We start from the raw sequence: 226,261 nt of genomic DNA on the forward strand, positions 1-226,261 counted from the left end.
GCCTGCCCCCGCGGCATCGAGGTGACGAAGGCGATCGCGGAGGTCAAGCGGGCGCTGATCACCCGCCGCTTCTGAGGCCGCAGCCTTCCGGTACGTCCGGCCGAGGCCCCGTCCCCCTGGGGGGCGGGGCCTTCGGCGTTCCTGCGCCGGGCGGGTGACCTGACGGCCCCTCCCGCGGGGTGTGCGCGGGGGCGCACGGCGGGGCCGTACCTAACCTGATCACATGTCAGATGACGAGTCGTACGAGCTGCTCGGGTTCGACAACGTGCTGCTGGCCGTGGGCGATCTCGGCGAGGCCGTGGGGTTCTACGAGCGGGCCGGGTTCGCGGTGGCGTTCCGGCTGGACGAGGCGGGGATCGCGGGGCTGAAGGTGGGCGGTGAGACACCGGGGATCCTGCTGCGCGCGGAGGAGGCGCTCGGGCACCGCCCGCCGCCCTGGCACACGCCGCGGCTGTGGCTGGAGGTCCCCGACGCCCGGGCGGCGGCCCGGGCGCTGTCGGCGGCCGGGATCGAACCGCTGGACGAGCCCGCCGCCCAGGCCACCGGCTGGACCGTGGAGATCGCCGACCCCTGGGGCAACGTCCTGGGCCTCACCGACTACACCAAGCGCCCCGAACTGGGCCGCCGCCCCTGAACGGCCGCCCGTCCGGGCCTCGCCGGCCACTGACTAGGCTCTGACCGTGCCCGAGAAGAAGAGCCCCGACAGCAAGAGCGACGGCAGCGACGCGCCCCCGGCCGCTTCGGCCGCGGCCCCCAGCAAGTCCGAGCAGACCCGCGCCCTGATCCTGGAGACGGCGATGCGGCTGTTCCAGGAGCGCGGCTACGACAAGACGACCATGCGGGCCATCGCCCAGGAGGCCGGGGTCTCCGTCGGCAACGCGTACTACTACTTCGCGGGCAAGGAGCACCTGATCCAGGGCTTCTACGACCGGATCGCCGCCGAGCACCAGGAGGCCGTGCGCGGTGTCCTGGCCCGGGAGAGCGATCTGGAGGCGCGGCTGGCGGGCGTGCTGAAGACCTGGCTGGACATCGCCACGCCGTACCACGAGTTCGCCGTCCAGTTCTTCAAGAACGCGGCCGATCCCGACAGTCCGCTCAGCCCCTTCTCGCCCGAGTCGGAGCACGCGCGCGTGGAGGCCGTCAGCGTCCACAAGCAGGTGCTGCACGGGGCGCGGACCAAGGTGCCGGCGGAGCTGCGCGAGGCGCTGCCCGAGCTGATGTGGCTGGCCCAGATGGGGCTCGTCCTCTACTGGGTGTTCGACCGCACCCCGGGGCGTGAGCGCAGCTACCGGCTCGCCGAGCGCGGGGCGCGGCTCACCGCGCGGGGGGTGTCGCTGGCCCGGTTCCGGGTGCTGCGCCCGCTGGTGCACGAGGTGCACGAGCTGTTCACGGACTTCCTGCCGGGGATGACGAAGGCGCTGCCGGATCCGGCGGGCCGGGGCCGCAAGGACGCGTGAGGGGCCCGGCCCGGCGTGCCCCTCACGCGCGCCGGGCCCGCGCCGCCCCAAGAGCTGCGCACCAAGTGGGAGTCCGATCAGCTCGCGGCGTCCGGCGCGTGCGGTCGCACGGCGCCGGAAGGTCCTTGGAGCGGAGCTACCAGGGCGGTTCGGCAACGCCGCGAGCGTGCGTGCCGGGCGCCGGGAGCCGGGCGCCCGTTTTGTTCGGAGTTCCGAGGCGTGCGGGGCCGGGGCTCAGATCCAGTTGAGCTTCCACAGCCGGAAGACACCGGTGCCGTCCGACAGGTACTGGCCGCCGCCGACGTCCTCGGTGGAGACGACGTACTCCTTCTGCTGCCACAGCGGGACCAGCGGCACGTCGGCGGCCACCTTCTCCTGGAGGGCGCGGAAGTCCGCCGCCGCCCGGCTGCGGTCGGTGTAGCGCTGGCTGTCGGAGACGAGTTCGTCGACGGCCTTGTTGCTGTAGCCGGTGTTCATGCTGCTGCCGGTGCCGACGAGCGGGCCGCCGAAGGTGTCCGGGTCCGGGTAGTCGGCGACCCAGCCCACCGCCCAGGCGTCCATCTTCCCTGCCGTGTACCGCTTCTGGAAGTCGGTCCACTCGTAACCCTTGACGTCGACCTTGAACAGGCCGCTCGCCTCCAGCTGCCGCTTGATCTCGGCGGCCTCCTCGGCACCCTGGCCGCGGCCCTCGCCGTAGCCGTAGGTGAACCGCACCGGGGTCTGCACCCCCGCGTCCGCCAGCAGTTCGCGGGCCTTCTTGACGCTCTGGGCCGGGTAGGCGTCGAAGAAGGACGTGGTGTGTCCGGTGATGCCGGCCGGGACCAGGGAGTACAGCGCGTCCACGGTGCCGTCGTAGACGGAGGTGACCAGCTGCTCGCGGTTGACCAGCCAGGCGAGGGCGCGGCGGACCCGGACGTCGTGCAGCGGCGAGGAGGCGTGCGTGTTGAGGTACAGGTTGCGGGTCTCGGCGCTGTCGGACTCCGACACGCGCTGGGTCGGGTCGCTCGGGTTGAGCCCGGCGAGCACCTTCGGCGTCAGCGTGCGGGTGGCGACGTCGACCTGCTTGTCCTGCCAGGCCTTGTCGAGCGCGCTGCCCTCGGTGAAGTAGCGCACCTCCACGGGCCGTCCGGTGCCGCCGACGGCGCCCTTGTAGGAGCCGTTGGGCTTCAGCTCGGCGCTCTTGTCCTTGGAGTACCCGGTCAGGCGGTACGGCCCGGTGCCGTCGGCCTCGGTGCCGGTGCGCAGCGAGTCCAGCGCGTAGCGGGTGTGGTCGACGATGGAACCGGCGCCGGTGGCGACCTTCAGCGGGAAGGTGGTGTCGGGCGTGGAGAGGTGGAAGGTGACGGTCATGCCCTCGGCGTCCACCGAGCCGAGGGTGGAGAACAGGGCCGACGGGCCGACCTGGGCGTTGATCTTCTTGACCCGGTCGAAGGAGTACTTGACGTCCTCGCCGGTCATCGTCCGGCCGCTCGGGAACTTGAGGCCGTCGCGCACCGTGCAGCGGTAGGTGCGCAGTCCGCTGCCGACGAAGCCGCAGTTCTTGGCCGCGTCGGGCACGGGCTGGGTGCCGTCGGGCTCGAAGGTGAGCAGCGACTGGAAGACGTTGCTGTACAGGGCCCAGGAACCGGCGTCGTAGGCGCCCGCGGGGTCCAGCGAGGTGACGGCGTCCGTGGTGCCCAGGGTGATCGTCTTGTTCTTGTCGCCCTGCGACGGCAGGAGTTGCCAGCCGCCCACGCCGACCACCGCCAGAACCAGCAGCGTCAGCAGAATCCGTATGCGAACCGACCGCATCGGTGATGCCCTCCCCAGGCCCTTCGACGAGCCGCTGTGCATATGCCACACCCCTAGGGGCCGCGCACACATAATCACAGGTTGTTCACCTGGGGGAAGAGGATCCCAGAGAGGATGAAAAGACGTTATGAAGAAGTGTTTTCTCTTTGTTTCACAGGATGTCCTCAGCTGCCCCCCAGGGGGACGATGAGTGCCCCTTTCACACCTTTTGGGGGTCTTTTCGGGGAGGGGCAGTGCTACGTCCCACATCCTGACGGACGCCCGGACGGGCGCGCGGACCGGACGTCCCGTCAGCGCGCCGGAGCACCGGAAGCGTTATGAGGTCCGGCGCAGTGCACGCAGTCCGCGCAACCCGAGGCCCCCGATGACCGTCCCCAATACGAAGGAGACGACCGCCAGCGTCAGGTGCACCCAGAAGTACGCCGTCGGATGACCGTCGTCGAACGCGAGCCCGCTGCTGTCCTTGACGAGATTCTTGACGAAAGTGACCCAGATGACCCAGCTCCACACCCCGAAGGCGAGCAGGAACCAGGAGACGGGGCGGCTGAGCTTCATACCTTCAGTATCGCTGGCGGACATCCGGCTCCGTGGCCGGGGTCGGGCCGGAAGCCGGGCCCGGGACGGGGCGCCCGCGGGGCCGGCAGGTACGTTTCCGACCGTGCCCGCAGCCTTCAGGACCACCCGCCGCTCCCTCCTGGTCACTTCCGCCGCCCTGCTGTCCGTCTCCCTGACCGCGCCGGCCGCCCTCGCCGCGCCCACGGCCCCGAAGACCCCCTCCGCCACGCCCCCGGCCCACATGTCCGGCGTGGGCGGCGCCCGGCTCGGCCTGCCCGGGACGCAGGTCAGCCTGGGCCCCGGGGCGCCCGTCCTGCCCAAGGACCTCAGCGGGCGCTCCTGGATCGTCGCCGACGCCGAGTCCGGCCAGGTGCTCGCCTCCCACAACGCGCACTGGCGGCTGCCCCCGGCCAGCACCATGAAGATGCTGTTCGCCGACACCGTGCTGCCCAAGTTCCCGAAGACGCAGACGCACAAGGTCGCCCCGAGCGACCTGGCCGGGATGGGCGAGGGGTCCAGCCTGGTCGGGATCAAGGAGAACGAGACCTACACCGTCCACGACCTGTGGCTCGGCGTCTTCCTGCGGTCCGGCAACGACGCGGTGCACGTGCTGTCCGCCATGAACAACGGCGTCGCCCGGACCGTCGAGGACATGAACGCGCACGCCCAGGAGCTGCAGGCCCTCGACACGCACGTCGTGAGCCCGGACGGCTACGACGCGCCCGGCCAGGTCTCCTCGGCCTACGACCTCACCCTGATCGCCCGCTCCGGACTGCAGAAGAAGGACTTCCGGGACTACTGCTCGACCGTGCGGGCCCAGTTCCCCGGCGAGACGAAGAAGGACAAGAAGGGCAAGTCCTCCCGGTCCTCCTTCGAGATCCAGAACACCAACCGGCTGCTGAGCGGCGACGCGGGCCTGTCCGTGTACCCGGGCATCGCGGGCGTCAAGAACGGCTACACCACCAACGCGGGCAACACCTTCACCGGCGTCGCCGAACGCAACGGCAAGGTGCTGCTGGTGACGGTCATGAACCCGCAGAAGACCGAGCACGACGAGGTGTACCGGGAGACCGCCCAGCTCTTCGACTGGGGCTTCAAGGCGGCCGGCAAGGTGCAGCCGGTGGGCACCCTGGTACCGCCGAGGAGCGCCTCGACGGGCGGCGGGCAGCCGGGTTCCACCCCCTCGGCCGGGCAGGCGGGCGGCGGCCACGGCGGCTCGACGGCGAGCGCCTCCACGGGGAGCGGCTCCAGCGGCATGGGGGTCGCCGCGGGCATCGCCGCCGGTGTGCTGGTCCTGCTCGCGGCAGGCGCCTTCCTGGTCAACCGCCGCTGGCCGCTGCCGGAACTCATGCGCCGCCGCTCGCGCCCCTGAGACGGCCGCCGGGACCGGCCCGCGCCTCTGAGGGGCCGCGCCGGAAGGCCCCCGCCGGGAGCGTCCTGCCGCGGCCGCCTACGCCGGGGCCGGCCGGCGGGCGTCCTCCGTGCCGCCGTCGCCGTCGCCCGGGCCGGCCGCGCCGCCGTCACCGGGCCGGGCCCCGCCGGTGTCCGGCGCGCTGCCGGTCGCGGTCCAGGACGAGCAGTACAGGACCAGCTTGGAGGTGAAGTTGATCCACAGCAGCAGGGCGACGGGGACCCCGAACGCGCCGTACATGCTCTTCGCCGCCACCCCCTGGATGTAGCCGCTGAGCAGCAGCTTCAGCAGCTCGAAGCCGATCGCCCCGAGCAGCGCGGCGACCAGCAGCCGGCGCCGCGGCGGCTCGACGCCGGGCAGCAGGGTGAGGACGTAGAGCAGCACCAGGAAGTCGGCGAGGACGGCGACGGCGAAGGCGATGACGCGCAGCACCACGCTGCCCGCGCCGTCCTCGCCCAGGCCGAACTGCCGTGACGTCCACCCCACGGCGGCCGAGGCGACGGTGGAGACGGCGAGCGTGACGACCACCGCGCCGCCGAAGCCGACGAGGATCCCCGCGTCCTGGAGCTTGCTCACCACCGGGTTCTTCTCGGCGTCCGGCAGCTCCCACACCGCCCGCAGGCAGTCGCGCATCTGGCCGACCCAGCCCATGCCGGTGAACAGCAGGGCGGCGGCCGCGATGATCCCGACGGTGCCCGCGTTCTGCGCCAGGGAGCTGATGTGCAGCTGGTCGCCGAGGCCCGGGAACTGCTGGGCGATCTTCCCCTCGAGCGTGTGCTGCTGCTTGGGGCTGAGAGTGGCCGTGCCGATCGCGGCGGCCAGCGTCAGCAGCGGGAACAGCGCGATGAAACTGACGAAGGTCATGGCGGCGGCGAGCCGAGTCCATTTCACCCGGTCCAGGCGCTCGTACGACCGCCACGCGTGCGTACGCATCAGACGTGCCAGCCACGGGCCGATCACGGGGAGGTTCTTCAGCCAGTCCATGCAGCGACTTGTGCCCGCTCCGGGACCGCGCCAACACCGCGTTTCTACGACAGAACGCCCATAAGCGGGCGATACAGTCGTCTGCCGTGAAGGATGCCCCGGGGCCGCTGCCCCGTCTCCGCCGTCTCCTGCCGCCCGCGGCCCTCGCCGGCCTCGACGGCCTCGGCGGGCGTGCCGAGGCCGGCCGGCTCCCCCGCTCCGTGCTCGTGCTCGGCGGCACCTCCTCGATCGCGCTCGCCACCGTCCGCCGGCTGATCGCGCGCCGCACCCGCACGGTGTGGCTGGCGGGCCGCCCCTCACCCGGCCTGGAGGAGGAGGCGGCCCGGCTGCGCGCCCTGGGCGCGCAGGTGCGCACCGTCGCCTTCGAGGCACTCGACTGCGGCGCCCACGAAGCCGTGCTGGGCAAGGTCTTCGCCGAGGGCGGCATCGACATGGTGCTGCTCGCCTTCGGCGTCCTCGGCGACCAGGCGTACGACGAGAGGGAGCCGCTGAACGCGGTGCACGTCGCCCAGACCAACTACACCGGGGCGGTCTCGGCGGGCCTGGTGGCCGCGCGGGCCCTGCAGAACCAGGGACACGGCTCGCTGGTCGTGCTCTCCTCCGTCGCCGCCGAGCGGGCCCGCCGCACCGACTTCATCTACGGCTCCAGCAAGGCGGGCCTGGACACCTTCACCCAGGGGCTGGGCGACGCGCTGCACGGGACGGGGGTGCACGTCATGGTCGTCCGCCCCGGGTTCGTACGGTCCCGCGCCACCGCGGGCCGGGCGGTGCCGCCGCTGGCGAGCACGCCCGAGGAGGTCGCGACCGCCGTCGAACTGGGCCTGCGGCGCCGCTCGGAGACGGTGTGGGTGCCCGGTGTCCTGCGCGTGGTGACGACGGCGCTGCGGCACCTGCCGCGCGGGGTGTACCGGCGGCTGCCGCTGTAGCGGAGGGGTCCCTACCGGGCGGGCAGGGTGCCGCGGTCCACGGGGGCCGCCTGCGGGGGCACCACCGTACGGCCGCCGAAGGAGAACTCGCGCAGCTTGCGCCACACTCCGTCGGGGCCCTGCTCGTGCAGCGCGAACCCGGTGCACGGCCACTCGGCCTCGTACCCGGCGAGTTCCTCGAAGGCGCGGTCCATCGCCGCCTCCTCGATGCCGTGCGCCACGGTGACGTGCGGGTGGTAGGGGAACTGGAGTTCGCGGGCCACCGGCCCGGAGGCGTCGCGGACCCGCTCCTGCAGCCGGCTGCACGCCTCGGCGCCCTCGACGACCCGGATGTACACCACCGGGGACAGCGGCCGGAAGGTGGCGGTGCCGGACAGCCGCATGGTGAACGGCCGCCCGGCCGCCGCCACCTCGGTCAGGTGGGCCTCGACGGCCGGCAGGTCGGCGCGGTCCACCTCGGTCGGCGGCAGCAGCGTGACGTGCGTGGGGATCTTGTGAGCCGCGGCGTCGCCGAAGCCCGCGCGCCGCTCCTGGAGCAGGCTGCCGTGGGGCTCCGGGACCGCGATCGACACGCCGATCGTTACGGTCCCCACGTCGTCTCCTGTCGTCGTGCCGTGCCTGCTGTCGAGCAGGCTGTCCTCTGTCGTGTCTCTCGCCTCGACCCGCCGGTCCCGTGCGCTCTCGCGTGCGTCCGGCGTGCGGTGGTGCGGCCCGCCCGGTCGCGCGCGGTCCTGCGTGGCCGCGCGTGGCCCGGCGTGGTCTCGTGCGGCCTCGCCGGCTCGCGCGCTCTCGTGCGTTCCCGGCCGTTTCGTCCCGGCCGTCCGGCTATCGACTGTACGACCACGGACCCGCGATGGGCAGGCGCAGCCGCAGTGATGTACGGCGCTCCGCCCGCAACGGGTGCGAGCGGGAGTGCGCCTCAGTGCTTGGCCGGCAGGAAGCCCACCCTGTCGTACGCCTGGGAGAGGGTCTCGGCGGCGACCGCGCGCGCCTTCTCCGCCCCCTTGGCCAGGATGGAGTCCAGCGTCTCCGGGTCGTCCAGGTACTGCTGGGTCTGCTCCCGGAACGGTGTGACGAACTCGACCATGACGTCGGCGAGGTCCGTCTTGAGCGCGCCGTAGCCCTTGCCCTCGTACTTCTGTTCCAGGGCGTCCACGGCGGTGCCGGTGAGGGTCGAGTAGATGGAGAGGAGGTTGCTGACGCCGGGCTTGGTCTCCGGGTCGAAGCGGATGACCGTGTCCGTGTCGGTGACCGCGCTCCTGACCTTCTTCGCGGTGGTCTTCGGGTCGTCCAGCAGGTTGATGAGGCCCTTCGGCGTGGACGCCGACTTGCTCATCTTGATCGACGGGTCCTGCAGGTCGTAGATCTTCGCCGTCTCCTTGAGGATGTACGCGGAGGGGACGGTGAAGGTGTCGCCGAAGCGGCCGTTGAACCGCTCGGCGAGGTCGCGGGTCAGCTCGATGTGCTGGCGCTGGTCCTCGCCGACCGGGACCTGGTGGGCCTGGTACAGGAGGATGTCGGCGACCTGGAGGACCGGGTACGTGAACAGGCCGACGGAGGCACGGTCGGCGCCCTGCTTGGCGGACTTGTCCTTGAACTGGGTCATGCGCGACGCCTCGCCGAAGCCGGTGAGGCAGTTCATGACCCAGGCGAGCTGGGCGTGCTCGGGGACGTGGCTCTGCACGAAGAGCGTGCAGCGCTCCGGGTCGAGGCCCGCGGCCAGCAGCTGGGCCGCGGCCAGCCGGGTGTTGGCCCGCAGCTCGGCCGGGTCCTGCGGGACCGTGATCGCGTGCAGGTCGACGACCATGTAGAAGGCGTCGTGGGACTCCTGCAGGGCCACCCACTGGCGGACGGCACCGAGGTAGTTGCCGAGGTGGAACGAGCCTGCGGTGGGCTGGATCCCGGAGAGCACGCGCGGACGACGCTGCATGGCGGAGCCATCCCCATGAGGGCGGTGGTGGGCGACGGGCGGACGGTCGTTGGCCATGTTCACCATTCTCTCAGGTAACGGACCCCGATCCGGAACGGGCCGGAAACAGGTGGGAACCGAATCGTCCCCCGCGCCGTGACAAGCGCCCGGCGTCCGCCGCGGGCGCGGAGCCGGGGGCCGAGCGGGTGCCGGCGCGGACATCCGCCGGGCACACGCCGGTCCCGGCGGCCGGGCGGCCGGTCCCGGCGAGTGGCTGCGGGCCGCACGGCGCCGGGCGCGGCGGCGGAGTGGGCGCCCGTACGCCGCGCGGCGGCGGTGGTGGGGGCGCCCCTACGCCGCGCGGCGGCCCGGCACGGGGCCGGACCGCCGCGGGAGGAGCCACGACTGGAGCCGATCGGCCGGTGATCGGCCGGTGAGGACCACCCGCCCCGCAGGACACCCGTCCCGCAGGGCGGATCGCCCGGGTCAGCCGAGGTCGATCTCCGGGTAGAGCGGGAAGCCCGCCACGAGGTCCGTCGCCCGGTGGGCGACCTCCTCCGCGATCTTCGGGTCGAGCACGTGCTGGGCCTTGGAAGGGGTGCCCTTGCCGGTGGTGCCGGGCTCGGTGGCCGTCAGGACGCGGTCGATCAGGCCGGCGACCTCGTCCATCTCGGCGGTGCCCAGGCCCCGGGTGGTCAGGGCCGGCGTACCGATGCGGATGCCGGAGGTGTACCAGGCGCCGTTCGGGTCGGCCGGGATGGCGTTCCGGTTGGTGACGATGCCGGAATCGAGCAGCGCGGCCTCGGCCTGGCGGCCGGTGAGGCCGTAGGAGGAGGCGACGTCGATCAGGTTCAGGTGGTTGTCGGTGCCGCCGGTCACGAGGGTGGCGCCCCGGCGCATCAGGCCTTCGGCGAGGGCGCGGGAGTTGTCGACGATCCGCTGGGCGTAGTCCTGGAAGGAGGGCTGCCGGGCCTCGGCCAGGGCCACGGCCTTGGCGGCCATGACGTGCGGGAGCGGGCCGCCCAGGACCATGGGGCAGCCGCGGTCGACCTGGTCCTTGAGGGAGTCGTCGCACAGGACCATGCCGCCGCGGGGGCCGCGCAGGGACTTGTGGGTGGTGGTGGTGACGATCTGGGCGTGCGGCACCGGGTCGAAGTCGCCGGTGAGGACCTTGCCCGCGACGAGACCGGCGAAGTGCGCCATGTCGACCATGAGCGTGGCGCCGACCTCGTCGGCGATCTCGCGCATGATCCGGAAGTTCACGAGCCGGGGGTAGGCGGAGTAACCGGCGACGACGATCAGCGGCTTGAACTCGCGGGCGGTGGCGCGCAGGGCCTCGTAGTCGAGGAGGCCGGTGGCCGGGTCGGTGCCGTAGGAGCGCTGGTCGAACATCTTGCCGGAGATGTTCGGGCGGAAGCCGTGGGTGAGGTGGCCGCCGGCGTCCAGGGACATGCCGAGCATGCGCTGGTTGCCGAAGGCCTGGCGCAGCTCGGCCCAGTCGGCGTCGGTGAGGTCGTTGACCTGGCGGGCGCCCGCCTTCTCCAGGAAGGGCACCTCGACCCGGGCGCCGAGGACGGCCCAGAAGGCGACGAGGTTGGCGTCGATGCCGGAGTGCGGCTGGACGTAGGCGTGGCGGGCGCCGAAGAGTTCCTTGGCGTGCTCGGCGGCCAGCGACTCGACGGTGTCGACGTTGCGGCAGCCGGCGTAGAAGCGGCGGCCGATGGTGCCCTCGGCGTACTTGTCGCTGAACCAGTTGCCCATGGCCAGCAGGGTGGCCGGGGAGGCGTAGTTCTCGGAGGCGATCAGCTTGAGCATCTCGCGCTGGTCGGTGACCTCCTGGCCGATGGCGTCGGCGACGCGCGGCTCGACGGCGCGGATCACGTCCAGTGCGGCGCGGAAGGCGGTGGACTCGGTGGAGAGGGGCGCAGACATCTCGGGGACCTCCGGACGTGGCGTTCGGCGTTCACGGTACGGCCCAGGCGCACGGCACACGTTCTGCTCGGGCCGCTTCCCGATGGTCGGTCCATCTTCGGATCCCCGGCACCACGCCAGGGCCCAGCGCGCCAGTCACGGCCCGCAGGTCAGCCTACCGGGCGGCCCGCACGGCCACGCCGCGGCGTCCACCATGCGAGCGGAGCGGTCAGGCGCCGGTGGCCCCGGTGACCTGCCAGTGGCCGACCTCCTGGTAGGCGGAGTCGTGGATCGGCGAGCCGTCGCCGGGCCGGAGTGCGTAGTGGTGGAGGTTGCCGCCCCAGTACCGCAGGATGCGGCCCAGTTCGCGCGCCTTGTCCTCGGCCGGCAGCGCGTCGTCCACCGTGACTTCGAGCAGGAACCTCACGTCCGTCGTCTCCCCTCGGGCGGGGCCCGGGCACAGGGGCGTCCGGGCCTGTGTGAGCCTGTGGTCTCCATTGTTTCATTCAGGTGCTTCTTGGGACTTCGGTCGCCTTTCCCGCTGGTCGGCCGGGACCGGCTTCCGGAAAGTCTCAACGGGGAGGGAAGGGCTGGATGGAGGGACCTGAGAAAGGCTGGATGGAGGGACCGGTGGAGGGGGCTGGAGGGCCGGGGGCGCGGCGCCGGGCCGCATCCCCGAGCGCGCGGAGAACGACGACGGTCCGGTGCCCGCGCCCGGCCGGCCCGGGAGCGCGCCGGACCGGCCTCCGTGGCCGAGGCCGCGCACGGCTGTCCGCACGGCCCCGGCCGTCTCATCCGGCCGTGCCGCGGGCGGTCACAGGATCACGTGCGGGAGGAATCGCGCGTACTCGTCGGTGACCGGACCGGACGACTCCCGGATGCCGAGGCCGGCGGACTCGTCCCCGACGACCCAGGCGCCGAGGACCACGTGGTTGCCGTCGAAGGCGGGCAGCGTGGCGAGCGCCTGGTAGCAGCAGGGTTCGTCCCGCAGGACGGGTGCGGCGCCCGGCGCGTGCAGGGTCACTCCGGCGCCCTCGCGGCCGAGCAGCGGTTTGGCGGCGTAACCCGTGGTGTCCGCCAGTTCCCGCGGGCCGTCGAGGTAGGCGGGGAGCAGGTTCGGGTGGCCGGGATACAGCTCCCAGAGGATCGCCAGCAGCGCCTTGTTGCTCAGCAGCATCTTCCAGGCGGGCTCGATCCACAGGGTGGAGCCGGTGCCGCCGCCGTTGTCGAGCGTGTCCAGGACGTGTCCCGCGAAGCGGTCGGTGGTCAGCCACTCCCAGGGGTAGAGCTTGAAGATGCTGCGGATGAAGCGCAGGCCGTTGTCGACGAAGCGGCCGGACAGCGGGTCCCAGCCGATCTCCTCCATGGAGATCCACTCGGTGTCCAGCCCGGCCTGCTCGGCGGTCTCCTTCAGGTAGGCGACCGTCATCAGGTCCTCGCCGAGTTCGTCCTCGGCGGAGTGCGCGAAGTGCAGCGGGCTGCCCGGCGGGAGCAGGCGGGCCTGTTTCCGCCAGGCGGCGACGAGGCGGTCGTGCAGGGAGTTCCACTGGTCGGCGCCCGGGAAGCGGTCCTCCATCCAGAACCACTGGGGCGAGGCGGCCTCGACCAGCGAGGTCGGGGTGTCCGCGTTGTACTCCAGCATCTTGGCCGGACCCGTGCCGTCGTAGCGCAGGTCGAACCGGCCGTAGACGGAGGGGAGTTCGGCGCGCCGGTGCCAGGCCTCGGTGACGGCCGCGGCGACCCGGGGGTCGGTGATGCCGAGGTCGGCGAAGCGGCCGGTGGTGACGATGTGGCCGGCCGCGGCCAGGCACATGCGGTGCAGTTCCTCGACGACGTCCTCCAGCGCCTCCACCTCGGGGAGCGTGAAGACGTAGCAGGCGCTCTCGTCCCAGTAGGGCACCCAGGCGTCGGCGGGGACGGGGGTCCCCGCGGCGCGGGCGGCCTCGAAGTCCGGTGGGAGGGTGAGCGGGTAGATCAGTCCCTGCGCCTCGACGGTCTGCTGCCAGCCGGGCCGGGGTTCGAGGGTGCGGCGTTCCATGGCCGGCCTCAGCCGCCGGACGTGCCGTGGCCGCCGCCGAAGCCGCCGCGGTCGACACCGCCGTGGCCGCCGCCGGAACCGGATCCCGACCCGCCGGAGCCCTTGCGCGGCTTGGTGAACGAGCCGCCCTCGACCCAGCCGCCGCTCTTCTTGCCGCCGTAGTACCAGGCGGCGTGGGAGGAGGACTTGGCCGACTTGCAGTTCTTGTCGGCGATGACGCGGTAGCCCTTGAGGGAGTAGCTGTCGCGGTCGACGCACCGCTTGTCCGGGTCGGAGGAGCAGGCGGTGAGCGCGCCGGCGAGCAGTCCCATGCCGCCGAGCACGACCGCTCCCGAGCGAAGCCGCCGACGTGTGTCCGCCATGTCCGTGTCTCCCCGTTGCCGTTGACGTGGCCGTGGCCGGTGGTGCCGTGGCCGTTCCTGTCGCCGTCGTCCGCCGGCCGGGTTGCGTTTGGCCGGTTCCTGTCAGACGCGGCGTCCGACAGCCTAGAGAGCGGTGAGAACACCGGTGCGGGCGGCCCCGCCCCCGCGCGCTCCCCTACAGTCGCCTCGTGCTCTTTGGAATGGTGTGCGCGCTCGGCGCGGCGGTGTGTTTCGGTACGGCGACGGTTTTCCAGGCGGTCGCCGCCCGGGCCGCGGCCGGTGCGGGCGACGGGGGGTCGGGGGCGGCCGGGGACGCGGCGCTGCTGCTGCGGGCGCTGCGGCAGTGGCGGTACCTGCTGGGTCTGGGCCTGGACGGTCTCGGGTTCCTCCTCCAGATCGTGGCCCTGCGCTCCCTGCCGATCTACGCCGTGGGCGCCGCGCTGGCCTCCAGCCTGGCGGTGACGGCGGTGGTGGCGGCGCGGCTGCTGCGGGTGCGGCTGAGCGGTACCGAGTGGGCCGCGGTGGGGGTGGTCTGCGCCGGCCTGGGGATGCTCGGGCTGGCGTCCGGCGCCGAGGGCGACCAGGCCGGTTCCACCACCCTGAAGTGGGCGATGCTCGCGGCCGGTCTGGCCGTGCTGGCCCTGGGCGCGGTCGCCGGCCGTCTTCCCGAACGGGGCCGGGCGCTGCTGCTCGGCCTGGGGGCGGGCCTCGGTTTCGGCGTGGTGGAGGTGACGGTGCGGCTGATCGACTCGCTCGCCCCGGCGACGCTGTTCACCAACCCGGCGACGTACGCCCTCGTCCTGGGCGGGGGCGCGGCCTTCGTGCTGCTCACCTCCGCCCTCCAGCGCGGCTCGGTGACGACGGCCACCGCGGGCCTGGTCATCGGCGAGACGATCGGCCCGGCGGCGGTCGGCGTGGTGTGGCTCGGGGACCGCACCCGCGACGGCCTGGCCTGGCTGGCGGTGCTCGGCTTCGCGGTGGCGGTGGCCGGGGCGCTGGCGCTGGCCCGGTTCGGGGAGGCGCCGGTGGAGGAGGCGGCCGAGGAGGAGACCGCCGGGACGGCCTGAGCGCGGCCACCCGGCGGCCACGTGCCGGCGCGCCGCTCACGGCAGGCGCGCGGTCACCGTGATCACGGCGGGCACACCGTCACCGCGGTCACGGCAGGACCCGGCACAGCGCGTCCAGGGCTGTCGTCCAGGCGTGGTCCGGTGGGGTGCCGTAGCCGACGACCAGCGCGTCCAGGGGCGGCACGGTGGCTGCCTCGTGGCGGAAGCGGGCGAGGCCGTAGAGCGCGAGGTCCTGCCAGGCGGCCGCCTGGACCACCCCCTGCTCGGTGCCCGCGGGCAGGCGCAGGACGGCGTGCAGGCCGGCGGCGATGCCGGTGGGGCGGACCCGCGGGGCGAGGGCGGCCAGCGCCTCGACCAGGGCGTCACGGCGGCGGCGGTAGCGCAGGCGGGCCGCCCGCACATGGCGGTCGTAGGCGCCGGAGGTGATGAACTCCGCCAGGGTCAGCTGGTCGAGCACGCCCGACACCTCCGCGTGGCCCTTGGCCCCGGCCGCCGCCTCCGCCAGCGACGGCGGCAGCACCATCCAGGCCAGTCGCAGCCCGGGGGCCAGGGACTTGCTCGCCGTGCCGAGGTAGACGACGTGGTCGGGGTCGAGTCCCTGGAGGGCGCCGACCGGCTGGCGGTCGTAGCGGAACTCGCCGTCGTAGTCGTCCTCCAGGATCAGCCCGCCGGTGCGCCGCGCCCGGTCGGTGACGGCGGCGCGCCGGTCGGGCGGCAGCGCCACGCCCATCGGGAACTGGTGCGAGGGGGTGAGCAGGACCGCTCCGGTGTCCGCGGGGTCGCCGATGACGGTGCCGTGTTCGTCGAAGGGCAGCGGGCGGGTGCGCAGCCCGGCCCGGTGCAGGATGTCCCGGTGCAGGTCCAGGCCGTAGGACTCGACGGCGACGGTGCTCGTCCCGCGCTCGCGCAGGACCTCGCCGAGGATCCGCAGGCCGTGGGCGAACCCGGCGCACACCACGATGTGTTCGGGGTCGGTCCGTACGCCGCGCGCCCGGGCGAGGTAGCCGGCGAGGGCGGTGCGCAGTTCGGGACGGCCGCGCGGGTCGCCGTAGCCGAGGGCGTCGTGGGGCGCGGTGGCCAGCGCGCGGCGGGCGGCCCTGAGCCACTCGGCGCGGGGGAAGGAGGCCAGGTCGGGGCTGCCGGGGCGCAGGTCGTGCCGGGGACGGTGGGGGGTGCGGCGCGGGCCGGGCGGCGCGCCGGGCGGGACCGCCGGCGCCCGGTCCGCGACGCTTGTGCCCGAGCCCTGGCGGGCGGTGAGCCATCCCTCGGCGACGAGGTCGGCGTAGGCGTCGGCGACCGTGTTGCGGGCCAGTCCCAGGTCGGCGGCGAGGCTGCGGGAGGAGGGCAGCCGCGTGCCGGGGGCGAGGCGGCCGGTGCGGACGGCCTCGCGCAGGGCGTCGGTCAGCCCGCGGCGCACTCCCGGTCCGGAGGGTTCCAGATGGAGGTCGATGCCCAGAGTGGCCCACGTTCTTGCCATGGAAATGGACCATACTCCTGGGACGCCTGCCGCCTAGGGTCGACCGCATGACCACCGAAGAGGAAAACACCGAGTACGCCACCGAGCAGGCGCCCCGCATGAGCTGGGCCCAGCACGCCCCCGAGGTTTACAAGGCGATGATCCGCCTGGACACCGCCGCGAAGCGGGGGCTGGAGCCCCGGCTGTACGAACTGGTGAAGATCCGGGCCTCGCAGATCAACCACTGCGCCTTCTGCCTGGACATGCACACCAAGGACGCGCTCGCCGCGGGCGAGAGCGTCGAGCGGATCGTGCAGCTCAGCGCGTGGGAGGAGTCGCGGCACTTCTACACCGAGAAGGAGCTGGCGGCGATCGAGCTGACGGAGGCGGTCACCGTCCTGACCGACGGCTTCGTGCCGGACGCGGTGTACGAGAAGGCCGCCAAGCACTTCGAGGATGCGGAGCTGGCCCAGCTGATCGCCGCCATCGCCGTGATCAACGCCTGGAACCGGTTCGGCGTGACCACGCGCATGACGCCGGGCCACTACCAGCCGGGGCAGCACAAGTGAACCGTTCGCAGACGCTGGACCCGCGGGTGTTCCAGGCGATGTCCGCGCTGAGCGCGGCGGCGAAGAAGGGGCTGGGCGATCCGGTCCTCGCCGAGCTGGTCATGATCCGGGCCTCGCAGGTCAACCACTGCGCCTTCTGCCTGGACATGCACCTCGGGCTCGCCCGGAAGAACGGCGAGTCGGAGGACCGGATCCAGCTCCTCAACGCCTGGGAGGAGGCCGAGGACCTCTACACCGGGCGGGAGCGCGCCGCGCTGGCCCTGACCGAGGCGGTCACCGTCCTGACCGACGGCTTCGTGCCGGACGCGGTGTACGAGGAGGCCGCCGACCACTTCGATCAGGCCGAACTCGCCCATCTCATCGCCCTGATCACCGTCATCAACGGCTGGAACCGCCTGATGGTCAGCCGCCGTGTCCCGCCCGGAGGCCTCCAGAAGTGAACACGGACGCGCGTTCCGACGCGGATCGGGCCCGGGCCGGGGCGGACGTCTTCCGCGCCCTGCACCACGGGCGGCTGCCCGGTGATCCCCTGGTCCTGCCGGGCCCCTGGGACGCGGCCAGCGCGCGGGTGTTCGCCGAGGCCGGGTTCCCGGCGCTCGCCACGCCCAGTGCCGGGGTCGCCGCCTGCCTCGGCCACGCGGACGGGGCCACCCCGGCACAGGAGATGTTCGCCGCGGTGGCGCGCATCGCCCGGGCCGTGGACGTACCGGTGTCGGCGGACGTCGAGGACGGTTACGGGCTCCCGGCCGAGGAACTGGTGGAGCGGCTGCTGGAGGCGGGGGCCGTGGGCTGCAACCTGGAGGACTCGCGCGGGGGCGTCCTCAAGGACCCGCACGAGCAGGCCGATTTCCTCGCCGCGGTGCGTGCGGCCGCCGGGGACCGGCTGTTCGTGAACGCCCGCGTCGACACCTTCGTGCACGGCGACGGCGATCCCGGACAGGCCATCGGCCGGGCCGCGTCGTACGTGGCGGCGGGCGCCGACTGCGTGTATCCGATCCTCGCCCCGGTGGACGTCCTGCCCCTGCTGCGGGCCGGGATCCAGGGCCCGCTGAACGTGCTGGCCCGGCTGGACGGCACCGGGCCCTCGCCCGCGGAGCTGGGCGGGCTCGGGGCCACCCGGGTCACCTTCGGGCCGGGGTTGCAGCGACGGGCCGCGCAGGCGCTGCGCGGCATCGCGGACGAGCTGCGCGGGAGCGCGGAGGTGCTGCGCGGGAGCGGCGCCGAGCCGGGGTGACCCCGCCCGGGGCGGGCGCTCGCGCCGACCGGACCTCGTCGGGCCCGGGCCGCCGGGCGGGGACGGGGAGCACGGCTGCCGCCGCAGGAGCCGGGGACGGGCCGCCGGGTGGGGACGGGGGCACGGGCCACCCGGGCGGGCACGGCGGGCACCGGCCGCCCTGCGCGGGTCCGCGGGGCGGGAGCGCAGGGGGCCGGCGGGCCGGGCCGGCTCGGTGAGGGTGGAGCGGGTCGGCTCCTTGCGGAGAGGGGCGGGTCAGCTCGTGGGGGTGGGTGCCGGGCACACCGTGCCGGGCGGGCAGAACCAGTCCAGCGCGGTGGTGAGGTCCCGCAGTTCGCCGTCCGCGCCGTCGGCGTCGGGCCCGTAGGCGGCGATCGCGTAGATCTTGCCGTCGGCGGCGCGGAAGCGCTCGTCGAAGACGTGCCAGGTGCCGATGTCCGGCTCCCCCTTGAGGGTGGCGGCGGTGTATTCCATGCGGGTCCCGCTCACGCCGGCGCCGTCGACGTGGTCCAGCGCGAGTTTGTGGAAGCCGCGGGGCTTGGGGACCTCGTCGGAGAGGTACAGCTGGAAGGAGGCGTCGGGTGAGGTCTCCGCCACCTGGTACACCTGGATCCGCCGGTCGCCCGAGCCGCTGCGGTAGTTGACGACGTCCATGCCGAACTGGGAACCGACGGTCTGGCGTCCCCAGCCCTCGGGCACGGCGATCCGGAACCCCTCCGGGTCGTCCTCCAGCGCGTAGCCGGCCGGCGGCTCCGCCGCGGTGGGGGACGGACTGACGCTGGTGGCCTCCTCGGAGACGTCCGCCGAGGGCGACGGCTCGGGCGCCGTGGACGCGGCGGACGTGCTCACGGCCGACGGCGCGCCCTTGCCGTCGTCACCGCCGCCGAAGCCCAGCGTCACCACCAGGCTGACGGCGACCCCGACTCCGGCGGCCGCGGCCACCACCGCCCAGACGGTACGGCGGCTGTACCCGCCGGGAGCGGCCGGCGGACCCGGGGCGGTCGGTGCCGCCGGCGCGGCCGGTGCCGCCGGTGCGGTGGGTGGCGGGACCGAGGGCACCGGCGCGGTGGGCGGCGGGGCCGAGGGCACCGGCGCGGTGGGCGGTTCCGTCACGGTCCGGTGGGCGCCGGACGCGTCGGGGTCCAGGACCGGCCCCGGTGCCGCCGCGTCCGGCGCGTGGGCCGGCCGGGCGGGCGGCGGCGGGGTGACCGCCGCGGCCGTGTCCCGGCTGCCGTTCTCCCAGCGCTGGGCCTCTTCGTTCCAGTACCGCCCGCCCCCGTTCGTCACGCTGTGCTCCTCTCACATTCCGAGCAGGCCGGCCACCGTCCCGGCCGACGCGAACAGGGTCAGTACGGACTGGGCGTCGGTGAGCAGCTCGCGCAGCCGCTGCCGCCGGCTCTCCCCGGCGGTGCCGGTGCGGGTGATCTCGCCCTCGGTGTCGGCCAGGGTGGCGGCCAGGGCCCGGGTCTGGTCGGTGTCGCGGAGCCGGCTCAGGTCGGCGCGCAACTCCCTCACGGCAGCGAGCAGTTCCTCGGCGGCGGGGTCGCGCGGGGCCGCGTGGTGGTGGCTCTCGGCGTGCGCGTGGCTGCCGATGGCGAAGGTGCTGTGGGAGACGTCGCCGATGCTGACGCCCGGCTCATCCGGACTGGTCATCGCTGCCGGTTCCCTTCTGCGGTGCGTGGCCGCCGGTGGTCGGGGAGGTGGTGGGCGGTGGGGGCGCTCCGGTCGTCGCGGAGCGCGCCTGGGCGTGGGTGCCGATCGCGAACGTACTGCCCGCCACGGAGTCGATGTGCACCCCGCCGTTGCTGATGTTGACGACCTTCTGCACGAACTCACCCGTCTGGTAGCCGTGTTCGCTCAGGGCCGTACGGACGCCGTGGGCGATGCGGTCCTGGATGCTGCGCAGGTAGCGGTCGACGTCCATCTGCTGGAACAGCGAGCCGGAGGCCGCCGCGCCCAGTTCCCGCACGGACACCGCCGGCCCGTCCGGCAGGGCGTTGCCGTAGCCGCCGGTGGCCAGCCGCCAGGCGTGACCGGCGGCCTGGCAGAGGGTGACGAAGGAACGTACCGCCGAGGCAGGAACCTGTCCGGCGGCCCAGGTGATCCTGCCGAAGACGCTGTTGTTGCGAAACTGGTGGGCCATCCGGTCGGCGTCCTCGAAGTCCTCGCGGACCGGCATCAGCACATGGGGTGCGATCTCCAGCATGAGCATGCGGCCCTGGGTGTGGACGCGCACGTACACGGTGACGACCAGCTCCTCCTCCCAGCCGCCGACCCGCACCCGCAGGAAGTGCCGCCTCTTCTCGGCGCCCTCCTCGACGGCCCGCTCCCGGTGTTCCTCGAAGGCCTGCCGGTCGTAGGGGGCGTCCTCACGGCGAGTCAGGCCCTCGGCGGGCAGGAACACGCACTCGTCCAGTTCGAGCCGGCGCAGCCGGTCGCGCACCGCGTGCCCGGCGTACTCCGGGGGCAGCCGCAGCCCCTCCAGGAGCGGGCGCACGGTGTCCAGGACCGTGCGGTTGCGCAGCGGACGCGGCTGCCGCCCTTCGACGGGCCGCATCTCGACGGCGAGCACCCAGGTGTCGTGGGCCCGGCCCGCACCGCAGAACGGACGGGTCTCGCGGTACATGATGAGCGGGGCGTGCTGTTCGAGCCGGATGCGCTCCTTCAGCCGCTGGAAGCGCGGGCTGTCCGCACGCTCCGCCGGGTCCGAGGCGGCGTCCGGGAACCGGTCCGGGGCCAGTTCGGCGCCCAGCGCCCGGGCGAACTGGCTGCGCTGGACGCCCGCGCAGACCGCGACGGCCAGGAACAGGACGAGGGCCAGCCAGGCCTGGAGCGCGCTCACCCTTTCGTGGCCGCCGGCCAGGCGGGAGACGGAGGGCAGGAGGGTCAGCAGGAAGGCCTTGAACCCGGTGGCGTAGTAGGCGTCCTCCTCGCTGGAGAACGCGGCGACCACCGTGGCGAGCAGGAAGAGGCCGAACACCAGACGGCCGAGCCAGCGCATGGCGAACGCCGCCCCCCTGCGCGAGGCCGGCGTGCCGGGATCGTCGCTCCGTACGGCCACGCCCCCCGCGAGCAGCAGACTGGGCAGGAGATAGGCCACCATCGCCCCGCCGGTCAGCGGCCACCCCACGATCCACAGCCCCACGATGCCCGCCGCCCATCCCACCTCGACCCGGCGGGCGCGCAGGGCGTGGGCGAGGACCCGGGCCGCGTCGAAGCCCAGCGAAGGGGCGACGATGCGCTGCTCGTTGAGGTGCAGCTCCTCGATGACGCGGTCCCGGTACGCAGGGTCCAGGTAGGTGCCCGCGCACAGCAACCGGGTGGCCTCGCTGGCGTGCGGCGGCACGGACGGCGGCGCGTCCGGAGGCGCGGGCTGCGGTTGCTGGGGCACGAATGCGGTGCTCACGCGACTCCCCCGAGGTGTGAACGATGCTCGCTGCACGTGGTGCTGATGGACCATCAGCATAGGGGCGTCTCGACTCGCGAGGGAAGCGAATTGTCAAGTGGGCACTACCGTGACGGCAGCCACACGCCGCCGTGGCCTCCTGCCGCGCCGTCGTCGTCCGGCGCACCGGACGCCGGGATGCGGGGGCGCGCAGCACAAGGGCCCCGTTCCGGTGAACCGGAACGGGGCCCTTGTGCTGGTCCTGTGACTCAGATGAGGCCGAGGCCGCGGACCGCCTCGCGCTCTTCCGCCAGCTCCTTGACGGAGGCGTCGATGCGGGCGCGGGAGAAGTCGTTGATCTCCAGGCCCTGGACGATCTCGTACTTGCCGTCCTTGCAGGTGACCGGGAAGGAGGAGATCAGGCCCTCCGGGACGCCGTAGGAGCCGTCCGACGGGATGCCCATGGAGACCCAGTCGCCCTCGGCGGTGCCGTTGACCCAGGTGTGCACGTGGTCGATGGCGGCGTTGGCGGCGGAGGCGGCCGACGAGGCGCCACGGGCCTCGATGATGGCGGCGCCGCGCTTGGCGACGGTCGGGATGAAGTCCTCGGCCAGCCACTTCTCGTCGCCCACGACCTCGGCGGCGTTCTTGCCGGCGACCGTGGCGTGGAAGATGTCCGGGTACTGGGTGGCGGAGTGGTTGCCCCAGATGGTCAGGCGCTTGATGTCGGCGACCGTCGAGCCCGTCTTCTTCGCGAGCTGGGTCAGCGCGCGGTTGTGGTCGAGGCGGGTCATGGCGGTGAAGCGCTCGGCCGGTACGTCCGGGGCGGCGGCCTGGGCGATCAGCGCGTTGGTGTTGGCCGGGTTGCCGACGACCAAAACCTTGACGTCGTCCGCGGCGTGGTCGTTGATGGCCTTGCCCTGCGGCTTGAAGATGCCGCCGTTGGCCTCCAGGAGGTCACCGCGCTCCATGCCCTTGGTGCGCGGGCGGGCGCCGACGAGGAGGGCGACGTTGGTGCCGTCGAAGGCGACGTTCGGGTCGTCGCTGATGTCGATGCCCTGGAGCAGCGGGAACGCGCAGTCGTCCAGCTCCATGGCCGTGCCCTCGGCGGCCTTGAGGGCCGGCGTGATCTCCAGGAGGCGCAGCTTGACCGGCACGTCCGCGCCGAGCAGCTGGCCGGAGGCGATGCGGAAGAGCAGGGCGTAACCGATCTGGCCGGCCGCGCCGGTGACGGTGACGTTCACGGGAGTGCGGGTCATGGCGTTCTCCGTATGACAGCTGGCGGTCGGGGCGTCCCTGCCCCGGGGTGCAGGATCCCCGCGTCCGGTTGGCGGCCGTACGCCCACCGCGATGATCGATCAAACGTGAGGATGATCGATCTCTCGGCGTCAAGAGAGATCCAGCGGTCAGGCTATCGCGCATCCGGCACCCCGCACGGCCGGGCCCCTGTGGCCCGTCCCACAGAGTGACCCGGGAAGGGCAGGTGACGGGCGGGGGACGGGGAAAGAGAGGGCACGGGAGGCGGCCGCCCGTCCGGGAGAGGAGAGACGAAGGCGGCCGCCGGATGGGGGTACCGGAGCACCGGACTCCCGTGGGGGTGAGGTGCACGTGCCCCGAACGGCGGACCTCATGCACGCCGGCCGCCACTTCTTTCCGGCGTGCCGCTCCGTTGCGCGCCCGCCCCTCCGCTGCCGTGGCGCGCCGTCGCCGCACCGCCTACCTCGTGCACCCCTGCTCACCCGTCGCGAGCGTCACGCACACCGTCGCCTGTGCCGCGTCCTTCACGGGCAGCATCGGCGTGTACGCGATGGTGTCGCCCGGGGTCGCGAGCGTGTCGGTCCGCGTCCGTGTGCCGACCGTGACCTTGACCTCGTCGCCCTGCGCCGCCTGCGTGATACGGCCCCAGGCGGCACCGCAGGTCTTGCTGTAGCGGACCTCGACGAGGGTCGTGCCCACGGTGACGCTGCGGTCCGTGGTCCCCCGCTCGCCACTGCACCCCATGGCCTCGGCGTCCTTGCCGGCGCAGCCCTCCCCTGCGCACTTCACGCCGGGCGGCAGGCTGGGGCCGGTGGTGGCGGACGGCGAGGGGGAGGTGGTCGCGCCCCGCGTCCTCGTCCCGCCGATGCCGCCCGTGAAGTAGAAGACGACCCCGATCACCAGGAGCGTCGCGGCCATGCCCGCGAAGAACATCGCCAACTGCCGCCGGAACATCCCGCTGGGAGCGGGGGCGGGAGCGGCAGTGGGGGAACCGCCGGGGGTGGCCCCGGTCCCGGTCCCGGAGACGGAGGCCGTTGCGCCGCCCGGAACGGCGGCGACCGTACCGGGCGTGGGGGCGGGAACGGGGGTGGGGACGGCCGGGTGCGAGGGCTGGGGCGGTTCGACGCCGGGTGCGGTGGCCGCGCCGCCGGACTCGCGCTTGCCGCCCATCGGGGCCGGCCCCCGGTACCCGGCCACACCCCACGAGTTCACCTTCCGGGCCGGACCGGCGGCCGAGCCGGAATCTGCACCGGAACCGGACTCGGAGCCGGAGTCGGTGACCGCGTCGGTGTCGGCGTCGGCCTCGGCGTCGTCATGCGTCCCCTGCGCCCCGGCGGAGGACTTGACGGTGGACGTCGCGGCGGATCCGGCGCGGGACCCGGCGACGGGGACGGCGCCGGGAGCGGTGCGGGCGTCGCCGTCGGTGCCGGTACGGGATCCGGACGCCGGCGCCGTCCCCCGCGGCCCCTGCTCGCACGCCTCCTTCTCACGCCCCTTCCACTCCCGCGCGCCCCTGTCCCGCGCGTCCGCGTCGGACGCCGTCGGCTGCGGCGGAACCGTCGGGGACACCCCCGCCGGGCCCGCGATGCCCGCGAGGAGCGTGCCCGGCACCTGGGCGCTCCCCCAGCGCGGCACCCTCACCTTGCCGCCGTTCGCCTTACTGCCGTTCGCTTTACCGCCGTTCGCTTTACTGCCGTTCGCCCTGCCGTTGCTCGTCTCGCCGCCGTGCGCCTCGACCCCGTTCGCCGTGGTCTCCTTCGCCTCGACCCCGTTCGCCGTGGTCCCCTTCGCCTCGACCCCGTTCACGTCGGTCCCACTCGTCGTGGTCCCGCCCGCATGCGTGCCCTTCGCATACGTGCCACCGGACGGCGTGCCGTTCGACTGCGGGCCGTCCGCCCGCGGGCCGTTCGGCCACGCGCCGTCCGGCAGGGTGCCGATGCTCTCCGTCCCCGGTGCGGGTGCGTCGAACTCCCCCAGTGCGGCGCGCGCCTGGGCGATACGGATGGCTTCCATGGTCCGGTCGTGGCGCAGCTCGGCGCGGCTCCAGGCGCGCTCGGCCAGCTCCCACATCGTGGTCAGGTGGACCGGGTTGGTGTCGGTGACCTCGGCGAGCGCGACCACCGCGCCCTTGGGCGCCAGCAGCCGGCCGTTGAGGTAGCGCTCCCAGGACGTCCTGCTGTAGCCGGTGCGGTCGGCGAGCGCCGCGATGCTGAGGCCGCCCCGGTCCACGAGCCGCCGCAACTGGCTCGCGAACTCCTTGACCTGCGGATCCAGATCCTCGGGCAAGGCCTTCCAACGAGGCATTGCTGCTTCCCCTCTTCCCCCCGGTTCGTGCCGGTGCTTCCCCGCGCGTGGCGCCCGTTCGGGCGGGGGCACGCGCCGTCGCGCTGACCGCCCGCGCCAGGGCCTCTCGTTCGGAGCAGGCCCTGCCGTCGGACGACTTCGCCCCAGATCCCTATTTTGTCAACACATCGACACACCACGGGACACACCCCGCCGGTGTCGCCTCGTCGTCGTCCCGTCCTCGCGTCATCCCAGCGCGACGGCGCCCACGACCGCGGTCACCAGCAGCGCGGCGAGCAGCGCGACGGCGTACACCAGCAGACGTCCGCCGGGCCCGTGCCGCGGCACCCCCGGCCGCTCCTCGGGCCGGTCCCACCAGGGAACGGTGGGGACCTCCTCGTAGGCCTCCGGAACCTCACCTCCGGACCCGTCCGCCACCGGCGGCGCCACCGGCACCAGCACCTGCCCCGGTGCCTGGACCTGCGCGTGCGCCTGCGCGGGGACCGCCGCCGTCGCGGTCGGCCTGGGCCAGACCTTGACGGCCATCTCCCAGCGCACGGTGTGGCGTTCGGCCTCCGCCCCGGCCAGGCCCGCCACCCGGCACAGCGCGGCGACCGCCTGCCGGGGCGGGGGCTGGGTGGCGTTGAGGTAGCGCTGCCAGGAGGACTTGCTGTACGCGGTGCGCGCGCCGAGCGAGACCAGGCTGAGGCCGGTCCCGTCCTTGAGGATCCGCAGTTGCTCCACGAAGTGCCGTACCTCCGGCGGCAGATCGTCCGGCAACGGCTGCCAGGCGCCCATCGCTCACCTCCCGGCGTCCCACGCCGCCCCTCGCCCTGCTGCTCGCGCTGCTCCCGCACCGCTTCTCGCGGCGAGTGACGACACAGGCGCGGCGAACGGTTCCCACGCCGATCATGGACATGCCTGTGGCGAAGCGCGGACACCGTAGCGGAACAGTCACTTCCGTGCCACAGCGCGCGGACAGGCGTTGAACCGCCCGTTCCCGTCCCGCAGGGTTGATCCCGGCGGCGGCCCGTCCTGACTCGGGGGAGAGGATGGGCCGCCGTCACCCTACGCACGAGGGTGTAGGGACCGCGTCAGTGGTTGCGGACCGTGTAGTGCAGGACGTCGTCCAGGAACGGGATCTCCAGCCACGGCCGGGGCTGCGCCATCAGGGCCAGCAGCACGATGACGAGGCCGAGGATCCCGTAGGTCACGATGTCGGTGAACCGGGAGCGGACGGCGAGCATGCCGACGCGGGGCAGCATCCAGCGCATCACCGCCCCGCCCAGCAGACCGGCGCCGATCAGCAGCAGGCCCACCCGGAACGCGTCGAGGGCGGTCACCAGCAGACCGATGCCGACCACGATCAGCACGGTGAGCAGCGGCCACTGCCGGGCGGGCGCCGGTGCGTCGCCGGGGGCGGCCCGGCCGCCGCCCTCGGGGCGTGCGGTGTCCTTGGTGAACAGGGGGAAGCGGCGCGTGCCCCGGCGCGCACGGCGCTTGTCCTGCCCGGAACCGGCATCGGTCCCGGCCCGGGCCCGGGATCCGGGACCGGAGCCCTCCGGAGTGTTCCGCCGGGCCTGTCCGCCCGACCCCTCCCCGGCCGTCTCCCGCACGGCGCCGCCCGCCTCAGCCGACACTGCGCTCCGCCGCCTCGACGACGTTCACCAGCAACTGGGCCCGGGTCATCGGGCCGACGCCGCCGGGGTTCGGGGAGAGCCAGCCGGCCACCTCGGCGACGTCCGGGTGGACGTCCCCGACGATCTTGCCCTCGTCGTTGCGGGAGACACCGACGTCGAGGACGGCCGCGCCCGGCTTGACGTCCTCGGCGCGGATCAGGTGCGGGGAACCGGCCGCGGCGACGATGATGTCGGCCCGCTTCAGGTGCGCGGACAGGTCACGGGTGCCGGTGTGGCACTGGGTGACCGTGGCGTTCTCGCTGCGGCGGGTGAGCAGCAGGGGCATCGGGCGGCCGATGGTGACGCCGCGGCCGACGACCACGACCTCGGCGCCCTTGATCTCCACGCCGTAGCGGCGCAGCAGGGTCAGCACGCCGTTGGGGGTGCAGGGCAGCGGGGCCGGCTCGTTGAGGACGAGGCGGCCGAGGTTCATCGGGTGCAGGCCGTCGGCGTCCTTGTCCGGGTCCATCAGTTCCAGGATCCGGTTCTCGTCGATGCCCTTGGGCAGCGGCAGTTGGACGATGTAGCCGGTGCAGGCGGGGTCCTCGTTCAGCTCGCGGACGGCCGCCTCGATCTCCTCCTGGGTGGCGGTGGCCGGAAGCTCGCGCTGGATGGAGGCGATGCCGACCTGGGCGCAGTCGCGGTGCTTGCCCGCGACGTACTTGCGGCTGCCGGGGTCGTCACCGACCAGGATCGTGCCGAGGCCGGGCGTGACGCCCTTCTCCTTCAGCGCCGCCACGCGGACGGTCAGATCGGACTTGATCGCGGCTGCGGTGGCCTTGCCATCGAGAATCTGGGCGGTCATGTACCCATCCTCGCGGATGACCGGCCCCCGGTTCCAATCAGGGCGGTCCGGCCGCCGCCCGTCGTGCGCTCCCATGATCGTGATGTTGCACTTGCACAACACATGACTGATACGACTGGACAAGTAAGCATTCGGTCAAGAACGATGAGCAGCACAGTGCCGCGGGCAGCTCATCGGGGGGACGGACCGCTTTCTGTAGACATCTCCTCCGTACGGTGCCGCGCGTCGTCCCCGCACTTGATCCACGGAGGAAACCACCGCCATGAGTTACGGCGACCCGAACAACCCCTACGGCGCCCCGCAGCAGCAGCCCGGTTACGGCCAGCCCCCGCAGGGCCAGGCGCCCGGTTACGGCTACCCGCAGGCCCCGCCGCTGGGCCAGCAGCCCTACGGCGCCGGCGCCCCGCAGACCATGCCGGGCAACGTGAGCGCGGCCCGCGTGATGCTGTGGGTGATCGTCGGCCTCCAGGTGATCGGCGCGGGCATCTTCGCCGTCGCGGCGGCCACCATCAACGCCGCCCAGAAGGACGACAGCCTCAAGGACAACTCCGCCTTCCAGCAGCTCGCCGACTACTCGACCGGCAGGCTGTGGGCGCTGGTGGTCTTCGCGATCGCGTGGGGTGTGTTCGCGGCCGTGCTGGCCACCAAGTTCACCTCCGGCGGCAACGGTGCCCGGATCACCCTCCTGGTCTTCGGCATCGTCACCGCGGTGCTCGGCCTGTGGCCGTTCACGATCGTGGGCCTCGTCCACCTGGTCCTCGCGGTCCTGATCGCCTGCTTCGTCGGCGGTTCCAAGGGCAAGGCCTGGTTCAACCGCCCGCGTTACTGACCGGCCGGACCGACCGTCCGACCATAGGACTGGCCGGTTCACGCCATTCACCACCAGGGCCGTGTCTCACCCCGTGCAAGGGGAGACACGGCCCTGGTGCGTCGCCCTACTCTGGGGTCCGTAGCCGTCAGGCACGGGGAGACGCACCTTGTACAGCATCATCGTGGTACCTCCGCCGACCACGGAGGACGAGCGAAACGGCACCCAGTTGCGGCTGGCGCCCGGCGACCGCCTCGCCTTCGGGCGCTCCGCCGCCGGCAACGACCTGGTGATCGGGCACGACGGGGTCTCCCGCCGCGCCGGTGTGATCACCGCGCACGGCGCCTTCTGGATACTCAGCAACCTCTCCGCGCACCAGACCTACGTCGTGGAGAACCCGGAGGGCGCGGGCGAGCACATCAAGGTCGGGCCGGGACGGCTGGACGCCCCCGTCCCCTTCGAGTTCTCCCGGATCGTGCTGCCCGCCGCCGGTGACCTGCTGCCGATCGAGGTGTGGGCGCCCCGGCACGACTACCTCGCCGGACCGGACGGGCCGGACGGCGAACCCACCGCGCCCGCCTTCTCCGTGGACCGGGCCAAGCGCTACTTCGCGGTGCTCGCCGCCCTGTGCGAGCCCCGGCTGCGGGGCGACCCGCACGCACCGCTGCCCACCGTCGACCAGGTCGTGGAGCGGCTGCGGCCCGCCTGGCCCGCCGCGTCCCGTACGTCGGTGCAGTGGAACATCGACTACCTGGCCGTGAAGCTGCGCCTCAAACCCGGTCCGGACACCGCCGAGACCGGTCCGCGGCTCAACGGCAAGAAGGAGTCGCTGGTCTCGCTCGCGCTCCGCTTCGACCTGGTGCGCGAGGACGACCTGGTGGTGCTGGCCGCGCCGCCGCCGCGGCGCCGGACGGTGCCGGCCGGGCGGCCGGCCCTCCCCGGCCCGGACCAGCGGTGAGCGAGCCGTACGCCGTGCCGGTGCCCCGCGGTTACCGGGTCGGCGTCTGGGAGGTGCGGCGGCCCATCGCCACGGGTGCCTTCGGCAGCGTGTACGAGGCCCGGCGCACCGCAGCGGGCGGCGGCGCGGGGGGCGGCACCCCGCCCGACCTGCCGCGCACGGCCGCGCTGAAGTTCCTGCCCACCGGCACGGGCACCCCGCGCCGCCTCGCCCATCTGCGTGAACTCGTGGAACGGGAGGTGACGTTGCACCGCCGGCTGCGCCGGCCCCGGCTGATCCGGATGTACGAGACCCTCACCGTCGACGACCCGGACCACCCCGGCCTCGACGGTGCCACCGTCCTCGTCCTGGAGAAGGCGGAGGGCTCGCTGGCCGCGCTGCTCGCCGCCGGGTCCCGGCCCGCCGCGGGGGACGCGCTGCTCGCCCAGATCTGCGAGGGCCTGGCCCAGCTGCACCGGGCCGGCTGGGTGCACGGTGACCTGAAACCGGCCAACGTGCTGCTGATGCACGACGGTTCGGCACGCCTGGCCGACTTCAACATGGCCGCCGAACTCGAAGGCACCCACGCCTACTCCCCCGCCTTCTCCACCCCCGACTACACCCCGCCCGAGCTGCTGTGGTCCGAGGTCGGCGAGCGCGGGCGCCAGATCCGCCCGTCGGCCGACATCTGGGCCTTCGGCGTCCTCGCCCACCTGACCCTCACCGGCGCCTTCCCGCTGCCCGGCGGCACCCCGACGGCCCGCCGGGACGCCGCCGTCGCCTACGCCCGCGGCACGGCCCAGCTCACCCTGTCCCCCGGACTCCCGTGCGTCTGGCGGGAGATCCTCCAGGAGTGCCTGACCCGCACGCACGCAGGCCGGATCGGCACCGAGGCCCTGCTGCGACGCGTGGGGGCCGCGGCGGGCACCGCGCGTCCGCCCGTCGTCCGGCGGCTGCGCCCGCGGGGCGCCGCGCGGGGCCGCCGCGGCCGGCTGCTCACCGGCGGCGTGCTCGCCGGGGCGGCCGTCGCCGCGCTCGGCTACGGCATCGGCGCCCTGGCGCACGACCCGCCGCCCGCCGCGAGCACCACGATCCGCCCGGGGGACACCGCGGCCCTGCCGGGAGCCGTCGCCCCCGCCACCTACGGCGCCCCCGAACTCCGTACCGACCAGGGCGTTCCGCCCTCCTACCGGCCGCTGATCGTCGACGCCGCCCACGCCTGCCCTAACCCGGACGTCACCCCCGCCCTGATCGCGGCCATGCTGAAGGCGGAGAGCGACTTCGATCCCAACCTGTCCGACCCCGCCAAGGACGAGTACGGCATCGCCCGCTGGACCCCGCGCGTGCTGCGCTGGTGGATCCGGTCCGACGGGCAGCCGGCGGCCACGATCCCCCGGCCCCCGTTCCCGGCCGCCGTGTCCATCCCCGCCATGGGCCGCTACCTGTGCTTCATCGCGCCGAACCTGAAACCGGGCCTGCCCGGCGACAAGCGGGTGCTGATCGCCGCCGCCTACCGGACGTCGTTCCGGAAGGTGAACGGCGCGGGCGGAGTTCCCCCGAAGTACCGCGACTACTGCGCCCGCGTCGCCCACTACCTCAAGGAGTACACGCCCCCGGGCCGCAGGTGACCCTGAGACTTCCGAGGTACCGGCGCCGCGCGGCCCCTGCGACGGTGGAACCACTCCGCTCCGGCGGAACGACCACCTTCGTCACATGGGGGAACCTGTGAACGTGAAGAAGCCCGCCGCGCTGCTCGTCGCGGCCACCGCACTGATCGCCGGCGCCTCGGCCGCGGCCTCCGCCGCGGACCCGGCCGGCACCCGGGTGACCAGCCTCCAGCAGCAGGCCGAGCAGGTCCTGGCCGGCCACCCGAAGGCGCTGCACGTGTCCGCCGACGCGGTCCGCTACGACGGCCTGACCGTCACCGCCGCACCCAAGGGCCGGGCCGCCCTGAAGGACCTGGACTGCGCGTACGGCCACCTCTGCATGATCGTCAACGGCCAGAAGTTCGACTTCTACAAGTGCCAGACGTGGAACCTCAACAACTGGACCGGCAACGGTCCCTTCACCAACAACCAGACGCCCGGCACGGTCGCCAGGTTCTTCAACAAGGACGGCAGCGTCCGCTGGACGTCCACCGCCTACGAGGCCGGTACGGCCACGTGGGACCCGATCTGGTCCCTGCGCCCCTGCTGAGCCGGGCCCGCCTGACGGCGGTGGCCTCCGGCCCCTCCTGGGGGAGGGCCGGAGGCCGCCGTCATGCGTTCACCGGTTCTTGAGCGCGTCGAGAAACGGTGCCCAGGCGCTCCGCTGGAAGAGGAGGACGCATCCCCCGGGGTTCTTGGAGTCGCGGACGGGGATGAAGGCGGGAACGTCGGCTACTTCGACGCAGTCACCGCCGTCGCCGTTGCTGTAGCTGCTCTTGCGCCAAGCTATCGTGCGCGGGTCAATCCATTTGCTCTGCTTCATGTTTGTAGGTCCTCGCTGCATGTTTCATCAAAGCCAGGGATGCCTGTGGTGACAGCGCGACGGCCCTCAGCAGGTCGTACTTACGACGGTACGTCGCCACCTCAGCCGGGTAGTCGATGAGCTGCCCCGTGTGATCGCCCTCTGTGTATACCAGCGGCGGGGCGTCGGCAAAGGTCATGATCTTGACCATGCCGTAGTCGAGCGGGCACCAGAAGGACGTTTCCGGGACCACTTGGATAACGCTCCGCGTGGAGCGGACGATGTCGAGGATGTGTTCCACCTGCTCAGCCATGACTGCCGGGGGAACCGGGGCTTGTCGGATGGCCGACTCTCGGACGATCCCCCAATAGGTGGGACGGTCCGGGCACTCCCACAACTCGCCACGCGCCAGTCGCCCATGGACGCGCTTCTCGACCTCCTCCGGAGACGCCTCCGGGTCGATGCATTCGATGCGACCGCGGAGGTACGCCCCGGTCTGAAGAAGACCCGGCAGGCCGATAGGCGCCCACTCTTCCACCGTTAGCGCCCGTTTCTCCATATCCGGGATGTCGGCGTAGTACCACGCGTGCCCGACCTGACGGGCCTTGGCGACGTCTTCACACCGCCGCTGGAAAAACCCGTCCGTTCCCAGCCTGTCGTCCACATGCCGGGCGAGATCGACCGGCATCCGCCGCTCCCCTCTCTCGATCTGACTCAGGAACGAGATCCCCCGGAAGCTCCCCTCGGCCAGTTGCTCCAGCGTCAGGCCCGCCGACTCCCGCTTGAAGCGCAACTCCGCGCCGTAGAAGGAAGGGACGCTCGTCGAGGCGTCGGGGTCCTTGCGAGCAGGCACAACTCATCACCACCGTTTACCAGTTACCGTGCGCAACCCGAACCCCTTTCACGGTACGCCGCCCCACGCCACTGTGTGAGTGCATCGTCACGCATCGCACACAGAAAGGCGTACGCCCGTGCCTCAACCCCACGTCCAGGAAGCCGAGGCCCACCTGGAGGCACTGCGCGCCGCACTCGCCGCGCACGGCATCACCCTTCCCTCGCTGGGGCTCGAAGCGCCCTCGCTCGCCGGGTCGTACACCGCCCCGCTCATCGCACTCGGGAACTGCAACCTGGACACCGCGCGGGCCCTGGCCGCCGCGCTGCGCGAGGGGGCGGCGGGGTGAGGTCCGCGCTGACGCTGGATCTGCTCGCGCTGCCCAAGGCCGTACCGGAGGTGCGGCGGGCGGTGCGCGAGTACCTCGGGCGGCCGTGCCCGGACGTGCAGCTGTGCGTGAGCGAGCTGCTGGCCAACGTGGTTCGGCACGTCGGCGAGGGCACCCCCGTGTCCGTACGGGTGCACGGCACGGGCAGCGGCCGGGTCCGGGTGGAGGTCACGGACCGGGAGCCGCACGCGTGGCTGGTGGTGCGGCACGCGGGCGAGGAGGAGGAGTCCGGGCGCGGACTGCTCCTCCTCGACTCGGTCGCGCTGCGCTGGGGCGTGCGGCAGGAGCCGTACGGGAAGACCGTCTGGTGCGAGGTGCCCGTCAGCTGATCCGGGAGCCGGCGGACCGGCGTTCGTAGACCGTCACCCGCCGCCCCCGCACCCGTTCGTCGGCGACGACCGTGAAGTGCGTGCGCAGGGCGGCCAGTTTCGCGTCGTCCCGGGCCAGGGGCGCCGGGCCGGGCGGCAGGGACGCGTCGGTGACCAGCAGGACCCGGCGCTCGGCCACGGTCAGGGCATGGATCGTGGCCGGATCCGCCTCCTCGCCGCCGAGCGTCCCGGACTCGGCGGGGCCGCGGACCAGCGCGATGTCCCGCAGGCCGGTGAAGGCGCCGGGCGAGACCAGCGCGGTGTCCCGCCGGAAGGCGGGGACGAAGAGGACCGCGTCCCCGTCCCGGTGCAGCCTGCGTACGTGGCCGGAGACCGCCATCACGTCGTCCACCCTGCTGCTGGGCGACCGTACGGCCAGGGACTGCGGCAGCAGCGCGGCCACCGCCGCCGCGAGCGCCACGGGGACCAGCCACGAGACCGCCCTCGGGAACCGCGGTGCCGCCGCCCGCGCCGCCGCGTCGAGGGCGGCGCCGATGAGCAGGGCCAGCCCGAGCTGGCTGAACGCGATGTACCGGTCCAGGAACACCGGCTGAATGAACGAGAGAGCGATCAGGCCGAGTTGGGGCACCGCGAGCAGCGGCAGCCCGACGGCCGCCACCGACAGCCGGCCCGCCCGCGGCCGGTCCGCCAGGGCCGCGAGGACACCCGCCGCCAGCAGGACGGCGGGGCCGGTCACCGTGTGCCAGGTCAGCGGGGGTATCCAGGCCACCTGGCCCGCCTGGGTCCGGCTGTAGAGGACCAGCGGCAGCACCCCGGCCACGGCGCACGCCGACGCCGCCGCCCACCGGGCCCGCGCCCCGCGCCCGGCGCGCGTCCAGAGCAGGGTCACGGCGTGCGCGGGGAGCACCAGCAGGGACAGCCAGTGCAGCAGGCCGGTCACCAGGACCACGCCCCCGTAGGCGGCCCACCGCCCCGCCCCGCCGCGCCCGTGGAGCAATGCCACCAGCAGCAGCGTCGAGATTCCGGCGCCGGCCGCGACCAGCGCGTAGGAACGGCCGTCCTGGAGCTGGAACTGGATCGCCGGGAGCAGCGCCAGGGCCAGGCCGCCCGCCAGTCCCGTCCGCACTCCGCGCAGGCGGCACCCGACGACCGTCACGCAGGCCGCGGCGGCGGCCATGGCCAGCACGGACGGCAGTCTGAGAGTCGTGATGCCGGGCCCGAAACAGACGAAGAGGGCATGCATCCACAGGTAGTAGAGCCCGTGCACGGCGTCCACGTGCTGGAGGGTGTGCCAGATCTCGCCGGTCGACCGCTGCGCCACGAGCCAGGTCGCGGCCTCGTCCCGCCACACGCTGTGCCCGCGGGACAACCCCCACAGGCCGAGCAGGACGGTCCACAGCACCGGGACGGGCCAGACGGGCAGGCGCAGGCGGGGCCGGGGACGGGCCGGGTGAGAGGTCATGGAAACGGCCGGTCCTCGCAGCGGTGATCATCCGGGTGGGCCGCACAGGGTACGTGCGGCACCGGCCCGGATGACCACCGACCGTAAAGAACCGGCCAAAGGTGGTGCTCAGGGGCACCTCAAGGGGGAGGTGCTCAGTGGAAGAAGTGGCGCGTGCCCGTGAAGTACATGGTCACGCCCGCCTTCTTGGCAGCCTCCACGACCTGCTCGTCGCGGATCGAACCGCCCGGCTGCACGATCGCCTTCACGCCCGCCGCGATCAGGATCTCGGGGCCGTCCGGGAAGGGGAAGAACGCGTCCGAGGCGGCGTAGGAGCCGCGCGCCCGCTCCTCGCCGGCCCGCTCGACCGCCAGCTTGCAGGAGTCGACGCGGTTGACCTGGCCCATGCCGACGCCGACCGAGGCGCCGTCCTTGGCGAGCAGGATGGCGTTGGACTTGACGGCCCGGCAGGCCTTCCAGGCGAAGGCGAGCTGGGCCAGCTCGTCGGCGGACAGGGCCTCGCCGCTGGCCAGGGTCCAGTGGGCGGGGTCGTCGCCGTCGGCCTGGAGGCGGTCGGTCACCTGGAGCAGCGCGCCGCCGTCGACCGGCTTGACCTCGGCGGGGTGGGAGGGCGCGCCCGGCGCCTTCAGGACCCGGATGTTCTTCTTCTTGGCGAGGGCCTCCAGCGCGCCGTCCTCGTAGTCGGGGGCGACGATGACCTCGGTGAAGATGTCCGCGACCTGCTCGGCCATCTCCTTGCTGACCGGCCGGTTCACGGCGATGACGCCGCCGTAGGCGGAGACCGGGTCGCAGGCGTGCGCCTTGCGGTGCGCCTCGGCGACGTCGGCGCCGACCGCGATGCCGCACGGGTTGGCGTGCTTGATGATCGCCACGCACGGCTCGTCGTGGTCGTACGCGGCACGGCGGGCGGCGTCCGTGTCCGTGTAGTTGTTGTACGACATCTCCTTGCCGTGCAGCTGCTCCGCCTCGGCGAGGCCGGTGCCGGTGCCGTCGACGTAGAGCGCGGCGGGCTGGTGCGGGTTCTCGCCGTAGCGCAGCGTGCTCTTGCGCTCCAGGGTGGCGCCGAGGAAGTCGGGGAAGGCCGAGTCGTCGACGGGCGCGTAGGAGGAGGCGAACCAGCCCGCCACCGCGATGTCGTACGACGCGGTGTGCTGGAAGGCCTCGGCGGCGAGCCGCTTGCGGGTGGCCAGGTCGAAGCCGCCGTCCTGCACCGCGGCGAGGACGTCGGCGTAGCGCTCGGGGCTGGTGACGACCGCGACCGAGGGGTGGTTCTTGGCGGCGGCGCGGACCATGGAGGGGCCGCCGATGTCGATCTGCTCCACGCACTCGTCGGGCGAGGCACCGGAGGCGACCGTCTCGCGGAACGGGTAGAGGTTCACGACGACCAGGTCGAAGGGCTCCACGCCCAGCTCGGCCAGCTGCCGCCGGTGGTCCTCCAGCCGCAGGTCGGCGAGGATGCCCGCGTGCACCTTCGGGTGCAGCGTCTTGACCCGGCCGTCCAGGCACTCGGGGAAGCCGGTCAGCTCCTCGACCTTGGTGACGGGCACGCCGGCCGCGGCGATCTTCGCGGCGGTGGAGCCGGTGGAGACGAGTTCGACGCCCGCCTCGTGCAGCCCGCGCGCGAGCTGCTCCAGACCGGTCTTGTCGTAGACGCTGACGAGCGCGCGCCGGATGGGCCGCTTGTTGCTCTCGGCGGTCACTGGATAACTACCTTTCGTCCCTCGATGCGATAGCCGTGGCGGGCGAGCCGGCTCACGACCTCGACGAGCAGCCTTCGCTCGACTTCCTTGATGCGCTCGTGCAGCGCGCTCTCGTCGTCCTCGTCCCGGATCTCGACCACGCCCTGGGCGATGATCGGTCCGGTGTCGACGCCGTCGTCGACGAAGTGGACGGTGCAGCCGGTGACCTTCGCGCCGTACGCGAGCGCGTCCCGTACGCCGTGGGCCCCGGGGAAACTGGGCAGCAGGGCGGGGTGCGTGTTCACGAAACGCCCGCCGAACCGCGCGAGGAACTCCTTCCCCACGATCTTCATGAACCCGGCGGACACGACGAGGTCGGGCTCGTGGGCGGCGACGGCCTCGGCGAGCGCCGCGTCCCACTCCTCGCGGGTGGCGTGGTCCTTGACCTTCCGCACGAAGGTCGGCAGCCCGGCGCGTTCGGCGCGCGCCAGCCCCTCGATGCCGTCGCGGTCGGCGCCCACGGCGACGATCTCGGCGCCGTACGCCTCGGCTCCGGCCTCGGCGATCGCGTCGAGGAGCGCCTGCAGATTGGTGCCGGATCCGGAGACCAGCACGACGAGGCGCTTGGCCACGGGCTTGGCGGCCACGGTGGGGCCCTTTCTCGGGGAAGCTGTTTTGTACGGTCGTACGAATGCTTCGCGCCCCCGGATACGGGGAAGCCTACGAAACGGCCGACCGCCAGCAACGATACCGGCACTCCCGGCGGCCCCCATGGGACGGGGGCGTGGCCGGAAGGTAGCGTCTGCACAGACCTGGTACGGGACCGCGCCGGGGACACCCGGGGAGAGCGGGGGAACGCACTCCGCGCTCCGGGCGTTCAAGGGGTGAGGGACCTGTCGGATCGTCCCCGGGCTGCTTGTCGGTTCGCCTGCCGGTTTCGTCCGCCGGTTCGTTCTTCGCACCGCTTGCGAACCGTCTCGCGGACCGGACGGCGGCCCCGGCGGACCCGCCCGACCAGTCGACCAGTCGTGACTCACCAAGGGGAAGACGCTCACTTGATGCCCGACCGCAGCCCGCGACTCCTCACGCTCCCTCCGCTGTCGGTGCAGGGAGGGGAGCGCGGCGCCGTGCTGCTGCGGGAGCGCCCCGCCTCACCGCCCCACGCGCCCGCGGGCGGTGACGACGGCGGCGGACGAGGCGGCTCCGCTCCCGACGACAACCCGTTCGCCCCGCCCGCCGAGGGCACGCCCGACCGGCCCTGGCAGCCCCGCCATCCCTCCGGGCAGGGCTCGTCCGGGCAGGGGCCTTCCGGGCAGGACTCCGGATCCTCCGGTCAAGGCCAGGGACAAGGCCAGGGCCAGGGTTCCGGTGACGGCCGTTCCCCCTGGGGCAGCCAGTGGAGCGACCGCCAGCCCGGCCGCTCCCCCGGTGGTTTCGGCGAGCGGCCCGAGCGGCCCGGCGGCGGGCCCGGACAGCCGGGCGGCGGCCAGGGCAGGCCCGGCCCCGGCATGCGCTGGGACCCCACCGATCCCGCGCAGCGCCGCGCCCGGTTCTCCCTGCTGTCCGGCATGTGGGCCTTCTTCTTCGTCCTGTTCGGCTGGGCGCCCGTCGCCCTGCTGCTCGGCGCGCTCGCCCTGTACTGGGGCATCAGCGCCCTGCGCACCAAGCCGCGCAGGCCCGGCCCGGACAACGCGGCGCCGGCCCCGGCGCCCGAGAGCAACCGGCCCCAGCTGACGGCGGCCATCAGCGGCCTGGTCACCGCGTCCCTGGCGCTCGCCCTGGTCGCCGCGGGCTTCGCCGCGCAGTTCGTCTACCGCGACTACTACTCCTGTGTGAACGACGCGCTCACCCATCAGGCCCAGCAGTCCTGCGACCGCCACCTGCCGAGCGAACTGCGGGGCATGCTGGGCACGGACGGCTGAGACGGGCGGCCTGCGGACGCTGCGTGCCCCGGGCCAGCCGGGTCCCGCGTCGGCGGGCCACCGAGGTCCCTCGGGTTCCACGTCAGCGGGCCACTCGGGTCCCTCGGGGCGCAGGTCAGTGGGACGTCCGGGTGACCCGGGTCACCGGGATCAGCCCGCCGGCTCGTCGGTGGGGGCGGGGGGCTTGACGTCCTGCGGGGGGAGGGCGGCGGGCGCCGCGTCCGTCTGCACGGGGGCGTCCGCGCCGTCCAGGAGGCCGACCGCCTTGTTCCGAGGGCTGTCCGCGTTCCGAGGGCTGTCCGCGGTGTCCCGGCGGACGTCCGCGGTCCGCTGCCGGTGACCGTCGGACACGCCGTCGCCGCCGGCCGCCGTGCCGGTGTTCCGGCTGTTCCCGGTGTTCCGGCTGTTCCCGCTGTCCCTGGTGCCGGAGGGTCCCGGTCCCGTCGCGAGCCCGGCCTTCACGCGCCTTTGCGGCTCGGCGGTCGTCCCTACCGGCTTCCCGTCCCCGTCCGGCCTCGCGGACCCCTGCGGCTCCAGGGGCCACTCCGGCCTCGCGGATTCCTGCGGCCTCGCGGACCCCTGCGGCTCCGCGGATTCCTGCGGCTTCGCGGATTCCTGCGGCTTCGCGGGGGCCGTCTGCCAGGAGGGCGGGTCGAGGGAGGGCGGGTCGAGGGGCAGGACGTCGTACGGTTCGAGGGCGGCGTCGTACCGCGCGGACAGCCGGCCGCCGGTGTCCGGGACCCGCACCGGCCGGGCACCGCCCTTGCCGCTCCCCCCGCTCACGCCGTCCGTCCCGCGCCCGCCGGGGCGGGGCCGCCCGATCAGCCGCTGCCCGGCCTCCCCGGCCCCGCGGATCCGGCCGCCCAGGCAGCGCCAGACCTGTACGGCCAGCGCCGTCGGCACGGCCGCCGCCGAGGTCCACAGCAGGGTGGCGCCCATGACCTGCCAGCCCACGGGTCCGAAGTCGTCGAGGACGGCGTTCCCCAGCGGGCCGCCCGCCAGTTCGGCGAGGACCCCGAGCCCGATCGCGCACAGCAGGCACGCCAGGGCCGCCCCGCCCGCCGTCCGCCGCAAGGACCACGCCCGCACCCCGTCCCGCGGGTCCCGCGAGCCCCCGGAGTTCCGGGGACCTCCGTCGTCCCCCGGGGCCCGCCGGTCCCGGGCTTCCCGCGCCGCCGCGCCCGCGACGAACCAGCCGATGGCCAGCCCGGCAGCCACCGGCACCGCCGCCGTCACCAGGTGCAGCGGGCTGCCCGGCCCCGCGTCCGGCACCGCCGCGAGCAGCGGGAACGGCGGCAGCAGCGGGGCCGGCGCGGAGACGAACGGGTCGACCGTGTGCCCGGCGCCGAGCACGAAGCCGCAGCCGAGGGTGTACGCCGCCGCCCACAGCACCGCGTTCGGCAGCAGCGCCAGACACAGCACCAGCACGGCGAACCGTCCCGACCAGCCCTCCGTCAGCTTCAGGAACGCGCCCTGGGCCGCCTGGCCGTGCCCGACCAGCGACACCCCGAGCACCAGCGCCCCGCCCCCGACGAACACCACCGCGCCCGCCCCGGCCGCACGGGCCGAGGCACCGAGCCGCGCCCGTGGCCCCGGCCCGAGCAGCAGACGCCGTACGCCGGGCGAGAGCGAGCCGAGCGCCCGGTCCAGCGGGGCGCGCGGGCAGCCGTACGCCGCCCAGACGCCGCTGGCCGCCGCCACCGCGGCGACGAACGGCACCCACACCACCGTCGAGAACCACGCCGGGTGCAACGCCCCGCCCGCCGCGTAGACCGCGGCGCCGACGGCGACGGCGAGGTACCCGAGGAGGACACCGGCCCAGGCGGTGCGCGGGGGGACGAGCGGCCCGCCGTCACCGCCGTCGGTCGCGTCCCGGGCGGCCCGGTGCACCAGCAGGACGGGCGCCACGGACAGCAGCAGCGGGGTCAGGCCGATCGGCGCGGGCACCGAGGTGAGGGTGTCGGTGCGGACCAGTTCGGCGCCGTGCGCCAGCAGCCACAGCGCCGCGGCGACGTGCAGCGCACCGCTCGGCCCGCTGTCGGGGTACGGCGAACTGATCCACAGCACGATGTCGAGCACGGCGAACGAGCCGAGGCCGAGGCCCGCCGCGACCACACCGCCCAGGAAACCGGCGCCGAGTCCGGGTGAACGGTCCCGTACCCGGGTGCGCAGGCGGGGCAACGGCGGACGTCGAGGGGTCGTCTGGATCACGCCCGCCATGCTCCCAACGTCACACGCTTTCCCGGCGCAACAGGCGAACCTCCGAAGTGTCGCTCAATATACGTTTATGTGCCTATTCACACGGAGGGACGCACGGTGACGATCAGTCATGCGAACCCACTGCCGCCACGCTCGGCGGACCGACACCCCCGCCCGAGCGCCACACTGACGCGCACTCAGGTCGAACGGAAGGCCGGCGCGAGCACGGCGGAGCCCCTGACACCCGCTCAGGCCTTCGACGCCCTCTACGCCTTCTGCGCACCGGCCCTCGTGCGCCAGGCCTACCTGCTCACCGGCCGCCGCGACCGGGCCCGCGAAGCGGTGGAGCGGGCCTTCCAACTGGCCTGGCAGCGCTGGCCGGAGGTGGCCCACGACCGTGACCCGGCCGGCTGGGTCCGGGCCACGACGTACGACTGCGCGCTCTCCCCCTGGCACCGCTGCCTGCCGCGCAACCGCGTCCCCGACCCGCCCCCGGACCCGGCCGACCGCGCGCTCCAGCACTCCCTGCTGCGGCTCCCGCACTCGTACCGCCGCACCCTGGTCCTCTACGACGGTGTCGGCCTCGATCTGCCGGAGACCGCGGCGGAGACCGAGGCGAGCACCCCGGCGGCGGCGAACCGGCTGATGCACGCCCGCGAGGCCGTCGCCGCGTGCCTGCCGGAACTCGCGGACCCGGCGGAACTGCACCGGCGCCTGGTCCGGCTCGGCTCGGCCTGGCACCTGGCCGGCGACGCGACGCGCACGGTGATGGGAGCGGGGGCGGCGGTGGCCGCGGGAGCCGGTGTCGTGGTGGGGCCGGGGACCGGTGCCGGTGCCCGAGCCGTGGCGGGCGCCGGTGGCGCGGTGGGGGCGGGGGCCGCGGTGACCTCCGCCGGGGCCGCGGTGCGGGTGGCGGGGGCGGCCGCTGGGTCGGTTCCGGGTCCGGCGGCGCCCGCGGCGCCCGCCGCGGTGCGGACCGCCGGGGAGCGCAGCACCCGCTTCTGGACGCGGTCGGCCATCGCGTTCACGGTCACCATCATCGGCGCCACCGCGCTCACCCTGCAGACGGCGCCCACGCGCTACTTCGCGCCGGTCTCCCCCGGCCACGCCGTCCAGGGCCTGCCGGTGCAAGGCCTGCTCGGCCCCCTGTCGCAGCAGGAGCAGAAGCTGCGCACCGAACTGAAGAAGGAGGTGACGTCAGGACCGGAGCGACTGGCACCGGAGACCTGGTAGGCAGGCCACGGTCCGGCCAGGGCTCACGGCCGGGTCTGGCCGGTCAGGGCCTCGCTGGTCGGGGCTCGCGGCCGGGACTCGCCGGTCAGGGCCTCGCTGGTCGGGGCTCACGGCCGGGACTCGCCGGTCAGGGCCTCGCTGGTCGGGGCTCACGGCCAGAGCCTCGCCGGGTCGGGCTCGCGGCCGGGGCCTGCCCGGCCGGGGCTCGCGGTCCGGAGACGGCGGTGGGCCCGCACCCGGCATGTCGCCGGGGGCGGGCCCACCGATGTCCGCCGTTCCGCTGCGCGGAACCGGACTCAGGCGCTGAGGATGGCGCGGGCCAGCTTGGCCGTCTCGGTCGGGGTCTTGCCGACCTTGACGCCCGCGGCCTCCAGGGCCTCCTTCTTCGCCTGGGCGGTGCCGGACGAACCGGAGACGATGGCGCCGGCGTGGCCCATGGTCTTGCCCTCGGGCGCGGTGAAGCCCGCGACGTAGCCGACGACCGGCTTGGTCACGTTGGCCTTGATGAAGTCGGCCGCGCGCTCCTCGGCGTCGCCGCCGATCTCGCCGATCATGACGATCAGGTCGGTCTCAGGGTCGGCCTCGAACGCGGCGAGCGCGTCGATGTGCGTGGTGCCGATGATCGGGTCGCCACCGATGCCGACGGCCGTCGAGAAGCCGATGTCACGCAGCTCGTACATCATCTGGTACGTCAGCGTGCCGGACTTCGAGACCAGGCCGATACGGCCCGGCTTGGTGATGTCGCCCGGGATGATGCCGACGTTCGACTGGCCCGGCGTGATGATGCCGGGGCAGTTCGGGCCGATGATGCGGGTCTTGTTGCCCTTCTTGCCGGCGTACGCCCAGAAGGCGGCCGAGTCGTGCACGGCGATGCCCTCGGTGATCACGACGGCCAGCGGGATCTCGGCGTCGATGGCCTCGACGACCGCGTCCTTGGTGAACTTCTCCGGCACGAAGATGACGGTGACGTCGGCGCCGGTCTTCTCGATGGCCTCCTTGACGGTGCCGAAGACCGGTACCTCGGTGCCGTCGAAGTCCACGGTCTGTCCCGCCTTGCGCGGGTTCACGCCGCCCACGACGTTGGTGCCGTCGCCGAGCATGAGCTTGGTGTGCTTCATGCCGGTGGAGCCGGTCATGCCCTGGACGATGACCTTGCTGTCCTTGTTGAGCCAGATAGCCATGGTGTGTTGGTGTCCTCGTCCTGAGTGATTACTTGGCGGCGTGGGCCAGCTCGGCGGCCTTGTCGGCCGCGCCGTCCATGGTGTCGACGCGCTGCACCAGCGGGTGGTTCGCGTCGGTGAGGATCTTGCGGCCCAGCTCGGCGTTGTTGCCGTCGAGGCGGACGACGAGCGGCTTCTCGACCTTCTCGCCGCGGTCCTCCAGGAGCTTCAGCGCCTGGACGATGCCGTTGGCGACCTCGTCGCAGGCGGTGATGCCACCGAAGACGTTGACGAAGACGGACTTGACGTCCGGGTCGCCCAGGATGATCTCCAGGCCGTTCGCCATGACCTGGGCGGAGGCGCCGCCGCCGATGTCCAGGAAGTTGGCGGGCTTGACGTTGCCGTGCTTCTCACCGGCGTACGCCACGACGTCCAGAGTGCTCATGACGAGACCCGCGCCGTTGCCGATGATGCCGACCTCGCCGTCGAGCTTGACGTAGTTGAGGTTCTTCTCCTTGGCGGCGGCCTCGAGCGGGTTGGCCGCGGCCTTGTCGTGGAGGGCCTCGAAGTCGGGGTGACGGAACTCGGCGTTGTCGTCGAGCGACACCTTGCCGTCCAGGGCGATGACCTCACCGGAGGCGACCTTGGCCAGCGGGTTGACCTCGACCAGGAGGGCGTCCTCCTTGATGAAGGTGTCCCAGAGCTTGACCAGGACGTTCGCGACCTTGTCGGCGACCTCGGCCGGGAACTTCGCGGCCTCGACGATCTCGCGGGCCTTCTCCGGGGTCACACCGTCGATGGCGTCGATCGGGGTCTTGGCGACGGCCTCGGGGCGGGTCGCGGCGACCTCCTCGATCTCCATGCCGCCCTCGACGGAGGCGATGGAGAGGAAGGTGCGGTTCGCACGGTCGAGGAGGAAGGAGACGTAGTACTCCTCGACGATCTCGGGGGCCGTCTCGGCGATCATGACCTTGTGGACCGTGTGGCCCTTGATGTCCATGCCGAGGATGTCCGTCGAGCGGGCGACGGCCTCGTCCGGGGTGGCGGCGAGCTTCACGCCGCCGGCCTTGCCGCGACCACCGACCTTCACCTGCGCCTTGACGACGGACTTGCCGCCCAGACGCTCCGTGATCTCGCGCGCCGCCTCAGGCGTGTCGATGACTTCACCGGCCAGCACCGGTACATCGTGCTTGGCGAAGAGGTCCCTCGCCTGGTACTCGAACAGGTCCACGCGCTTCCGTCCCTATCAGTGATCTCGCGGTTCGTTGGATGCGTGGGCGTGCCGCGAAGGGCAACGTGACGTCCGCTTGTCACAAGGGAGGCGCACACGGTGTCCGAGCGCGCGGCATGTCCATCTCGCAGGTTATCGCCGCTTGCGGGGGCGCCATAAATCGAGGGTCACACCTGAGCGGTGATACCTGTCACATGATGCCGCCTTCGCTGGCACCGCGTGCCGCGCGCGGGGCCGCGGCGGGCCTGCGGCGGGGGCTTCCGTCGGGATCTCACCGGGCTGGGGTTGACCCGGTGAGACCCCAGGAAGAGCCCCTGGGGGCTCGGGCGGCTGATCCCCACCCCAATGGGGACCAGCCGGCCCTTCCGCGGGTTGCCGGGCGGACGTCCGGAGAAACCGACGGTTTTCGGCCGACCGGGCCCACCGGCCCCACGGGGTCGCGAGGTCTCACGGGCTGCCGGAGACGGCCCCGGGCCCCGGGCGCGGGCCGGCGGGGCACTGATCCTCGCACGCACCGCCCGTCCTCGCGCAAGCCCCTGTTACCGATGGGTACAAGCTCCTGTCGCCGATGGGCAGGAGCTGCGCCGGCCGGCCCGCCGCGCCCCCGGCCCGTACGCCTCACGCGGTCTCCGGGACCGGCAGCGGACGCTTCTCGATCGCCGCCGCCATCACGTCGGGGAACAGGTCCGGGGTGCAGGCGAACGCCGGGGCGCCGAGCGCCGCCAGCGCCGCGGCGTGCTCCCTGTCGTACGCCGGAGCCCCCTCGTCGGAGAGCGCGAGCAGCGTCACGAACTGCACCCCCGACGCCTGCATGGCCGCCACCCGTTTCAGCATCTCGTTGCGTATGCCTCCCTCGTACAGGTCGCTGATCAGCACGACCACCGTCTCGGCCGGCCGGGTGATCTGCGACTGGCAGTACGCCAGCGCCCGGTTGATGTCCGTGCCGCCGCCGAGCTGGGTGCCGAAGAGCACGTCCACCGGGTCGTCGAGCTGGTCGGTCAGGTCGACGACCGCCGTGTCGAACACGACCAGCCGCGTGCTGATCGACCGCATGGACGCCAGCACCGCCCCGAACACCGACGCGTACACCACCGAGGCCGCCATCGACCCCGACTGGTCGATGCAGAGGACGACCTCCTTCTTCACGGACTGCGACGCGCGCCCGTACCCGATGAGCCGCTCCGGCACGATCGTGCGGTACTCGGGCAGGTAGTGCTTGAGGTTGGCCGCGATCGTGCGGTTCCAGTCGATGTCGTGGTGGCGCGGCCGGCTGATGCGGGCGCTGCGGTCGAGAGCGCCGGTGAGGGTGGCCCGGGTGCGCGTGGCGAGCCGCTTCTCCAGGTCCTCCACGACCCTGCGCACCACGGCCCGTGCCGTCTCCTTCGTCGTCTCCGGCATCGCCTTGTTGAGCGAGAGCAGCGTGCCGACGAGGTGGACGTCCGCTTCCACCGCCTCCAGCATCTCCGGTTCCAGCAGCAGCGTGGAGAGCCCGAGCCGGTCGATGGCGTCCCGCTGCATCACCTGGACGACGGAGGCCGGGAAGTACGTCCGGATGTCCCCGAGCCAGCGCGCCACGGAGGGCGCCGAGGCCCCGAGCCCGGCGGAACGCTCCCGCCCGGCCCGGCCCGTCTGCGGTTTGTCGCCCTTGCCGTAGAGCGCGGCCAGCGCCCCGTCCATCGCCGCGTCCCGCCCGGAGAGGGTGCATCCGGTGCCGTCGGCCGTGTCCCCGCCGAGCACGAGCCGCCAGCGCCGCAACCGCTCCCGGTCCGCCTCCGCCCCACCCGCGCCGTACCCCTCTGCCACGGTCACGCCCTCCACCCCGTCACGCCTTGCCGGCATCGCCGTACCGCCATCCCGTCACGCCCTGCCGGCAGCCTCATGCCGCCACCCCCGTCATGGCTCTCCAGCCCCGTCATACCGCCACCCCGTCGTACCGCTCGGGTATCGCCCTGACCGCCGCCCCCGCGAACCGGTCGCCGCCGTTCCCTCCGGCGCCGGCCCCGGAGACCACACCGGCACCGCTGTCCGGGGTGAGTCCGGTGTCCAGGGAGGAACCGGTGTCCCGGCCGGGGGCGGCGTGCGGGCCGGTCCCGGCGTCCTGACCGGGCGCGGTGCCCGGGGAGGAGGCGGTGCTTCGGCCGGGCCCGGGGTGCGGGTCACGCTCGGCGTCCCGGCCTGGCCCGGCCTCCCGGCCGGAACCGGTGTCCCGGCCGGGCTCGGTGGGACCGTGTTCGGCGTGCGCGCCGGGCGCGGTGTTCCGGCCGAGCCCGGTGTCCCGGCCGGAGCCGGGGCTGTCCAGTCCCAGGAGCAGCCGCACCACCGGCTGCACCGCGGCGGCCCGTTCCTGGTCGAGGGCGGCCGCGAAACCGGGGGCGCCGGCCGCCGCCGTACCGGCCGAGCGGTCGTCCTGCCCCGGGCCGCGCCGGACCAGTTCCCCGAGCGTCCGGCGCACCCCGGGCTCGTACGCCGAGAAGGTGCGCCGCAGCAGCGGCAGCACGTCGGTGAACGCGTCCGCCGGCACACCGGACAGCCAGGCGTCGACCAGCCCGAGCAGCCGCTCGTCGTGCACCAGCAGCATCCCGCCCCCGCCGCCGACGAAGCCCTCGATCCAGGCGGCCGCGTCCGGCGGCGGTGTGCCCGGGGAGAGCGCGAGCCCCATGAGCCGCGCCGCCCGCTCCTGCGCGAGGGCGCCGTCGTCGAGCAGCAGTCGCGCCGCCCGGCCCCGGACGACTCCGGCCACGCTCTCCCGGCCCGACAGGATCCCGAGCACCCCGTGCCAGCGGGCCCGCAGATCGCCGCGGCCCGCGCCGAGGGTGTCACCGAGCAGACCCACGGCCGTGTGGACCGCGTCCATGTGGCGCCGCATCTCCTCGGCGGCGTCCGCGTCCAGGGCGGCGCAGGCCGGGGGCAGGCCGACGAAGACCCGCTCGGCAAGACCCGCGGCCACCTCCGCCAGAGCCTGCGTGTCCGTGCCGCGCACGTCGCCGTAGCGCAGGGAGCGGACCAGGGCCGGCAGGGCCTGGGCGAGGTGCCCGACGTCGGTGTCGAGCGCCGCCCGGTCGGCGAGCACGCGCATCACCACCGGCAGCGCGTCCGACAGCCCGGCCAGCAGACAGCACTCGGCGAGCGCCGTCACCTCGGCGAGGACGTCCGTGCCGGCCGCGTCCGCCTCGGCCTTGGCGGTGGCGGCGGCGGACACGGTCGTGCCCCACACCCCGGCCTCGGCGACCCGCACCGACAGCTCCGGCTCCCAGCGCAGGCGCCAGGTCTCCCGGAAGGTGCCGGTGCTCCCCCGGGAGGCCGCGGGCTCGCCCCAGCCGACGCCCAGCAGCCGCAGCCGGTGCAGCAGCCTGCTGCGCGCGGCGTCGGTCTCCCTGCGCAGGTCCAGTTCCACCTCCCGCTCCAGTGCCTCGGGTTTGAGGCGCAGCCTGCGCTGGAGGCGGGTCAGGTCGCGCTGCAACGGCACCGCGGGCGCCGCTTCCGGCACCTCGCCGAGGACGTCCCCGACCACCAGCCGGTCGTGCACCAGGGCCAGCGGCACGTCCGAGCCGTCACCCATCACCGCCCGCACGGCATCGGTGGTCTCGCTCAGCCCGGGGAGCGGGCGGCCCCGCATCGCCGCGAGCGTCTCGGCCAGCCGTACCGCCTCGATGACGTGGGCGGAGGACACGATCCGGTCCTCCTCGCGCAGCAGCCCCGCCACCTTCGTCAGCCACCGCTCGACCGGCCGGTCCGGCACGTCGAACAGATGGGCGTACCAGCCCGGCGCGTCGACGCCCGCCCCGTATCCGCTGAACCGGGAGAGCCTGCGGTGCGTCCACGGCACCCACGTCATGTCCGCTTTGACCTTGGGCAGCCCCTTCAGCAGCGCCCGGTCCGCGGTGACGGTGGTCCTCCGCCGCAGCGCGGGCACGTGCCAGGCGCCGCACACCACGGCCACTGTGCCGGCGAACTCCCGCTGCGCCGCCCGCACCTGGAGCCGCATGTGGGCCTCGCGCACCAGATCGCGGTCGCCGCTGCCGTAGGTCTCGCGCAGCGCCCCCATGGCCTCCTCCAGCACCAGGAACGGGGCGAACGCGTCCTTCCGTCCCGCGCCGCGGTGCTCGACGACGTCCTCCCACCAGCGCTCCGGGTCGTCGTACCCGGCGGTGTCCGCCAGCACGGCGAGCGGATCGATCCGCACCTCGGCGCCGGCCGGCCGTCCCGGGGGCTCCGCGGTCCCCTCCTCCCCGGAGTCCTTCCCGTCCGTGCGCTCCCCGCCGTCCTCGGGCGTGCCGCCGCCCTCGGGCGTGCCGGTGGTGCCGGTCTCCCAGGCGAGCGTGTGCGCGGCCGGGAGGTCGATGAAGCGGGCCGGGACGCCGTGCTCCAGGGCCCAGCGGAGGGCGGTCCACTCCGGGGAGAACCCGGCCATCGGCCAGAACGCGCAGCGGCCGGGCTCGTCCACGGCGTGGGCGAGCAGGGCGACCGGCGGCCGCATGCCCTCGTCCGCGGCGAGCGGGACGAGCGCGTCGGCCTCCGGAGGGCCCTCGATCAGCACCACCGACGGCCGGGCCGCCTCCAGCGCCGCCCGCACCGCCCGCGCGGAACCCGGCCCGTGGTGCCGCACCCCGAGCAGCAGCGGCCCCCCGCCGGATCCGCGGCTGCCTTTCCCCTGGTCGCGCTCAGCGCCCGGCACGCCGTCCCCCCACTGCCCGTCGTCCGCCCCGGCTGCCCGTCCAGCTGGGCTCGTCGTCGTCGCGGGCCCGCACCAGGCCGCCCCTCACCGCTCCCGTCCCGCTCACGCCCCTCACCGCTCCCGTCCCCCGCAGGTCCGTCACCGCACCCCTTCCCCTCACGTCCGTCACCGGTCCCGTCCCGCTCACGCTCACTCCGCCGCTCACGCGCTCACCTCCCGGCAGGCCCGGTAGAAGTCCTTCCAGCCGTCGCGCTCGCGGACCACGGTCTCCAGGTACTCCTGCCAGATGACGCGGTCGGCCGCCGGGTCGCGGACGACGGCGCCGAGGATGCCCGCCGCGACGTCACCGGCCCGCAGCACTCCGTCGCCGAAGTGCGCGGCCAGCGCGAGCCCGTTGGTGACGACGGAGATCGCCTCGGCCGTCGACAGCGTGCCGCTGGGCGACTTCAGCTTCGTCCGGCCGTCCGTGGTGACGCCGTCGCGCAGTTCCCGGAAGACGGTCACGACCCGGCGGATCTCGTCGACGCCGTCCGGCACGGACGGCAGGTCGAGGGAGCGGCCGATCTGGTCGACGCGCCGGGAGACGATGTCCACCTCGGCCTCGGGGGTCTCCGGCAGCGGCAGCACCACCGTGTTGAACCGCCGGCGCAGGGCGCTGGACAGGTCGTTGACCCCGCGGTCGCGGTCGTTGGCCGTGGCGATCAGGTTGAACCCGCGGACCGCCTGCACCTCCTGGCCCAGCTCCGGTATCGGCAGGGTCTTCTCCGACAGGATCGTGATCAGCGTGTCCTGGACGTCGGCCGGGATACGGGTCAGCTCCTCGACGCGGGCGGTCATCCCCTCGGCCATCGCCCGCATGACGGGGCTGGGTACCAGGGCGTCCCGGCTCGGGCCGTGCGCCAGCAGCCGGGCGTAGTTCCAGCCGTAGCGGATCGCTTCCTCCGGGGTGCCCGCGGTGCCCTGCACCAGCAGCGTGGAGTCGCCGCTGACCGCGGCGGCCAGGTGCTCCGACACCCAGGTCTTGGCGGTGCCGGGCACACCGAGCAGGAGCAGGGCGCGGTCGGTGGCGAGGGTGGTGACGGCGACCTCGACGATGCGGCGCGGGCCGACGTACTTGGGTGTGATCACCGTGCCGTCCGGCAGGGTCCCGCCGAGGAGGTAGGTGGCCACGGCCCACGGCGACAGCTTCCACCGCGCCGGGCGCGGACGGTCGTCCTGCGCGGCCAGGGCGGCCAGTTCGGCGGCGAAGGCGTCCTCGGCGTGCGGCCGCAGCGCCTGCTCGCCGTGCTCGCCGCCCGTGTTCGCGGGCGCGGAGTCGGTGCGGATCGGTTCCGCGGACGTGGGTTCTACGGTCACAGACATGGCTGAGGCCCCCTCCAGCTCGGCCGGTTCGGATCTGTCACCAACCGTGCACCACGGCACTGACAATCCGTTCCGACCTGCGCAAACGCGCTCGCCGAGGCCGATTGTCAGTGGGGCCGCCTACCTTCGACGCATGACACAGCAGGGGGTGCGCTGGAGTGCGGACCAGGTGCTGGCACTGGCGCCTGACGTCGCGTCACGCAAAGCGGGAAGCAAACTCGGCACGGCGGGACCGTGGTCCGAGGCGGGGAGTACCGACGAGGGGACGGTGTGGGGGCTGTGCAAGGGCAGCGGGAGCAAGCCCTATCAGACGGTCGTCGACCTCGCCGACGCGTCGGGTCCGGCGTACAAGTGCACTTGCCCGAGCCGTAAGTTCCCGTGCAAGCACGCGCTCGGACTGCTGCTGCTGTGGGCGGGCGGGGAGGATGCGGTCGCCACCGTGCCCGCCGCTGGAACACCGCAGTGGGCCGAGCAATGGCTGGCGGGCCGGCGCAAGCGGGCCTCGGAGAAGACGGAGAAGGCGGCGGGGCCCGCGGGCGGCGCCGCGGATCCGCAGGCGGCGCTGCGCCGGGCGGAGCGCCGGGCCGAGCGGATCACCGCGGGCGCGACGGAACTGGAGCAGCGCCTGGCCGACCTCCTGCGCGGCGGCCTGGCCACGGCCGAGCAGGCGGGGTACGGGCTGTGGGAGGAGACGGCGGCCCGGATGGTCGACGCCCAGGCCCCGGGGCTCGCGGCCCGGGTGCGTGAGCTGGGCGCGATACCGTCCTCCGGTCCGGGCTGGCCGGTGCGGCTGCTGGAGGAGTGCGCGCTGCTGCACCTCCTGGACCAGGGCTGGCTGCACCGCGAGCGGCTGCCGCAGGACCTGGCGGCGACGGTCCGCTCCCGCATCGGCCTGCCGGGTTCCGCCGAAGGGCCGCCGGTGCGCGACCGCTGGCTGGTCCTCGCCCAGTACGACACGGCGGACGCGAAGCTGACCACGCGCCGGATCTGGCTGCACGGCACCGGCTCCGGCCGTACGGTCCTGCTGCTGTCCTACGGCGCCGCCGGCCGCGCGCCGGAGCCGGCGCTGCCGGTGGGGCTGTGCCTGGAGGCGGAGGTGACGCCCTATCCCGGCGCGGGACAGCTGCGTGCGGCGCTGGGCGAGCGGTTCGCGCCCCCGGCCCCGACGCCTACCCGCCCGCCCGGCGTGACCACGGCGCAGGCGGTGGCCCGCTACGGCGAGGCGCTGCGCGACGACCCCTGGCTGGAGTCCGTCCCGGTGACGCTGGGCGAGGTGGTACCGGTCCCGGCCGGCGACTCCTGGCAGCTGGCCGACGCCGGGTCGGACCACGCACTGCCCCTGACCCCCCTGGCCCGCTCCCGGCCCGGGCTGTGGCGGCTGGTCGCCCTTTCGGGCGGAGCGCCGGTCACGGTCTTCGGGGAGTGCGGCCACCGCGGGTTCACCCCCCTGACGGCATGGCCGCGGGGAGACGGAGAGGCGGTGACCCTGTGCTGATCGTCTGTACACCGTCTGCGACATTCGTCCCGGTCGGCAGGGGTGCCGTGTCCGGCACCGGAGTGACGTCGGCGTACGGAGCGAGGGCTTCCCGGCAGAGCGGGAAGTCTCACCCGAAAGGCGCACGCCGCCTCACGAGACCGCCCTTTCTCACCGGTTACACGCATTTCTTCCACCCCAGGGGAAACCCGGACCGGGTGACCCTCCGACCACCCTCTTCGGGCACCCGGCAACGGAAAGGACGCTCATGATCAGGACCTCCGCCCCGGTGGACGCGCCCGCAGCGGGCGCCTGGGAGGAGCTGGTCACCACCGCGCTGCTCGGCACGGACCGCCGCAGGCACCCGGCGGGTGCCTGCGGCCGGGACGCTCCGGTGGCGCTGCTGGACGCGGCGGCCGCGCTCACCGTCAGCCGCCGCGCGGGCCTGCTCCCGGCACCGGCGGGCGAGCGCCCCCGGCCGGCGCCCGCGGACCCCCGCCCCGCCCTGCCGCCGGCCGCGGCCCGCAGGCTCACCCAGCTGCTGGCCGACCGGTCCGGTACGGCCGGAGGCGGCCGCAGGGGCACGGCACCGGACCTCATGGAGCTGCTTCCGCAGTGGCTGACCGCGGCGAACGCGCGCGGCTACGCGGCACCGCCGCATGCGCTGCCCGCCCTGCTGGACGCGGCCCGGGGGCGTACGGACCTGCGGCCCGCCGCGCTGGCCTTCGCCGGCCCGCGCGCGCTGTGGCTGGCCCGGCTGAACCCGGACTGGCGGTTCGCGCTGCGGGCGGCCCCCGGCGGCGGCTCCGCACTGCCCGGCCCCGAGGACACCGCCCGCATCCGGCGGCTGTGGGAGGAGGGCCTGTTCGCCGAGCGCGTCGCGCTCCTGGCGGCGATACGGCAGCAGCGGCCCGAGGCGGCGCGCGAACTGCTCGCCGGCACGTGGGCGACCGAGCGGGCCGAGGACCGGCTGATGTTCCTCGACTCGCTGCGGGCCGGCCTGGGCCCGGACGACGAGCCGTTCCTGGAACAGGCCCTCGCGGACCGGAGCCGCAACGTCCGCTCCACCGCCGCCGAGCTGCTGTCGGCGCTGCCCGGATCGGCGCTGGCCGCACGGATGGCGGAGCGGGCCGCGGCCTGTGTGGCCGTCGACCACACCCGTGACACGCCGACGATCGCCGTTGAGGCCCCCCACGAGTGCGACGCGAGCATGGAGCGCGACGGTGTGGTGGCCAAGGCGCCGTCGGGAAGGGGTGAGCGCTCGTGGTGGCTGGGTCAGCTGCTGGAGGCGGCTCCGCTCGGGACCTGGTCCCCGCGGCTGGGCGGGCGCACCCCGCAGGAGATCGTGGCGCTGCCGGTGGCCGACGACTGGCAGGGCGAGCTGCACGCGGCCTGGTGCCGGGCGGCGGTGCGGCAGCGGGACGCCCGGTGGGCGCGGGCGCTGCTCGGCGAACCCGCGGCGCCCGAGGCCGGCGGTCCGGGTGCGGTGTCGCTGGCCGAGCGCGCCAAGCTGCTCGGCACGCTGGGCGGCGCGGAACGGGCCGAGTGGGTCGCCGGTTTCATCGCGGCGCACGGACTGTCCGAGGCCTTTCAGCTGCTCGGGGTGTGCGCGGTGCCGTGGGCCGGGCCGCTCGGACGGGCGGTGGTCGACGCGCTCAACATCGCGCGGGACGCAGGGAGCTACCCATGGAGTTTCAGTGGAGTGATGGGACTGGCCGAGCGGTGTCTGGACCCCGCGGAGGCGGCCCGGCTCGACGGGCTGCTGGCGGTGCCGGACGAGGCGGAGGACGCGTCGCCCGGAGCCGGCGGCTACTGGGCGGAGGCGTTCCAGCGGCTGGTGACGACCTTGCGCCTGCGCGCCGCGATGGCCGAGGAACTCGACGCGGCCACCGGCTGACGCCCGCCCCGGCCGGGGGCGGCCACGCCGGGGAGCCGCCTCGTGGCGGGCCTGCGTGCGGACCGCCCGGGAGCGTCCGGACCGGAAGTCCGCCCGAGGACGGCCGTAGCGGGAGTCCGCGCGGGGGCGGCCGTAGCGGAAAGCCGCGCGGGGGCGGGCACGCCACAGGGGCGCGCCCGCGGGGGCACGGCGGCGCCCGCCCGGCCGGGGTGCTACGCCTGGGCCGGCTGGCGGACGTTCGCCCGCACCCAGTCCACGATCGACTGGGTGGTCGCGCCGGGGGTGAAGATCTCCGCGACGCCCTTCTCCTTCAGCGGCGGGATGTCCGCCTCGGGGATGATGCCGCCCCCGAAGACGACGATGTCCTCGGCCTCACGCTCCCGGAGCAGTTCGATCACGGCGGCGAACAGCGTGTTGTGCGCGCCGGAGAGGATGGACAGGCCGATCGCGTCGGCGTCCTCCTGGATCGCCGTGTCGACGATCTGCTCCGGCGTCTGGTGCAGGCCCGTGTAGATGACCTCCATGCCGGCGTCGCGCAGGGCCCGCGCGATCACCTTCGCTCCGCGATCGTGGCCGTCGAGCCCCGGCTTGGCCACCACCACGCGGATCGGACCGGCTGCCACACCCATCACTGCCTCCATGAAGCGACTACATACGTCCACCACGGGACGGACGCCCCGCACCACATCGTCCGGGGAAGTGAACGAACGTTATCGCCAGCATCCCGCACCCGGCAGTTTCACGGTGCGGAGCGAGGGGGAAATCACACGCAGGGACAGTTCCCCGGGCGCCTGGCGCAGGAGGGATCTTCACCCGGCGCACCGTTCCCCGCCGCGGTCCGGGAATCGCGGCGGGAACAAGCGTCACCCCAGCCGCGGCTAGGGCGTGTTTCGAAAGTGGCGCTGTCCGCCCGGAGGGCGGGCCCCGCGGCGTCTGGTGCGTGTGATCGCAAGGCGGAGGGTCGTCCTCGTACCGGGCGTACGTGGTCGATCCCGACAACGCGGCGAGCGCGCGTGCCAGGCGTCGCGGGGCAGGCGGGACTTTCGAAACACGCCCTAGGCGTCCGCCCTCTCTGCGTCTCCCGCACCACCGGCACCCTCGAGGAGCGGACCGGGCTCCTCGCGCGCGCGACGGACCGCACGGGCCCGGCGCGTCGCGGGGGCTCGGGGTGTCGTGCGGGGCACGAAGGACACACCGGGCGGGCCGGGCACGGCAGCGGGGGCGAACGGAAGGACACCGGCGGCGCTCACCGCCGTACCGGCGGCACCGTGCGCGCCGCACGCCGGGTGGTCCGCTCCGCGCGCCCCGCCCGCGCCCCGTCCGAGGCCGCTGCCGCGACTGCCCACGAGGGCACCCGGGGGACAGAGCCGTCCTCCCGCGTGCCGACAGGAGGTCGGCCATGAAGGTCACCAGCGTCGCAGATCCCCTCCTCCCGTTCTGCCAGCGCCTCATCCCGGGCAGAATCGCGGGAGTGTCGGTGGGCCTGCTGAAGGCGACGGCCCTGGAGCTGGCGATCCTCGCCGGTCACGTCCTCCTCTACCCGTCGGGGATCGTCCAGGAGCGCCGCGCCGCCGAGACCCCGCTGCCCGCCCCGGGCGCCGCCCCCCAGCTGCCGGTCGAGGCGAAGCCGCCGGTGGTGCTGCTGCACGGTTTCATCGACAACCGTTCGGTCTTCGTGCTGCTGCGCCGCAACCTCGCCCAGCACGGCCGGCAGCGGGTGGAGTCCCTCAACTACTCGCCGCTGACCTGCGACATCCGCACCGCGGCCGAGCTGCTCGGCCGGCACATAGAGGAGATCTGCGAGCGCACGGGCAGCGAGCGGGTCGACGTCGTCGGGCACAGCCTCGGCGGACTGATAGCCCGCTACTACGTGCAGCGGCTCGGCGGTGACGCCCGCATCCGCACCCTCGTCACCCTGGGCACCCCGCACGCGGGGACCCGGGTCGCGCCGCTGGCCAACGCGCACCCGATCGTCCGTCAGATGCGGCCCGGGTCCGAGCTGATCGAGGAGCTGTCCGGTCCCGCGCCCGGCTGCCGCACCCACTTCGTCAGTTTCTGGAGCGACCTCGACCACCTGATGGACCCTCTGGAGTCGGCCTGCATCGAGCACCCGGACCTGCGGGCGGAGAACATCCGGGTGAGCGGCATCGGCCATCTCGCCCTGCCCGTGCACCCTGCCGTCGCGAGCGGGATACGGCAGGCCCTGGACACCGTACGGCCGGGGGACCCGTCGACGGCGCAGGGCGGGGGGCTGACCGTGGCCTGATCAGCCCTCGCCTCACTCCGCATTGACCCATCAGGGTCGAACATGACCTCGAACACAAACCCAAGGCCGTGTCCGCAGTCCGCCGAATCACGGCCGATTGCCCGTTTCCCGCGGGCAGGAAACCTGCCGAAGATTGTCGCGCCCACGTACCGCCGGGTACAGTCGCCGCACTGCTCTGGCAGCCCCTGTTGTCGAGGCGAAAGAGAAGTTGGTGAACGACCGCCACCCGTCGGGGACCGCGACGCCCCCGGCCCCGGCCTCCGACGACGCCTCGGCGCCCTATGCGCCGTACGGCGGACAGGAAGCCGCCTACGGTGACTTCACCACGTACGGCGACTACGACGCCACCGGATTTCACACCGGCACCCACACCACGGCGGCCTTCCCGGCCGACCCCCTCTTCGGTGACCTGCACACCGGCGACGCCCACGCGGCGGACGCCGGGACGACCGGCGCGTACGACACCACCCAGTGGTCCACCGGCAGCCACACCCTGACCCACCACGCGTACGCGGCCCAGCACCACGCCTCCTACGACACGGGCGCGTACGACACGACCGCCTGGTCCACCGGCTACCAGCATCTGTCCGCCGTGCCGCAGCAGCCGGCGCCCGTCGACGCCACCGGCCAGTGGGACACCAACGCCTGGCTCCAGGACCCGGCCGCGGCGGCCCCGGCCGAGCAGACCCAGCAGTGGGACTGGGGCACCCAGACCTTCGACACCGGCGCCTACGACGCCACCCAGTGGAACAGCGCCGGTGCGGCCGACGAGGGCCTTCCGCTGCCGCAGGAGCCGTCGGCCGGCCCCGATCCGGCCGCGACCGGTGAACTGCCCGTCCTCCCCGATCCGGAGGACCAGGGCCAGGACCAGGAGGAGGCCACCGCGGTGCCCGCGCCGCGCGCGGCCTCGCGCAGCGGGGGCCGTTCCCGGCGCCGGCCCGCCAAGCGGTCCGCGCTGCTGACCGTGGCGGTGCCCTCGGTCTGCGTGGTGGGCGTCGCCGGAATCGCCGCGGCCTCCGTCGGCAGCTTCACGGGCGACGACCAGGAGACCTCGGCGTCCGCCGCCGAGACCCATCCCGTGCAGGCGTCCACCGCCAACAACAAGCTGGACACCCAGCTCCAGAGCCTGTCCGCCGGGGCGAACGACTTCGCCGACCGGGCCAGCCGCACCCAGGAGCGCATCGACCTCAGGGCGCAGCAGGAGGCCGAGCGGAGGAAGGCCGCGGACGAGGCGGCGCGCAAGGAGCGGCTGCGTCCCAAGTTCGCGCTGCCGGTGGCGCAGAGGGGGCTCAGCGCCTACTTCGGCCAGGCCGGTGTCAACTGGATGTCCGTGCACACCGGCATCGACTTCCCCGTCTGGTACGGGACGACGGTCATGGCCGCCACCGACGGCACGGTCCGTACCCAGTTCAACAGCGCCTACGGCAACATGCTGATCCTCACCGCGAAGGACGGCACGGAGACGTGGTACTGCCACCTCTCCCGCTACCAGGTCGTCACCGGGGCCACCGTCAAGGCCGGGCAGCCGATCGCGTACTCGGGCAAGTCCGGCAACTCCACCGGCCCGCACCTGCACTTCGAGGTGCGCCCGGCCGGCGGGGCACCGATCGACCCGCTGCCGTGGCTGCGCAGCCACGGCCTGAACCCGACGTAGGGCCGACGGGGCCGAGGGCCGGTCCGGCCCCGGACCGCCCCCCCCGCCCGGAATCCGCCTTCGGCGGGGGCCACCGCTTCAGGTCCCGGAATCCGGCCGTCCGGCACGGCCCCAGGGCTCTGCCGGTCCTACAGCTTCTCGACCGGCGCGTAGCGCAGCAGCAGCCGCTTGGGCTTGGCGTCGCCGAAGTCGATCGTCGCCTCCGCGTTGCCACCGGTGCCCTTGACGGCGACCACCGTGCCGAGGCCGAACTGGTCGTGCGTGACCCGGTCTCCGACGGCGAGGGACACCACCGGCTTCTCCGCAGCGCGCCGGGTGGCGAAGCCCGAGGCACCGGCCGCCGACGAACGGGAACGGGACGACGACAGCGAGGCCGCCACCCCGGAGGCCGGACCGGAGGACACCGGCGCGGAGCCGCCCGTCCGCTTCCAGTCCACGTGCACGGCCGGGATCTCCTCCAGGAACCGGGAGGGCGGGTTGTACGACGGCTGGCCCCACGCGCTGCGCATCGCCGAACGGGTCAGGTACAGCCGCTCCCGCGCGCGCGTGATGCCGACGTAGGCCAGACGGCGCTCCTCCTCCAGCTCCTTGACCTGGCCGAGGGCGCGCATGTGCGGGAAGACGCCGTCCTCCATGCCGGTGAGGAAGACCACCGGGAACTCCAGGCCCTTGGCGGTGTGCAGGGTCATCAGGGTGATGACGCCGTCACCGTCCTCCTCGTCGGGGATCTGGTCGGAGTCGGCGACCAGGGCGACCTGCTCCAGGAACTCCGACAGCGCGACCGACTCCCCTTCACCGCGCTCCTGCTCGAACTCCAGGGCGACAGCCGCGAGTTCCTGGAGGTTCTCGATGCGGGTCTCGTCCTGCGGGTCGGTGGAGGACTGCAACTCGGCCAGGTAGCCCGTGCGTTCGAGGACCGCCTCCAGGACCGTGGCCGGACCGGCGCCCGACTCCACGATGGTGCGCAGTTCCTCCATCAGGGTGTTGAACCGCTTGACGGCGTTCGTCGACCGCGCGGCCATCCCGTACGCCTCGTCGACCCGGCGCAGCGCCTGCGGGAAGCTGATCTTCTCCCGCTGGGCGAGGGCGTCGATCATCGCCTCGGCGCGCTCGCCGATGCCCCGCTTGGGCACGTTGAGGATGCGCCGCAGCGGGACGGAGTCCTCGGGGTTGGCCAGGACGCGCAGGTAGGCGAGGACGTCCCGGACCTCCTTGCGCTCGTAGAAGCGGACGCCGCCGACCACCTTGTAGGGCAGGCCGACGCGGATGAAGATCTCTTCGAAGACACGGGACTGGGCGTTGGTGCGGTAGAAGACGGCGACGTCCCCGGCCTTGGCATCGCCCGCGTCCGTGAGGCGGTCTATCTCCTCGGCGACGAACTGTGCCTCGTCGTGCTCGGTGTCGGCGACGTACCCGGTGATCCGGGCGCCCGTGCCCGCGTTGGTCCACAGGTTCTTCGGGCGGCGGGACTCGTTGCGCTCGATGACCGCGTTGGCGGCGGACAGGATCGTCTGCGTGGAGCGGTAGTTCTGCTCCAGCAGGATCGTCGTCGCGTCCGGGTAGTCCTCCTCGAACTGGAGGATGTTGCGGATGGTCGCGCCGCGGAAGGCGTAGATCGACTGGTCGGCGTCACCCACCACGCACAGCTCGGCGGGCTGGAGGTCCTCCGGCCCGGGCGGTACGTCCGCGGGGTGCTCGCCGGTGCCGACGAGTTCCCGTACGAGGGCGTACTGGGCGTGGTTGGTGTCCTGGTACTCGTCGACCAGGACGTGCCGGAAGCGGCGGCGGTAGTGCTCGGCCACGTCCGGGAAGGCGCGCAGCAGATTGACCGTCGTCATGATCAGGTCGTCGAAGTCGAGGGCGTTGGCCTCGCGCAGCCGCGACTGGTAGAGGGCGTAGGCCTGGGCGAGGGTCTTCTCGAAGCCGTCGGTGGCCTGGGCGGCGAAGTCCTCCTCGTCGATCAGCTCGTTCTTGAGGTTGCTGATCTTGGCGCTGAAGGACTTGGGCGGGTAGCGCTTCGGGTCGAGGTCCAGGTCACGGCAGACCAGCGCCATCAGGCGCTTGGAGTCGGCGGCGTCGTAGATCGAGAAGGAGGAGGTGAAGCCGAGCTTCTTCGACTCGCGGCGCAGGATGCGCACGCACGCGCTGTGGAAGGTCATCACCCACATCGCGTTGGCCCGCGGGCCGACGAGCTGCTCGACGCGCTCCTTCATCTCACCGGCGGCCTTGTTGGTGAAGGTGATCGCCAGGATCTGGCCGGGGTGGACGCCGCGCTCGCCCAGCAGGTGGGCGATGCGGTGGGTGAGCACGCGGGTCTTGCCGGAACCGGCACCGGCCACGATGAGCAGCGGGGAGCCGGAGTGGACGACGGCGGCACGCTGGTTCTCGTTCAGTCCGTCCAGGAGGGCGGCCGGGTCCACGAGCGGGCGGGGGGCGCCGTCGCGGTAGTAGGCGTCCCGGTGGGCCTCGCGGTCCGGCGGCAGGTCGAACTTCCCGCCGAACAGATCGTCCGGAACCGGCTCCGGAGCGTGCTCGTCCTCGGGCGGCGGCGGGGGCTCGTCCTCGGGACCCCGAGGGGTCTGGAGGTCCGCCAGGAAGCTGTCGTCAAAGAGGCTGCTCATCGCTCTACGAGTCTAGGGCTCCCCACCGACAACGCGGGGCCGCCCCGGGGAGGTGACCGGTTTCACCGGCCGGGGGCGCTCGCCCCGCCGCACCACCGCGCCCCGCCGCACACCGGCCCCGCTCGGTACCACCCCGGAGCGGAACGCTTGCCCGCGCCCGCGCCGGTACGCGCGCCGCGCACGGTTTTCCGTCCCGGCGTGCGCGCCCCGTTCGCACGACGTGCCCCCGCACTAGCATCGGGATCATGCCCGTCACCTCACCTCTGCGCGCCTGGCTGGCGCAGCGTCCGCCCGCCGCCGGGGCCGCCGTGATGGCCTGCGGCATCGTGTCGATCGGACTGCAGCTGACGGGCCACGAGGTGCTGTCCCTCGCCGTCCTCGCCGTGGCCTGCGTCGCCTGGCTGGCCCTGGCCGCGGACTTCGTCCTGCGGCTGACGCGCGAACGGACTCGCTGGGCGGCCGAGGCGGGGACGCCGGCGGCGCTCACCGGGGTCGCTGCGACCGCGGTGCTGGGCACACGCTTCTCGAACCTGGGGTGGCAGCCGCTCGCCGAGGCGCTGCTCGCGCTGGCCGTGCTCCTGTGGCCGTGGCTGCTCTGGCGTGTCGTCCGCAACTCCCGGCGGCCCATGCCGGGGGCCGTCTTCCTGTGCTGCGTGGCCACGGAGGGGCTCGCCGTGCTCGGCGCGTCGCTGGCCCGGGCGCAGGCCACGGCCTGGCTGGCGCACACGGCGCTCGTCTTCTTCTGGCTGGGCCTGGTGCTCTACCTGTTCGCCCTGTCCCGTTTCGACCTGCGACAGGTGTTCGAGGGTCACGGCGACCACTGGGTCGCGGGCGGTGCGCTGGCGATCTCCGCGGTCGCCGGGGCGAAACTGATCGGCGCAGAGGGCGCGGGACACCATCTGTGGAACAACGACGACCACGGCGTCCTGCGCACCGTCACCCTCGGGCTGCTGGTGCTCGACCTCGCCTGGTACGCCGTCCTGCTCGTGGCGGAGGTGGTACGTCCCCGGCTGCGCTACGACGTGCGCCGCTGGTCGACCGTCTTCCCGCTGGGCATGACGGCCACGGCGGCGCTCTCGGTCGCCGCCGCCCTGCACGTCCCCGAGTTCAGGGGGCTCGGGGAGGTGCTGGTCTGGGTCGCGGTGGCGGCGTGGCTGGCCGTCGCGGCGGGGGCGGTCGCGGAGGCGCGCGCCGAACTCAGGGGCGCTGCGGCCTGAGCCTCACGCCCCCGGCGGGGGTGCTCAGGTCCACAGCACCGCGATGAAGATGTTCGCCATGGTCAGCAGGCCGACCAGCCCGAACATGCTCTTGTCGACCTTCTCGTCGTCGCGCTTGACGTAGACGAGACCGAGGATCACGATCAGCAGCGCCAGTTTCAGGCCGATCTTGACGGTGTTGACGTGATGGTCGTCGGCCTGGTTGAGGCCGACCAGGACGATGCCGGTGACCAGCATGGTCAGTGCGCCGTGCAGCATGCCGGGCACGAACCGGGCCGTGCCCTGGCCCATCGCCTTCATCTGGGTGAGGAAGCCGCCGAGCAGCGCGGCGATCCCGATGATGTGCAGGCCGACGAAGAGATGGATGAGTACGTCCATGAGGCCGGAGCCTAACGAGAGGCCTCCGAGCCGCCGGACACCGGCCCGGCCACCGGCACGTCCCGGGGGTTCCGGGGGCGCCCGGCCCCGGGGGTTCCGGGGGCGACGGTCCCGGGGGTTCCGGGGGCGACGGTCCCGGGGACACCCGGTCCCGGCCGGTCCGGCCCGGGCGGTCGGGCCGGTGTGCATATATGCGCCACATAGCACCTGCCGGTCCCCCATGCCCCCGAACCGGCACATCGGTCATCGCTCTCCGTGAAGACGATGCCGTCGGGTGGCGCTCATGGTCACTTCCGGTCACGGGTCGGACCAGTCACGGCAGTTCCGTACAACCTCTCACTCCTGCGGCACGGCGGGTCCTAGCGTCCTTCCCCAGGTGACCGGCTCCCCACCGCCGTCCGGGCCGGGTCCCGTCGTCCCATGGCCCTCGTCCGCCCCGAGAGCGCGTGCACCGCGTCCCGAGGCGGACGGGGAGGTGACGGCAGGGCCTGGGGGCGGCAGCCGGGCACCACCGCCAAGAAGTCCGGCGGCGGACCGTTCCCCTGTGCGGGCCGCCGCCGGACGCGCAGAGCCCGCCTCCACGGCCGGCCGGACGAAGGGACGTGACGGTCCACGTGGCCTCGCACCGCAAGCCCCGACCACGCTCACTCAGCGGCAGCACAGCCCGTACGGCCCTCACCCTCGTCCTCGCGGGCGCGGCGACGGCCACGGTCTTCGACGGCACCGGACATGCCGCACCGCAGCCGGCACCCGAGCAGGTCAGGGCCCGGGTGGACCGGCTGTACCAGGAGGCGGAGGCCGCCACCGAGAAGTACGACGGTGCCCAGGAGCAGGCGGACGCGGCCGGGAAACGGCTGCGGGCCCTGGGCGACGAGGCGGCTCGCGGACAGGCCAGGCTCAACGCGGCGCGTGACGCCCTGGGCTCGATCGCCGCGGAGCAGTACCGGAACGGCGGAATCGATCCCACCGTCCAGTTCCTGCTCTCCGACGATCCCCGGCACTACCTGGAAGGCGCCGAACTGGCGGAGCGGGCGGGCGCCCGCCAGACCGCGGCCGTGGCCGGGGTGCACCGGGAGCTGAGGAGGCTCGACCATGTGCGCGGAGCGGCACGCACCGAGCTGGCCTCGCTCCGCGCGCGCCAGGCGGAACTGCGGCGGCACAAGAAGACGATCAACACGAAACTGGACGAGGCCAGGCGGCTGCTGGCCCGGCTCACCCCGCCGCAGCGCCTGGCGATCGGCGAGGACCCGGCCGCGGGGCGGGCGTCCCGGTCCACGGCCGGGTCCCGGGCCGCGCTCGGCGCCCCGGGACCTGATGCGGCCCCCGCGGTCCGTGCGGCCGCAGCCCCCGCCTCCCGCGCGGCGGCGGCCGTCGCCTACGCCTACCAGAAGCTCGGCAGCCCCTATGTGTGGGGCGCCACCGGGCCCGACGCCTTCGACTGCTCCGGCCTGGTCCAGGCGGCCTACCGCTCCGCCGGCATCGCGCTCCCCCGCACCACCTACGCCCAGATCGGCGCCGGCCGGCGGGTCTCCCGCTCCGCACTGCGCCCCGGTGACCTGGTGTTCTTCTACTCCGGGGTCAGCCATGTCGGCATCTACGTGGGCCAGGGGCAGATGATCCACGCCCCGAACCCGTCGGCGCCGGTCCGGCTGGCGCCCATCGACCAGATGCCGTTCGCCGGGGCGACCCGGGTGGCGTGACGGGAGGGGTCTCCCCGCGACGCGCGCCAGGTCAGACCAGGCGGCGGGCCGTGGCCCAGCGGGTCAGCTCGTGACGGTTGGACAGCTGCAGCTTGCGCAGCACCGCCGACACATGGGACTCCACCGTCTTCACGGAGATGAAGAGCTGCTTGGCGATCTCCTTGTAGGCGTAACCCCGGGCGATGAGCCTCAGCACCTCACGCTCGCGCTGGGTGAGGCGGTCCAGGTCCTCGTCGACCGGCGGGGCGTCGGTGGAGGCGAACGCGTCCAGGACGAACCCGGCCAGCCGGGGGGAGAAGACGGCGTCGCCCTCCTGCACCCGGAAGATCGAGTCGATGAGGTCGGAGCCGGTGATCGTCTTCGTCACGTATCCGCGGGCCCCGCCGCGGATCACCCCGATCACGTCCTCCGCCGCGTCCGACACGGACAGCGCGAGGAAGCGGACGGGACGCTCGGCATCCGCCATCAGCGCGGCACAGCGGCGCAGCACCTCCACCCCGCCGCCGCCCGGAAGGTGGACGTCGAGGAGGACCACCTCCGGACGGGTCCCGGTGATGACCTCGACCGCCTGGTCGACGTCCGGGGCCTCACCGACGACCTCGACACCGGTCTCGTCGGTCCGCCCGATCTCGGCCTGGACCCCCGTACGGAACATGCGGTGGTCGTCGACGAGGACCACGCGCACGTGCCGCCCGCCCGCGGCCCCGGCCGCCTCCGCGCTGTCCGCTGACGCCGTGCCGTTCGCCTCGGTCGGGTCGCTCATCACGTGTTCTCCGCCCTCTCCATCTCCAGCTCGACCTCCGTGCCGCCGTCCGGCACCGCGCGCAACCGGGCGGTTCCCCCGTTGCGCTCCATGCGGCCGATGATCGATTCTCTGACACCCATGCGGTCGGTGGGTATCGCGTCGAGATCGAACCCCGGCCCCCGGTCACGGACGGACACGAAGACCGTCCTGCCCTCGACTTCGGCGTACACCTGTACGGCGCCGCCCTCGCCACCGTACTTGGCGGCGTTCACCATGGCTTCCCTCGCGGCCTGCATCTGGGCGCCGACGCGCTCGTCGAGCGGGCAGTCGCCGACCACGACCACCTCGAGGGGCACGCCGTGCTTGTCCTCCACCTCGGCGGCGTTGCGCCTCACGGCTTCCGCCAGGGTCGCCGGCTCGTCGTCCTCGTCCTTGCCGTTGCCCTCCGGGTTGTAGAGCCAGGCGCGCAGGTCGCGCTCCTGGGCGCGGGCGAGACGGCGCACCTCGCCCGCGTTCTCCGCGTTGCGCTGGATCAGGGTCAGGGTGTGCAGCACTGAGTCGTGGACATGGGCGGCGACCTCGGCACGCTCCTGCGCACGGATGCGCATCAGCCGCTCCTCGGAGAGGTCCTGGGTCATCCGGACCAGGTACGGACCGGCGAGCAGGGTGATGCCGACGAGGACGGCGAGGCCCGCCTGGAGGACGGAGCCGAGGTGGGCGGCGGATCCCTGCAGGACGAAGATGGCGGAGACACCCGCGGTGACCAGCAGGACGCCGGCGCCGGCGCGCAGCAGCGTGAGCGTACGGCGACGGCGGCCGACCTCGACCCAGCGGGCCCGCCGCGCGTTGTCCGCCTGGCGCCAGACCAGGGCGACGCCCGCGGCGACGAGGACGGCCGGCAGGAGGTAGACCTTCGCGCCGCCGCCCAGATTCACGCTGCCGACGAAGACCGACGCCACCACGACCATGAGCAGCAGGGCGACGAGCTGGCCCTTGTCCGGTCTGCGGGTGACGATCCTGCGGCGGCCGTCCGGCGAGGTCTCCGTCGTGACGAGGGACGGCGGTCTCTGGCCGCCGACACCGCCGACCCCGAGGGGGACGAAGAACCAGAAGGCCGCATACAGCAGCGCGCCGAGTCCGTCGGCCATGAACAGTCCGGCGAAGACCAGCCGCACCCAGACCACGGGCAGCCCGAGGTGCCCGGCGAGGCCCCGCGCCACTCCGCCGAGCCAGCGTCCGTCGCTGCTGCGGTAGAGCTTGCGCGGCGGCCGCGGGTCGTCGAGGGGCAGGGCTGCGGCTTCCGGCATGCCAACGATGGTCACATGCCCGCCGGACGGAGGCATCAGGGTCCGCCCCCGAGACTCCCCTGATCTTCCCGCCCCTTGCCGGGGCGGCCCGGGAACGGGCTCCGGGGCCGGGCTCCGGGCGGCTCGTACCGGGGGCTCCGCGCCGGCCGTCGAACGCATCCCGGGCGGGGCTCAGGGGCGAATCAGGGTTCTGCCAGGGTCTTCCCGACTGCCGCGGCGGCGGCGCGCCCGTCACCATGGACGCATGACGAATCACCAGCACGCCGCGACGGGTCCGGAACCCGGCCCCGGCCCTCGCCCGGTCCGGGGCGCGGGGCCCGGAGCCGCCGCGCCCGGTGCGGGTGCGGGTGAGGAACCGCGCCCGCACGGGCGGACGCCCCCGCGCAGTACAGAAGGACGACCGGGCGCGCAGGAACCACCGGGCGCACGCGGAGAGCGGAGCACCGGCGAAGAGCCGAGCGCGGAGAAGACACCGGGCGCACGCGGAGAGCCGAGTGCCGGCGCAGCAGCGGGTGCGGGCGGACGACCGCGTACGAGCGGAGCATCAGGTGCAGGCGGACGACCGGAGCCGCCGGGCGGCGGGCCCGGCCCGACCGGAGGGGCGAACGTGACGGGGACAGCGGGGGCGGCCGGCGGGCCGCAGGCGGGGGGCCGGGCGGGCTCCGCGACCGCCGGGAGCCCGGAAGGCACCGAGGGCGGCTCGCCGGGGTTCCGGCGGGACCGGCGGCACAAGGTGCTCGCCGGGGTCTGCTCGGGGCTCGGGCGGCGGTGCGACATGGATCCGGTGATCTTCCGGATCACCCTGGCCGTGCTCGCCGCCACGGGCGGCATAGGCCTCATCTTCTACGGGTTCGCCTGGCTCTTCATGCCGTTCGACGACGAGGAAGAGAACGAGGTGCGCAAGCTCCTCACCGGGCGGGTGGACGGCCCCGCACTGGCCGCCGTGCTCTTCGCCCTGGTCGGCTGCGGGGTGTTCCTCTCGATGCTGACCAACGGCGACGTGCTCAGCTTCGCCGTCGTCCTCTCCCTGCTCCTCGCGGGGGCGGGGTACTGGTCGCAGCACCGCGGCTCCGCCGATCCCGACCCCCTGGCCGTCCAGGCCACCGCCGACGCGCCACCGGAGGCCAAGGCGCCCCCGGTCCCCGCCTCCTACCCGTCCTGGTGGCGGGAGCCGATCGTCAAGGACGGCACCCACGTCGGCGGAACCGGCTACCTGTGGGGTCCGCGGGACACACGCGACCGGGACGTCGCGGCGGCCGTGAACATCAGCCGCGACGGGCGCGGAAGAGAGACCGCGCGCCCGCCCCGTCCGCAACCGCTCCGGTCTCGGGGACCTCGCCGGATCGGCGGCTGGGTCTTCCTGCTCGCCCTGGTGGCCGGCGGCCTCGGTACGCGGCTGACCTGGGGCGACCACACGCTGGGCATCAGCCTGCAGACCGGGCTGGCCTGCGCGCTCGGCGTCCTCGGACTGGGCATCGCGGTCAGCGCGTTCCTCGGGAGGACCGGCGCGGGCTCGGTCCTGCTGGCCGTCGTCACCGCGGCCCTCCTCGCCGCGTCCACGGCGCTGCCCGGCAACGTCACCGCCCACTGGTCGCACACGACCTGGAGACCGGCCGCGGTGACGGAGGTCCGCCCGAAGTACGACCTGGGCACCGGCGAGGGCACCCTCGACCTGACCCGAATACGCCCGGGCCACGGCCGCACCGTGACGACGCGGGCCGACGTGGGCGTGGGACGGCTCCGGGTCGTCCTCCCCGAGGACGTGACCCTGCGGGCGAACATCGACGTGGGCGTCGGCGACATCCAGTTGCCGGGCGACGGCTCGCAGGACGTGGACGTGGCACCGGGCCGGCACCAGCAGGTCACGCTGGTGCCGGCAGCGGGCGGCAAGAGCGCGGGGACAGTCGATCTCGATCTGCACGTGGGTGTTGGACAGGCGGAGGTGAGCCGTGCGGCTTCATGAGTTCCAGCCCGGGAAGCTGGTGGCGGGCGTCTGTCTCATCGGCGCGGCCGTCGCCTACGCCGGGGACGCGGGCGGCCTCTGGGAGACGCCGTGGTTCGTGGCCGTGCCCGTCGTGGTGGGCGGCCTCTGCCTGGCGGGCGCGGTGGCGGTGGTCAACCGGTCCGTACGCCGCCGCAGAACACCGCGCGGCCCGGACTTCGACGAGGCCCGCTAGGTGTATTGACCTGCAGGGTTGTTCACACGGCTGATCGGTGGCCCCGCGAGCCCGGCGTGATCCGGAGGAGAGGTCCTAACGGTAGTTCCCGAAGCCCCGGCGTCGTCGTCTCGGCAGGACGGCGTCCAGGGAGAACACGGGGGTGCCGGCGAGGACGAGGGGGATCCAGGCCATGAGGTAGGCGAGGTCGTTGCCGTAGTAGTAGGGGGTGGTGGCCCAGCTGACCGTGAGCCACAGGCTGAGGGAGATGAGCGCTCCGCCGAGCGCGGCCAGGCGGCCCAGCAGACCGAGCAGGGTGCCGATGCCGACGGCGAGTTCACCGAGGGCGATGGCGTAGCCGAAGCCGACCGGGTTCTTCAGGGCCAGGTCGACGAGGGCCGGGATGGCGGAGGAGCCGCGGACCGCGCGCATCGTGTCACCGAGCGACCCGGGACCGGCGGCCCTCATGAAGGTGCTGTCGGTGAGTTTGTCCAGGCCCGCGTAGATGAAGGTGACGCCCAGGAAGAGACGGAGAGGAAGGAGGGCGTAGCGGCCGGCGGTGTCCCGCCAGGTGCCGCGCCGGTCGAGGTACGAGGTCTGCGTGCCCGTACGAAGGCTGTGAGTCATCGTTACCAGCCGCCTCTCGCCTCTCACCGCACTGCCGTTCACCCCTCGACAGACGATACGTGTGCGAGAAAGGAGTCGCTCACCCCGGCCGGACTTTTTTGCGGCGTCCGTATGGATCAGGCGTCCGGTTGGCCCCGGGCTCCTCACCCCTCGGTGTTCGGTCCCGTTCCCCCGGCCGGCGTGCGGGCCCGTCGCCTCCCGCACGGCGACACGGCGGCCAGCGCGAGGCCCCGGTCACCCGGACGCCCCGGTCACTCCGTCACGTCGATCGCGTACCGGTTGGTCTCCACGCCCGCCGCGGTCACCAGCTGCACCTCGACGCGGCCCGGCTCCACGTCCGCCGGGACCGGCACGGTCAGCACGGTGTCCGTGGGGTTGCTGAACCCTCCGGTGACGGGCACCAGGGGCACGTGGACATTGACCGCGCCGATGCGGACCACCATCCGCGCCAGCCGGTCGGCGCCCTGCGCACCCGGTGGGACGAATCCGGCGCCGCGGATCTCGATGTCGTCACCGGTGCGGACCGGCGCGTCCAGGTCGCCGGCCTCCCGGGCCCGGACCACCGAGAGGATCACCGGGCGCCCGCCCTCCGCGTACTTGCCCGCCAGGTAGGTCGCGGCGGACACCAGCGTCACCACCGCCAGCCCCCAGGGCAGGTCGGGCAGCTGATCGGGCCGTCTGGCCAGCCGCACCGCGGCGAAGACCAGGGCGACGGCGTTGATCAGGACGTACTGGATGTCCGCGAAGGCGCCGCGTCCCGCGTCGTCGGTCAGCAGGTCGGCCGAGCGCGGCCGGTCCGCCCGTACCTTCTGCAGCCGCTGTCCCAGGACCCGCAGCCCGACCACCCGCCGGACCAGCACGGCGATCCCGCACACCACGGCGAGCACGGTGACCGCACCGGCGCCCCGGGCGAGTTCCAGGCCCGAGATGAGGGCATCGCGTTCCGCGTGGTCGGAGGCGGCCGCCAGCCGGCCCACCAGCACCAGCACCGCGTACGCCACGAACAGCACCCACGACGCGGCGACCGAACGGGAGGTGGAGAGTCTGTTGTCCTCGCCGATGACCGGGGCCAGCACGCCGCCGCGCGCCCGGTGGAACCACGAGGCGGCCGTCAGCGCCGCGGCCACGGTCACCGCCGCCAGCAGGGCCGCCGTGCGGGCGGTGCTCCAGCCCGCCCCGATCGCGGTGAGCGCCTGCACCAGAAGCAGTACGACCACCGCGGCCCAGACCGTGTACGACGTCCAGCGCCACAGCCGTACCAGCCATGCGTCGCCCTCGGCCCGGCGGCGGGCGGCGACGAGTTCGGCGGACTGCGTCAGTTCCTCCGACACCCACTGCCGGGAGGCCGACACGGAGTGGGCCACCGCCGCCGGCAGCCCCTGCCCCGCGGCGAACTCGTCCCGTTTGAGGAGGAACGCGGCCACGGCCTGCCGGTGTCCCGCTCGCGCCCCGTGCGGACAGTCCCCGCAGGTGCAGCCGCCCGCGTGGGCGTGCGCCCCCGGTCCCGCGCCGTCTCTCGCTTCCTGCACCGCCACGCCCGACGCCCGCCTTCCCCGGAACCCGCAGCCGCCCTGCGGACAACACCCCTACGCCGACTGCGCATTGTGCCCTACACCACCCCGTGCGCGTCCGCCTGGTCTGGTCAGGGCGGGTGACGTCCGGGCCGCCGTGTTGACCCGGTGGGGGCGGCCGGCGGACGGCCGGGATCGTCCGGCGGGACGCGGCTGGGGCATCGGGCGGGGCGCGGTGGGGATCGCGCCGGGGCCGTGCCGGCCGGTGCCGCCGCCTCGGCGGTGGTGGTGTCAGTTCAGCAGGTCGGGTTCGGTGCGGCAGACGGCCTGCCACAGGGGCTGGTAGCTGATCCAGGCCACCAGGTCCCCGCCGAGCTGTTCGCGGGTGGACACCGCTGCCTTGTGGTCGATGAGGACCGGCCGGCCGGCGGCGCGGGCGGTCAGCTGCACCTGGGCGGAGCGTTCCATGGACAGGAACCACCAGGCGGCCGCGTCCACCGAGTCACCGACGGTGAGCAGTCCGTGGTTACGCAGTACCAGCGCCTTGCGCGAGCCCAGCACCTCCGCGATCCGGCGGCCCTCCTCCGCGTCGACGACGACTCCGGTGTAGGCGTCGTAGAGGGCGTGGTCCTCGTAGAAGGCGCAGCTCTCCTGCGTGAGGGGGTCGAGCAGCTCGCCGAGGGCGGCCAGGGCCCGGCCGTGCACGGAGTGGCAGTGGGCGACGGCGACGACGTCCGGGCGGGCCGCGTGCACCTGGGCGTGCACGGTGAACGCCGCCTGGTTGACGTGGTAGCGCCCCTCGACGACCTGGCCGTCCTGGTTGGCGAGGACGAGGTCGCTCACGGTGACGTGCTGGAAGGGCACCCCGAAGGGATTGACCCAGAAGCAGTCGCTGAACTCGGGGTCGCGGGCGGTGATGTGTCCCGAGACGCCGTCCTCGAAGCCGTACCGGCCGAAGACCCGCAGGGCGCCCGCGAGCCGTTCCTTGCGGTGCCGGCGTTCGTCCTCGACCGATTCGTGCATCGGCGGCATGGCGAAGCGCAGCGTGTCGGTGGGCAGGGGCGGGGGCGGTGTGGGGCCGCGGCCGTGCATGGGATCCTCCGGCGGGTGGTCGGCGTACGGGCGGAAGGTACCCGCGGACGTCCGGGAAGGGCAGCACCGGTGCGTGAAGATGCGGTGCTCCCCGCCGGACCTCTCTCCTACCCGACAGGGGGTGTCCGGTTTCCGCGCCACACTCACCGGCATGGCGACGAACTGGGCGGCTTTCGCCGCGACGGAACCCGGACTGGCCGGCCTGACCGAGAAGCGCTTCGGCGCCTTCCGGCACCACGTGCTCGTCACCCTGCGCGCGGACGGCTCGCCCCGCACCAGCGGCCTGGAGGTGCGCTTCCTGCGCGGCGAGCTGTGGCTCGGCATGATGCGGGACTCGCTGAAGGCGCGCGACCTGCGGCGGGACGCGAGGTTCGTGCTCCAGTCGAATCCGGGGCCCGGCACCGGGATGGAGGAGGGCGACGTGCGGATCGGCGGGCGGGCGGTCGAGGTGACGGACCCGGAGACGAAGGGGGCGTACGTGAAAGAGGTGGAACCGCCGCAGCCGTTCCACCTCTTCCGCACCGAGCTGACGGAGGTCGTGCGGACCTTCGTCGAGGACGACCGGTATCTGGTCGTCCAGGTCTGGCGGCCCGGAGCGCCGGTGCGTGCGCTCAGGCGGACCTGATCCCTACCGGGTGGCGGTCACTCCCACTCGATGGTGCCCGGCGGCTTGCTCGTCACGTCGAGGACGACCCGGTTGACGTCCCGCACCTCGTTGGTGATCCGGGTGGAGATCCGGGCGAGCACGTCGTAGGGCAGCCGCGACCAGTCGGCGGTCATCGCGTCCTCGCTGGAGACCGGGCGCAGCACGATCGGGTGGCCGTAGGTGCGGCCGTCGCCCTGGACGCCAACGCTGCGGACGTCCGCGAGCAGGACCACCGGGCACTGCCAGATGTCCCGGTCGAGACCGGCCGCGGTCAGTTCCTCGCGGGCGATGGCGTCGGCCTCGCGCAGCAGGTTGAGCCGGTCCTTGGTGACCTCGCCGACGATGCGGATACCGAGGCCGGGGCCGGGGAAGGGCTGGCGCTGGACGATCTCCTCCGGCAGGCCCAGCTCCTGGCCGACCATGCGGACCTCGTCCTTGAACAGCTTGCGCAGCGGCTCGATGAGCTGGAACTCCAGGTCCTCGGGCAGGCCGCCGACGTTGTGGTGCGACTTGATGTTGGCGGTGCCGGTGCCGCCGCCGGACTCCACGACGTCCGGGTAGAGCGTGCCCTGGACCAGGAACTCGACGGCCGGGCCCTCGTCCGCGATGATCTCGGCCTGGGCCTGCTCGAAGACCCGGATGAACTCGCGGCCGATGATCTTCCGCTTCTCCTCGGGGTCCGAGACGCCCTTGAGGGCGGTGAGGAAGCGCTCCTCGGCGTCGACGACCTTCAGCTGGACGCCGGTCGCGGCCACGAAGTCCTTCTCGACCTGCTCGGTCTCGCCCTTGCGCATCAGGCCGTGGTCGACGTAGACGCAGGTGAGCTGGGAGCCGATGGCCTTCTGGACGAGGGCGGCGGCGACCGCGGAGTCCACCCCGCCGGACAGGCCGCAGATGGCGCGCTTGTCGCCGACCTGCTCGCGGATGGCGGCGACCTGCTCCTCGATCACGTTCCCGGTGGTCCAGGAGGGGGTGAGGCCGGCGCCGCGGTACAGGAAGTGCTCCAGCACCTGCTGGCCGTGCGTGGAGTGCATGACCTCGGGGTGGTACTGGACGCCGTAGAGCTTCTTCTCGTCGTTCTCGAAGGCGGCGACCGGGACGACGTCCGTGGCGGCCGTGACGGTGAAGCCCTCGGGGGCGGCGGAGCAGGCGTCGCCGTGCGACATCCACACGGCCTGCTCGTCCGGGGTGCCCTCGAAGAGGGTCGAGGAGGGCTTGGAGACGGCGAGCGAGGTGCGGCCGTACTCGCGCGCTCCGGAGTTGTCGACGGTGCCGCCGAGGACCTGCGCCATCAGCTGGAAGCCGTAGCACATGCCGAAGACGGGGACGCCGGCCTCGAACAGCTCGCGGTCCAGGCGGGGCGCGCCCTCTTCGTACACCGACGAGGGGCCGCCGGAGAGGATGATCGCCGCCGGGTTCTTGGCGAGCATGTCCGCCACCGGCATGGTGCTCGGCACGATCTCGCTGTAGACCCGGGCCTCGCGGACGCGACGGGCGATGAGCTGGGCGTACTGCGCACCGAAGTCGACGACCAGGACGGTGTCGGGGGCGGCGGCAGCGGGAGTCGCTGATGACACGGGGTGCCTTCCGGCGGTTTGGGCGGGTCGTTGTACCTGCGATTCTACCGAGGCGGCGGCGGAACCCGCCCCGTGCTCCGGGCCGCCGGCCCGCGCGGCCCGTCTCAGCATCCGAACCGCCTTGGACGCCCGCGCCGGGCACGGCATACTGGGAGCATGCTCACGTACGCGACGACCTTCGTCTTTACCTATGGCACCCGGCCCGCCGGCTGCCATGGTCGTGCTGCTTGAGCTACTGACAAGCGACTTCCCAGGCGCCCCGGGCCGACAAGGCCCGGGGCGCCTGTCGTTCTCCCGGTCCTTGCCGCTCCGGGGCTCCGCACCCGCCTTCCAGTGAGGAGCCCGGCGAGATGACCGCCAGCGCAGCAGAGAAGACCGGTACGACCGTCACCGCGGCCGAGAGGACCGGCGCGCGTACCGACGAGGCCGTGGGCGTCATCACCGACGCCCGGGAACGCATCGACGCGCTCGACGACCGGATCATGGGTCTGGTCCAGGAACGGATGGCCGTGTCCGCCGTGGTCCAGGAGGCCCGGATCGGTTCGGGCGGCCGGCGGGTGAACCTCTCCCGCGAGATGGAGATCCTCGGCCGCTACCGGGACGCCCTCGGCAAGCCGGGCACGGCGCTGGCGATGACCCTGCTGGAGCTGTGCCGGGGCAGGATCTGACCGCTCGGGATCTCTCACCCGTACGGTGCGTTACCGCGGCGGGCGCCGCCTCGTTGGTCGGGGTGGCCGTGCCAGCCAGGGACGGGCCGAGAGGACCACGCGTGGCTCTCCGGAGCGGTGAGACGTGCGGATCGTGCCGCGCGTCGTGGGACCCCGCTCCGGGGGAAGTGACCGGACGGCAGGGGACAGCAGCCCGGTCACCAGGTGACGGCCGGCTCCGGGGACGCCCGGGGCCGGCCGTCCCCACTCCCCGCGCCCGGCACCGCCCTCCTCCGCCCGGTCGGCCGTCCCCGCTCCCCCGGACCGGCCATGCCAACGCCCCGCGCGTCCGGCCGTCGCCACTCCCCGCGCCCGACCGTCGGTCCGTGCTCACCGCCCCCGACCGGTCGCGCCACCTCGCCACGCCGCATGTGACGCAGGGCACATAAAGATCCTGTGAAACACCGCACAACCATTCACCAGAGCCCCGGGTCACACCAGCGGAACCCACGGCCACACCCGCGTCCCATCGCGGGGGCCTCCGCAACCTCCGTGCTGCGTCCACCGCAGCACGCCGGACTCCCCGAGGTCTACATGAAGCTTCGCCGCGCCCTGGCAGCCGCCGCCGCGACGACCGCTATAGCCCCGCTGGCGCTGCTGTCGGCTCCCGCCGCCTTCGCCGAGGAACCGACCGCCCCGACGTCCGCGTCCGCGCCCTCCTCCCCCGAGTCCACTCCGCCCAGCGCCCCGGAGTCGACACCGGCGGGCAGCACGCCCGAGTCCACCCCGCCGTCCATCCCGGCGGAGAGCACCCCGTCGACCGGCGCCTCCGGCTCGGCCTCGCAGTCCGCCTCCGCGTCCGCCTCGGCATCGTCCTCGGCCTCCGCTTCCGCACCGGCTTCCGCCTCGCCGAGCAAGCCCGCCGAACCCTCGGACGAGCCGACGCCCTGCACCGAGGACGACGTGGACCCCGACTCCCAGCTGACGATCTCGGTCTCCGGTCTGCCGGGCAAGATCGTCGCGGGCAGCGGCTGGCACGCCTTCAAGCTCACCGCCGCCAACCACAGCGACAGCTCCCTGGGCATGGTGCAGTGGCTCGCCCTCATCGACAACGACTCGATGAGCGAGAACGAGAAGGACTGGCTGAGCACCTACGCGCTGCTCGAGTACCTCAACCCCACGACCAAGAAGTGGGAGTCCCTCACGGACGAGATCGGGGGCGGCATCTACTTCGGTGAGACGCCGCTCGGCCCGAAGCAGACGGTCGACATCCAGCTGCGGGTGAACATCACCGCGAAGGCCCCCGCCGGCGACGGCTACACCGTGGGCCTGGGCGGATACGTCGACCAGGAGAAGAACTGCGTCCACAGCGCGTTCGACTACTACACGTTCACCGTGCTCAAGCCGGGCAGCACCAACGACAACCCCGGCGACGCCAAGCCGCAGGACGGTGACAAGCCCTCCGGCGGCAAGCGTCCGCAGGGCGGGGCCGAGGAGATCCCGCCCACCGGCAGCCTCGCCGAGACGGGCTCCAGCTCGATGGTGCCGACCATCGGTCTCGTCGGCGGCCTCGCGGTCGTGGTCGGAGCCGGCGCGCTGGTCGCGGTGCGGCGCCGCAAGGGCGGTGCCGGAGCGTAGGGCGGTCCGTCGCCCGGCAGAACGGGAAGGACCTGCGCCAGGAGGGGGGCGCAGGTCCTTCTTCACTTCTTCTTCGGCGGTACCGCCGGTATGCCGAGGAACGGCAGGCGCAGGGCACCGAACGCGTCCGCCGGGACCACCGGGTAGCGGGGCTCCACCGGCTTGAGCCGCTCGTAGGCCGCGCCCTGCGCCGGGCGCGGGTCGGTCTCGCCCTTGTTCGGCCAGTACGACATCGCGCGCTCGGCCTGCGCGGTGATGGTCAGGGACGGGTTCACACCGAGGTTCGCGGAGACCGCCGCACCGTCGACGACGGAGATGCCGGGATGGCCGTAGAGGCGGTGGTACGGGTCGATGACGCCGGTCTCGGGCGAGTCGCCGATCGGGCAGCCGCCGAGGAAGTGCGCGGTGAGCGGGGTGCCCATCAGCTCGCCCACGTTGGACCCGGCGAAGCCGTTGATCTCTGCGGCGAGCGCGGAGGCACCCTCGGTGGCGGCCCTGATCTGCTTGGGGTTGGGCGAGCCGTGGCCCTGGCGGGCGGTGAGCAGGCCCTTGCCGACGCCGTCCGCCTTCAGGTACGTCGTCAGGGAGTTGTCCAGGGACTGCATCACCAGGCCGATGATGGTGCGCTCCGACCAGCGGCGGTTGGACAGGGAGCGCAGGACCAGCATCGGATGGCGGGCGGCGTTCGCCAGCCAGGCCGCGGCCCTGGACCCGCCGTCCGTGAACGGCACCTGGAGGATGGACAGTGAGCCCATCGAGTTGGATCCCTTGCCGTACCGGACCGGCTCGATGTGGGTGTTCTCGTCCGGGTGGACGGAGGAGGTGATGGCGACACCGCGCGTGAAGTCGGGCCGGGGCCGCCCGGTCGCCGCGCGGTAGCGCCGGTTGTCGGTCTGCGCGCCCACCAGCGCCTCGGAGTTGGTGCGGGTCAGCTCACCGAGCCGGTCCGACAGGTGCGGCAGCTGCCGGCCCGCCTTCATGCGGTGCAGCAGCGTCTGGGTGCCGTAGGTGCCGGCGGCCAGGACCACCCGGCGGGCGGTGTAGATCCGTCCCGCGCCCTTCTTCTTGTCGTGCGTCGGCAGGGTGGCGACCGCGTAGCCGCCGCGCGAGTCGTCGGTGACCGAGACGACCGTCGTCATGGGGTGGACCACCGCGCCCGCCTTCTCGGCCAGGTACAGGTAGTTCTCGTTCAGGGTGTTCTTCGCCCCGTGCCGGCATCCCGTCATGCACTCGCCGCACTCGGTGCAGGCCTTGCGGGCCGGTCCCGCGCCGCCGAAGTACGGGTCGGCGGCCTGCCGGCCCGGCTGGGCCTTCGCCGTGCCGTCGGCGTCCTTGCCGTCACCGAAGAACACCCCGACCGGCGCCATGTGGAAGGTGTCGCCGACGCCCATGCGCTGCGCGGCGGCCTTCAGGTGCACGTCGGAGGGGGTCATCGTCGGATTCAGCCGGACGCCGAGCATGCGCTTGGCCTGGTCGTAGTAGGGGGCGAGTTCGTCCTGCCAGTCGGTGATGTGCCGCCACTGGGGGTCGTCGAAGAAGGGCTTCGGCGGTACGTAGAGGGTGTTGGCGTAGTTGAGGGAGCCGCCGCCGACCCCCGCGCCGGCCAGCACCATGACGTTGCCCAGCAGGTGGATGCGCTGGATGCCGTACATGCCGAGCCTGGGCGCCCACAGGTAGTTCTTCAGGTCCCAGGAGTTCTTCGGCAGGCTCTCGCGGGTGAAGCGGCGCCCCGCCTCCAGGACGCCGACGCGGTAGCCCTTCTCGGTCAGGCGCAGCGCGGTGACGGAGCCGCCGAAGCCGGAGCCCACGACGATGACGTCGTAGTCGTAGCCGTCTTGAGACACGTGCCTTCTCCCCTTTGTGTGCGCGCTTTCGGACGTGCTCCGCGGGCTGTCTGCGGCGGGGCGCGGCTCCCCGCGCCCCCGGGCCGGCTACTTCAGCCGCAGTGCCTTCATCGCCCGCAGGCTCCGGCTCATGAACGCGGCGTACTTCTCGTCGTCCATGCCGAGCGACGGGGCCATGGGCAGCAGCCGCTGGTGGGCGATGGTCTGGGCCTCGGTGTACTTGAGGATGCCCTCGGAGCCGTGCCGGCGGCCGAGACCGGAGTCCTTCATGCCGCCCATGGGCGACTGGACGCTGCCGTAGGCGGGCGCGTACCCCTCGTTCAGGTTGACCGTGCCGGTGCGCAGGCGGGTGGCGATCGCGCGGCCCCGGCGGGCGTCCTTGGTCCACACCGACGAGTTCAGGCCGTACGGCGTGGCGTTGGCGCGCTCGACCGCCTCGTCGTCGCTCGCGAAGCGGTAGACGGAGACGACCGGGCCGAAGGTCTCCTCCGTGCACACCGCCATGGGGTCCTCGACGCCGTCGAGGACGGTCGGCTCGAAGAAGTACGGGCCGATGTCCGGGCGGGCGACGCCGCCGGCCAGCACCCGGGCGCCCTTGGCGACGGCCTCCTCCACGTGCCGGGTGACGGTCTTCAGCTGGCGCTCTCCGACGAGGGAGCCCATGTCGGCGCCGTAGGCGAGCGAGGTGCCCAGCCGCATCGCCTTCGTGCGGGCGGTGAAGCGCTCCAGGAACGCGTCGGCGACGGCCTCGTGGACGTACAGCCGCTCGATGGAGATGCACAGTTGCCCGGCGGAGGAGAAGCAGGCGCGGACCGCGCCGGCCGCCGCCTTGTCGAGGTCGGCGTCCTCCAGGACGAGCATGGCGTTCTTGCCGCCGAGTTCGAGGGAGACGCCGACCAGGCGGGCCGCGGCGCCCTGGGCGACCTCGCGGCCGGTGCGGGTGGAGCCGGTGAAGGAGACGTAGTCGGCGTGCTGGACGACCGCGGGGCCGACCACCGGCCCCTCGCCGATGACGACCTGGAAGACCCCGGCGGGCAGCCCCGCCTCGATGAGCAGGTCCCGCGCCCACAGGGCGGTCAGGCAGGTCTCCGTGTCCGGTTTCATCACGACCGCGTTGCCCGCGACGAAGGCGGGCAGCGCGTCGCCGACCGACAGCTCCAGCGGGTAGTTCCAGGGGGCGATCTGGCCGACGACACCGCGCGGGTGGCGCAGTTCGGTCACCTTCGTCAGGGCCGGGACGGCGCCGGTGTGCCTCCGGGGCTTCAGGTACGCGGCGGCCCGGCGGCCGTAGTGCCGGGCGGCGACGGCGACGGCCTGCACCTCCTCGTGCGCGTGCAGGCGCGCCTTGCCGGTCTCGAGCTGGATCAGGTCGAGGATCTCGGCCTGGCGGGCGAGCACCAGGTCGTGGAAGCGGAGCAGGACGGCGGCGCGCTGCCGTACCGGCGTGCGCGCCCAGACGTCCTGCGCGGCCCGGGCCCGTTCGAAGGCGAGGGCCACGTCCTCGGGGGTCGACTCGGGCAGGTCGGCCAGCTTCTCACCGGTGAACGGCGTGTGGTTGGCGGTCCGGCCGGATCCGGCGACCCCCTTCGTGAGCCGGGCGACCAGCTCGGGCGTCACCACGTCGGCGGCGGTACGGGCGCCCGTGGGGGCGGGGGCCAGAGGATTCGTGCCGGTCTGTGCCGGGGCCTGCGCGTCCGTCATGCAGCGCAGCGTATGACGTGTCCCGGGGTTTGTGTACCCGGCGGTAACGGGGATTCACCGAGTGCACACACGACGCCAGCGATCACTGGCAACGAATGCGCTGATCAGGGGTCCTTTCCTCGATCACGCGCCACCGCCGCGCACCCACCGCCGGACGAGGCACGGCGGGCGCGGGGCAGGGGCGCGGGGTGGGCGTGCGGGGGCGGAAGCGGGCGGCGGTGGCGGCCGTTGGGGGGGAGATCGCGCGGCAGGGACGGGTGGGGGCGGAAGCGGGCGGCAGGGACGTCAGGGGCGAGGACAGAGGGCGCGGCAGGGAACGGCGTGGGGGGAAACGGGCGGCAGGGGCGGGGGCGGGGCACCGGGCCCGGATGGTCTCGTCCGCCGGCCGGGGTCACAGCCGGTCGACCGCCAGGTCGGCGGTCGCCGTCTTCGCCACCTCCCGGCCGCGCGCGGCGAGCCGGGGCGGCCGAGGTGGCGGAAGCGACCGGAGCGGGCGGGCGGCGGCGCCCCCGTCTCCACCGCCGGAGCCGAGCGGTCCCAGACCCGTGGCCTGCGGGTACGCGCCCGGTGCCGGACGCTCAGGCGGGCCTGAAGGTGTCGACGGCGACATCGAAGTACTCCCGGGCCTCCCGCGCCTTGCCGACCGGTGCCGACAGCCACATGTCGTACAGCCGGCCGTCCTGCTCCCAGCACAGATCGTAGGTGTGCCGGGCGCCCTCCGCCGCGCTGAAACCGTTCCAGGTGAACTCCCTGAGAGCGGCGGGGTGTCCGTCGTGCGTGGTGGCGGTGACCCGGCCGTCGTGGTAGCCGGGGTTGGTGCGCGGTCCGGCGGCGTCCGCGCGGCGCATCACCGCGAGCGGGCCGCCCGACCGAGGACCGGCCGCCTTGATGCCGAGGCGGAAGACCTGCCCCGGTGACAGGTAGAAGGTCCGCACACCCTGCGGCGAGCGCGTGAAGCCGTCCGGTACCGCCACCGAGAAGCCCGCCGGGTCCTGCGCCAGGTGGTAGCCGGAGGGTGCGGTGGGATGGCCGGCGGCGCCCGCCCCGGGCCGGGTCCGGGCGGCCGTGTCGCCCGCGCCGGCCGGCGCCGTGGAGGACGGGCCGAAGGGCGTGGTGGAGGACGGACGGCCCGACGCGGCCGGCGACCGGGGCGCCGCCGGGGAGCCGGTCCCGGCCGACGCCCCCGCGGACGTGCCCGCCGAGCCGCCGCCCGGGGCACTCGGCCCGCGCCCCGGCGCCGAACTGGCCGGCGTGCCGGAGCCCTTGGGGCCGCCGTTCATCAGCAGCGTCGCCGCCGAGACCCCCGCCCCGGCCGTCGCGGCCACCAGCAGCGCGGCGATCAGCAGTCCCCGGGTGGAGAGCCGGGCGGGCGGCTGCGCGGCGCCGGTGTCGGGGGCGGGCGCCCCGGAGAACAGAGGGGTCGCGGGCGTGGCGGGGGTCCCCGAGATCTCAGGCGCCCCCTGCGCCCCAGGCATCGCAGGCGCGGGGGCGGCCTCGGCGGGCCCGGTCCGCCCGCCGAAGCCGGTCCGCCCGCCCCGGCCGGCCGGCCCGGCGAACCAGCGGGGGCGCAGCGACCGGACCGACCGGTACGGGCCCGGCGCCGGGTGCGGCGGCCCTGGCACGTCGGTCTGCGCCGGTGTCCACCGGTCCGACGGCTGGGGCGTACGGCCCGAGTCGAGGAAGGCGCGCAGCATCCTCTCCGCCTCCGCGCTCTCCAGCCGCCGTCGCGGGTCGCGTTCGAGCAGCCCGCGTACGACGGGCAGGATGGGCCCCGCCTGCGCGGGCGGCCGGATCTCGTCGAAGACGACCGCGTGCAGGATCCCGCCCAGCGAGTCGCGCCGGAAGGGCGACTCACCGCTCAGCGCCGCGCACAGCAGCGCGCCCAGCGACCAGAGGTCGGACTGCGGACCGGTACCGGCACCGGACATCCGTTCGGGCGCGGTGTACTCCGGGGAGCCGACGAAGGACCCGCTCTCGGTGAGCGTGGGGGCGCCCGACACCTGGGCGATGCCGAAGTCGGTGAGGACGGCCCGGCCGGTGCCGGACTCCATCAGGACGTTCGCGGGTTTGATGTCGCGGTGCAGCACCCCGGCCGCGTGCGCCGCGCGCAGTGCGCCCAGCAGGGCGATCCCGACGCTGGCGGCCTCGGCGGCGTCCAAAGGCCCGTCCGCGGCGATCCGGTCGGCGAGCGAGCCGCCCTCGATCAGCTCCATGACGATGTACGGACGTCCGTCCTGCTCCACGATGTCGTGGACGACGATGACGTGGGGGTGCCGCAACTGCGCGACCGCCCGGGCCTCGCGCAGCGTGCGGTCGCGCAGGTGGCGGGCCTCCTCCGCGGACAGCGTCTCGTCGAACGGGAGTTCCTTGACCGCGACCCGCCGTCCCAGCAGCTGGTCGGTCGCCCGCCACACGACGCCCATGCCGCCGCGCCCGATCCGTGCCTGAAGGCGGTAACGGCCCGCGATCACGCGGCAGTCGGCCCCCTCGGTCCCCATGCGCCCCATGATGCCGCATCGGACGGCCCGATTCCGGGGCGCCGACCGGCCAAGCAGGGGGCTTCATCAGGCCTTTCTGCCCGGTCGGCGGGGTCAGCCGGAGGTGGGCCGCCAGCTCTGGAGCACCGACTTGAACTGACTGCGCGTGACCGGCCAGCTCGCCTCGGGCGAGGACATGTAGATCGCGTACTCGACGTTGTCGCGGGAGAAGTACGTCTCCTCGATGGCGTGTCGCGGGCCCGGATAGGGCGTGTCCTTGGGCAGTGCCGTCCAGGTGTACTCCCACAGGGAGGCCGGACGGTCCCGGAAGGTCTCGGACCGCAGCGTCACCTGGCGGTAGTCGACCAGGCGCCGCAACTGCTTCTCCAGGTCGACCTGGTGGTCGTACGCGCTGGGGAACTGCGGCGAGTCGGAGACGGCGATGCGTATGAAGTGCCTGCCGCCGTCGGGGGTGTAGTCGACCTGGCGGAGCGCCTCGTTGGACACCACCCGCTGCCAGTTCGGGCCGGGCAGGCCGATGCTGAAGCCGTAGGGGTCCTTGACCCGCCTCCAGCCGGCCGGGAGGCTGTCCGCCGCGCCGCCCTTGGACTTCCCGGTCTTGCCGGACTTCCCCGTCTTCGCGGGACCGGGCGAGGGGGACGTCTGCGCGGGCGCGGACGCGGAGGGGCCGGCGTCCTGCCGGCCGCCCGGGCCCCACTTCTGGAGCACCACCGCGGTGCCGCCGCCGACGACCGCCGCGAGGACCACCACGAGGGCGACGTTGCGCAGCCTGCGGCGCCGGGACCGGGCGCCGCCGTTCCCCGTGCCGTGGCCGGGGCCCACGACGGTCGCGCCGGTCCCGGGCGGGTTCGGCCCGGCCCCCGGGGCGGGGAGCCGGCCCTGAGCGGCGGAGGCTGCCGGGTCGAAGGCCGGGGCACCGCCCGGTACGCCGCCGGGCTGCTCACCCTCCGCGAAGGGGGCGGCGCCATAGGGGCTCCCGGCCGCACCGTCCTGTCCCGCGGTCCCGTAGGTCCCGTACGGCCCGGCCGCGCCGTGCTGACCGGCGGTCCCGTACGGCCCGGTCCCGTCCTGGCCGCCGGCCGTTCCCTGCCGGGTCGTCCCGTGCTGCCCGGTCGTGCCGTGCTGCCCGGTGGTCCCGTGCTGACCGGTCGTCCCGTGCTGACCCGTCCCCGGGTGGTAGCCGGACTGCTGGGTGGTCGGGACGTACGCCTGTGCGTGACTCGGCCGCCGCCCCTCCGCGGCCTCCGCGAGCATCAGCTCGGCCGCCGCCGCGTCCGGCCGGGCGGCCGGGTCCTTGCGCAGCAGTGCGGTGATGACCGGCGTCAGCGGACCGGCGTGGGTCGTCTCGCGGGGCTCCTCGTCGACGACCGCCTGCATGGTGGTCAGCGGGGAGGTGCGGCGGAACGGCGACAGGCCCTCCACCGCCGTGTACAGCGTGGCGCCCAGCGCCCACAGGTCGGAGGCCGGGCCCGGGTCGTGGCCGCGGACCCGCTCGGGGGCGAGGTAGTCGACCGAGCCGACGACCTCGCCGGTGCGGGTGATGGTGGTGTCGCCCTCGATCTGGGCGATGCCGAAGTCGGTGAGCAGGACCCGGCCGTCCTGGGAGAGCAGGACGTTGCCGGGCTTGACGTCACGGTGCAGGACACCGGCCGCGTGCGCGGCGCACAGGGCGCGCAGCACCCACAGCCCGACGCGGGCGGCCTCGGCCGGTTCCAGCCGGCCCTGCTCCTTGACCGCGTCCGCCAGCGACTGGCCCTCGACCAGCTCCATCACGATCCACGGGCGGCCGTCGTGTTCGAGCACGTCGTGCACGGTGACCACGGCGGAGTGGTTGATCCGTGCCGCCGCGCGCGCCTCGGCCCGGGTGCGTGCCAGGAGGACCGCCTGGTCGCTCTCCGAGACGTAGAGCGCGGCGGTCAACTCCTTTATCGCCACGGCCCGGTGCAGCACCTCGTCGTGCGCGCGCCAGACCCGGCCCATGCCGCCGCTGCCGATGGAGTCGGCGAGCCGGTAGCGTCCGGCGAGCAGCTGGCCCTGCATCTGATTCACGTTTCCCCGCAATGTTCTTGACAGAGCCAGCGTAGGGACCGGCCCTCCGGCAGGGAACCGGCGGGGGTGCCAAGAAACCGCACTGTGACAGTTGTCGCTTCCCGAGGTTCTGGGGAACTGACGGGACGCCTGGGGTTCACCCGGTGTACCGGTACGTCGCCGACGCCTGGTCGTACAGCTTGCTCACCTGGTCCCGCTGGGACTCCGGGCCCCGCACCTGCACCACGTGGTAGCGGCCGTCGAGGAGCACGGCGAGGTTGCGCACGAACAGCTGCCGGCCGCCCGCGCCGCTCCAGGTGAACTGCCCCTCGGCCATGGTCTTCCCGCCCACCTGGATGGTCCGCATCCCGGACGAGGTGGCCCAGCTGGAGTCGCGGTAGCCCTGCAGTTCGCGTTCCGACTCCCGCTGGTACACCATCGGGTCGCTGCCGAAGCGGGCCGCGCTGTCCCGTCCGGGCACCACGATCAGCTCGAAGTCCCCGTGCGCGTACACCACCTGGCCCAGGCTGTTCTTCGGCGTACGGCTCCAGCCGTTCGCGACGGCGACACGGAACCCGGCGGCGTCCTTGCGCAGGGTGAAGCCGCCGGGCACACCGGTGCCGGTGGTCTGCGTCTCGGCCGCGCCGGACGACCGCGAGGGGCTGCCGCCGCCGTCCGCCGTGCTCCGGCCGGTCCCGGGCGCGCCGCTCACGTCGGAGCCGCCCGAGGACTCCGGTGCCGGACTCTCCCGTCCCGCGGCGCCCGTACGGTCACCGCCGGGCTCGCCGCCGTCGCCGGAACGGCCGGACTTCGGCAGGAACAGCATCGCGTACGCGACCGCCGCGGCCAGCAGGACCAGCACCAGCAGGAGCAGGAGCCGCCCCAGACTGCGCGGTGAACGCGCCTCCTGTCCGGCCCGCTTGTGCCGCCCGTGGTGGGCGGGCAGCGCGGCGCGCCGTCTGCGCACCAGCTCGCCCCGGCGGCGGACGATCGGCAGCCGGGCCGGGTCGGCGGGCGGTGCGGACACGACGTGCGCCCCCGCCTCCGGCTCGGGCGCGGACCGCACCAGCGAGCGCAGCCAGCCGCCCAGTTCCTCGAAGCCGAGCCGGTCGGTGGGGTCCTGACGCAGCAGCGACTCCACCACCGGTCGCAGCGGACCGCACTCCTCCGCGAAGGCGGGCGGCTCGGCGCACACCATCTGCACCAGCTCGGTGGTCGACTCCTCCGGGTAGGGGGCATGCCCCTGCACCGCCCGGAAGAGCAGCGCGCCCAGCGCCCACAGGTCGGTGGCGGGCCCGATCGGCGCGGCCAGCTGCCAGTTCGCGTGGACCGGCCCGGCCTGCTCGGGCGCCCAGCGCTCGGTCACCGGTCCCACCACGGTCATCCGCGCCTGCCGCGCCCGCTCGGCGGCCAGCGCGGTCCCGGGCCCCCGTCGTGCGGCGGCCCCGCCGCCGGTGGAGTAGCCGTCCCAGCGCGCGGCGGAGGGGGTGTCGGCGCCGCCCGCGGCAGCGCCGGTGGGCAGGTCGCCGGCGGACGGGCCGGCGGGTGGCGTGACTGCGGGCGGGGCGCCGGCGGGCGGGTGGACGGCGGGCCGTCCTCCGGCCGCCCGGTCCGCGACGGCCGGGCCCAGGGCGGGCGGCTCGAAGACGGAGCGGGACGGGCCGGACGCGCCTGGCCGGGCGCCCTCGGGATGGGCCGCCGGGAGAGCGGCGCGTCCCTGCGCATCGCTCCCGGGGCCCACGGCGGGCGTCCTGCCGTCCTCGGCACCCTCCGGCCGCGGCGCGGCTCCGCCCCAGGGCGCGGCCCGTACACCGTAGGGATCGGCGATCTGACCGGGCGGCACGCCGCGCCCCGCACCCCCGTCCGGCGTCCGGGCACCGGGCAGCGCGCCGTGACCCCCCGGGTTCCCGGCGGGCGGACGGGTGCCGGGCAGCGCACCCTGCCCCTGGCTCTCGGCGGGCGGGCGGGCACCGGGCAGGGGGGTGCGTGCGCTCTGCTGTGCCTCCTGGACGCGGGCCGCCGCTCGCGCGCCCGCGCGGTACGCGGCGATCGCCCCGGCGCGCGCCGCCCTGATGTCGTCGCCGGTCTCCGGCGTGCGCCGCACCAGCGCTCCCGCCGCGCCCGCGCCGCTCTCCGGCTCTCCCCCGGGCAGCGGCAGCGCACCGGCCGCCCGCGCCTCGATCGCGGCCCGCCGGGCCGCCTCCGGATCGGCGGCGGACTCCTGTCCGCCCCCCGGCCCGCCGAACCCCCGCGCGCCACCGGCCCCACCAGCACCGCCGACGCCACTCGTACCCGGCCCGCCCGCGCCACTCAGACCTGGGCCACCGGCACCACCGGTACCACCTACACCCCAGCCACTCGCGCCACTCGCCCCGCCCGGAGCATCCGTCCTCCCCCACTCGCGGCCGGACCCGCCGTGCCCCGCACCGCCGCCGGAACCCTCACCGCCCGCGGCCGCGCCGCCGGGCCCGCCGTCCCGCCCGCCGTACGGTCCGGGCTCTCCGCGCGGACCCACCGCCGGGAGCGGGGCCGCCCCCGCCGCCCCCGCCGCGTCCGGCGCGCCGGCCTCGTCGTCCGGTGCGGGGACCGGGTCGTACCCGCACAGCGCCTCCTCCGCGGCGCCGACCGCGAGGCCGGTCAGCATCACCCGGCCGTCGTCGCAGACCATCACCGTGCGGGAGGTGATGTTGCGGTGCACCCAGCCGTGGCCGTGCAGGACCCTGAGCGCCATGAGTATGTCGGAGGCCACCTCGGCCGCACGGTAGGGCGTCAGCGGCCGCTCGGCCAGCAGCGCGGCCAGCGGGCGCGCGGCGACCAGCTCACTGGCGATCCACAGCGAGCCGCCCTCCGCGAACACGTCGAAGACCTGGTCGAGCCGGGGATGGTCGGGGATCCGCGCGGCGGCCTGCGCGGCCTCGACCGCCCGCCGTACTGCCGGGTCGGCGGGCCGCCGCGTGGCCCCGGAGTCCGCGCGGGAGCCGCGCGCCGGGGGCACACCCCACCCCGTACGCCCCCCGGAGGTGCCGAGATTCCCGGGCTCCCCCGGCCCCCCGGGCCTGCGGAAGGCACCGTCGCGGGCCGTGAACCCTTCCGGCAGCCCGTCCGCGTCGAGCACCTCCGCCTCGACGACCTCGGGCAACGGCACCTGACGCAGCAGGACTTCCTGTCCGCTGTACGTGTCGAAGGCCCGCGTCTCGGTGAGTTCGTACGCGTCGGACGGGGGCAGCGGCAGCCGGTAGCGGTCGGCGAGCACCCGGCCCGCGTAGTCGTCCACGTTGCCTCCCCCGGCCGCACGTTCGGTCAGATGCGTTCGCCACGCGTCCCGTTCCCGATGCTCACGGTCCGCAACCACTCACGATACGTGCCGGAGGCAACCCGCAAGAGGGGAAGCCGGATCTCACTTGGGTTCGAACGTCTTCGCCAGCGTCCGCCAGGTGTTCCTGCGCAGGTCGCTGTCCCACTTGGCGGCCTTCGCCGTGTACATGAGGGCGTAGCCGAGGTGGTCGTCGACCACGAAACCGCGGTCCACCGTGCGGTACTTGGTGCCGTCCTCGGTGTAGGTGAACTCCCAGTCCGCGGTGTTCCACCCCCGGTAGCCCACCTTCTCGATGCGGACGCGGTGGTAGTCGGAGCGCCGCATGTAGTCCTCCTGGCTCTGCCAGTCGGCCACCGGGTCGTCCTTGGGCGTGGACGTCCAGGCGACGAGCAGCTTCTGCCCGTCAGGACCGGTGAAACGGGCCCCCGAGGACCCGGTGGTCGTGTACTTCCAGCCCTTGGGCAGCCCGATGGAGAAGCCCTGGCCGCCCTTGTACGTGGTGGCCGCGCCGTCGTCACCGGAACCGTGACCGGAACCCGGTCCGGAGCCGGTGTCCGAGGTGCCGGAGGCGTCACCGCCCGGCGTGCCGGTGCCCTGGCCCGCGGTCCGCGAGGCGTCCGTGGCCGTCGCCGGACCGGTCTGCTTCCCGTCCGTCCCGCGGGCGTTGCCCTTTCCCTGCCCGGCCCCCGCGCTCCCGGTGGCCGTCGCGCCGGCCGACGTACCGGAGCCGCCGCTCTTGGAGTCCTTGTCGTCGTTGCCGCTGAAGGCGATGGTCAGCACCGTGCCGATCACGGCGAGCACCACGACCACGGCGATGATCACCAGGGTCCGCTTGGACACCACGTCCGTGAGCGGCGCCCTGGGCACCGGACGCGGCGGCAGGTCCAGGTCCGGCGGCGGGACCACGGGCCAGCCGCCACCGGCGCGCCCGGTCTGCGTACCGCCCGCCGCCGCACCGCTTCCCTTGCCGGTCCCGGCCGCGCCCCCGGTCCCCTTGCCGCTGCCGCCGGCCGTACCCGTGGCGTTCGCGGCCGCCGCTCCGGTGGCACCGCCCGCGGCGACCGCCCCCGAGGCCGCCGTGCCGGGGCCGTCCGCCGCCTGCCCGGTACGGGACGCGGCGCCCGAGGTCGCCGTCCCGGCCGCCTTGCGCACGGACCGCAGCGCTCCGCGCAGCCGGTCGGCCGCCTCCTCGCCCCGCTTGCCTCCCGCACCGGAACCGGAAGCGGAACCGGAACGGGAACCAGCGCCTGCCGCCGCCCCCGCAGCGGACCCGGACTTCTTCGCACCGCCCTTGCCCGACCGCCGGTCCGGCTGCACGGGCAGGGGTACGACCTTCGTCGCGTCCGCCGGGGGCTCCGGCTCCGCCGCCGTCCCGCGCTCGGGCGCCCTGATGACGGCGTTGAGCATCGCGCGGGCGCCCGCGTCGTCGAGGCGCTTTTCCGGGTCCTTGTTGAGCAGGCCGAAGATGACGTCCCGCAGCGGCCCCGCGTTCTTGGGTTCCTCCAGGGGCTCGGTCATCACCGCGGTCAGCGTGGCGATGGCCGATCCCTTGTCGTACGGCGGGGAGCCCTCCACCGCCGCGTACAGCAGTCCGCCGAGCGACCACAGGTCGGCCGCCGGGCCGGGCTTGTGGCCGCGGGCCCGCTCCGGGGAGATGTAGGACGGCGCGCCGACGAGCATGCCGGTCGAGGTGATGGACGGGTCGCCCTCGACCTGGGCGATGCCGAAGTCCGTGAGCACGACCCGGCCGTCCTCCGCGATGAGCACGTTGGAGGGCTTCACGTCGCGGTGCAGGATGCCCTGACGGTGCGCGGAACGCAGCACGTCGAGGACGGCGAGCCCGACCTCGGCGGCCCGCCGCGGCTCCAGCAGGCCGTCCTCGCGGATCACTTCGGCCAGGGACTTGCCCTCGACCAGCTCCATGACGATCCACGGCCGGTCGTCCTCGTCGACCACGTCGAAGACGGTCACGGCGCTGGTGTTGCGGATGCGCGCGATGGCCTTGGCCTCACGCAGCGTCCGCGTGATCAGGCGCCGCTTCTCCTCCTCGTCGATGTTCGACGGGAACCGCAGTTCCTTGACGGCGACCGTCCGCCCCAGGGTCTCGTCCTCGGCCCGCCACACCGTGCCCATGCCGCCGCGGCCGAGCACGTCTCCCAGCCGGTACCGCCCGGCGAGAAGACGCTCGCTGTTGTCCTGACGAGTGTCCTGACGGGATGCCCCCGTCCGCTCCGCCTCCGACATGCGTCCCCTCATGCAACCCGCCCTGACAGAGGCTCCATTGTCCCTCACCCGACAAGTGCTCGACGCCCAGGGTGCCCTGTGCGGGCACCCCGGGGCGCGGCGGGCCCACCGCTGAACAGCGCGTGCGACACGGTGTGATGACGGCCGGTGACGAAACCCTTCTGCGTCGCCCCCTTCTCTCCCGCTTCCTCCCCTCTCCTCCCCGGGCGGCCCCACGAGCCGCCCCGCGAACCGCCCCGCGACCTGCGTCCGAACCGCCCGGGGCTCCGCATCCCGGACCCACGTACGCACCACTGCGGGACCCACATCCGGGACCCCTGTACGCACCACTCCGGGACCCACATCCGGGACCCCTGTACGCACCACTCCGGGACCCACATCCGGGCCCCGCCTCCCGGCCTCCCCTGAGACCCGCCCCCGAATCGCCCCGGACCCGCTCCCGGCCGGCCCCTGGAGTCACCCGAAGCCCCCCGGCCCGGCCCCGGCGGCCCCGCCTACAGCGGCACGATGTCCGGCGCCCCCAGCCGGGCCGCGTCGGCCGTCAGGTCGTCGGGCTGGCGCTGCGACTCCCGCTCCGCCTCGACCCGCTTCTGGTAGTGCTCCACCTCGCGTTCGATCTGGTCCTCGTTCCAGCCCAGGACGGGCGCCATCAGCTCGGCGGCCTCGCGCGCGCTGCGCGTGCCCCGGTCGAAGGTCTCGATGGATATGCGGGTGCGCCGGGTCAGCACGTCGTCCAGGTGCCGGGCGCCCTCGTGGGAGGCGGCGTAGACGACCTCGGCGCGCAGGTAGTCGTCCGCGGCCTTCAGCGGCGCGCCGAGGGAGGAGTCCTGGGCGATGAGGTCGAGGACTTCCCGCGCCGCCGTGCCGTACCGGTTCAGCAGGTGCTCGACGCGCACCACGTGGATCCCGGTCTCGGCGGCGATGCGCGCCCGCGCGTTCCACAGCGCCTGGTAGCCCTCCGCGCCGAACAGCGGGGTCTCCTCGGTGACGCACTCGGCGACGCGCATGTCCAGGCCGTGCACCGCCTCGTCGACGGCGTCCTTGGCCATCACCCGGTAGGTGGTGTACTTGCCGCCCGCGACGACCACGAGCCCCGGCACCGGGTGCGCCACGGTGTGCTCGCGCGAGAGCTTGCTGGTGGCGTCGGACTCGCCGGCCAGCAGGGGCCGCAGGCCCGCGTAGACGCCCTCCACGTCGTCGCGGGTCAGCGGCACCGCGAGCACCGAGTTGACGTGCTCCAGGAGGTAGTCGATGTCGGCGCTGGAGGCGGCCGGGTGGGCCTTGTCCAGGTCCCAGTCGGTGTCGGTGGTGCCGATGATCCAGTGCCGCCCCCAGGGGATGACGAACAGGACGGACTTCTCGGTGCGCAGGATCAGACCGGTGGAGGAGTGGATGCGGTCCTTGGGCACGACGAGGTGGATGCCCTTGGAGGCGCGGACGTGGAACCGGCCGCGCTCGCCCACCATCGCCTGCGTGTCGTCCGTCCACACCCCGGTCGCGTTGACGACCTGCCGGGCGCGGACCTCGTACTCGTCGCCGCCCTCGACGTCCTGCACCCGCGCACCGACCACGCGCTCGCCCTCGCGCAGGAACCCGGTGACCCGCGCGCGGTTGGCGGCCAGCGCGCCGTACGACACGGCGGTGCGCACCAGGGTCGCCACGAAGCGGGCGTCGTCCATCTGGGCGTCGTAGTACTGCAGGGCGCCGACCAGGGCGTCCTTCTTCAGGCAGGGGGCCACGCGCAGGGCGTGACGGCGGCTCAGGTGGCGGTGCAGGGGCAGTCCGCGGCCGTGGCCGCGGGCCATCGACATGCCGTCGTAGAGCGCGACGCCCGAGCCCGCGTACAGCCGCTCCCAGCCGGTGTGCTGGAGCGGGTACAGGAACGGCACCGGCTTGACCAGGTGCGGAGCCAGCCGCTCCAGCAGCAGGCCGCGTTCCTTCAGCGCCTCGCGCACCAGGGCGAAGTCGAGCATCTCCAGATAGCGCAGGCCGCCGTGTATCAGTTTGCTGGACCGGCTGGAGGTGCCGGACGCCCAGTCGCGTGCCTCGACGATGCCGGTGGACAGGCCGCGCGTGACCGCGTCCAGGGCCGTGCCCGCACCCACCACGCCGCCACCCACGACCAGAATGTCCAGCTCACGCTCGGCCATTGCCGCCAGTGACTCGGCGCGCTGCGCCGGCCCCAGTGTCGCTGTCCTCACTGCTGCCTCCCGCTCTCGGTCGAGCCGGCCGCACCCGTCGGGCGAAGCCCCGTCCCATCCGTCTCCAGTACCCCTCGCGTTCTCCCCTGCCCAAATTCTGACCGGGTTGCCCGTCTTCAGCCACCAGTCGCCCCCAGCCTGTGGACAACTCCCACCGGTTCACCGAGAAACACGCTGGTCAATCCCGCAAAACGGTCATATTTACTCCTAGTCTGACATTGCACTCGCTCGTCCTGTCCACCGGACTTGCGTGCCCGCACCACCTCGGTTATTGGGAAGGACGGCCCACGCCATGCCCGCAGATCTCGCCGTCATCGGACTCGGTCCTCTCGGCCTGCCCCTGGCCCAGGCCGCCGTAGCCGCCGGTGTCCCCACCCTCGGGTACCGCATCGGGGAGGAACCCGGCTCGCTCAGCGCCGCCGAGCTGCGCCGGATGCTCTCGGGGGGCTTCCGGCCGGCCACCAACCCCGCCGAGCTGGGCCGGGTGCGCACCGCCGTGATCTGCGCGCCCACCCCGCGCGGCGCCGACGGCGGGTTCGACCTGGGGCAGGTGGAGACCGCCGCCCGTGCCCTCGCCGGTCACCTGCGCCCGCACACCACGGTGATCCTGGAGTCGCCCGTCCACCCCGGGACCACGGACGCCTTCCTGCGCCCGCTCCTGGAGGAGGGCTCCGGCCTCCTCGCCGGCCGCGACTTCCACCTCGCCTACTCCCCCAGCCGCGTCGACCCCGGCAACCGCGACATCACCCCGGCCAACACGCCGAAGGTGATCGGCGGCCTCACCCCGGCCTGCACCGAGTCCGCCGCCGCCTTCTACGGCCGCCTCACCGACAAGGTGGTCCGCGCGCGCGGCCTGCGGGAGGCGGAGACCGTCCACCTCCTGGAGACCAACTACCGGCACGTCAACATCGCCCTCGTCAACGAGATGGCCGTGCTCTGCCACGACCTCGGCGTCGACCTGTGGGACGTGGTCCGCTGCGCCGAGACCAAGCCGTTCGGCTTCCAGGCCTTCCGCCCGGGCCCCGGAGTGGGCGGCCCCGGCCTCCCCCAGGACATGTCCGGCACGGCCGGCCGCGGCCTGCGCATGGTGGAACTCGCCCAGCAGGTCAACAGCCGCATGCCCCGCTACGTCGTCCAGCGCGCGGCCGCACTCCTCAACGAGCACGGCAAGTCGGCGCGCGGCGCCCGCGTCCTCCTCCTGGGCGTCACCTACAAGCCCGACCTCGCCGACCTCCAGGGCACCCCCGCCGAGGAGATCGCCGACCGCCTGACGGGCCTGGGCGCATGCGTCAGCTACCACGACCCCTACGTGCCCGCCTGGAGCGTCCAGGACCGCCCCGTCCCGCGCGCGGACGCGCTCTACGAAGCGGTGGCCGACGCCGACCTGACGATCCTGCTCCAGCACCACCGGACGTACGACCTGCAAGGCCTGTCGGTGAAGGCCCAGCTGCTCCTCGACACGCGCGGGGCGGCCCCGCTGGGGGCGGCGCACCGGTTGTGAAAGGGGGCACGCGGAGGCCCTGCGGCCGGAAGCGGTGGAAGCGGACGAGTCCCGCCGCCACCGTATGAGACGGATCCCGCCGCAGCCGGTACTGCGGCAGGCTCCAGGGTGGTTCATGGAGTGTCCGCCCCCAGGCTGCGCGGGGGCGGCCGCTCACCCTCCACACGGACATCACCGGCCCGAGACGCCCGTCCCCGGCGTATTCGCCCCGAACGCGACCGTGCGCCCCCACCTCACCGAACGCGCCCCCGCTGCCCCCATGCCCGGAACGCCAAGAGGCCCGGCCGCCCGCCTGAGCGAGTGACCGGGCCCCTTCCGTGGCGTGGGAGCCGGGCGGGTTACCGCTTGTGCTGCGCGTCCGCCACCGTGACCTCGACGCGCTGGAACTCCTTCAGCTCGCTGTAACCGGTCGTGGCCATGGCGCGGCGCAGGGCGCCGAAGAAGTTCATGGAGCCGTCCGGGGTGTGCGAGGGGCCGGTGAGGACCTCCTCGATGGTGCCGACGGTGCCGAGGTCGACCTTCTGGCCGCGCGGCAGCTCCACGTTGACGGCCTCCATGCCCCAGTGGTGCCCCTTGCCGGGCGCGTCGGTCGCGCGGGCGAGCGGGGAGCCCATCATCACGGCGTCCGCGCCGCAGGCGATCGCCTTGGGCAGGTCACCGGACCAGCCGACGCCGCCGTCCGCGATCACGTGCACGTACCGGCCGCCGGACTCGTCCATGTAGTCGCGGCGGGCGGCGGCCACGTCCGCGACCGCGGTGGCCATGGGGACCTGGATGCCCAGCACGTTGCGCGTGGTGTGCGCGGCGCCGCCGCCGAAGCCGACCAGCACGCCGGCCGCGCCGGTGCGCATCAGGTGCAGGGCGGCGGTGTAGGTGGCGCAGCCGCCGACGATCACCGGGACGTCCAGCTCGTAGATGAACTGCTTCAGGTTCAGCGGCTCGTGCGAGGAGGAGACGTGCTCGGCGGAGACCGTGGTGCCGCGGATGACGAAGATGTCCACGCCCGCGTCGACGACGGCCTTGGAGAACTGGGCGGTGCGCTGCGGGGAGAGCGCGGCGGCGGTGACCACACCGGAGTCGCGCACCTCCTTGATGCGCGCGCCGATCAGCTCTTCCTTGATGGGAGCGGCGTAGATCTCCTGGAGGCGGCGGGTCGCGGCCTCGGCGGGCAGCTCGGTGATCTCGTCCAGCAGGGGCTGCGGGTCCTCGTGGCGGGTCCACAGGCCCTCGAGGTTGAGCACACCGAGGCCGCCCAGCTCACCGATGCGGATCGCGGTGGCCGGGGAGACGACGGAGTCCATGGGGGCGGCCAGGAAGGGCAGCTCGAACCGGTAGGCGTCGATCTGCCAGGCGATCGAGACCTCCTTCGGGTCCCGCGTACGGCGGCTGGGGACGACGGCGATGTCGTCGAAGGCGTACGCCCGGCGGCCGCGCTTGCCGCGCCCGATCTCGATCTCAGTCACGTCTGTGGCCTTTCCCTGATGCGTTGCAGCGTCTTCCAGTATCGCCGACACCCATGACAAGGGCGGCCCCGGTGCGCCCGGGGCCGCCCTCGCACGTCGTCGGCGGTGCTCCCCGCGCGCGGCTCACGCGCGCGGGGAGGCCTTCCGGCTCACTTCTTGCTGCTGTAGTTCGGCGCCTCGACGGTCATCTGGATGTCGTGCGGGTGGGACTCCTTGAGACCCGCCGAGGTGATCCGGACGAACCGGCCCTTGGACTCCATCTCCTCGATGGTGGCGGCGCCGACGTAGCCCATGGTCTGGCGCAGGCCGCCGACGAGCTGGTGCAGGACGTTGGCGAGCGGTCCGCGGTAGGGGACCTGGCCCTCGATGCCCTCGGGCACGAGCTTCTCGTCGGCGGTCACGTCGGCCTGGAAGTAGCGGTCCTTCGAGTACGACCGGCCCTGGCCGCGGGACTGCATGGCGCCCAGCGAGCCCATGCCGCGGTACGACTTGAACTGCTTGCCGTTGATGAAGAGCAGCTCGCCCGGGGACTCCTCGCAGCCGGCGAGGAGGCTGCCCAGCATCACCGTGTCGGCGCCGGCGGCCAGCGCCTTGCCGATGTCACCGGAGTACTGCAGGCCGCCGTCGCCGATCAGCGGGACGCCGGCGGCGCGGGCCGCGAGGGACGCCTCGTAGATGGCGGTGACCTGGGGAACGCCGATGCCGGCGACGACGCGGGTGGTGCAGATGGAACCCGGGCCCACACCCACCTTGATGCCGTCCACACCGGCGTCGATCAGCGCCTGGGCGCCGTCGCGGGTGGCGACGTTGCCGCCGATCACGTCGACGCTCACGCTCGACTTGATCTTCGACATCCAGCTCAGGGCGTTGCTGTTGTGGCCGTGCGAGGTGTCCACGACGAGGAAGTCGACACCGGCCTCGGTGAGCGCCTGGGCGCGCTCCAGCGCCTCCGGGCTGGCGCCGACGGCGGCGCCGACGAGCAGCCGGCCCTCGGCGTCCTTCGCGGCGTTGGGGTACTTCTCGGCCTTGACGAAGTCCTTGACCGTGATCAGGCCCTTGAGGACGCCCTCGTCGTCCACCAGCGGCAGCTTCTCGATCTTGTGCTTGCGCAGCAGCTCCATGGCGTCGGGGCCGGAGATGCCCACCTTGCCGGTGACCAGCGGCATCGGCGTCATGACCTCGCGCACGCGGCGGAAGCGGTCGTTCTCGAAGGCCATGTCGCGGTTGGTCACGATGCCGAGGAGCTTGCCGGCCGGGTCGGTGACCGGGACACCGCTGATGCGGAACTTCGCGCACAGGGCGTCCGCCTCGGCGAGCGTGGCCTCCGGGTGCACCGTGATCGGGTCGGTGACCATGCCGGACTCCGACCGCTTCACCAGGTCGACCTGGTTGGCCTGGTCCTCGATGGAGAGGTTGCGGTGCAGCACGCCGACGCCGCCCAGCCGGGCCATCGCGATCGCCATGCGGGACTCGGTCACCTTGTCCATCGCCGCCGACAGCAGCGGGATGTTCACCCGGACGTTGCGGGAGATGCGGGACGAGGTGTCGACCGCGTTGGGGAGCACCTCGGATGCGCCCGGCAGCAGCAGCACGTCGTCGTAGGTCAGCCCGAGTGTCGCGAATTTCTCGGGCACTCCGTCGACGTTTGCAGTCATGACACCTTCCCCAAATGGCCTTGATCGGTGCGGATGTCCATGCTAACGGGAAGCGGAGGCGTCTCATTCCACGACGAAGGACCGCCCCGGGCTTCGTATTTTCCTACGACACCGGCGCGCGGCCGGTCCAACAGACGTCCGGCTACTGCTCGGCGAGGGCCCGCAGCCTGCTCAGCGCCCGGTGCTGGGCCACCCGGACGGCTCCCGGTGACATTCCCAACATCTGCCCGGTCTCCTCGGCGGTCAAGCCGACCGCGATGCGCAGGAGCAACAGCTCGCGCTGGTTCTCCGGGAGGTTGGCGAGGAGTTTCTTCGCCCACTCGGCGTCGCTGCTGAGCAGGGCGCGCTCCTCCGGGCCGAGGGAGTCGTCGGGGCGCTCGGGCATCTCGTCGGACGGCACGGCCGTCGAACCGGGGTGGCGCATCGCCGCGCGCTGGAGGTCGGCCACCTTGTGGGAGGCGATGGCGAAGACGAACGCCTCGAAGGGGCGGCCGGTGTCGCGGTAGCGCGGCAGGGCGAGGAGGACGGCGACGCAGACCTCCTGGGCCAGGTCCTCGACGAAGTGGCGCGCGTCGCCCGGGAGCCGCGACAGACGGGTGCGGCAGTAGCGCAGCGCGAGGGGGTGGACGCGGGCGAGCAGGTCGTGCGTGGCCTGCTCGTCGCCGTCGACGGCACGGTGCACCAGCGCACCGATCGCCCCTGGGGCAACTGCCGCCTCGTCGTCGCGCATCGGTCCATCGTGCCTTGGCGTCGTCTGCTCCGCGGCACCGCCTTCGCGGTTGTGCACCGAAGCGTTATGAGCGGGTGCGCCGGAACCCATCCCCTGCACCCTCCCATTCCGCTCGACCGACTCGTCCCCGAGGAACTCCACACCTCCAAGGATGCGGCATCCGCGGCGAAACGAGCACCGGCCGCCCGGCGGGCCGCACGGTCAGTGGTACCCGGGGCGCGACGGGCGACACCGCCGGCACCCGCTCGAGGGCCTTTCGCGGGCCCCGTCTCCCCGCCCCCCGGCCGGCCGGCGCGTGCCCGGGAGGGCGCCCCGTCGGGGCGGGCCGCCGCGGTGCGGTCGCGGCGCCGTTTCCGCACGACCGCGGCACGGCTGTACGCGCGACCGGCACAGGCGTACGCGCGACCGGCGCGGCCGCACGGCGACGCGCCCTGGGGCCGGGCCCGGGCGGCACGCGCCGCGCGGACCCCGGGTCCCGCCGGCGAGGCTGAGGCCTCGTCCGGCCACGCATGCCGCGGACGCGGGGCCCGGCCCGCCCGTACGCGGCGTTGCCGTCACTCGCAGGTTCCCCGGCACTCGACCCCGCTCGCGCGGGAGGACCCCCTCGCGCCGACGTCCTTTGCCGCCTTGCCGCTGCCCGCACCAGCCCGCTGGCCTGGCCCGATCAGGTGCCGTGTGTCGTACTGGACGTACTCGGGTCTGGGCCCGGTGCGGCGAGAGTGCGTGCATGGCGTCGCGAGGCAGGCGGGAATGTGACGACAGGGCCTAGCGGACCAGGCCCCACCGGAAGCCGAGGGCCACCGCGTGCGCGCGGTCGGAGGCGCCGAGCTTCTTGAACAGGCGCCGGGCGTGCGTCTTGACGGTGTCCTCGGAGAGGAACAGTTCACGGCCGATCTCCGCGTTGGAGCGGCCGTGGCTCATGCCTTCGAGGACCTGGATCTCACGCGCGGTGAGCGTGGGCGCGGCGCCCATCTCGGCCGAGCGCAGCCGGCGCGGGGCGAGCCGCCAGGTGGGGTCGGCGAGGGCCTGGGTCACCGTGGCGCGCAGCTCCGCGCGGGAGGCGTCCTTGTGCAGATAGCCGCGGGCGCCGGCGGCCACGGCGAGCGCGACACCGTCGAGGTCCTCGGCGACCGTGAGCATGATGATGCGCGCACCGGGGTCGGCGGACAGCAGCCGCCGGACCGTCTCGACACCGCCCAGTCCGGGCATGCGCACGTCCATGAGGATGAGGTCCGAGCGGTCGGCACCCCAGCGGCGGAGGACTTCCTCGCCGTTGGCCGCCGTCGTCACACGCTCGACGCCGGGCACGGTCGCGACCGCGCGGCGGAGCGCCTCTCGGGCAAGCGGGGAGTCGTCGCAGACGAGGACGGATGTCATGGCCGCCCTCCGCAGCTGATGCGCGTCACCTTGAGCCTCCAGGCTGGTACGAAATCGTCACCTGTGCGGTCGACCGTCTCGGACGCCTGCCCGAGCACTTGTGTTTTCAACCGCCTCCGCACTCTCAACGACGGTCACTCGAAAGAGTTACGGGGCCGTACGCCGTTTTCGGCACTCTACGTGAGGGAGCGGACACAGTGCAGACACAGACGTCATACCCTCAACTTTTCATCACAAGCTATGCCCCATTCAGCCCCTTTTCTTCCCGTTTCCAGGTGTCTAGGGCTAGATTCGCAATGAGTCATATTTTCATCTCCTTAGATCGGAGATGTACGGTCGTTGGCACCGTATCCGCCACCGAACGGCTACAAGGGGTCACGCAATGGCAGATTTCTCCCGCCTTCCCGGACCGAATGCGGACCTGTGGGACTGGCAGCTGCTGGCTGCCTGCCGCGGAGTGGACAGCTCGCTCTTCTTCCATCCCGAGGGCGAGCGCGGGGCGGCTCGGAGCGCTCGAGAGAACTCGGCCAAGGAGGTCTGCATGAGGTGCCCGGTCCGTGCGGAGTGCGCGGCACACGCCCTGGCGGTGCGCGAGCCGTACGGAGTGTGGGGCGGCCTCACCGAGGACGAGCGCGAGGAGCTCATGGGGCGGGCACGGAACCGACTGGTGACGGCTTCGTCATCAAGCGGCGACACCGCTTCACATACCTGAAGGAACGTTTCTTCTTACCCATACGGACGTACTACGGCGATCAGGGCACGCACGCGCGTGCCCTTCGCTTCGGTACCCGGCCGGTGCGCCGCGCTCACCGGGACCCGGCGCGCACCAGTTCATCGAGCGTCGCCGCCACGGCCGGCACCTGGGCCAGGTCGGGCAGGGTGAGGGCGACGATCTCGCGGCGCACCGCGGGCTCCAGAGCCACGGTGCTCGCGCCCCGGGGCCGTACGGACTCGATGGCGAGCTGGGGCAGGACGGCCACGCCCAGACCCGCCCCCACCAGCCCGGCCACCGCCGGGTAGTCGTCCGTGGCGAAGTCGATGCGGGGCGTGAACCCGGCGCTCGCGCACACCTCCACGAGCTGGCCCCGGCAGCGGGGGCAGCCCGCGATCCACGGCTCGTCGGCGAGTTCCGCGATGGCGACGGACTCGGCCCGGGCCAGCGGGTGTCCCTCGGGTACGAGTCCGACGAGCCGGTCGGTGAGCAGCGGGCGCACCACCAGGTCCGCCCATTCCTCGGCGCCCGCGGCGCCCTCGTAGCGGAAGGCGAGGGCCACGTCGCAGTCGCCGGCGCGCAGCAGTTCCACGGAGCGCGGCGGTTCTGCCTCCTCCAGGGAGACGCGGGTGCCGGGGTGCGCCGCGCGCAGGGCGGCGAGGGCCGTGGGGACGAGGGTGGAGCTGCCGCTGGGGAAGGAGACCAGGCGGACCCGGCCGGCGCGCAGACCGGCGATGGCGGCGACCTCCTCCTCGGCGGCGGTGAGTCCGGCGAGGATGCCGCCGGCGTGCCGCACCAGGGCCTCGCCGGCCTCGGTCAGCCGCATCTCGCGGCCGGTGCGCACGAGCAGCGGGGTGCCGGCCGATCCCTCCAGGGCCTTCATCTGCTGGCTGACGGCGGGCTGGGTGCAGCCCAGCTCGCGGGCGGCGGCGGAGAAGGAGCCGGTGGCGGCGACGGCGCGCAGGACGCGCAGATGACGGGCCTCGATCACCCTTCGAGCATAAGGCAGGCTTGGGCGAAGCGCCGGAAAACGCGTCGACACTTTGACTTGGGGTCCCTTACCGTTCCGGCATGAAGCTTCTCTCGGTCAACCTGGGCCGTGCCGTGGCCGTGCCGTACACCGATCAGCCCGAGGGTCTCACCGGTATCGGAAAGCAGCCGGTGGACCACCCGGTGCGGGTCGCGGCGCCCGGCCCGAAGGGCGTCGGCGCGAGCGGGCTGGCCGGGGACGCGGTGTGCGACACGCGGCACCACGGCGGTGACGACCAGGCGGTGTACGCCGTGGCGCGCGAGGACCTGGACGACTGGGAGCGCGAGCTGGGCCGGGCGCTGCCCAACGGGTCGTTCGGCGAGAACCTCACCACCACGGGCATCGACATATCCGGTGCGCGCATCGGGGAGCGCTGGCGCCTCGGCTCGCCGGGGGGTCCCTCGGTGGTGCTGGAGGTCACCTGCGGGCGGATCCCGTGCCGGACCTTCCAGGGCCATCTGGGCGAGCGGGGGTGGGTCAAGAGGTTCACGCGGAAGGGTGCGCCGGGTGCGTACCTGCGGGTGATCGAGCCGGGTGAGATCCGCGGCGGGGACCCGGTGGAGATCGTGCACCGCCCGGACCACGACGTGACGGTGGCCCTCGAGTTCCGGGCCGCCACCACGGAGCGCTCCCTGCTGCCGCGCCTGCTGGCGGCCGGTCCGGCGCTGCACCCGGAGTCGCTGGCCGCGGCCCGCAAGTACGCGGCTCGGTACGGCGCCGGGGAGGCGGGCTGACGGATCGTCGGGCCCGGCCGGGCCGGCCGCTCACACCGGTCCGTCACTGATCGGCAGGCCCTGTGCAGAGATCGGGGACGAGGGGGCGGGACCACTAACCTTTCGCCATGACAACGGCTCTGATTACGGGATCGACCGCGGGCATCGGCGCCGCGTTCGCACGGCGCCTGGCGGCGGACGGCCACAACCTCGTCCTGGTGGCGCGTGACACCGGGCGGCTGACGGAGCAGGCGACCGAGCTGCACGACCGGCACGGCATCGAGGCCGAGGTGCTGACGGCCGACCTGGCGACGGACGAGGGCATCGAGAGGGTCGCCGCCCGGCTGGGCGACCGGAAGAACCCCGTCGACCTGCTGGTCAACAACGCGGGCTTCGGCAACAAGGGCCGTTACCTCGACGTGGAGATGACCGACGAGCTGAGGATGCTCAAGGTGCACGTCGAGGCGGTGCTGCGGCTGACGTCGGCGGCGACCGCGGCGATGCGCGAGCGCGGCCGGGGCGGCGTGGTGAACGTGGCGTCGGTCGCGGCGTTCGTGCCGCGCGGCACCTACGGGGCCTCGAAGGCGTGGGTCGTGCAGTTCACCCAGGGTGCGGCGCGCGACCTGGCGGGCAGCGGCGTACGCCTGATGGCGCTGTGCCCCGGCTTCGTGCGCACCGAGTTCCACCAGCGGGCCGGGATGGGCACGGACAACATCCCGGGCTGGATGTGGCTGGACGCGGACAAGCTGGTCGCGGCGGCCCTGACGGACCTGGCCCGCGGCCGGACGGTGTCGATCCCGGACCCCCGCTACAAGGCGCTGATGGGCCTGGTCAAGGTCACACCGCGGGGCCTGCTGGGCGGCGTCACCTCGAAGACGGGCCGCAAGTACGGGCCGCGGTGAGCCGTGGGGGCCGGCCGGACGAGCGGAGAGGGGCGGTCGGCTGCCGGCCGCCCCTCCTCTCACTCACCTCAGCGTCGCGCCGCCCTCCGCCCGGACGCGGCCCGCTCGTCGGCGCCGACGGAGACGGACGTTTCCCCGACTGCGCCCGGGTGACCCCGGCCGCCTCCCTCAACAGCTTGGTCTGACGCCCGAAGCAGCGCAGGAACTCCCCGGCGGCCTCCTCTTCCCCACCCCCGAACGCGCGGTGCCCGGCACCCCCCGAAGGGGTGCCGGGCACCGGTGGCTCGCCCGAGTCGCCGAGCGGCTCGGGTCAGAGCGCTGCCTCAGTGGGCGTGGCCGTGGCTGTGGCCCGCGGCGGCCGGCTCTTCCTCTTCCTTCTTCTCGACGACCAGGGTCTCGGTCGTCAGGAGGAGGGAGGCGATGGAGGCCGCGTTCTCCAGGGCGGAGCGGGTGACCTTGACCGGGTCGATGACGCCGGCCTTGACCAGGTCGCCGTACTCGCCTGTGGCGGCGTTGTAGCCGCTGCCCTTCTCCAGCTCGGCGACCTTGGAGACGATGACGTAGCCCTCCAGGCCGGCGTTCTCCGCGATCCAGCGCAGCGGCTCGACGGCGGCGCGGCGGACGACCGAGACACCGGTGGCCTCGTCGCCGGTCTTGTCGAGGTTGCCCTCGAGCACCTTCACGGCGTGGACCAGCGCGGAGCCACCACCGGAGACGATGCCCTCCTCGACCGCGGCGCGGGTCGCGGAGATGGCGTCCTCCAGACGGTGCTTCTTCTCCTTCAGCTCCACCTCGGTGGCGGCGCCGACCTTGATCACGCACACGCCGCCGGCCAGCTTCGCGAGGCGCTCCTGGAGCTTCTCACGGTCCCAGTCGGAGTCGGTGGACTCGATCTCGGCCTTGATCTGGGCGACGCGGCCCTCGACGTCGGCCTTGTTGCCGGCACCGTCGACGATCGTGGTGTCGTCCTTGGTGACGGTGACGCGGCGGGCGGAGCCGAGCACGTCGAGACCGACCTGGTCGAGCTTGAGGCCGACCTCCTCGGAGATGACGGTGGCGCCGGTGAGGACGGCCATGTCCTGGAGCATCGCCTTGCGGCGGTCGCCGAAGCCGGGGGCCTTCACCGCGGTGGCGTTGAAGGTGCCGCGGATCTTGTTGACGACGAGGGTGGAGAGCGCCTCGCCCTCGACGTCCTCGGCGATGATCAGCAGCGGCTTCGAGGCGTTGGCCTGGATGATCTTCTCGAGCAGCGGGAGCAGGTCCGCGATCGAGGAGATCTTGCCCTGGTTGATCAGGATGTACGGGTCGTCGAGGACGGCCTCCATACGCTCCTGGTCGGTGACGAAGTACGGCGAGAGGTAGCCCTTGTCGAAGGCCATGCCCTCGGTGAAGTCCAGCTCCAGCCCGAAGGTGTTGGACTCCTCGACGGTGATGACGCCGTCCTTGCCGACCTTGTCCATGGCCTCGGCGATCAGCTCGCCGACCTGCTGGTCCTGGGCGGACAGCGCGGCCACGGCGGCGATGTCGGACTTCTCGTCGATCGGGCGGGCCGAGGCGAGCAGGTCGTCGGAGACGGCCTTGACCGCGGCGTCGATGCCCTTCTTCAGCAGCGCCGGGGAGGCACCCGCGGCGACGTTCTTCAGGCCCTCGCGCACCAGCGCCTGGGCGAGCACGGTGGCGGTGGTGGTGCCGTCACCCGCGATGTCGTTGGTCTTGGTCGCCACCTCCTTCACCAGCTGGGCGCCGAGGTTCTCGTACGGGTCCTCGATCTCCACCTCACGGGCGATGGTGACGCCGTCGTTGGTGATGGTCGGGGCGCCGAACTTCTTGTCGATGACGACGTTGCGGCCCTTGGGACCGATCGTCACCTTGACCGTGTCGGCGAGCTTGTTGACGCCGCGCTCGAGGGCGCGACGGGCGTCCTCGTCGAACTTCAGGATCTTCGCCATGGCAGCGGGAGCCCTCTCGGAAATCTTGGGTGAAAAAGAAACTGCGCCCCGGACGCCCGGCTTCTTAACGGTCGCGGGGGCCAGGGGCGCAGCTCACAGCAGGAATGCTGAGGTGACTTACTTCTCGATGATCGCGAGCACGTCGCGAGCCGAGAGGACGAGGTACTCCTCGTTGTTGTACTTCACCTCGGTGCCGCCGTACTTGCTGTAGAGCACGACGTCGCCGACCTTGACGTCGAGCGGAAGACGGTTGCCGTCCTCGAAACGGCCCGGGCCCACGGCCAGGACGACGCCCTCCTGGGGCTTCTCCTTGGCGGTGTCCGGAATGACCAGGCCAGAGGCCGTGGTCTGCTCGGCGTCCAGCGGCTGGACCACGATGCGGTCCTCGAGCGGCTTGATGGCAACCTTGGTGCTGGCGGTCGTCACGATCCGACCTCCCCCTTCGGAGATCTCACGGGGTTAACTGTCTGAGGTGGCGACCAGGTCGATCCGTCGTCGCGGGTGCCGGACCTGCCCGTCGCGTTGTTGGCACTCTCCGGTGGGGAGTGCCAGAGCCGAGACTATGACCGCGATTAGCACTCGGTCAAGCGGAGTGCCAATTGCCGTGCGGCGCGTCGGAGGAAGGCGGGCTCTTCAGGGGCGCTTGGGCAGATGCCGTCCGCCGCGGTGGGCGGCCCTGGGGACTGCCGCTCCCGGCCCCCGCCGGCCGGCCTGGTCGGCCTCGTCCGCAAGCGCCGGACGGGCCGATCCGTCACAGGTAGTCCTGCAGCCTTCCGACCGTCAGCCCCTGCGCCTCGATGTCGCGCAGCAGGCGTGTGGTGCGTTCGCGCAGTGTCGGGCCGTCCAGGTCGTCGTCGTCCGAGGTGACCAGGAGGATGTCGCCGGGGCGCAGCGCGGGACGGCCGCGGGTGAAGCGCAGGCGGGTCTCCGTCATCGAGGCGCGCCACAGCACCACGGCGGTGACCTGGCAGTCGGCGGCGGCGCGCAGGGTCGTGGTGTCGTAGACGCCGTAGGGCGGCCGGAAGAGGCGGGGGCGGACGCCGAAACGGGCGTGCAGCTTGTCGCGCTGGCCGCAGATCTCGGCGCGCTGGCCGGCGTAGGGCAGGCCGCGCAGGGCCGGGTGTTCCAGGGTGTGGTTCTCCAGGGCCGCGCCGACCGACAGCAGGCGCGCGAAGTGCCCGTACTCCGGCCCGATGACGCTGTCCGTGAGGAACATGCTGACCGGCAGCCGCAGTTCGCGGACCATGTCGACGAACCGCGGATCGCGTTCGGCGCCGTCGTCGTAGGTGAGGAAGACGACCCGGTCGGGCGTGTCGACGTGGTCGACCACCGGGGGCGGTGCGAAGGCCCGGCCGGCGGCTGCCGTCGCGCGGGTGACGGGGCGGGACGGCGGCTGCGGGGCCGCGGGCAGTGGCGCCGTCAGGCCCCAGCGGCGGTACGGCTGCGGGGGTGCGGCCGGGGCGGTGGGCCGTACCCGCTGGGCGGCCTTGCGGCCCAGCCGTTCGATCGGGTCGACGGACGAGGCGCAGCCGGCCAGGAGCAGCAGCACGGCCGCGAGCAGTGCCGCGGCCGTGCGCCGCGGCCACGGCCGCGGTCTCACAGGTAGTCCTCCAGCCGGGCCACCGCGTACCCCTTGGCGGTCGCGTAGTTCAGGAAGCGGCGCATGTCGTCGACCATGGTGCCGTCCCACTCGCCGCGGCCGCGGAAGTGGGTGAGCACGATGTCGCCGGGGCGCAGCCGCTTGTCGTCCTCGCGGAACTCCCAGTGGTCGACGTAGACCTCCTCGTTCCAGATCGGCGCGTACTTGATGCCGCAGGACTTGGCGGCGCGCAGGGTGTCCTGGTTGTAGTTGCCGTAGGGCGGGCGCAGGAGCTGCGGGCGCTTGCCGAACTGCTTGAGCATGATGTCCTGCATGTCGCAGATCTCGTGCCGCTGCTCGTCGTAGGACAGTCCCGGCAGGTACGGGTGGTGCAGGGTGTGGTTGTTCAGGGTGTTGCCGAGGGACTGGGCCTTGCGGAAGTAGCCGTAGTCGTCCTTGACGACGTAGTCGCTGAGGAAGGCCGTGTAGGGGACCTTCAGGTCGTTCATCATGCGCAGGAAGGCGGGGTCCTTCTCGGCGCCGTCGTCGATGGTGAGGAAGAGGATCTTGTCCTTGGTGGGCACGGTGGTGAAGACCGGGGGCAGGTCCCACTCCTCCTGGTGGTCCACCTCGAAGCCGGGGCGGGCGTGGATCCTCGGCTTGACGGCGGGTGGCGGCGGGGGCAGGAGCGGGGCCTGGCTCAGGCCCCAGCGCCTGGCGGCGGCGGTGCGGGCCGCGGCGGAGACCTTGAGCCGGGTGGCGTAGGAGTCGAGGGCGCGGGCGGGGGGCGCCTGGAGGCGCTGCTGGCCCGGGGCGGGGGCCACCGGCGTGCCCGGCCGGTCGCAGCCGGAGACGACGGCGGCGACGGCGAGGGCGGCGAGTGAGGCACGGAAGGCGGCCCTGCGCCCCGGACGCCCCGGACGGCCGGGAAGGCCCGCGAGGCCCTGGAGGCGATTTTTGTCATTTTGTACTACTGAACTCATGGCGCCGGATCCTCGCAGGCCACCGCCCCGAACCCGAGGCGACACCGCGGCCGGCGCCACACCGTCCACCGACTGGCCCACAATGAGGCGGTGACCGACCCACTCGCCCCGCTGCACGCCTTCGCCTCGCTCCTCACCCCCGAGGGCCGCGCCCTCCTGGAGGAGGTGCGCGGCACCGCCCCCGCCGACGAACTCGCCGTCGCCACCCGGCTGCGCCGCGACCACCCCGCCGGCCTGGTCTCGGCCGCGCTCGGACAGGCCCGGCTGCGGCAGCGGGCGGCGGCGAAGTTCGGGGCGGCGGACGCGGAGCGGATGTTCTTCACCCCGAACGGCGTGGAGCAGTCCACCCGGGCGAGCGTGGCGGCCTACCGCGCGGCGCGGCTGAGGGAACTGGGCGTGTCCTGCCTGGCGGACCTGTGCTGCGGCATCGGCGGGGACGCGATCGCGCTGGCCCGCGCCGGGATCCGCGTCCTGGCCGTGGACCGGGACCCGGTGACGGCCGCGGCGGCCCGCGCCAACGCGGCGGCGCTCGGGCTCGACGCCCTCATCGAGGTCCGCGAGGCGGACGTCACGGACGTCGACACCTCGTCGTACGACGCCGTGTTCGTGGATCCCGCCCGGCGCGGCGGCGGACGAGGGGCCGGGCGGGCGGCGGGTGGGCGGATCTTCGATCCCGAGGCGTACTCGCCACCGCTGTCCTGGGCCGTGGAGGCCGCGCTCAAGGCGCCGCACGCCGCCCTGAAGGTCGCCCCCGGCATCCCGCACGAGGCCGTCGCGCCGCAGGCCGAGGCCGAGTGGATCTCCGACGGCGGGGACGTGAAGGAAGCGGTGCTTTGGTTCGGCACCGAGCCGGGCACGGTGCGCGCGACGCTGCTGCCCGGCCCGCACAGCCTGCGCGGCCGCGGCCTGCCCGACCCGCCGGTGCGGCCGGTGGGCCGCTACCTGTACGAGCCCGACGGCGCCGTCATCCGCTCCCACCTGGTCGCCGAGGTCGCCGAGGAACTCGACGGCGGCCTCGTCGACGAGACCATCGCCTACGTCACGGCCGACGAGCTCCGCCCCACCCCGTACGCGACCGCCTACGAGATCACCGGCCGGCTGCCCTTCAACGTCAAGAAGCTGAAGGCGCTGCTGCGCGAGCACGAGGTCGGCACGCTCACCGTGAAGAAGCGCGGCTCGGCCGTGGAGCCGGAGGAGCTGCGCCGCAAGGTGCTGCCGAAACCGCACGGGCGCGGCACGATGACGGTGTTCCTCACCCGGGTCGCGGGCGCCCCGACGATGCTGCTGGGGCACCCCGCCCCCGCCGCGTAGCGGGAGGTCCGCCCGCCGCGGCGACGCCCGCGGCGTGCCGGGCTCCGGCTCCGCCCTCCCGCGGCTCCGCCGGCGCCTTCCCGTACCTTCCTGGACTTTCCGGCGCCCGCCGACGCCTTCCGGTGGCCGCCTTCGAAAGTTTCGAAGGCGGTCAGGCTGGTCACTCGCCCGGCCGCGCCGTGCTGCTGCGCACCACCAGGCTCGTCGCCAGCTCCACCCGTGTCGCCGCCGGCGGCTCCTCCTCCCGCCCGAGGTCGAGCACCAGCCGCGCCGCCGCCTCCGCCATCTCGGTGAGCGGCTGCCGTACGGTCGTCAGCGGCGGCCCCACCCAGCGCGCCACGGGCAGGTCGTCGAAGCCGACCACGCTCAGGTCCTCCGGGATGCGCAGGCCCAGCTCCCGCGCCGCCTCGTACAGGCCGAGCGCCTGGAGGTCGTTGCCCGCGAAGACCGCACTCGGGCGGTCCGGGCGGCGCAGCAGCTCCAGGCCCAGGCGGTAGCCGGCCTCGTGGTGGAAGTCGCCGGTGACGATCAGTGACGGATCGACCCGCACCCCCGCCGTCTCCAGCGCCGCCCGGTAGCCGTCGACCCGGGCGCGGCTGCACATCATCCGGGACGGCCCGCTGATGGCCCCGATGCGGGTGTGGCCCAGCTCCACCAGGTGCCGGGTGGCGGCGAGCCCGCCCTGCCAGTTGGTCGCGCCGATCGAGGGCACGTCGGTGCCCGGGTCGCCGGCCGGGTCCATCACCACGAAGGGAATGGAGCGGCTGGTCAGCAGCGCCCGCTGGGACTCGTCGAGGCCGGACAGGACGAGGACCACGCCGTGCGGGCGGCGGGCGGCGACCTGGTCCGCCCAGGTCCGGCCGGGGGTGAGCCGGCCCGCGCTCTCGGAGAGCACGACGCTCAGGCCCGCGTCCCGCGCCACGTTCTCCACGCCCCGGATGACCTCCATCGCCCAGGCGCTCTCCAGCTCGTGGAAGACGACGTCGATCAGCGGCGAGCGGGTGGCCTCGGCGCGCCTGCGCCGGTAGCCGTGGGCGCGCAGCAGGTCCTCGACGCGGCTGCGGGTCGCCGGGGCCACGTCGGCGCGCCCGTTGAGGACCTTCGAAACAGTCGGAGCCGACACCCCGGCCTCGCGGGCGATCTCGGCGAGGGTGGCGGTGCGGGTTGCGGGGGTCTTGGTCGGCTTCATGGCCGGGATCGTATCTCTGCGCGACCCCTTGACGAACCCCCCGGCACGCCTTACGTTCCCGGAACATTCGAAGTCACATCCGAAACATTCGGGCAACCGGCGTGTTCCCGGTGCCGTCGGCACCGCGTCCGGCCCGAGCGATCCTTCGTGAGAGGTGCCGTCACATGGAGTCCTACAGCAGGCGCTGGTTCCTCGGCGCCGGCGCCACCACCCTGATCTCGGCCGCGGGGCTCACGGCCTGCGGTTCCGGCAGCGGTTCGGGCGGTTCGGGCGGCGGCACCATCACGGCGATGGTGTACGGCGACGACGCGGTGAAGATCCAGGTCAAGGCGGTCGACCGGTTCAACGCGTCGGCCACGGCCAAGCAGGCCAAGGCCAAGGTCGAGCTGCAGAAGATCCCCGCCTCCGACTACCCGGCCAAGCTGCGCACCGCCATGGGCTCGCCCAACGCGCCGGACGTCTTCTACAACTGGGGCGGCGGCTCCATCAAGGCCTACCAGGAGGCCGGCCGGCTGGTCGACCTCACCGACATCATCACGTCCGACGCGACGCTCAAGGGCGGCTTCCTGCCCTCCGTGCTCGCCGCGGGCGGGCTCGGCGGCCGCAACTACGGGATCCCGATGCGCGGCATGCAGCCGGTGATCCTCTTCTACAACAAGTCCCTGTTCGCCGAGCACAAGCTGCAACCGCCCACCACCTGGGACCAGTTGCTCGACAACAATGCCAAGCTGACGAAGGCGGGCATCACCCCCTTCGCCCTCGGCGGCGCCGACACCTGGCCCGAGCTGATGTGGCTGGAGTACCTGCTCGACCGCATCGGCGGCCCGCAGGTCTTCGAGAAGATCAGGAACGGCGATGCCTCGGCCTGGGGCGACCCGGCCGTGCTGAAGGCGGCCGAGACGGTCAAGCAGCTCATCGACGACGGCGCCTTCGGCAAGGGCTACAGCTCGGTGTCGTACAACAACGGCGGCGCTCCCGCCGTGTTCGCCAAGGGCAAGGCGGCGATGCACCTGATGGGCTCGTGGGAGTACTCCACGCAGCTCGGCAAGTTCCCGGACTTCGCCAGGAAGGAGCTCGGCTGGTGCGCCTTCCCGAAGTACGAGGGCGGCGCCGGCGACATCCGCAACGTGGTCGGCAACCCCACCAACTACTGGTCCGTGAACACCCGGGTCTCCGACAAGGACGCGGCCGTCGCCTTCCTGCGCGACTGCGCCTCCGAGGCCTACACCAAGGACCTGATCGCCAACGGTGACGTACCGACCACGACCAAGGCCGCCACCCTGCTGGACTCCTCCCCCAACCCCGCCTTCGCCAAGTTCCAGTACCAGATGGTGCAGCAGGCACCCGCCTTCACCCTGAGCTGGGACCAGGCGGTCGACCCGAGCTGGCAGACGCCGATGCTCACCGAGATCAACAAGCTGTTCGTGGGCAAGTCGTCGCCGGACCAGTTCGTCTCGGCGCTCAAGGGGCTGAAGTGAGTTCTGCGGTCACCACCCGGACGAAGGGCGGCCCGGGCGGGGGCGTGCGGGCCGGCCGTCCGCACGCCGCCTGGGCGCTGCCCGCCGTCCTGTTCTTCACGGTCTTCGCCGTCGCCCCCATGGCGCTGGCCTTCTACCTGTCCTTCACCAAGTGGAACGGACTGGGCGACCCCCAGCCCGTCGGCCTCGCCAACTGGCAGAAGCTGATCCACGACCCGCGCCTGACCCAGTCCCTGACGGTGACCGTCGTGCTGACCGCGGTCAGCTGGGCCTTCCAGACGGTGGTCTCCCTGCTGCTCGGGGTCTGGGCGGCGGGCCGCCAGCGCAACCGCGCGATCCTGTCGGCGGTCTTCTTCGTGCCGTTCCTGCTCTCCTCGACGGCGATCTCGCTGCTCTTCTACGCGCTGCTCGACCCGAACTTCGGCATCATCCACGGCGACACGCTCGGCTCCACCTCCGGCGCCTTCCTGGCGATCGTCTTCGTCGGCGGCTGGCAGTTCATCCCGTTCCACACCCTGATCTACCAGGGCGGGGCCCGGCAGATCCCCGAGGTCCTCTACCAGGCGGCGGCGATGGACGGCGCCGGCCGCCTGCGCCAGTTCTTCTCGATCACGCTGCCCCAGCTGCGCAACACGGCGACCACCTCCGGCGTGCTGATGGTCGTCGGCTCGCTGACGTACTTCGAGACCGTGCTGATCCTCACCCAGGGCGGCCCGGGCACCGACACCGCGATCCTGCCCTACCTGATGTACGAGGCGGGCTTCAAGAGCTACGACTTCGGCTACGCGAGCGCCATCGCGTCGTTCCTCGTCGTGGCCGCCACCGCACTGTCGCTCGTGCTGGTCCGGCTCTCCGGGTTCGGCGCCATGCGCAGCACCAGGGAAGGGATGTGACGCAGTGTCGCACGACACGCTGCGGCGTCCGCGTCCGGTGAGGACCGCGCCGCGCACCCCGGACGGCGGCCCCGCGCGCCGCCGCCGCCACTGGACCAGGCGCCCCAACCCGCTCGCCGGACTCGGCTCGGTGCTGTGGCTGGTCGTCGTCATCGTCCCGATCTACGCGATGATCTCGGCCTCGCTGACCCGCCAGGACGAGGCGCTGGGCGGCAACGCCCTCAAGCCCCCGGCCCACCCCACCCTCGCCAACTACAACACCGTCCTGCACAACGGCTTCGGCCACCTGCTGCTCAACACGGTGATCGTCGCGGCCGCGGTCGTGGCCATCGTCCTCCTCCTGTGCGTCCCGCTGTCCTACGTGGCCGTGCGCTCGCGCACCTTCTGGTCGGGAGCCTCCTTCCGGCTGTTCCTGCTGGGCGTGGCCATCCCCGCGCAGGCGGTGGTCGTCCCGCTCTACCTGATGATCGCCAAGCTGAACCTGTACGACAGCCTGCTCGCGGTCGTCCTGCCGACCGCGGCCTTCGCCATGCCGGTCTCCGTGCTGATCCTCACCGGCACCCTGCGCGACATCTCCGAGGAGATGTACGAGGCGATGGCGCTGGACGGCGCCTCCACGACCCGCATGCTGTTCCAGCTGGTCATCCCGATGGCCAAGGGCGGCATCAGCACGGTCGTCGTCTACGCCGCGCTGCAGGCCTGGAACGGCTTCCTCTTCCCGCTGATCTTCACCCAGTCCGACGGCCCGCGCGTGCTCACCCTCGGCCTGTTCAACTACGTGAGCCAGTTCGGCGTGAACATCCCCGCCCTGCTCGCCTCGGTCGTCCTCTCCGGCATCCCGGTCTTCGCCGTCTACCTGGTGGCGCGGCGCGCCCTCGTCGGGGGCCTGATGGGGGTGGGCGGCAAGTGAACTCACCCACCACCGACGTCTCCGACAGGAGTTCCATGACCACCCGTTCCTGGCAGGACCCCGCCCTGCCCGCCGCCGACCGCGTCGACGACCTCCTGTCCCGGATGACCCTGGAGGAGAAGACGGCCCAGCTGTACGGCGTGTGGGTGGGTGCCGCCACGGACGGCGAGGGCGTCGCCCCGCTCCAGCAGCACATGAACACCGACTACGACTGGGACGAGCTGATCACCCAGGGACTGGGCCAGCTCACCCGCTCCTTCGGCACCGCCCCCGTGGACCCCGCGGCCGGGGCCCGCGCACTGAGCCGGGCCCAGCGCCGCATCGCCCGGGCCGGCCGGTTCGGCATCCCCGCCGTCGCCCACGAGGAGTGCCTGGCCGGCTTCACCGCCTGGGGTGCCACGGCGTACCCGGTGCCGCTGGCCTGGGGCGCGAGCTTCGACGCGCCGCTGGTGGAGGAGATGGCGGCGCGCATCGGCCGTGACATGCGGGCGCTCGGCGTCCACCAGGGGCTCGCCCCGGTCCTGGACGTGGTCCGCGACCCGCGCTGGGGCCGGGTCGAGGAGACCATCGGCGAGGACCCCTACCTGGTCGGCACGATCGGCACCGCCTACGTGCGCGGCCTGGAGTCGGCGGGCGTCGTCGCCACCCTGAAGCACTTCGCCGGATACGCGTCCTCCTCCGGCGCCCGCAACCTGGCCCCGGTCCGCGCGGGCGCCCGCGAGTTCGCCGACGTCACGCTGGTGCCCTTCGAGATGGCGCTGCGCGAGGGCGGCGCCCGCTCGGTGATGGCGGCGTACACGGAGACCGACGGCGTGCCCGCCTCGGCCGACCCCGCCCTGCTCACCGGGCTGCTGCGCGAGCGGTGGGGCTTCACGGGCACGGTGGTCGCCGACTACTTCGGCATCGACTTCCTGCAGACCCTGCACCGGGTGGCCGGCAGCCCCGCCGAGTCCGCGCACCTGGCGCTCGCCGCCGGCATCGACGTGGAACTGCCCACCGTCAAGTGCTACGGCACCGGCCTGGCCGCCGCCGTCCGCGCGGGCACCGTCCCCGAGGAACTGGTGGACCGCGCCGCCCGCCGGGTCCTGCTCCAGAAGTGCGAGCTGGGCCTCCTGGACGCCGACTGGGACCCCGAGGCGCCCGCCGGGCCCGTCGACCTCGACTCGGCCGGGAACCGGGCCGTGGCCCGCCGCCTGGCCGAGGAGTCGGTGGTCCTGCTGTCCAACCCCGACGGGGTGCTGCCGCTCTCCCCCGGCACGCGGATCGCGGTCGTCGGGCCCCGCGCCGCCGACGCGCTGGCGATGCTGGGCTGCTACTCCTTCCCCTCCCACGTGGGCACCCAGCACCCCGAGGTGCCGCTGGGCATCGAGATCCCCACCGTCCTCGACGCGCTGCGCGGCGAACTCCCGGACGCCAAGGTGTCCTTCACCGAGGGCTGCGGCGTGGCGGACCCGGACACCTCGGGCTTCGACCGGGCGGTGGCACGCGCGGCGGAGGCCGACGTGTGCGTGGCGGTGCTCGGCGACCGCTCGGGACTGTTCGGCCGCGGCACCTCCGGCGAGGGCTGCGACGTGGCGGACCTGGCGCTCCCCGGTGTGCAGGGCGAACTGCTGGACGCGCTGGTCGCCACCGGCGTCCCCGTCGTCCTGGTCCTGCTCACCGGCCGGCCCTACGCGCTGGGCCGCTGGGAGGGCCGGCTCGGCGCGGTGGTCCAGGCGTTCTTCCCCGGCGAGGAGGGCGGCCCCGCGGTGGCGGGTGTGCTCTCGGGCCGGGTCAACCCGTCGGGCCGCCTCCCGGTGAGCGTGCCGCGCGGTCCCGGGGGCCAGCCCTGGACGTACCTCCAGCCGCCGCTGGGCCTGGCCGACGAGGTGAGCAGCCTGGACCCGACACCGCTGTACCCGTTCGGGCACGGCCGCTCGTACACGACGTTCGCCTGGGGGGACTTCACCGGCGAGGAGAGCGCCACGACCGGCACGGACGGCGCCTACGACCTCTCGCTGACGGTGCGGAACACCGGGGAGCGGGCGGGCGCCGAGGTGGTGCAGCTCTATCTGCACGACCCGGTGGCCTCCGTGACCCGGCCCGACGTCCGGCTGGTCGGCTACCAGCGACTGGAGCTGGCCCCCGGCGAGGCGAGCCGGGTGACGTTCCGTTTCCACGCGGACCTGTCGGCGTTCACCGACCGGTCGGGTCGCCGGATCGTCGAGCCGGGCGACCTGGAACTGCGGCTGGCCGCCTCCAGCGCGGACGTCCGCCACACGGCCCGGCTGACCCTGACGGGCCCGGTGCGGGAGGTGGGGACGGAGCGGCGGCTGCGCTGCGACACGCTCGTCTCGCGGGAAGGCTGAGCACCGGGTCCCGGCCCGCGTCCGCCCGCGGGGGGGGTGGACCGGGACCCGGCCCGCCCGGCGGCCGCGCGCCGGACACGCACAAGACCCCGCCCCGGAGAACCGGGACGGGGTCTGGTCGAGCGCCGGGCAGGCCTTGCACCTGCATCTCCCCGCAGGAAGCGGGACGTCTTTCCTTGGACCACCAACGCACTGCTCGCGGGCCGTGTTCCGGCCGCTTGCTGTGTGATGATCATAGCGCACCACGGGCGCCGCACACCACTCGGCGCCCTGACGCGCTCCGGCCCCGGCTAACCGGGCGCCGGCGCGTCCGCGACCTGCTCGAACCGCCAGCGGTGGACGGTCCGGGTCACCAACGAGCCGTCCGGCTCGGGCAGTTCGGGCAGCTCGGCGTCGTAGGCCGCGTCCCACCAGGTGACGACCAGCACCCGGTCCTGCGGGGCGCGGAACGTCTCGCGGCGCAACGGCTCCTGAGCGAGCGTCTGGCGCCGTGCCCAGTCGAGGAGTTCACCGCCCCGGCCCGCGACCGCGCGGGCCTCCCACATCAGCGCGACGGTCACGAGTACAGGTTCTCCTTGCTGACCTCGTGCACGTGGTCGTGGCCGTGCGAGTGGCCGTGGCGGTGGGCCTCGCCCGGCACGTGCGGGTCCGTCACCGGCAGGGAGGAGTCCGCCGACAGCTCCCAGTCGGAGGCCGCGCGGTTGCGGGCGACCATCTCGGCGCCGAGGGCCGCCACCATCGCGCCGTTGTCCGTGCACAGCTTGGGGCGCGGGACGCGCAGCCGGACACCCGCGGCCTCGCAGCGTTCCTGGGCGAGGGCGCGCAGCCGGGAGTTGGCGGCCACCCCGCCGCCGATCATCAGGTGCTCCACGCCCGCGTCCTTGCAGGCGCGTACCGCCTTGCGGGTCAGGACGTCCACGACCGCCTCCTGGAAGGAGGCCGCCACGTCACGCACCGGGACCTCCTCCCCCGCCGCCCGCCTGGCCTCGATCCAGCGGGCCACGGCCGTCTTCAGCCCGGAGAAGGAGAAGTCGTAGGCGGCGTCGCGCGGGCCGGTCAGACCGCGCGGGAAGGCGATCGCCGCCGGGTCGCCCTCGCGCGCGTACCGGTCGATGACCGGGCCGCCGGGGAAGCCCAGGTTCAGCACCCGGGCGACCTTGTCGAAGGCCTCGCCGGCCGCGTCGTCGATCGTCGCGCCGAGCGGACGCACGTCCGAGGTGATGTCCGTGGACAGCAGCAGCGAGGAGTGGCCGCCGGAGACCAGCAGCGCCATCGTCGGTTCGGGCAGCGGGCCGTGCTCCAGCTGGTCCACGCAGATGTGCGAGGCGAGGTGGTTGACGCCGTAGAGGGGCTTGCCGAGCGCGTAGGCGTACGCCTTCGCCGCCGACACGCCGACCAGCAGGGCGCCGGCCAGGCCGGGTCCGGCGGTGACCGCGATGCCGTCCAGGTCCTTCGCGCTCACCCCGGCCTCCTTCAGCGCGCGGTCGATGGTGGGCACCATCGCCTCCAGGTGCGCCCGGGAGGCGACCTCGGGGACGACACCGCCGAAGCGGGCGTGCTCGTCGACGCTGGAGGCGACGGCGTCCGCCAGCAGGGTGGTGCCGCGGACGACGCCGACGCCGGTCTCGTCGCAGGAGGTCTCGATACCGAGTACGAGAGGCTCGTCGCGTGGGTCAGCCATGGGTCTTCAGGTTCCTTGTACGCAGGCGGAGGGGTCGGACAGGCGCATCACCAGGGCGTCCACGTTCCCCGGCTGGTAGTAGCCCCGCCGGACGCCGATGGGGGCGAAGCCGAAGCGCTCGTAGAGCTTCTGCGCGCGGAGGTTGTCCACACGGCACTCCAGCATCACCTCGGTGCACTCGAAGGCGGTCGCGGCCCGCAGCAGCTCGGTCAGCAGCCGGGCACCGAGCCCGCTGCCCCACAGCTCCCGGGCGACCGCGATGGTCTGGACGTCGCCCTGGTCACCGGAGGCGACCAGCCCGGCGTAGCCGACGATCCGGCCGTCCTGCTCGGCCACGACGTACCGCCGGGTCGCCTCGGGGCCGCGCGAGTGGGCCAGCTCGGACCAGAACATCCCCCGTGACCAGGCGTCCTCGGGGAAGAGGTCCTTCTCCAGTGCCAGCACCGGGTCGATGTCCCACCAGCGCATCTCGCGCAGCTGGGGCCCGCCCGCCTGGTTCGTCGTCGGTCCGGTCACTTGGGGGTGACCACCTTGTAGTTCTTGGGCACCTGGGCGTCGGGACGGCGCAGGTACAGCGGACGGGGGGCGGGCAGTTCCTCGCCGGCGGCCAGCCGCTCCGCCGCCAGGGAGGCGAGCGCGGCGGCCGAGACGTGCTCGGGCTCGTGCACCTGCGGGAACGTGTCCGGGTAGAGCAGCGCGCCCGCGCCGACCGCGGGCAGACCCGCCACCTGCGCGGCGATGTCGGCGGGCCGGTCGACGGCCGGGTCGGTCAGCCGGGTGCGGGAGTCGGCGTAGCGCGCCCAGTAGACCTCCTTGCGGCGGGCGTCGGTGGCCACCACGAAGGGGCCGGGGACGTCGGCGGCGTAGGCGAGCCCGTCGAGCGTGCACACACCGTGCACGGGGACGCCGAGCGCGAGCCCGAAGGTGTCGGCGGTCATCAGGCCGACGCGCAGTCCGGTGTAGGGGCCGGGGCCGATGCCGGCCACGATGCCCGTGACGGCGTCCAGCTTCAGCCCGGCCTCGGTGAGGACCCGGTCGACGGCCGGCAGCAGCAGCTCTCCGTGCCGGCGCGCGTCGACCTGGCTGGAGGAGGCGATGACGGCCGTGCCGTCGTGCAGGGCGACGGTGACGGCGGGGGTGGCGGTATCCAGAGCGAGCAAGAGCACGCGAACAGCCTACGGCGCCGGGGGGCCGTGCCGGGCGCCGCGGGCGGCCGCGCGGCCCGGCGCGGGGCCCGCGGCCCGACACGGACACCGGTGACGGCACGGCCGCCCCAGCGGTGAACAATCCGGCTGCTACCGTCGCAAGACAGACATCCGCTGGAGCAACCGACACGAAGGTGGGCGACCGTGGCAAGGAGCAGCTCGGGATTCGTGGCCGGGCTCACCGCGACCGCCGTCGCCACGATCGGCTTCCTCACCTACCGGGCGCAGGCGGACGTACCGCCCGGTCTCGGCGGCAGGCCCGGCACGTCGGCGAGCCCCGTGGCCGGCGTCAGCAAGGCGCCCCGCGACCGGCGCCACCCGGCCGCGCTGCCCGCCGGCTCGGGGACGGGCGAGCGGGTCGTGTACTCGGTGGACGACGACCGGGTCTGGCTGGTCGGCGCGGGCGGCCGGGTGGAGAACACCTTCAAGGTCACGCCGGGCACCGTCGACCCGGCGCCGGGCACCTACACCGTCACCTCGCGGTCGAAGGCGGTCACCGGGACCGACGGCGTGCCCGTCGAGCACGTGGTGCGTTTCGCCGGCGTCAACGGGGTCGTCATCGGTTTCAGCGCGGCGGTGGACAGCGCGGAGCAGCCCGACCCGGACCCGGCCCTGCAGACGGGCGGCATCCGCGAGTCCCGGCCGGACGGCGACACGATGTGGATGTTCGCGACGATCGGCCAGAAGGTCGTCGTCATCCGATAGGGCGAGGGCGCCTGCGGCCTAAGAGCTGCGAACAAAAGCGGGCCCCGGCGGCCGGCGCCCGGCACGCGCCCTCGCCGCGTTGCCGGAAGGCCCTGACAGCTCCGCTACAAGGACCTTCCGGCGCCTTGCGATCGCACGCACCGGACACCGCCCGCTGATCGGAACCCACTTTTGTTCGCAGCTCTAAGCCGCCCGCCGGTGCCCCTGCGCCGAACGGGTGACCGGACACGCGGGCGCCTGCTCCGGGGCGCGCGGCGGGCGCGAGACCGCCTCCGCCGCGGCGCAGGAGGCCAGCAGGTCCCGCATGCTCACACCGGCGACCGGGTACGGCCGTGGCTGGTTCTCGGCAGCCGACATGGACGCCTCCTGGGGGTCGGGGGCGGGCGTGGTTAGGTAGACCTAACCCGCGAACTGGACACCATGTGACCACGCCCGGCACACCGGACGCAAGGCTTGCCGACACGCTGTCGGAACCCAGGGACCAGGTCCCGGCTCGGGGGCCCCGGCCCCGGGCCCGGGGCGGAACCGGTCCGGACCGGAACACGGCGCCCGGAGCACGCGGACGGCTGCCGGAACCGGGGGCGTGCGTGCGGGCCGGTCGCGAGAGCGGGGCGGGCCCGGGGGCGTCCCGCGAAACCGGTGCGTGCGGGCCGCCGCGAAGCCGGGGCAGACGCGGGGGCGGGTCGCGGAACCGGGACACGCCCGCGGGCCGCCCGCGGGCCGCCCGCGGATGCGGGACGGGCGCGCGGGCGCGCGGGCGCACGCCGGTCAGGCGGTCATGCGGTCACGCGGTCACGCGGTCAGTACGCCGAGGTCGACGGCCGACCAGCGCGGGCCGATCCCGGTCACCGTCAGGCGCCGCACCTCGTCCGTCCCGGTCGCCGTCTCCGGTGCCGTCCGCCCGCCCGTCACCGTGTCCGCGCCGGGCGCCTCGCCCGTGGGTGCGCCGCCGACGGCCCGGTGGATGACGATCTGCAGCCGCTCGTCGGTCAGCTCCTCGACCTTGCCCTCGCCCCACTCCACGACGATCACGGAGTCCGGCAGCGAGACGTCGAGGTCCAGGTCCTCCATCTCGTCCAGCCCGCCGGACAGGCGGTACGCGTCCACGTGGACGAGCGGCGGGCCGTCCCCGAGGGACGGGTGCACGCGGGCGATCACGAAGGTCGGCGAGGTGACCGCGCCGCGCACGCCGAGGCCCTCGCCCAGTCCCCGGGTCAGCGTGGTCTTGCCCGCCCCGAGTTCCCCGCTGAGCATCACGAGGTCCCCCGCCCGCAGCAGCTCGGCGAGGCGGCGGCCCCACTCGCGCGTCTGCTCGGCGGAGGTGAGGGTGATCTCGACGGACTCGGGGTCAGCCGGGCTGTGCGGTGCTGCTGGTGCTTCCATGTCCACCCACGGTAGCGCCTGCGGGGACCGCGCCCGCGCGGGTCAGCAGGTCGGCGAGGCGGTCGGTGACGGCCTCCGGGTGCTCCAGCATCACCAGGTGCCCCGCGTCCGGCACGAGCACCAGCTCGGCGTCGGGCAGCAGGTCGGCGATGGCCTCGCTGTGCTCGCTGGGCGTGACCAGGTCCTGCACCCCGGCCAGGACGAGTACCGGCATCCGGGTGAACAGGGCCAGCGCGCCGGTCTTGTCGTGGTCGGTGAAGGCCGGGTAGAACTCGGCGACCACGTCGATGGGGGTGCTCTCGATCATGCGCTCGGCGAACCGGGCGACGGCCGGGTCGACGTCCCGCCCGGCGAAGGAGTAGCGCTTGATGATCCCCGCGAACAGGTCGGCGGTGGCCCGGCGCCCCTTCTCCACCAGTTCCGCGCGCTGCCCGAGCGCCTTGAGCACGCCGGGCAGCACCCGCCGCACCGCGTTGACCCCGGCGACCGGCAGCCCGAAGTTGACCTCGCCGAGCCGTCCGGAGGAGGTGCCGACGAAGGCGGTGGCGACGACCCGGTCGCGTATCAGCTCCGGGTACTGGGCGGCCAGGGCCATCACGGTCATGCCGCCCATGGAGTGCCCGACCAGCACGATCGGCCCCTCGGGCGCGGCGGCGTCGATCACGGCCTTCAGGTCGCGGCCCAGCTGGTCGATGGTCAGCGGCACGTCGTCCCGGCTCTGGGCCACGCCCCGCCCGGAGCGGCCGTGGCTGCGCTGGTCCCAGTGCACGGTCCGCACGACCCCGCGCAGCGCGGCGCGCTGGAAGTGCCAGGAGTCCTGGCTGAGGCAGTAGCCGTGGCTGAAGACGACGGTGACGGGGGCGGGGTCCTTGCGCCCGAAGAGGCGCCGGCGGCGCGGGGAGAGGTCCGCGGAAGGGGCTGGGTCGACGTCGTCGACCTCGTAGTACAGCTCGGTGCCGTCGTCGGCGTACGCGCGGCCCGGGGTGCCGCGCAGGGTTCCGTAGGGGCCGGCGGAGTCCAGGGCGAGCCGGGCCTTCCTGCGCATGCCCCGGCCCACGGTCATCCGCTCGACGGCGACGGTGGCGGCGGCGCCCGCCGCCACGACGCCTATCGCGGCGCCCGCGATGCCGGTCGCCCTGCGCCAGCCGCCGAACGCCCCCGAGGCGCCGGCCGCCGCACTGCTCTCGCTCACCTACCGCTCCTCCGTGTGACTGTATGACCGTGTGACTGTGTGACTGGTCCGGCGGCTGTCCGGGTGGACAGCGCGGGGCCCTGGGCCGCCTCCTGGGGGCGCGGCGGGGCCGCTCTTCGTCGACCGGACAGGTTCAGACGTCCGCCGGGCCCTCCGCCCCGCCGCTCTCGTCCGTCGCGTTCGCATGGACGCGCGGGACGCGTGTCCCGATGCGGGTGACGATCTCGTACGCGATGGTGCCCGCGGCCTGCGCCCAGTCCTCGGCGGTCGGCTCGCCGCGGTCGCCCGGTCCGAACAGCACGGCCTCGGACCCGGTCGCCGGCTCGTCGCCACCGAGGTCGACGACGAACTGGTCCATGGCGATCCGGCCCGCGACCGTGCGCCACTTGCCGCCGACCAGCACCGGGCCCGTGCCGGAGGCGTGGCGCGGGATGCCGTCGGCGTACCCGACGGGCACGAGGCCGAGGGTGGTCTCGCCGGGGGTGACGTAGTGGTGCCCGTAGCTGATGCCGTGCCCGGCCGGGACGCGCTTGACCAGGGCCAGCGAGGCGGACAGGGTCATCACCGGGCGCAGCCCGAAGTCGGCCGGGGTGCCCAGTTCGGGGCTGGGCGAGATGCCGTAGACGGCGATGCCCGTGCGGACCAGGTCGAAGTGGGCCTCGGGCAGGGTGAGCGTGGCAGGCGAGTTGGCGATGTGCCGTACCTCGGGCCGCACCCCCTGCGCCTCGGCGTACGCGGTCATCTCGCGGAACCGGGCGAGCTGCGCGGCGATCGAGGGGTGCCCCGGCTCGTCGGCGCAGGCGAAGTGGGACCACAGCCCGGTGACGCGGACCAGCCCCTCGGCCTCGGCGCCCAGCGCCTCGGCGACCAGGGCGGGCCAGTCCTCGGGCTGGCAGCCGTTGCGCCCGAGCCCGGTGTCGGCCTTGAGCTGCACCCGCGCGGGCCGCCCGGCGGCGCGCGCGGCCTCCCGCACCTCCGCCATGGCCCACAGCCCGCTCACGGACACGTCCACGTCGGCCTCGACGGCCTCGCGCCAGGGGCCTCCCGGCGTCCACAGCCAGCACATCACCCGGACCTGCCGCGGCGACAGCCCGGCCGCGCGCAGCGCCAGCGCCTCCTCGGGCGTGGCCGTGCCGAGCCAGGTCGCCCCGGCGGCGACGGCCGCGCGGGCGCACGGCACGGCGCCGTGGCCGTACGCGTCGGACTTGACCACGGCCATGAGCGCGGCGCCGGGCGCCCGCTCGCGCAGGGCCCGCACGTTGGCCCGCAGAGCGGCCAGATCGATCTCGGCGCGGGCGCGCAGCGGGGCCGTCCGCAGGTGTGCTGTCTCGTTCATCGCGCCCCCAGTGTCTCAGAGGGCGGTGGAGGCGGCGGGGAGTCCTACCACAGCCGCCCCGGGACCGCCGCGTCCCGTACGTCCCGCCAGGCCCGCGGGAGAGCCTCGGCCACGTCGTGCGCGCCGGCCGGGGCGCCGGCCGCGGCGAAGCGGCCGGCCAGGCCGTGCAGGTAGGCGCCGGCGCTGCCCGCGTCCGCTGCGGACAGCCCGGCCGCCAGCAGCGAACCCGCCAGCCCGGACAGCACGTCGCCGCTGCCGGCCGTGGCGAGGTACGGGGTGCCGGTGGGATTGACGCGGACGGGACCGCCGTCCGGGCCGGCGACGAGCGTGGTCGAGCCCTTCAGCAGGACGGTCGCCCGGTAGGCGGCGGCGAGTTCCCGTACGGCGGACAGCCGGGCCGCCTCCACCTCCTCGCGCGCCACCCCGAGCAGGGCGGCGGCCTCGCCCGCGTGCGGGGTCATCAGAGTGGGCGCGGTACGGGCCCGTACGGCGGCGCGGTCGGCCAGGCGCAGTCCGTCGGCGTCGACCAGCACGGGCACGTCGGCCGCCAGCACCTCGGCCACCGCGGCCGCGTCGTCACCGGCGCCCGGACCCACCACCCAGGCCTGCACCCGGCCCGCCTCGCGCGGCCCCCGGTCGGAGACGAGGGTCTCGGGGAAGCGGGCGATGACGGCCTGCCCGGCGGGGCCGACGTACCGTACGGCGCCCGCCCCGCCGCGCAGCGCGCCGGACACGGCGAGCACGGCCGCCCCGGGGTAGCGGGCCGAGCCGGCCGCGATGCCGACGACGCCCCGGCGGTACTTGTCGCTCTCGGCGGCGGGCCGCGGCAGCAGCGCGGCCACGTCGGCGTGCTGCAGCGCCTGGAGCTCCGGCTCGGCGGGCAGGCGGGCGCCCAGACCGATGTCGACGAGACGGACCGTACCGGCGTACTCGCGGGCCGGGTCGACGAGCAGCCCCGGCTTGTGCGTGCCGAAGGTGACGGTCACGTCGGCGCGGACCGCGGCGCCGCGCACCTCGCCGGTGTCCGCCTCGACGCCGCTGGGCAGGTCGACGGCGACGACCGGGGCCCCGGAGCGGGCCACGCGCTCGGCCAGGGGCACGGCGTCGGGGCGCAGACCGCCCTTGCCGCCGATGCCGACGATGCCGTCGACGACCAGGTCGGCCCGGTCGAGGGGCGCACCGGCGGCCTCCGCGTCGGTGACCGTGCCGCCCGCGCGGCGCAGGGCCGCAAGACCGTCCGGGTGCGTGCGGCCGGGGGCGAGCAGCACCGCGGTGACCCCGGCGCCGCGGCGGGCCAGCCGGGCCCCCGCGTACAACGCGTCACCCCCGTTGTCACCGCTGCCCACCAGGAGCACCACCCGGCGGCCGTAGACCCGCCCGAGCAGGTCCGCGCAGGCGGCGGCGAGCCCGGCGGCCGCGCGCTGCATGAGGGCGCCGTCGGGGAGCTGCGCCATGAGGGCGCGCTCGGCTGTCCTGACCGTATCGACGCTGTAGGCGTTACGCATGCCGTCGAGTCTGCCCTGCATACGTCGGGTGCCGCACGGGAACCCGGTGGTCCCGGCGAACCACTGGGAAACGCCGGCGGACCCGGGATTCCCGGGCGGAGCGAGGGAGAAGGCGCGAGCGGATGGCGGACGAACCGGCGGGCTTCGACGCGCCGCACCCCTGGGCGGCACCCGGCCAGGACGCAACGCGCCGGCTGCGGCTGAAGTCCCTGGAGCTGCTGCTCACCGAGCAGCGGTTCAGGATCGGCCGGCATGTGAGCGCCTGCGGCGACGCCGGGCGCGAGCACTCGGCGCGCGGCCCGCGGGCGAGCGCGCTCCCCCGGCCCGCGACCGTGGACGCGCCGGTGCTGCGCCTGCTCGACTCCCTGCCGATCCCCGTCACGATCATCTGCCCCTCCCCCGGCCCGGTACCCCCGGATGCGGAGCCGTACTCCACCGATGCGGGTTCCCCCGCCGCGGACTTCCCCGAGGCGGGCTCCCCCGCCCCGGACCTTGCCGCCCCTGAGTTCCTGTACGTCGGCCAGAACCGGGCCGCCCGCGAGTACGGCGCCCGGTATCTGCCGCCCGGCGCCCTGCCTCCGTGGACCGGTCCGGTGCCGCTGTTCGAGCGCCTGCCCACCCTCGTGGGCACGGCCGTCCCCCGCCTGCTCACGCAGGCCCTGCGCACCGGGCGCTCCCAGGGGCCCGAGCCCGCCGACTGGCCGCTGCCGGGGCCCGGCGACCTCACCGTCCGGGTGAGCAGCGAAGTACGGGTGACTCCCTTCGGGGATCTGCTGCTGCTCAGCTGGGAGCGCGGGCACGAGTCCGTGATGGTGCAGGAGGCGCAGCGCCTGGTCGGGGTGTCCTGGGCCGAGTGGAGCCTGGGCGACGGGAGCGTCGAGGCGTCGTCGGGATTCGCCCACGCGCTCGGCCTGTCCGCCGCGCAGCCACCGCCCGGTCTGCTGGAGCTGGGGCGCATGGTGGCCCCGGAGAGCCTGGACGCGCTGTACCGGGCGGTCCACGACGTCCTGCTGGGCGCGCCGGTGGCCGAGTGCGACCTGCGGCTCGCCGGGCCGGGGGGCCGGATCCTGCGGTTCGTCGCCGAGCCGGTCCGCCCGCCCTCGGGGCCGGTGTGGGCGGTGCGCGCGGTGCTCCACGACGTCACCGCCGACCGGCGCAGCCGTGCCCTGGCCGAGCAGGCGATCCGGGAGGCGCGGGCGCAGCGGGAGCGGGCCGACGCCGTCGCGGAGGTGGCGGAGCGGCTGCGGGACGCGGTACTGCCCGCCTTCCCCGCGGAACTGGCCCGGCACGGCATCGAGGCCGCCGCCGCCTACCGTCCCGAGGCGGGCGCCGCGCGGGTGGGCGGTGACTGGTACAAGACCCGTGTGCTGCCCTCCGGGAAGGTGCTCATCGCGCTCGGGGACGCCCGCGGGCACGGCCTCGAAGCGGTCACCCTCATGGCGAAGCTGCGGTACGCGCTGGCCGGGCTGGCGTACACCGGCGAGTGGGTGGAGCGGCTGACCGGCTGGCTCAACACGGTCGCCTGCGACGACGGCGAGGAGTCCACCGCCACGGCGGTCATCGCCCGCTTCCACCCCGACCGCGGGCTGCTGCGCTGGACCTGCGCGGGCCATCCCCCGCCGGTCCTGGTCCGCGGCGGCGAACCGGTGCTGCTCGGTCCGCCCCCGGGCGGCCCCGGCATGCCGCTGGGCGTCCTGCCGGACGAGACCTACACGGCCGCCGAGACGTGGCTGCGCCCCGGGGACGTGGTGCTGCTCTACTCGGACGGCCTGATCGAGCGGCGCGGCTCGGACCTCGACCGGGACTCCTCGCGGCTGCTGCGCGCCGTGGCGGACCGCGCCGCGGACGGCATCCCGCCGGGCGGCGAGGCGCTCGACGCGTTCGTCCGCGACCTGGTCACCCACCTCACCGGCCCGCAGACGGAGGACGACGCGACGGTACTGGCGTTCCGCGTGGTCGCCAGGGACGCGAGGGCAGAGGAGACGGGGACGGGGACGGAGGCGGACGCGGAGACGGGAACGGGGACAGGAACGGTCGCGGGCACGGACGGGGACACGGTCACGCGGTCGGAGACAGGCGCGGGCACGGACCCGGACGGGGACACGGTCACACGGTCGGAGACGGACGCGGAGACAGGCGCGGGCACGGACGGGGACACGGTCACGCGGACTGACGCAGGCGCGGAGACGGGAACAGCAGCAGGCCCGGACGCGGACGCCGGGCCCGGAGCCGGCTGACGGCGCGCCAGGAAACGCGCCGCGCCACCCGCCCGTGGGCCCGCCCCGGCTATCCCTCCGCGATCACCACCGCGGAGGCCACCCCCGCGTCGTGGCTGAGCGAGATGTGCCAGGACCGTACGCCGAGTTCGGCGGCCCGCGCCGCCACCGAGCCCTTCACCCGCAGCCGTGGCCGCCCGCTGTCCTCGACGTACACCTCTGCGTCCGTCCACAGCAGTCCGGCCGGGGCGCCCAGCGCCTTCGCGACGGCCTCCTTCGCGGCGAACCGGGCGGCCAGCGAGGCCATGCCCCGCCGCTCCCCGCTCGGCAGCAGCAACTCCCGTTCCACGAAGAGCCGCCGGACCAGTGCGGGCGTCCGCTCCAGCGACGCCGCGAACCGGTCGATCTCGGCCACGTCGATGCCGACCCCGATGATGCTCATGGGGCGACCCTACGGGTGCGCGCCCGCCGGGTGGTCACCCGGCGCTGCCCTCGGCGAGGGTGTGCGCCACCAGCGCGTTGGCGTGCCCGTGCCCCATTCCGTGCTCGGACTTGAGCCAGCCGACCAGTTCCATGTGCCGGGTCAGCGGCGAGGAACGGACGAGTTGCTGCCACTCGGCGATCGGCCGGCCGTACTTCTTCTCGATGGACGGGAAGTAGGCGGCGGGGCCCTTGACGGGTGCGGTCATGGCGGAACGTCCTTCCGGTGCCGGGGCGTTGTCGCTCCCACGAGTGACGACTGTCCCCCATGGGACCGACAGCGGCGCGGAAACTCATCGCCGCCCTCCCGGCCGGGCCCTTCACCGCCGCCGCGCCGCCCCGGAGGGCTACTCCACCGTCACCGACTTCGCGAGGTTGCGGGGCTGGTCCACCTCGTTGCCCCGGGCGGTGGCCAGTTCGCAGGCGAAGACCTGCAACGGCACCGTCGCGACCAGCGGCTGGAGCAGGGTCGGGGTGGCGGGGATGCGGATGAGGTGGTCGGCGTAGGGGACGACCGCCTCGTCGCCCTCCTCGGCGATCACGATCGTCCGCGCGCCCCTCGCCCGGATCTCCTGGATGTTGGAGACGATCTTGTCGTGGAGCAGGGACCGGCCGCGCGGGGACGGGACGACCACGACGACGGGCAGGTCCTCGTCGATCAGCGCGATCGGACCGTGCTTCAGCTCGCCCGCCGCGAAGCCCTCGGCGTGCATGTAGGCGAGTTCCTTGAGCTTGAGCGCGCCCTCCAGGGCCACGGGATAGCCGACGTGCCGCCCGAGGAAGAGCACCGTGTTCTTGCCGGCGAGGGAGCGGGCGAGTTCCCGTACCGGCTCCATCGTGTCCAGGACGCGCTCCACCGCGCCGCCGATCTGGGAGAGGTCGCGGATGACGGCGCGGATCTCGTCGCCCCACTTGGTGCCGCGCACCTGGCCGAGGTAGAGGGCGACGAGGTAGCAGGCGACGAGCTGGGTGAGGAAGGCCTTGGTGGAGGCGACGGCGACCTCGGGTCCGGCGTGGGTGTACAGCACCGCGTCGGACTCGCGCGGGATGGTGGAGCCGTTGGTGTTGCAGATGGCGAGGACCTTGGCGCCCTGCTCGCGGGCGTGGCGCAGCGCCATCAGGGTGTCCATGGTCTCGCCGGACTGGGAGATGGCGACGACCAGGGTCCGGGCGTCCAGGATGGGGTCCCGGTAGCGGAACTCGCTGGCGAGTTCGACCTCGCAGGGGATGCGGGTCCAGTGCTCGATGGCGTACTTGGCGATCATGCCGGCGTGGAAGGCCGTGCCGCAGGCGATGATGACGACCTTGTCCGTCTCGCGCAGTTCGGCGGCGCTGATCCGCACCTCGTCCAGGGTCAGGGAGCCGGCGGCGTCGATGCGGCCGAGGAGGGTGTCGGCGACCGCCTTGGGCTGCTCGGCGATCTCCTTGAGCATGAAGTAGTCGTAGCCGCCCTTCTCTGCGGCCGCGGCGTCCCAGTCGACGTTGTAGGAGCGGACCTCGGCGGGCTGCCCGTCGAAACCGGTGACGGTGACGCCGTCCCGGCGCAGTTCGACGACCTGGTCCTGGCCGAGTTCGATCGCGGAGCGGGTGTGGGCGATGAACGCGGCGACGTCGGAGGCGAGGAAGGACTCGCCCTCGCCGACGCCCACGACGAGCGGGGAGTTGCGGCGGGCGCCGACGACGACGTCGGGCGCGTCGGCGTGCACGGCGACGAGGGTGAAGGCGCCCTCCAGGCGCCGGCACACCAGGCGCATGGCCTCGGCGAGGTCGGCGCAGGAGGAGAACGCCTCGGCCAGCAGGTGCGCGACGACCTCGGTGTCGGTCTCGGAGGCCAGTTCGTGCCCGCGCTCGGCCAGCTCCGCCCGCAGCAGGGCGAAGTTCTCGATGATGCCGTTGTGGACCACGGCGACGCGTCCGGCGTTGTCGAGGTGCGGGTGGGCGTTCGCGTCCGTGGGGCCGCCGTGGGTGGCCCAGCGGGTGTGCCCGATGCCGGTGGAACCGGTCGGCAGCGGCCGTTCGACCAGTTCCTTGTCCAGGTTGACCAGCTTCCCGGCCTTCTTGGCCGCCGCGAGGCCGCCGTCCGCGAGAACGGCGACACCCGCCGAGTCGTACCCCCGGTACTCCAGCCGTTTCAGCCCGGCCATCACGACGTCGAGCGCCGACTGCGAACCCACATATCCCACGATTCCGCACATGGCTCCGCAGCCTACGGCCCGTCAGCCGACGAAACCCGCCTCTGCATGCCCGAAATCGGAAATTCCCGCCGGGGTACGAAGGGTCTCGCGGCCCCGGACCGTACGCCCCCCGCGCAATCCCTCACGCCGTCACCGCGGCCCGGTGAGCTGCCGCCCGCGGCACGGCGGCCCCGCAGGTGACCAGCCGTACCGCCGGCCGGTGTCCGACCGTGGAGCCGGCGCGACGCGGGCGCGCTCACGTGACCCACCCCACCCCCCACGCCGTTCGAACTCCGTTAACAATGGACTGTGATCTCTCCGGTCCCCTCGATGCCCCGGAGCGCCCACCGGCCCAGGCCGGAGGCGACTCCCTATGTCGACCTCACCCGTACCGAGTGGAGTGCGCTGCGCGACAAGACGCCGCTGCCGCTCACCGCGGAGGAGGTGGAACGGGTGCGCGGGCTCGGGGACGTCATCGACCTCGACGAGGTGCGGGACGTGTACCTGCCGCTGTCCCGGCTGCTCAATCTGTACGTCGGCGCGACCGACGGGCTGCGCGGCGCGCTGAACACGTTCCTCGGTGAGCAGGGCTCCCAGTCCGGCACCCCCTTCGTCATAGGGGTTGCGGGATCGGTCGCCGTCGGCAAGTCGACCGTGGCCCGGCTGCTCCAGGCACTGCTGTCGCGCTGGCCCGAGCATCCGCGCGTGGAGCGGGTGACCACCGACGGGTTCCTGCTGCCGACGCGCGAACTCCAGGCACGCGGCCTGATGGCGCGCAAGGGGTTCCCGGAGTCGTACGACCGCCGGGCGCTCACCCGGTTCGTCGCCGACGTGAAGGCGGGGAAGGCGGAGGTCACCGCGCCCGTCTACTCGCACCTGATCTACGACATCGTGCCCGGCGAGAAGCTCACCGTGCGCCGCCCCGACATCCTGATCGTGGAGGGCCTGAACGTCCTGCAGCCCGCTCTGCCCGGCCAGGACGGCCGCACCCGGGTCGGGCTCGCCGACTACTTCGACTTCAGCGTGTACGTCGACGCCCGCACCGAGGACGTCGAGCGCTGGTACCTGAACCGGTTCCGCAAGCTGCGCGACACCGCCTTCCAGGACCCCTCCTCGTACTTCCGCAAGTACACCCAGGTCTCCGAGGACGAGGCCCTCGACTACGCGCGCACCATGTGGCGGACCATCAACCGGCCCAACCTGGTGGAGAACATCGCCCCCACCCGCGGCCGGGCCACGCTCGTCGTGCGCAAGGGGCCCGACCACAAGGTGCAGCGGCTGCGGCTGCGGAAGTTGTGACCGCGGCGGGACGTCTACGCTGCCCTGCATGCTGCATCTGCGACTGATCACCCCCGCCGACCGCACCGACGAGGTGGCGGGGCTGATCCACCGGACGGTCGGCACCGCGCACCTCGTCGTGCTGCCGGGCGCGGCCCGCAGCCCCTCCGGTGACGTGGTCATGTGCGACGTCGCCCGGGAGGCCGCCGATGAACTCCTCGGCGGTCTCAGGGAGTTGGGCATCGACCGGACCGGCTCCATCGCCGTGGAGAGCATCGACCTCTCGCTGTCCGACCGGGCCGACAAGGCCGAGGAGGAGGCGCCGGGCGAGGCCGCGGACGCGGTGCTGTGGGAGGAGCTGACCGAGGCCACCCACGAGGAGTCGACGCTGTCGATCACCTACCTCGCGTTCATCACGCTGGCCACGATGATCGCCGCCTGCGGTGTGGTGCTCGACAACGCCGTCCTGATCGTCGGCGCGATGGCGGTGGGACCGGAGTTCGGACCGCTGGCCGGCATCAGCACGGCCCTGGTGCGGCGGGCGCCCAGACTGGCGCTGCGCTCCCTGGTGGCGCTGCTGGCGGGGTTCGCGCTGGCGATGGCCGTGACCGTGGGCTTCAGCCTGTTCATGGACGCCGTCGGCCTGTTCAGCAAGGCGAAGCTGGAGGGCCCGCGGCCCAGCACCAGCTTCGTGTACGCCCCCGACTGGTTCTCGTTCGTGGTGGCGGTCCTCGCCGGGATCGCCGGCACGCTGTCGCTGACCTCGGCCAAGTCCGGCGCCCTGGTCGGCGTCGCCATCTCCGTGACCACCGTCCCGGCCGCCGCCAACGCGGCCGTCGCGTTCGCCTACGGCGACACCGCCCAGACCTGGGGCTCCAGCAAGCAGCTGCTGCTGAACCTCCTCGGCATCGTCCTCGCCGGCACGCTCACCCTGCTCTTCCAGAAGTGGCTCTGGTCGACGCAGCGGGCACGGATGCGGAAGACCGCCGGATAGCTCCGGGACGCTCACGCGGGAGGCCGCCCCGCACCCGACCGGCACGCTCACGCGGTGAACCGCCGGACGGGAACGGGACGGTCACGCGGTTCGCGCCGTCGCGAGCCGCGTGACCGTCCCGCGGTACCGCCGTCCGTTGCTCAGCCCAGGGCCGACTTCACCGCGTCCGCCAGCCGCCCCGCCACCGAGCGGGCCTGCTCGATGTCCGCGGCCTCGACCATCACGCGCACCAGCGGCTCGGTGCCCGAGGGGCGCAGCAGCACGCGTCCGGTCTCGCCCAGCTCGTGTTCGGCCTCGGCGACCGCCGTGGCCAGGTCCGCGGAGGTCTTCACCCGGGACTTGTCGACGTCGGGGACGTTGACGAGGACCTGCGGCAGGCGCTGCATCACCCCCGCCAGCTCCCGCAGCGTACGGCCGGTCGCGGCGACCCGGGCGGCCAGCATCAGACCGGTGAGCGTGCCGTCGCCGGTGGTGGCGTGGTCGAGGATGATGACGTGGCCGGACTGCTCGCCGCCGAGGGCGAAGCCACCGGACTTCATCTCCTCCAGGACGTAGCGGTCGCCGACGGCGGTCTGCACGAGGTGGATGCCCTCGCGTTCCATGGCCAGCTTGAAGCCCAGGTTGGACATCACGGTCGCGACGACGGTGTCGGAGCGCAGCGCGGAACGCTCCCGCATCGCCAGCGCGAGCACGGCCAGGATCTGGTCGCCGTCGACCTCGTCGCCGGTGTGGTCCACGGCCAGGCAGCGGTCGGCGTCGCCGTCGTGCGCGATGCCGAGGTGGGCGCCGTGCGCGACGACGGCGGCCTTCAGCTGGCCCAGGTGGGTGGAGCCGCAGCCGTCGTTGATGTTGAGGCCGTCGGGTTCGGCCCCGATGGTGATCACCTCGGCGCCGGCCCGCGCGAACGCCTCGGGCGAGACCCGGGCGGCGGCGCCGTGCGCCTCGTCCAGGACGATCTTCAGCCCGTCGAGCCGGTTCGGGAGGACACCGACGAGATGGGCGACGTACTTGTCGAAGCCCTCGTCGTAGTCGCGGACCCGGCCGACGCCCGCGCCGGTCGGACGGTCCCAGGGCGCGCCGGTGCGGTGCTCCTCGTAGACCTTCTCGATGCTGTCCTCCAGCTCGTCGGCGAGCTTGTGGCCGCCGCGGGCGAAGAACTTGACGCCGTTGTCCGGCATGGCGTTGTGGCTGGCCGACAGCATCACGCCGAGGTCCGCGCCGAGCGCGCCGGTCAGGTACGCCACGGCGGGCGTCGGCAGCACGCCGACCCGCAGCACGTCCACGCCGGCGCTGGCCAGGCCCGCGACCACGGCGGCCTCCAGGAACTCACCGGAGGCGCGCGGGTCCCGGCCGACCACGGCCTTCGGGCGGTGCCCCTCGAAGGTGCCCGCCTCGGCCAGTACGTGCGCCGCGGCGACGGACAGGCCGAGCGCCATCTCGGCGGTCAGGTCCGCGTTGGCGACACCACGCACGCCGTCCGTGCCGAAGAGTCGTCCCACTTGTCCTCCTTGAGGAAGCGTCAGTTCGTGAAGCCGTGCCGAGGTTCTCAGCGCGCGTTCACCGTTCACTGGGTTCGATGTTCTCGATGCGCCCGCGGATCCCTGAGCCGGGCATCCGATCACACCAGCCGCTGAGCGGCTGAGCTGCTGAGCACCTGAGCACTAGAGCACCTTGTGCCGTTATACGCCCAAGGCCGGTGATAAACGAACGCCCCGGCGGCACAGTGGCGTGCCGCCGGGGCGTTCGGAGTAGGCCTGTCCGCAGGCAGCCGCTGATTAGCGCTTGCTGTACTGCGGAGCCTTGCGGGCCTTCTTGAGACCGGCCTTCTTGCGCTCGACCGCACGGTCGTCGCGCTTGAGGAAGCCGGCCTTCTTGAGCGGGCCGCGGTTGTTGTCGACGTCGGCCTCGTTCAGGGCGCGGGCGACACCGAGACGGAGGGCGCCGGCCTGGCCGGAGACACCGCCACCGGCGATGCGGGCGACGACGTCGTAACGGCCCTCGAGCTCCAGCACCTTGAAGGGCTCGTTGACTTCCTGCTGGTGCACCTTGTTCGGGAAGTAGTCCTCGAGGGTGCGACCGTTGATCTTCCACTTGCCGGTGCCCGGGACGATCCGGACGCGGGCGATGGCGTTCTTGCGGCGGCCCAGGCCGGCGGCCGGCTGCGGCTCGCCGAAGCGGGAGGCCATGGACTCCGAGGTGTACTCGCCCTCGACGGGGACCTCGGACTCGGTGGTGTAGCTCTCGATGTCGATCTCTTCGATCGGCTGCTCGGCAGTGGTCTCGGCCACGATTCTCCTCAGATTCTGTTCAGTCTTAGGGGGTGGCCGGACTTACTGCGCGACCTGGGTGATCTCGAACGGCACCGGCTGCTGGGCGCCGTGCGGGTGCTGGTCACCCTTGTAGACCTTCAGCTTCGAGAGCATCTGACGGCCCAGGGAGTTCTTGGGGAGCATGCCCTTGACCGCCTTCTCGACGGCCTTCTCCGGGTTGTTCTTGAGGAGGTCGTCGTAGCGGACGGAGCGCAGACCGCCCGGGTAGCCGGAGTGGCGGTACGCCATCTTCTGGGTCCGCTTGTTGCCGGAGAGGTGCACCTTGTCGGCGTTGATGATGATGACGAAGTCACCAGCGTCGACGTGCGGCGCGTAGATCGGCTTGTGCTTGCCCCGCAGAAGGGTGGCGGCGGTGGTCGCCAGGCGACCCAGGACGACGTCCTGGGCGTCGATGACGTGCCACTGGCGCGTGATGTCGCCGGGCTTGGGGCTGTACGTACGCACGGTTCGTAGCCTTCGCTTCTTCAGTGAATGGTCCTGACAAGGTCACCGAAGACGATCACGACAGCCCTGACCGCACAGCGGTGACGCAAACCGCGTGCTGGTCGCTGGTCATCGGCCCGGTGGACCGGTGTAAGGGCCGGGTCCGTGAGAAGAGCCAAGCCAATACACAACGAACAAGCAGACTACCCGGGCGGCACACCGTGGGTCAAAACGACGGCCGCCGCGCCGGTCCCGCCTGTTCCGCCCCAGTGTACGTCCGCCCCGCCCCGGCCCCGGCCGGGGCGGGGGCCCGCGGGACGGCCGGGGGCAAGCCGCCGCGGCGGCCCGCGGCGCGTCCGGGGGCCGTGGGGCGCCGTTAGGATGCCGCCCATGACTTATGGGCAGGGGGGCGGCTCGCAGTCCCAGTGGGATCCCTGGAAACCGAACGCGCAGCAGGCGTCGAACGGCGGCGACGACGGGACCCCGGACTGGGCGGCACTCGCCGAGGCCTCCGAGACGCGCGCCAAGCGGCGCCGGCTCCTGTTCATCGGCGGGGGCGCACTGGCCACCGTCGCCGTCGGCGCGGCCGTCGCCGTCGCCGTGATCTCGGCCGACGGCGGCTCCGGCGGCCACGCCTCCCCGCCGCCCACCGCCGCCCTGCCCAGCGGCTCGGCCTCCGGACCCTCCTTCGAACCCACCAGCGCCCCGCCGCCGCTGGACCCGAAGGACTTCATATCCAGCGCGAAGAAGGACACCGCCCCGCTCGGCCCCGGCACTCTCTTCGGGGGCACCCGGCTGACCATGGGCGGCACCGTCTACGAGAAGGGCCCCACGGCCGACACCCGTGACTGCGCCTCCGCCGTCCAGGGCACCCTCGCCAAGGTCCTCACCGGCAACGGCTGCACCCGCCTGATCCGCGCGACCTACACCCGCGACGGCATCGCGGTCACCGTCGGCGTCGCCGTCTTCGACACCGGGACGCAGGCCGCCAGGGCCAAGGGCCAGGCCGACAAGAAGAGCATCGTCAAGCCGCTCGCCGGCAGCGGCGTCAAGGCCTTCTGCGACGGCGCGGTCTGCCGCTCCACCACCAACTCCTACGGCCGCTACGCCTACTTCACCCTCACCGGCTTCCCCGGCGGCAAGGACGTGACGACCAAGGACACCAAGGTGTTCCGCACCGGCGACGACCTCGCCGAGTACACGTTCCGCCAGATCCGCCGGCGCGGCGAGGCCCAGGCCTCCGCCGCGAGCGGACAGTGAGAGCTGCGCACAAAAAGGCGGGCCGGGCGCCCGTCGCGTCCGCGGATCCGAGAGCGAAGGCGCGGCCGGTCCCGGCCGCTACCGCCGCTTCAGACGCAGCCTGACCGGCACCACCGCCGACTCCAGCTGGGTGCGCAGCGTCATCTTCGACGCACCCTCCGTACGCTCCCCGAACCGGATCGGCACCTCGACGGCGCGGTGCCCCGCCCGCACCGCGCGGTACTTCAGCTCGACCTGGAAGCTGTAGCCCGCGCTGTCCAGGGTCGACAGGCCCACGTCCCGCAGCGTGGCCGCCGACCACAGGTTGAAGCCCGCGGTGATGTCCTTGATCCGGGTGCCGAGCACCGCCCGCGCGTAGGCGTTGGCGAACCGGGACAGCAGCACCCGGTGCGCGCCCCACCGCTCGTCCAGCGAGCCGCCCGCCACGTACCGGCTGCCCACCACCAGCCCGGCCCCCGACGACAGCGCGGCCTCCAGCATCCGCGGCACCGCCTCCACCGGGTGGCTGCCGTCGGCGTCCATCTGCACGACGTAGTCGGCGCCGTCCGCCAGCGCGGCCGTCATGCCCGCCGTGTACGCCCGGCCCAGGCCGTCCTTGCGGGTGCGGTGCAGCACGCCCATCCGGCGGCGCCCCGAGGGCCCGTCCACGCCGTACTTCTCCGCCAGCTCGTCGGCGATCCGCCCGGTGCCGTCCGGGCTGTCGTCGTCGACGACGAGGAGCCGGAGCCCGCCCAGCGGCAGCCCCAGCACCGCCTCTGCCGTCCGCGCCAGGTTCCCCGCCTCGTTGTACGTCGGCATCACCACCGTGACCGCGGGCCCGCCGCCCGCGCCCGCACGGCGCTCCTTCGGCTGCGTCATCTCTCCTCGCCCTCCCCGTCCGGCGCGGGAGCACCCAGCGCCCGGAACCGCCAGCCCGCCGCCCGCCACGCCCGCGAGTCCAGCACGCCCCGCCCGTCCACGATCCGCGGACGGTACACCAGGGCCGCCGCCCGGCGCGGATCGACCTGCCGGAACTGCGGCCACTCGGTCAGGTGCAGCACCAGCTCCGCCCCGCGCAGCGCCTCTTCCACCGACAGCGCGTAGCCGAGCAGCGGGAACGCCTTGCGGGCGTTGTCCATCGCCTCGGGGTCGTAGACCGTCACGTCGGCGCCGTCGAGATCCAGCCGCGCCGCCACGTTCAGCGCGGGCGAGTCGCGGATGTCGTCGGAGTCCGGTTTGAAGGCCGCGCCCAGCACCGCCACCCGCGCCCCGAGCACCGTGCCCCCGCACAGCTGCCTGGCCAGGGCGATCACCCGGTCCCGCTGCCGCATGTTGATCGCGTCGACCTGGCGCAGGAAGCCCAGGTCCACGCCCAGCTCGGCGGCCCGGTGCGCGAAGGCACGGATGTCCTTGGGCAGACAGCCCCCGCCGAACCCCACCCCGGCCCGCAGGAACGCCCGCCCGATCCGCTCGTCGCACCCCAGCGCCTCGGCCAGCTCGCGCACATCGCCGCCCGCCGCCTCGCACACCTCGGCCATCGCGTTGATGAAGGAGATCTTGGTGGCGAGGAAGGAGTTCGCGGCGGTCTTCACCAGTTCGGCGGTGGCGAAGTCGGTCACGACCAGCGGTGTCCCGGCGGCCAGGAGAGGCGCGTACACGGTCCTCAGCAGCCGCTGCGCACGCGCCGTGCGCACCCCGAACACCAGCCGGTCCGGGCGCAGCGTGTCCTCGACGGCGAAGCCCTCCCGCAGGAACTCCGGGTTCCAGGCGATCTCGACGCAGTGCCCGGCGGCCAGCCGCGCGGCCGTGCCGACCGGCACGGTCGACTTGCCCACCAGCAGAGCGTTCTTGCGCGCGTGCCGCGCGAGGGCGGCGAAGGCGCTCTCGACGCACGTCAGGTCGGCCGCGTCGCCGTCCTTGCGCTGCGGGGTGCCCACGCACACGAAGTGCACCTGCCCGAAGGCACCGGCCTCCTCGTAGCAGGACGTGAACCGCAGCCGCCCGCTCGCCGTGTGCCGGGCGACCATCGCGGCCAGCCCGGGCTCGTGGAACGGCACCCGGCCGGCCCGCAGCGCGGCGACCTTGCCCGCGTCGACGTCGACCCCGACCACCTCGTGCCCGAGTTCCGCCATGCAGGCGGCGTGCGTGGCACCCAGGTAGCCGGTGCCGATGACGGTGAGCCGCATGGGCCGCCCTCCTCGCCGTACGCCCCCGCCACCGCCGTACGGCGGTCGGACCGTCCCTGCGAGTTCCCGCCCGGCACCGACCGTACCGTCACGGCGGGTGACCGGGCGGCGTCAGCAGCAGCCGGTGGCCGGAAGCGACCGCTTGTTGCGCGCCTCACGGCTGCGCGCGGCCAGCAGTTCGTCGGCCGGGTAGCCGACCTCCTCCAGGGTCAGGCCGTGCGGCCGTACGACGTGCACCGCGGAGTCCCGGACGCCCGCGGCCAGCACCTCGGCCGGCCAGCCGGGCGGGCGGTGCCCGTCCCCGACGAAGAGCAGCGCCCCGATCAGCGAGCGCACCATGTTGTGGCAGAAGGCGTCCGCGCGGACGGTCGCCGTGATGATCCCGTCGGCCCCGCGCACCAGGCTCAGCTCCTGGAGGGTGCGGATGGTGGTCGCGCCCTCGCGCTTCTTGCAGTAGGCGGCGAAGTCGTGCTCGCCGAGCAGCGGCCGGGCGGCCTCGTTCATCGCGTCGACGTCCAGCGGCCAGTCGTGCCACAGCACGTGCCCGCGCAGCAGCGGGTCGACGCCGCCGGGGTTGTCGGTGACGCGGTAGGCGTACCGGCGCCAGACGGCGGCGAAGCGGGCGTTGAAACCGCTGGGCGCGGGCCTCAGCGCCCACACCCGCACGTCCTTGGGCAGCCGCCCGGCGAGCCGCTTGAGCAGCTTCTCGTGGTGCTCGCGCCAGACCTCCTCCGGCAGGTCCACGTGGGCCACCTGGCCGCGCGCGTGCACCCCGGCGTCGGTCCGCCCGGCCACGGTCAGCTCGTACGTCCGGCGCGACCGGGTCACCGTGCGCAGCGCGTCCTCGATCTCGCCCTGCACGGTCCGCTTCCCGCCGGCCTGCTTGGCCCAGCCGTGGAAGTCACTGCCGTCGTAGGACAGGTCCAGGCGGACACGGACATGACCAGGCTGTACTTCGTCACTCACCCAGAGATCCTCTCACCCGCACGAAAGCGGGCCCGTCCTTGAAAAAGGACGGGCCCGCGAACGCCGCAAAGGGGCGCGGGGAACTGCGCGACAGGCCACGACGGTGCCGCGGCCGCGATCACCCAGCCCCCCGCAGAACGCTTACGCGTCCTTGGACTCCTCGGCAGGAGCCTCGGTGGCCTCGGTCTGCTCGGCCTTGGCCTCCTCGGCCTCCTTGACCGCACGCTTGGTGGCGGCCTCGGCCTCGCCGGTGGCCTGCTGCTGCACCGTCAGCGCCTCGACCAGCTCGATGACGGCCATGGGCGCGTTGTCGCCACGGCGGTTACCGATCTTGGTGATGCGGGTGTAGCCACCGGGACGGTTCTCGTACCGCGGGCCGATCTCGGTGAAGAGCGTGTGGACGACGCTCTTGTCCGTGATGACCTGGAGCACCTGACGGCGGTTGTGAAGGTCGCCCTTCTTCGCCTTGGTGACCAGACGCTCGGCGTACGGACGCAGGCGGCGGGCCTTCGCCTCGGTGGTGGTGATGCGGCCGTGCTCGAAGAGGCTCTTCGCGAGGTTCGCGAGGAGGAGCTTCTCGTGCGCGGCGCTGCCGCCCAGACGGGCACCCTTGGTGGGCCTCGGCATGATGTTTCTCCTAGGTGTCTGCCCCGGCCGTATCAGGTACCGGAGTCAGTATCCGAGCAGGCGGTCGCCTGTCGGAGATCCGGGGCGCCTTCTCAGGCGCCCCGGAGGGTCCGCGCCCCGAAGGAGCGCGGGGAACTGCGCGGCCCGCCACAGCGGACCGGCAGCCGGGACCGGACCGGAAGGCCCGAGCTGTCAGTACTGCTCGGTCTCCACGAACCCGGCGTCCGCGTCGTCGTCGGCGCCGAAGGCGTCCGCGGCGGCGGTCGGGTCGAATCCGGGCGGGCTGTCCTTGAGGGCCAGGCCCATGCCGGCCAGCTTCGCCTTGACCTCGTCGATCGACTTCGCACCGAAGTTGCGGATGTCGAGCAGGTCGGCCTCGGAGCGCGCGACCAGCTCACCCACGGAGTGGATGCCCTCACGCTTGAGGCAGTTGTAGGAGCGGACCGTCAGCTCCAGCTCCTCGATCGGCAGCGCGAGGTCGGCGGCGAGGGCGGCGTCCGTGGGGGACGGGCCCATGTCGATGCCCTCGGCGTCGATGTTCAGCTCGCGGGCGAGACCGAACAGCTCGACCAGCGTCTTGCCCGCGGAGGCCATGGCGTCACGCGGACGCATCGCCTGCTTGGTCTCGACGTCGACGATCAGCTTGTCGAAGTCGGTGCGCTGCTCGACACGCGTGGCCTCGACCTTGTACGTGACCTTCAGAACCGGCGAGTAGATCGAGTCGACCGGGATGCGGCCGATCTCCTGGCCCACCTGCTTGTTCTGCACGGCGGAGACGTAACCGCGACCGCGCTCGACGGTCAGCTCCATCTCCAGCTTGCCCTTGCCGTTGAGCGTGGCGAGGACGAGGTCGGGGTTGTGCACCTCGACACCGGCCGGGGGCGCGATGTCGGCGGCGGTGACCAGACCCGGACCCTGCTTGCGCAGGTACATCACGACCGGCTCGTCGTGCTCCGAGGAGACGACCAGCTGCTTGATGTTGAGGATCAGGTCGGTGACGTCCTCCTTGACGCCCGGCACGGTGGTGAACTCGTGCAGGACGCCGTCGATGCGGATGCTGGTGACAGCAGCGCCGGGGATCGACGACAGGAGGGTACGGCGGAGGGAGTTGCCGAGGGTGTAGCCGAAGCCCGGCTCCAGCGGCTCGATCACGAACCGGGAGCGGAACTCGTCGACGACCTCTTCGGTCAACGAAGGTCGCTGAGCGATCAGCATCTGTGGATCAGATCCTTCTTTCGTGGACGCCCGCTATTTGACGCCCGACGGAAACCGCACCCATGAGAAGTGCGGGTACTGCAAGGGTACGGGCGGCACGGCCCGAAGGAGCCGTACCGCCCTGAACCACTGACCGGGCCGGCGTCAGACGCGACGACGCTTCGGCGGACGGCAGCCGTTGTGGGGGGTCGGGGTGACGTCCTGGATGGAGCCGACCTCGAGACCCGTCGCCTGGAGCGAACGGATGGCGGTCTCACGACCGGAACCCGGGCCCTTGACGAACACGTCGACCTTGCGCATGCCGTGCTCCTGCGCGCGACGGGCAGCCGACTCGGCGGCCATCTGCGCGGCGAACGGCGTGGACTTCCGGGAGCCCTTGAAGCCGACGTGGCCGGCGGAGGCCCAGGAGATCACGTTGCCCGACGGGTCCGTGATCGAGACGATCGTGTTGTTGAACGTGCTCTTGATGTGCGCGTGGCCGTGAGCGACGTTCTTCTTTTCCTTGCGGCGCACCTTCTTGGCAGCGCCCTGACGTCCCTTGGGGGGCATGTCTTCTCCTACGGGAGGTGGTCGGTCCTACAGCGAAGACCGCTGGACGGCGAGTCCGCTGCGGACTACTTCTTGCCCGGCTTCTTCTTGCCGGCGATGGCGCGACGCGGGCCCTTGCGGGTACGGGCGTTCGTGCTGGTGCGCTGACCGCGGACGGGCAGACCGCGGCGGTGCCGCAGACCCTGGTAGCAGCCGATCTCGACCTTGCGGCGGATGTCGGCCTGGATCTCGCGACGGAGGTCACCCTCGGTCTTGATGTTGTTGTCGACGTACTCGCGGATCGCGACGAGCTGCTCCTCGGAGAGGTCGCGGACGCGGGTGTTCGGGTCGACGCCGGTGGCGGCCAGCGTCTGCTGGGAGAGGGTCCGGCCGATGCCGAACACGTAGGTGAGGGCGACCTCCACGCGCTTTTCGCGCGGGATGTCAACACCGGAAACGCGTGCCATTCAATGGCTCCAGTTGATCTTCGGAGGTCTTCCGCAGAACAGGTTCCCGGCCGCCGTACCAGGTACGAACCGGGTCCCCGGCCTCCGAACCGGGGGTGTCAGACGGAGGAAGACTCCGCCTGTGTCCTGCGTATGTACACATTCAGCTCGCGTCGCGCGAAACTCTGCGGATCAGGTGCAGAGGGAGCGGTCGGTCGTGCGTCAGCCCTGGCGCTGCTTGTGGCGCGGGTTCTCGCAGATGACCATGACCCGGCCGTGACGGCGGATCACCCTGCACTTGTCGCAGATCTTCTTGACGCTCGGCTTGACCTTCATGGGATGTGAGGTTCTCCGGGTCAGTTGCCGGCGGTCCCGCTGCCTCGCGGCCTCGGGACGTGGGCAAGATCTACTTGTACCGGTAGACGATCCGGCCACGCGTCAGGTCGTACGGAGAAAGCTCCACCACGACCCGGTCGTCAGGGAGGATGCGGATGTAGTGCATACGCATCTTGCCGCTGATGTGTGCCAGGACCTGGTGGCCGTTCTGGAGCTCGACCTTGAACATGGCGTTCGGCAGAGACTCGACGACAGTGCCCTCGATCTCGATGGCACCTTGCTTCTTGGCCACGCTTCGCCCTTCGAATCGACTACCTTGATCGACTCTCTGCTTCCCTTGCGGGAGCATGCGGACATGCGGGTGCACGAGAGCCGACGAGTCAGTCTACGTCAGCGCACCCGGAAACACGAATCGGGAGAGTCTGCCCCGCTCGGGAGATCTTTACGCAGGCCGGCCCGCCGTCGCCGGACCGGCACGGACGAGGGCCGCGGGAAGCGGCGCGGGAGCGGGCGGAAGCGAGCGGGAGGAGAAGAGAAGGAGAGACGGGCCGGCGCCCCTCGGCGCCGGGCCACCGCCGTCAGGCGAGCGGGTCCGGCGCCGCCGTGATGCCGTACTCGGCCAGCTTCGCCTTGCCGCCGTCCGGCGCCGTCAGGACCAGCGGGCCCTGCTCGGTGAGGGCCACCGAGTGCTCCCAGTGGGAGGACCAGGTGCCGTCCGTCGTGATGACCGTCCACTCGTCGTCCAGGACCCGGGTCTTCGGGGTGCCGAGAGAGACCATGGGCTCGATGGCCAGGCAGAAGCCGGGGACCAGCTTGGGGCCCTTGCCGCGGCGGCGGTCGACGTAGTTCAGCAGGTGCGGATCCATGTGCATCTCGGTGCCGATGCCGTGGCCGCCGTAGTCCTCGATGATGCCGTACCGGCCGCCGCCCGGCTTGGGCTGGCGGCGGATGTACGTCTCGACGGCGCGGGAGACGTCGACCAGGCGGTTGCCCTGCTTCATCGCCGCGATGCCCGCCCACATCGACTCCTCGGTCACCCGGGACAGCTCGACCAGCTCCGGGGCGTGACCGGAACCGACGAACGCCGTGTAGGCCGCGTCGCCGTGCCAGCCGTCGACGATCGCGCCGCAGTCGATGGAGATGATGTCGCCGTCCTTGAGGACCACCTCGTCGGAGGGGATGCCGTGGACGACGACCTCGTTGACCGAGGTGCAGATCGTGGCCGGGAAGCCGCCGTAACCGAGGAAGTTCGGCTTGGCGTTGTGGTCGGCCAGCACCTTGCGGGCCACCTGGTCCAGGTCCTTGGTGCTCGCGCCCGGCACGGCCGCCTCACGGGTGGCCGCGTGGATCGCGGCGACGACCAGCCCCGCCGCACGCATCGTGGCGATCTGCTCGGGGGTCTTGATCTGCACCATGGGGACAGGGCCTTTCTGGGACCGGGCGACTGCTTCAACCATACGGGCGCCGGCGCGCCCACAGCGCAGCCGCGGCCCCCGACAGCAGGAACCGCGGCTGCGACCGGCGTGCGACTACTGCGTGACGTCCTCACGCTTCAGCGCCTGAAGGGCGCGACGCGTGATCTCGTCGACCGGGCCGAGCGACGAGATCGTCACGACCAGGCCCTGCTTGCGGTAGTAGTCGATGATCGGCTCGGTCTGCGTGTGGTAGACCTCGAGCCGCTTGCGGACGGTGTCCTCGTGGTCGTCGTCCCGCTGGTACAGCTCGCCGCCGCAGACGTCGCAGACGCCTTCCTTCTTCGGCTTGCTGTACGACACGTGGAAGACGTGGCTGGAGTCGTTGCGGCAGATGCGCCGGCCGGCGATCCGCTTGACGACCTCCTCCTCGGGAACCTCCAGGTCGAGGACCGCGTCGAGCTTGATGTCCTCGCTCTCGAGCGTCCCGTCCAGCGCCTGAGCCTGCGAGACGTTGCGCGGGAAGCCGTCGAGCAGGAAGCCGCCGGCGGCGTCCGGCTGCTCCATGCGGTCCTTCGCCATGGCGATGGTGACCTCGTCGGGAACCAGGTTGCCCGCGTCCATGTAGGACTTCGCGAGCTTGCCCAGCTCCGTCTGCCTGCTGATGTTGGCGCGGAACAGGTCGCCCGTGGAGATGTGCGGGATCGACAGCTTCTCGGCCAGGCGCGTTGCCTGCGTACCCTTGCCTGCGCCAGGCGGCCCGACGAGGACGATTCGCATCAGCGGAGGAACCCTTCGTAATTGCGCTGCTGGAGCTGGCTCTCGATCTGCTTCACCGTCTCGAGACCGACACCCACGATGATCAGGATGCTGGTACCGCCGAACGGGAAGTTCTGGCTTGCCCCGAAGCCAACCAACGCCACTGTTGGTACGAGAGCGATCAGACCCAGGTACAGCGAACCCGGCCAGGTGATCCGGTTGAGCACGTAGGAAAGGTACTCAGCGGTCGGTCGGCCAGCCCGGATGCCCGGGATGAAGCCACCATACTTCTTCATGTTGTCCGCGACTTCCTCGGGGTTGAAGGAGATCGCCACGTAGAAGAACGCGAAGAACACGATGAGCAAGAAGTACGCGGTGATGTAGATCGGGTGGTCGCCCTTGGTCAGGTTCTGCTGGACCCAGGTCTTCCAGCCCGAGTTGCCGCCGGAGAACTGCGCGACGAGAGCCGGGATGTAGAGCAGCGACGAGGCGAAGATCACGGGGATCACGCCCGCCTGGTTCACCTTGAGCGGGATGTACGTCGACGTACCGCCGTAGGAACGGCGGCCGATCATGCGCTTCGCGTACTGCACCGGGATGCGGCGCTGGGCCTGCTCGACGAAGACGACCAGGCCGACCATGATCAGGCCGACCAGGAGCACGGTGCCGAACTCGATCCAGCCGTCGGCCAGCTTGCCCGACTTCTTGATGGACCACAGCGCGGACGGGAACGTCGCGGCGATCGAGATGAACATCAGGATCGACATGCCGTTGCCGATGCCGCGGTCGGTGACCAGCTCGCCGAGCCACATCACCAGGACCGTGCCCGCGGTCATGCAGACCACCATGACGATGGTGTTGAAGATCGCCTGGTCCGGGACGATGTCCGCGGCCGCCGTGCACCCGGAGAAGAGGGCGCCGCTGCGGGCGGTGGCCACCAGGCCGGTGCCCTGCAGGATGGCCAGCGCCACCGTCAGGTAACGGGTGTACTGGGTGATCTTCGCGGTGCCGGACTGGCCCTCCTTCTTGAGGGCCTCCAGCCGCGGGATGACCACGGTCAGCAGCTGCAGGATGATGCTCGCCGTGATGTACGGCAGGATCCCGAGGGCGAAGACCGTGATCTGCAGCAGCGCACCGCCGCTGAACATGTTGACCAGTCCGAAGAGGCCCTGGCTGCCGGAGGCCTCGGTCACGCACGTCTGTACGGCCTTGTAGTTGACGCCCGGGATCGGGATGTGGGTACCGACGCGGTACACCACGATGATGCCGAGTGTGAAGAGCAGCTTCTTGCGCAGGTCGGGCGTCCTGAACGCCCGGGCGAAGCCGGTGAGCACGGTGCCTCCTGCGACCCCCGCGCACGTGCGTCAGGGTGACGGTTGTGAGGTTCCAACTGAGAACGACGAATGGACAACGGACGACTGCCGCTCCGAGTGCCCATGATGCGGCATCCGGTGGAAGTGGACAGTGCAGGCCACCTTACCGGCGAGACCGCCCCCCTAGGAACGACCAACCGGGGATACCCCATTTGTGGGTATCCCCGGTCGGGACGTTCAGGTCATCGAGACGTCCGACGGTGTCAGACGAGCTCGGTGACGCTACCGCCGGCGGCGGTGATCTTCTCCTTGGCGGAGCCGGAGACGGCGTCGACCGTCACCTGCAGCGCCACGGAGACCTCGCCCTGGCCGAGAACCTTGACGAGGCTGTTCTTGCGAACGGCACCCTTGGCCACCAGGTCCTCGACGGTGACCTCGCCACCCTCGGGGTACAGCGCGGCCAGCTTGTCGAGGTTCACGACCTGGTACTCGGTCTTGAACGGGTTCTTGAAGCCCTTCAGCTTCGGGAGGCGCATGTGGAGGGGCATCTGCCCGCCCTCGAAGCGCTCCGGAACCTGGTAGCGGGCCTTGGTGCCCTTGGTACCACGACCGGCCGTCTTACCCTTCGACGCCTCACCACGACCCACACGGGTCTTGGCGGTCTTGGCGCCCGGGGCGGGACGGAGGTTGTGGATCTTGAGCGGGTTCTGCTCCGCCATGATCAGTCGACCTCCTCGACCGTCACGAGGTGGCGGACGGTGTGCACCATGCCGCGGAACTCGGGGCGGTCCTCCTTGACGACCACGTCACCCAGGCGCTTGAGGCCCAGGGAACGCAGGGTGTCGCGGTGGTTCTGCTTGCTGCCGATGTAGGACTTCGTCTGCGTGATCTTGAGCTGCGCCACGATTACGCACCCGCCCCGGCACGCGCACGCAGGAGAGCCGCGGGGGCGACGTCCTCGAGGGGCAGACCACGGCGGGCCGCGATCTCCTCGGGACGCTGCAGGCCCTTGAGGGCCTCCACGGTGGCGTGCACGATGTTGATGGCGTTGTCGGAGCCGAGCGACTTCGACAGCACGTCGTGGATACCGGCGCACTCGAGCACGGCACGCACCGGACCACCGGCGATCACGCCGGTACCCGGGGACGCGGGCTTGAGCAGCACGACGCCGGCAGCCTTCTCACCCTGGATGGGGTGCGGGATGGTGCCCTGGATGCGGGGGACCTTGAAGAAGTGCTTCTTGGCCTCCTCAACGCCCTTGGCGATGGCGGCCGGCACCTCCTTGGCCTTGCCGTAACCGACACCCACGGTGCCGTCACCGTCGCCCACCACGACCAGCGCGGTGAAGCTGAAGCGACGACCACCCTTCACAACCTTGGCGACGCGGTTGATCGCGACTACGCGCTCAACGTACGCGGTCTTCTCGGCGGCAGCTGCGCCGCCGTCACGGCCCTTCCGGTCCCGCCGCTCGCCGCCACCGGCACCGCCACCGCGGCGCTGGGGTCCAGCCATTGGAATTACCTCTCTCTGTTTCCGCTAGCTCGGAACCGGCTCAGAACTTCAGGCCGGCTTCGCGGGCGGCGTCCGCCAGGGCGGCGATGCGCCCGGCGTACTGGTTGCCACCACGGTCGAACACGACAGCCTCGACACCGGCGGCCTTGGCACGCTCGGCGACCAGGGCGCCGACCTGCTTGGCCTGCGCGGACTTGTCGCCCTCGCCACCGCGGATCGACGTGTCCAGCGTGGACGCCGACGCCAGGGTGTGACCCTTGAGGTCGTCGATCACCTGCGCCACGATGTGGCGGTTGGAGCGGGTCACGACCAGACGGGGGCGCTCCGCCGTACCGGCGATCCGCTTGCGGATCCGGATGTGACGGCGCTTGATCGCGGCGCGCTTGTAGGCGTCGCCCTTGAGGATCTTCTGCCCGTATGCCATGGCTTACTTACCCGCCTTTCCGACCTTGCGGCGGATGACTTCGCCCTCGTACTTGACACCCTTGGCCTTGTACGGGTCGGGCTTGCGCAGCTTGCGGATGTTGGCCGCAACCTCGCCGACCTTCTGCTTGTCGATGCCCTCGACCGAGAAGCGGGTGGGGGCCTCGACCTTGAAGGTGATGCCCTCGGGTGCCTCGACGGTGATCGGGTGGCTGTAGCCGAGCGCGAACTCGAGGTTCGATCCCTTGGCCGTCACGCGGTAACCGACACCGCTGATCTCGAGCTTCTTCACGTAACCCTGGGTCACGCCGGTGATCATGTTCGCCACCAGCGTGCGGGACAGGCCGTGCAGGGCCTTGTTCTGACGCTCGTCGTTGGGGCGGGTGACGTTCAGAACGCCGTCCTCAGCCTTGACGATCTCGATCGGCGCGGCGACGGTGTGGGTCAGTTCGCCCTTGGGGCCCTTGACCTTGACCGTGCGGCCGTCGATGGTGACGTCCACGCCGGCGGGAACCGCGATGGGGAGCTTGCCGATGCGCGACATAGCTGTTTCCTCCGTTCCCTTCCGTTACCAGACGTAGGCGAGGACTTCCCCACCCACGCCCTTCTTGCCGGCCTGCTTGTCGGTGAGGAGCCCGTGGGACGTGGAGATGATCGCCACGCCGAGGCCGCCGAGCACCTTCGGCAGGTTGGTGGACTTCGCGTAGACCCGGAGACCGGGCTTCGAGATCCGCTTGATGCCCGCGATGGAGCGCTCACGGTTCGGGCCGTACTTCAGCTCGAGGACGAGGTTCTTGCCGACCTCGGCGTCCTCGGTCTTCCAGCCGGTGATGAAGCCCTCCTGCTGGAGGATCTCCGCGATGTGCGACTTGATCTTCGAGTGCGGCATCGCCACGGTGTCGTGGTACGCCGAGTTCGCGTTCCGCAGACGCGTGAGCATGTCTGCGATCGGATCAGTCATGGTCATGAATTGGCCTTCGGCCTCTCTCGCCGGGGTTTCCTGGTGCGCCATCCCTCTCCCCGATCCGAGACGGGACGGGTGCGGCGCGGTGGACCTACGGCGTAGTAAGTCGTTTAGGGCGCGGCAGGCGCCCAACCCCACAAGCCTAAGCCATGGGGGGTGGGCCTCCTGCCGACCCCGGTTGCTTACCGAGAGTCCTGTATCAACCCAAGTGGGCTGTTACCAGGAGCTCTTGGTCACGCCCGGCAGCTCGCCACGGTGAGCCATCTCACGAAGGCACACGCGGCACAGGCCGAACTTGCGGTACACGGAGTGCGGACGACCGCAGCGCTGGCAGCGGGTGTAGCCGCGCACTCCGAACTTGGGCTTGCGAGCAGCCTTCGCGATGAGAGCCTTCTTCGCCATCTCGCTCACGCCTCCTTGAACGGGAAGCCGAGGTGACGGAGAAGGGCGCGGCCCTCTTCGTCGTTGGTCGCCGTGGTGACCACGGTGATGTCCATACCCCGGACACGGTCGATCTTGTCCTGGTCGATCTCGTGGAACATGACCTGCTCCGTGAGACCGAAGGTGTAGTTGCCACGGCCGTCGAACTGCTTGGGGGACAGGCCGCGGAAGTCGCGGATGCGCGGCAGCGCGAGCGACAGGGTGCGGTCCAGGAACTCCCACATGCGGTCGCCACGGAGCGTGACGTGGGCACCGATCGGCTGGCCCTCACGCAGCTTGAACTGCGCGATGGACTTGCGGGCCTTGGTGACCGCCGGCTTCTGGCCGGTGATCGTGGTGAGGTCGCGGATGGCGCCCTCGATCAGCTTGGAGTCGCGGGCGGCGTCGCCCACACCCATGTTGACCACGATCTTGACGAGGCCCGGGATCTGCATGACGTTCTCGTACTTGAACTCGTCACGCATCTTGGGGGCGATCTCGCTGCGGTACTTCTGCTTCAGACGCGGGGCAGTGGTGGTAGCCATCAGATGTCCTCACCCGTCCGCTTGGCAACGCGGATCTTGTTGCCTTCGTCGTCGAAGCGGTAACCGACACGCGTGACGACCTTCTGACCGTCCTTCTCCACGACCAGCTGGACGTTGGAGACGTGGATCGGAGCCTCGGTCGTGACGATGCCGCCGGCCTGCGAACCGCTGGCGGTCGGACCGGCCTTGGTGTGCTTCTTGACCCGGTTGACACCCTCGACCAGGACGCGGTCCTCGCGGGGGAAGGCCGCGATGACCTTGCCCTGCTTGCCCTTGTCCTTACCGGTGATGACCTGGACCAGGTCGCCCTTCTTGATCTTCATGCTTACAGCACCTCCGGAGCCAGCGAGATGATCTTCATGAACTTCTTCTCGCGCAGCTCACGGCCCACGGGGCCGAAGATGCGGGTGCCGCGAGGGTCGCCGTCGTTCTTCAGAATGACGGCGGCGTTCTCGTCGAAGCGGATGTACGAGCCGTCCGGACGGCGGCGCTCCTTGACGGTGCGAACGATGACCGCCTTGACGACGTCACCCTTCTTCACGTTGCCACCGGGGATCGCGTCCTTGACGGTGGCGACGATGACGTCACCGATGCCCGCGTAGCGGCGACCGGAGCCACCGAGCACACGGATGCAAAGGATCTCCTTCGCACCAGTGTTGTCGGCGACACGCAGCCGCGACTCCTGCTGGATCACGTCTATCTCCTGTTTGTCTGCCGGTTCCCCGGGGGCCGCTCACCGAGCGGCCCCCGGAGCCTGGCGGAACTGTCCTGCGAGGGAACTCCCGCAGGAATTACTTGGCCTTCTCGAGGATCTCGACGACGCGCCAGCGCTTCGTCGCGGACAGCGGCCGGGTCTCCATCAGGAGGACGCGGTCGCCGACGCCCGCGGCGTTCTGCTCGTCGTGCGCCTTGAGCTTGTTCGTACGGCGGATGACCTTGCCGTACAGCGCGTGCTTGACGCGGTCCTCGACGGCGACGACGACGGTCTTGTCCATCTTGTCGCTGACGACGAGACCCTCACGGGTCTTGCGGAAGCCGCGTGCCTCGGAGTTCTGCTCAGTCACGTTGTTCTCGCTCATGCGTTCTCCACCGTTTCGATGCCCAGCTCACGCTCGCGCATCAGGGTGTAGATCCGCGCGATGTCCTTGCGGACCGCCTTCAGACGGCCGTGGTTTTCGAGCTGGCCCGTCGCCGCCTGGAAACGGAGGTTGAACAGCTCTTCCTTGGCCTCGCGGAGCTTGCCCAGAAGCTCCTCGTTGCCCAGCTCGCGCAGCTCGGACGCCTTGGTACCGGCCGACATCACGCTTCACCTGCCTCGCGCTTGACGATCCGGCACTTCATCGGCAGCTTGTGGGCCGCACGAGTCAGCGCCTCACGGGCGATCTTCTCGTTGGGGTACGACAGCTCGAACATCACCCGACCGGGGTGAACGTTCGCGATCCACCACTCCGGAGAACCCTTACCGGAACCCATGCGGGTCTCGGCCGGCTTCTTGGTGAGGGGACGGTCCGGGTAGATGTTGATCCAGACCTTGCCGCCACGCTTGATGTGGCGGGTCATCGCGATACGGGCCGCCTCGATCTGGCGGTTGGTCACGTACGCCGGCGTGAGGGCCTGGATGCCGTACTCGCCGAACGCGACCGTCGTACCGCCCTTGGCCTGACCACGGCGCTTCGGGTGGTGCTGCTTGCGGTGCTTGACCCTACGGGGGATCAGCATGTCGGTCAGGCCTCCGTTCCGGTGCTCTCAGCCGGAGCGGCAGCGGCCGGGGCCTCGGCCTTGGGGGCCTCGGCGGCCGGAGCCTGCTGCTGCTGCGGCTTGCGACCGCGCCGCTCGCCACCGCGGCCACCACGGGCCGGGCGGTCGGCACCACCGCGGGCCGGGCGGTTACCCGCACGGGCCGCAGCGTTCTCGGCGCGGACCTCGGCGATGTTCTTCACGTCGCCCTTGTAGATCCAGACCTTCACGCCGATGCGGCCGAAGGTCGTCTTGGCCTCGAAGAAGCCGTAGTCCACGTTCGCGCGGAGCGTGTGCAGGGGCACACGGCCCTCGCGGTAGAACTCCGAGCGGGACATCTCGGCGCCGCCGAGGCGGCCACCGCACTGGATCTTGATGCCCTTGGCGCCGGCCTTCATCGCCGACTGCATGCTCTTGCGCATGGCACGGCGGAAGGAGACGCGGGAGGAGAGCTGCTCGGCGACGGCCTGCGCAACCAGCTGAGCGTCGGTCTCGGGGTTCTTGACCTCGAGGATGTTCAGCTGGACCTGCTTGCCGGTGAGCTTCTCGAGGTCGCCGCGGATGCGGTCGGCCTCGGCGCCGCGGCGGCCGATGACGATGCCCGGACGAGCGGTGTGGATATCCACACGCACGCGGTCACGGGTGCGCTCGATCTCGACCTTGGAGATGCCGGCGCGCTCCATGCCGGACGTCATCATCCGACGGATGGCGACGTCTTCCTTGACGTAGTCCTTGTACAGCTTGTCGGCGTACCAACGCGACTTGAAGTCGGTCGTGACACCGAGCCGGAACCCGTGCGGGTTTACCTTCTGGCCCATTACCGGGTTCCTTCCTTGCTGCTGACGACCACGGTGATGTGGCTGGTCCGCTTGCGGATCCGGTAGGCGCGGCCCTGGGCGCGCGGACGGAACCGCTTCAGGGTCGGGCCCTCGTCGACGTAGGCCTCGGAGATGTAGAGGCTGTCGGCGTCGGTGTGGTCGTAGTTGTGCGCGGCGTTGGCGATGGCGCTGTCCAGCACCTTGCCGACCGGCACGCTCGCGGCCTGCGGGGCGAAACGCAGGACCGCCTGAGCCTCCGTGGCGTTCATGCCACGGATGAGGTCCACCACGCGGCGGGCCTTCATGGGCGTGACGCGGATGTACCGCGCCTGGGCCCTGGCTTCCATGGTTGTCCCTTCAGTGTTTGTCATGGTCTTTCACACCCCGCTGACTAGCGGCGCTTCGACTTCCGGTCGTCCTTGACGTGACCCCGGAAGGTGCGCGTCGGCGAGAACTCGCCGAGCTTGTGGCCGACCATGGACTCGGTGACAAACACCGGGATGTGGGTCTTGCCGTTGTGCACCGCGATCGTGTGGCCCAGCATCGCCGGGACGATCATCGAGCGGCGGGACCAGGTCTTGATGACGTTCTTGGTGCCGGCTTCGTTCTGTACGTCCACCTTCTTGATCAGGTGGTCGTCGACGAAAGGCCCCTTCTTCAAGCTACGAGGCATCTCAACCCGTCCTTAGCGCTTCTTGTTCGTCTTGCGGCGGCGGACGATGTACTTGTTGCTCGCCTTCTTGGGAGAACGAGTACGACCTTCCTTCTGACCCCAGGGGCTGACCGGGTGGCGGCCACCCGAGGTCTTGCCCTCACCACCACCGTGGGGGTGGTCAACCGGGTTCATCGCCACACCGCGAACGGTCGGGCGGACGCCCAGCCAGCGCTTGCGGCCGGCCTTGCCCCAGTTGATGTTGCTCTGCTCGGCGTTGCCGACCTCGCCGACCGTGGCGCGGCAGCGCTGGTCGACCAGGCGGATCTCACCGGACGGCATGCGGAGGTGGGCCATCGTGCCCTCCTTCGCGAGCAGCTGCACGGAGGCACCGGCGGAGCGGGCGAACTTGGCACCGCCACCGGGACGGAGCTCGATCGCGTGGATCGTGGTACCGACCGGGATGTTGCGGAGAGCCAGGTTGTTGCCCGGCTTGATGTCGGCCCCGGGACCGTTCTCCACGCGGTCGCCCTGCTGCAGGTTGCGCGGGGCGAGGATGTAGCGCTTCTCGCCGTCGGCGTAGTGCAGCAGCGCGATGCGCGCGGTGCGGTTGGGGTCGTACTCGATGTGCGCGACCTTCGCCGGCACGCCGTCCTTGTCGTGACGACGGAAGTCGATCACGCGGTAGGCGCGCTTGTGTCCGCCACCCTGGTGGCGAACGGTCACACGACCGGAATTGTTACGGCCGCCCTTGCTGTGCAGGGGACGGACCAGCGACTTCTCCGGCGTGGACCGCGTGACCTCGACGAAGTCGGCGACGCTGGCGCCACGACGGCCAGGAGTCGTCGGCTTGTACTTGCGGATACCCATTTCTCAGTCCTCGTCCGATATCGGACGATCCGGACCGCCGTCAGGCGGTCGGACCGCCGAAGATGTCGATACGGTCGCCCTCGGCGAGGGTCACGATCGCGCGCTTGGTCGCGGCACGCTGGCCGAAACCGGTGCGGGTCCGCTTGCGCTTGCCCTGGCGGTTGATCGTGTTGACCCCGGTGACCTTGACCTCGAAGACCGCCTGGACGGCCTCCTTGATCTGGGTCTTGTTGGCACGCGGGTCGACGATGAACGTGTACTTGTTCTCGTCGAGGAGCGCGTAGCTCTTCTCGGAGACGACCGGCTTGACCAGGACGTCACGGGGGTCCGTGTACGACTTGCTCAGCGGGGTCTCGACCGTGTTCTTGCCCTCGGTGGCGTGGCGGCGCGCCTTGGCGACGCGCGCGGCCTTGGCGGCCTTGGCGGCCTTCGAGGCGATGGAGGGGTGACGCGTAGCCATCAGGCCTCGCTCCCTTCGGTGTCGTTGGCCTTGTTCGGGCCGGCGACGAAGGACTCGAAAGCGGCCTTGGTGAAGACCACGTCGTCCGAGACGAGAACGTCGTACGTGTTCAGCTGGCCCGGCTCCAGGATGTGGACCTGGGGCAGGTTGCGGGCGGACAGCCACGCGGCCTCGTCGGCGCGGTCGACGACCAGGAGCAGGTTCTTGCGCTCCGAGATCTTGCCGAACAGCGTCCGGGCGGCCTTGGTGGAGGCGGTCTCACCCTCGACCACGCCGGAGACGACGTGGATGCGGTTGTGGCGGGCCCGGTCGGTGAGGGCGTGGCGCAGGGCCGCGGCCTTCATCTTCTTCGGGGTCCGCTGCGAGTAGTCGCGCGGCACGGGACCGTGCACGACGCCACCACCGGCGAACTGCGGCGCGCGGGTCGAGCCCTGACGGGCACGGCCGGTGCCCTTCTGGCGGTACGGCTTCTTGCCGCCGCCGCGGACCTCGCCACGCGTCTTGGTCTTGTGGGTGCCCTGACGGGCAGCGGCCAGCTGTGCGACGACGACCTGGTGGATCAGCGGGACGCTGACCTTCTCAACGCCGAAGATCTCCGCGGGGAGCTCGACGGTACCGGCCTTCTCGCCCGCCGGCGAAAGGATGTCAACAGTGCTCATCGGTTACCTCAGGCCCCCTTGGCCGCGGTGCGGACCAGGACGAGGCCGCCGTTCGGACCGGGAACCGCGCCCTTGATGAGCAGCAGGCCCTTCTCCGCGTCAACGGCGTGGACGGTCAGGTTCTGGGTGGTGACCCGCTCGTTGCCCATGCGACCCGCCATGCGGAGGCCCTTGAACACGCGGCCCGGGGTGGCGCAGCCACCGATGGAACCGGGCGAGCGGTGCTTGCGCTGGGTGCCGTGTCCGGCGCCGAGGCCACGGAAGTTGTGGCGCTTCATGACACCGGCGAAGCCCTTGCCCTTGCTCTTGCCGGTGACGTCGACCTTCACGCCGGCCTCGAACACCTCAGCGGTGACTTCCTGGCCGAGGGTGTACTCGCTCGCGTCCGCGGTGCGGATCTCGACGAGGTGGCGGCGGGGGGTGACGTCGGCCTTGGCGAAGTGACCCTTGAGGGGCTTGTTCACCTTGCGCGGGTCGATCTCGCCGAAGGCGATCTGGACCGACTCGTAGCCGTCGACGTCGTTCGTACGGACCTGGGTGACGACGTTGGGGCCGGCCTTGACGACGGTGACCGGAACAACACGGTTGTTCTCGTCCCACACCTGCGTCATGCCGAGCTTCTCGCCCAGGATGCCCTTGATCTGCTTGGTCATCTCTCAGATCACCGGCCTCAGAGCTTGATCTCGATGTCGACACCGGCCGGGAGGTCGAGTCGCATCAGAGAGTCAACGGTCTTGGGGGTCGGGTCGAGGATGTCGATCAGGCGCTTGTGCGTGCGCATCTCGAAGTGCTCGCGCGAGTCCTTGTACTTGTGCGGCGACTTGATGACGCAGTACACGTTCTTCTCAGTGGGCAGCGGCACCGGGCCCGCGACCGACGCACCAGTGCGGGTCACCGTCTCGACGATCTTCTTCGCCGAGGAGTCGATGACCTCGTGGTCGTAGGCCTTGAGCCGGATGCGGATCTTCTGTCCCGCCATGGCTACTTCGTAGTCCTGTCTCTTCTCACGCTCTGGAACCCGGTGTCTGCCTGGTTTCCCTTGGTCTTCTCCGACCCACGCGGTCGGGCGTGTCGCGCTCTCGCTGACATGGATGTCCCTTGTTCGAACATCCCTGCGGGAATGCACACGGCCCTGCCGGTACCGCGGACCGGGGATCGAAGACCCACCGGGTGCCTGGCCGGTGCCGCGCCCACGCTTCCCGGAAGATTCCCGTACGTCCGCCCCAGCGCTGCCGTGAGGCAGTTAGGGCGACGAGTACTGTGGGACTCGCTTCCGGTCCTCCCGGCGGGAGGCGCGCAGCATCAACACTCGACCGAGCAACTCGGACAGTCTGCCATACGCGACGGCAGCCTGGCCAATCGAGCCGTAGAGATTACCCCGAAGGTGACGGGGATCAAACGCGGGGCGCGCGTGGCCCGAGCGGAGACCCGGGGGCGGGGCGCTCAGAAGCGTTCGACCTCCTGGCCGTCGGGGACCTTGTAGCAGCCGGACACGACATGCAGGCTCAGCTTCGGCGGGTCGTTCTTGGCCATCTGGACGATGTTGACGCCGGCCTTCCGCTGATCGTTGTCAGCGGTGAGGTTGATGTTCCTGTTCTTACTGGTGTCCGGCCCGTAGGTGACGATCTTCCACCCGTGCTTGGGCAGCTCGACCTTGAGTCGCTCCATCGCCACGTCGAGGTCCTTCGCCGATGCGGGGTAGAAACTCCACCAGTGAAAGATCCGGAAATAGGCCTTCTTGTCCTTTCCCGAGCATTCCGCGACGAACGGGCGACTGTCGGACGACTTTCCCTTGACACCGATCAGGTCGTAAATGCTGCTGGACACCTTTTCCATCGCGTCGGAGGCCTCACGCGAGGTGCTCGTGCCGACGGACGGAGTGGTGTCGGAGTCTTTCTCAGTCATGCCGCATCCAGTGATGATGGTCATTGCAAGAGGGAGAGCGAGCACACAGGCGCTCAATCTGGTCTTCACGTCGGTGAGCCTTACGTCGTCGCAGCTACTTCACGTGCGCCCACGGGTCGGGCGGCGGCTTCAGTGCCACGTCATCGCCCTTTCCGACGACGACCAGGGCCTGATTCTTCAGGCTCTGTGTGGGCCCCTGGGACGTCTCGTCCCAGTATCCGCTGTGCCCTTCGGTGTCCGTGGTCATCTGGTTGGCGCCGAAGTCCGGGTCGCTGGGGATGATGAAACGGTCGCCACCGTGGCCCCACCGGCCGATGTCCGGAACCACGTCTCCATCGGCCTCCTCGTTCCACACATGTCCCGTGGGCACGTCCAGTTCATCGGCGCTGGACACCTTGACCCCGGGGCTACCGGCGAAGACGAGATCATCGGCGCTGACATGCCCGGTCTGAGCCGCAGCTCCGACGAGCGTCGTTCCGTACGAGTGGGCGATGACCGTCCGGTGCGGGTGTGTGTCGCCGGTGTGAGTGGTGTCGAGCCCGTCCAGGAACTTGTCGAACGCCGGCGCCCCGTCATACGCGTAGTGCTCGTACGGCGCGTCTTTGATGACGCTGTCGGGGGCGTCGTAGCCGAGCCAGGTAATCGTGGAAACGGATTTTCCGTCGGCCTCGTCATGAGCCGCGTGCCAGACCTTGACCATCCGGTCGATGTTCCCGTCGATGTTTGCCAGCTCCGCGGTCGTGCCCGGCACATAAACCGCCTGGTGATCAGCGGTGTCGGGGTTGCCGTTGGCGATGATCGCGCGGCCGTCCCCTTCCGTGCTGAAGCCCAGCAGGTACGCCTCCGGCAGTCCGTTCGTCCCCGTCGCATCGAAGCGCGTCTGGATCGCGTTCATGCCGTCGAGAGACTTGCGAGCGTTCTTCCGGGCCGCGTCCCAGTCCTTCCACTCCTGTGTCTCGACGTTGAGGCCCTTTGGCATGGCTCCGGTGTAGGGGTCGATATAGGGCCCGAATCGCTCGGGCTCCGGGTGCTTCTTCAGCCAGGCGTCGTAATCCAGTCGGGCCTTGCCCCGGGCCTCGTCGAGCACCGTTCGGTTGGCCTGATCCCGGACAGTGGCGGGAAGCCCGTCGAGGGCGCCGACCGCGTCGGGATGCACGGCCAGGTAGGCCGACCGCTGCTCGTCGGTGAGGCCTTTCCACCAGGCGGCGTTGTCCTTCGGGCCGGCGTGCTGGGGCGGCTGGGGCAGGGAGTCCAGATAGCCCTTGCCGGCGCCCCGCACCCCGTCCGTGTCCGACTTGGCGTCGGCCCAGTCCTTGTCGGAGACGACCAAGTCGTCATCGGCCTTCAAGGCGCGCAGCTTCGGGGCCCACTTCGTGTCCGCGTCCGTGGCCTCCTTCAGAGCATCGCCGATGCGGTCGGCGAAGCCCATGGCCTTGCCGTAGTTCGGATTGGGGTGAATACCGGCAGCCTGCCGCTCCAGGGCGGCCGCCGTCGGGTCCGTCGGGCTGGTACTCACCCGCACCGTGCCGCCCTCCGGCACCCTGCCGTCGACCTCCTTGCCCCCGGCCGGAAAGGTCACCGATCCATCCGCGCCGACCGTGCAACCGGCCGCCCTCGCGTCCTCCATCGCCGCTTCCAGCTTTCGCTTGGCCGCGGCCATGTCGAAGGCGAAGCCGTTCAGCGCGGTGCCGGCCAGCGCGCACTCGGTCTCGACGTAGTGGAAGTCCTTCGACAGTTCCTTCAGCTCCCGCAGGGCGGCCTGCGCGGTCTCCCCGGAGAGCTGGTTGCGGATGCCCGCCGAGATCCGGTTGTCGATGGCTTCCCTGGCTTTGGCCGCCATCTCGCTCGTGGCACGGTAGCCGTCTGCGGCCTCTTGGTACTCGGAGGGCTTGAGGGCCTTCAGCGCTGCGAGATCCATGACGCGCTCACTTGCCCTTCGCCTGGCCACCGACTGTTTCGGTGTCCTGGTACGCCGTGTTGATCTTCTGCAGTCCGGCCCGGACGGCTCCGTCGGTCATCGACAGGTCGCGCCCCGCACGCTCCAGCAGCCCGCCAAGCTCTCCGCAGCGGCCACTCACATCACCGACGTACTTCTTCCAGGACTCGAAAAGTTCTTTCTGCGCCGCGGCCGACTCGCAACCGGCGCCGTCCCCCAGCCCCGCCTGTCCATGATCCAGCTTTCCCAGCGCCGTGCTCACATCGGTGCGCAGTCCCGTGACGTCACCGCCTGCAGTCGCCCAGACCTTCCGGTCCGACTTCAGCGGGTCCGCGCCGCCCGCGGAGGAACCGCCGCCGTCGGCGTCCGACAGGTGGTTCAGCCGCATCCGAGCGGAGTCCGAACGTGCGGCCGCCTCCGCCTTCAGCTGTTCCCATTCGTCCCAGGGCATGCCCGTGACCCTCCCCCGTGTCCCGTCACCTGTTTTCCGGCGGGCTCACGCCGGTCTCCCTGCGCTGGGGACATCAACTCCCTTTGGTTCCCCCAAATTAACACCAGCCACCACTGTCGCGGCTGCGTCTGGAACTGCGCAGTTGAGTACCCGTACTCATGCGCAATCGTGCGAAAACCGTCGGGGCGCGGCCCAGCACCCCGGCAGAAGCTTCCGGCTCACGCTTCGTCGAAGGCGTCGCGTTCCGTGCCGGGTGACCCACACCCACAGCGGCCGGCTGACGCGCCTGGCACACGCTCCGGAGGGTGCCGGGTCCGGGCAGGGACTGGTCCTCGTGGACGTCCTCGCCGGCCGCGGGGGCGTGTCCACGGGCCGCCGCCGCGCAGGGCCGTTCGGGCGGAGGCGCGGGGCGGGGCCGTCGGGGTGCGGTGCCCCGGGGGACGGCGCAGGTTCAGGGGCCGGGGTGCGGGGCGGGCAGGTGTTCCGCGCACGACAGGCGGCCGATGGCGGCCGTCGTGTCCGCGTCCGTCCGGGCCAGGTGCAGGGTGCGCAGGGCGTCGGTGAGGGCCTGGACCGCCTGCTCGTCGAGGGGGGCGAGGAAGTCGCGTTCGACGCGTTCGCGGACCTGTTCGGCCGCCGCCAGGGACTCCTGTCCGGCCGGGGTGAGGGTGACGACGTTGCGGCGGCGGTCCTGGTCGCTGCGGCGGCGCTCGACGTAGCCCTTGCCCTCCAGGGCGTCGATGATGCCGACCATCGTCGTGCGGTCGATGCCGAGGAGCGCGGCGATCTCCAGCTGGGACGGCTGCTCCCGGGCGGCGGCGATCACCCCCATGACGCCCAGCTCCCGCGGAATGATGCGGAAGGGGGCGAGGGCCTGGCCCAGTTCGGTCGCGAGGGTCGCGTAGGCGTGCTTCAGCAGATATCCGAGCGGCCGGGCCGGGACATCAGGGGGAGGCACGTCGTTCATGCGGGCAGTGTACAGTGGACTGACCATCAGGATCACTGACGATCTCCCAAGGTGACGATGGTGTGGGGGCGTGCGGCTCCGCGGGGGCGTGGAACAGCCCCCCGGGGCAGGGGGAAACGGGGCCGGAACACCGGACTTCACGGACATCGCACCGCCGGCGCAGCGCCGCGCCGGACGCGGTGCCCGGCACGGCGGGCACGGCGACCGCACCGCCGTGTCCGCGCACGGCCTCCGGCCTCCGGCCGATCGCACACCACGCACACGCACGCCACCACACGCCTGACCACAGCCAAGGAAGCGACGCCCACGCAATGAGCGACTCCCCTCCGATCGAGGCGATACGGACGGCTCCGTCCGCCATCGAGCACACACCCGCCGACGCCCCGGATCCCCGCCGCTGGTGGGGCCTGGTCGTCATCGCCCTGGCCCAGTTGATGGTGGTCCTCGACGCGACCATCGTGAACATCGCGCTGCCGTCCGCGCAGAAGGCCCTCGGCATGTCCGACGGCAACCGGCAGTGGGTCATCACCGCCTACACCCTCGCCTTCGGCGGCCTGCTGCTGCTCGGCGGCCGCATCGCCGACCTCGTCGGCCGCAAGCGCACCTTCATCATCGGCCTGGTCGGCTTCGCCGTCGCCTCCGCGATCGGCGGCGCGTCCGAGAGCCCGGGCATGCTTTTCGGCGCCCGCGCCCTGCAGGGTGTCTTCGGCGCCGTGCTCGCGCCCTCCGCGCTGTCCCTGATGACGACGACGTTCACCGACCCCCGGGAGCGCGGGAAGGCGTTCGGCATCTACGGCGCCATCGCCGGCGCGGGCGCCGCGATCGGCCTGCTGCTGGGCGGTGTCCTCACCTCCTACGCGAACTGGCGCTGGTGCCTGTACGTGAACATCCCGATCGCCGCCGTCGCGGTGATCGGCGCCGTCATCCTGCTGCACGACCGCCCGGGCCACAGCGAGTCCCGGCTGGACATCCCCGGCGTGATCCTCGGCTGCGGCGGCCTGGTCGCCGTCGTCTACGGCTTCTCCGAGGCCGAGCCGCGCGGCTGGGACGACAGCCTGGTGGTGACCCTGCTGGCCGGCGGTGTGCTGCTGCTGGTGGCGTTCGTCTTCTGGCAGATGAAGGCCAAGCACCCGCTGCTGCCGCTGCGCATCGTGTCCGACCGCAACCGCGCGGGCAGCTTCCTGACCATGGGCCTCGCCACCATCGGCATGTTCGGCCTGTTCCTGTTCATGACGTACTACTTCCAGGGCATCCTCGGGTACACCCCGGTCAGGAGCGGTCTGGCGTTCCTGCCGATGTCCGCGTCGATCATCATCGGCTCCACGCAGATCTCGGCCCGGCTGCTGCCCCGCACGCCCCCGCGCCTGCTGATGGTGCCCGGCATGCTGCTCGCCGCCTCGGGCCTGCTGGTGCTGACCCAGCTCGGCGTCGACTCGGCGTACACCACCCACGTCCTGCCCGCCGAGCTGCTGCTCGGCCTCGGCATGGGCCTGACGTTCATGCCCGTCTTCTCCACCGCGACCCAGGGTGTGCGGCCGCAGGACGCCGGTGTGACCTCCGCGATGGTGAACACCTCGCAGCAGGTGGGCGGCTCGCTGGGCACGGCGCTGCTCAACACCATCGCCACCTCGGCGACCACCACGTACATCGGTGGCCACCTCACCGACCCCGCGCAGAAGGCGCAGGTGCTGCGCGAGGGCATCGTCCACGGTTACACGCAGGCCATCTGGTGGGGCGTGGCCGCGATGCTGCTCGCCGCGGTGGTCGCCGGCGTCCTGGTGGTCGCCCGCCCGGCCGGCCACGGACGGGGCGGCGCCCCGGCGGGAGCCGCCGCGCACTAGCCCCGGCGGACGCGTCGGGTCCTGGTGACGCACGGGTCCCGGCCGACACACACACGTCGGGGTGACGGAGACACGTCCCGGCTGACGCACACACGTCCGCGCCCCGCCCCGGAAGGTACGGCCTCCGGGGCGGGGCGCAGACGCGCACGGGGGGTGCGGGCGGGGCGCGGGCGCTCCCCTCGCGGCTTCCGTCAGATGACGCCCTGGGCGAGCATCGCGTCGGCGACCCGCTCGAAGCCGGCGATGTTCGCGCCGGTCACGTAGTCGCCGGGGGCGCCGTAGCGCTCGGCGGTCTCGTGGCAGGTGGTGTGGATGTGGCTCATGATCCCCGCCAGCTCCTCCTCGACCCGGGCCGGCGACCATGCCGTACGAGCGTGGTTCTGCGCCATCTCCAGGGCGCTGACCGCGACGCCGCCCGCGTTGGCGGCCTTGCCGGGCCCGAAGGCGACCCCCGCGCGCTGGAGCAGGTGCACGGCCTCGGGCGTGGCCGGCATGTTCGCGCCCTCGGAGACGGCCTTCACGCCGTTGCGGACGAGCGCTGCGGCGTCGTTCTCGTCCAGTTCGTTCTGCGTGGCGGACGGCAGCGCGACGTCGGCCGGCACCTCCCACACCCGGCCGCCCGGCACGAACCGCGCGGAGGTGCCCCGGCGTTCGGCGTACTCGCTGATCCGTCCGCGCTCGACCTCCTTGATCTGCTTGAGCAGGTCCAGGTCGATGCCCTTCTCGTCGACGACGTAGCCGCTGGAGTCCGAGCAGGTCAGCGGGTTGGCGCCGAGGGCGAGCAGCTTCTCCACGGTGTAGATCGCGACGTTCCCGGAACCGGAGACGACGGCCGTCTGCCCCTCCAGGTCCTCGCCCCGCTCGCGCAGCATCGCCTCCGCGAACAGCACGTTGCCGTACCCGGTGGCCTCGGGCCGGATCGCCGACCCGCCCCAGCCGAGCCCCTTGCCGGTGAGGACCCCGGCCTCCCACCGGTTGGTGATGCGCCGGTACTGGCCGAAGAGGTAGCCGATCTCACGGCCGCCGACGCCGATGTCCCCGGCGGGCACGTCGGTGTGCTCGCCGATGTGCCGGTACAGCTCCGTCATGAAGGACTGGCAGAACCGCATGACCTCCGTGTCGCTGCGGCCGTGCGGGTCGAAGTCGCTGCCGCCCTTGCCGCCGCCGATGCCGAGACCGGTCAGGGCGTTCTTGAAGATCTGCTCGAAGCCGAGGAACTTGATGATGCCGAGGTTGACGGAGGGGTGGAAGCGCAGACCGCCCTTGTACGGGCCGAGCGCGCTGTTGAACTCCACCCGGAAACCGCGGTTGACGTGCACCCGCCCCCGGTCGTCCTGCCACGGCACCCGGAAGATCACCTGACGCTCGGGCTCGCACAGCCGCTCGATCAGCCCGGGCTCGGCGTACTCCGGCCGGGCCGCCAGCACCGGCGCCAGCGTGTCCAGCACCTCGTGCACGGCCTGGTGGAACTCCGGCTGCGCGGGGTTGCGCCGCTCGATCTCGCTGCGCAGGGCGTCGAGCTGGTTCTGACTGTCCGGTCGGGTCGTCACGGAGGTCCCCTTCTGGCACGGCTGCCACCGGTACGAGACCGGTGGTGAGCGTCGATGAACTTGCTGAGCGCTCGGCGCCGTTGCCGCGCGCAGGACGCTCCAGTGTCACCCGGAGGTGAATGTACTGACCAGTGATCGAACACCGGGCGTCCATGATGCGAGACGGGGTGGATCGGTGGATCAGACGGCCGGGTGCCGGCCATGGCCGGCGCACAGCTCCATGTAGCGGGCCGTGGGGATGTCCGGCGGCGGGAAATGAGGGGCCGCTCCGGAGTGGGGGACGACGATGACGTAGTCGGACGGGGGGTTCGCCTGGGTCCTTGCCCCGCTGTGTTCCCTGAACTCGAAGCGGAAGGCCCAGCCGTACGCGAACTCGGTCCCTGTCTCCGGAAGGACGGTCACGGAACCCGCCCTGTCCGGGTAGGCGACGGTGTTCAGATACCGGGAGGCCGCCGCCGCTGCGGCTTCCCTGCTCACCTTGGCACCGGGAAGCCGGCGCCTCCTGGCGAGGACGAACGCTGCTGCGGCTCCGCCGATCACCACGACCGCTGCGAGGCCGATGCCGAGCCACAGCATGCCGTCGCCGTCGCTCTTGGCCGAGGCACCGGCTTGCCCCTTGGCCGGGGAGGTGTCGTCCGCGCCGCCCGCGCCCTTGGCGCCGGGTGCCTTCACCGTCGGGGAAGGCGACGCCGCGGCCGCCAGGTCCGGAAGCGGATAGACATCCGCCGGGCCGGGGTCCCCGGGATTCTCCAAGGCGATACGCGGCCGCACGATGCCGTACCCGATGGAGTCGTTCCGCTTGGCCCCGTCCGTGGGCCCGCCGATGGTGTTCAGCATGACCCGCAGGACCTGGTTGTTGGTCCACTCCGGATGCTTGGCCCAGATGAGAGCAGCACTGGCGGAGGCGAGGGCGGTGGCGCCACTCGTACCGTGGCTCTTGCAAAGACCTGTCTTGCCGCCACAAGCATGAACCAAGTCCGCACCGGGCGCCGCCATGTCGGTTTGAAACCCGAATTCAGACTCTGCGGTCCTACGCAAGTCCTTGCCTACTGCCGCTACACCGACCACTCCGGGCGTAGCTGCCGGATATTCGACCGGATTACCCTTGTCACCATCATTCCCGACAGCAGCAAAAATCAGTGAACCACGGGCCAGAGCGTACTTCACTGCAGCCGTTAGCTGAGGTGATCCGAGTCGTTCCCCCATGGAAATGTTGATGACCCGGGCGCCGGAATCCGCCGCGTAACGGATAGCCTTGCTGAAGTAGGCCGGGCCAGCAAATCCGTTGATATCACTCTGGGCCGGCATACGGATGGGGAGGATTTTGACGCCCGGTGCCAGGCCGAACGCCCCCTTTCCACCGTTGTAAGCCCCTGTACCAGCAATAAGCCCGGCCATTCCGGTGCCGTGGCCGTCGTAGTCACTGTGCTCGTCGCCACCGCGCTGTGAAGCCAGATCCTTTCCATCGAGAACCCGACCTCTCAGGTCCGGGTTCTCCAGACCGACTCCAGTGTCGATCACTGCAACCGTGACGCCACTGCCGGTGCTCGTCCGCCACATATCCTCTGCATGCATAGCGTCGAGAAACCACTGCTGGGATCGAGTGGTGTCGGCGCGAGCCTCAGCAGCCGTGCCGCCTACCAGCAGCAGACCGAAGGCCGCACAGGCCATGGCATGGCCCTTTCTTTGCCACGCTTTAATCCCAGGCATGCGCATGGTTCTCTTATTCCCTCAATCGTTATTCGGAAGCTGGGGGTTCGTTCCGGCGCCTTTTCTTCTGCTTGCGGTCTCGCTGTCTGGATTCATTGGCCGACCCACTCGAAGCGCCGCGAGCACGGCTCTGTTGGCCCTCCTCATTGGGCAGACCACCGGAGATTCCTCCCCGCATCGACGCGGAAGGCACCGGGGCACCGGGGCGTACCGGAGCACGCCCTGTTCTCTGCGCAGTTCCGCCGACGATGCCGCCGCGTGGCGCAGCACCAGCACGCCCGACAGTGGAGCCAGGCACCCCATTGGTCGACTGTTTCCGCGTGACACCTGCGTTCGGCAGACCGCTCGTCGACCCACGATTGGCTGCCGGAGTACCGCCCAGGGGACCACTAGGGGCCCTGGGCATCGACCGGCCCGCTGCGGGGGGCACAGCCGGCCGCCCGCCGGTGATGCCCGAGCCGGAGACAGCCTCGCGCCTGGATACTGAGCCCTGACCCGGAACAGCCCGACCGACCAAGCCGTTGGGAGCGGGCGTGTTACGAGTCGGAGCAGTCCCACCACGGCCCACCGCCCGCCCGATTGGTGCTTCCGTAGTCTCCGCCGGAAGGCGCACCCCGGCGACCGGCTTGCCGACACCCCTCGAGCCAGAAGGAGCACGTACGGAGCCGCGTGTCAGCGGTGGCACCTGGCCGCTGGTCGATGGCAGCGGGACTGGATCCGTATGCGCAGGGCCAGCAGGAACTCCCACAGGACCGGGGGAATACTTGTGCACTTCCGGCGGGGCGGACACGGAGTCGATGCCTACATGTGTAACCGGGTTACTCGCCAACGGACGCAAGTGGTGGGTCGAAGGCGCATCGGTATGCAGGTCAGAGTGGTACCCAGAGGTCTCGTCATGAGAGGGACCCGGCTCTGCGATGCCAAAGGTGCCAGCAGTTCCGGCAGTGGCGGAGTAGGAACCGCTGCTGCCGACGCCATGCCCGGCAGACCCCGTTGGCCGAGCCACGTCCTCGGTTGAGCCGTAGGGGGCTGGAGGCGCGATCACCGCCGGCGGCGGTGGGAACTTCGGTCTCGGCAAGGTGTTCATCTGGGTCGCCGAGTGCTCGTACGACTGTCCCAGCTTCCGCATCTGGGCCGCCGCCTCCAGGCGGACCTTCTCCTGGTCCGCCTGGAGGGCGGCCAGTTCGGCCGCGGACTTCGTGCGGATCGCCGTCGCGTCGGGGTCGTTGTGCGCGGCGGTGGCCGCCACCAGGTTCGCGTGGGCGCTCTTGGTGTCCCGCGGGATCGACGCCTGCGCGGTGGCGATCGCGTTGGACGCCTCGGTCAGCCACTTCGCGGAGTTCTCACTGAAATCACCGAGGCGGTGCGTCGAGTTGGCCAGGTCGTTGGCCCAGACGCGGAAGGCATCGGCGCCCTCGCCCTTCCACTCCACCCACTGCGGACGGACCTTCAGCTCCTCCGCGATCTTCCGGATCTCCTTCGCGGCCGCGGCCAGGCGCGTGGCGGCGGCCTGGACCTCGCCGGAGTTCGCCTGGTCCAGCCACGCGAGCATCTGTTCGTGGCTCATGTTCTCGAAGGACGTACCGCCGCCGCTTCCCGTGCCTGCCATCAGAGTTCCCCCGCCCCCGTGCGAACCATCAGATCGTGCCGCCCGTGTCACCCGCCGAGGGCTGTGCCGCGTGGTCGTGCCCACCCGTTCCGCCCTGGCCTCCACTGCCGTGGCTCTTCTTCGGCAGCGCCGGGTCGTAGCTCCCGCCGTAGTGCTTGCTCGTCTCGGCGCTGATCGCCGCCATCCGGTCCCGGATGTCCAGGTCGATGTTCTGGTAGCCCTTGTGCGAGGCCATGACCGCGATGGCCATGCCCTCCATCGAGTCGGACAGCAGCTTCGACAGCGTCTCCAGCTCGCTGATCACCGACTCGTACGCCGAATACAGCCCGGTCGCCTCCGTCCACGCACCGCCGCCCCCGCCGAACTGATGACGGACGAGCTGCTCCTGGCCGACCTTGGCCGGACCTGCCTGCGATCCCTTGAGATCACGGATCAGGTCGTCCACCCGCTTCTGGAAGTTGGTGAACGAGGACAGTTCCGTGGCCATGTCGGCCTGTGCGCCCACGGCCGCGGCGGCGGAACCCGTCGCACCGAACAGACCGCCGAGCAGAGGCCCCAGTGCCCCACCGGTCCCAGCATCGCTCGTCAACTCGTCGTCCTCCCCCGTACCTTCACGCGTTCGCGCAGCGGCGGACCCGTCCGTCACAACTCTAACTACCTTCAGTGACAGGTTCACCCCTGACGGTGTGCCGGCGACCCGGGCCGACCGGCTCCGCTCCATCCAAGCAGCCGTCCGCGGAGGGGCGCATGAGCACGCGTACCCAGATTCGGAGCCTGGGGGCCCCGGGCCGCCCTCCTCCGCACCGGATGGTCCAGTGGCCGCCGTCCAAGCCCGCCACCCGCGCCTCCAATTCCGTCCCGCACCTCAAGCCCCATCCCGCACCCCCACCTCCCGCCGCGACGCCGCCGGGACTCTGCTCAGGTCCGCCGCACGGCGGCCGAGGCCCGCTCACCGCTGTGCGCCTCCGGTGCTTCCAGTGGTCCGGACCAACCCCTTGCCCCTGTGCCGCCCGCGCAGCAAGCTCCCTCCATGGAGCTGGAGTTGCGGCATCTCAAGACGGTCCGGGCGATAGCCGACGCGGGAAGCCTCACCCGGGCGGCAACCGTCCTCGGGCTCGCGCAGCCCGCGCTGAGCGCCCAGCTCAGGCGCATCGAAAGGGTCCTGGGCGGGGAACTGTTCGAGCGCGGGCGGCACGGTGTGCGCGCCACCGCGCTGGGCGAGCTGGTACTGGAACGGGCACGGATCGTCCTGCCGGCCGTGACCGAGCTCCAGCAGGAAGCCGTCCGGTTCGCCCGGGGCCGCGGTCGGCGGCAGGCCGAACGACTGCGGCTCGGCGGCACCCACGGCCCGCTGCTGGGCGCCCTGATCGACCTGCTGGCGGCCGCCGTCCCGGACGTGCACGTGTCGACGCACGCCTCCTGGTCCGAGCGTGAACTCGCCGCCCTGCTCGCCGAGGGCCGCCTCGACTACGCCGTCACCGGCGCCTGCGGCACCGCCGCGCCGCCCGGCACCGAGCACCTCGCGTGGGAGGAGTTCGCCGTCGACCCGGTCTTCGTCATGCTCGCCGACGACCACCCGCTGGCCCGCACCCTCGAAGTGGAGCTGGCCAAGCTGGCGGACGAGGAGTGGGCCTGCGTACCCGGGGACGGGTGTTTCGCCGACTGTTTCACCGCGGCCTGTGCCCGCGCCGGGTTCGCGCCCGGACGGATGTACGAGACGGACATCGCCTCCTGCGTGCACCTGGTGCAGGTGGGACGGGCGGTGGGCCTGTGCCGGGCCACCTTCCCGACCACCCCCGGCATCACCACCCGGCCGCTGGCCGGCACCCCGCTGCTGTGGCGGCACCTGCTGGGCTGGCACCCCGCGACCCAGCGCGCCGACACCGCGGGCACGGTGCTGGCCCAGGCCCGCCGCGCGCACGCGGCCGTGGCCGCCCGCAGCGACACCTACGCCGACTGGCTCGCCGGTGGCGGCCGACCCGGCGGGACGGCGCTGCCGTGAGCACGGCACGCCACCGCCCCCATGCGCCGCGGTACGCCGTCCCCACAGGCCCGCTCCCGAGGAGGCGGCCACTCGCACACCCGCCCGGCCACACCCCTATGACCGCACTACGCCGTCCCCGCAGGCCCGCTCCCGCCGAGGCGGCCACTCGCCCACCCGTCCCATGTGACCGCGGCAGGCCGTCCGCAGGTGCCGGCTCCCGCGAAGGCAGCCACTAGGTGTATTGACCTGCAGGGTTGTTCACACGGCTGATCGGTGGCTGGCCGCCGAGTGCGGTGTGGCAGCGGTGGTGGTTGTAGGTGTGCAGAAAGTCTGCCAGGGCCGCGGTGCGTTCGTCGTTGTTGGTGTAGGGCCGCAGGTAGGCCCATTCGTCGAGCAGGGTCCGGTTGAAGCGCTCGACCTTGCCGTTGGTCTGCGGCCGGTAGATGCGGGTGAGCTTGCCGGCCGCGCCGAGGTCGGCGAGTGCCTGCCGCCAGGCGAAGCTCTTGCGGTAGGGCCAGGCGTTGTCCGTCAGGACGCGCTCGATGCGGAGGATGCCGCAGGTGGCGAAGAAGGCTGCGGCCCGGGTCAGGAAGGCCGCGCAGGTGGTGGCCTTCTCGTCCGGGTGGACCTCGCTGTAGGCCAGGCGGCTGTGGTCGTCGACTGCGGAATGGATGTAGTCGAAGCCGGTGGTGCGGCGGCGGTCGGGGCAGGCGGCACGACCGTGGACGCGCCAGCCTCCGCCGTCGGGGATGCGGCCGAGTTTCTTGACGTCCACGTGGACCAGCTCGCCCGGCCGGTCGCGTTCGTAGCGGCGGATGACCTGGCCGGTGGGCCGGTCGAGGAAGGCCAGGCGGTTCAGGCCGTGCCGGGACAGGACCCGGTGGACGGTCGAGGGGGGCAGGCCCAGGATCGGGCCGATGCGGGCCGGGCCCAGTTTGCGCTCTTGCCGCAGGCGGCAGACCTGGTCTTCCGTCTCTGCCGGAGTCCGGTGCGGCGTGCGGTGGGGTCGGCTGGAACGGTCGTGCAGGCCGGCTTCGCCCTCTGTCCGCCAGCGACGCAGCCACTTGTGTGCCGTGGGCCGCGAGATGCCCATCTCGGCCGCGACGTGCGCTACCGGGCGGCCGGAAAGGACACGCTCGACCAGGAGCCGCCTGCCGTGAACGGTCAGCCGGGCATTACGGTGGGACACGAAGACCTCCGTGTGGTGCGGTCCTAGACAGCTCCACCACACCGGAGGTCTTCGCCATGATCAAGCCCGACAGGCGTCAACAACGCTCGTGATCAATACAACTAGGGCACGTATCGAGTCGTGATCAATCTGCGGGATGTGCCTTCGTGGCATGGTCTGGTCCGGTAGACCGTCGTACGTGACACGAGTGCAACTGACTGACCCGGAGTGGGAGTTCATCGAGCCGTACCTGCCGATTGGCGAGTACGGCCCGTACCCCGAGCGGCTGCGGCAGCAGTTCGAGGGCGTGATCTGGCGGTTCAAGACGGGCGGCCAGTGGCGGGAGATGCCGACAGAATTCGGTGCATGGTCGACCGTCCACAACCGCTTCCGGCAGTGGCGTGACGCCGGGGTCTTCGAGGCGCTGCTGGAGGGCCTGATCGCGGAAGCCGCGAAGCGCGGTGAGGTGGACCTGTCCTTGGTCAGCATCGACTCCACCACCACCCGTGCCCACCACGACGCGGCCGGGATGCACCTCGGTGAGGACGTTGTCACTGCCCTGGAGAAAGCCGCCGCCGAGGAGGAGAAGGCCAGGTCAAAGGGGGCGGCCTCGAAGAACAAACAGGGCAGGAGACCGAAAGCGGTCCCGCGCGGGAAGAACGACGACGCGTCCGGCGTCGGCACAGACTCCGGCTGAAGGCCGCCCTCCTCGGACGCTCCAGGGGCGGACAGACCAGCAAGGTCCACCTCGCCGCCGACCGCAAGTGCCGCCCGCTGGCGTTCATCCTGACCGCGGGCCAGGCAGCCGACAGCCCACAGTTCATCCCCGTCCTGAAGAAGGTGCGGGTGCGCGGGCCCGTCGGCCGCCCCCGCACCCGGCCGGACGCAGTCGCCGGAGACAAGGCTTACTCGTCTCGCGGCAACCGCGCCTACCTGCGCAAACGCCGTATCAAGGCAGTCATCCCGGAAAAGAAGGACCAGGCCGCCAACCGGAAGAAGAAGGGCAGTGGAGGCGGTAGGCCCGTCAGTCACGACACCGGGCTCTACAAGGAACGGAACACCGTCGAGCGGGCGATCAACAGGATGAAAGCATGGCGAGGCATCGCCACCCGCTACGACAAGACCCCGGCGAGCTACCTCGCCGGACTCCACCTCCGGGCCTCCGTGATCTGGATCAAGGACCTCACACGAGCAGCCCCTTGATCACAACCGAATACGCTCCCTAGTGCACCCGTCCGGCCGGACGCGGCCCTTCCATAACACCGGGCAAGGGGGTCAACCGAAGGCTTACGCCCGTCCGTCGGCCCTCCCTACGGTTTCGGCACTCCCCACCGAGACCGAGGAGATCCCCCATGCTCCACAGACAGACGAGAGCCGCCTGCGCGGCGGTGGTGGCGACGGGCGCACTGGTCCTGACCGGGCTCAGCGGACAGGCCGGCGCCCAGGCCGCGGTCTCCACCGCCGCGCAGGCGAGGACGCCGGCGCCGTCGGCCGCCCGGACCCTGCACACCGCCGACACCTCCGCCGCCGTCCTGAACGCCATGCAGCGCGATCTGGGCATCGGCCGGCAGCAGGCCGAGCACCGGCTGGCGAACGAGGCGCAGGCGGGGGCCACCGCGGGCCGGCTGCGGGCCGCGCTCGGCGCGGACTACGCGGGCGCCTGGGTGCACGGCGCGGACTCCGGCGCGCTGAGCGTGGCCACGACCGACGCCGCCGACGCCGCGGCGATCAGGGCACAGGGCGCCGAGGCCGTCGTCGTCCGTCACTCCCTCGCCGCGCTGGACGCCGCGAAGGCCCGGCTGGACCGTGCCGCCACCCACCGGAACACCGTCGACACACCGGTGTGGTACGTCGACGTCCGGGCCAACACGCTGGTCGTGCAGGCCGTACGGCCCGCCGCCGCCCGTGCGCTGCTGTCCGCCGCCGGGGTGGACCGGTCGCTGGCCGAGGTGGTGAAGTCGGCCGAGCGGCCCCGGCCGCTGTACGACCTGCGCGGCGGCGACGCGTACTACATCAACGGCAACACCCGCTGCTCGATCGGCTTCCCGGTCACCCGGGGCACTCAGCAGGGCTTCGCCTCGGCCGGCCACTGCGGACAGGCGGGCTCCACCACCACCGGCGCCAACCAGGTGGCGCAGGGCACCTTCCAGGCGTCGGTCTTCCCCGGCAACGACATGTCGTGGGTGGCCACCAACTCCAGCTGGACCGCGACGCCGTACGTCAGCCAGAACGGCCAGAACCTCCAGGTCACCGGCTCCACGGTGGCGACCGTCGGCGCCTCGGTGTGCCGTTCCGGGTCGACGACCGGCTGGCACTGCGGCACCGTCCAGCAGCTGAACACCAGCGTGACCTACCAGGAGGGCACCGTCTCGGGTGTCACCCGCACCTCGGTGTGCGCCGAACCCGGTGACTCCGGCGGCTCCTTCATCTCCGGCAGCCAGGCCCAGGGTGTCACCTCGGGCGGCTCCGGCGACTGCACGAGCGGCGGGACGACCTTCTTCCAGCCGATCAACCCGATCCTGTCGAACTACGGCCTCACCCTGAAGACCACCGGCGACGACCCGGGCCCCGGTCCCGGCCCCGGCAACCCGGGCGGCACGTGGGCGGCCGGCACCGTCTACCAGCCCGGCGACACGGTCACCTACGGTGGCGCCACCTACCGCTGCCTCCAGGGCCACCAGGCCCAGCCCGGCTGGGAGCCCCCGAACGTCCCGGCCCTCTGGTCCCGCGCCTGACCCCGCCCCCACCCCGACCACTGTCCGCCCGAGGGGGGCGAGAGCGGGCCCGAGGTCCCCGTCCGGGGGCCCGGGCCCGCTCTGGCGTACCGGCCCGGCCGCGCCCCGGGACCGTGCGACCGCCCAGGCGCCCCTCAGCCCGGTCGGACTCGTCCCGATGGCCGGGGCCCGCATCCCGAGCGGAAGCGGACACGCGAAAGGGCCCGTACGACCGGAGTCGTACGGGCCCTTCGTGTGGCTCAGCTCACCTCAGTTCGCTGGTGCCACGGACCTTGGTCACTTGTTGATCTTGGTGACCTGGCCGGCGCCCACGGTGCGGCCACCCTCACGGATGGCGAACTTCAGGCCCTCTTCCATGGCGACGGGCTGGATGAGCTCCACCTTCATCTCGGTGTTGTCACCCGGCATGACCATCTCGGTGCCCTCGGGGAGGGTCACCACGCCGGTCACGTCCGTCGTGCGGAAGTAGAACTGCGGACGGTAGTTGTTGAAGAACGGCGTGTGGCGGCCACCCTCGTCCTTGGACAGGATGTAGGCCTGCGCCTCGAACTCGGTGTGCGGGGTGACCGAGCCCGGCTTGATGATGACCTGGCCGCGCTCGACGTCCTCGCGCTTGATGCCACGGAGGAGCAGACCGACGTTCTCACCGGCCTGGCCCTCGTCGAGGAGCTTCCGGAACATCTCGATGCCGGTGACCGTGGTGGTGGTCTTCTCCTGCTTGATACCGATGATGTCGACGGTCTCGTTGACCTTGAGGACACCACGCTCGATACGGCCGGTGACGACCGTACCGCGACCGGTGATCGTGAAGACGTCCTCGATCGGCATCAGGAAGGGCTTGTCGACGTCGCGCTCCGGCTCCGGGATCGCGTTGTCGACGGCGTCCATGAGCTCCAGGACCGACTGGCCCCACTTCTCGTCGCCCTCGAGCGCCTTGAGCGCGGAGACCTTGACGACCGGAACGTCGTCGCCCGGGAACTCGTACTCGGAGAGGAGCTCACGGACCTCGAGCTCGACGAGCTCCAGGATCTCCTCGTCGTCCACCATGTCGGCCTTGTTCAGGGCGACCACGATGTACGGAACGCCGACCTGGCGGGCCAGGAGCACGTGCTCCTTGGTCTGCGGCATCGGGCCGTCGGTGGCGGCGACCACGAGGATCGCGCCGTCCATCTGCGCGGCACCGGTGATCATGTTCTTGATGTAGTCCGCGTGACCCGGGCAGTCGACGTGGGCGTAGTGACGCGCCTCCGTCTGGTACTCGACGTGCGCGATCGAGATGGTGATACCGCGCTGACGCTCCTCAGGAGCCTTGTCGATCTGGTCGAAGGCCGAGGCCTCGTTCAGGTCCGGGTACTTGTCGTGCAGCACCTTGGTAATGGCGGCCGTGAGGGTCGTCTTACCGTGGTCGATGTGACCGATGGTGCCGATGTTGACGTGCGGCTTAGTCCGCTCGAACTTCGCCTTCGCCACTGGGGTCCTCCTGTGGAGTGGTTCTGTACGCCTTACTTCATCGGCGCCAGGTGATCTTTGCTGGATGGCCCGGATCCCGGGGGGCATTCCTCCCGCTTCGCTGCGGAAGAGGCGGAATGCCCCACGAGGCTCCGGAGTCAAGCCTACGGGCTGGAACTCGGGAGAGTTACTCGCCCTTGGCCTTCGCGATGATCTCCTCGGCGACGTTCCGCGGAACCTCGGCGTAGGAGTCGAACTGCATCGAGTAGCTGGCGCGACCCGACGTCTTGCTGCGGAGGTCTCCGACGTAGCCGAACATCTCCGAGAGGGGCACGAGGCCCTTCACGACACGGGCACCGGCCCGCTCCTCCATGGCCTGGATCTGGCCACGGCGGGAGTTGATGTCGCCGATGACCTCACCCATGTAGTCCTCGGGCGTGGTGACCTCGACGGCCATCATCGGCTCGAGCAGCACGGGGCTGGCCTTGCGCGCGGCCTCCTTGAAGGCCTGCGAACCGGCGATCTTGAACGCCAGCTCGGAGGAGTCGACCTCGTGGTAGCCACCGTCGAGAAGCGTGACGCGGACGCCCGTCATCTCGTAGCCGGCGAGGATGCCGAACTGCATGGCCTCCTGCGCACCGGCGTCCACCGAAGGGATGTACTCCTTCGGGATGCGGCCACCGGTCACCTTGTTCACGAACTCGTACGCCGTGTCGCCGCTGTCGATGGGCTCGATCGCGATCTGCACCTTGGCGAACTGACCGGTACCACCGGTCTGCTTCTTGTGGGTGTAGTCCACGCGCTCGACGGCCTTGCGGATCGTCTCGCGGTAGGCGACCTGCGGCTTGCCGACGTTGGCCTCGACCTTGAACTCGCGCTTCATCCGGTCGACGAGCACCTCGAGGTGCAGCTCGCCCATACCGCCGATGACGGTCTGGCCGGTCTCCTCGTTGGTGCTGACCTGGAAGGAGGGGTCCTCCTCCGCGAGACGCTGGATGGCGACACCCAGCTTCTCCTGGTCACCCTTGGACTTGGGCTCGATCGCGACCTCGATGACCGGCGCCGGGAAGTCCATGGACTCCAGGATGACCGGGTTCTTCTCGTCCGCGAGCGTCTCACCGGTGGTGGTCTGCTTCAGGCCCATGACGGCGACGATGTCGCCGGCGCCCACCGACTCGATCTCCTCACGCTTGTTGGCGTGCATGCGGTAGATCTTGCCGATGCGCTCCTTGCGGCCCTTGACGGAGTTCAGCACGGCGGTGCCGGACTCCAGGCGGCCGGAGTACACACGGACGAAGGTGAGCTTGCCGAGGTGCGGGTCGCTCATGATCTTGAACGCCAGCGCGGCGAGCGGCTCGTCGTCCGACGGCTTGCGCGTGACGACCTTCTCCGCGTCGCGGACGTCGTGGCCCTCGATGGCCTCGACGTCGAGCGGGGAGGGCAGGTAGCGCACGACCGCGTCGAGCAGCGGCTGGACACCCTTGTTCTTGAACGCGGTGCCGCAGAACACGGGGGTGACGGTGGTGCCGTCGCCCTTGCCGGAGGCGATGGTGATACGGCGGATCGCCGCGTAGAGCTGCTCCACGGAGGGCTCGGTGCCCTCCAGGTACAGCTCCATCAGCTCCTCGTCGTTCTCCGCGACGGCCTCGAGCAGCTTGCCGCGCCACTCCTCGGCAGCCTCGGTGTGGGTGTCCGGGATGTCGACGATGTCGTACATCTCGCCCTTGGTGGCCTCGGCGGACCACACGAAGGCCTTCATCGTGACGAGGTCGACGACGCCCTTGAAGTCCGCCTCGGCGCCGATCGGCAGCTGCATGACCAGCGGCTGCGCACCCAGGCGGTCGCTGATCATGTCGACGCAGCGGTGGAACTCGGCACCGGTGCGGTCGAGCTTGTTCACGAAGCAGATACGCGGGACGCCGTAGCGGTCCGCCTGACGCCACACCGTCTCGGACTGGGGCTCGACACCGGCGACGCCGTCGAACACCGTCACGGCACCGTCGAGCACGCGCAGGGAGCGCTCCACCTCGACGGTGAAGTCGACGTGACCCGGGGTGTCGATGATGTTGATGGTGTGGTCGACGTCTTCCAGCGACCAGTGACAGGTGGTGGCAGCAGAGGTGATCGTGATGCCACGCTCCTGCTCCTGCTCCATCCAGTCCATGGTGGCAGCGCCGTCGTGGACCTCACCGATCTTGTAGGACACACCGGTGTAGAACAGGATCCGCTCGGTGGTGGTCGTCTTGCCCGCGTCGATGTGGGCCATGATGCCGATGTTGCGCACCTTGGCCAGGTCAAGTGAAGTGGTAGCCATAAGGCTTCAGTCTTCTCTCGGTTCTCGATGGGGAAGCGACTACCAGCGGTAGTGCGCGAAGGCCTTGTTGGACTCGGCCATCTTGTGGGTGTCCTCGCGCTTCTTCACAGCGGCGCCGAGGCCGTTGGAGGCGTCGAGGAGCTCGTTGAGCAGACGCTCGGTCATGGTCTTCTCGCGACGGGCGCGGGAGTAACCGACCAGCCAGCGCAGCGCGAGCGTGTTGGCACGACCGGGCTTGACCTCGATCGGAACCTGGTACGTCGCACCACCGACACGGCGGGACTTGACCTCGAGGGTCGGCTTGATGTTCTCCAGCGCGCGCTTCAGCGTGATGATCGGGTCGTTGCCCGTCTTCTCACGCAGACCCTCCATGGCGCCGTAGACGATGCGCTCGGCGGTGGAGCGCTTGCCGTTGAGCAGCACCTTGTTGATCAGCGACGTGACCAGAGGAGAACCGTAGACCGGGTCGATGATGACCGGGCGCTTCGGGGCGGGGCCCTTACGAGGCATTCTTACTTCTCCTTCTTGGCGCCGTAACGGCTGCGGGCCTGCTTGCGGTTCTTGACACCCTGGGTGTCGAGCGAACCGCGGATGATCTTGTAGCGAACACCCGGCAGGTCCTTCACACGGCCGCCGCGCACGAGCACGATGGAGTGCTCCTGCAGGTTGTGTCCCTCACCCGGAATGTAGGCCGTGACCTCGATGCCGCTGGTCAGACGCACACGCGCGACCTTACGCAGGGCCGAGTTCGGCTTCTTCGGGGTGGTCGTGAACACACGCGTGCAGACGCCACGGCGCTGGGGCGAACCCTCGAGTGCCGGCGTCTTGTTCTTCTCGACCTTGTCCTGCCGGCCCTTACGGACCAGCTGCTGGATCGTAGGCACTACTTCTCCGGTTTCTGTGTGCCGATGGGTACAGCTAACCTGGAACGTCGCCGACCCACGCGGTCGGGTGTGTCGAATCCCGCGCACTCCCGGCGCAAGGCAGAAAGAAGCGCAGATTGCGGTGGCCTATGACGGCTCCCTGGCGGTCGTAGGCACGCACGAGAGCCAGGGCACACCCCAGGCACAAGGTCTGAGCGTACCTATCGCATTCGCTGCGGTCAAAACAAATGGGCGGGACGGCCGCCCGCGCCCGCTCCATACCACTTTCACCCGCTTCACGCACGCCGTACCCTACCGGGCCGGCGGACGCGCCCCGCAACGGCAGGAGACGGAACCTTCCTCCGCGCCGGCCCTCCCGGCACCGACCGCCCCGGCACCGACACCGACCGCGCCCGCACGGCCCGCCTCCGCGCCGTCCGCGCCGTCCGCGCCGGCAGCGTCCGTCACACCGCCCGCACCCGCGCCCTCCGCCGTGTCGTCCCGCACGAAGTACGAGGGCCGGTTCTGGACGGCCGTGTAGATCCGGGCGACGTACTCCCCCAGCAGGCCCACGCAGATCAGCTGCACCGCGCCGATGAAGACCACCGCCGTGAGCAGCGAGGTCCAGCCGGGCACGGTGTGCCCCAGGGCGTACCCGGTGAACGTGTACACCAGCAGACCCAGGCAGACCACGAACGCCCCGCCGCCCAGCCAGGTCGCCAGCCGCAGCGGCGCGGCGGAGAAGCCGGTGATGCTGTCGGCGGCGAGCAGGATCATCCGCCCGAGCGGGTACTTCGTCCGGCCGGCGGAACGCAGCTCGCGCTCGTAGGTGACCTGCCCGCTGGGGAAGCCGAGCCACGGCACCAGCAGCCGGTAGACCCGCTGCTGGTCCGGCAGGGCCTTGAGGGCGTCCACGGCGGCCCGGCTGAGCAGCCGGAAGTCACCCGCGTGCGCGGGCACGGACGGCCCCGCCAGGCGCCGCAGCAGCCGGTAGTAGACGCCCGCCGTGCCCCGCTTGAACGCGCTGTCGCTGCTGCGGTCGGCGCGGACGCCGTAGACCACGTCGAGCCCCTCGTCGCGGGCCAGCGCGAGCATCTGGGGGATCTTCTCGGGCGGGTCCTGGCAGTCGGCGTCCAGGCTGACCACGTAGTCCCCGACCGCGCGGTCCAGGCCCGCGGTGAGGGCGGCCTGGTGCCCGGAGTTGCGGCGCAGGCCGACCACGCGCAGTTCCGGCCAGCCGAGCCGGAACGCGGCGAGCAGTTCGGCGGTCCGGTCGCCGCTGCCGTCGTCGACCGCGACGACCTCGTAGCGCGGTCCGAGGCCGTCCAGCACCGGGCGCAGCCGGTTGACCAGCGCGGGCAGGGCCTCTTCCTCGTTGTACATGGGTATGACGACCGACAGCACGGTCCCGCCGTCCGCGCCGTCCACCTGTTGTGCCACCCGGGCCTCCCCTCGGCCCGCGCCGATGTGCGACCGTGGTGCGATCTTATGACAGACGGTTCACAGGCCCCCGGTCCCGGCGCGACCGGGCGGTGCGGGCGCCGGGACCGGAGGACCGAGGGGAAACACAGGGCATGAGTACGGGTTCGGGCAGCGCGGTGACCGGTTCCTCGGCGGGTGCCGCCCCGGACCGGCCACCCGCCGCCCCGGCGGCGCGGCGGACCGCCCAGGAGGCCGGGGAGCGGGCCCCGGAGCACACCGGCGGCTCCCGCCGGTTCGACGCCGACGCCCTGCGCACGGCCGCCCGCCCCTACCTGCCCCCGCTCCTCCTGTACGGGGTCACCAAGCTCGTCGGGCTCACCGTCTTCGCCTGGCTCCTGGAGCACGCCGGGGACTACCGCACGAAGGCGCCGCGCTTCGGCGGCGGCGCCCACTGGTGGGACGTCCTGGCCACCTGGGACGGCTGGTGGTACCTCCAGGTCGCCCAGCACGGCTACGACCCGAAGCTGGAGCGGCTCGGCGGCGACGGCCTCTTCACCGTCCAGCAGAACTCGGTCGCCTTCTTCCCGCTCTACCCGGCCCTCATCAGGATGGTCTCGGCCGTCACCGGGCTCGGCCCGTACGGCGCCGGGATGCTCGTGTCCGTCGTGTCGTCGTTCGTCGCCGCCGCCGGGATCTACGCCGTGGTCAAGGCGGTCGCGGGCGTACGCGCGGGCACGATCGCCGCCGGGCTGTGGGCGGTGGCGCCCGGCGCGGGCGTCGAGTGGGCGGTGTACTCGGAGTCGGTGTTCGTCGCGCTCGCGGCCTGGTGCTGCTACTGCGTGATGACCCGGCGCTGGGTGACGGCCGGCCTGCTCGCCTGCGTGGCCGGGCTCAACCGGCCCACCTCCGCCGTGCTGATCGGCGCGGTGGGCCTGGCCGCGCTGGTGACGCTGGCGCGCCGCGACAGCAGGCGCGAGCACGGCGTGGCCCCTCCCGTGTACGCCATGCTCGTCGCCCCGCTGGGCCTGCTCGGCTACGTCGCCTGGGTCGGCTACGCCACCGGCGAGCCCACCGCGTACTTCACGCTCCAGCGCGAGGGCTGGGCGCACTACTTCGACTACGGCGCCTACACGCTGCGCGTCCTGAAGAACCTGGCCGTCGGCCACCACGACTACGTGTTCGCCTTCGACGTCCCGGACGTGCTCTCCCTCCAGCTGGTGCTCGCGCTGCCGTTCCTGATCGTCCTGATGCTGCGCAAGCGGCCGCCGCTGGTGCTCGTCGCGTACACCCTGGCCACCATCGTCACGGTGCTGGGCACCCAGCAGATGTTCGGCAACACCATGCGCTACCTGCTGCCCGCCTTCCCGCTGCTGCTCGCGCCGGCCGCGGCGCTGAACCGGCTGCGGACCGGCGCCCTGGCGGTGTTCTTCTGCACCGCGGCCGTCGCCTCCGGCTGGTACGCCCACTACGTCATCTTCGAGCTGGGCGTCCCGTAGACCGGCCGCCCGCGGACCGGCTCGGATCGGCCGGACCCCCGGCGGACCGGCTCACGCGGTCCGGCTCCCGTGGTCCTGCTCCCGCCGGCCCGCCCCGCGGTACGCCGAAGGGCGGCCACCCCCACCGGGGTGACCGCCCTTCAGTGCGTCAGAGCGACGCTCGCTTACTGGTTGTACGGACCGTAGTCGTAGTCCTCCAGCGGAACGGCCTGGCCGGAGCCGGTGCCGAACGGCGAGTAGTCGATGTCGTCGTAGCCGACGGCCGAGTACATCGCGGCCTTGGCCTCCTCGGTGGGCTCCACCCGGATGTTGCGGTAGCGGGACAGACCCGTACCGGCCGGGATGAGCTTACCGATGATGACGTTCTCCTTGAGGCCGATGAGGCTGTCGGACTTGGCGTTGATCGCCGCGTCCGTCAGGACTCGGGTCGTCTCCTGGAAGGAGGCGGCCGACAGCCAGGACTCCGTCGCCAGCGAGGCCTTCGTGATACCCATCAGCTGCGGACGGCCGGAGGCCGGGTGTCCGCCCTCCTGGACCACACGACGGTTCTCGGTCTCGAACTTCGAGCGCTCGACCAGCTCACCGGGCAGCAGCTCGGCGTCGCCGGACTCGATGATCGTCACACGGCGCAGCATCTGCCGGATGATGATCTCGATGTGCTTGTCGTGGATCGACACACCCTGCGAGTTGTAGACCTTCTGGACCTCGCCGACCAGGTGGACCTGGACGGCACGCTGACCCAGGATGCGCAGCACGTCGTGCGGGTTGGTGGCACCCACGGTGAGCTTCTGGCCCACCTCGACGTGGTCGCCCTCGCCGACCAGCAGACGGGCACGCTTCGAGATCGGGTACGCCGTCTCGTCGCTGCCGTCGTCCGGAGTGACGACGATCTTCTTGGTCTTCTCGGTCTCCTCGATCCGGATGCGGCCGGAGGCCTCGGAGATCGGGGCGACACCCTTCGGGGTACGGGCCTCGAAGAGCTCGACGACACGGGGCAGACCCTGGGTGATGTCGTCACCGGCCACACCACCGGTGTGGAAGGTACGCATCGTCAGCTGGGTACCGGGCTCACCGATGGACTGGGCGGCGATGATGCCGACCGCCTCACCGATGTCGACCAGCTTGCCGGTGGCCAGCGAACGGCCGTAGCACATCGCGCAGGTGCCGACGGCGGACTCGCAGGTCAGGACCGAGCGGGTCTTGACCTCCTCGACGCCGTGCTTGACCAGCTCGTCGATGAGCACGTCACCGAGGTCGGTACCGGCCGGGGCCAGCACCTTGCCGTCGACGACGATGTCCTCGGCGAGGCAGCGCGCGTACACGGACGTCTCGACGTCGTCCGCCTTGCGCAGCACGCCGTCGGCGCCGCGCTCGGCGATGTGCAGCTTGAGGCCGCGCTCGGTGCCGCAGTCCTCCTCGCGGATGATGACGTCCTGCGAGACGTCCACCAGACGACGGGTGAGGTAACCCGAGTCGGCGGTACGCAGGGCGGTGTCCGCCAGACCCTTACGGGCACCGTGCGTGGAGATGAAGTACTCCAGCACGGACAGGCCCTCACGGAACGACGCCTTGATCGGACGCGGGATCGTCTCGTTCTTCGCGTTCGACACCAGACCACGCATACCGGCGATCTGACGCATCTGCATCATGTTGCCTCGTGCACCCGAGTTCACCATCATGAAGATCGGGTTGGTCTTCGGGAAGTTGTCGTTCATCGCCTCGGCGACCTCGTTGGTCGCCTGGGTCCAGATCTGGATGAGCTCCTGCGTGCGCTCTTCCTTGGTGATCAGACCGCGCTCGTACTGCTTCTGGACCTTCTCGTCCTTGGCCTCGTACCCGGCGACGATCTCCTTCTTCGCGTCGGGGACGACGACGTCGGAGATGGCGACGGTGACGCCGGAACGGGTGGCCCAGAAGAAGCCGGCCGCCTTCAGGTTGTCGAGCGTCGCCGCCACGATGACCTTCGGGTAGCGCTCGGCGAGGTCGTTGACGATCTCGGAGAGCTGCTTCTTGCCGACCTCGTAGTCGACGAACGGGTAGTCCTCGGGCAGCAGCTCGTTGAAGAGCGCGCGGCCCAGGGTCGTCCGCAGGCGGAAGGTGTCACCCTGCTGCCACTCCGGCTCGCCCTCCTCGCGCGCCGGCGGGGTCCAGCCGCGCGGCGGGATGGTGCCCACCGGGAAGCGGATGTCCACGCGCGACTGGAGCGACAGCTCGCCGGCGTCGAACGCCATGATCGCCTCGGCCACGGACGCGAAGGAGCGGTCCTCGCCCTTCACGTTCCGCATCTCGCCGTCGGTGGTGAGGAAGAACAGACCGAGGACCATGTCCTGGGTCGGCATCGTCACCGGACGGCCGTCGGCGGGCTTCAGGATGTTGTTCGAGGACAGCATCAGGATGCGGGCCTCGGCCTGCGCCTCCGCGGACAGCGGCAGGTGCACGGCCATCTGGTCACCGTCGAAGTCCGCGTTGAACGCGGTGCACACGAGCGGGTGGATCTGGATGGCCTTGCCCTCGACCAGCTGCGGCTCGAAGGCCTGGATGCCGAGGCGGTGCAGCGTGGGCGCACGGTTCAGCAGAACCGGGTGCTCCGCGATGACCTCTTCGAGCACGTCGTACACGACGGTGCGGCCGCGCTCGACCATGCGCTTGGCGCTCTTGATGTTCTGCGCGTGGTTCAGGTCGACCAGGCGCTTCATCACGAACGGCTTGAACAGCTCCAGCGCCATCGCCTTCGGCAGACCGCACTGGTGCAGCTTGAGCTGCGGGCCGACGACGATGACGGAACGCGCCGAGTAGTCGACTCGCTTGCCGAGCAGGTTCTGGCGGAAGCGGCCCTGCTTGCCCTTGAGCATGTCGGACAGCGACTTCAGCGGACGGTTGCCGGGGCCCGTGACCGGGCGGCCGCGGCGGCCGTTGTCGAAGAGCGCGTCGACGGCCTCCTGGAGCATGCGCTTCTCGTTGTTCACGATGATCTCGGGGGCACCGAGGTCGAGAAGCCGCTTCAGGCGGTTGTTGCGGTTGATGACACGGCGGTACAGGTCGTTCAGGTCAGAGGTCGCGAAGCGGCCACCGTCCAGCTGCACCATCGGACGCAGGTCCGGCGGGATGACCGGGACGCAGTCCAGGACCATGCCCTTGGGGCTGTTGGAGGTCTGCAGGAACGCGGAGACGACCTTCAGCCGCTTCAGGGCGCGGGTCTTCTTCTGGCCCTTGCCCGTGCGGATGATCTCGCGGAGCTTCTCGGCCTCCTCGTCGAGGTCGAAGGACTCCAGGCGCTTCTGCAGCGCCGCGGCACCCATCGAACCGTCGAAGTAGGTGCCGAAGCGGTCGCGCAGCTCGCGGTAGAGCAGCTCGTCGCCCTCGAGGTCCTGGACCTTGAGGTTCTTGAACCGGGTCCACACCTCGTCGAGGCGGTCGATCTCGCGCTGCGCGCGGTCGCGCAGCTGCTTCATCTCGCGCTCGGCGCCCTCGCGCACCTTGCGGCGCACGTCGGCCTTGGCGCCCTCGGCCTCCAGCTCGGCCAGGTCGGTCTCGAGCTTCTTGGCGCGGGCCTCCAGGTCGGCGTCGCGACGGTTCTCGATCTGCTGCCGCTCGACGGAGACGTGCGCCTCCAGGGAGGGCAGGTCGCGGGTGCGGCGCTCCTCGTCGACGTACGTGATCATGTACGCCGCGAAGTAGATGACCTTCTCCAGGTCCTTCGGGGCGAGGTCGAGCAGGTAGCCCAGACGCGACGGGACGCCCTTGAAGTACCAGATGTGGGTGACGGGAGCGGCCAGCTCGATGTGGCCCATCCGCTCACGGCGCACCTTGGCGCGCGTGACCTCGACGCCACAGCGCTCGCAGATGATGCCCTTGAAGCGGACACGCTTGTACTTGCCGCAGTAGCACTCCCAGTCCCGGGTGGGGCCGAAGATCTTCTCGCAGAAGAGTCCGTCCTTTTCCGGCTTGAGGGTGCGGTAGTTGATGGTCTCGGGCTTCTTGACCTCGCCGTGGCTCCACTGACGGATGTCGTCAGCGGTGGCCAGACCGATCCGGAGCTCATCGAAGAAGTTGACGTCGAGCACTATGCGTCAATCCCTCTCAGGGTTGTAAGTCTGTGGTCTGAAACGGGGGCCTGGGGGTCGGCGGGGGCCTCACTCATCGGCGAGGCCCCTGCCGGACTCCCGTCAGACCTCTTCGACGCTGCTCGGCTCGCGCCGGGACAGGTCGATGCCGAGCTCCTCCGCGGCGCGGAAGACATCCTCGTCGGTGTCACGCATCTCGATGGACATACCGTCGCTGGACAGCACCTCCACGTTCAGGCAGAGAGACTGCATCTCCTTGATGAGCACCTTGAAGGACTCGGGGATGCCGGGCTCGGGGATGTTCTCGCCCTTGACGATGGCCTCGTAGACCTTCACGCGGCCGGTGACGTCGTCGGACTTGATGGTCAGCAGTTCCTGGAGGGCGTAGGCGGCGCCGTACGCCTCGAGTGCCCACACCTCCATCTCGCCGAACCGCTGGCCACCGAACTGGGCCTTACCACCCAGCGGCTGCTGGGTGATCATGGAGTACGGGCCGGTCGAACGGGCGTGCAGCTTGTCGTCGACCAGGTGGTGCAGCTTCAGGATGTACATGTAGCCGACCGAGATCGGGTCCGGGAACGGCTCACCGCTGCGGCCGTCGAACAGCCGCGCCTTGCCGGTCGGGAGCACCATGCGCTCGCCGTCCCGGTTCGGGATGGTGTGCTGCAGCAGACCCGCCAGCTCGTCCTCGCGGGCACCGTCGAAGACGGGGGTCGCGACGTTGGTGCCGGGGTCGACCTGGTCGGCGCCGATCGCCTGGAGGCGCTGCGCCCACTCCTCCGCGAGGCCGGAGACGTCCCAGCCGCGGCTGGCGAGCCAGCCGAGGTGGATCTCCAGGACCTGTCCCGGGTTCATTCGGGACGGGACACCCAGCGGGTTGAGGATGATGTCGACCGGGGTGCCGTCCTCCAGGAACGGCATGTCCTCGATCGGGTTGATCTTGGAGATGACGCCCTTGTTGCCGTGGCGGCCGGCGAGCTTGTCACCGTCGGTGATCTTGCGCTTCTGCGCGACGTAGACGCGGACCAGCTGGTTCACGCCCGGCGGCAGCTCGTCGCCCTCCTCGCGGTCGAAGACGCGCACACCGATGACCTTGCCGGTCTCGCCGTGCGGCACCTTCAGCGAGGTGTCACGGACCTCACGGGCCTTCTCACCGAAGATCGCGCGCAGCAGGCGCTCCTCCGGGGTCAGCTCGGTCTCGCCCTTGGGCGTGACCTTGCCGACCAGGATGTCGCCGGCGATGACCTCGGCGCCGATGCGGATGATGCCGCGCTCGTCGAGGTCGGCGAGGACCTCCTCGGAGACGTTCGGGATGTCCCGGGTGATCTCCTCGGGGCCCAGCTTGGTGTCACGGGCGTCGACCTCGTGCTCCTCGATGTGGATCGAGGAGAGGACGTCGTCCTGCACGAGGCGCTGCGACAGGATGATCGCGTCCTCGTAGTTGTGACCCTCCCACGGCATGAACGCGACCAGCAGGTTCTTGCCGAGCGCCATCTCGCCGTTCTCGGTGGCCGGACCGTCGGCGAGGACCTGGCCCTCGATGACGCGGTCGCCCTCGTTGACGATGACCTTCTGGTTGACCGAGGTGCCCTGGTTGGAGCGGGCGAACTTGGCCAGGCGGTACGTGATGTACGTGCCGTCGTCGTTGGCGGTGGTGATGTAGTCGGCGGAGACCTCCTGGACCACACCGGCCTTCTCGGCCTTGACCACGTCGCCGGCGTCGACCGCGGAGCGGTACTCCATGCCGGTGCCGACGAGCGGGGCCTCGCTCTTGATGAGCGGGACGGCCTGGCGCATCATGTTCGCGCCCATGAGGGCACGGTTGGCGTCGTCGTGCTCCAGGAACGGGATCATGGCGGTCGCGACCGACACCATCTGGCGCGGCGAGACGTCCATGTAGTCGACGTCCTCGGGGCTGACGTAGTCGACCTCACCGCCACGGCGGCGGACCAGGACGCGCGCCTCGGCGAACCGCAGGTCGTCGCCGAGCGTGGCGTTGGCCTGCGCGATGACGAAGCGGTCCTCCTCGTCGGCGGTCAGGTAGTCGACCTCGTCGGTGACCTGGCCGTCGACGACCTTGCGGTACGGGGTCTCGACGAAACCGAACGCGTTGACCCGGCCGTAGGAGGCGAGCGAGCCGATCAGACCGATGTTCGGGCCTTCGGGCGTCTCGATCGGGCACATGCGGCCGTAGTGCGACGGGTGCACGTCACGGACCTCGAAGCCGGCCCGCTCACGGGAGAGACCACCCGGGCCAAGAGCCGACAGACGGCGCTTGTGGGTGAGACCCGACAGCGGGTTGTTCTGGTCCATGAACTGCGACAGCTGGCTGGTGCCGAAGAACTCCTTGATGGAGGCGACGACCGGCCGGATGTTGATCAGGGTCTGCGGCGTGATCGCCTCGACGTCCTGGGTGGTCATGCGCTCGCGCACGACGCGCTCCATACGGGCGAGACCCGTACGGACCTGGTTCTGGATCAGCTCGCCGACGCTGCGCAGGCGGCGGTTGCCGAAGTGGTCGATGTCGTCGGTCTCGACGACGATCGTGCCGCCGTTGTCCCCGGCGGTCTCGGTCTCACCGGCGTGCAGCTTCACCAGGTACTTGATCGTCGAGATGATGTCCTCGACGGTCAGGATGCCCGCGTCCAGCGGGGCGTCCGCACCCAGCTTCTTGTTGACCTTGTAGCGGCCGACCTTGGCGAGGTCGTAGCGCTTGGGGTTGAAGTAGAGGTTCTCGAGCAGCGTCTGCGCGGCCTCGCGCGTGGGGGGCTCGCCCGGACGCAGCTTGCGGTAGATGTCGAGCAGCGCGTCGTCCTGGCCCTGGGTGTGGTCCTTCTCCAGGGTGGCGCGCATCGACTCGTACTCGCCGAACTCCTCGAGGATCTGCTCGTTGGTCCAGCCGAGCGCCTTCAGCAGCACGGTGACCGACTGCTTGCGCTTGCGGTCGATGCGCACACCGACCATGTCGCGCTTGTCGATCTCCATCTCCAGCCAGGCACCCCGGGACGGGATGATCTTGGCGGAGAAGATGTCCTTGTCGGACGTCTTGTCGATGCTCGAGTCGAAGTAGACGCCGGGCGAGCGGACCAGCTGCGAGACGACGACACGCTCGGTGCCGTTGATGACGAAGGTGCCCTTGTTCGTCATGAGCGGGAAGTCGCCCATGAAGACCGTCTGGGACTTGATCTCGCCGGTCTCGTTGTTGGTGAACTCGGCCGTGACGAAGAGCGGGGCGGCGTACGTGAAGTCGCGCTCCTTGCACTCGTCGATGCTGTTCTTCGGGGGCTCGAAGCGGTGGTCGCGGAACGTCAGCGACATCGACCCGGAGAAGTCCTCGATCGGGGAGATCTCCTCGAAGATCTCCTCCAGACCGGACTTGGTGGGGACGTCCTGACCGGACTCCAGAGCCGCCTCGACGCGAGCCTTCCACGCGTCGTTGCCGAGCAGCCAGTCGAAGCTCTCGGTTTGCAGCGCGAGAAGGTTCGGAACCTCGAGGGGCTCCTTGATCTTTGCAAAGGAGATGCGCAGCGGGGCGGTGCTGGCAGCATTGTTCGTATTCGCGGTCGAGGCATTGCGCGAGGCGGCCAAGAGGGGGTCCTTCCGAGGGCTCGGACTCACTACGCGCGTACCGGCCCCTCTTCCGCTCACCGGGACAGACGGTGCCTGAAGTGGCCGAAGGCCAGGTCAGGTGCGGTCAGGTCGTCGATGCTCGGGCGAGGGCATGCCCCTGGTGACGGGCAGGGGACAGCTAACAGGCAGCGCAAAGGGTCAGTGTAGCCACTTGGCCCACTGATGTCCAGCGCCGGTTTTCCGCGACCCTCGTTGTCGTCACCGCCTACGGCCTGTCACCCTCAACGCACGTTGATACTGCCCTCTTCGCCGCCGATCCATGCCTCGGATTCGGATCGTTGTGACGACGCGTCCTGAGAATTGCGCGCTGCGTGCGGTTCGTCAAGGCCCCTCATACCCGAACCGGATGCTGCCATCGTCACTCGCGGCCTGTCTCCGGGGGCCTCTCGAGGCCGAACGAAGATCACCATACCCCTCCCGGTCGCGGGTGCAAGGCCGCCACAGCCACCCCCGGGAACGCCGAAGAGCGACCACCCGGATGGATGATCGCTCTTCGGTGCGTTCGCGTTACAGCCCTATCGGGCCGTGTTCAGCGCGCAGGAGAGTCCGGAGGGGACTCGTCGGGTCACTTGACCTCGACGGAGGCGCCGGCGCCCTCGAGGGACTCCTTGGCCTTGTCCGCGGCCTCCTTGTTGACCTTCTCCAGGACCGGCTTCGGCGCACCGTCGACCAGGTCCTTGGCCTCCTTCAGGCCCAGGGAGGTCAGCTCGCGCACGACCTTGATGACCTGGATCTTCTTGTCGCCGGCACCGGTGAGGATGACGTCGAACTCGTCCTTCTCCTCGACGGCCTCGGCGGCGCCGCCAGCGGCACCACCGGCGACGACGACCGGCGCCGCGGCGGCGGCGGTGACGTCGAACTTGTCCTCGAAGGCCTTCACGAACTCGGAGAGCTCGATGAGGGTCATCTCCTCGAACTGGGCGAGCAGGTCTTCCTGGCTGAGCTTCGCCATGACGGGCGATCCTTCCACTGATTCGGCTGGTGCCGGATGTACATGAATGGCGGGCGTACGTCGGCCCGCTGTGATCCGTGCCGCCGCGTGGCGGCGTGGATCAGAAAGCGAGCCGAGTTACTCGGCACCGCCCTGCTCGGCCTGCTTGGCGCGAAGCGCGTCCACGGTGCGGACGAGCTTCGACGGCAGCGCCTGGAAGACGGAGGCAGCCTGGGACTGCTTCGCCTTGAAGGCACCGGCCAGCTTGCTGAGCAGAACCTCGCGGGACTCGAGGTCCGCAAGCTTCTTGATCTCGTCGGCGGACAGCGCCTTGCCGTCAAGGACACCGCCCTTGATGACGAGATTCGGGTTGTCCTTGGCGAAGTCACGGAGACCCTTCGCCGACTCCACCGGGTCACCGGTGACGAAGGCGACAGCCGTCGGACCGTTGAACAGGTCGTCCAGCGTGGTGATCCCGGCCTCGTTGGCCGCAATCTTGGTCAGCGTGTTCTTCACCACGGCGTACTGGGCGTTCTCACCGAGCGAACGACGCAGCGTCTTGAGCTGCGCCACGGTGAGACCGCGGTACTCGGTCAGCACGGCAGCGCTGGAGTTGCGGAACTGCTCCGTCAACTCCGCCACTGCGGCAGCCTTGTCGGGCCTCGCCATAGAGCCTCGGCCTCCTTCCGGGTGATTCTGACCGCGCGGACCCGAAGGAGGACTGGGGAAAACGAAACGCCCCGGCGCAGGCGCTCGGGGCGGACTCGACCGGCCGCACACATGCCGTGGGCATGCACACACCGGGAGTTCTTCCACAGTCACCTGCGCGGGTCGTCCGCAGTTTCAGCGGATCCTTCGGCCACCGCACCCTCGTGGGAGCGCACGGCAACGACCAGCGGTCTTTGGCTTCTGTAGGAGAGTACGGGAACGCGGCGCCGTCGGGCAAATCCGCCCCTGCCGGGGCTCGGCCCCGCCCGGCTCAGCCCTGCTGGGCGCCCTTCATCATCTCGGCCAGGTCCGCGACCTGCCCGGCCGGCGGGGCGGCGACCTTCACGGGCTTGTTGGTGTCCAGGAAGGTGATGGTCATGTCCAGCGGGCCCTTGGTGGCGTCACCGCGCATCCGGAACTGCTTGGTGTGGTCCTGGCCGTCGATCCAGGCGTCCATGGTCACCTTGTCGACGCCCATCTTCTTGTACTGCTCCAGGCTCTTCTGGCGGGTCTCGGCGGTCTGCGGGCTCTCGCCCTTCTGCGCCTTGACCAGGTCCGCGAGGGCGACGGTGCCCGAGTAGTGGGTGGTGGCGACGCCGTCCACACTCTCGGAGCCGACCTTGCGCAGGTCCTTGGCCGCGGTCAGGAAGGTGGACTCGGTCGCCGGGTTCTGGTCGGCCTGGGCGGCGCCCATCTGGTCCATCTGCTTGCCCGCGTCGGTCTGCGACAGGTCGAACTTCAGCCAGCTCTTGCCGCCCATCTCCTTGGCGGCCTCGGGACCGCCGTTGAGGTACATGGCCTTGTCGACGAGCCGGATCTCGACGGTGCCGGCCGAGGGCTGGTCGGCCATCGTCATCTTCATGCTCATCGACACCGTGGGCTTCATCTGCATCTGCGCCTCGGCCTCGACGTGCCCCTCCTCGGGGACCTGGCCGGTCATGCGGTAGTGCAGAGAGGTGATCTCCTGCGAGTTCTTGGCCGCCTTGGCGACGGCCGCGGCGGGCGAGAGCCTCGGCGACTCGGCCGCGCCGCTCTTGCCCGCGCTCTTGGAGTCGCTCTTCGAGTCGTCTCCCGAACAGCCCACCGCGCCCGCGGCGAGGACCAGCGCGGCCAGCGAGGCCGTCGCGAATCTGCGGCCCGTGACGGCGCGCGCGGGCGTGCGCCGCGTACGGGCCGAGCCGGGCGTGGTGGGCGTGCGTACAGAGGTGTCCATGGTTTCCCCCCAAGGAACGGATGGTGATCACACAGTCGGGACGCGAGCCTATCCGAGCCGTGAGCGGGCGGTCTTGGGGGTTTCTTGACTCAGGAAGCGCCGGCGCCCGCGCCCTGGGACGCCGCCAGGGCCTTGAAGTCCAGCGTGTCGCTCTTCGGCGGCGCCATGACCGAGACCTCCACGCCGTAGTCGCGGTAGGAGGCAGTGGTGGTCAGGGTGCCGTTCCTGGTGTCCGCCGTCTCGGACTTCTTGACCAGCAGGTTCTCGTCGTTGACCCAGAGGTCGACGGTCTCCGTGGTGATGCCGGTCCGGCTCAGCTGCTTCTTGATGTCGGCGAGCTGGGAGGCGGAGAGGGTGCGGCTGGTCCGGGCGGCGAGGTCCGCCACGTTCACCGTGCCGTGGTAGTGGGTGGTGTGCCGGCCCAGGACCTGCTCCTCACCGGCCTTCTTCACGTCACCGGAGGCCAGCAGCAGCTTCACCGACTGGTTCGGCGTGTTGTTCTGCATCTGGTCCTTCATGTACGCGCCGGAGCCGCCGCCGAGCTTGGCGATGTCGTCGTACCCGTACCTGATCCAGTGCTTGCCGCCCGCCTGCCGGGCGAACTGGTCGCTCATCCTGGCGTAGTAGGCGTCGGACAGGTAGCGGGCGCGCATCGAGGTGGTCCCCGTGGCGCGCATCGCGTCGGCCACGGTGCCGCCGGTGTACGTCAGCGTCATCGCACCGGACAGGGTGCCGCCCCAGGCGAAGGCGCCGCTGCCCTTCATGGACATCAGCGAGCCCATGCTGACCGTCATGTCGACGCGGGCGGAGTCCGCCTTGTCGGTGGAGGCCGCGGCGAGGCGCAGGGCCGCCAGCGGGCTGACGTGCGTCACGCCCTGCCCGGCCGCCTTCCCCTCCTTGCCGGGATCCCCCGAGGTGCCTCCGGCGCCGCAGGCGGCCACGCCCGTCAGCGCGGCCGTCACCGCGATCGCCAGCGTCGTACGGCGCACCGTCGTGCTCTTCATTCGTCCCCACCCCTATGCGGTTGCTGTGCCCGGCACGCTAGCGCAGGCCGCCGACAGCCGTCCGGACGGCCGTACGGATCGCGCCGTACCGGCCGTGCGGGGCCGCGCCCACCGGGCCTCGTGCGGCCCGGCGGGCGCGGGCCTGGCGGCGCGGCCCGGCGGGTCCCACGGGTCCGGGGCAGCGGGCCGCCCGGGAAAAGGGACGAGCCCCGCACCTCGGAAGGTTGCGGGGCTCGTGCCGACCTGTGCGAGCCGGTGGCTCAGACCGCGGCCGGGTCCTCCTCGACGAGGAGGTTGCGGGTGCGGTTCGGGTCGAGCTGGATGCCGGGGCCCATCGTGGTGCTGATGGCGGCCTTCTTGATGTAGCGACCCTTGGCGGCGGACGGCTTCAGACGGAGGATCTCCTCCAGCGCGGCGCCGTAGTTCTCCACCAGCTTGTCGTCCTCGAAGGACGTCTTGCCGATGATGAAGTGCAGGTTCGAGTGCTTGTCGACGCGGAACTCGATCTTGCCGCCCTTGATCTCGGTCACGGCCTTGGCAGTGTCCGGGGTCACGGTGCCGGTCTTCGGGTTCGGCATCAGACCACGCGGGCCGAGGACGCGGCCGAGGCGGCCGACCTTGCCCATGAGGTCCGGGGTGGCGACGACGGCGTCGAAGTCCAGACGGCCCTTCGCCACCTCGTCGATCAGCTCGTCGGCGCCGACGATGTCGGCGCCCGCGGCACGCGCGGCCTCGGCACGGTCACCGGTCGCGAAGACCAGGACCCGGGCGGTCTTACCGGTGCCGTGCGGAAGGTTCACGGTGCCACGGACCATCTGGTCGGCCTTGCGCGGGTCGACACCCAGGCGGAAGGCGACCTCGACGGTGCCGTCGAACTTGGTCGTGGAGGTCTCCTTGGCGAGACGGACGGCCTCGAGCGGGGCGTACAGCTTCTCCCGGTCGATCTTGGCGTCCGCAGCGCGGAGAGCCTTGCTGCGCTTGCTCACAACTGCTCCTGTGGGTTCTGAAAGGAGTCGTGGTACGGGCCGAGCAGGCCCTGCCACGGTTCTACGGGGGTGTGACGGAGGCTGGGGTTCAGCCCTCGACCGTGATGCCCATGGAGCGGGCGGTGCCGGCGATGATCTTCGACGCGGCGTCCAGGTCGTTGGCGTTGAGGTCGGGCAGCTTGGTCTGGGCGATCTCGCGGACCTGCGCCTCGGTGATCTTGGCGACCTTGGTCTTGTGCGGCTCGCCGGAGCCCTTCTCCACGCCCGCGGCCTTGAGGATCATCTTGGCGGCCGGCGGGGTCTTGGTCACGAAGGTGAAGGAACGGTCCTCGTAGACCGTGATCTCCACCGGGATGACCCAGCCACGCTGCGACTCGGTCGCGGCGTTGTAGGCCTTGCAGAACTCCATGATGTTGACGCCGTGCTGGCCCAGCGCCGGGCCGACCGGCGGAGCCGGGTTCGCCGCACCGGCGTTGATCTGGAGCTTGATGAGCCCCGTGACCTTCTTCTTCTTGGGAGGCATAGCTCTCCGGGTCCTTTCGGTTCGGGTCCTGCCCGCGCTCGGGGACCACCCGGACGCAGGCATACCGCACAACGATAACGGGTATAGATGCGCGGCTGAAAACCGAGCAGGTCAGGCGCTCGCGGAGCGATCGCCTGACCTGCGCGGAAGCAGTTCGCCCAGAAAGAACTAGTTCTTCTGGATCTGGTCGAAGCTCAGCTCGACCGGGGTCTCGCGACCGAAGATCTCCACCAGACCCTTGACCTTCTTCGAGTCCGGGTTGATCTCGTTGATCGTCGCCTGCAGCGTCGCGAACGGGCCGTCGGTGACGGTGACCGAGTCGCCCACCTCGAAGTCCAGCACCTGGACCTCGACCTTGCGCTGCGGCGCCGGCTTGCCCTCGGCCTCGGCGGCCTCGCGGGCGGCCTTCTCCTCCGCCTCCGGGGCGAGCATCTTCACGATCTCGTCCAGGGACAGCGGGTAGGGGTCGTAGGCGTTGCCGACGAAGCCCGTGACGCCGGGGGTGTTGCGGACGACGCCCCAGGACTCGTTCGTCAGATCCATCCGGACGAGGACGTAACCGGGCAGCTTGTTCTGCCGGACGGTCTTGCGCTCGCCGTTCTTGATCTGGACGATCTCTTCCTCGGGGACCTCGGCCTGGTAGATGAACTCCTCGACGTTCAGCGAGACGGCGCGCTGCTCCAGGTTGGCCTTCACGCGCTTCTCGTAGCCCGCGTAGGTGTGGATCACGTACCACTCGCCGGGCAGCGTGCGCAGTTCCTCGCGCAGCTTCGTGACCGGGTCGACGTCGGGCTCCTCCTCGACGTCCTCGGTCGCGGCGGCCTCGGCGTCCTCCCCTTCGGCGGCCTCGTCCCCGGCCTTCTCGGAGTCCTCCGACTCGTCGGAGTCCTCGGCGGCGGCCTCGCCGTCCTCGTCCTCGACGTGGACGGCGGCCTCCTCGGCCGGCTCGCCCGCGGCGGCGTCGGCAGCCTCGGCCTCGTCCGCCTCGTCCGCACCCTCGACGATGTCGAGCTCGTCATCCACGGACTCGGTCGGCTCGATGGCGTCGTTCAGGTTCGGGTCAGACACGGTGGCTGCTTCTTCCTGGATACATAGGGGTGGAACATGCGAAAACGGGCGCCGGTAACCACGGCGCCCTTCGCTCTTGGCTCAGCCGAAGACGTACTTGGCCGCGTGGTTGAGCCCATAGTCAATCACGGTCACCAGGCCGATCATGACGGCCACGAAGACAATCACCACGGTGGTGTATGTCGTCAGCTGGTTACGTGAGGGCCAGACGACCTTGCGGAGTTCCGCGACGATCTGCCGGTAGAAGAGAGCGAGACGCTTCAGCGGGCCCTTCTTGGCACGCTTGCCGCCCTTGCGGGGCTTCTTCTGGGACTCCGCCATCTCGTCCTGGGCATCAGGCGTGTCGATGGAGCCCACGGCGTCCGTCATTCGTCCTCACCTGATTCCGGGTCGTGGCCGTGCCGCGCCCGGTCGAGCCGCACGGCGGTGCATTGCTGTACGTACATGCGCACACATCCTGGCGAAGGTGTGTGTAGCAGGGCCGGAGGGACTTGAACCCCCAACCGCTGGTTTTGGAGACCAGTGCTCTACCAATTGAGCTACGACCCTTTGTGTGTCCCCCAACGTACCGCATCCGACCGTAGGCCCGGTGTGCACCAGGTGCGGCGGCGGCTGCTGAAGGCCAACGAGGTGAGAGTGTACGTGGTCCGGGGCCGGTCGTCGAACAGAAAGTGTTCTTCGCGGCCCGCGGGAGCGGATCGGGCCGGAAGATCGCCTGTCCGGGGCCCGGATCCGGACGGATGTTCACCAGGTGCACCGTCCCTGCCCACTCCGTGAAACCCGTGTGCCCGGCGCCAGGGGGGTCTGGAACCATGGGCGGTATGAGCGCTGCAACCCCTCCGACCGAGCGCCGGGTCTCCGCGCGTATCGGCGCGATCTCCGAGTCCGCCACCCTCGCCGTGGACGCCAAGGCCAAGGCCCTGAAGGCCGCCGGGCGTCCGGTGATCGGCTTCGGCGCCGGTGAGCCCGACTTCCCGACCCCGGACTACATCGTCGAGGCGGCCGTCGAGGCCTGCAAGAACCCGAAGTACCACCGGTACACGCCGGCCGGCGGACTGCCCGAGCTGAAGGCCGCGATCGCCGCGAAGACGCTGCGCGACTCCGGCTGGGAGCCGGACGTCTCGCAGATCCTGGTCACCAACGGCGGCAAGCAGGCCATCTACGAGGCCTTCGCCGCGATCCTCGACCCGGGCGACGAGGTCATCGTGCCGGCGCCGTACTGGACGACGTACCCGGAGTCGATCCGCCTGGCCGGCGGGGTCCCCGTCGAGGTCGTCGCCGACGAGACCACCGGCTACCGCGTCACGGTCGAGCAGCTGGAGGCCGCCCGCACCGAGAAGACCAAGGTCGTCCTGTTCGTCTCGCCGTCCAACCCGACCGGCGCGGTGTACTCCGAGGCCGAGACCGAGGCGATCGGGCGCTGGGCCGTCGAGCACGGCCTGTGGGTGCTCACCGACGAGATCTACGAGCACCTGGTCTACGGCGACGCGGTCTCCGTCTCCCTGCCGGCGCTCCTGCCCGAGCTGCGCGACAAGTGCGTCGTCGTCAACGGTGTGGCCAAGACGTACGCCATGACCGGCTGGCGCGTGGGCTGGGTCATCGGCCCCAAGGACGTGGTCAAGGCCGCGACCAACCTGCAGTCGCACGCCACGTCCAACGTCTCGAACGTCGCCCAGGTGGCCGCCCTCGCCGCGGTCTCCGGCGGCCTGGAGGCCGTCGCGACGATGCGCGAGGCCTTCGACCGGCGCCGCAGGACCATCGTGCGGATGCTCAACGAGATCGACGGCGTGCTCTGCCCCGAGCCGGAGGGCGCGTTCTACGCCTACCCGTCGGTGAAGGAGCTGATCGGCAAGGAGATCCGCGGCAAGCGCCCGCAGAACTCGGTCGAGCTGGCCGCGCTCATCCTGGAGGAGGCCGAGGTGGCGGTCGTCCCCGGCGAGGCCTTCGGCACCCCGGGCTACCTGCGGCTGTCCTACGCCCTCGGCGACGAGGACCTGGTGGAGGGCGTGAGCCGGATGCAGAAGCTGCTGGCCGAGGCCAGGGACTGACGCGAAAGGCGAGAAAAGGGGCGCATCACCTGGGAACGTTCCGGGGTGGTGCGCCCCTGACCTTTGTGCGAGCAAGACCACGAACGGGGAAACGGCTACCGGGACCCGGGGGGCGTACGGCAGGATCCTGGGATGGAGCGTGTACGTGATGTCTCTGAGCTGCCGAAGGCCCATCTGCACCTGCACTTCACCGGGTCGATGCGCCCCGCCACCCTGCTGGAACTGGCCGACAAGTACGGCGTACGGCTGCCCGACGCGCTGACCGAGGCCCTGTTCAGCGGGGAACCGCCGAGACTGCGGGCGACGGACGAGCGGGGCTGGTTCCGCTTCCAGCGGCTGTACGACGCGGCGCGTTCCTGCCTGCGGGAGCCGGAGGACATCCAGCGGCTGGTGCGCGAGGCCGCCGAGGAGGACATCAGGGACGGCTCGGGCTGGCTGGAGATCCAGGTCGACCCGACCTCGTACGCGCCGCGTCTGGGCGGGCTGATCCCGGCGCTGGAGATCATCCTGGACGCGGTCGAGGCGGCCTCGCGCGAGACGGGCCTGGGGATGCGGGTCCTGGTCGCGGCCAACCGCATGAAGCACCCCCTGGACGCCCGCACGCTGGCCCGGCTGGCCGTGCGCTACCGCGACCGGGGCGTGGTCGGCTTCGGCCTGTCCAACGACGAGCGCCGGGGCATGGCGCGGGACTTCGACCGGGCGTTCGCGATCGCCCGGGAGGGCGGCCTGTTCGCGGCCCCGCACGGCGGCGAGCTGGCCGGTCCGTCCTCGGTCCGTGACTGCCTGGACGACCTGCACGCCCACCGGGTGGGCCACGGCGTGCGGGCGGCGGACGACCCGCGTCTCATGCGGCGTCTCGCCGAGCGCGGCGTGACCTGCGAGGTCTGCCCGGCCTCCAACGTGGCCCTCGGCGTGTACGAGAAGCCCGCGGACGTGCCCCTGCGGACCCTGTACGACGCCGGCGTCCCGATGGCGCTCGGCGCCGACGACCCCCTGCTCTTCGGCTCCCGGCTGGCGGCCCAGTACGACTTCGCCCGCCGCCACCACGCCTTCACCGACGCCGAACTGGCCGAACTGGCCCGCCAGTCGATCCGCGGCTCGGCCGCCCCGGAGGACGTACGGGCCAAGCTGCTGTCCGGGGTCGACGACTGGCTGGCCGGCTGAGGGACGGCAGGAGGGGCGTGCGGAAGGCCGGGAGGAGGACCGGGAGAGGGGTCAGGACTGCGACAGGGCGCCGATCACCATGGGCAGCGACGACTTGTCGAAGAGCGCGCCGCTCATCGACTGCGGGACCGTCCTGCCGTTGACCTTCAGGGTGGGCGTGCCGGTCACCCCGGAGGCGTCGAAGGCGCGCGCGGAGGCGGCCACGAAACCGCGGTACTTCATGCCCTTGACCGCCGCGTCGAACTCCTGGCCGCGCAGGCCCTTCACGCGGGAGGCCATGTCCAGCAGGAACGCGTCGGTGTAGCCGTCGACGCTCTCCTCGGGCTGGTGGGCGAAGAGGACGTCGTGGAACTCGGCGAACCTGCCCGCGTCCAGGGCGGCCCGCAGGGCGTTCGCGGCCTTCTCGGAGCCGTGGCCGCCGTCGCGGTCGAGGAAGGAGGCCAGGGTGTACTCCGCCCGGACCTCACCGGAGCGGACCAGATCGCGCAGGGCCTCGCCGCCGCCCTCGGTCTCGAACTTCTTGCAGACCGGGCAGCGCATGTCCTCGTAGACGTGGACGACCGTCTTCGCCCGCGGGGAACCGACACGGACGGTGGTGCCGTCGGGCGCGAGCGTCTGCGTGGCCGCCGCCGCCCCGGTGGCCGCGGCGGCGGGCTTCCCGTCGCCGCCGTTCCCGCCGGCCGCCTTGCCGCCGCCGGCTCCCTGATCGCACCCTGTGGCGAGCGCGCCCACCAGTACGGCCGCGACCGCGATCACGATGCCCCGGCCGCCCCGCAGGCCCCGTACGCCCCGCATGGTCCTTCCCCTCCCTGTCGGACAGGGATCGACCCTATGCGATCTCCGGGCGGCTACAGGCTCACTCCGACCGTCACCGGCTCGTTCACCAGGGTGACGCCGAAGGCCTCGTGGACGCCCGCCACGACCTCGCGGGCGAGGGCCAGCAGGTCCTCCGTGGTGGCGCCGCCGCGGTTGGTGAGGGCGAGTGTGTGTTTGCCGGAGATGCGGGCCGGGCCCGTGCCGTAGCCCTTGGTGAAGCCGGCCTTGTCGATCAGCCAGGCCGCCGAGGTCTTGGTGCGTCCCTGACCCGCCGGGTAGGCGGGCGGCTCGGCGTCCTCGCCCAGCCGCTCCCGCACGCGCGCGCGGAACGCGTCGAACTCGGCGTCCGTGAGGATGGGGTTGGTGAAGAAGGACCCGGCCGACCAGGTGTCGTGGTCCTCGGGGTCCAGCACCATGCCCTTGCCCGCGCGCAGCTTCAGCACGGTGTCGCGGGCGGTGCCCAGCGGGACGCGGTCACCGGCGGACACGCCCAGGGCGCGGGCCGTCTCGGCGTATCTGAGGGGCGCCGACAGCCCGCCCGCGTCCTCCAGGGCGAAACGGACCCGCAGGACGACGTACCGGTCGGGGTGCTCCTTGAAGCGGCTGTGCCGGTAGGAGAAGGCGCAGTCCGCGTTGGCCAGGGTCACCGTCTCGCCGGCCGCGCGGTCGTAGGCGACGACCTCGGTGATGGTGGCGGAGACCTCCTGGCCGTACGCCCCCACGTTCTGGACGGGGGTGGCGCCGGCGGAGCCGGGGATGCCGGAGAGGCACTCGATGCCCGCGAGCCCGGCCTCCACGGTGCGGGCGACGGCGTCGGTCCACACCTCGCCGGCGGCCAGCTCCAGCGTCGTCCCGTCGAGGTCGAAGCCGCGGGTGGCGATGTGCAGCGCGGTGCCGTCGAAGCCCTTGTCACCGATGACCAGGTTGGAGCCGCCGCCGATGACCAGCAGCGGGGTGCCCGCGGCGTCGGCCTCGCGGACGGCGTCGACGACCTCCGCGTCGGTGGTCGCGGTGATCAGCCGGGTCGCGGGGCCGCCCAGCCGGAAGGTGGTCAGCGGGGCGAGGGGCGCGTCGTGGAGTTCCTGCACGCGCCCAAGACTACGGGGCCCCGCCGACAGCACCGCCTCGGCCCGCGACGGCGGACGGCAGGCGGCGTCAGGCCAGCCGGACGACCGCCTGGGACCTGCCGAGGACCTTCTGGCCGCCGCACGTCGCGATCAGGTCGACCCGCACGGTGCGGTCGTCGAGCTTGGCGCCGACCTTGCCGACGACCTCGACGAGCGCCCCCTTGTCGTCGTTCGGGACGACGACGGGCTTGGTGAAGCGGACGCCGTACTCCACGACCGCCCCGGGGTCCCCGGTCCAGTCGGTGACGACGCGGATCGCCTCGGCCATGGTGAACATGCCGTGCGCGATCACGTCCGGCAGTCCGACCTCCTTGGCGAACTTCTCGTTCCAGTGGATCGGGTTGAAGTCCCCGGAGGCACCCGCGTACTGGACGAGGGTGGTACGGGTCACGGGGAAGGCGCGGCCCGGCAGTTCGGTGCCGACCTCGACGTCGTCGTAGGAGATCTTCGCCGTCATCGGTTCCTCACGCCTCCTCGGCCGCACGGGCCACCAGCTTCATCCAGGCGGTCACCACGTGCTCGCCCGCCGCGTCGTGCACCTCGCCGCGGATGTCCAGGATGTCGCTGCCGGCCATGGTCTTGACCGCCTCGATGGTCGAGGTCACGGTCAGCCGGTCCCCGGCGCGCACGGGCCGCTTGTAGGCGAACTTCTGGTCGCCGTGCACCACGCGGCTGTAGTCGAGGCCGAGCCGCGGGTCCTGGACGACCTCGCCGGCGGCCCGGTACGTGATCAGGAACACGAAGGTCGGCGGGGCGATCACATCGGGGTGGCCGAGTGCCCGGGCGGCCTCGGGGTCCGTGTACGCCGGGTTGGCGTCACCCACCGCCTGGGCGAACTCGCGGATCTTCTCCCGGCCCACCTCGTAGGGGGCGGTGGGCGGATAGGAACGGCCCACGAAGGACTGGTCGAGCGCCATGGGCTCGGTACCTCCTGGTGTCAACTGCGGTCGTGCGGAGGGATCCGGGGAGACGACGGGGAGCCGGGATCCACCGGAGCCGGAGAAGCGGCGGAGCTGGTGAAACAACGTGAGGCCGCCCCCATGGTGCGGGGGCGGCCTCACGTATGAGCCTGATTTATCGCGTTTCGCGGTGCGCGGTGTGCGCGTTGCAACGCGGGCAGTGCTTCTTCATCTCAAGACGATCCGGGTTGTTACGCCGGTTCTTCTTGGTGATGTAGTTCCGCTCCTTGCACTCCACGCAGGCCAGCGTGATCTTCGGGCGGACGTCGGTGGCAGCCACGTGAGTGCTCCTAAGACGAACGGATGGACTAACTTCAACGCAAGAAAGAGTAGCCGATCGAAGGACCGACCCCGCAATCGGCTACTGTCAGTAGCGGTGACCGGACTTGAACCGGTGACACAGCGATTATGAGCCGCTTGCTCTACCGACTGAGCTACACCGCTTTGATGAGATCGGGCCCCGCCTCACGGCGGGAACCTCTCACACCAGAGCCCCAATACGGAATCGAACCGTAGACCTTCTCCTTACCATGGAGACGCTCTGCCGACTGAGCTATTGGGGCGAGCGATGAAGACATTACACGGTCCGCAGCCGTTCGCCCAAATCCGTTCCGCGGGCCCCGCCTCCCGTGTCCGGCACCCCCCGACCGGGCGGCCACACCGGTACGACTATTGCGCTCCTCCCGCTTCCCGGCGGGCGGTCACCCTAGGCTCGACGCACTCTGCGTGATCTTGCGTGCCCCGGTGTGCGCACCGCGCGCCCCCTGTCCCGTGTTCACCTGTCGTACCTGGAGTGCGATGCCCCCCGGTCAGCCGCAGCCGCCCCACTCGTCGTCCTCCCCGGGACCCTCCGGCCGGCCGGAGCCGGACACCCTGCTGCTGTGCGGAGCACGGCTCACCGACGGCCGGACCGTGGACGTACGGCTGTCCGGCGGCCGCATCGAGGCGGTGGGCACCGCCGGCAGCCTGGGCACGGCCGACGGCCCCGCCGTCCGGCCCGGTGCGGCGGAGCGGGACGGCGGCCCCGGCCGGGGCGGTGAGCGCGGCGCGGACGAGCCGCGCGGGGGCCGGGCGCGCGAGGGCGTGGCGCGGGACGGCGGGGCCCGCGTGGACCTCAGCGGCTACCTGCTCCTGCCGGCCCCGGCCGAGCCCCACGCGCACGCCGACACCGCCCTGACCGCCGACACCGACGGGCCCCTCTCCTACGACCCGGAGGACGTCCAGCGCCGGGCCACCGAGGCGGCGCTGCTCCAGCTCGGACACGGCGCCACCGCGCTGCGCGCGCACGTGCGCGTGGGTGACGTCCAGGGCCTGGGCGCCTTGACGGCCGTGCTGCGGGCGCGCCGTGCGCTGCGCGGGCTGGCCGAGCTGACGACGGTGGCGGTGCCGCGGGTGCTGACCGGTGCGGCCGGCGCGGACGGCCTGGCGGTACTGCGCGACGCGGTCAAGATGGGTGCCTGTGTCGTCGGCGGCTGCCCTGACGTCGACCCCGATCCCACCGGGTACGTGGAGGCCGTCCTGGAGGTGGCCTCCGAGCACGGCTGCCCGGTCGACCTGCACACCGACGGCACCGACCCGGCCCGCCTCGCCCGGATCGCGGTGATGGCGGGCGGACTTCGTCCCGGTGTGACGCTGAGTCCCTGCGGCGGCCTGGCCCGGCTGCCCGCCGAGGCGGCGGCCCGGACCGCGGACCAGCTGGCCGCGGCGGGCGTGACGGTGGTGTGCCTGCCGCAGGGCGGGTGCGCGGGCGCGGAGGGCCCGGGGACGGCTCCGGTACGGCTGCTGCGGGCGGCCGGGGTGCGGGTGGCCGCGGGCAGCGGCGCCCTGCGGGACGTGTCCAACCCGGTCGGCCGCGGCGACCCGCTGGAGGCGGCCTACCTGCTGGTCTCCCGGTACGGACTGCGTCCCGAGGACGCCTACGAGATGGTGAGCGCCTCCGCCCGGGCGGTGCTCGGTCTGCCCGAGGTGCGGGTGGAGGCCGGGTTCCCGGCCGAACTGCTCGCGGTGCGCGGTGACCGGCTCGCGGGGGCGCTGTCGCTCGCGTACAGCCGCCTCGTGGTGCACCGGGGGCGCGTGGTGGCGCGTACCAGCGCGGTACGGGAGTTCTGCGACTCGGCGGCGTCGGTGGAACTGGGGCTGCCGCGGCAGGGGCGGGGGGAGTTGTCGTAGGGGCGGGGGACGGTGGGACGCGCCGTCCGGGCCGGGCGGAGCGGGGTGCCCGCGGGGAGGGCGGGGGGCGTCCGGGACGCATCCGGGGGTGCGCCCCCGGGCTGTCCGGGGCGCTTGTCCGGGGAGCGTTTCCTGGGGCGGCGGTCCGGGAAGGGTTCCCCGGGCGCGGGACCGGGACGGGTGATCGCTGGTGCGCCGCCGGGGCGTGCCGAAGCCGTGCGGCGGATACGGCCGTCCGGGCGTACGGTCGGAGACATGCGCATTGTCATCGCTGGTGGTCATGGTCAGATCGCGCTGCGGCTGGAGCGGTTGCTCGCCGCGCGGGGGGACGAGGTCGCGGGCATCATCCGCCGCGCCGAGCAGGCCGACGACCTGCGGGCGGCCGGCGCCGAACCGGTCGTGCTGGACCTGGAGTCCGCCTCGGCCGAGGAGGTCGCGCAGCAGCTGCGGGGCGCGGACGCGGCGGTGTTCGCGGCGGGTGCGGGACCGGGCAGCAGCGCGGCCCGCAAGGACACGGTGGACAAGGGGGCGGCGGTGCTGTTCGCCGACGCGGCGGTCCGGGCGGGGGTACGGCGTCACGTGGTCGTGTCCTCGATGGGCGCGGACGCGCGCCACGAGGGTGACGACGTCTTCGACGTGTACCTGCGCGCCAAGGGCGAGGCGGACGACCACGTCCGCGCGCAGGACGGCCTCGACTGGACGATCCTGCGCCCGGGTTCGCTGACGGACGAATCCGGCACCGGCCAGGTGCGGCTGGAGGCGCACACCGGCCGGGGGTCTGTGTCCCGCGACGACGTGGCCACGGTGCTGGCCGAACTGGTGGACACCCCGGCGACAGCGGGACTGACCCTGGAACTGGTCGGCGGTTCGACGCCGGTGTCGGTGGCGGTGAAGTCCGTGGCCGGGAACTGAGCGCACGGGCAGACGGGACGCGGCGCGCCCGCCGGCCGCTCAGAACAGGCTGAGCTGCCCGGGGAACTCGGGGACGGCGTATCCGTCCAGCGAGGGCTGTACGGCCCCGAGTTGCGCGGGCCGGCGTGAGCCGGGGCACGAGGTCAGCTCGCCGGTGCCGCGCGCCCCGGGCGGGTCGTGCCGCGCGAACCGCCCGGCGACGACAGCGATCTCCCGGCGGCACACGGGGCAGGCTCTACGGCGCGAGGACGAGGACATGGGGCCAGTGTGCACCGGGGCACCGACAACGCCGGGGCGGCGGGGCGCGGCCACCGCTTCGCAGGACCGCCCGGCACGCGCGTCGAAGCCGTGGCCTCACAGCTTGCCGAAGACCACTCCCCGCCAGGTCCAGCCGGACTCCAGGACGGCGTGGCGCAGCGGCTCGCGCATCCGGGCGCTGTCGAAGCGGAAGGTCTCCGTGGCCTCCACACGGCCGTCGGCCCCCCGTCCGACGGTCCACTGACGGCTGACGGTCCGGCTCGGCCCGCGGGTGTACGTCGAGGTGACCTGGAGCCTCGTCGGGCTTCCGACGCGGCTCAGTTCCCACTGTTCCTCAACAGCCCGGACCTCGTGCGCATGGTGGTCCAGCCGCATGCGGATCCGCACGGCCTGACTGATCCGGGACCGGAGGAAGGTCTGCTGCCATGCGGGCTCCGTCAACCGCCATTCCGCCGGCAGGTCGCACTGCTCACCGCCGCCGTAGCGGACGACGAACGGAACCTCCGGCCCGTTCAGGCTGAGCAGCGCCGCCCGCACCTCTTCCCCCGGGACGGCCGGTACCCGGTCCGGCGGGCGCTGAGTACCGGTCAGCTTGTCGAAGAATCCCCTGAAGGCAAGCTATGCCTGCACCGCCGGAGTCCCCCGCTGTACCGGAAACCGCCCCACAACGAAGAAACCCCCTCCGGCCTGCCGTAAAGGCTGATCGGAGGGGGTTTTCCCCAGTGTGGCGGCGCCAGGATTCGAACCTGGGAAGGCTGAGCCGGCAGATTTACAGTCTGCTCCCTTTGGCCGCTCGGGCACACCGCCGGGGTTTGCTGCCGTTCGAACTGCCTTTCGGCGGTGCTCTCTGGCAACGACGTAAACAATACCCGATCCGCAGGGGTGCTTCGCCACCCGATTGATCGGCGTCGCCGGGGCGGGAGGTGACTAGGCTGGGGCGGATGCGGACCCGGGCCCCACGGCCGGGCGCGGCGGCTGCCCCCACACCCGCCGGCACACACGTGCGACGCACTCCGACACATCCCGACACACCCCGATACAAGGAGCCACAGGACATGGCCGACTCCAGTTTCGACATCGTCTCGAAGGTCGAGCGGCAGGAGGTCGACAACGCCCTCAACCAGGCCGCCAAGGAGATCTCGCAGCGCTACGACTTCAAGGGCGTGGGTGCTTCGATCTCGTGGTCCGGAGAGAAGATCCTCATGGAGGCCGACTCCGAGGAGCGGGTGAAGGCGGTCCTCGACGTCTTCCAGTCCAAGCTGATCAAGCGCGGCATCTCGCTGAAGGCCCTGGACGCGGGCGAGCCGCAGCTGTCCGGCAAGGAGTACAAGCTCTTCGCCTCCATCCAGGAGGGCATCTCCCAGGAGAACGCCAAGAAGGTGGCCAAGCTCATCCGTGACGAGGGCCCCAAGGGCGTCAAGGCCCAGGTCCAGGGCGACGAGCTGCGGGTCAGCTCCAAGAGCCGGGACGACCTGCAGGCCGTGATCGCGCTGCTGAAGGGCCAGGACTTCGACTTCGCGCTGCAGTTCGTCAACTACCGGTAGGACCGGCATGCCGGAAGGGTGGGCACCGAGGCGGTGCCCACCCTTCCGCGCTTCCGCGCCCGTCAGCGCCGCCCCCGTGCGGCGCGTGGCGCCGGATCAGTCGCGCGAGTTGCCGAAGAGGATGCGGTAGGCGATCAGCAGGACGAGCGAGCCGCCGATCGCCGCCGCCCAGGTGGCGCCGTCGTAGAAGTGCTTGGAGATCGGGTGGTCCAGCCAGCGTGCCGAGATCCAGCCGCCGATGAAGGCGCCTGCGATGCCGATGAGGGTCGTGCCGATGAAGCCGCCGGGGTCGCGGCCCGGCAGCAGGACCTTCGCGATGGCCCCGGCCAGCAGCCCCAGGATGATCCAGCTGATGACGCCCATGTCCTGAACCTGCCTTTCCCGGCGACCTGTGGTCGTCGCCCGTGTATGCCCCACGCGTGTTCGCACCCGTGTCGTCCAGGAAGACGCCGCGGGACCTTTCTACGGTTGCATCGGCCTGCGGGGCCCCCGGGCCGTGACACGCGGCGGCTCAGCGGGTGGCGAAGGGCTCGTCCGTCCGGACGATCTCGCGGCCCAGCGGCAGCAGCGAGACCGGGATGAGCTTGAAGTTCGCGATGCCGAACGGGATGCCGATGATCGTGACGCAGAGCATGACGCCCGTCACGATGTGGGCGAGCGCCAGCCACCAGCCCGCCAGCACGAGCCACAGCACGTTGCCGATGCAGGAGGGGGCGCCCGCGTCGCGGCGCTCGACCGTGGTGTACCCGAAGGGCCACAGGGCGTAGACGCCTATGCGGAACGCCGCGATGCCGAACGGGATGCCGATCACGGTGATGCACAGGAGCACGCCCGCGAAGAGGTAGCCGAGGAACAGCCAGAAGCCGCTCAGGACCAGCCAGATGACGTTCAGGATTGTCTTCACTGTCGGCGACCTGCCATCTGTTCGAGTCGGGCGATGCGCTCCGCCATGGGCGGGTGTGTGGAGAACATCTTCGACAGCCCCTGACCGGGGCGGAAGGGGTTCGCGATCATCATGTGGCTCGCGGTCTCGATGCGGGGCTCCGGGGGCAGCGGGAGCTGCTGGGTGCCCGCCTCCAGCTTGCGCAGGGCTCCGGCGAGGGCGAGCGGGTCACCGGTGAGGCGCGCGCCGGACGCGTCGGCCTCGTACTCGCGGGAGCGGCTGATGGCCAGCTGGATGAGGCTGGCCGCGAGCGGGCCGAGGATCATGATCAGGAGCATGCCGAAGATGCCCGGGCCCTCGTCGTCGTCGGACCGGCCCACCGGGATCAGCCAGGCGAAGTTGACCAGGAACATGATCACGGAGGCGAGGGCGCCGGCGACCGAGGAGATCAGGATGTCGCGGTTGTAGACGTGGCTCAGCTCGTGGCCGATGACACCGCGCAGTTCGCGCTCGTCCAGGAGGCGCAGGATGCCTTCCGTGCAGCACACCGCGGCGTTGCGCGGGTTGCGGCCGGTCGCGAAGGCGTTGGGTGCCTCCGTCGGGGAGATGTACAGGCGGGGCATCGGCTGGCGCGCCTGGGTGGAGAGGTCGCGGACCATCCGGTACAGGGCCGGGGCCTCGAACTCGCTGACCGGGCGGGCCCGCATGGCGCGCAGGGCCAGCTTGTCGCTGTTCCAGTACGCGTAGGCGTTGGTGCCGAGCGCGACGAGAACCGCGACGATCAGGCCGGTGCGGCCGAAGAGACTGCCGATGACGATGATGAGTGCGGACAGTCCCCCGAGGAGTACTGCGGTCCTGAGCCCGTTGTGCCGGCGGTGCACGGTACGCCCTCCAAGTGGTGCGGCAGGGGAACCCTTCGCTTGCTGCTGTTCGGTCCACCGGTGTCGTGGTGTCACGTCCAGTGGACCCTTCCGTACTGGTCAACGCCAGGCGAGCGCCCTGGGTTCCCTGGCCCGTGCGGAGGGTGCCGGGCCGTCCGGGTGACTCAGAACAGGCCGCCGCTCGCGAAGCGCAGCACCAGCTGGGGCGCCCCGGACAGGGCGACGCCCAGGAGGCCCGCCAGGGTGATCGCGGCGGTCAGGGGCGCCGGGACGCGGTGCCGCACGGGTTCGCCCTCGGGGGAACGGAACAGCAGCGCGGTCCAATGGAGGTAGTAGTACAGCGCGATGACGACGTTGACGGCCATGACGACGGCCAGCCAGCCGAGCCCGGCGTCGACGGCGGCGGCGAAGACGGTGACCTTCGCGAACAGGCCGATGATGCCCGGCGGCAGCCCGGCGAGGCACAGCAGGAAGAAGGCCAGCAGGAGGGCGGTCGCCGGGTTGGCGGCGTACAGCCCGCGGTAGTCGGCGACGCGGTTGCGGGCCCGGGTGCGCCCCACGAGCGCGGCCACGGCGAAGGCACCGAGGTTCACGACGGCGTACATGAGGGCGTACGCGACGGTGGACCCGATCGCCTTCTGCGCGTCCTCGGCGTAACCGGCGGCGGCGATCGGCACCAGGAGGTAGCCCGCCTGGCCGACGGAGGACCAGGCGAGCAGCCGGACCGCGCTGTACGCGCGCGTGGCCTGCTGGCGCAGGGCGCCGACGTTGCCGGCGGTCATGGTGAGCGCGGCGAGCACGGCGAGCGCCGGGCCCCAGACGTCGGCGTACGAGGGGAACGCGAGGACCGCGGTGAGGATCAGGCCGCTGAAGCCGACGGCCTTGCCGACGACGGACAGGTAGGCGGCGATCGGCAGGGGGGCGCCCACGTAGGTGTCGGGCACCCAGAAATGGAACGGGACGGCGGCCAGTTTGAAGGCGAAGCCGATCAGGGTGAGGACGACACCGGTCTGGGCGAGGGTGTGGAACTGCGCGTCGACGTGCGGGAGGCGGTCGGCCACCTGGGTGAGGTAGAGCGTGCCGGTGGTGGCGTAGACGAAGCTGACGCCCAGGAGGCTGACCGCGGTGGCGGTGACCGACGACAGGAAGAACTTCAGGGCCGCGTCGGAGGACCTGCGGTCGCCGTGCCGGAGGCCGACGAGGGCGAAGGCGGGCAGGGAGGCGGCCTCCAGGGCGACGATCAGGGTCGCCAGGTCGCGGGAGGCGGGCAGGAGGGCCGCGCCGGCGGCGGAGGACAGCAGCAGGAACCAGTACTCCCCTGCGGGGAGTCCCCCGCGCGCGTCCCGGAGCGCGGTCACCGACAGCAGGGCGGCGAGCAGCGCTCCGCCCAGGACCAGGAACTGGATGACGAGCGCGAAGTGGTCCGCGGTGTAGCTGCAGGGGCCTGCCGCCTGCCCGGCCCGGCAGAAGGTGCTGCGGTGGCCGTCCAGGAGGGGCAGCAGGAGCAGCGCGGAGGCGGCGAGGCCCGCGACCGACACCCAGCCGAGGACGGGTTTGCGCGCGGCGGGCACGAAGAGGTCGGCGACGAGCACGGCGAGGGCGGTCACCGCGGTGAGGGTGGGCGGCGCGATGGCGAGCCAGTCGACGGACTGGACCACCGAGGCGGCCGCCGGCTGGGCCAGGACGCTCATCGGGTGCCTCCTGCGAGGAGCTGCTGCACGGCCGGGTCGGTGAGGCCGAGCAGGGCCTTGGGCCACAGGCCGGCGAGGACGGTGAGGGCGACGAGCGGCGTCCAGGCCGCGAACTCGAACCCGTGTACGTCGGCGAGTCCCGGCGTCTCCTGCGCCACCGAGCCCATGCAGACGCGGCGGACCACGACGAGCATGTACGCGGCCGTCAGGAGGGTGCCGAAAGCGCCGATCGCCATGAAGGTGAGGAAGGCGGGCCGGCTGAGACCGGCGGCCGGCTCGAAGGAGCCGAACAGGGCGAGCATCTCGCCCCAGAACCCGGCCAGGCCCGGCAGGCCGAGGGAGGCGACCGCGCCGAAGGCGATCAGCCCGCCCAGGCGCGGCGCCCTGCCGTAGAGGGCGGCCCCGGTCTCCTGCGCCAGCGTGTCCAGATCCGTGGTGCCCGTACGGTCCTTGAGTGCGCCGACCAGGAAGAACAGCAGGCCGGTGATGAGGCCGTGGGCGATGTTGGCGAACAGGGCGCCGTTCACGCCGGTCGGGGTCATGGTGGCGATGCCGAGCAGGACGAAGCCCATGTGGCCGACGGAGGAGTAGGCGATGAGGCGTTTCAGGTCGCCCCGCGCGCCCTGCCGGGCCAGGGCGAGGCAGGCCAGGGAGCCGTAGACGATCCCGGCCACGGCGAAGGCGGCGAGGTAGGGCGCGAAGGTGTGGAAGCCGTGCGGCGCGACGGGCAGCAGGATCCGCACGAAACCGTACGTGCCCATCTTCAGCAGGACGCCCGCCAGCAGGACCGAGCCGACGGTCGGGGCGGCGGTGTGCGCGTCGGGGAGCCAGCTGTGCAGCGGCCACATCGGAGTCTTCACAGCGAGCCCGATCCCGATCGCCAGTACGGCGATGACCTGCACGGACGCGGTCAGCGACCGGCCGTTGTCAGTGGCGAGTGCCACCATGTCGAACGTGCCCGCCTTGATTCCGATCAGGAGCAGGCCGAGCAGCATGACGACCGAGCCGAGGAGGGTGTAGAGGATGAACCGCCACGCGGCGGCCCGCCGGCCCTCGCCGCCCCAGCGGGCGATGAGGAAGTACATCGGGACGAGCACCGTCTCGAAGGCGAGGAAGAAGAGCACCAGATCGAGGACGGCGAAGGTCGCCAGCGTGCCGGACTCGAGCAGGAGCAGCAGCGCGACGAAGGCCTTCGGGGCCGGGCCCGCGGGCGGCTTGAAGTAGCTGTACAGCGCGCACAGGAAGGTCAGCAGCGCGGTCAGGACGACGAGGGGGAGGGAGATGCCGTCGATGCCGAGGTGGACGCGCACGTGGAGTGCGGGGATCCAGCTGATGTCGGTCGTGGCCTGCATCCTCGACGGGTGGTCGTGGTCGAAGCCGAGCGCGAGGACGATCGCGGCCGCCAGGACGACGCCGGTGACGGTCACCCCGTGCCGGAGCACGGCCTGCCCGGGTGACTTCCCCTTCAGCCCCGGCGGGGCCGGCAGGAGGGCGGCGAGCGCTCCCAGGAGCGGGCCGACGACGACGAACGCCAGAAGGAACTGCATCACGGACTCGCTGATATCGATCACGCCTGCTCACGCTCCCGTGGCGACGAGGACGACGGCGACCGCCAGGACGACGGTGCCGGCGAGCAGCGCGCTCACATAGGTCTGCACATTGCCGGTCTGGGCGCGCCGCACGGCGGCCCCCAGCAGCCGGGGTGCGGCCCCCGCACCCCGTACGTAGGTCTCGACGACCTCGCGGTCGAGGAACCGGACGAGGCTCGCACCGGCCAGGACCGGGCGGACGAACAGGGTCCGGTAGACGGCGTCCAGGTGGAAACCGGTGGCCGCGTGCCGGTGCAGCGGGCCGAGCAGCAGCCGTGCGGGGTCGGCCGGGTCGGCCGCGTAGGCGATGTCTCCGTACGCGGGCCGGTGGGTGGCGATGGCCTCGGCCTCGACGAGTCCGGCGTCGGCCCCGGGGTGGGCCGCGACCGCGCCCATCGGGGTGCGGGCGGCGAGGGCGGTGGTGTGCCGCCAGGCGCCGTAGGTGAGGACGATGCCGGCCAGGGCCAGGCCCGTGCTGAGGACGGAGGTGGTCAGGGCCGGGGCGAGGGAGGGGCCGCCGAACCAGTCGGGCAGGACGCGGAAGGCGAGGCCGCCGAAGGCGAGGGAGGGCACGGCCAGCACCCAGAGCACGGCGTTCATGGTCACGGGCTGCCTGCCGTGGCCGGGGGGCTCGGCGCCCTGTCCGCGGAAGGCCAGCAGCCACAGCCGCATGGCGTACGCACCGGTCAGCAGGGCGGTGAGCAGGCCGGCCACGAGGACGGTCCAGCCGGCCGCGCCGGGGGCCTGGCCGGTGTGGCCGGTGGCGACGCGCTCGGCGGCGCCGAGGACGGACTCCTTGGAGAAGAAGCCGCTGAAGGGAGGGATCGCGGCGAGAGACAGGAGCGCGACGGTCATCGTCCAGTAGGCGTCCGGGACGCTCTCACGCAGGTTGCCGGTGCGGGACATGGCGGCCAGCGAGTTGGTGCCGGCGACGTGGATGACGGCACCGGCGGCGAGGAAGAGCAGCGCCTTGAAGGCGCCGTGGGACAGGAGGTGGAAGACGGCGGCGCCGCGGTCGCCGACGGCGAGGGCACCGGTCATGTAGCCGAGCTGGCCGATCGTCGAGTACGCGAGGACGCGTTTGATGTCGTCCTGGGCGAGCGCGGCGAGCGCCGAGCCGGCCATGGTGACGGCGGCCATGACGGCGAGGACGGTCATCGCGGCCGGGGAGGCCTGGAAGACGGGCAGGAGCCGGGCGACGAAGTAGACGCCGGCGGCGACCATCGTCGCGGCGTGGATCAGGGCGGAGACGGGCGTCGGGCCGGCCATCGCGTCGGGCAGCCAGGAGTGCAGCGGGAACTGCGCCGACTTGCCCGCCACGCCGGCCAGGAGCAGCAGGGCGATCAGGGTGGGGTGGTGCAGACCGCCGCTGGTGACGGCGCCGAGGATCTTCGTGATCCGGAAGGAGCCGGTGTCGCCGGCGAGCGCGAAGAGTCCGATGAGGAAGGGGACGTCACCGAGCTTGGTCACCAGGAAGGCCTTGAGGGAGGCGGCGCGGGCCTCGGGGGTCTCCCAGTAGTGGCCGACCAGGAAGTAGGAGCAGATGCCCATGACCTCCCAGCCGACCAGCAGCACGATCAGGTCGCCGGAGTAGACGACGAGCAGCATCGCGGAGGTGAACAGGGAGACGAGCGCGGCGTAGGAGGGGTAGCGCGGGTCGTCGCGCAGGTAGCCGGTCGAGTAGAGCTGCACGCAGGTCGCGACGGTACCGACCAGGACGGCGACGAGTGCGGCGTAGCCGTCGATGTGCAGGGCCAGTTCGACGGGGACGGAGCCGGTGGGCGTCAGCTCGGTGACGGCGTCGAGGGCCCGGCCGCCGCCCTGGTCGGCCGCGACCAGCACGGCCAGGACGAGACAGGCGAGGGTCGGCAGGGCCGCGAGCGGGCGGACGAAGCCGGGGGCGGTGCGGCCGAGCAGCAGTCCGGCCGCGGCGGCCAGGAACGGAAGGAGGGGGACGAGGACGGCGAGGGTGGTCGTGCTCACGCGGTGGCCTCAGCCTTCCCGGGGTCCGGCGCGGTCGCGGCGGCGTCGCGGCCGGGTCCGTCGTCGGTGTCGTCGTCGGGGCTCTCTGCGGCGTCGCGGAGCCGGTCGATGTCCGAGGTGCCGCGGTTGCGGTACACGGCGAGGACGATCGCCAGTCCGATGCCGATCTCGGCGGCGGCGATGGCGATGGTGAACAGGGTGAGGGCCTGGCCGGAGTGCAGGGTCTCGGCGGCGGTCCTGCTGAGCCAGACGTCGAAGGCGACGAGGTTGAGGTTGACGGCGTTGAGCATCAGCTCGACGGACATCAGGACCAGGATCGCGTTGCGGCGGGCGAGGACGCCGTAGAGGCCGGTGCAGAAGAGGAGGGCGGAGAGTACGGCCGGGTAGACGAGATGCATCAGCGGGAGCCCTCCTCGGCGGCCCGTTCGGCGCGCGTCCGCGGGGGCCGGGGGGCGCTCACGTCCGCCTTCGTCCTGCGGGAGAGGACGATCGCGCCGACCAGGGCGGCCAGGAGCAGCACGGAGAGGGCCTCGAAGGGCAGGACCCAGTTCTGGAAGAGGCTCTGGCCGGTGGCCTTCGTCGTCCCGGCGGCTGCGCCGTCCAGGTCGGTCCAGGTGGTGCGGAAGGCGTCGACGACCACCCAGACCAGGGCGGCGGCCGCGGCGACGGCCACGGCGAGGGCGGCCCGGCGGTTGCCTGAGTCGGCGTCCGGTGAGCGGCCGATGGGGGCCTTGGTGAGCATCAGTCCGAACAGGAGGAGGACGACGACGGAACCGACGTAGATGAGGACCTGTACCCAGGCGATGAACTCGGCGGTGAGCAGGAGGTACTCGACGGCGAGTCCGCCGAGGGTCACCACCAGCCACAGGGCGGCGTGCACGAGCTGCCGGGTGGTGACGGTGACGAGCGCGGCGCCGAAGGTGGCGAGGCCGACGAGGAGGAAGGCGATCTCGACCCCCGTCGGGGAGAGGAAGCCGTGGGTCTGGGCGGCGGGGTTCACTCGTCCCCCTCCTCTGCCTCGGCCTGCGCGGCCTCCTGCCGCTCGGCCTCCTGCTGGGCGGCGAGCTTCTCGGCGGTCTTGCGGGCGGCGGCGGCCTCCTTGGGTTCCTCCGCACCGGGGTCGAGGGCGGGCGGGGCGGGGACGGTCCACATCCACTCGCGGAGCTTGTCGCGCTCGTGGGTGAGGTCGCGGATGTCGGTCTCGGCGTACTCGAACTCCGGGGACCAGAACAGCGCGTCGAAAGGACAGACCTCGATGCAGATGCCGCAGTACATGCACAGGGAGAAGTCGATGGCGAAGCGGTCGAGGACGTTACGGCTGCGTTCGCGTCCGCCGGGGGCCGCCGCCGGGACCGTCTCCTTGTGGGAGTCGATGTAGATGCACCAGTCCGGGCACTCGCGGGCGCACAGCATGCAGACCGTGCAGTTCTCCTCGAACAGGCCGATCACTCCGCGGGTGCGGGGCGGCAGGTCGGGCTGGGTGTCCGGGTACTGCTCGGTGACGGTCTTCCTCGTCATCGTGCGCAGGGTGACGGCCAGGCCCTTGGCAAGGCCGGAGCCGGGGATGGGGGCCATCTAGGAGATCACCACCTTGACGATGCCGGTGAGGGCGATCTGGGCGAGGGAGAGGGGGACGAGGAGGGTCCAGGAGAGTTTCTGGAGCTGGTCCTCGCGCAGCCGGGGGTAGGTGACGCGCAGCCAGATGACGACGAAGGCGAGGACGGCCGTCTTCAGCAGGGTCCACACCCAGCCGAGGCCGTCGGCACCCCAGGGGCCGTGCCAGCCGCCCAGGAAGAGGACGGTGGTCAGGCCGCACAGGACGACGATCCCGGCGTACTCGGCGAGGAGGAACAACGCGAACCGCAGTCCCGTGTACTCGGTGTAGGCGCCGAAGATGATCTCCGAGTCGGCGACGGGCATGTCGAACGGCGGGCGTTGCAGTTCGGCGAGTCCGGCGACGAAGAACACGACCGCGCCGACGATCTGCCAGGGCACCCACCACCAGTGGAAGGCGTCGAGGACGCCGGGCAGGGAGACCGTGCCGGCCGCCATGGCCACGGAGGCGGCGGTCAGCAGCATCGGCAGCTCGTAGGCGAGGAGCTGGGCGGCGGTGCGCAGGCCGCCGAGGAGGGAGAACTTGTTGGCGGAGGCCCACCCGGCCATGAGCGAGCCGAGCACGCCGACGCCCATCACGGCCAGGACGAAGAAGACGCCGGCGTCCAGGACCTGGCCGACCGCACCCTCGCCGGGGCCGATCGGGAGGGCGAGCAGCACCAGCAGGTAAGGGAGCAGGGAGACGGCGGGCGCGAGCTGGAAGATGCGGCGGTCCGCGCCGGCGGGGACCACGTCCTCCTTCTGCGCGAACTTCACGCCGTCCGCGACGAGCTGGGCCCAGCCGTGGAAGCCGCCCGCGTACATGGGGCCGAGGCGGCCCTGCATGTGGGCCATCACCTTGTGCTCGGTCTGACCGACGATCAGGGGGAAGGTGAGGAAGACCACGAAGACGACCAGGAGTCGCAGGGCGACGTCGAGCACGCCGTTCACCGCGGGCCTCCTTCTCGGTTGTCTTCTCGGCGGTTGCATCGGCCGTCTTTTCGGCCGTCGCCTCGGCTGTCGTCTCGGTCGTCTTCCCGGCCGTCGCTTCGGTCGTCTTCCCGGCCGTCGCTTCGGCTGTCGTCTCGGTCGTCTTCCCGGCCGTCGCTTCGGTCGTCTTCCCGGCCGTCGCTTCGGCTGCCGTCTCGGCCGTGGGGCGTGTCGGGGCCCTCGGGGGTTTCAGGGCCGGCGGGGGTGTCGGTGACGCCGGGGGCGGGCGGTTGCGCCGGAGCGTCGGCAGGAGCCTGCGCGGGGGAGTCCGCAGGGGTCTCCGCCGAGGTGCCGGCAGCGGCCCCGGGCTCCTGCCGCCGGTTCGCGGGACCGGGTTCGTCGAACGCCGGACGGGCGTGGTGCCAGGGCGCGTCGGAGCTGCGCGGGGCCCTGGCAGGGGCGGGCGGGGTGGCAGGCGTGACCGGCTGCTGCTCCTTCGGGGTGGAGGCCGCCGGCTGCGAGCGCTGCGAGGTGGAACCCCCGCTCGCGCTGCGCATACGGCGCGGCCCGGCCGACGGGGCCGGGGCGGCCGCCTGCTGAGTTGCGGACGAGGACGGCGACGGCGTCGTACCGCCCTCGGCCGCGGTCGCCTCCTCCGGCCTCTCCGCTCCGTCCGGCCTCCCCGTCTGTTCCCGGCCGTCCGGCCTCCCCGTCTGCTCGGGCCTCTCCCTCTCCGGTCCGTCCGGCCTCGCCGTCTGCTCCGGCCTCTTCGCCGGGGCGCCCGTGGCGGCCGTGTCCTGGCCGGGGGTGGCCGGTGCCGGGGCTGCGCCGCCGGGCGCCGTCTGGCTCGCCGAGCCCTGGCTCGCGCTCCGCATCCGGCGCGGCCTGGCCGCCGCCGCTCCCCTCTCCACCGCCTCGCTCGCCTCATTCGCCTGGCTGCCGCGGTCGCTGGGGCCGCTCTGGCTCGCCGAGCCTTCGGCGGCCGTGCGGGCGCGGCGTACCGGACGGTCACCGGCCGCGCGGGCGGCCGGCCGTTCGCCCGCAGCACGGGCAGCGCCCCTGGCCGGGCGGGCCGGGGCGGCCGGGAGGCGGCCCTTCATGGGACCCCACTCGTTGGGGTCGGGGACGCCCGGCGGCAGCATCTGGCGGCGCTTGGGCCCGCCGTGGTCCGATTCGCCCGGTTCTTTCGCCCCCGGCCAGGCCTTGGCCACCCGGGCGGCCAGCACGAAGTCCTTGCGCAGGGGGTGGCCTTCGAAGGTGTCCGGCAGGAGGAGGTGGTCCAGCGCCGGATGGCCCGGGAAGCCGATGCCGAACATCTCGTGGGTCTCGCGCTCGTGCCAGGCGGCGCCCGCGTAGACCTCCACGGCGGTGGGCAGGGCCGGCGCCTCGTGCGGGACCGTCGTGCGGACGAGCAGCCGTCGCAGCGGATTCAGCGCGACGACGTGCGCCGCGACCCGGAACCCCGTGCCCGGCTCGTCGACCGCGCTCAGCCAGTCGAAGTAGGTGCAGCCCAGCTCGTCCCGCGCGGTCAGCAGCGCGGACACCCAGGACCCGGGCGGTACGTCGACCGTCAGGACCTCGTAGGACTCCTCCGCGGTGGCCTCGGCGCCGAACAGTTCCGCGGCGGGCGCGGGCAGCCAGCCGGCGCCGCTCATCGCACGTCTCCCTCGGAGGCGTCCCTCTCGGAGGCGTCCCCGCCGGCGGACCCTCCCGCCGCGGACGGTGCCCCGGGAACCGGCGGCCGCACCAGCCCGCTCCGCAGCGCCGCCGCCGACGGACGTGCCGTGCCGCTCCCGTACCGCTCCCCCAGCGACTCCCGGGCGATCTTCTCCTGGAGTTTGAGGATGCCCTGGAGCAGCGCCTCGGGGCGCGGCGGGCAGCCGGGGACGTAGACGTCCACGGGGATGATCTGGTCGACGCCCTTGGTGACGGAGTACGAGTCCCAGTAGGGGCCGCCGCAGTTGGAGCAGGCCCCGAAGGAGATGACGTACTTCGGCTCGGGCATCTGCTCGTACAGCCGTTTGACGGCCGGGGCCATCTTGTCCGTGACCGTGCCGGAGACGACCATCAGGTCCGCCTGGCGCGGCCCGGGCGCGAAGGGGATCACGCCGAGGCGGATGAAGTCGTGGCGGGCCATCGACGCGGCGATGAACTCGATCGCGCAGCAGGCGAGACCGAAGTTGAAGACCCACAGCGAGTAGCGGCGGCCCCAGTTCAGGACGACCTTCATCGGCTCGGGGGCCAGCCGGGACAGGGCGCCGAGCCGCTTGGGCTCCGGGAGCGCGACGGGCTCGGGCACCGCGGGGTTCACGGCGGGGTTCACGTCCATGACAGGACGCCCTTCTTGTATGCGTACAGCAGGCCGACGGCCAGGAAGCCGAGGAAGACGAACATCTCCACCAGCGTCGCCGCGCCGTAGCCGGGGGCGGCGAAGACCGTCGCCCAGGGGAACAGGAAGATCGAGTCGACGGCGAAGATCACGTACAGGAAGGCGTAGACGTAGTAGCGGACCTGGGTGTGCGCCCAGCCCTCGCCGACGGGGTCGACCCCGCACTCGTACGTCAGGAGCTTCTCCGGGGTGGGGACGACCGGGCGCAGCAGCCGGCCCGCGCCGAAGGCGGCGGCGACGAACAGCACTCCCACCACGGCGAGCAGTCCGACGACCGAGTAGGAGTGGAAGTAGTCCGCCGCGACGACGACGGCCTGCCCCCGCGCCGTCTCCCGCAACGTCTGCGTCACCGTCCGTCCCTCGCTCCCTGTTCCGCCCGGTCCCGTCGTGCCCGTGCCGCTGTGTCCGACCGGTCTGCCGGACCCTCCGCCGGCCGTCCGCCGGGCGCCTGCCGGACGGCCTGTCGGACACCTGTCCGACTCGTCTGTCCGACTCGTCTGCCCGGCTCGTCCGCCCGACGATCTGTACGCACGGGAGTCTAGGCCCTGATAAAGAGCGGGTAAGCAGCCCGTCACACCGTGAGACACGGGGGTGGGGTTTTCCCCCGCTCACCAGGGCGGCCGACCTCATGGCGCGTCCGGCCGCCACACGGCACCCTGGCCCCTATGACCGCACCTCTCTCCTCTGCCGGTCCGGCGGCGTCCGGCGCCGGGGACACGGACCGTACGGACCGCGACCGCCTGCCGCCCGTCCGCTTCGCCTTCGGCCTGCCCACGTGGAAGGAGATCACTCATCTCCTGCTGAACCTCCCCGTGTCGCTGGTCGGTTTCGTCTACGTGGTGACCGTCCTGGCCACCGGCACCGCCCTCACGATCACCGTGGTGGGCCTCCCGCTGCTGGCCTCCGGGCTGGTGGGGGCGCGCCTGCTGGGCAGGCTGGAGCGGAAGCGGGCCCGGGCCCTGCTCGGGGTGGGCATCGACGAGCCGAGCCCGCTGCCGCTGGGCCGCACGACGGGGTGGCTCAACCGGTTGTGGCTGATGCTGAAGGACCCGGTGGGCTGGCGGGCCGCCCTGTACGGATTCATCCGGCTGCCGTGGGGTGTCCTCACCTTCGCCGTGACGGTGACCTCGCTGTTCGTGCTGTGGCCGGTGCTGCCGTTCATCGCGCGCGGGCTGACCAACGTGGACCGTGCGCTGGTGCGCGGCCTGCTGTCGCCCTCCGACGAGCTGGAGCGGCGGATCGCGGAGCTGGAGTCCGACCGGGGGGTCGTGGTGGACACGGCCGCCGCCGACCTGCGGCGCATCGAGCGGGATTTGCACGACGGGGCACAGGCCCGGCTGGTGAACCTGGCGATGGGGCTCGGCCTGGCCAAGGAGAAGCTGCTGGAGGACCCGGACGCGGCGGCCGAGATGGTCGCGGAGGCGCACGGCGAGGTGAAACTCGCGCTGCAGGAGCTGCGCGACCTGGCCCGCGGCATCCACCCCGCCGTCCTGACCGACCGGGGCCTGGACGCGGCCCTGTCGTCGGTGGCCTCGCGCTGCACGGTGCCGGTGAAGGTGACGGCGGACCTGCCCGCGCGCCCGGCGGAGGCCATCGAGGGCATCGCCTACTTCACGGTCTCGGAGCTGCTGCAGAACATCAGCAAGCACAGCGGGGCGAGGTCCGCCTCGGTGGACGTGTGGCGGTCCGAGGACCGGCTGCTGATCCAGGTGTGGGACGACGGCCGCGGCGGCGCGTCGCTGGACGGCGGCACGGGCATGCGGGGGCTGGCGGAGCGGCTGAACGCCGTGGACGGTCTGTTCGTCGTCGACTCCCCGCAGGGCGGCCCGACGACGGTCACGGCGGAACTGCCCTGGCGGGACCGTACGGCCGGTTCCGCCACCGGGAAGGCGCCGGGCGCCCAGAGGTAGGGAAAACCCCCGGACCGAGACGCCGACGTGCTCCATGGCCCGGGGGGCCGCGCTCCAGCAGTCTTGAGTCACGGCGGGACGACCGCGACAAGCAGCACACCAGAGCGCACACGAAGCCGCACACGAGGCAGCGGACGAGGGGAACGGGACGACGCCCATGGCCACCCAGTACGGATCGCAGTACGGACAGGGGTACGCGCCCTACAGCGGGGGCGGGTTCCACGACGGCGGCACCGGCCGGCCGCGGCACCGGCTGCCCGCCGCGCTGCGGGCCCCGGTCGAGGCACGCAGCTGGCGGGAGCTGGCGTACGTGCTGCTGAGCCTGCCGATCGGCATCCTGCTCTTCACGTACGCCGTCACGATGGTGTCGCTGGGCGCCGGCCTGCTGGTGACGTTCCTGGGCATCCCGGTGCTGGCGGGGGCGCTGGCGGGCTGCCGCGGCCTCGGCGTGCTGGAGCGGGTGCGGGCGCGCGGGCTGCTCGGCCTGGACGTGGCCGAACCGGAGCCGCTGCGGATGAAGGGCCACGGCCCGCTGGCCTGGACCGGGGCCGTGCTGAAGAGCGGCGGCTCGTGGCGGGCGCTGCTCTACGCCGTGCTGCAGTTCCCCTGGGCGGTGTTCTCGTTCGTCGTCTCGGTGGTTCTGTGGGCGAACGGCTGGATGCTGCTGACGTACCCCCTGTGGTTCTGGGTCTTCCCGATGTGGGCCGGTCAGGGCGGCATCCAGTTGTACGGCGACGAGCACCACCGGATCTACCTCGACAACCCGTTCGAGATCGCGGTGACCGCCCTGGTGGGCCTGCTGATCACGCTGGCCACCCCGTGGATCGTGCGGGCGCTGACCACGGTCGACCGGGTGCTGGTGCACGGGCTGCTCGGCCCGTCGCGGCTGTCGGCGCGCGTGGTGGAGCTGGAGTCCGACCGGGGCGTCGTGGTGGACACGGCCGCCGCCGACCTGCGGCGCATCGAGCGGGACCTGCACGACGGGGCACAGGCCCGGCTGGTGGCCCTCGCGATGGACCTGGGGCTGGCGAAGGAGAAGCTGACCGAGGACCCGCGGGCGGCGGCGCGGATGGTGGACGAGGCGCACGGCGAGGTGAAGACGGCGCTGCAGGAGCTGCGCGACCTGGCCCGCGGCATCCACCCCGCCGTCCTGACCGACCGGGGCCTGGACGCGGCCCTTTCCGCGGTGGCCTCGCGCTGCACGGTGCCGGTGCAGGTGGAGGTGGACCTGGCGGAGCGCCCGGCGGCGGCCATCGAGGGCATCGCCTATTTCACCGTCTCCGAGCTGCTGCAGAACATCAGCAAGCACAGCGGGGCGAGGTCCGCCTCGGTGGACGTGTGGCGGGCGGAGGACCGGCTGATGCTGCAGGTCATGGACGACGGAGTGGGCGGCGCGAGCACGTCCTCGGGATCGGGTCTGGCCGGGCTGGCCGAGCGGCTGGACGCGGTGGACGGCATCCTCGTCGTCGACTCGCCGGCCGGCGGTCCCACGCGGGTGACGGCGGAGCTGCCCTGGCGGCGCTGAGCCCGCGAGCACGGCGACGGCGGCCTGCCGTCCGCGAACCCCGAGGGGCGCGGACGGCAGGCCGCGCCGCGTGTCCCGGACCGGCCGGACACCGGAGGAAACCGGCCAGAACCCCGAAGGAACACAGAGCCCTCCCCCTCTTTCCCCCGGGCGCGGGCGCGGCGGGGTCCGGATGCTGGAATGCTGGACCTTGCTGCAGACGCCGGACGGGCCGTGCGGGCCGCCGGGAAGAAGGCTGTGGGGGGCCGAGGATCGTGGAGGACAAGGTGCGGGTGGTCATCGCCGAGGATTCAGTGCTGCTCAGGGAGGGCCTGACCCGGCTGCTGACCGACCGCGGGCACGAGGTCGTGGCCGGCGTCGGTGATGCCGAGGCCCTGGTCAAGACCATCACCGAGCTGTACGACGAGGGGGAGCTGCCCGACGTGGTGGTGGCCGACGTGCGGATGCCGCCGACCCACACCGACGAGGGCGTGCGCGCCGCGGTGCGGCTGCGCAAGGCGCACCCGGGGCTCGGTGTGCTGGTGCTGTCGCAGTACGTCGAGGAGCGGTACGCCACCGAGTTGCTGGCGGGCTCCAGCCGCGGGGTCGGTTACCTCCTCAAGGACCGGGTGGCCGAGGTACGGGAGTTCGTGGACGCGGTGGTGCGGGTGGCCCAGGGCGGTACGGCCCTGGACCCGGAGGTGGTCGCCCAGCTGCTCGGGCGCAGCCGCAAGCAGGACGTGCTGGCGGGGCTCACGCCGCGCGAGCGCGAGGTGCTGGGGCTGATGGCGGAGGGGCGCACCAACTCGGCGATCGCGCGGCAGCTGGTGGTGAGCGACGGCGCGGTGGAGAAGCACGTCAGCAACATCTTCCTGAAGCTCGGCCTGTCACCGAGTGACGGGGATCACCGGCGTGTTCTCGCCGTCCTCACCTATTTGAACTCCTGACCGGCCGACACTGGGGCGGTACGGGCCCCGATCCGGCCGTGAGTACGCCGGACGGGCTACCGCCGCGCACCGTCCGGGAGGAGGCCGAAGGAGCCGGAACGGCGTGAAAGAGCAGGGCATCGGACCGTCTCACGGGTGCGTCCAGCATGCGATCGGCACCGGGAGGGCATCCCTGACGGTCGTAGGGTTGGAAACCGGGAAGGTCTTCGCAGGGTCTTCGGGAGGCCGGTCCCACACAGCCGCCTCGAAGGAGGTCCAGTTCAGTGACCAGCCAGGTCAGCAGTCCAGCGGAACAGGCCGACGGAGCCGTCGTCGGAGAGCAGCGCAGGGCGGCCGGAGCGAAGGACGTCCGCCGTCTCGACCGGGTGATCATCCGTTTCGCGGGTGACTCGGGTGACGGTATGCAGCTCACCGGGGACCGGTTCACCTCGGAGACGGCCTCGTTCGGCAACGATCTGTCGACGCTGCCGAACTTCCCGGCGGAGATCCGGGCGCCGGCAGGGACGCTGCCGGGTGTGTCGTCGTTCCAGCTGCATTTCGCCGACCACGACATCCTGACGCCGGGGGACGCGCCGGACGTGCTGGTCGCGATGAACCCGGCCGCGTTGAAGGCGAACCTGGGGGATCTGCCGCGGGGCGCGGAGATCATCGTGAACACGGACGAGTTCACGAAGCGGGCGCTGCAGAAGGTCGGGTACGCGGTCTCTCCGCTGGAGGACGGCTCGCTGGACGGCTACAGCGTGCACCCGGTGCCGCTGACGACGCTGACGGTGCAGGCGCTGGCGGACTTCTCGCTGTCGCGCAAGGAGGCCGAGCGCAGCAAGAACATGTTCGCGCTGGGCCTGCTGTCGTGGATGTACCACCGGCCGACGGAGGGGACGGAGAAGTTCCTCCGGGCGAAGTTCGCGCGGAACGGGCAGATCGCGGCGGCGAACATCGCGGCGTTCCGGGCGGGCTGGAACTTCGGGGAGACGACGGAGGACTTCGCGGTCTCCTACGAGGTGGCGCCGGCCGTCTCGGCGTTCCCGCCGGGTGTGTACCGGAACATCTCGGGGAATCTCGCGCTGGCGTACGGACTGATCGCGGCGTCCCGGCAGGCGGATCTGCCGCTGTTCCTCGGTTCGTACCCGATCACACCGGCCTCCGACATTCTGCACGAATTGTCGAAGCACAAGAACTTCGGGGTCCGCACGTTCCAGGCGGAGGACGAGATCGCGGGGATCGGCGCGGCGCTGGGCGCGGCGTTCGGTGGCGCGCTCGCGGTGACGACGACGTCGGGGCCGGGCGTGGCCCTCAAGAGCGAGACGATCGGTCTCGCGGTGTCGCTGGAGCTGCCGCTGGTGGTGGTGGACATCCAGCGCGGCGGTCCCTCCACGGGCCTGCCGACCAAGACGGAGCAGGCGGACCTGCTGCAGGCGATGTACGGCCGCAACGGTGAGGCACCGGTCCCGGTGGTGGCCCCGCGCACGGCGGCGGACTGCTTCGGGGCGGCGCTGGAGGCGGCCCGGATCGCGCTGACCTACCGCACCCCGGTCTTCCTGCTCTCCGACGGTTACCTGGCCAACGGCTCCGAGCCGTGGCGGGTCCCGGAACTGGCGGAGCTGCCCGACCTGAAGGTGGCGTTCGCGAAGGGCCCCAACCACACCCTGGCCGACGGCAGCGAGGTCTTCTGGCCCTACAAGCGGGACCCGCACACCCTGGCCCGCCCCTGGGCGGTGCCGGGCACGCCGGGCCTGGAGCACCGCATCGGCGGCATCGAGAAACAGGACGGCACCGGGAACATCTCCTACGACCCGGCCAACCACGACTTCATGGTCCGCACCCGCCAGGCCAAGATCGACGGCATCGCCGTTCCCGACATCGAGGCCGACGACCCCGACGGCGCGAGCACCCTCGTCCTGGGCTGGGGGTCCACCTACGGGCCGATCACCGCCGCGGTGCGCAGGCTGCGCGCCGAGGGCGTGCCGGTGGCCCAGGCCCACCTGCGCCACCTCAACCCCTTCCCGAAGAACCTCGGCGCACTCCTGAAGACGTACGACAAGGTCGTGGTCCCGGAGATGAACCTCGGCCAGCTAGCCACCCTGATCCGCGCGAAATACCTGGTGGACGCCCACTCCTACAACCAGGTCAACGGCATGCCCTTCAAAGCCGAACAGCTCGCCACGGCGCTCAAGGAGGCCATCGATGGCTGAGACGTCCACCACCGGCCCCCGCACGCCCCAGACGCTCTCCCTGGTGCCCAAGGCGACGGCCGCGCAGTCCATGAAGGACTTCAAGTCGGACCAGGAGGTCCGCTGGTGCCCCGGCTGCGGTGACTACGCCATCCTCGCCGCCGTCCAGGGCTTCATGCCCGAACTGGGCGTGGCCCGCGAGAACATCGTCTTCGTCTCCGGCATCGGCTGCTCCTCCCGCTTCCCGTACTACATGAACACCTACGGGATGCACTCCATCCACGGCCGCGCCCCCGCCATCGCCACGGGCCTGGCCACCAGCCGCCGCGACCTGTCCGTGTGGGTCGTCACCGGCGACGGCGACGCCCTGTCCATCGGCGGCAACCACCTCATCCACGCGCTGCGCCGCAACGTCAATCTCAAGATCCTGCTGTTCAACAACCGGATCTACGGTCTGACCAAGGGCCAGTACTCCCCCACCTCCGAACGCGGCAAGATCACCAAGTCCACGCCGATGGGCTCCCTGGACGCCCCCTTCAACCCGGTCTCGCTCGCGCTCGGCGCGGAGGCCTCGTTCGTGGCCCGCACCATCGACTCCGACCGCAAGCACCTCACCGAGGTCCTGCGGCAGGCCGCCGCCCACCCCGGCACCGCCCTGATCGAGATCTACCAGAACTGCAACATCTTCAACGACGGCGCCTTCGACGCCCTCAAGGACAAGCAGCAGGCCGACCAGGCCCTCATCCGCCTCGAACACGGACAGCCGATCCGTTTCGGCACGGACGCCGCCCATGGCGTCGTCCGCGACCGCGCCGGCGGCGACCTGCGCGTCGTCACCGTCACCGAGGACAACGAGGCCGACCTCCTCGTCCACGACGCGCACGCCGCCTCCCCGACCACCGCGTTCGCCCTCTCCCGCCTCGCCGACCCCGACACCCTGCACCACACGCCCATCGGCGTCTTCCGCGACGTCGAACGCCCGGTCTACGACACCCTCATGGCCGAGCAGCTCGATGCCGCCGTCGACCAGAAGGGCAAGGGCGACCTCGCCGCCCTCCTCGCCGGCAGCGACACCTGGACCGTCGTCGGCTGAGACCGGCGGTCGTGCTCACGAGGCCCGGGCGGCCGGTGCCCGGGCCTCGTCGTACGCCTGGCGGCCCTCGTCGTAGGCCTGCCGGGCCTGTTCCACGTCCGCCATGCGCTGCCGGGTCCACTCGGCGAGCGCCCGCACCTGTTCCGCGGCCTCGCGGCCCAGGGCGGTGAGCGAGTAGTCGACGCGCGGCGGGATGACGGGCTTGGCGTCGCGGTGGACCAGCCCGTCGCGCTCCAGCGTCTGGAGCGTCTGGGCCAGCATCTTCTCGCTGACCCCCTTCTCGCTCACCCGGCCGACGGCCCGCCGCAGCTCGGCGAACCGGTGAGACCGTTCCAGCAGCTCGATCAGGACCAGCACGCCCCAGCGGCTGGTGACGTGCTCCAGGACCAGCCGGTACGGGCACATCGCCGCGTCCTGCCCAGCACCCGCCTTGGCGCCCGCCCCCACGGCCCTGGTCCTGGCCCCGGCCACCGCCCCGCCGTCCTTCACACTTACTCCCATGTCGGTACCTTACTTCAAAGTGGGTACTTTCGATGAGTTAGCGCTTCTCCTAGGGTTAGTGTCAGACACACCCCACAAGGAGATCCCCTCATGAGCATCGTCGTCACCGGAGCCACCGGACACCTCGGCCGCCTCGTCGTGGAGCAACTGCTGGAGAAGGTCCCCGCCGACCGGATCACCGCGGTCGTCCGCACCCCCGAGAAGGCCGCCGACCTCGCCGGGCGCGGCGTGCGGATCGCGGTCGCGGACTACAACGCGCCCGAGACCTTCGACGGCCTGTTCGCGGCGGGCGACAAGGTGCTGCTCGTCTCCGGCAACGAGTTCGACAAGGGCCGCGTCCAGCAGCACCGGGTCGTCATCGACGCCGCCAAGGCCGCCGGTGTCGCCCTGCTCGCCTACACCAGCGCGCCCGGCACCCTGAAGGCCGCCCTCGCCGACGACCACCACGGCACCGAGGAGGCCCTGCTGGCCTCCGGCCTGCCGTACGTCCTGCTGCGCAACGGCTGGTACCACGAGAACTACACCGAGAACCTCGCCCCCGTCCTGGAGCACCGGGCCGTCGTGCAGGCGGCCGGCGCCGGCCGGATCTCCTCCGCCGCACGCGCGGACTACGCCGCGGCCGCCGTCGCGGTCCTCACCGGTGAGGGCCACGAGAACAAGACGTACGAACTGGGCGGCGACGAGGCCTGGGGCTTCGCCGACTTCGCCGCCGAACTGAGCCGGCAGACCGGCCAGGAGATCACGTACCGGCAGGTCTCCGTGGCGGACTACCAGGGCATCCTGTCCGGCGCGGGGCTGCCGGAGCCGGTCGCCGCGATCCTCGCCGGCGTCGACGCCTCCATCGAGAAGGGCGAACTGGTGGTCGACAGCGGTGACCTGTCCCGCCTGACCGGCCGCCCGACCACCCCGCTGGCCGAGGCGATCAGCGCCGCCCTCAAGGGCTGAGACCCGGACCTGCGCGGCTCTCCCTCTCCTGACGAGGCAGCCCGGGCACCGCTCGCCCGCCCCCGCCTGTCATGACCGTATGGCGATACGGGCATGACAGGCGGCCGTGCCCGGCGCTACCTTCTTGCTTGCCGCGCCAGGGCGCGGCCCGGCACACCACGAGGGGAGGGCCCGTGACCGAGAAGTCCGACGGCGAAGGGCGCACGGGACTGCTGAACGGCTTCGCGGCCTACGGGATGTGGGGGCTCGTGCCCCTCTTCTGGCCCCTGCTCAAACCCGCCGGCGCGGCGGAGATCCTCGCCCACCGGATGGTGTGGTCCCTGGCGTTCGTCGTGGTCGCGCTCCTCGTCGTACGGCGCTGGGCCTGGGCCGGGGAACTGCTGCGGCAACCGCGCAGGCTCGCGCTGATCGTGGTCGCCGCCGCGGTGATCACCGTCAACTGGGGCGTCTACATCTGGGCGGTGAACAGCGGGCACGTCGTGGAGGCCTCCCTCGGCTACTTCATCAACCCGCTGGTCACCATCGCAATGGGCGTACTGATCCTCAAGGAACGGCTGCGGCCCGTGCAGTGGGCGGCGGTCGGCACCGGCGCCGCCTCCGTGCTGGTGCTCACCCTCGGCTACGGCCGGCCGCCGTGGATCTCCCTCTGCCTCGCCTTCTCCTTCGCCACGTACGGCCTGGTCAAGAAGAAGGTCAACCTCGGCGGCGTCGAGTCGCTGGCCGCCGAGACCGCGGTGCAGTTCCTGCCCGCGCTCGCCTATCTGCTGTGGCTGGGCGCGCACGGGGAGGCGACCTTCACGAGCGAGGGCGCCGGACATGCCGCGCTGCTCGCGTCCACCGGCCTCGTCACCGCGCTGCCGCTGGTCTGCTTCGGCGCCGCGGCGATCCGCGTGCCGCTGTCCACCCTCGGCCTGCTCCAGTACCTCGCGCCGGTCTTCCAGTTCCTGCTCGGCGTCGTCTACTTCCACGAGTCCATGCCGGCCGAGCGGTGGGCCGGGTTCGCCCTGGTGTGGCTGGCGCTGTCCCTGCTGACCTGGGACGGGCTGCGCTCGGCCCGCCGGGCCGCCCAGGTGCGGGCCCGTCTCGGCGCGGCGGACCCCCGGCCCGCCCCGGGCCCCCGCCTCTCCTCGCCGTCCTCCTCCGAATCGGCTCCCGCGGTGGAGGCGTAGGCGGCCGGACGCGCTCCCCGTCGTCCTCGGTGACGGCGAGGGCGCGGGGCGCGCTGTCCGGCGGTCCGTCCGCGGCCGGCGGTTTGCGGGCAAAGTGGTCGCATGACCGAGACAGAGACGTCCGCGGCCCGTACGCCCGCGCCGGTGCACTGGAAACTCGTCGTCGACGCCGCCGACCCGCACGCGCAGGCCGACTTCTGGGCGGGCGCGCTGCACTACGAACCGGAGGACAACAGCGCCTTCGTCGAACGGCTGCTGGAAGCCGGCGCGCTGCCGGGCGCGGCCACCGTCGAGTACCACGGCCGGCCCGCCTTCCGGGACCTGATCGCCGTTCGGCACCCGGACGATCCCTACGACCCCGAGCGCGGTACGGGACTGGGGCGCCGGCTGCTCTTCCAGCGGGTGGCCGGGACGAAGGCCGGCAAGAACCGCCTCCACCTCGACCTGCACCCCGGCGAGGGCCGGCGGGCGGACGAGGTGGACCGGCTGAAGGCGCTCGGAGCGAGCGTGCTGCGGGAGGTGCGGGAGCCCGCCGGGCACTGGGTCGTGATGGCGGACCCGGAGGGCAACGAGTTCTGCGTGCACTGAGGACCCGCCGACGGGCCGGGGCTCCGCACCGGCCCGCGGGCGTGTCGGCCGGTCGGCGGGGGCGGACGCCTCCTGCCCGCCGGCCTCGCCGGGGCGTTCGACCTATTTCTCCTGTTCCGTCCGCTCGGCCCGTCCGTCCCGCTGCGCCCGTTCGGACCGTTCCGCCCGTTCGGTGAGACGGTCCATACGGGCGCGGGCGGACTCCAGTTCCTCGATGTCATCGGCGGCCGGGCCGTCACCGGCGGCCAGTTCGGTCCACAGGGCGATCAGCTCACGGCCGAGACGCAGGCCCTCCCCGGGGTCGCGGACCGCCCGCCAGGCGGTGGCCGCGCTGCGCACGTCGCCGTAGGCACCCTCGGCGTCGCCCGCCGCGAGGTGGACGCGTGCCAGGTCGAGCGAGAGGGCGAAGGCCCGCAGCGGGTCGCCGGCCAGGTAGGCGATGTACGCCGACAGTTCGCGCACCCGCAGCACCTCGGGGTGAGCCGCGCCGAGCGTGCCGGACGCCTCCGTGACGGTGCGTTCCGCCAGG

206 protein-coding genes, 4 tRNA genes, 3 pseudogenes and 1 riboswitch (2 of these 214 running past the window's edge) are annotated in these 226,261 nt (G+C 72.1%); of the genes and pseudogenes, 60 read left to right on the top strand and 153 right to left on the bottom strand.

Annotation, left to right across the window (positions count from 1 at the left end; translation table 11 throughout):
• The 3 genes from AC6I72_RS12200 to AC6I72_RS12210 all read left to right on the top strand — a co-directional run.
• Positions 1-75 carry the final stretch of a succinate dehydrogenase iron-sulfur subunit gene (locus tag AC6I72_RS12200; RefSeq protein ID WP_037861016.1) on the top strand. The gene continues 705 nt to the left of window position 1, outside the view, so 75 of the gene's 780 nt are visible here — the last part of the coding sequence; the start codon falls outside the window, past its left edge; it ends in the stop codon at positions 73-75.
• 148 nt (positions 76-223) lie between these two features.
• Positions 224-634, top strand: a complete 411-nt coding sequence (locus AC6I72_RS12205; protein WP_498000807.1) for a VOC family protein — start codon at positions 224-226, stop codon at positions 632-634.
• A 46-nt stretch (positions 635-680) separates the two neighbouring features.
• On the top strand, positions 681-1,457 hold the full coding sequence (locus AC6I72_RS12210; protein WP_498000808.1) for a TetR/AcrR family transcriptional regulator: 777 nt from the start codon (positions 681-683) through the stop codon (positions 1,455-1,457).
• Between the two features lie 234 nt (positions 1,458-1,691).
• Here the strand turns inward: AC6I72_RS12210 and AC6I72_RS12215 are convergent, their stop codons facing one another.
• Entirely contained in the window at positions 1,692-3,248 is a 1,557-nt protein-coding gene (locus AC6I72_RS12215; protein WP_498000809.1) for an ABC transporter substrate-binding protein, read from the bottom strand.
• A gap of 315 nt (positions 3,249-3,563) precedes the next feature.
• Complete coding sequence (locus AC6I72_RS12220; RefSeq protein WP_037861093.1) at positions 3,564-3,803, bottom strand: SCO4848 family membrane protein; 240 nt, start codon at positions 3,801-3,803, stop codon at positions 3,564-3,566.
• Positions 3,804-3,906: 103 nt separating this feature from the next.
• Between AC6I72_RS12220 and AC6I72_RS12225 the strand changes: the two genes are divergently transcribed.
• Positions 3,907-5,175, top strand: a complete 1,269-nt coding sequence (locus AC6I72_RS12225) for a D-alanyl-D-alanine carboxypeptidase family protein (RefSeq protein ID WP_498000810.1) — start codon at positions 3,907-3,909, stop codon at positions 5,173-5,175.
• 78 nt (positions 5,176-5,253) lie between these two features.
• Here AC6I72_RS12225 and AC6I72_RS12230 read toward each other — a convergent pair whose 3' ends face one another.
• A complete protein-coding gene (locus AC6I72_RS12230; RefSeq protein ID WP_498000811.1) occupies positions 5,254-6,198 on the bottom strand; it encodes a YihY/virulence factor BrkB family protein in 945 nt (314 codons plus the stop codon).
• Between the two features lie 128 nt (positions 6,199-6,326).
• Here AC6I72_RS12230 and dprE2 point away from each other — a divergent pair, with 128 nt between their 5' ends.
• On the top strand, positions 6,327-7,124 hold the full coding sequence (gene dprE2, locus AC6I72_RS12235; RefSeq protein WP_498004665.1) for a decaprenylphospho-beta-D-erythro-pentofuranosid-2-ulose 2-reductase: 798 nt from the start codon (positions 6,327-6,329) through the stop codon (positions 7,122-7,124).
• Positions 7,125-7,135: 11 nt separating this feature from the next.
• Here dprE2 and AC6I72_RS12240 read toward each other — a convergent pair whose 3' ends face one another.
• From AC6I72_RS12240 to AC6I72_RS12265, 6 genes are all read right to left on the bottom strand, one after another.
• On the bottom strand, positions 7,136-7,717 hold the full coding sequence (locus tag AC6I72_RS12240) for a 2'-5' RNA ligase family protein (protein ID WP_498000812.1): 582 nt from the start codon (positions 7,715-7,717) through the stop codon (positions 7,136-7,138).
• A 326-nt stretch (positions 7,718-8,043) separates the two neighbouring features.
• Positions 8,044-9,054, bottom strand: a complete 1,011-nt coding sequence (gene trpS, locus AC6I72_RS12245; RefSeq protein ID WP_498004666.1) for a tryptophan--tRNA ligase — start codon at positions 9,052-9,054, stop codon at positions 8,044-8,046.
• 465 nt (positions 9,055-9,519) lie between these two features.
• Positions 9,520-10,965, bottom strand: coding sequence for a glycine hydroxymethyltransferase (locus tag AC6I72_RS12250; protein WP_498000813.1), 1,446 nt, complete (start codon positions 10,963-10,965; stop codon positions 9,520-9,522).
• A gap of 34 nt (positions 10,966-10,999) precedes the next feature.
• Positions 11,000-11,114, bottom strand: a riboswitch (ZMP/ZTP riboswitch).
• 59 nt (positions 11,115-11,173) lie between these two features.
• Positions 11,174-11,371, bottom strand: coding sequence for a hypothetical protein (locus AC6I72_RS12255; RefSeq protein ID WP_498000814.1), 198 nt, complete (start codon positions 11,369-11,371; stop codon positions 11,174-11,176).
• A gap of 387 nt (positions 11,372-11,758) precedes the next feature.
• Positions 11,759-12,982 (bottom strand): glutathionylspermidine synthase family protein, encoded by a 1,224-nt coding sequence (locus AC6I72_RS12260; RefSeq protein WP_498000815.1) that lies wholly within the window; start codon positions 12,980-12,982, stop codon positions 11,759-11,761.
• Between the two features lie 8 nt (positions 12,983-12,990).
• The gene (locus AC6I72_RS12265) at positions 12,991-13,344 is read right to left on the bottom strand and encodes a hypothetical protein (RefSeq protein WP_498000816.1); all 354 of its coding nucleotides are present in this window, start codon (positions 13,342-13,344) and stop codon (positions 12,991-12,993) included.
• Between the two features lie 200 nt (positions 13,345-13,544).
• On the opposite strand from AC6I72_RS12265, the gene AC6I72_RS12270 reads away from it, so the two are divergent.
• Positions 13,545-14,411, top strand: a complete 867-nt coding sequence (locus tag AC6I72_RS12270) for a hypothetical protein (RefSeq protein ID WP_498004667.1) — start codon at positions 13,545-13,547, stop codon at positions 14,409-14,411.
• A gap of 88 nt (positions 14,412-14,499) precedes the next feature.
• On the opposite strand, the gene pdxR is transcribed toward AC6I72_RS12270, so the two are convergent.
• Positions 14,500-15,888 carry a MocR-like pyridoxine biosynthesis transcription factor PdxR gene (pdxR, locus tag AC6I72_RS12275; protein ID WP_498000817.1) on the bottom strand — a complete coding sequence of 463 codons (1,389 nt, stop codon included), beginning with the start codon at positions 15,886-15,888 and terminating at the stop codon, positions 14,500-14,502.
• Positions 15,889-15,935: 47 nt separating this feature from the next.
• On the opposite strand from pdxR, the gene AC6I72_RS12280 reads away from it, so the two are divergent.
• From AC6I72_RS12280 to AC6I72_RS12290, 3 genes are read left to right on the top strand one after another with little or no spacing between them, the layout of a single operon-like run.
• A complete protein-coding gene (locus tag AC6I72_RS12280) occupies positions 15,936-16,436 on the top strand; it encodes a carboxymuconolactone decarboxylase family protein (RefSeq protein ID WP_498000818.1) in 501 nt (166 codons plus the stop codon).
• Positions 16,433-16,876, top strand: a complete 444-nt coding sequence (locus AC6I72_RS12285) for a carboxymuconolactone decarboxylase family protein (RefSeq protein ID WP_498000819.1) — start codon at positions 16,433-16,435, stop codon at positions 16,874-16,876. The genes AC6I72_RS12280 and AC6I72_RS12285 overlap by 4 nt, the downstream gene beginning before the upstream one ends.
• A complete protein-coding gene (locus AC6I72_RS12290; RefSeq protein ID WP_498000820.1) occupies positions 16,873-17,670 on the top strand; it encodes an isocitrate lyase/PEP mutase family protein in 798 nt (265 codons plus the stop codon). The genes AC6I72_RS12285 and AC6I72_RS12290 overlap by 4 nt, the downstream gene beginning before the upstream one ends.
• Positions 17,671-17,925: 255 nt before the next feature.
• On the opposite strand, the gene AC6I72_RS12295 is transcribed toward AC6I72_RS12290, so the two are convergent.
• From AC6I72_RS12295 to AC6I72_RS12335, 9 genes and pseudogenes are all read right to left on the bottom strand, one after another.
• Entirely contained in the window at positions 17,926-18,957 is a 1,032-nt protein-coding gene (locus AC6I72_RS12295) for a serine/threonine kinase C-terminal domain-containing protein (protein WP_498000821.1), read from the bottom strand.
• A 12-nt stretch (positions 18,958-18,969) separates the two neighbouring features.
• Complete coding sequence (locus AC6I72_RS12300) at positions 18,970-19,323, bottom strand: hypothetical protein (protein ID WP_498000822.1); 354 nt, start codon at positions 19,321-19,323, stop codon at positions 18,970-18,972.
• Positions 19,307-21,076 (bottom strand): AbeC-like domain-containing protein, encoded by a 1,770-nt coding sequence (locus AC6I72_RS12305; RefSeq protein WP_498000823.1) that lies wholly within the window; start codon positions 21,074-21,076, stop codon positions 19,307-19,309. The genes AC6I72_RS12300 and AC6I72_RS12305 overlap by 17 nt, the downstream gene beginning before the upstream one ends.
• Before the next feature lie 248 nt (positions 21,077-21,324).
• Positions 21,325-22,314 carry a malate dehydrogenase gene (locus AC6I72_RS12310; protein ID WP_498000824.1) on the bottom strand — a complete coding sequence of 330 codons (990 nt, stop codon included), beginning with the start codon at positions 22,312-22,314 and terminating at the stop codon, positions 21,325-21,327.
• A 457-nt stretch (positions 22,315-22,771) separates the two neighbouring features.
• Positions 22,772-23,482, bottom strand: coding sequence for a DUF2690 domain-containing protein (locus AC6I72_RS12315; RefSeq protein ID WP_498004668.1), 711 nt, complete (start codon positions 23,480-23,482; stop codon positions 22,772-22,774).
• Positions 23,483-24,268: 786 nt separating this feature from the next.
• Positions 24,269-24,616: pseudogene (locus AC6I72_RS12320) on the bottom strand (helix-turn-helix domain-containing protein); the annotation flags it as partial.
• 225 nt (positions 24,617-24,841) lie between these two features.
• On the bottom strand, positions 24,842-25,393 hold the full coding sequence (locus AC6I72_RS12325; protein ID WP_498000825.1) for a helix-turn-helix domain-containing protein: 552 nt from the start codon (positions 25,391-25,393) through the stop codon (positions 24,842-24,844).
• 296 nt (positions 25,394-25,689) lie between these two features.
• Positions 25,690-26,235 (bottom strand): DUF3017 domain-containing protein, encoded by a 546-nt coding sequence (locus tag AC6I72_RS12330; protein ID WP_498000826.1) that lies wholly within the window; start codon positions 26,233-26,235, stop codon positions 25,690-25,692.
• The gene (locus AC6I72_RS12335) at positions 26,225-27,079 is read right to left on the bottom strand and encodes a bifunctional methylenetetrahydrofolate dehydrogenase/methenyltetrahydrofolate cyclohydrolase (protein WP_498000827.1); all 855 of its coding nucleotides are present in this window, start codon (positions 27,077-27,079) and stop codon (positions 26,225-26,227) included. Before AC6I72_RS12335 ends, AC6I72_RS12330 begins: the two co-directional genes overlap by 11 nt.
• A 262-nt stretch (positions 27,080-27,341) precedes the next feature.
• Between AC6I72_RS12335 and AC6I72_RS12340 the strand changes: the two genes are divergently transcribed.
• The 4 genes from AC6I72_RS12340 (at position 27,342) to AC6I72_RS12355 (ending at position 31,020) form a co-directional block, all read left to right on the top strand.
• Complete coding sequence (locus tag AC6I72_RS12340) at positions 27,342-27,908, top strand: hypothetical protein (RefSeq protein WP_498000828.1); 567 nt, start codon at positions 27,342-27,344, stop codon at positions 27,906-27,908.
• Positions 27,909-28,056: 148 nt separating this feature from the next.
• Entirely contained in the window at positions 28,057-28,845 is a 789-nt protein-coding gene (locus AC6I72_RS12345; RefSeq protein ID WP_498000829.1) for an FHA domain-containing protein, read from the top strand.
• Entirely contained in the window at positions 28,842-30,452 is a 1,611-nt protein-coding gene (locus AC6I72_RS12350; protein WP_498000830.1) for a serine/threonine protein kinase, read from the top strand. The genes AC6I72_RS12345 and AC6I72_RS12350 overlap by 4 nt, the downstream gene beginning before the upstream one ends.
• Before the next feature lie 85 nt (positions 30,453-30,537).
• On the top strand, positions 30,538-31,020 hold the full coding sequence (locus AC6I72_RS12355) for a hypothetical protein (protein ID WP_498000831.1): 483 nt from the start codon (positions 30,538-30,540) through the stop codon (positions 31,018-31,020).
• 69 nt (positions 31,021-31,089) lie between these two features.
• Here AC6I72_RS12355 and AC6I72_RS12360 read toward each other — a convergent pair whose 3' ends face one another.
• Positions 31,090-31,293, bottom strand: coding sequence for a DUF397 domain-containing protein (locus AC6I72_RS12360; protein WP_498000832.1), 204 nt, complete (start codon positions 31,291-31,293; stop codon positions 31,090-31,092).
• The gene (locus AC6I72_RS12365) at positions 31,271-32,125 is read right to left on the bottom strand and encodes a helix-turn-helix domain-containing protein (protein WP_037860968.1); all 855 of its coding nucleotides are present in this window, start codon (positions 32,123-32,125) and stop codon (positions 31,271-31,273) included. Before AC6I72_RS12365 ends, AC6I72_RS12360 begins: the two co-directional genes overlap by 23 nt.
• Before the next feature lie 118 nt (positions 32,126-32,243).
• Here AC6I72_RS12365 and AC6I72_RS12370 point away from each other — a divergent pair, with 118 nt between their 5' ends.
• Both AC6I72_RS12370 and AC6I72_RS12375 read left to right on the top strand, forming a co-directional pair.
• Positions 32,244-32,453 (top strand): hypothetical protein, encoded by a 210-nt coding sequence (locus AC6I72_RS12370; RefSeq protein ID WP_498000833.1) that lies wholly within the window; start codon positions 32,244-32,246, stop codon positions 32,451-32,453.
• Positions 32,450-32,821, top strand: a complete 372-nt coding sequence (locus AC6I72_RS12375) for an ATP-binding protein (RefSeq protein ID WP_498000834.1) — start codon at positions 32,450-32,452, stop codon at positions 32,819-32,821. Before AC6I72_RS12370 ends, AC6I72_RS12375 begins: the two co-directional genes overlap by 4 nt.
• Here AC6I72_RS12375 and AC6I72_RS12380 read toward each other — a convergent pair.
• The 3 genes from AC6I72_RS12380 to purN all read right to left on the bottom strand — a co-directional run bounded on the left by AC6I72_RS12380 (position 32,814) and on the right by purN (position 36,609).
• Positions 32,814-34,283, bottom strand: coding sequence for a glycosyltransferase family 39 protein (locus AC6I72_RS12380; protein WP_498000835.1), 1,470 nt, complete (start codon positions 34,281-34,283; stop codon positions 32,814-32,816). The genes AC6I72_RS12375 and AC6I72_RS12380 overlap by 8 nt on opposite strands.
• Positions 34,284-34,417: 134 nt before the next feature.
• Positions 34,418-35,983 (bottom strand): bifunctional phosphoribosylaminoimidazolecarboxamide formyltransferase/IMP cyclohydrolase, encoded by a 1,566-nt coding sequence (purH, locus tag AC6I72_RS12385; RefSeq protein ID WP_498000836.1) that lies wholly within the window; start codon positions 35,981-35,983, stop codon positions 34,418-34,420.
• Complete coding sequence (gene purN / locus AC6I72_RS12390) at positions 35,980-36,609, bottom strand: phosphoribosylglycinamide formyltransferase (protein ID WP_498000837.1); 630 nt, start codon at positions 36,607-36,609, stop codon at positions 35,980-35,982. Before purN ends, purH begins: the two co-directional genes overlap by 4 nt.
• 411 nt (positions 36,610-37,020) lie before the next feature.
• Between purN and AC6I72_RS12395 the strand changes: the two genes are divergently transcribed.
• Positions 37,021-37,884 carry a hypothetical protein gene (locus AC6I72_RS12395; RefSeq protein ID WP_498000838.1) on the top strand — a complete coding sequence of 288 codons (864 nt, stop codon included), beginning with the start codon at positions 37,021-37,023 and terminating at the stop codon, positions 37,882-37,884.
• Between the two features lie 150 nt (positions 37,885-38,034).
• Here AC6I72_RS12395 and AC6I72_RS12400 read toward each other — a convergent pair whose 3' ends face one another.
• Positions 38,035-40,104 (bottom strand): cell division protein PerM, encoded by a 2,070-nt coding sequence (locus tag AC6I72_RS12400; RefSeq protein WP_498000839.1) that lies wholly within the window; start codon positions 40,102-40,104, stop codon positions 38,035-38,037.
• Positions 40,105-40,200: 96 nt separating this feature from the next.
• On the opposite strand from AC6I72_RS12400, the gene AC6I72_RS12405 reads away from it, so the two are divergent.
• A complete protein-coding gene (locus AC6I72_RS12405) occupies positions 40,201-41,316 on the top strand; it encodes an RNA polymerase sigma factor (protein WP_498000840.1) in 1,116 nt (371 codons plus the stop codon).
• Positions 41,317-41,612: 296 nt separating this feature from the next.
• On the opposite strand, the gene sucD is transcribed toward AC6I72_RS12405, so the two are convergent.
• The 5 genes and pseudogenes from sucD to AC6I72_RS12430 all read right to left on the bottom strand — a co-directional run bounded on the left by sucD (position 41,613) and on the right by AC6I72_RS12430 (position 49,744).
• Positions 41,613-42,497 carry a succinate--CoA ligase subunit alpha gene (gene sucD / locus AC6I72_RS12410; RefSeq protein WP_366723642.1) on the bottom strand — a complete coding sequence of 295 codons (885 nt, stop codon included), beginning with the start codon at positions 42,495-42,497 and terminating at the stop codon, positions 41,613-41,615.
• Positions 42,498-42,525: 28 nt separating this feature from the next.
• Positions 42,526-43,707, bottom strand: coding sequence for an ADP-forming succinate--CoA ligase subunit beta (gene sucC, locus AC6I72_RS12415; protein ID WP_498000841.1), 1,182 nt, complete (start codon positions 43,705-43,707; stop codon positions 42,526-42,528).
• Positions 43,708-44,325: 618 nt separating this feature from the next.
• On the bottom strand, positions 44,326-45,546 hold the full coding sequence (locus AC6I72_RS12420; protein WP_498000842.1) for a VWA domain-containing protein: 1,221 nt from the start codon (positions 45,544-45,546) through the stop codon (positions 44,326-44,328).
• A gap of 450 nt (positions 45,547-45,996) precedes the next feature.
• Positions 45,997-48,382: pseudogene (locus tag AC6I72_RS12425) on the bottom strand (DUF5682 family protein); the annotation flags it as partial.
• Positions 48,383-48,583: 201 nt separating this feature from the next.
• Positions 48,584-49,744 (bottom strand): ATP-binding protein, encoded by a 1,161-nt coding sequence (locus AC6I72_RS12430; protein ID WP_498000843.1) that lies wholly within the window; start codon positions 49,742-49,744, stop codon positions 48,584-48,586.
• A 133-nt stretch (positions 49,745-49,877) separates the two neighbouring features.
• Here AC6I72_RS12430 and AC6I72_RS12435 point away from each other — a divergent pair, with 133 nt between their 5' ends.
• Both AC6I72_RS12435 and AC6I72_RS12440 read left to right on the top strand, forming a co-directional pair.
• Positions 49,878-51,239, top strand: coding sequence for an SWIM zinc finger family protein (locus AC6I72_RS12435; protein WP_498000844.1), 1,362 nt, complete (start codon positions 49,878-49,880; stop codon positions 51,237-51,239).
• Positions 51,240-51,486: 247 nt separating this feature from the next.
• Positions 51,487-53,115 carry a DUF5691 domain-containing protein gene (locus AC6I72_RS12440; RefSeq protein ID WP_498000845.1) on the top strand — a complete coding sequence of 543 codons (1,629 nt, stop codon included), beginning with the start codon at positions 51,487-51,489 and terminating at the stop codon, positions 53,113-53,115.
• Between the two features lie 212 nt (positions 53,116-53,327).
• Here AC6I72_RS12440 and icmB read toward each other — a convergent pair whose 3' ends face one another.
• Positions 53,328-53,744, bottom strand: coding sequence for a coenzyme B12-dependent isobutyryl CoA mutase small subunit (gene icmB, locus AC6I72_RS12445; protein ID WP_498000846.1), 417 nt, complete (start codon positions 53,742-53,744; stop codon positions 53,328-53,330).
• A 770-nt stretch (positions 53,745-54,514) separates the two neighbouring features.
• Here icmB and AC6I72_RS12450 point away from each other — a divergent pair.
• Together AC6I72_RS12450 and AC6I72_RS12455 are read left to right on the top strand one after the other, a co-directional pair.
• The gene (locus AC6I72_RS12450) at positions 54,515-55,381 is read left to right on the top strand and encodes an esterase/lipase family protein (protein WP_498000847.1); all 867 of its coding nucleotides are present in this window, start codon (positions 54,515-54,517) and stop codon (positions 55,379-55,381) included.
• A gap of 211 nt (positions 55,382-55,592) precedes the next feature.
• Positions 55,593-57,035, top strand: a complete 1,443-nt coding sequence (locus AC6I72_RS12455; RefSeq protein WP_498000848.1) for a M23 family metallopeptidase — start codon at positions 55,593-55,595, stop codon at positions 57,033-57,035.
• 128 nt (positions 57,036-57,163) lie between these two features.
• On the opposite strand, the gene pcrA is transcribed toward AC6I72_RS12455, so the two are convergent.
• Positions 57,164-59,656, bottom strand: a complete 2,493-nt coding sequence (gene pcrA / locus AC6I72_RS12460) for a DNA helicase PcrA (RefSeq protein WP_498000849.1) — start codon at positions 59,654-59,656, stop codon at positions 57,164-57,166.
• 245 nt (positions 59,657-59,901) lie between these two features.
• On the opposite strand from pcrA, the gene AC6I72_RS12465 reads away from it, so the two are divergent.
• Positions 59,902-60,873: a tellurite resistance/C4-dicarboxylate transporter family protein gene (locus AC6I72_RS12465; RefSeq protein WP_498000850.1), complete on the top strand. Its 972-nt coding sequence runs from the start codon at positions 59,902-59,904 to the stop codon at positions 60,871-60,873.
• Between the two features lie 24 nt (positions 60,874-60,897).
• Here the strand turns inward: AC6I72_RS12465 and AC6I72_RS12470 are convergent, their stop codons facing one another.
• Positions 60,898-61,251 (bottom strand): hypothetical protein, encoded by a 354-nt coding sequence (locus tag AC6I72_RS12470; protein ID WP_498000851.1) that lies wholly within the window; start codon positions 61,249-61,251, stop codon positions 60,898-60,900.
• Positions 61,252-61,865: 614 nt separating this feature from the next.
• On the opposite strand from AC6I72_RS12470, the gene AC6I72_RS12475 reads away from it, so the two are divergent.
• Positions 61,866-62,951 (top strand): C40 family peptidase, encoded by a 1,086-nt coding sequence (locus AC6I72_RS12475; RefSeq protein ID WP_498004669.1) that lies wholly within the window; start codon positions 61,866-61,868, stop codon positions 62,949-62,951.
• 31 nt (positions 62,952-62,982) lie between these two features.
• Here AC6I72_RS12475 and AC6I72_RS12480 read toward each other — a convergent pair whose 3' ends face one another.
• The gene (locus AC6I72_RS12480; RefSeq protein ID WP_498000852.1) at positions 62,983-63,714 is read right to left on the bottom strand and encodes a LuxR C-terminal-related transcriptional regulator; all 732 of its coding nucleotides are present in this window, start codon (positions 63,712-63,714) and stop codon (positions 62,983-62,985) included.
• Positions 63,714-65,003, bottom strand: a complete 1,290-nt coding sequence (locus AC6I72_RS12485) for an ATP-binding protein (RefSeq protein WP_498000853.1) — start codon at positions 65,001-65,003, stop codon at positions 63,714-63,716. Before AC6I72_RS12485 ends, AC6I72_RS12480 begins: the two co-directional genes overlap by 1 nt.
• A gap of 607 nt (positions 65,004-65,610) precedes the next feature.
• Between AC6I72_RS12485 and AC6I72_RS12490 the strand changes: the two genes are divergently transcribed.
• Positions 65,611-66,966 carry a PspC domain-containing protein gene (locus tag AC6I72_RS12490; protein ID WP_498000854.1) on the top strand — a complete coding sequence of 452 codons (1,356 nt, stop codon included), beginning with the start codon at positions 65,611-65,613 and terminating at the stop codon, positions 66,964-66,966.
• The gene (locus AC6I72_RS12495) at positions 66,953-67,180 is read left to right on the top strand and encodes a hypothetical protein (protein WP_498000855.1); all 228 of its coding nucleotides are present in this window, start codon (positions 66,953-66,955) and stop codon (positions 67,178-67,180) included. Before AC6I72_RS12490 ends, AC6I72_RS12495 begins: the two co-directional genes overlap by 14 nt.
• A 75-nt stretch (positions 67,181-67,255) precedes the next feature.
• On the opposite strand, the gene AC6I72_RS12500 is transcribed toward AC6I72_RS12495, so the two are convergent.
• From AC6I72_RS12500 to AC6I72_RS12510, 3 genes are all read right to left on the bottom strand, one after another.
• Positions 67,256-67,786 (bottom strand): DoxX family membrane protein, encoded by a 531-nt coding sequence (locus AC6I72_RS12500; RefSeq protein ID WP_498000856.1) that lies wholly within the window; start codon positions 67,784-67,786, stop codon positions 67,256-67,258.
• Between the two features lie 251 nt (positions 67,787-68,037).
• A complete protein-coding gene (locus AC6I72_RS12505; protein WP_498000857.1) occupies positions 68,038-69,321 on the bottom strand; it encodes a hypothetical protein in 1,284 nt (427 codons plus the stop codon).
• Between the two features lie 267 nt (positions 69,322-69,588).
• Positions 69,589-70,389 carry a class II aldolase/adducin family protein gene (locus tag AC6I72_RS12510; RefSeq protein WP_498000858.1) on the bottom strand — a complete coding sequence of 267 codons (801 nt, stop codon included), beginning with the start codon at positions 70,387-70,389 and terminating at the stop codon, positions 69,589-69,591.
• Positions 70,390-70,540: 151 nt separating this feature from the next.
• Here AC6I72_RS12510 and AC6I72_RS12515 point away from each other — a divergent pair, with 151 nt between their 5' ends.
• A complete protein-coding gene (locus tag AC6I72_RS12515) occupies positions 70,541-71,014 on the top strand; it encodes a pyridoxamine 5'-phosphate oxidase family protein (protein WP_498000859.1) in 474 nt (157 codons plus the stop codon).
• A 17-nt stretch (positions 71,015-71,031) separates the two neighbouring features.
• Here AC6I72_RS12515 and guaA read toward each other — a convergent pair whose 3' ends face one another.
• Positions 71,032-72,612 (bottom strand): glutamine-hydrolyzing GMP synthase, encoded by a 1,581-nt coding sequence (gene guaA / locus AC6I72_RS12520; protein WP_498000860.1) that lies wholly within the window; start codon positions 72,610-72,612, stop codon positions 71,032-71,034.
• A gap of 350 nt (positions 72,613-72,962) precedes the next feature.
• On the opposite strand from guaA, the gene AC6I72_RS12525 reads away from it, so the two are divergent.
• Both AC6I72_RS12525 and AC6I72_RS12530 read left to right on the top strand, forming a co-directional pair.
• A complete protein-coding gene (locus AC6I72_RS12525) occupies positions 72,963-73,280 on the top strand; it encodes a chorismate mutase (protein ID WP_498000861.1) in 318 nt (105 codons plus the stop codon).
• A gap of 531 nt (positions 73,281-73,811) precedes the next feature.
• On the top strand, positions 73,812-74,897 hold the full coding sequence (locus AC6I72_RS12530; protein WP_498000862.1) for an LAETG motif-containing sortase-dependent surface protein: 1,086 nt from the start codon (positions 73,812-73,814) through the stop codon (positions 74,895-74,897).
• 62 nt (positions 74,898-74,959) lie between these two features.
• Here the strand turns inward: AC6I72_RS12530 and AC6I72_RS12535 are convergent, their stop codons facing one another.
• The 7 genes from AC6I72_RS12535 to AC6I72_RS12565 form a co-directional block, all read right to left on the bottom strand.
• The gene (locus tag AC6I72_RS12535) at positions 74,960-76,741 is read right to left on the bottom strand and encodes a GMC family oxidoreductase N-terminal domain-containing protein (protein ID WP_498000863.1); all 1,782 of its coding nucleotides are present in this window, start codon (positions 76,739-76,741) and stop codon (positions 74,960-74,962) included.
• Between the two features lie 87 nt (positions 76,742-76,828).
• On the bottom strand, positions 76,829-78,442 hold the full coding sequence (locus AC6I72_RS12540; RefSeq protein ID WP_498000864.1) for a succinic semialdehyde dehydrogenase: 1,614 nt from the start codon (positions 78,440-78,442) through the stop codon (positions 76,829-76,831).
• 578 nt (positions 78,443-79,020) lie between these two features.
• Positions 79,021-80,940 (bottom strand): serine/threonine-protein kinase, encoded by a 1,920-nt coding sequence (locus AC6I72_RS12545; RefSeq protein ID WP_498000865.1) that lies wholly within the window; start codon positions 80,938-80,940, stop codon positions 79,021-79,023.
• Positions 80,941-81,033: 93 nt separating this feature from the next.
• Positions 81,034-82,980 (bottom strand): serine/threonine-protein kinase, encoded by a 1,947-nt coding sequence (locus AC6I72_RS12550; RefSeq protein WP_498004670.1) that lies wholly within the window; start codon positions 82,978-82,980, stop codon positions 81,034-81,036.
• A gap of 145 nt (positions 82,981-83,125) precedes the next feature.
• Complete coding sequence (locus tag AC6I72_RS12555; RefSeq protein WP_498000866.1) at positions 83,126-86,242, bottom strand: serine/threonine kinase C-terminal domain-containing protein; 3,117 nt, start codon at positions 86,240-86,242, stop codon at positions 83,126-83,128.
• A 123-nt stretch (positions 86,243-86,365) separates the two neighbouring features.
• On the bottom strand, positions 86,366-88,528 hold the full coding sequence (locus AC6I72_RS12560; RefSeq protein ID WP_498000867.1) for a serine/threonine-protein kinase: 2,163 nt from the start codon (positions 88,526-88,528) through the stop codon (positions 86,366-86,368).
• Between the two features lie 494 nt (positions 88,529-89,022).
• On the bottom strand, positions 89,023-90,729 hold the full coding sequence (locus AC6I72_RS12565; RefSeq protein WP_498000868.1) for a glycerol-3-phosphate dehydrogenase/oxidase: 1,707 nt from the start codon (positions 90,727-90,729) through the stop codon (positions 89,023-89,025).
• Between the two features lie 292 nt (positions 90,730-91,021).
• On the opposite strand from AC6I72_RS12565, the gene AC6I72_RS12570 reads away from it, so the two are divergent.
• Positions 91,022-92,230 carry a nucleotide sugar dehydrogenase gene (locus tag AC6I72_RS12570; RefSeq protein ID WP_498000869.1) on the top strand — a complete coding sequence of 403 codons (1,209 nt, stop codon included), beginning with the start codon at positions 91,022-91,024 and terminating at the stop codon, positions 92,228-92,230.
• Positions 92,231-92,568: 338 nt separating this feature from the next.
• Here AC6I72_RS12570 and AC6I72_RS12575 read toward each other — a convergent pair whose 3' ends face one another.
• The 4 genes from AC6I72_RS12575 to AC6I72_RS12590 all read right to left on the bottom strand — a co-directional run bounded on the left by AC6I72_RS12575 (position 92,569) and on the right by AC6I72_RS12590 (position 97,455).
• Positions 92,569-93,693, bottom strand: a complete 1,125-nt coding sequence (locus AC6I72_RS12575) for a GuaB3 family IMP dehydrogenase-related protein (protein ID WP_366723674.1) — start codon at positions 93,691-93,693, stop codon at positions 92,569-92,571.
• Positions 93,694-93,842: 149 nt separating this feature from the next.
• Positions 93,843-95,348: an IMP dehydrogenase gene (gene guaB / locus AC6I72_RS12580; RefSeq protein WP_498000870.1), complete on the bottom strand. Its 1,506-nt coding sequence runs from the start codon at positions 95,346-95,348 to the stop codon at positions 93,843-93,845.
• Positions 95,349-95,490: 142 nt separating this feature from the next.
• Entirely contained in the window at positions 95,491-96,078 is a 588-nt protein-coding gene (locus AC6I72_RS12585; protein ID WP_026252030.1) for a sigma-70 family RNA polymerase sigma factor, read from the bottom strand.
• A 765-nt stretch (positions 96,079-96,843) separates the two neighbouring features.
• Entirely contained in the window at positions 96,844-97,455 is a 612-nt protein-coding gene (locus AC6I72_RS12590; RefSeq protein WP_003948568.1) for a response regulator transcription factor, read from the bottom strand.
• Between the two features lie 382 nt (positions 97,456-97,837).
• On the opposite strand from AC6I72_RS12590, the gene AC6I72_RS12595 reads away from it, so the two are divergent.
• Positions 97,838-98,167 (top strand): WhiB family transcriptional regulator, encoded by a 330-nt coding sequence (locus AC6I72_RS12595; protein WP_037858476.1) that lies wholly within the window; start codon positions 97,838-97,840, stop codon positions 98,165-98,167.
• A 94-nt stretch (positions 98,168-98,261) separates the two neighbouring features.
• Here the strand turns inward: AC6I72_RS12595 and AC6I72_RS12600 are convergent, their stop codons facing one another.
• A complete protein-coding gene (locus tag AC6I72_RS12600) occupies positions 98,262-99,158 on the bottom strand; it encodes a LysR family transcriptional regulator (protein WP_037858475.1) in 897 nt (298 codons plus the stop codon).
• 80 nt (positions 99,159-99,238) lie between these two features.
• Here AC6I72_RS12600 and AC6I72_RS12605 point away from each other — a divergent pair, with 80 nt between their 5' ends.
• Together AC6I72_RS12605 and AC6I72_RS12610 are read left to right on the top strand one after the other, a co-directional pair.
• Entirely contained in the window at positions 99,239-99,931 is a 693-nt protein-coding gene (locus AC6I72_RS12605) for an MOSC domain-containing protein (protein ID WP_498000871.1), read from the top strand.
• 107 nt (positions 99,932-100,038) lie between these two features.
• The gene (locus AC6I72_RS12610) at positions 100,039-100,812 is read left to right on the top strand and encodes an SDR family NAD(P)-dependent oxidoreductase (RefSeq protein WP_498000872.1); all 774 of its coding nucleotides are present in this window, start codon (positions 100,039-100,041) and stop codon (positions 100,810-100,812) included.
• Positions 100,813-101,135: 323 nt separating this feature from the next.
• On the opposite strand, the gene groL is transcribed toward AC6I72_RS12610, so the two are convergent.
• From groL to AC6I72_RS12630, 4 genes are all read right to left on the bottom strand, one after another.
• The gene (gene groL / locus AC6I72_RS12615) at positions 101,136-102,761 is read right to left on the bottom strand and encodes a chaperonin GroEL (protein ID WP_037858470.1); all 1,626 of its coding nucleotides are present in this window, start codon (positions 102,759-102,761) and stop codon (positions 101,136-101,138) included.
• 117 nt (positions 102,762-102,878) lie between these two features.
• Entirely contained in the window at positions 102,879-103,187 is a 309-nt protein-coding gene (gene groES, locus AC6I72_RS12620) for a co-chaperone GroES (RefSeq protein ID WP_100569792.1), read from the bottom strand.
• Positions 103,188-103,512: 325 nt separating this feature from the next.
• Positions 103,513-104,361, bottom strand: coding sequence for a polysaccharide deacetylase family protein (locus AC6I72_RS12625; RefSeq protein WP_498000873.1), 849 nt, complete (start codon positions 104,359-104,361; stop codon positions 103,513-103,515).
• Positions 104,358-105,323 (bottom strand): polysaccharide deacetylase family protein, encoded by a 966-nt coding sequence (locus AC6I72_RS12630; protein WP_498000874.1) that lies wholly within the window; start codon positions 105,321-105,323, stop codon positions 104,358-104,360. The genes AC6I72_RS12625 and AC6I72_RS12630 overlap by 4 nt, the downstream gene beginning before the upstream one ends.
• Before the next feature lie 90 nt (positions 105,324-105,413).
• Here AC6I72_RS12630 and AC6I72_RS12635 point away from each other — a divergent pair, with 90 nt between their 5' ends.
• Positions 105,414-106,634, top strand: a complete 1,221-nt coding sequence (locus AC6I72_RS12635; RefSeq protein ID WP_498000875.1) for a class I SAM-dependent methyltransferase — start codon at positions 105,414-105,416, stop codon at positions 106,632-106,634.
• A 160-nt stretch (positions 106,635-106,794) separates the two neighbouring features.
• On the opposite strand, the gene AC6I72_RS12640 is transcribed toward AC6I72_RS12635, so the two are convergent.
• Positions 106,795-107,823, bottom strand: coding sequence for a LacI family DNA-binding transcriptional regulator (locus AC6I72_RS12640; RefSeq protein ID WP_498000876.1), 1,029 nt, complete (start codon positions 107,821-107,823; stop codon positions 106,795-106,797).
• Positions 107,824-107,987: 164 nt separating this feature from the next.
• Here AC6I72_RS12640 and AC6I72_RS12645 point away from each other — a divergent pair, with 164 nt between their 5' ends.
• The 4 genes from AC6I72_RS12645 to AC6I72_RS12660 are packed head-to-tail and all read left to right on the top strand — an operon-like array spanning position 107,988 to position 113,452.
• On the top strand, positions 107,988-109,301 hold the full coding sequence (locus AC6I72_RS12645; RefSeq protein ID WP_498000877.1) for an ABC transporter substrate-binding protein: 1,314 nt from the start codon (positions 107,988-107,990) through the stop codon (positions 109,299-109,301).
• Entirely contained in the window at positions 109,298-110,194 is an 897-nt protein-coding gene (locus tag AC6I72_RS12650) for a carbohydrate ABC transporter permease (RefSeq protein ID WP_498000878.1), read from the top strand. The genes AC6I72_RS12645 and AC6I72_RS12650 overlap by 4 nt, the downstream gene beginning before the upstream one ends.
• A gap of 4 nt (positions 110,195-110,198) precedes the next feature.
• Positions 110,199-111,104 carry a carbohydrate ABC transporter permease gene (locus AC6I72_RS12655; RefSeq protein WP_498000879.1) on the top strand — a complete coding sequence of 302 codons (906 nt, stop codon included), beginning with the start codon at positions 110,199-110,201 and terminating at the stop codon, positions 111,102-111,104.
• Positions 111,105-111,139: 35 nt separating this feature from the next.
• On the top strand, positions 111,140-113,452 hold the full coding sequence (locus AC6I72_RS12660) for a beta-xylosidase/alpha-l-arabinosidase (protein ID WP_498000880.1): 2,313 nt from the start codon (positions 111,140-111,142) through the stop codon (positions 113,450-113,452).
• A gap of 290 nt (positions 113,453-113,742) precedes the next feature.
• Here AC6I72_RS12660 and AC6I72_RS12665 read toward each other — a convergent pair whose 3' ends face one another.
• From AC6I72_RS12665 to tsaB, 4 genes are read right to left on the bottom strand one after another with little or no spacing between them, the layout of a single operon-like run.
• On the bottom strand, positions 113,743-114,012 hold the full coding sequence (locus tag AC6I72_RS12665; protein WP_366723689.1) for a hypothetical protein: 270 nt from the start codon (positions 114,010-114,012) through the stop codon (positions 113,743-113,745).
• Positions 114,009-115,133, bottom strand: coding sequence for a tRNA (adenosine(37)-N6)-threonylcarbamoyltransferase complex transferase subunit TsaD (tsaD, locus tag AC6I72_RS12670; RefSeq protein WP_498000881.1), 1,125 nt, complete (start codon positions 115,131-115,133; stop codon positions 114,009-114,011). Before tsaD ends, AC6I72_RS12665 begins: the two co-directional genes overlap by 4 nt.
• A gap of 6 nt (positions 115,134-115,139) precedes the next feature.
• The gene (gene rimI, locus AC6I72_RS12675) at positions 115,140-115,601 is read right to left on the bottom strand and encodes a ribosomal protein S18-alanine N-acetyltransferase (protein WP_498004671.1); all 462 of its coding nucleotides are present in this window, start codon (positions 115,599-115,601) and stop codon (positions 115,140-115,142) included.
• Between the two features lie 44 nt (positions 115,602-115,645).
• Positions 115,646-116,299 (bottom strand): tRNA (adenosine(37)-N6)-threonylcarbamoyltransferase complex dimerization subunit type 1 TsaB, encoded by a 654-nt coding sequence (gene tsaB / locus AC6I72_RS12680; protein WP_498000882.1) that lies wholly within the window; start codon positions 116,297-116,299, stop codon positions 115,646-115,648.
• 183 nt (positions 116,300-116,482) lie between these two features.
• On the opposite strand from tsaB, the gene AC6I72_RS12685 reads away from it, so the two are divergent.
• Positions 116,483-117,043 carry a hypothetical protein gene (locus AC6I72_RS12685; protein ID WP_498000883.1) on the top strand — a complete coding sequence of 187 codons (561 nt, stop codon included), beginning with the start codon at positions 116,483-116,485 and terminating at the stop codon, positions 117,041-117,043.
• Between the two features lie 183 nt (positions 117,044-117,226).
• Here the strand turns inward: AC6I72_RS12685 and AC6I72_RS12690 are convergent, their stop codons facing one another.
• The 5 genes from AC6I72_RS12690 to AC6I72_RS12710 all read right to left on the bottom strand — a co-directional run bounded on the left by AC6I72_RS12690 (position 117,227) and on the right by AC6I72_RS12710 (position 122,459).
• Positions 117,227-117,400 (bottom strand): hypothetical protein, encoded by a 174-nt coding sequence (locus AC6I72_RS12690; RefSeq protein ID WP_498000884.1) that lies wholly within the window; start codon positions 117,398-117,400, stop codon positions 117,227-117,229.
• Between the two features lie 435 nt (positions 117,401-117,835).
• Positions 117,836-118,426 (bottom strand): tRNA (adenosine(37)-N6)-threonylcarbamoyltransferase complex ATPase subunit type 1 TsaE, encoded by a 591-nt coding sequence (tsaE, locus tag AC6I72_RS12695; RefSeq protein ID WP_498000885.1) that lies wholly within the window; start codon positions 118,424-118,426, stop codon positions 117,836-117,838.
• Complete coding sequence (locus AC6I72_RS12700) at positions 118,392-119,618, bottom strand: alpha/beta fold hydrolase (protein WP_498000886.1); 1,227 nt, start codon at positions 119,616-119,618, stop codon at positions 118,392-118,394. Before AC6I72_RS12700 ends, tsaE begins: the two co-directional genes overlap by 35 nt.
• Before the next feature lie 133 nt (positions 119,619-119,751).
• Positions 119,752-120,954 (bottom strand): alanine racemase, encoded by a 1,203-nt coding sequence (gene alr, locus AC6I72_RS12705; protein ID WP_498000887.1) that lies wholly within the window; start codon positions 120,952-120,954, stop codon positions 119,752-119,754.
• Positions 120,955-120,998: 44 nt separating this feature from the next.
• Positions 120,999-122,459, bottom strand: a complete 1,461-nt coding sequence (locus AC6I72_RS12710) for an NAD(P)H-hydrate dehydratase (RefSeq protein WP_498000888.1) — start codon at positions 122,457-122,459, stop codon at positions 120,999-121,001.
• A gap of 122 nt (positions 122,460-122,581) precedes the next feature.
• Here AC6I72_RS12710 and AC6I72_RS12715 point away from each other — a divergent pair, with 122 nt between their 5' ends.
• Positions 122,582-124,696 (top strand): PP2C family protein-serine/threonine phosphatase, encoded by a 2,115-nt coding sequence (locus AC6I72_RS12715; protein ID WP_498000889.1) that lies wholly within the window; start codon positions 122,582-122,584, stop codon positions 124,694-124,696.
• A 49-nt stretch (positions 124,697-124,745) separates the two neighbouring features.
• Here AC6I72_RS12715 and AC6I72_RS12720 read toward each other — a convergent pair whose 3' ends face one another.
• The 3 genes from AC6I72_RS12720 to glmS all read right to left on the bottom strand — a co-directional run bounded on the left by AC6I72_RS12720 (position 124,746) and on the right by glmS (position 127,350).
• Positions 124,746-125,117 carry a holo-ACP synthase gene (locus tag AC6I72_RS12720; protein ID WP_498000890.1) on the bottom strand — a complete coding sequence of 124 codons (372 nt, stop codon included), beginning with the start codon at positions 125,115-125,117 and terminating at the stop codon, positions 124,746-124,748.
• 34 nt (positions 125,118-125,151) lie between these two features.
• A complete protein-coding gene (locus tag AC6I72_RS12725) occupies positions 125,152-125,364 on the bottom strand; it encodes a DUF4287 domain-containing protein (protein WP_498000891.1) in 213 nt (70 codons plus the stop codon).
• A gap of 138 nt (positions 125,365-125,502) precedes the next feature.
• On the bottom strand, positions 125,503-127,350 hold the full coding sequence (gene glmS / locus AC6I72_RS12730) for a glutamine--fructose-6-phosphate transaminase (isomerizing) (RefSeq protein ID WP_498000892.1): 1,848 nt from the start codon (positions 127,348-127,350) through the stop codon (positions 125,503-125,505).
• A gap of 309 nt (positions 127,351-127,659) precedes the next feature.
• On the opposite strand from glmS, the gene coaA reads away from it, so the two are divergent.
• Together coaA and AC6I72_RS12740 are read left to right on the top strand one after the other, a co-directional pair.
• Positions 127,660-128,628, top strand: a complete 969-nt coding sequence (gene coaA / locus AC6I72_RS12735) for a type I pantothenate kinase (RefSeq protein WP_498000893.1) — start codon at positions 127,660-127,662, stop codon at positions 128,626-128,628.
• Positions 128,629-128,656: 28 nt separating this feature from the next.
• A complete protein-coding gene (locus tag AC6I72_RS12740) occupies positions 128,657-129,601 on the top strand; it encodes a DUF389 domain-containing protein (RefSeq protein ID WP_498000894.1) in 945 nt (314 codons plus the stop codon).
• Between the two features lie 140 nt (positions 129,602-129,741).
• Here the strand turns inward: AC6I72_RS12740 and glmM are convergent, their stop codons facing one another.
• The 3 genes from glmM to rplM form a co-directional block, all read right to left on the bottom strand.
• A complete protein-coding gene (gene glmM, locus AC6I72_RS12745) occupies positions 129,742-131,100 on the bottom strand; it encodes a phosphoglucosamine mutase (RefSeq protein WP_498000895.1) in 1,359 nt (452 codons plus the stop codon).
• Between the two features lie 276 nt (positions 131,101-131,376).
• Positions 131,377-131,889, bottom strand: a complete 513-nt coding sequence (rpsI, locus tag AC6I72_RS12750; protein ID WP_360972035.1) for a 30S ribosomal protein S9 — start codon at positions 131,887-131,889, stop codon at positions 131,377-131,379.
• 42 nt (positions 131,890-131,931) lie between these two features.
• On the bottom strand, positions 131,932-132,375 hold the full coding sequence (rplM, locus tag AC6I72_RS12755; RefSeq protein WP_498000896.1) for a 50S ribosomal protein L13: 444 nt from the start codon (positions 132,373-132,375) through the stop codon (positions 131,932-131,934).
• A 369-nt stretch (positions 132,376-132,744) separates the two neighbouring features.
• Here rplM and AC6I72_RS12760 point away from each other — a divergent pair, with 369 nt between their 5' ends.
• Positions 132,745-133,614: a hypothetical protein gene (locus tag AC6I72_RS12760; RefSeq protein ID WP_498000897.1), complete on the top strand. Its 870-nt coding sequence runs from the start codon at positions 132,745-132,747 to the stop codon at positions 133,612-133,614.
• Between the two features lie 78 nt (positions 133,615-133,692).
• Here AC6I72_RS12760 and AC6I72_RS12765 read toward each other — a convergent pair whose 3' ends face one another.
• The 37 genes from AC6I72_RS12765 to AC6I72_RS12945 form a co-directional block, all read right to left on the bottom strand.
• Positions 133,693-134,472, bottom strand: a complete 780-nt coding sequence (locus AC6I72_RS12765) for a polyprenol monophosphomannose synthase (RefSeq protein WP_498000898.1) — start codon at positions 134,470-134,472, stop codon at positions 133,693-133,695.
• A complete protein-coding gene (locus AC6I72_RS12770) occupies positions 134,469-135,779 on the bottom strand; it encodes a UDP-glucose dehydrogenase family protein (protein WP_498000899.1) in 1,311 nt (436 codons plus the stop codon). The genes AC6I72_RS12765 and AC6I72_RS12770 overlap by 4 nt, the downstream gene beginning before the upstream one ends.
• A 111-nt stretch (positions 135,780-135,890) precedes the next feature.
• A complete protein-coding gene (gene truA, locus AC6I72_RS12775) occupies positions 135,891-136,745 on the bottom strand; it encodes a tRNA pseudouridine(38-40) synthase TruA (protein ID WP_498000900.1) in 855 nt (284 codons plus the stop codon).
• Positions 136,746-136,886: 141 nt separating this feature from the next.
• Positions 136,887-137,372, bottom strand: coding sequence for a 50S ribosomal protein L17 (rplQ, locus tag AC6I72_RS12780; protein ID WP_037858430.1), 486 nt, complete (start codon positions 137,370-137,372; stop codon positions 136,887-136,889).
• 192 nt (positions 137,373-137,564) lie between these two features.
• Positions 137,565-138,587, bottom strand: a complete 1,023-nt coding sequence (locus AC6I72_RS12785) for a DNA-directed RNA polymerase subunit alpha (protein WP_003966937.1) — start codon at positions 138,585-138,587, stop codon at positions 137,565-137,567.
• Between the two features lie 144 nt (positions 138,588-138,731).
• Positions 138,732-139,136 carry a 30S ribosomal protein S11 gene (gene rpsK, locus AC6I72_RS12790; RefSeq protein WP_003956432.1) on the bottom strand — a complete coding sequence of 135 codons (405 nt, stop codon included), beginning with the start codon at positions 139,134-139,136 and terminating at the stop codon, positions 138,732-138,734.
• 65 nt (positions 139,137-139,201) lie between these two features.
• The gene (rpsM, locus tag AC6I72_RS12795; protein ID WP_037858429.1) at positions 139,202-139,582 is read right to left on the bottom strand and encodes a 30S ribosomal protein S13; all 381 of its coding nucleotides are present in this window, start codon (positions 139,580-139,582) and stop codon (positions 139,202-139,204) included.
• A gap of 201 nt (positions 139,583-139,783) precedes the next feature.
• Entirely contained in the window at positions 139,784-139,897 is a 114-nt protein-coding gene (gene rpmJ / locus AC6I72_RS12800) for a 50S ribosomal protein L36 (protein ID WP_003998809.1), read from the bottom strand.
• 70 nt (positions 139,898-139,967) lie between these two features.
• Positions 139,968-140,189 carry a translation initiation factor IF-1 gene (gene infA, locus AC6I72_RS12805; RefSeq protein ID WP_003948620.1) on the bottom strand — a complete coding sequence of 74 codons (222 nt, stop codon included), beginning with the start codon at positions 140,187-140,189 and terminating at the stop codon, positions 139,968-139,970.
• A gap of 286 nt (positions 140,190-140,475) precedes the next feature.
• On the bottom strand, positions 140,476-141,312 hold the full coding sequence (gene map, locus AC6I72_RS12810; RefSeq protein WP_498000901.1) for a type I methionyl aminopeptidase: 837 nt from the start codon (positions 141,310-141,312) through the stop codon (positions 140,476-140,478).
• Between the two features lie 114 nt (positions 141,313-141,426).
• On the bottom strand, positions 141,427-142,089 hold the full coding sequence (locus AC6I72_RS12815) for an adenylate kinase (RefSeq protein ID WP_498000902.1): 663 nt from the start codon (positions 142,087-142,089) through the stop codon (positions 141,427-141,429).
• Entirely contained in the window at positions 142,089-143,402 is a 1,314-nt protein-coding gene (gene secY, locus AC6I72_RS12820; protein WP_498000903.1) for a preprotein translocase subunit SecY, read from the bottom strand. Before secY ends, AC6I72_RS12815 begins: the two co-directional genes overlap by 1 nt.
• A gap of 242 nt (positions 143,403-143,644) precedes the next feature.
• Positions 143,645-144,100 (bottom strand): 50S ribosomal protein L15, encoded by a 456-nt coding sequence (gene rplO, locus AC6I72_RS12825; protein WP_018564817.1) that lies wholly within the window; start codon positions 144,098-144,100, stop codon positions 143,645-143,647.
• Between the two features lie 2 nt (positions 144,101-144,102).
• Complete coding sequence (gene rpmD / locus AC6I72_RS12830) at positions 144,103-144,285, bottom strand: 50S ribosomal protein L30 (RefSeq protein ID WP_009190145.1); 183 nt, start codon at positions 144,283-144,285, stop codon at positions 144,103-144,105.
• Positions 144,286-144,287: 2 nt separating this feature from the next.
• Positions 144,288-144,893 carry a 30S ribosomal protein S5 gene (gene rpsE / locus AC6I72_RS12835; protein WP_009190144.1) on the bottom strand — a complete coding sequence of 202 codons (606 nt, stop codon included), beginning with the start codon at positions 144,891-144,893 and terminating at the stop codon, positions 144,288-144,290.
• Between the two features lie 40 nt (positions 144,894-144,933).
• Positions 144,934-145,317 (bottom strand): 50S ribosomal protein L18, encoded by a 384-nt coding sequence (gene rplR, locus AC6I72_RS12840; protein ID WP_030174556.1) that lies wholly within the window; start codon positions 145,315-145,317, stop codon positions 144,934-144,936.
• Positions 145,318-145,320: 3 nt separating this feature from the next.
• On the bottom strand, positions 145,321-145,860 hold the full coding sequence (rplF, locus tag AC6I72_RS12845; protein ID WP_366723711.1) for a 50S ribosomal protein L6: 540 nt from the start codon (positions 145,858-145,860) through the stop codon (positions 145,321-145,323).
• 24 nt (positions 145,861-145,884) lie between these two features.
• The gene (gene rpsH, locus AC6I72_RS12850; RefSeq protein WP_366723712.1) at positions 145,885-146,283 is read right to left on the bottom strand and encodes a 30S ribosomal protein S8; all 399 of its coding nucleotides are present in this window, start codon (positions 146,281-146,283) and stop codon (positions 145,885-145,887) included.
• A gap of 213 nt (positions 146,284-146,496) precedes the next feature.
• Positions 146,497-146,682, bottom strand: a complete 186-nt coding sequence (locus tag AC6I72_RS12855) for a type Z 30S ribosomal protein S14 (RefSeq protein WP_003948630.1) — start codon at positions 146,680-146,682, stop codon at positions 146,497-146,499.
• A gap of 5 nt (positions 146,683-146,687) precedes the next feature.
• Complete coding sequence (rplE, locus tag AC6I72_RS12860) at positions 146,688-147,245, bottom strand: 50S ribosomal protein L5 (protein ID WP_498000904.1); 558 nt, start codon at positions 147,243-147,245, stop codon at positions 146,688-146,690.
• Positions 147,245-147,568 carry a 50S ribosomal protein L24 gene (gene rplX / locus AC6I72_RS12865; RefSeq protein WP_020941676.1) on the bottom strand — a complete coding sequence of 108 codons (324 nt, stop codon included), beginning with the start codon at positions 147,566-147,568 and terminating at the stop codon, positions 147,245-147,247. Before rplX ends, rplE begins: the two co-directional genes overlap by 1 nt.
• Positions 147,569-147,570: 2 nt before the next feature.
• On the bottom strand, positions 147,571-147,939 hold the full coding sequence (gene rplN / locus AC6I72_RS12870; protein ID WP_003998823.1) for a 50S ribosomal protein L14: 369 nt from the start codon (positions 147,937-147,939) through the stop codon (positions 147,571-147,573).
• A gap of 97 nt (positions 147,940-148,036) precedes the next feature.
• Positions 148,037-148,324, bottom strand: coding sequence for a 30S ribosomal protein S17 (gene rpsQ, locus AC6I72_RS12875; protein ID WP_037858420.1), 288 nt, complete (start codon positions 148,322-148,324; stop codon positions 148,037-148,039).
• Positions 148,321-148,545: a 50S ribosomal protein L29 gene (rpmC, locus tag AC6I72_RS12880; RefSeq protein WP_018564811.1), complete on the bottom strand. Its 225-nt coding sequence runs from the start codon at positions 148,543-148,545 to the stop codon at positions 148,321-148,323. The genes rpsQ and rpmC overlap by 4 nt, the downstream gene beginning before the upstream one ends.
• Positions 148,545-148,964, bottom strand: coding sequence for a 50S ribosomal protein L16 (rplP, locus tag AC6I72_RS12885; protein WP_004927269.1), 420 nt, complete (start codon positions 148,962-148,964; stop codon positions 148,545-148,547). Before rplP ends, rpmC begins: the two co-directional genes overlap by 1 nt.
• Before the next feature lie 5 nt (positions 148,965-148,969).
• Positions 148,970-149,800, bottom strand: coding sequence for a 30S ribosomal protein S3 (gene rpsC / locus AC6I72_RS12890; protein WP_028420771.1), 831 nt, complete (start codon positions 149,798-149,800; stop codon positions 148,970-148,972).
• Positions 149,800-150,147 (bottom strand): 50S ribosomal protein L22, encoded by a 348-nt coding sequence (gene rplV / locus AC6I72_RS12895; RefSeq protein WP_037858419.1) that lies wholly within the window; start codon positions 150,145-150,147, stop codon positions 149,800-149,802. The genes rpsC and rplV overlap by 1 nt, the downstream gene beginning before the upstream one ends.
• A gap of 44 nt (positions 150,148-150,191) precedes the next feature.
• A complete protein-coding gene (rpsS, locus tag AC6I72_RS12900; protein WP_003948639.1) occupies positions 150,192-150,473 on the bottom strand; it encodes a 30S ribosomal protein S19 in 282 nt (93 codons plus the stop codon).
• Positions 150,474-150,485: 12 nt separating this feature from the next.
• On the bottom strand, positions 150,486-151,322 hold the full coding sequence (gene rplB / locus AC6I72_RS12905) for a 50S ribosomal protein L2 (protein WP_018564806.1): 837 nt from the start codon (positions 151,320-151,322) through the stop codon (positions 150,486-150,488).
• Positions 151,323-151,362: 40 nt separating this feature from the next.
• Complete coding sequence (gene rplW / locus AC6I72_RS12910) at positions 151,363-151,782, bottom strand: 50S ribosomal protein L23 (RefSeq protein ID WP_037858416.1); 420 nt, start codon at positions 151,780-151,782, stop codon at positions 151,363-151,365.
• Positions 151,782-152,441, bottom strand: a complete 660-nt coding sequence (gene rplD, locus AC6I72_RS12915) for a 50S ribosomal protein L4 (RefSeq protein WP_037858415.1) — start codon at positions 152,439-152,441, stop codon at positions 151,782-151,784. Before rplD ends, rplW begins: the two co-directional genes overlap by 1 nt.
• Before the next feature lie 8 nt (positions 152,442-152,449).
• The gene (gene rplC, locus AC6I72_RS12920; protein WP_498000905.1) at positions 152,450-153,094 is read right to left on the bottom strand and encodes a 50S ribosomal protein L3; all 645 of its coding nucleotides are present in this window, start codon (positions 153,092-153,094) and stop codon (positions 152,450-152,452) included.
• Positions 153,095-153,111: 17 nt separating this feature from the next.
• Positions 153,112-153,420: a 30S ribosomal protein S10 gene (gene rpsJ / locus AC6I72_RS12925; RefSeq protein WP_003948644.1), complete on the bottom strand. Its 309-nt coding sequence runs from the start codon at positions 153,418-153,420 to the stop codon at positions 153,112-153,114.
• 464 nt (positions 153,421-153,884) lie between these two features.
• Complete coding sequence (locus AC6I72_RS12930; protein ID WP_498000906.1) at positions 153,885-154,370, bottom strand: hypothetical protein; 486 nt, start codon at positions 154,368-154,370, stop codon at positions 153,885-153,887.
• Between the two features lie 70 nt (positions 154,371-154,440).
• On the bottom strand, positions 154,441-156,264 hold the full coding sequence (locus AC6I72_RS12935) for an alpha/beta hydrolase (protein WP_498000907.1): 1,824 nt from the start codon (positions 156,262-156,264) through the stop codon (positions 154,441-154,443).
• Between the two features lie 7 nt (positions 156,265-156,271).
• Positions 156,272-156,733: a hypothetical protein gene (locus AC6I72_RS12940; RefSeq protein WP_498000908.1), complete on the bottom strand. Its 462-nt coding sequence runs from the start codon at positions 156,731-156,733 to the stop codon at positions 156,272-156,274.
• Positions 156,734-157,184: 451 nt separating this feature from the next.
• Entirely contained in the window at positions 157,185-157,700 is a 516-nt protein-coding gene (locus tag AC6I72_RS12945; RefSeq protein WP_498000909.1) for a MarR family winged helix-turn-helix transcriptional regulator, read from the bottom strand.
• 311 nt (positions 157,701-158,011) lie between these two features.
• On the opposite strand from AC6I72_RS12945, the gene AC6I72_RS12950 reads away from it, so the two are divergent.
• The gene (locus tag AC6I72_RS12950; protein ID WP_498000910.1) at positions 158,012-159,541 is read left to right on the top strand and encodes an MFS transporter; all 1,530 of its coding nucleotides are present in this window, start codon (positions 158,012-158,014) and stop codon (positions 159,539-159,541) included.
• Positions 159,542-159,732: 191 nt separating this feature from the next.
• On the opposite strand, the gene gdhA is transcribed toward AC6I72_RS12950, so the two are convergent.
• From gdhA to AC6I72_RS12965, 3 genes are all read right to left on the bottom strand, one after another.
• The gene (gene gdhA / locus AC6I72_RS12955; protein WP_498000911.1) at positions 159,733-161,091 is read right to left on the bottom strand and encodes an NADP-specific glutamate dehydrogenase; all 1,359 of its coding nucleotides are present in this window, start codon (positions 161,089-161,091) and stop codon (positions 159,733-159,735) included.
• Between the two features lie 180 nt (positions 161,092-161,271).
• Positions 161,272-162,807, bottom strand: coding sequence for a type VII secretion-associated serine protease mycosin (gene mycP / locus AC6I72_RS12960; RefSeq protein ID WP_498000912.1), 1,536 nt, complete (start codon positions 162,805-162,807; stop codon positions 161,272-161,274).
• 1,631 nt (positions 162,808-164,438) lie between these two features.
• A complete protein-coding gene (locus tag AC6I72_RS12965; protein WP_498000913.1) occupies positions 164,439-164,999 on the bottom strand; it encodes a DUF2563 family protein in 561 nt (186 codons plus the stop codon).
• 441 nt (positions 165,000-165,440) lie between these two features.
• Here AC6I72_RS12965 and AC6I72_RS12970 point away from each other — a divergent pair, with 441 nt between their 5' ends.
• The gene (locus AC6I72_RS12970) at positions 165,441-166,412 is read left to right on the top strand and encodes a LysR family transcriptional regulator (RefSeq protein WP_498000914.1); all 972 of its coding nucleotides are present in this window, start codon (positions 165,441-165,443) and stop codon (positions 166,410-166,412) included.
• Positions 166,413-166,626: 214 nt separating this feature from the next.
• Here the strand turns inward: AC6I72_RS12970 and AC6I72_RS12975 are convergent, their stop codons facing one another.
• The gene (locus tag AC6I72_RS12975) at positions 166,627-167,583 is read right to left on the bottom strand and encodes an IS481 family transposase (RefSeq protein ID WP_498000915.1); all 957 of its coding nucleotides are present in this window, start codon (positions 167,581-167,583) and stop codon (positions 166,627-166,629) included.
• 178 nt (positions 167,584-167,761) lie between these two features.
• Here AC6I72_RS12975 and AC6I72_RS12980 point away from each other — a divergent pair.
• Together AC6I72_RS12980 and AC6I72_RS12985 are read left to right on the top strand one after the other, a co-directional pair.
• Positions 167,762-168,765, top strand: a pseudogene (locus AC6I72_RS12980) (IS5 family transposase).
• 149 nt (positions 168,766-168,914) lie between these two features.
• Positions 168,915-170,297: an alpha-lytic protease prodomain-containing protein gene (locus AC6I72_RS12985; protein WP_498000916.1), complete on the top strand. Its 1,383-nt coding sequence runs from the start codon at positions 168,915-168,917 to the stop codon at positions 170,295-170,297.
• 276 nt (positions 170,298-170,573) lie between these two features.
• On the opposite strand, the gene tuf is transcribed toward AC6I72_RS12985, so the two are convergent.
• The 5 genes from tuf to AC6I72_RS13010 form a co-directional block, all read right to left on the bottom strand.
• Positions 170,574-171,767 carry an elongation factor Tu gene (tuf, locus tag AC6I72_RS12990; protein WP_037858396.1) on the bottom strand — a complete coding sequence of 398 codons (1,194 nt, stop codon included), beginning with the start codon at positions 171,765-171,767 and terminating at the stop codon, positions 170,574-170,576.
• A 166-nt stretch (positions 171,768-171,933) separates the two neighbouring features.
• Complete coding sequence (gene fusA / locus AC6I72_RS12995) at positions 171,934-174,060, bottom strand: elongation factor G (protein ID WP_037858394.1); 2,127 nt, start codon at positions 174,058-174,060, stop codon at positions 171,934-171,936.
• Between the two features lie 39 nt (positions 174,061-174,099).
• Positions 174,100-174,570 (bottom strand): 30S ribosomal protein S7, encoded by a 471-nt coding sequence (gene rpsG, locus AC6I72_RS13000; RefSeq protein WP_003992340.1) that lies wholly within the window; start codon positions 174,568-174,570, stop codon positions 174,100-174,102.
• A gap of 2 nt (positions 174,571-174,572) precedes the next feature.
• Entirely contained in the window at positions 174,573-174,944 is a 372-nt protein-coding gene (gene rpsL / locus AC6I72_RS13005; protein ID WP_003948652.1) for a 30S ribosomal protein S12, read from the bottom strand.
• Positions 174,945-175,235: 291 nt separating this feature from the next.
• The gene (locus tag AC6I72_RS13010) at positions 175,236-176,306 is read right to left on the bottom strand and encodes a glycosyltransferase family 2 protein (RefSeq protein WP_498004672.1); all 1,071 of its coding nucleotides are present in this window, start codon (positions 176,304-176,306) and stop codon (positions 175,236-175,238) included.
• A gap of 191 nt (positions 176,307-176,497) precedes the next feature.
• Here AC6I72_RS13010 and AC6I72_RS13015 point away from each other — a divergent pair, with 191 nt between their 5' ends.
• Entirely contained in the window at positions 176,498-177,841 is a 1,344-nt protein-coding gene (locus tag AC6I72_RS13015; RefSeq protein ID WP_498000917.1) for a putative hexosyltransferase, read from the top strand.
• Between the two features lie 164 nt (positions 177,842-178,005).
• Here the strand turns inward: AC6I72_RS13015 and AC6I72_RS13020 are convergent, their stop codons facing one another.
• The 11 genes from AC6I72_RS13020 to AC6I72_RS13070 form a co-directional block, all read right to left on the bottom strand.
• Positions 178,006-181,905 (bottom strand): DNA-directed RNA polymerase subunit beta', encoded by a 3,900-nt coding sequence (locus AC6I72_RS13020; RefSeq protein ID WP_498000918.1) that lies wholly within the window; start codon positions 181,903-181,905, stop codon positions 178,006-178,008.
• 102 nt (positions 181,906-182,007) lie between these two features.
• Entirely contained in the window at positions 182,008-185,493 is a 3,486-nt protein-coding gene (gene rpoB, locus AC6I72_RS13025) for a DNA-directed RNA polymerase subunit beta (RefSeq protein ID WP_037858387.1), read from the bottom strand.
• A gap of 607 nt (positions 185,494-186,100) precedes the next feature.
• Positions 186,101-186,487 carry a 50S ribosomal protein L7/L12 gene (rplL, locus tag AC6I72_RS13030; protein WP_037858385.1) on the bottom strand — a complete coding sequence of 129 codons (387 nt, stop codon included), beginning with the start codon at positions 186,485-186,487 and terminating at the stop codon, positions 186,101-186,103.
• A 117-nt stretch (positions 186,488-186,604) separates the two neighbouring features.
• Positions 186,605-187,135 (bottom strand): 50S ribosomal protein L10, encoded by a 531-nt coding sequence (gene rplJ / locus AC6I72_RS13035; protein WP_037858382.1) that lies wholly within the window; start codon positions 187,133-187,135, stop codon positions 186,605-186,607.
• Between the two features lie 310 nt (positions 187,136-187,445).
• Complete coding sequence (locus tag AC6I72_RS13040; protein ID WP_498000919.1) at positions 187,446-188,387, bottom strand: SCO4651 family lipoprotein; 942 nt, start codon at positions 188,385-188,387, stop codon at positions 187,446-187,448.
• A gap of 89 nt (positions 188,388-188,476) precedes the next feature.
• Positions 188,477-189,391, bottom strand: a complete 915-nt coding sequence (locus AC6I72_RS13045; RefSeq protein ID WP_498000920.1) for an SCO4651 family lipoprotein — start codon at positions 189,389-189,391, stop codon at positions 188,477-188,479.
• A gap of 260 nt (positions 189,392-189,651) precedes the next feature.
• A complete protein-coding gene (gene rplA, locus AC6I72_RS13050) occupies positions 189,652-190,377 on the bottom strand; it encodes a 50S ribosomal protein L1 (protein ID WP_037858376.1) in 726 nt (241 codons plus the stop codon).
• Positions 190,378-190,465: 88 nt separating this feature from the next.
• The gene (rplK, locus tag AC6I72_RS13055; RefSeq protein WP_037858373.1) at positions 190,466-190,900 is read right to left on the bottom strand and encodes a 50S ribosomal protein L11; all 435 of its coding nucleotides are present in this window, start codon (positions 190,898-190,900) and stop codon (positions 190,466-190,468) included.
• A gap of 168 nt (positions 190,901-191,068) precedes the next feature.
• Positions 191,069-191,968 (bottom strand): transcription termination/antitermination protein NusG, encoded by a 900-nt coding sequence (gene nusG / locus AC6I72_RS13060; RefSeq protein ID WP_498000921.1) that lies wholly within the window; start codon positions 191,966-191,968, stop codon positions 191,069-191,071.
• 81 nt (positions 191,969-192,049) lie between these two features.
• On the bottom strand, positions 192,050-192,337 hold the full coding sequence (gene secE, locus AC6I72_RS13065; RefSeq protein WP_037858369.1) for a preprotein translocase subunit SecE: 288 nt from the start codon (positions 192,335-192,337) through the stop codon (positions 192,050-192,052).
• Between the two features lie 107 nt (positions 192,338-192,444).
• Positions 192,445-192,517: transfer RNA gene (locus AC6I72_RS13070), tRNA-Trp, on the bottom strand.
• Between the two features lie 272 nt (positions 192,518-192,789).
• Here AC6I72_RS13070 and AC6I72_RS13075 point away from each other — a divergent pair.
• Both AC6I72_RS13075 and AC6I72_RS13080 read left to right on the top strand, forming a co-directional pair.
• Positions 192,790-194,016, top strand: coding sequence for a pyridoxal phosphate-dependent aminotransferase (locus AC6I72_RS13075; RefSeq protein WP_037858493.1), 1,227 nt, complete (start codon positions 192,790-192,792; stop codon positions 194,014-194,016).
• A 132-nt stretch (positions 194,017-194,148) separates the two neighbouring features.
• Entirely contained in the window at positions 194,149-195,180 is a 1,032-nt protein-coding gene (locus tag AC6I72_RS13080; protein WP_498000922.1) for an adenosine deaminase, read from the top strand.
• A 51-nt stretch (positions 195,181-195,231) separates the two neighbouring features.
• Here AC6I72_RS13080 and AC6I72_RS13085 read toward each other — a convergent pair whose 3' ends face one another.
• From AC6I72_RS13085 to AC6I72_RS13115, 7 genes are all read right to left on the bottom strand, one after another.
• Complete coding sequence (locus AC6I72_RS13085) at positions 195,232-195,975, bottom strand: DsbA family protein (RefSeq protein WP_498000923.1); 744 nt, start codon at positions 195,973-195,975, stop codon at positions 195,232-195,234.
• A gap of 53 nt (positions 195,976-196,028) precedes the next feature.
• On the bottom strand, positions 196,029-197,084 hold the full coding sequence (locus AC6I72_RS13090; protein WP_498000924.1) for a UDP-N-acetylmuramate dehydrogenase: 1,056 nt from the start codon (positions 197,082-197,084) through the stop codon (positions 196,029-196,031).
• Between the two features lie 67 nt (positions 197,085-197,151).
• The gene (locus AC6I72_RS13095) at positions 197,152-197,580 is read right to left on the bottom strand and encodes a MaoC family dehydratase (RefSeq protein ID WP_498000925.1); all 429 of its coding nucleotides are present in this window, start codon (positions 197,578-197,580) and stop codon (positions 197,152-197,154) included.
• A 7-nt stretch (positions 197,581-197,587) separates the two neighbouring features.
• Positions 197,588-198,040, bottom strand: coding sequence for an FAS1-like dehydratase domain-containing protein (locus AC6I72_RS13100; RefSeq protein WP_498000926.1), 453 nt, complete (start codon positions 198,038-198,040; stop codon positions 197,588-197,590).
• A gap of 157 nt (positions 198,041-198,197) precedes the next feature.
• Positions 198,198-198,362, bottom strand: a complete 165-nt coding sequence (rpmG, locus tag AC6I72_RS13105; RefSeq protein WP_003948671.1) for a 50S ribosomal protein L33 — start codon at positions 198,360-198,362, stop codon at positions 198,198-198,200.
• Between the two features lie 91 nt (positions 198,363-198,453).
• A tRNA-Met gene (locus tag AC6I72_RS13110) sits at positions 198,454-198,526 on the bottom strand.
• Between the two features lie 46 nt (positions 198,527-198,572).
• Positions 198,573-198,645: transfer RNA gene (locus AC6I72_RS13115), tRNA-Thr, on the bottom strand.
• 235 nt (positions 198,646-198,880) lie between these two features.
• On the opposite strand from AC6I72_RS13115, the gene AC6I72_RS13120 reads away from it, so the two are divergent.
• Positions 198,881-200,251 (top strand): amidohydrolase family protein, encoded by a 1,371-nt coding sequence (locus AC6I72_RS13120; RefSeq protein WP_498000927.1) that lies wholly within the window; start codon positions 198,881-198,883, stop codon positions 200,249-200,251.
• 255 nt (positions 200,252-200,506) lie between these two features.
• Positions 200,507-201,163: an SDR family oxidoreductase gene (locus AC6I72_RS13125; protein ID WP_498000928.1), complete on the top strand. Its 657-nt coding sequence runs from the start codon at positions 200,507-200,509 to the stop codon at positions 201,161-201,163.
• Positions 201,164-201,202: 39 nt separating this feature from the next.
• Here the strand turns inward: AC6I72_RS13125 and AC6I72_RS13130 are convergent, their stop codons facing one another.
• The 3 genes from AC6I72_RS13130 to AC6I72_RS13140 all read right to left on the bottom strand — a co-directional run bounded on the left by AC6I72_RS13130 (position 201,203) and on the right by AC6I72_RS13140 (position 202,228).
• Positions 201,203-201,421, bottom strand: a complete 219-nt coding sequence (locus tag AC6I72_RS13130; protein ID WP_037863542.1) for a hypothetical protein — start codon at positions 201,419-201,421, stop codon at positions 201,203-201,205.
• Between the two features lie 96 nt (positions 201,422-201,517).
• Positions 201,518-202,012 (bottom strand): hypothetical protein, encoded by a 495-nt coding sequence (locus AC6I72_RS13135; protein WP_498004673.1) that lies wholly within the window; start codon positions 202,010-202,012, stop codon positions 201,518-201,520.
• A gap of 134 nt (positions 202,013-202,146) precedes the next feature.
• A tRNA-Tyr gene (locus AC6I72_RS13140) sits at positions 202,147-202,228 on the bottom strand.
• Positions 202,229-202,476: 248 nt separating this feature from the next.
• On the opposite strand from AC6I72_RS13140, the gene AC6I72_RS13145 reads away from it, so the two are divergent.
• The gene (locus tag AC6I72_RS13145; RefSeq protein ID WP_037863511.1) at positions 202,477-202,965 is read left to right on the top strand and encodes a YajQ family cyclic di-GMP-binding protein; all 489 of its coding nucleotides are present in this window, start codon (positions 202,477-202,479) and stop codon (positions 202,963-202,965) included.
• 96 nt (positions 202,966-203,061) lie between these two features.
• Here AC6I72_RS13145 and AC6I72_RS13150 read toward each other — a convergent pair whose 3' ends face one another.
• The 13 genes from AC6I72_RS13150 to AC6I72_RS13210 all read right to left on the bottom strand — a co-directional run bounded on the left by AC6I72_RS13150 (position 203,062) and on the right by AC6I72_RS13210 (position 215,254).
• Positions 203,062-203,328: a GlsB/YeaQ/YmgE family stress response membrane protein gene (locus tag AC6I72_RS13150; RefSeq protein ID WP_498000929.1), complete on the bottom strand. Its 267-nt coding sequence runs from the start codon at positions 203,326-203,328 to the stop codon at positions 203,062-203,064.
• A 148-nt stretch (positions 203,329-203,476) separates the two neighbouring features.
• Positions 203,477-203,869 carry a YccF domain-containing protein gene (locus tag AC6I72_RS13155; protein ID WP_498000930.1) on the bottom strand — a complete coding sequence of 131 codons (393 nt, stop codon included), beginning with the start codon at positions 203,867-203,869 and terminating at the stop codon, positions 203,477-203,479.
• Positions 203,866-204,729, bottom strand: a complete 864-nt coding sequence (htpX, locus tag AC6I72_RS13160; protein WP_498000931.1) for a zinc metalloprotease HtpX — start codon at positions 204,727-204,729, stop codon at positions 203,866-203,868. Before htpX ends, AC6I72_RS13155 begins: the two co-directional genes overlap by 4 nt.
• Positions 204,730-204,893: 164 nt before the next feature.
• The gene (locus AC6I72_RS13165; protein ID WP_498000932.1) at positions 204,894-206,420 is read right to left on the bottom strand and encodes an NADH-quinone oxidoreductase subunit N; all 1,527 of its coding nucleotides are present in this window, start codon (positions 206,418-206,420) and stop codon (positions 204,894-204,896) included.
• Positions 206,417-207,991, bottom strand: a complete 1,575-nt coding sequence (locus AC6I72_RS13170) for a complex I subunit 4 family protein (RefSeq protein ID WP_498000933.1) — start codon at positions 207,989-207,991, stop codon at positions 206,417-206,419. The genes AC6I72_RS13165 and AC6I72_RS13170 overlap by 4 nt, the downstream gene beginning before the upstream one ends.
• Positions 207,992-207,997: 6 nt before the next feature.
• Positions 207,998-209,992: an NADH-quinone oxidoreductase subunit 5 family protein gene (locus tag AC6I72_RS13175; RefSeq protein WP_498000934.1), complete on the bottom strand. Its 1,995-nt coding sequence runs from the start codon at positions 209,990-209,992 to the stop codon at positions 207,998-208,000.
• A complete protein-coding gene (gene nuoK / locus AC6I72_RS13180; RefSeq protein WP_498000935.1) occupies positions 209,989-210,390 on the bottom strand; it encodes an NADH-quinone oxidoreductase subunit NuoK in 402 nt (133 codons plus the stop codon). Before nuoK ends, AC6I72_RS13175 begins: the two co-directional genes overlap by 4 nt.
• Positions 210,390-210,992: an NADH-quinone oxidoreductase subunit J family protein gene (locus AC6I72_RS13185; RefSeq protein ID WP_498000936.1), complete on the bottom strand. Its 603-nt coding sequence runs from the start codon at positions 210,990-210,992 to the stop codon at positions 210,390-210,392. Before AC6I72_RS13185 ends, nuoK begins: the two co-directional genes overlap by 1 nt.
• Positions 210,989-211,567, bottom strand: coding sequence for a NuoI/complex I 23 kDa subunit family protein (locus AC6I72_RS13190; protein WP_498000937.1), 579 nt, complete (start codon positions 211,565-211,567; stop codon positions 210,989-210,991). Before AC6I72_RS13190 ends, AC6I72_RS13185 begins: the two co-directional genes overlap by 4 nt.
• Positions 211,568-212,536, bottom strand: coding sequence for a complex I subunit 1/NuoH family protein (locus tag AC6I72_RS13195; protein ID WP_498000938.1), 969 nt, complete (start codon positions 212,534-212,536; stop codon positions 211,568-211,570). It lies immediately after the preceding gene.
• Positions 212,533-214,170 carry an NADH-quinone oxidoreductase subunit C gene (locus AC6I72_RS13200; RefSeq protein ID WP_498000939.1) on the bottom strand — a complete coding sequence of 546 codons (1,638 nt, stop codon included), beginning with the start codon at positions 214,168-214,170 and terminating at the stop codon, positions 212,533-212,535. Before AC6I72_RS13200 ends, AC6I72_RS13195 begins: the two co-directional genes overlap by 4 nt.
• Positions 214,167-214,844, bottom strand: coding sequence for an NADH-quinone oxidoreductase subunit B (locus AC6I72_RS13205; RefSeq protein WP_498000940.1), 678 nt, complete (start codon positions 214,842-214,844; stop codon positions 214,167-214,169). The genes AC6I72_RS13200 and AC6I72_RS13205 overlap by 4 nt, the downstream gene beginning before the upstream one ends.
• On the bottom strand, positions 214,835-215,254 hold the full coding sequence (locus tag AC6I72_RS13210) for an NADH-quinone oxidoreductase subunit A (protein WP_498000941.1): 420 nt from the start codon (positions 215,252-215,254) through the stop codon (positions 214,835-214,837). Before AC6I72_RS13210 ends, AC6I72_RS13205 begins: the two co-directional genes overlap by 10 nt.
• A gap of 315 nt (positions 215,255-215,569) precedes the next feature.
• On the opposite strand from AC6I72_RS13210, the gene AC6I72_RS13215 reads away from it, so the two are divergent.
• From AC6I72_RS13215 to AC6I72_RS13235, 5 genes are all read left to right on the top strand, one after another.
• Positions 215,570-216,814, top strand: a complete 1,245-nt coding sequence (locus AC6I72_RS13215) for a sensor histidine kinase (protein WP_498000942.1) — start codon at positions 215,570-215,572, stop codon at positions 216,812-216,814.
• A 157-nt stretch (positions 216,815-216,971) separates the two neighbouring features.
• Positions 216,972-218,339: a sensor histidine kinase gene (locus AC6I72_RS13220; protein ID WP_498000943.1), complete on the top strand. Its 1,368-nt coding sequence runs from the start codon at positions 216,972-216,974 to the stop codon at positions 218,337-218,339.
• A gap of 266 nt (positions 218,340-218,605) precedes the next feature.
• Positions 218,606-219,265, top strand: coding sequence for a LuxR C-terminal-related transcriptional regulator (locus tag AC6I72_RS13225; RefSeq protein ID WP_498004674.1), 660 nt, complete (start codon positions 218,606-218,608; stop codon positions 219,263-219,265).
• Between the two features lie 263 nt (positions 219,266-219,528).
• On the top strand, positions 219,529-221,457 hold the full coding sequence (locus AC6I72_RS13230) for a 2-oxoacid:acceptor oxidoreductase subunit alpha (RefSeq protein ID WP_498000944.1): 1,929 nt from the start codon (positions 219,529-219,531) through the stop codon (positions 221,455-221,457).
• Entirely contained in the window at positions 221,450-222,529 is a 1,080-nt protein-coding gene (locus tag AC6I72_RS13235) for a 2-oxoacid:ferredoxin oxidoreductase subunit beta (RefSeq protein ID WP_498000945.1), read from the top strand. Before AC6I72_RS13230 ends, AC6I72_RS13235 begins: the two co-directional genes overlap by 8 nt.
• 15 nt (positions 222,530-222,544) lie before the next feature.
• Here AC6I72_RS13235 and AC6I72_RS13240 read toward each other — a convergent pair whose 3' ends face one another.
• Positions 222,545-222,934, bottom strand: coding sequence for a winged helix-turn-helix transcriptional regulator (locus AC6I72_RS13240; protein ID WP_498004675.1), 390 nt, complete (start codon positions 222,932-222,934; stop codon positions 222,545-222,547).
• Positions 222,935-223,120: 186 nt separating this feature from the next.
• Here AC6I72_RS13240 and AC6I72_RS13245 point away from each other — a divergent pair, with 186 nt between their 5' ends.
• From AC6I72_RS13245 to AC6I72_RS13255, 3 genes are all read left to right on the top strand, one after another.
• Positions 223,121-223,975 (top strand): SDR family oxidoreductase, encoded by an 855-nt coding sequence (locus tag AC6I72_RS13245; RefSeq protein WP_498000946.1) that lies wholly within the window; start codon positions 223,121-223,123, stop codon positions 223,973-223,975.
• 173 nt (positions 223,976-224,148) lie between these two features.
• Positions 224,149-225,144 (top strand): EamA family transporter RarD, encoded by a 996-nt coding sequence (gene rarD, locus AC6I72_RS13250; protein ID WP_498000947.1) that lies wholly within the window; start codon positions 224,149-224,151, stop codon positions 225,142-225,144.
• A 102-nt stretch (positions 225,145-225,246) separates the two neighbouring features.
• A complete protein-coding gene (locus AC6I72_RS13255; protein ID WP_498000948.1) occupies positions 225,247-225,732 on the top strand; it encodes a VOC family protein in 486 nt (161 codons plus the stop codon).
• Between the two features lie 102 nt (positions 225,733-225,834).
• Here the strand turns inward: AC6I72_RS13255 and AC6I72_RS13260 are convergent, their stop codons facing one another.
• Positions 225,835-226,261, bottom strand: partial view of a tetratricopeptide repeat protein gene (locus AC6I72_RS13260; protein WP_498000949.1) — the 3' portion only. It continues 1,112 nt past the right edge of the window; 427 of the gene's 1,539 nt are visible here — the last part of the coding sequence; the start codon falls outside the window, past its right edge; its stop codon occupies positions 225,835-225,837.

Source organism: Streptomyces sp. Xyl84 (assembly GCF_059731885.1).

Excerpts from the sequence above, each read along its gene's own strand:
- AC6I72_RS12205 (WP_498000807.1), top strand. The coding sequence starts at position 224 with ATGTCAGATGACGAGTCGTACGAGCTGCTCGGGTTCGACAACGTGCTG.
- AC6I72_RS12215 (WP_498000809.1), bottom strand. The coding sequence starts at position 3,248 with ATGCGGTCGGTTCGCATACGGATTCTGCTGACGCTGCTGGTTCTGGCG.
- AC6I72_RS12220 (WP_037861093.1), bottom strand. The coding sequence starts at position 3,803 with ATGAAGCTCAGCCGCCCCGTCTCCTGGTTCCTGCTCGCCTTCGGGGTG.
- AC6I72_RS12230 (WP_498000811.1), bottom strand. The coding sequence starts at position 6,198 with ATGGACTGGCTGAAGAACCTCCCCGTGATCGGCCCGTGGCTGGCACGT.
- trpS (WP_498004666.1), bottom strand. The coding sequence starts at position 9,054 with ATGCAGCGTCGTCCGCGCGTGCTCTCCGGGATCCAGCCCACCGCAGGC.
- AC6I72_RS12250 (WP_498000813.1), bottom strand. The coding sequence starts at position 10,965 with ATGTCTGCGCCCCTCTCCACCGAGTCCACCGCCTTCCGCGCCGCACTG.
- AC6I72_RS12260 (WP_498000815.1), bottom strand. The coding sequence starts at position 12,982 with ATGGAACGCCGCACCCTCGAACCCCGGCCCGGCTGGCAGCAGACCGTC.
- AC6I72_RS12265 (WP_498000816.1), bottom strand. The coding sequence starts at position 13,344 with ATGGCGGACACACGTCGGCGGCTTCGCTCGGGAGCGGTCGTGCTCGGC.
- AC6I72_RS12270 (WP_498004667.1), top strand. The coding sequence starts at position 13,545 with ATGGTGTGCGCGCTCGGCGCGGCGGTGTGTTTCGGTACGGCGACGGTT.
- pdxR (WP_498000817.1), bottom strand. The coding sequence starts at position 15,888 with ATGGCAAGAACGTGGGCCACTCTGGGCATCGACCTCCATCTGGAACCC.
- AC6I72_RS12280 (WP_498000818.1), top strand. The coding sequence starts at position 15,936 with ATGACCACCGAAGAGGAAAACACCGAGTACGCCACCGAGCAGGCGCCC.
- AC6I72_RS12300 (WP_498000822.1), bottom strand. The coding sequence starts at position 19,323 with ATGACCAGTCCGGATGAGCCGGGCGTCAGCATCGGCGACGTCTCCCAC.
- AC6I72_RS12310 (WP_498000824.1), bottom strand. The coding sequence starts at position 22,314 with ATGACCCGCACTCCCGTGAACGTCACCGTCACCGGCGCGGCCGGCCAG.
- AC6I72_RS12315 (WP_498004668.1), bottom strand. The coding sequence starts at position 23,482 with ATGGGCGGCAAGCGCGAGTCCGGCGGCGCGGCCACCGCACCCGGCGTC.
- AC6I72_RS12325 (WP_498000825.1), bottom strand. The coding sequence starts at position 25,393 with ATGGGCGCCTGGCAGCCGTTGCCGGACGATCTGCCGCCGGAGGTACGG.
- AC6I72_RS12335 (WP_498000827.1), bottom strand. The coding sequence starts at position 27,079 with ATGACCGCCCAGATTCTCGATGGCAAGGCCACCGCAGCCGCGATCAAG.
- AC6I72_RS12340 (WP_498000828.1), top strand. The coding sequence starts at position 27,342 with ATGAGTTACGGCGACCCGAACAACCCCTACGGCGCCCCGCAGCAGCAG.
- AC6I72_RS12355 (WP_498000831.1), top strand. The coding sequence starts at position 30,538 with ATGGGGGAACCTGTGAACGTGAAGAAGCCCGCCGCGCTGCTCGTCGCG.
- AC6I72_RS12360 (WP_498000832.1), bottom strand. The coding sequence starts at position 31,293 with ATGAAGCAGAGCAAATGGATTGACCCGCGCACGATAGCTTGGCGCAAG.
- AC6I72_RS12380 (WP_498000835.1), bottom strand. The coding sequence starts at position 34,283 with ATGACCTCTCACCCGGCCCGTCCCCGGCCCCGCCTGCGCCTGCCCGTC.
- AC6I72_RS12395 (WP_498000838.1), top strand. The coding sequence starts at position 37,021 with ATGCCCGACCGCAGCCCGCGACTCCTCACGCTCCCTCCGCTGTCGGTG.
- AC6I72_RS12400 (WP_498000839.1), bottom strand. The coding sequence starts at position 40,104 with ATGGCGGGCGTGATCCAGACGACCCCTCGACGTCCGCCGTTGCCCCGC.
- sucD (WP_366723642.1), bottom strand. The coding sequence starts at position 42,497 with ATGGCTATCTGGCTCAACAAGGACAGCAAGGTCATCGTCCAGGGCATG.
- AC6I72_RS12420 (WP_498000842.1), bottom strand. The coding sequence starts at position 45,546 with ATGCCGGCAAGGCGTGACGGGGTGGAGGGCGTGACCGTGGCAGAGGGG.
- AC6I72_RS12430 (WP_498000843.1), bottom strand. The coding sequence starts at position 49,744 with ATGTCTGTGACCGTAGAACCCACGTCCGCGGAACCGATCCGCACCGAC.
- AC6I72_RS12435 (WP_498000844.1), top strand. The coding sequence starts at position 49,878 with ATGACACAGCAGGGGGTGCGCTGGAGTGCGGACCAGGTGCTGGCACTG.
- AC6I72_RS12440 (WP_498000845.1), top strand. The coding sequence starts at position 51,487 with ATGATCAGGACCTCCGCCCCGGTGGACGCGCCCGCAGCGGGCGCCTGG.
- icmB (WP_498000846.1), bottom strand. The coding sequence starts at position 53,744 with ATGGGTGTGGCAGCCGGTCCGATCCGCGTGGTGGTGGCCAAGCCGGGG.
- AC6I72_RS12450 (WP_498000847.1), top strand. The coding sequence starts at position 54,515 with ATGAAGGTCACCAGCGTCGCAGATCCCCTCCTCCCGTTCTGCCAGCGC.
- pcrA (WP_498000849.1), bottom strand. The coding sequence starts at position 59,656 with ATGAGCAGCCTCTTTGACGACAGCTTCCTGGCGGACCTCCAGACCCCT.
- AC6I72_RS12465 (WP_498000850.1), top strand. The coding sequence starts at position 59,902 with ATGCCCGTCACCTCACCTCTGCGCGCCTGGCTGGCGCAGCGTCCGCCC.
- AC6I72_RS12470 (WP_498000851.1), bottom strand. The coding sequence starts at position 61,251 with ATGGACGTACTCATCCATCTCTTCGTCGGCCTGCACATCATCGGGATC.
- AC6I72_RS12480 (WP_498000852.1), bottom strand. The coding sequence starts at position 63,714 with ATGAGCGACCCGACCGAGGCGAACGGCACGGCGTCAGCGGACAGCGCG.
- AC6I72_RS12485 (WP_498000853.1), bottom strand. The coding sequence starts at position 65,003 with ATGCCGGAAGCCGCAGCCCTGCCCCTCGACGACCCGCGGCCGCCGCGC.
- AC6I72_RS12500 (WP_498000856.1), bottom strand. The coding sequence starts at position 67,786 with ATGACTCACAGCCTTCGTACGGGCACGCAGACCTCGTACCTCGACCGG.
- AC6I72_RS12510 (WP_498000858.1), bottom strand. The coding sequence starts at position 70,389 with ATGCACGGCCGCGGCCCCACACCGCCCCCGCCCCTGCCCACCGACACG.
- AC6I72_RS12515 (WP_498000859.1), top strand. The coding sequence starts at position 70,541 with ATGGCGACGAACTGGGCGGCTTTCGCCGCGACGGAACCCGGACTGGCC.
- AC6I72_RS12525 (WP_498000861.1), top strand. The coding sequence starts at position 72,963 with ATGACCGCCAGCGCAGCAGAGAAGACCGGTACGACCGTCACCGCGGCC.
- AC6I72_RS12540 (WP_498000864.1), bottom strand. The coding sequence starts at position 78,442 with ATGACGGACGCGCAGGCCCCGGCACAGACCGGCACGAATCCTCTGGCC.
- AC6I72_RS12545 (WP_498000865.1), bottom strand. The coding sequence starts at position 80,940 with ATGGGGACCGAGGGGGCCGACTGCCGCGTGATCGCGGGCCGTTACCGC.
- AC6I72_RS12550 (WP_498004670.1), bottom strand. The coding sequence starts at position 82,980 with ATGCAGGGCCAGCTGCTCGCCGGACGCTACCGGCTCGCCGACTCCATC.
- AC6I72_RS12560 (WP_498000867.1), bottom strand. The coding sequence starts at position 88,528 with ATGTCGGAGGCGGAGCGGACGGGGGCATCCCGTCAGGACACTCGTCAG.
- AC6I72_RS12570 (WP_498000869.1), top strand. The coding sequence starts at position 91,022 with ATGCCCGCAGATCTCGCCGTCATCGGACTCGGTCCTCTCGGCCTGCCC.
- guaB (WP_498000870.1), bottom strand. The coding sequence starts at position 95,348 with ATGACTGCAAACGTCGACGGAGTGCCCGAGAAATTCGCGACACTCGGG.
- AC6I72_RS12585 (WP_026252030.1), bottom strand. The coding sequence starts at position 96,078 with ATGCGCGACGACGAGGCGGCAGTTGCCCCAGGGGCGATCGGTGCGCTG.
- AC6I72_RS12590 (WP_003948568.1), bottom strand. The coding sequence starts at position 97,455 with ATGACATCCGTCCTCGTCTGCGACGACTCCCCGCTTGCCCGAGAGGCG.
- AC6I72_RS12595 (WP_037858476.1), top strand. The coding sequence starts at position 97,838 with ATGGCAGATTTCTCCCGCCTTCCCGGACCGAATGCGGACCTGTGGGAC.
- AC6I72_RS12605 (WP_498000871.1), top strand. The coding sequence starts at position 99,239 with ATGAAGCTTCTCTCGGTCAACCTGGGCCGTGCCGTGGCCGTGCCGTAC.
- AC6I72_RS12610 (WP_498000872.1), top strand. The coding sequence starts at position 100,039 with ATGACAACGGCTCTGATTACGGGATCGACCGCGGGCATCGGCGCCGCG.
- groL (WP_037858470.1), bottom strand. The coding sequence starts at position 102,761 with ATGGCGAAGATCCTGAAGTTCGACGAGGACGCCCGTCGCGCCCTCGAG.
- AC6I72_RS12630 (WP_498000874.1), bottom strand. The coding sequence starts at position 105,323 with ATGAGTTCAGTAGTACAAAATGACAAAAATCGCCTCCAGGGCCTCGCG.
- AC6I72_RS12640 (WP_498000876.1), bottom strand. The coding sequence starts at position 107,823 with ATGAAGCCGACCAAGACCCCCGCAACCCGCACCGCCACCCTCGCCGAG.
- AC6I72_RS12645 (WP_498000877.1), top strand. The coding sequence starts at position 107,988 with ATGGAGTCCTACAGCAGGCGCTGGTTCCTCGGCGCCGGCGCCACCACC.
- AC6I72_RS12660 (WP_498000880.1), top strand. The coding sequence starts at position 111,140 with ATGACCACCCGTTCCTGGCAGGACCCCGCCCTGCCCGCCGCCGACCGC.
- tsaD (WP_498000881.1), bottom strand. The coding sequence starts at position 115,133 with ATGGCTGACCCACGCGACGAGCCTCTCGTACTCGGTATCGAGACCTCC.
- rimI (WP_498004671.1), bottom strand. The coding sequence starts at position 115,601 with ATGCGCTGGTGGGACATCGACCCGGTGCTGGCACTGGAGAAGGACCTC.
- AC6I72_RS12690 (WP_498000884.1), bottom strand. The coding sequence starts at position 117,400 with ATGTCGGCTGCCGAGAACCAGCCACGGCCGTACCCGGTCGCCGGTGTG.
- tsaE (WP_498000885.1), bottom strand. The coding sequence starts at position 118,426 with ATGGAAGCACCAGCAGCACCGCACAGCCCGGCTGACCCCGAGTCCGTC.
- alr (WP_498000887.1), bottom strand. The coding sequence starts at position 120,954 with ATGAACGAGACAGCACACCTGCGGACGGCCCCGCTGCGCGCCCGCGCC.
- AC6I72_RS12710 (WP_498000888.1), bottom strand. The coding sequence starts at position 122,459 with ATGCGTAACGCCTACAGCGTCGATACGGTCAGGACAGCCGAGCGCGCC.
- AC6I72_RS12715 (WP_498000889.1), top strand. The coding sequence starts at position 122,582 with ATGGCGGACGAACCGGCGGGCTTCGACGCGCCGCACCCCTGGGCGGCA.
- AC6I72_RS12720 (WP_498000890.1), bottom strand. The coding sequence starts at position 125,117 with ATGAGCATCATCGGGGTCGGCATCGACGTGGCCGAGATCGACCGGTTC.
- AC6I72_RS12725 (WP_498000891.1), bottom strand. The coding sequence starts at position 125,364 with ATGACCGCACCCGTCAAGGGCCCCGCCGCCTACTTCCCGTCCATCGAG.
- glmS (WP_498000892.1), bottom strand. The coding sequence starts at position 127,350 with ATGTGCGGAATCGTGGGATATGTGGGTTCGCAGTCGGCGCTCGACGTC.
- coaA (WP_498000893.1), top strand. The coding sequence starts at position 127,660 with ATGCCCCGGAGCGCCCACCGGCCCAGGCCGGAGGCGACTCCCTATGTC.
- AC6I72_RS12740 (WP_498000894.1), top strand. The coding sequence starts at position 128,657 with ATGCTGCATCTGCGACTGATCACCCCCGCCGACCGCACCGACGAGGTG.
- AC6I72_RS12760 (WP_498000897.1), top strand. The coding sequence starts at position 132,745 with ATGACTTATGGGCAGGGGGGCGGCTCGCAGTCCCAGTGGGATCCCTGG.
- AC6I72_RS12765 (WP_498000898.1), bottom strand. The coding sequence starts at position 134,472 with ATGACGCAGCCGAAGGAGCGCCGTGCGGGCGCGGGCGGCGGGCCCGCG.
- AC6I72_RS12770 (WP_498000899.1), bottom strand. The coding sequence starts at position 135,779 with ATGCGGCTCACCGTCATCGGCACCGGCTACCTGGGTGCCACGCACGCC.
- rplQ (WP_037858430.1), bottom strand. The coding sequence starts at position 137,372 with ATGCCGAGGCCCACCAAGGGTGCCCGTCTGGGCGGCAGCGCCGCGCAC.
- AC6I72_RS12785 (WP_003966937.1), bottom strand. The coding sequence starts at position 138,587 with ATGCTGATCGCTCAGCGACCTTCGTTGACCGAAGAGGTCGTCGACGAG.
- rpsK (WP_003956432.1), bottom strand. The coding sequence starts at position 139,136 with ATGCCCCCCAAGGGACGTCAGGGCGCTGCCAAGAAGGTGCGCCGCAAG.
- rpsM (WP_037858429.1), bottom strand. The coding sequence starts at position 139,582 with ATGGCACGCGTTTCCGGTGTTGACATCCCGCGCGAAAAGCGCGTGGAG.
- rpmJ (WP_003998809.1), bottom strand. The coding sequence starts at position 139,897 with ATGAAGGTCAAGCCGAGCGTCAAGAAGATCTGCGACAAGTGCAGGGTG.
- map (WP_498000901.1), bottom strand. The coding sequence starts at position 141,312 with ATGGTGCAGATCAAGACCCCCGAGCAGATCGCCACGATGCGTGCGGCG.
- AC6I72_RS12815 (WP_498000902.1), bottom strand. The coding sequence starts at position 142,089 with ATGCGAATCGTCCTCGTCGGGCCGCCTGGCGCAGGCAAGGGTACGCAG.
- rplO (WP_018564817.1), bottom strand. The coding sequence starts at position 144,100 with ATGGCGGAGCAGAACCCGCTCAAGATCCACAACCTCCGTCCCGCCCCG.
- rpsE (WP_009190144.1), bottom strand. The coding sequence starts at position 144,893 with ATGGCTGGACCCCAGCGCCGCGGTGGCGGTGCCGGTGGCGGCGAGCGG.
- rplR (WP_030174556.1), bottom strand. The coding sequence starts at position 145,317 with ATGGCATACGGGCAGAAGATCCTCAAGGGCGACGCCTACAAGCGCGCC.
- rplF (WP_366723711.1), bottom strand. The coding sequence starts at position 145,860 with ATGTCGCGCATCGGCAAGCTCCCCATCGCGGTTCCCGCCGGCGTGGAC.
- rpsH (WP_366723712.1), bottom strand. The coding sequence starts at position 146,283 with ATGACCATGACTGATCCGATCGCAGACATGCTCACGCGTCTGCGGAAC.
- AC6I72_RS12855 (WP_003948630.1), bottom strand. The coding sequence starts at position 146,682 with ATGGCGAAGAAGGCTCTCATCGCGAAGGCTGCTCGCAAGCCCAAGTTC.
- rplE (WP_498000904.1), bottom strand. The coding sequence starts at position 147,245 with ATGGCTACCACCACTGCCCCGCGTCTGAAGCAGAAGTACCGCAGCGAG.
- rplX (WP_020941676.1), bottom strand. The coding sequence starts at position 147,568 with ATGAAGATCAAGAAGGGCGACCTGGTCCAGGTCATCACCGGTAAGGAC.
- rpsQ (WP_037858420.1), bottom strand. The coding sequence starts at position 148,324 with ATGAGCGAGAACAACGTGACTGAGCAGAACTCCGAGGCACGCGGCTTC.
- rpmC (WP_018564811.1), bottom strand. The coding sequence starts at position 148,545 with ATGTCGGCCGGTACCAAGGCGTCCGAGCTGCGCGAGCTGGGCAACGAG.
- rplP (WP_004927269.1), bottom strand. The coding sequence starts at position 148,964 with ATGCTGATCCCCCGTAGGGTCAAGCACCGCAAGCAGCACCACCCGAAG.
- rpsC (WP_028420771.1), bottom strand. The coding sequence starts at position 149,800 with ATGGGCCAGAAGGTAAACCCGCACGGGTTCCGGCTCGGTGTCACGACC.
- rplV (WP_037858419.1), bottom strand. The coding sequence starts at position 150,147 with ATGGAAGCCAGGGCCCAGGCGCGGTACATCCGCGTCACGCCCATGAAG.
- rpsS (WP_003948639.1), bottom strand. The coding sequence starts at position 150,473 with ATGCCTCGTAGCTTGAAGAAGGGGCCTTTCGTCGACGACCACCTGATC.
- rplB (WP_018564806.1), bottom strand. The coding sequence starts at position 151,322 with ATGGGTATCCGCAAGTACAAGCCGACGACTCCTGGCCGTCGTGGCGCC.
- rplW (WP_037858416.1), bottom strand. The coding sequence starts at position 151,782 with ATGGCTACGCGTCACCCCTCCATCGCCTCGAAGGCCGCCAAGGCCGCC.
- rplD (WP_037858415.1), bottom strand. The coding sequence starts at position 152,441 with ATGAGCACTGTTGACATCCTTTCGCCGGCGGGCGAGAAGGCCGGTACC.
- rplC (WP_498000905.1), bottom strand. The coding sequence starts at position 153,094 with ATGACCAAGCAGATCAAGGGCATCCTGGGCGAGAAGCTCGGCATGACG.
- rpsJ (WP_003948644.1), bottom strand. The coding sequence starts at position 153,420 with ATGGCGGGACAGAAGATCCGCATCCGGCTCAAGGCCTACGACCACGAG.
- AC6I72_RS12930 (WP_498000906.1), bottom strand. The coding sequence starts at position 154,370 with ATGACCATCATCACTGGATGCGGCATGACTGAGAAAGACTCCGACACC.
- AC6I72_RS12935 (WP_498000907.1), bottom strand. The coding sequence starts at position 156,264 with ATGGATCTCGCAGCGCTGAAGGCCCTCAAGCCCTCCGAGTACCAAGAG.
- AC6I72_RS12940 (WP_498000908.1), bottom strand. The coding sequence starts at position 156,733 with ATGCCCTGGGACGAATGGGAACAGCTGAAGGCGGAGGCGGCCGCACGT.
- AC6I72_RS12945 (WP_498000909.1), bottom strand. The coding sequence starts at position 157,700 with ATGAACGACGTGCCTCCCCCTGATGTCCCGGCCCGGCCGCTCGGATAT.
- AC6I72_RS12950 (WP_498000910.1), top strand. The coding sequence starts at position 158,012 with ATGAGCGACTCCCCTCCGATCGAGGCGATACGGACGGCTCCGTCCGCC.
- mycP (WP_498000912.1), bottom strand. The coding sequence starts at position 162,807 with ATGCGCATGCCTGGGATTAAAGCGTGGCAAAGAAAGGGCCATGCCATG.
- AC6I72_RS12970 (WP_498000914.1), top strand. The coding sequence starts at position 165,441 with ATGGAGCTGGAGTTGCGGCATCTCAAGACGGTCCGGGCGATAGCCGAC.
- AC6I72_RS12985 (WP_498000916.1), top strand. The coding sequence starts at position 168,915 with ATGCTCCACAGACAGACGAGAGCCGCCTGCGCGGCGGTGGTGGCGACG.
- fusA (WP_037858394.1), bottom strand. The coding sequence starts at position 174,060 with ATGGCTACCACTTCACTTGACCTGGCCAAGGTGCGCAACATCGGCATC.
- rpsG (WP_003992340.1), bottom strand. The coding sequence starts at position 174,570 with ATGCCTCGTAAGGGCCCCGCCCCGAAGCGCCCGGTCATCATCGACCCG.
- AC6I72_RS13010 (WP_498004672.1), bottom strand. The coding sequence starts at position 176,306 with ATGTACAACGAGGAAGAGGCCCTGCCCGCGCTGGTCAACCGGCTGCGC.
- AC6I72_RS13015 (WP_498000917.1), top strand. The coding sequence starts at position 176,498 with ATGAGTACGGGTTCGGGCAGCGCGGTGACCGGTTCCTCGGCGGGTGCC.
- rplL (WP_037858385.1), bottom strand. The coding sequence starts at position 186,487 with ATGGCGAAGCTCAGCCAGGAAGACCTGCTCGCCCAGTTCGAGGAGATG.
- rplJ (WP_037858382.1), bottom strand. The coding sequence starts at position 187,135 with ATGGCGAGGCCCGACAAGGCTGCCGCAGTGGCGGAGTTGACGGAGCAG.
- AC6I72_RS13040 (WP_498000919.1), bottom strand. The coding sequence starts at position 188,387 with ATGGACACCTCTGTACGCACGCCCACCACGCCCGGCTCGGCCCGTACG.
- AC6I72_RS13045 (WP_498000920.1), bottom strand. The coding sequence starts at position 189,391 with ATGAAGAGCACGACGGTGCGCCGTACGACGCTGGCGATCGCGGTGACG.
- rplK (WP_037858373.1), bottom strand. The coding sequence starts at position 190,900 with ATGCCTCCCAAGAAGAAGAAGGTCACGGGGCTCATCAAGCTCCAGATC.
- secE (WP_037858369.1), bottom strand. The coding sequence starts at position 192,337 with ATGACGGACGCCGTGGGCTCCATCGACACGCCTGATGCCCAGGACGAG.
- AC6I72_RS13075 (WP_037858493.1), top strand. The coding sequence starts at position 192,790 with ATGAGCGCTGCAACCCCTCCGACCGAGCGCCGGGTCTCCGCGCGTATC.
- AC6I72_RS13080 (WP_498000922.1), top strand. The coding sequence starts at position 194,149 with ATGGAGCGTGTACGTGATGTCTCTGAGCTGCCGAAGGCCCATCTGCAC.
- AC6I72_RS13085 (WP_498000923.1), bottom strand. The coding sequence starts at position 195,975 with ATGCGGGGCGTACGGGGCCTGCGGGGCGGCCGGGGCATCGTGATCGCG.
- AC6I72_RS13095 (WP_498000925.1), bottom strand. The coding sequence starts at position 197,580 with ATGACGGCGAAGATCTCCTACGACGACGTCGAGGTCGGCACCGAACTG.
- AC6I72_RS13100 (WP_498000926.1), bottom strand. The coding sequence starts at position 198,040 with ATGGCGCTCGACCAGTCCTTCGTGGGCCGTTCCTATCCGCCCACCGCC.
- AC6I72_RS13120 (WP_498000927.1), top strand. The coding sequence starts at position 198,881 with ATGCCCCCCGGTCAGCCGCAGCCGCCCCACTCGTCGTCCTCCCCGGGA.
- AC6I72_RS13125 (WP_498000928.1), top strand. The coding sequence starts at position 200,507 with ATGCGCATTGTCATCGCTGGTGGTCATGGTCAGATCGCGCTGCGGCTG.
- AC6I72_RS13130 (WP_037863542.1), bottom strand. The coding sequence starts at position 201,421 with ATGTCCTCGTCCTCGCGCCGTAGAGCCTGCCCCGTGTGCCGCCGGGAG.
- AC6I72_RS13145 (WP_037863511.1), top strand. The coding sequence starts at position 202,477 with ATGGCCGACTCCAGTTTCGACATCGTCTCGAAGGTCGAGCGGCAGGAG.
- AC6I72_RS13150 (WP_498000929.1), bottom strand. The coding sequence starts at position 203,328 with ATGGGCGTCATCAGCTGGATCATCCTGGGGCTGCTGGCCGGGGCCATC.
- AC6I72_RS13165 (WP_498000932.1), bottom strand. The coding sequence starts at position 206,420 with ATGAGCGTCCTGGCCCAGCCGGCGGCCGCCTCGGTGGTCCAGTCCGTC.
- nuoK (WP_498000935.1), bottom strand. The coding sequence starts at position 210,390 with ATGCATCTCGTCTACCCGGCCGTACTCTCCGCCCTCCTCTTCTGCACC.
- AC6I72_RS13190 (WP_498000937.1), bottom strand. The coding sequence starts at position 211,567 with ATGGCCCCCATCCCCGGCTCCGGCCTTGCCAAGGGCCTGGCCGTCACC.
- AC6I72_RS13200 (WP_498000939.1), bottom strand. The coding sequence starts at position 214,170 with ATGAGCGGCGCCGGCTGGCTGCCCGCGCCCGCCGCGGAACTGTTCGGC.
- AC6I72_RS13205 (WP_498000940.1), bottom strand. The coding sequence starts at position 214,844 with ATGGACGTGAACCCCGCCGTGAACCCCGCGGTGCCCGAGCCCGTCGCG.
- AC6I72_RS13215 (WP_498000942.1), top strand. The coding sequence starts at position 215,570 with ATGACCGCACCTCTCTCCTCTGCCGGTCCGGCGGCGTCCGGCGCCGGG.
- AC6I72_RS13220 (WP_498000943.1), top strand. The coding sequence starts at position 216,972 with ATGGCCACCCAGTACGGATCGCAGTACGGACAGGGGTACGCGCCCTAC.
- AC6I72_RS13235 (WP_498000945.1), top strand. The coding sequence starts at position 221,450 with ATGGCTGAGACGTCCACCACCGGCCCCCGCACGCCCCAGACGCTCTCC.
- AC6I72_RS13240 (WP_498004675.1), bottom strand. The coding sequence starts at position 222,934 with ATGTGCCCGTACCGGCTGGTCCTGGAGCACGTCACCAGCCGCTGGGGC.
- AC6I72_RS13245 (WP_498000946.1), top strand. The coding sequence starts at position 223,121 with ATGAGCATCGTCGTCACCGGAGCCACCGGACACCTCGGCCGCCTCGTC.
- AC6I72_RS13255 (WP_498000948.1), top strand. The coding sequence starts at position 225,247 with ATGACCGAGACAGAGACGTCCGCGGCCCGTACGCCCGCGCCGGTGCAC.